The sequence below is a fragment of the Pseudorhodoferax aquiterrae genome, assembly GCF_014652235.1.
Lineage (GTDB): Bacteria > Pseudomonadota > Gammaproteobacteria > Burkholderiales > Burkholderiaceae_C > Pseudorhodoferax > Pseudorhodoferax aquiterrae.
Genome location: NZ_BMYK01000001.1, coordinates 1 through 227,125, shown reverse-complemented (window position 1 = coordinate 227,125; position 227,125 = coordinate 1). Strand labels below are relative to the sequence as shown.

The window sequence follows — 227,125 nt, the reverse complement described above, 5'->3', positions numbered from 1 at the left end:
GCCCGGGAACAGGGGGACGACGGGCTCGGCCTCGAGCAATTTGTCCACCACCTCCAGCGTGTCGACCACGCTCTCCCCCGACAAGGGGCGCGGCGCGGCGCCGGCTGCCAGGCCGACTTCGCTGCCGTCGGCCAGGTACCAGCGCACGCGGCGCACCTCGCCGCGGGCGTCGAGTTCGACGCCCGTCACCACATGGGCCGGGCCCTCAGGCACCCGGGTGTTCATGGCGCGCGCTGTGGCGGCGTTGCACATGCACGGGCCGGCCAGGATGGCCGGGCAGGCGCGTGGGCACGTCGCCCTCGTCCGGCGGTTCCTGCACAGGCGTGCCGGGCTCCGGGTTCACCGGATCTTCGTCGTCGAACGGGCCGACCGGCGGCGGCACGGGCGGCACCGGGTGCGGTGTCGGCACTGAGGCCAGGCGCCGTCGCGACCGGAGCGACGGGGAAAGGGTGTCGAGCATGCGTCTCCCGTTCAAAGGAACCCACATCTTCGGGGCATCCGCAGCGCCGCTGCATCGTCGGAAGGCCCGTGCCGCTGTAGTCGATGACCGACAGCGCGGCCCAAAGAAAATGGGCCGGTCCTCTTGCAAGGACCGGCCCATCCATTTGGTGCGGCTGGCAGGAATCGAACCCACGACCCCTTGGTTCGTAGCCAAGTACTCTATCCAGCTGAGCTACAGCCGCGAAGCCTTAGATCATACACCGAATTTCGGCGACTCTGAAGAAGATTTGAAATCTCAAAAAAGAAAATGGGCCGGTCCCTTGTGAGGACCGACCCATTCGGTTTGGTGCGGCTGGCAGGAATCGAACCCACGACCCCTTGGTTCGTAGCCAAGTACTCTATCCAGCTGAGCTACAGCCGCGAAGCCATAAAGTATAGCGCAGTTTTCAATGCGCGCCTGAAACAACCACAGGAATTTCGGTCGCCGGCGGCGTGTTGCGGCTGCGGCCGCAGCGCACGATGCCGTCGATCATGACCATGCCAACGCCCGGTACGTCGCCCAGTTGCACGCTTTCGAGCAGCGTGCGGCCCGCCGTGTGCTGGGCCCGGTCCATGAACACGAAGTCGGCCGCGCGGCCGACTTCGATGAGGCCGCAGTTGAGCTTGCGGATCTTGGCCGTGTTGCCGGTGGCGAAGCAGAACACCAGCTCGGCCGGAATGTTGGCTAGGCTGGAGAGCATGGCCACCATGCGCAGGATGCCCAGCGGCTGCACACCAGACCCGGCCGGCCCATCGGTGCCCAGGATCACGCGGTGCGGGCACTTGAGCTGCAGCGCCATCTGCGCGGCCGCGATGGCCACCTTTTCGTTGCCGTTGTGCACGATCTCGATCGCGCGGCTGGATTTTTCGCAGAGCTCGCAGACATGGGCCTCCGGCAGCGACGTGTGGCCGCCGTTGATGTGGCCGATCACGTCGGCATCGGCCTCGAGCACCACATCCTTGTCGATCAGGCCGGAGCCCGGGATCGAGGGGCCGCCCGTGTGGATGGTGCTCTGGATGCCGGCCGCGCGCGCCCACTTCACCATGGTCGCAGCCTCGGTGCCGCCCTTGACCGAGCCCAGGCCGATCTCGCCGAGCAGGCCCACGCCAGCGGCGGCCAGCTCCTTGAAGTCGCTCTCGACCATGCCCTTCTCGATCACGGGCGCGCCGGCCAGCACCTTCACGCCGCCGGGGCGGAAGTTGTCGAAGGCGCGCTGCGCCGTGATGGCCAGCGCCTTCAGGCCCACGATGTCCTTGGGCCGGCCCGGCAGGTGCACCTCGCCGGCCGAGATCATGGTGGTCACGCCGCCGTTGAGCGTGGATTCGATCCAGCCGAGCTGGTTCTGGCGCGGCGTCCAGTCGCCGAACACCGGATGCACATGGCTGTCGATGAGGCCGGGCGCCACGCAGGTCTGCTTGGCGTCGATGACGGTGGTGGCGCCATCGACATCGCAATCCTTGAGCTTGCCGACGGCGGTGATCAGACCGTCGTGGACGACGATGGTGTCGGCTTGGAGGATGGGCTGGTCGATGTCGCCCGACAGCATCAGGCCGATGTTGCGGATGACGACTTTGCCCGAGGCGGCGGTGGCGGCGGCTTCTGCCATGTGGGGGGTTCTCCGTGGGGGCTGGGGGATTCGTTGTGCGGCACGGGCTCGCGCATCACGGTGCGCAGCACGGCATCGACGACGAAGGCTTCCCAGCGCGCAGACGCCGCCGGATCGTCGATGCGCTGGCCCAGGAATTCGGACAGCGTGAAGCGGTTGGACTGCGGGAAGTAGCCCAGCGCGGCGATCATCATGTAGACGTCCTGCACCGCGATGTCGTCGCGAAACACGCCCTGCGCGCTGCCTGCGGCGAGCAGCAGCTGCAGCACCGAGATCGCCGGCGAGGAATACTGCTGGGCCGACTGCATCTTGGCGATGTGGCGCCCTTGCAGCAGGTTCTCGTTGTTGAGCAGCGTGACGAACTCGGGATGCTTGCGGTAGTAGCCGCAGACGAAGCGCACCACGGTCTCGAGCGATTCCACGGGCTGGTGCTCGTCCAGCGCCAAGGCCTCCTCGGCCTCGTTCATGCGCCGGTAGATGTCCTCGATGACCGCGATGTACAGACCTTCCTTGCTACCGAAGTAGTAGTAGATCATGCGATCGTAGGACTTGGCCGCCTTGGAGATCTGGCCCACGCGCCCGCCGGCGAAGCCGTGCTTGGCGAAGATGCGCGTGGCCGCGCGCAGCAGATTGGCGCGCGAGGCGATGACCGCCTGTTCCCGCACCCCCGGCTTGCGCTGGCCGTCGGCTGTCTTGGCGGGCCGGGGCATGGGCAGGGTGCCGGTCTTATTGCTCGACGAAGGCGCGCTCGACGACGAAGTCGCCCGGCGTCGTGGTGTTGCCTTCCTTGAAGCCGCGGTGCTCCAGCATGACCTTGAGGTCGCGCAGCATGGCCGGGCTGCCGCACAGCATCACACGGTCTTCGGCGGCATTGATCTGGGGCAGGCCCAGGTCGTTGCACATCTTGCCGTTCTCGATGAGGTCGGTGATGCGGCCCATGTTGCGGTAGGACTCGCGGGTGACCGTCGGGTAGTAGCGCAGCTTGCTGCTGACCAGCTCGCCCAGCACCTCGTGCGCGGGCAGGTGCTCGGTCAGCAGGTCGTGGTAGGCCAGCTCGTCGACCTGGCGCACGCCATGCACCACGATAACCTGCTCGTAGCGGTCATACGTGTCCGGATCGCGCACGATGCTCAGGAACGGTGCGAGGCCGGTGCCGGTGCCGAACAGGTACAGGCGCTTGCCGGGCAGCAGGTAGTCGGTCACCAGCGTGCCGGTGGGCTTCTTGCCCACGATGATGGAGTCGCCGACCTGGATGTGCTGCAGCTTGGAAGTCAGCGGGCCGTCCGGCACCTTGATCGACAGGAACTCGAGGTGGTCTTCGTAGTTGGCGCTGGCGATGCTGTAGGCGCGCAGCAGCGGTTTGCCGTTGTCGCCGCGCAGGCCGATCATCGTGAAGTGCCCGTTCGAGAAGCGCAGCGACGGGTCGCGCGTCGTGGTGAAACTGAACAAGCGGTCTGTCCAGTGGTGGACGGAGAGGACCTTCTCTTCGTTGAATGCGCTCATGACGTTCGGGCGGTTGGATGCAAAGGTGAAACGGCTGATTTTTTCACATGCCGCTGCGGCCACTGGTGTCTCCGGCATGCGAACGGCATGGCTATTGCCTGTCCGAATGCTTGCGGCCCCGTGCAATTGTGTTTAGCATCTGCCGCACTCACGTTAAGTGAATGCTACATGAAACGCCGAGCTGCGACAAGCCGCGGCAGCGGAACCCGGAGCCCCACGATGTTGAACGAGCACACCAAGACCGACGGCCTTCCCGACATGCCGGAGGCCTTGTTGCCCCAGGGCCTGGAGCGCGCCAGGCCGCGCAACGAGCGCATGGCCAGCGACAAGGTCGAGTGCAACGCCTGCCCCGTGCTGTGCCAGATCGGCCGCGGCCGCACCGGCGCCTGCGATCGCTACGCCAACGAGGACGGCGTGCTGGTGCGCGTGGATCCCGTGGTGCTGCTGCAAAGGACGGTGGATGCGGAGCAGCCGCTGGTGCCTTTCACGGCGCGCGACGCCGACGAGGCCGCGCCTCTGGCCCCCGCCCCGCAGGTCTTCGTGACCGGCATCGGCGCCTCCACCACCTACCCCGACTACAAGCCCGCGCCCTTCATCGTCGCGTCCGAGGCCGATGGCGTGGACATGGTCACGGTCGTGACCGAGGGCATCTTCAGCTACTGCAGCCTGAAGCTCAAGATCGACACCGACCGCTGGCTCGGCCCCGAGCAGGCCAACGTGCGCTGCAAGGGCGAGGTGATCGGCCACGTGACGACGGCGGAGTACGGCTCGCAGATGCTGTCGCTGGGCGGCGTGCACCATCTCACGGGCGGCAGCAAGAAGGAAGGCCGCGTGACGCTGGACGCCATGCAGGCCCTGGGCAACAAGAACGCTGTGGAACTGACCATCGACGGCGGCGCCCAGCTCACGGTACAAGCCGGCCAGGCGCCCATCGTCAATGGCGTGCGCGAGCAGCGCATGCGCGTGGGCTGCGGCTCGGCCACGGTGGGCATCTTCGCGCGGCAGTTCTTCGGCATCTGCGACGAGGTCGTCGTCGTGGACGACCACATCACGGGCGTTCTGACCGAGCACCAGGCCGGCCGCTGCCTGGGCATGCGCGCGGCCGGCATCAAGGTGCGGGGCCGCAAGTCCACGCCCGGCCGCTATTTCCAAGTGGCCAACCCGGGCACGGGCTGGGGCGGCACCGACATCGCCGACCCGTTGTCCATCATCGAGGAATGCGAGGCCGGTGTGGCCTGGCCCGGTCTGCGGCTGCTGATGGTCTCCACGACCGGGGAGCACGCGGCCTGGTACGTGCTGGACGCGCAACTGGTGCCGCAGCCCTGCCCCATGCCCGAAGAGGTCGCGCGCGTGGTCGCGCGCATCGGCGAGAACTGCGAGCCCTCGCTGACCACGGTGCTGTTCCTGGGTGGCGCGGGCGGCAGCCTGCGCGCGGGCGTCAGCGAGAACCCGGTGCTGCTCACGCAGGCCATCAAGCAGTCCATCGTGAACGTCACGCTGGGCGGCGCGCCGGGCTACGTCTGGCCCGGCGGCGGCATCACGGTCATGGTCGATGTGATGCGCATGCCCGACAACAGCTTCGGCACCGTGCCCACGCCGGCGATCGTCGCGCCGCTGGAGTTCACGATGCGGCTGTCGGACTACGAACGCCTGGGCGGCCACATGGAGCAGGTGCGCTCGCTGCCCGACACGCTGCAACACGGCGCCTGGCACAACGACGGCGCACCGCGCGCGCGCCGCATGCTGGCGCCTGCGGCCGGCAACGGCTGGCCGATCGGACAAGCACCGCTGCTGGGTTGATCGCCACCATGGGCCCGAACCGCAGCACACTGCCCAGCGGTCGGGCCCATTTCCAGCACGGGCCCATCGACCTCGTGATCGCGGCGGACGGCGACGCCGATGCCGTGCAGGCCGCCCACGACGCGGCCTGGCAGCGCTTCACGACGGTGCTGCCGGAACTCGTGGCCGAGCTGCCGCTGCTGCGCGCACCGGTCGGTGCCGACTGCCCGCTGCATGGCGGCGTTGCGCGCCGCATGTGGCAGGCCTGTGCGCCGTACCGCAGCGGCTTCATCACGCCCATGGCCGCCGTGGCCGGTGCCGTCGCCCAGGACATCCTCGCGCACTACACCGGCGCCGGCATCGCGCGTGCCTGGGTCAACAACGGCGGCGACATCGCCATCCACCTGACCGCGGGCCAGCAGGTGCGCGTGGGCCTGTGGGCCGATCTGGCCCGCTTTCGGCCGGGCCAGAGCAGCAAGCTCCACACCGACGCACAGTTCACGCTCACGGCCGATCTGCCCGTGCGGGGCGTGGCCACCAGCGGCTGGCGCGGCCGCAGTTTCTCGCTGGGCATCGCCGACAGCGTGACCGTGCTGGCGCGCGACGCGGCGGCGGCGGACGCCGCCGCCACCGTGATCGCCAACGCCGTCGACGTGTCCGACGCGCGCATCGCGCGCCTGCCGGCCTGCCAGATCAAAGACGACAGCGACCTCGGTGAGCGCCTCGTCACGGTCGATGTTCCACCCCTGCCGACGCCGCTCGTCGACCAGGCGCTGCAGGCCGGCCTGGCCCGCGCCGAGGCTTTGCGCGCCCAGGGGCTGATCTGGCATGCTGCGCTGGTTTGCCAGGACCGCTGGCGCAGCACCGGCGCCGCCCTCGAACACCAGTTGGTGCAGTAATTGCTTAATGAAAGTACCTAAGCGCAAGCGCCCTCGCCGATCGCACAATGCCCTCCTCTTTGCCACCTGAACCGCCGCCATGCCTGCAGAGATCCGCAAACTGATCGTCCAAGTCGATGAGACCCGCCTCGAAATGGGGCGTGCGGTCACGCCTCCGGTGCGCCGCGCACTGGCCATGGCCGTGATCACCAACCCCTTCGCGGGCCGCTACGAGGACAACCTCGACGCGCTGGTCGCCATCGGCGAGGAACTCGGCGGCCTGCTCGGCGACAAGTGCGTGGCTGCGCTGGGCATCACCCCCGCGCAGGCCGAGGGCTACGGCAAGGCCGCCATCGTCGGCGAGGCCGGGGAGCTGGAGCACGCGGCCGCCATCCTGCACCCCAAGCTCGGCGCGCCGCTGCGCCGGGCCGTCGAAAAGGGCGCGGCCCTGGTGCCCTCGGCCAAGAAGATGGGCGGCATGGGTTGTGCCATCGACGTGCCGCTGGGCCACAAGGACGCCGCCTTCGTGCGCAGCCACTTCGACGCGATTGAGGCGCGCGTGCCCGATGCACCGCGTGCCAACGAGATCGTCGTGGCCGTGTCCGTCACCGCCGGCGGCCGGCCGCTGCCGCGCGTCGGCGGCCTGCAGGCCAGCGAGATCGAAGGCAAGGACGGCCTGCGCTGAGCCGCCGGCCGCCCACCAGCATGTTTCCATCGTTCCCTAGGAGTCTCTCGATGAAATCCCTGCGTCATGTGTTCAGCGCCGCATCGGTCCTCGCGCTCGCCTCGCTCGTCCCGGCCCATGCCCAGGGCGTGATCAAGATCGGCGAGATCAACAGCTACAAGGCCCAGCCCGCCTTCCTGGAGCCCTACAAGAAGGGCATGGACCTGGCCGTCGAGGAGATCAACGCCAAGGGCGGCATCAACGGCAGGAAGATCGAGCTCATCACGCGCGACGACAACGGCAGCCCGGGCGACACCGTGCGCATGGCCGAGGAACTGGTCTCGCGCGAAAAGGTCGATCTGCTCGCCGGCGCCTTCCTGTCCAACACCGGCATGGCGCTGGCCGACTTCGCCAAGCAGAAGAAGTTCTTCTACCTGGCCGGCGAACCGCTGACCGACAAGATGACCTGGCAGGGCGGCAACCAGTACACCTTCCGGCTGCGCCCGGGCACCTACATGCAGGCCGCCATGCTGGTGCCCGAGGCGGCCAAGCTCAAGAAGAAGCGCTGGGCCATCGTCTACCCCAACTACGAGTACGGCCAGTCGGCCACGGCAGCGTTCAAGAACCTGCTCAAGGCCGCGCAGCCGGACGTGGAGTTCGTCGCCGAGCAGGCCACGCCGCTGGGCAAGGTCGATGCCGGCAGCGTGGTGCAGGCACTGGCCGACGCCAAGCCCGATGCCATCTTCAACGTGCTGTTCGGCGCCGACCTGACCAAGTTCGTGCGCGAAGGCAACACGCGTGGCCTGTTCAAGGACCGCACCGTCGTCTCCGTGCTGACCGGCGAGCCCGAATACCTCGATCCGCTCAAGGACGAGGCCCCCGACGGCTGGATCGTGACGGGCTACCCCTGGTACTCGGTCAAGACGGCCGACCACGATGCCTTCCTCAAGGCCTACCAGGCCAAGTTCAAGGACTACCCGCGCCTGGGCTCGGTGGTGGGCTACAGCATGATCCACTCGGCCGCCGCGGGCATCGCCAAGGCCGGCGGCACCGAGGCCGACAAGCTGGTTGCCGCCTTCAAGGGCCTGCAGGTGCCCAGCCCCTTCGGCAAGATCACCTACCGCGCCGAAGACCACCAGTCCACCATGGGCGCCTTCGTCGGCCGGACCAAGAACGACGGCGGCAAGGGCGTGATGGTCGACTACGTCTACCTGGACGGCGCCGACGCACGCTTCCAGCCGCCTGCGGCCGAGATCAAGAAGTCGCGCGCGCAGGACTGACCGCTCCACCCTGAGGCGGGCGCCGGCGAGCCGGCGCCCATGCCCCCGATGCACCCATGCGCCGCCCGGCCGCGGCGGCCTGCAGAGAATTTCCCATGAGCTTCTCGGGACTCATCGTCCAACTCCTCAACGGGCTCGCCGCGGCGTCCTCGTTGTTCCTGGTCGCGGCCGGGCTGTCGCTGATCTTCGGCGTCACGCGCATCGTGAACTTCGCGCACGGCTCGTTCTTCATGGTGGGCGTGTACCTGGCCTACACCCTGGTCGACCGGCTCGGCGGCAGCCTGGGCTTCTGGCCCGCGCTGGTGCTGGCGGCGCTGGCGGTGGGTCTGCTCGGCGCCATCGTCGAGATCGTCCTGCTGCGCCGCATCTACAAGGCGCCCGAGCTGTTCCAGCTGCTCGCCACCTTCGCGCTGGTGCTGGTCATCAAGGATGCCGCGCTGTGGATCTGGGGCCCGGACGAACTGCTCGGCCCGCGCGCGCCCGGCCTGCGCGGCGCCGTCGAGATCCTGGGACGGCAGTTCCCGTCCTACGACCTGTTCCTGATCGCCGTCGGCCCGGTGGTGCTGGGCCTGGTCTGGCTGCTGCTGACGCGCACGCGCTTCGGCACGCTGGTGCGCGCGGCCACGCAGGACCGCGAGATGGTGAGCGCGCTCGGCGTGAACCAGGCCTGGCTGTTCACGGCCGTGTTCGCGCTGGGTGCGCTGCTGGCCGGCCTGGGCGGCGCCCTGCAGCTGCCGCGCGAGCCGGCCACGCTGGAGATGGACCTGCACACCATCGGCGCGGCCTTCGTGGTCGTCGTGGTGGGCGGCATGGGCTCGCTGCCGGGGGCCTACCTGGCCGCCCTGCTGGTGGCCGAGCTCAAGGCCCTGTGCATCTGGCTCGGCGTGGTCGACATCCTGGGCGTGAGCGTGTCCTTCTCCAAGCTCACGCTGATGGTCGATTTCCTGGTCATGGCCGCGGTGCTGGTCTGGCGGCCCTGGGGCCTGCTGGGACGCCCGCAGGCGCCGAGCCGCTACGTGGGCATGGCGGAAGAGCCGTTGCGCCAACCCGGCCGCGCCTACCTCGCCTGTGCGGCGGTGCTGGCGCTGGCCCTGGCGGCCGTGCCGCTGCTGACGGATGCGTCCTCCTACACCACGGTGCTGCTGATCGACCTGCTGATCGCCGCGCTGTTCGCCACCAGCCTGCACTTCATCATGGGGCCGGCGGGCATGCACTCCTTCGGCCACGCGGCCTACTTCGGCCTGGGCGCCTATGCGGCGGCGCTGTTCGTGCGCGCCGGTGGCCTGCCGATGGAGGCGGCGCTGGTGCTGGCGCCGCTCGTGGCGGCGCTGGGCGCCGTGGTCTACGGCTGGTTCGCGGTGCGGCTGTCGGGCGTCTACCTGGCCATGCTCACGCTGGCCTTCGCGCAGATCACCTGGGCCGTCACCTACCAGTGGGACAGCTTCACGGGCGGCAGCAACGGGCTGACGGGCGTGTGGCCCTCGGCCGCATTCGCCGACAAGCGCATGTACTACTGGCTCACGCTGGTGCTCGTGGCCCTGGGCATCTGGTGGCTGCGCCGCGTGCTGTTCTCGCCCTTCGGCTACGCGCTGCGGGCGGGGCGCGACTCGGTGCTGCGCGCCGACGCCATCGGCATCGACGTCAAGCGCATGCAGTGGGCCGCATTCGTCGTGGCCGGCGCCGTGGGCGGCCTGGCGGGTGCGCTGTACGCATTCTCCAAGGGCAGCATCTCGCCCGAGTCGCTCAACGTCACCAAGTCCATCGACGGGCTGGTCATGGTGCTGCTGGGCGGCATCCAGACCCTGGCCGGCCCGGTGGTAGGCGCGGTCAGCTTCACCTGGCTGCACGACACCGTGGCGCGCAACACCGACTACTGGCGCGCCATGCTGGGCGGCATCATCTTGTTGCTGGTGCTGCTGTTCCCGCAGGGCATCGCGGGCTCGCTCAAGCAGCTGTTCGACCGCAGGGCCAAGCCATGAACGCTCCTCTCCTTCAAGTGCAAGGCCTGGGCAAGTCCTTCGGTGGTGTCAAGGCCGTGGACGGCATCGACTTCACGCTGCACACCGGCGAACTGCTCGCGCTGATCGGCCCCAACGGCGCCGGCAAGACCACCACCTTCAACATGGTCAACGGCCAGCTGCGCGCCGACCAGGGCTCGATCCGGCTCGCCGGCCAGGAGCTGGTGGGCATGAAGCCGCGTGCGATCTGGCGCCTGGGCGTGGGCCGCACCTTCCAGATCGCCGAGACCTTCGCCTCGCTGACCGTGGTGGAGAACGTGCAGATGGCCCTGCTCTCGCACGATGGCAAGCTGTTCGCGATGTGGCGCCGCGCGGCCGACCACCGGCGCGCCGACGCGCTCGCGCTGCTGGAGCAGGTCGGCATGCGCGCGCAGGCCGACCGGCCGTGCAGCGAGCTGGCCTACGGCGACGTCAAGCGCGTGGAGCTCGCCATCGCCATGGCCAACGACCCCAAGCTCTTGCTCATGGACGAGCCCACGGCCGGCATGGCGCCCAAGGAGCGCAACGAACTCATGGCCCTGACCAAGCAGCTCGTGGTCGACCGCGGCATGGCCGTGCTGTTCACCGAGCACAGCATGGACGTGGTGTTCGCGTATGCGGACCGCATGATCGTGCTGGCCCGCGGCCGGCTGATCGCCCAGGGCAAGCCGCTGGAGATCCGCGACCATCCCAAGGTGCAGGAGGTCTACTTTGGCAGCGGCAAGACCTTTGAAAAGGAAATGGCCCACGCATGACAGCTCTGCTCGAAACCAAGGCCCTGCGCGCCTGGTACGGTGCCGCCCAGATCCTCTACGACGTGGACCTGTCGGTCCGCCGCGGCGAGGTCGTCGCGCTGATGGGCCGCAACGGCGCGGGCAAGTCCACCACGCTCAAGGCCATCATGGGCATGCTGGCCAAGCGCGCCGGCAGCATCCGCTTCCTGGACCACGACATCTCGCGCACCGAGCCGCACCATGCGTCACGCCTGGGCCTGGGCTTCGTGCCCGAAGACCGGCGCGTGTTCACCGACCTCACGGTGATGGAGAACCTGGAAGTCGGCAGGCAGCCCGCACGCCGCTGGGCGGACGGCACGGACGCGCCGCTGTGGACGCCCGAGAAATTGTTCAAGCTCTTCCCCAACCTGGGCGAGATGCCCAACCGCCCGGGCGGGCGCATGAGCGGCGGCGAGCAGCAGATGCTGACCGTGGCGCGCACGCTGATGGGCAACCCCTACCTGGTGCTGCTGGACGAGCCCTCCGAGGGCGTGGCGCCCGTCATCGTCGAGCAGATGGCCCACATGATCCTGGAGCTCAAGGGCCAGGGCGTGTCCATCCTGCTGTCCGAGCAGAACATGCATTTCGCCGAGCTCGTGAGCGACCGCGCCTACGTGCTCGAGAAGGGGCAGATCCGCTTCGAAGGCAGCATGGCCGAACTGGCCGCCAACGAAGAGGTGCGCCGCGCCTACCTCAGCGTCTGATTTCTTCCACCACCGGGAGCTTTCCATGCAACGCAGAACCGTCCTCCGCTCCGCCGCCGCACTGGGCCTCGTCGCCCTGGCGCCGCCGCTGTTCGCCGCCGCGAAGTTGAAGCCCGGCGCCAACGCCGCGCTGATCGTGGTCGACGTGCAGAACTGCTTCATCGATGGCGGCACGCTGCCCGTCAAGGGCGGGGCCGAGGTCGTGCCCGTCATCAACAAGCTCTCGCTCGCGTTCCAGAACATCGTGGTCACGCAGGACTGGCACACGCAGGGCCATGCCTCGTTCGCCAGTGCGCACGGCGGCAAGAAGCCCTTCGACAGCATCAAGCTCAATTACGGCAACCAGGTGCTGTGGCCCGACCACTGCGTACAGGGCACGGAGGACGCCGCGCTGCACAAGGACCTCCAACTGCCCACCACGCAGCTCATCATCCGCAAGGGCTACAACAAGGGCGTGGACAGCTACTCGGCCTTCCAGGAAGCCGACCGCAAGACCGTGACCGGCCTGGCCGGCTACCTCAAGGCGCGCGGCATCAAGACCGTCTACATCACCGGCTTGGCGACCGACTTCTGCGTGGCCTGGACCGCACTGGACGCGCGCGCCGCGGGCTTCGAGGCCTACGTGGTCGAGGACGCCACGCGCGCCATCGACCTCAACGGCTCGCTGGCCGCGGCCTGGAAGCAGATGGCGGCCAAGGGCGTCAAGCGCATCCAGTCCGGCGACGTGGAAGGCGCGTGACGGCCTACACCCTGCACGTCAACGGCAGCGAACGGCACTTCGACACGCCGCGCGAGACCTCGCTGCTGCACCTGCTGCGCAACGACTGCGGCCTGAACGGTCCCAAGTACGGCTGCGGCCTGGGCCAGTGCGGCAGCTGCACGGTGCTGGTCGATGGCGTGGCTGCGCGCAGCTGCGTGGTGCCTGCGCACGGCGTGGCGGGCCGCCACATCACCACGCTGGAAGGCCTGGGTACGCGCGAGGCGCCGCACCCGGTGCAGCAGGCCTTCATCGATGCGCAGGCCGCGCAGTGCGGCTACTGCCTGAACGGCATGGTCATGGCCACCGTCGCGCTGCTCGCGCGCGTGCCCGCTCCGACGCAGCAGCAGGTGCGCGCCGAGCTCTCGCACAACCTGTGCCGCTGCGGCACGCACCTGGAAGTTCTCGACGCCGTGCAGCGCGCGGCACGGCGCTGCGCGGAGGGCCGCCCTTGATGCGTGCCGACAAGGCGGGCCTGTCGCGTGCGGCCATGCGCGGCGCTGAAGGTGTGCTGCTGGTGCTGCGCGAGGTGCCGGCGCCGCCGCCGCCCGCGCCAGGGCAGCCACCCGCCGTGGCCGGCAATCCGGCCGAGGGCCCGGAGGTGCTGCTGGCTTGCTGGGACGACGGCAGCGCCACGGGCTTCGCGGGCCACGTGGACCTGGGCACCGGCCTGCGCACCGCGCTCACGCAGATCGTGGCCGAGGAGCTGGATCTCGCGCCCGCGCGGGTGACCATGGTCATGGGCAGCACGGCCAGCGTGCCCAACCAGGGCGCCACCATCGCCAGTGCGTCGATCCAGATCCACGCCGGGCCGCTGCGCCTGGCCGCGGCCCAGGCACGGGCCTGGCTGCAGGCCAACGGCGGCGCCGCCACACTCGCGGGCCGGCGTGTGGAGCTGCGGCTCGACACCCAGGCGCCGACCAAGGCCGTGGAGGACTACCGCCTGGTCGGCCAGTCCCTGCCGCGCGTGGACATCCCGGCCAAGGTCCACGGCGAACAGATCTTCGTGCACGACATGCGCGTGCCCGGCATGCTGCATGGCCGCGTGGTGCGCCCGCCCTATGCCGGCCTCGACGCTGGCGACTTCGTCGGCAACACGCTGGAAGGGGTGGACGAAAGCTCCGTCGCCCACATCCCGGGCGTCATCGCGGTCGTGGTGCAGCGCGACTTCGTCGGCGTGGTCGCCGAACGCGAGGAGATGGCCGAGGCCGCCATGGCCGCGCTGCAGGTGCGCTGGAAGCCCTGGCCCGGCATGCCCGGCATCGACCAGACCGAGCAGGCGCTGCGTGCCAACCCCTCCACGCGCCGGCTGCTGCTCGAGCAGGGCCAGGTGGACGCCGCCATCGCGGGCGCTGCCGCCCACATGCCGCGCACCTACGTGTGGCCCTACCAATTGCATGCGTCCATCGGCCCGTCCTGCGCGCTCGCGCACTGGCACGGCGAGGCGGCCGAGACGGTGGCCACGGTCTGGGCCGGGACCCAGAACCCGCATGTGTTGCGCGCCGACCTGGCCCTGCTGACCGGCGTCGCCGATGCCCGCATCGACGTGGTGCGCATGGAGGCGGCCGGCTGCTACGGCCGCAACGGCGCCGACGACGTGGCCGCCGACGCGCTGCTGCTGTCGCGCGCGGTGGGCCGGCCCGTGCGTGTGCAGCTCACGCGCGCGCAGGAGACGGCCTGGGAACCCAAGGGCGCGGCCCAGCTCATGCAGATCGACGGCGGCCTCAATGCCGACGGCACGCCGGCCGCCTACGACTTCCAGACCTCCTACCCGAGCAACGGCGCGCCCACGCTGGCGCTGCTGCTCACGCGCACGGTGGAGCCCGTGGCCAAGGCTTTCGAGATGGGCGACCGCACAGCCGTGCCGCCCTATGCCTACACCCACCTGCGCGTGGCGGCCAACGACATGGCGCCCATGCTGCGGGCCTCCTGGCTGCGCGGCGTGTCGGCCCTGCCCAATTCCTTCGCGCACGAAAGCTACATCGACGAGTTGGCCACGGCCGCTGGCGTCGACCCGGTGGACTACCGGCTGCGCCACCTGCCCGATGCGCGCGCGGCCGAGCTCGTGCGCGCCACGGCCGCCAAGGCCGGCTGGAAGCCGCACACCGCGCCGCAGCAGCAACCGGCCGAAGGCGACATCCTCAAGGGCCAGGGCTTCGCCTACGCGCGCTACATCCACAGCAAGTTCCCGGGCTTCGGGGCCGCCTGGGCGGCCTGGGTGGCCGACGTGGAGGTCAACCGGCGCACGGGCGAGGTGCACGTGAGCCGCGTGGTCGTGGGCCATGACGCGGGCCTCATGGTCAACCCGGCCGGCGTGCAGCACCAGGTGCACGGCAACGTGCTGCAGACCACGAGCCGCGCGCTCAAGGAGCGCGTGGAGGTCGAGCCGGCGACGGGCATCACGCTGAACCGCGAATGGGGCAGCTACCCGCTGCTGTCCTTCCGCGAGGTGCCGGTCGTCGAGGTCATGCTCATGCCGCGGCCCGGCGAGGCACCCCTGGGGGCCGGCGAATCGGCCTCGGTGCCGGGCACGGCGGCCATCGCCAACGCCATCTTCGACGCCACCGGCGTGCGCCTGCGCGCGCCGCCGTTCACGCCCGAGGTGGTGCGCGCGGCGCTGCACCAGGGCCAGTTGCCGCTCCCGCCCGCACCCGCCCCTCAGGCCGAAGCCGCGGTGCCCGCGCCTGCGGGGGGGCTGCCGCCCGACGCCCGCCTGCCGCGCCGCAAGCCCGTATGGGCCGTGGCGCTGGCCCTGGTGGTCGGCGGCATCGCCACCGTGGCCGGGCTGGCCGGCTGGCGCAGCGCCATCGCGCCCGTGGCACGCCCGGCCCTGGACACCTACAGCGCCGCCACCATCGAGCGCGGCCGCCTGCTCGCGGCCGCCGGTGACTGCGTGGTCTGCCACACCGCGCCGGGCGGCCAGCCCAACACGGGCGGCCGCGCCATGGACACGCCCTTCGGCACGGTCTACACCACCAACCTCACGCCCGACCCGACCACCGGCATCGGTGCCTGGTCGCTGGCCGCCTTCCAGCGCGCCATGCGCGAGGGCATCTCGCGCGACGGCCGCCACCTGTATCCGGCCTTTCCGTACACGGCCTTCACGAAGATGACGGACGAGGACCTGACGGCCCTGTACGCCTACCTGATGGCGCAACCGGCCGTGGCGCACCAGCCGCCCGCCACGCAACTGCGCTTCCCGTTCGGGTTGCGCCCGCTGCTGGCCGGCTGGAACGCGCTGAACCTGGACGCCGGCGCCTGGAAGCCCGACCCCGGCCAGACGCCGGAATGGAACCGCGGCGCCTACCTCGTCAACGGCGTGGGCCATTGCGGCGCCTGCCACACGCCGCGCGATGCGCTGGGCGCGGAGCGCGGCGGTGCGGCCTTCCTGTCGGGCGCACTGATCGACGGCTGGGAGGCGCCGGCGCTGACCGCGCTGTCCAAGGCGCCCGTGCCGTGGACGGCCCAGAGCTTCTACGACTACCTGCGCCATGGCCACAGCCGCGAACACGGCGCGGCCACGGGCCCCATGGCGCCCGTGGTGCAGGAACTCGGGGCGCTGCCCGATGCCGACATCCGCGCGATGGCCAGCTACCTGGCCTCGTTCCAGGCAAAGGCCGCTCCGGCGCCTGCCGTGGCCGCACGCACGGACACGCTGCCCGGCCCGGCACAGCGCCTCTTCGAGAACGCCTGCGGCGCCTGCCACCACGATGGCGACGGTCCCCGGCTGCTGGGCCTGAACCTGCCGCTTTCGCTGTCGACCAAGCTGCACAGCGCGCGCCCGGACAATCTGCTGCGCGTGATCCTGGAAGGCGTGCGCGAGACGGCAGGGCCGCAGGTCGGCTTCATGCCGGGATTTGCCGACAACCTGTCGGACGCGCAGATCGCGGCGCTGGCGGGCTACTTGCGGCAGCGGTATGCGCCGGACAAGCCGGCGTGGCAGGACCTGGCGGGACGAGCGGCCGCCCTGCGCGCTGCACGCTGAGCTTCAGCGCAGCGCCAGCACGGCGGGCATCAGGGTTTCGATTTCCGCCAACGGCTTGCGCTCACCGGGCGGCGCCAGTGGCCCCAGCGCGTTGAGTTGCTCGGACGACAACCGGCCGACCAGGCGCCCCAGATCGCCGAACCGCAGACCCTGGCGCACCAGAAAGGCCACGTAGGTGTGGCGCAGGCTCTCGGGCGTCACCGACTGCGGTTGCTCCAGGCCCGCGTCGAAGGCACTGGACGTCACGACGCTGGCGACATCCGCAGCCGCGAGCGCCTGGCCGGAGGCCGACAGCAAGGGCTGCGGCGGCGGCGCGCCGGCGCCCGCACTGGCGACCAGCAGGGTCAGCAGCGGCTCGGACAGCGCCAGCGCACGCGGTGCATCGCCCGGCACCGTCAAACGGCACGCGGCCGCATCCAGGTCGCCGACGCGCAGGGCTGCCGCCTCTTCGGCCGACAGCCCACAGAGCAGGCACACCAGCAAAGGCAGGTGCTCTGGTGCGGTCGCAGCCAGCAACTGCCCGACCTCGTATTGCTCCAGTTCGCGCGGCAAGGCCTGCGCCAGCAGCGGGGTCGCCATTGGCGCAGGTGGCGTTTCCGGTTGGTGCGCTACGGCCGGCATGGCGGGCGCTGCGCCGAGCACGGGACCGGTCGGATGGGGCTGCAGCCAGGGCTGCGGCACGATGACCGTGGACGGCCCCGGCGCCACGGGTTCGGTGCGGTTGAAGAACTCGACGAACCACACGGCCAGGAAGCCCAGCAGCAAGGAAGCTCCCACAGCGATTGCGGCATCGCGCGTGTACAGCGGACGCCAGGCCGTCTCCGGCACCGTGGCAGGCTCGACGACCAGCAGCCGCGGCTTGCGTTCCCGCGCCGTGGCCTCGAGCGCCAGCAAGCGCTGGCGCGCGCCCTGGCGGACCTGCTCCAGGCCCTTGAGGTCGTCCTTCATGGCCTCGAACTCGGCAAAGCGGCGCGTGAAGTTCTGTGCCTTCTGCCGGTCCTCGCCGAACTGCTGCTGCAGGCGCTGCGCCGTGGCCTTGGCACCGGCCAGTTCCTCGCGCGCCTCGGTCAACGCGTTCTGCACGCCCTTGCGCCGCTCGTTGTCCAGTTGCTGTTGCAGGTCGGCAATGCGGTTGCGCGCCGCCCGGGCGGTCGGGTCCATGTCCAGGTACTGCGGCGTGAACTGACGCTCCATCGCCTTGTAGTCCTCGCGCAGCTGGGACAGCCGTGCCTCGATGCTGGCGACGGTGGGGTTCTCCTTGGCCGAAGGCAGGCGCCGGCCCTGTGCCACCGCCTCCTCCAGCGCACGCACCCGGCCTTCGGCCGCGGCGGCGCGCTCGTCGTTCTTGGCCACGGCATCGCCCAGGCCCTTGAGCCGCGCCAGCGTCTGGTTCTCGCTGCGTTCGGCCGACACGATGGCGGAATTGATGCGGAACGTTTCCACCTCGCGCTGGCGCGCCCGCACCCGCTCGTCCATCTCGCGCGCTGTCTCGCGCGCCTGCGCCAGTTGCTGCTGCAGCGCGTTGTCGCCCTGGGCGGCCTGTTCGTCGCGGTAGACCTCCACCAGCGTGTTGACCAGGCGCGCCACGCCCTGGCGGTCCGGCCCGCGCGCCTCGATGCGCACCACGTTCGTGCCGTCCACAGGCCGCAGGCTCAGCATCTCCTGCAGCTGCTGGACGCGCTCGTCCAGTCCCGCACCCTGCAGTGGCCCGCCAGCCAGGCGCTGGGCGACCTTCTCGAGCACCGGCCGGCTGCCCAGGTTCTGCAGCTCCGTCAGGAAATCCTGCGACGCATCGCGCGGTGCCGAAGCCGCGATCGACGCGCCCAGCACCGAGGGGGTCAACTGCACGCGCGCGTTGGCCAGGTACACCGCCGGCCGCAGATAGTTGTACGTGAGGCCGGCGATGGCCGACAGCAGGAACACGCTGAAGAACACCAGCACGCGTCGGCGCATGGCCGCACTGCGGCGCGCAGGCAGCGCATCGATCAAGGGTGTGCCGGCCGCGTAGGCCTGGAAGGCGGGCGCGTGCAGGCGTCGGGCTGTGTCGTCGTCAAGGGGCACGAAATACCTCACGGACAGTGCAAAGCGCACCCGTTGCCGCCACCCGGGGTACGGCGCGGCCTGCGGGCTGGGCCGCCACTATACGTGGGCGCCGGAACCGGGCTCGGCCGGCATCTGCGGCAGGTGCAAGGCGAAGAACAGCAGCAACAGGAACAGGAATGCCACCCGCGGCATGTCCATGACGCTGCTCACCAGGCCCAGCGCGCAGACACCTGACAGCGCCGCCGCCAGATATGGCGCCAGCGGCTGGCCACGCGCCACGCCGAACGACACCCGCCACAGCGCCGCCGCCACGAGGACGGCGAACACCAGCAGGGCGAGCAAGCCGCGTTCGATCAGCCATTCCAGGTACAGGTTGTCGATGTGCCATGGGAGGAAGTAGCTGTCGACCACCGGAAACCACTGCGCCAGCCCCTGCTCGAAGCCGGGGTTGCGCAGCGCGACCGGCCGAGCGCCGGCCGTGAGGGACAGGTTGTCCAGATCCACGGCGCCGCCGGGCCGCGTCACGGCCAGCTCCAGGCTCACGCGGCGCGGCGCCCACGCAGCGCCGGCTGCGAGCGGCGGTCCGGCCAGGTCCATCTCCACATGCTGCCAGGCGCCGCTGGCGCCGCGCAGGGTCAGATGGCGAACCTGGCAATCGCCCTCGTAGAGCAGATGCCGCTCGCAGACCAGGATGCGCAGCCGCGTCGGCTGCGCCATGCGCACGTCCAGCCCCACGCGGTAGCGCGCGCCCGGCAGCAGCGTGACCTGCTGCGTGAGCGCATACCGGCCGGCGAGTTGCGGGCGTGTGGGCGGGCCATACAGGCGCAGGAAATGTCCGCCAGGGCGCGCGGTATCGGCCAGCGCCACGGCGGCGCCCGGGAATTCGCCGGCGCGGTCGATGTCGGCGTAGTGCTCGGGCAGGCGGCCCAGGCCGACGCCAGCGAGCCATGCGGTCGGCGTCTGCAACACCGACACGCCCCGCATCCAGTGCGACAAACGGCTGCCGAAATCCTCCTTGGTATCGCCCAGGCGGTCGAACAGGAAGCTGCTGGCCAGCGCCATCAACAGCACCTGGGTCACCAGCAGCACCCGCAGCACCGCATTGGCGCGCCGGCGCCACGGCGGCCCCGCATCGGCCAGGGCACGGCGCGGCTGCCGGTGCAGCAGCAGTCCCACCACCGCCAGGCCGCCGGCAACCGCGCCGTAGACGCCGCGCGCGAAGGTGGTCAGGCAGACATAGGCCAGCACCAACGCCAGCACCGCGGCGGCGGCCCATGCCAGGGGGCGCCGCGCCGACACCACCGCCCATACCGCGAACGGCACGGCCAGCGCCAGGTAGCCATCGATGGCCGCACCGCCGACGTGCATCTCCCAGAACAGCCCCGCTGTCCGGTAGTCCGAGGCGAAGTTCAGCAGGCCGGGCAGCGCCCCGCGCTCCCACAACACGCCCAGTGCGAACGCGGCCAGGCCGGCCACCAGGCCGCAGGCCAGCCAGCGCTGCGACCACACGGTCGAGCGCTGCAGGGCGTCGCGCAGCAAGGGCACGGCCAGCAGGGCATAGCCCAGCGATTTGCCAACGCGCAGGCTGTTCTCGAACGAGGTGTAGGGGCCGGAGGCATGCGGCGGCAGACGCTGCAGGTCGGTCCAGGCCAGCCACAGCCCGGCCAGCAGCGACAGGCCGAGCGCGAGCCACAAGGCGTCGCGCCACCGCCAACCGGCGTCGTCCAGGCTCGGCGTGCTCCGCATGGCCAGGCGCACGTGGCCGGCGGCGAGCGCCGCCAGGACGAGCAGATCGGTTTCATCCGCAGCGATCCAGCCCGTCCAGGGTGCCAGGCTCAAGCACGGCATGCCCGCCGGCACGACGATCAGCCACAAGCGCGGCCACCGGCTGGCCACGGCCAGCCAGAGCAGGCACAGCGCGGACGCCAGGGCAGGTGCCAGCGGATGCCGGCCAGCCAGCCACAGGGCCAATGCTGCACAGGCCAGGCCCGTCAGGGCGTGGGTCCCGCGCCGGGCCATCGCGCGCAAACCGCCACACCGGCCCAAGGGCGCAGGAGAAATTGCATCGAACTTTGCGGACAAATTGGGGCCGGAACGGAAAGAGAGGTTGCTGCGCCGCAACATTGCCGCATCTGCTCGTTAAGATCGCGACTTTGCCGCCATGGGGGCGGCATTGTCCTCGCCCAATCTCTGCACACCATGAAAATCACCGTCGTTGGAACTGGCTATGTCGGCCTCGTGAGTGGAACCTGCCTGGCCGAAGTCGGCAACGACGTGCTTTGCCTGGACGTGGACCCGGAGAAGATCCGCATCCTGGAAGAAGGTGGCATCCCGATCTACGAGCCAGGCCTGCAGGAGATGGTGCGGCGCAATGTGGCGGCCGGCCGTCTGCACTTCACCACCAGCATCGAGAAGGCAGTGGACCACGGCACCATCCAGTTCATCGCCGTCGGCACGCCGCCGGACGAGGACGGCTCGGCCGACATGAAGTACGTGCTGGCCGCCGCGCGCAACATCGGTCGCCTGATGACGGACTACAAGATCGTCGTCGACAAGAGCACGGTGCCCGTGGGCACGGCCGACCTGGTGCGCGCCACCGTGGCGGAAGAGCTCAAGAAGCGCGGCACCGAAGTGCCTTTCAGCGTGGTGTCCAACCCCGAGTTCCTCAAGGAAGGGGCGGCGGTCGAGGACTTCATGCGCCCGGACCGCATCGTCGTCGGCGCCGAGGACGAGCAGGCCATCCTGCTCATGAAGGCCTTGTACGCCCCGTTCCAGCGCAACCACGAGCGCCTGATCGTCACCGACGTGAAGAGTGCCGAGCTGACCAAGTACGCCGCCAACGCCATGCTGGCCACGCGCATCAGCTTCATGAACGAGCTGGCCAACCTGGCCGAAAAGCTGGGCGCCGACATCGAGATGGTGCGCCAGGGCATCGGCTCGGATCCGCGCATCGGCTACCACTTCCTCTACCCGGGCTGCGGCTACGGCGGCTCCTGTTTCCCCAAGGACGTCAAGGCGCTGATCAAGACCGCTGCGGACAAGGCGAACATCGAGCTCAAGGTGCTGACGGCCGTGGAGGAAGCCAACGACCTGCAGAAGCACGTGCTGACCGGCAAGATCAAGGCCCACTTCGGTGACCTGCGCGGCAAGCACTTCGCGCTATGGGGCCTGGCGTTCAAGCCCAACACCGACGACATGCGCGACGCGCCCAGCCGCACGCTGATCGCCGACCTGCTGGCCGCGGGCGCCTCGGTCACGGCTTACGACCCGGTGGCGATGCACGAGGCCAAGCGCATCTTCGGCGACCAGGACGGCCTGCGCTACGGCGACAGCCCGATGGGCTGCCTGGACGATGCCGACGCGCTCGTCATCGTCACGGAGTGGAAGGAATTCCGCAGCCCGGACTTCGACGGCATCAAGGCCAAGCTCAAGGCCCCCGTGGTGTTCGACGGGCGCAACTTGTACGACCCGAAATTCGTGCGCGCGGCCGGGCTGACCTATCTGCCGATCGGGCGCTGAAAGCACCGCGATCACCAGCAGGCAGTGCCCCGCGTGCTGCCTGATCAGTCATGCTGTTCACCACCGCGACGTTCAGCTTCCTGTACCTGCCGATCGTTCTGATCGGCTTTTTTGCGTTCGGCAGGCGCGCACCCGCGCTCGCGGCCGCATGGCTGTTTGCCGCCTCCGTGTTCTTCTATGGCTACTGGATGCCGGAGTTCACGCTGCTCTTGCTGGGCTCGATCGGTGTCAACTTTTGGATTGGCGAGCGCATTGCGGCCCGTCAGGGCCCTGTGCGCCGCACTTGGCTGGTAACAGGCATCGTTCTGAACCTGGCCACCCTGGCGTACTTCAAGTACGCCAACTTCTTCATCGACAACCTGGAAGCGCTATTGGGGACCAACTTCGGCGTCGGGCGCATCATCCTGCCAATCGGCATCTCGTTCTACACCTTCACCCAGATCGCCTACCTGGTGGATACGTGGCAGGGCAAGGTGCGGGAGGCGCGGCCAGTGCACTACGGGCTCTTCGTCACCTTCTTTCCCCACCTGATCGCGGGCCCGGTGCTGCACCACGCGCAGATGATGCCGCAGTTCGCCAACCGCGCCGTCTACCGCTTCAACGCCGCCCACTGCAGCGCCGGCCTGGCGATCTTCTGCATTGGCCTGTTCAAGAAGGTCGTCCTGGCCGACGGCATCGCCCCCTACGCCGACGCCGTGTTCGTGCCGGTCGATGCGGGCGCGCATCCGGACATGGCCGAAGCCTGGATCGGTGCCCTCGCATACACGTTCCAGTTGTATTTCGACTTCTCGGGCTATTCGGACATGGCCATCGGCCTGTCCTGGATGTTCAACATCCGCCTGCCATTCAACTTCGACTCTCCCTACAAGGCACTGAGCATCAGCGACTTCTGGCGCCGCTGGCACATCTCGCTCTCCACCTTCCTGCGGGACTACCTCTACGTGCCACTGGGCGGCAACCGCAAGGGCCGCATACGACGCTACGTGAACCTGGGCGCAACCATGGTGTTAGGCGGGCTCTGGCATGGGGCTAGCTGGTCATTCGTGTTGTGGGGAGCCATGCATGGTGCTTACCTCATGGTCAACCACGCGTTTCGCGCACTGACGGCGAAGCTCGGCTGGCGCGCCGCGTTGGATGCCAATGTGGTATTCCGGCTGTCGGCCTGGGTGTTCACTTTCGTGTCCGTGGTGGCAGCCTGGGTGCTGTTCCGGGCAGAGACGCTGCAAGGCGCATGGCGCATGCTGCAGTCCATGGCAGGATGGGTTCCGCGAGGCACCGACCACGGCCTGCTGTGGTGGAACGCCGGTCTGCAGCCGTCGGTGGCGATTGGCTGGTGCGCGGTGCTGGGTGCGGTCGCCGTGTTCTCGCGCAACAGCAACACGCTCGGGGAGCGGCTGCTCGCCACCATGCAGGCCCGACCGGCCTGGCGGCCCCCTCTGGCCGGCGCCGCGCTGGCCTGCGCTGTCGCCCTCGTCATCGTGAACACCACGCGCAGCTCGTCCAGCGCGTTCATCTACTTCAACTTCTGATGGGCCGCGCAGCGCTCCTGTTCCTTGGCGGCATCGCCGCCGCCGTCGTCTGCGCGGAAATCGTGCTTCGCGGTTTGCCCGTGTCCACGGCCACGATGACGGGCTACTACCACGATCCCGACATCCTGGCCTATCCGGCGCACCATACGTGGACCATGGCCACGGGCTGGGACCTGCGCAATCCGCACACACTGCGGGCCAACAACTGGGGCTTCGCGGCAGAGCATGAGTTTTCCGTCGATTCGCAGGCCGTTGCACTGATCGGCGACAGTTACGTCGAGGCCTCCATGCTGGCGCCGCGCGATCGACCGGCCGCGCAGCTGGAAGCATTGCTCCAGGGCCGGCGTAAGGTCTACGCCATGGGAACGCCGGGGACCGCGATGCTCGATTACGCACAGCGCATCCGCTTCGCTAGCGAACGCTTCCAGATCCGCGATTTCGTCGTGCTGATGGAGGGAGCGGACGCCCGCCAGGCGCTGTGCGGCAGCGGCAACGTCGTGAGCCGCTGCCTCGACCCGTCGACCCTGGAACCCCGGATCTCCAGGCACCCGCGCGCTTCGGCGTGGACCGACCTGGCCCGGCATTCGGCGCTTGCGCAGTACCTTATGAGTCAGCTGCGGTTCAAGCTTGCCACGGTGACCAAGGCCATGTTCACCCGCAAGCCACCTGAAGAGGCCGGCGCCGGGGCCGGCAAGGTCGCACCGGTCGCGCCCGACCCGGAGCAGCTGGCACGCGCGCAAGCCATGGTCGACGCCGTCGTCCAGCAGTTCTTCGCCACCGTTCCACGCGCGCAGATCCGGCAGCTCGTCTTTCTCGTCGACGGTCGCCGCACCAGCCAGGCTGCCCCCCGGACACTGGCGGAGCTGGAGCGCGCGTACCTGATCCTGCGCTTGCGCGAACAGGGCGTAACCGTGCATGACCTGGAACCAATTTATGCAGCGCACGCGGCTGAGTCGCAGCGTTCGCTCGCGGTCGGCCCATACGACGGCCACCTGAACTCCATTGGATTGCACCTGGCCATGGCAGCGGCTGCGCAGTCTCTGCCGCAGTGATGGCAACCCTGGCGAGCCGTTACGATCCGGTTTCGGGGTGCGAGCCAGCGCCCTGAAACCCTGCGCCACGCACACGTCAAACGAAGATCCGCATGCCGACACTCAAAGCCATTCGCGAGCGCTGCGCCAGAACCTACTACAAAGCGCTCTACATGCAGCAGGCCAAGGCCGTGTTGCGTACGCCTCCAGTGCGGCCCGGCGCCTTGCCGCTGACCACGCTGTCAATGGTGCACACGCGCGATGTGGTCCCGTACCTGGTCGCATTCAAGTCGTTCCACCGTCAGGCCGCCGGGCAGCGGGCCGTCGTGGTTTGTGACCCCAGCATCACGCCCGCCGATCGAGGCACACTGCGTGCGCACATCCCGCACCTGGAGTTGCGCGACGCGGAGGAGTTCACGCATCCGTCCATTCCACGGGGGGGCACCTGGGAACGCCTGTTCGCCATCTCGGAGTACGCGACGCGCGAATTCACCGTCCAGCTCGACGCCGACACGCTGACGACGGGACCACTGCCAGAAGTCTGCGACAGCATCGTTGCCAATCGCCCGTTCGTGATCGGCGAGGTGCTGGCGCAGCGCATCGATCCGCTGGCAGTGTTTGCAGCCACTGCGCGCACCTGGACCAGCGGACATGTACAGGCCCTGGCAGAGGCATCGCTGGACGGGATCGGCCTGCCGCCCGAGACGCTCTATGTCCGAGGCTGCTCTGGTTTCACCGGATTCCGTACGGGTGCGGACATGCGTGGCTGCCTCCTCGATTTTTCGGAAAGAATGCGCCGCAAGCTCGGTGAACGTTGGCGGGACTGGGGAACGGAGCAGGTCACCTCCAACTTCGTGGTCGCCAACCAGGCCGGCGCGCGCGTGCTGCCGTTTCCGAAATACGCTTCGGCCCATCAAACGGATGTCGGTTCGGTGTTCTTTCACTTCATCGGCTCGGTGCGCTTTCGCAATCGCCGTTACGAACGCGAGACCGCAGCGTTCTTGCGTAGTCTGGGTACAGGCTGAAATCAGCAGGGTTGAACCCCCGCACGGTGCTGGACACCAAGCTTCTTGTTCCAGGCCGAAGTGCTCCCCGCGGTCTGCGGGCGCTCCGTCCTTTCTGGGAGATGGCGATGGATCTTTTTGGTTGGGGCTTCGGTCTAGTACTGGGCTTCTCTGCGGTCATCGGCATTGGCGTCTTGCTGGTTGTGGTCGGGTCTCGCCGCACGTCCTCCGTAGCGCCTGCGGACAGGCGGCGCGGTTTGATGCTATGGCTGTTGCTGCCAGCCTGGCTTGGCCGCGCCGTAGCGGCACCCGGTTCACCGAAGGCCGCGACGTCTACCGGAAAGCGTCTGTGCGTCGTGCGGCTACATAACACGCATGCCGAGAGACCACAGGTCGCGCATTTCGTGACGCCCATGTTCGGCCAAGCCTTCAGGCAGGGCGACATGCCCGCTGGCGAGCGCCCGCGGTTCGTGCTGGCCGATGGCACAGACTGCCCGGCAACGCTGTGGGGCATCACGAGTTGGCCCGATGGATCCATGAAGTTCTGCGGCGCCGTCGTCCGGGTTCCGGCTCCCGTTGCTGCCGGCGCCAGCCTCGAGCTAGAGGTGCGGGCTGGCGGCAGCGCCGAACGCCAAGTCGGTAAGCGCACCACCGCCGATCTGGAATCGGCAGAGCTGTCGGTCATGCTCGAAGGGCTTGTCGGCCTGGAAGGCACTTGGACAGCCGCACTGAACGACGGAATCCACAGCCGTGCCGATATCGTCCAGCTGGCTAGCGGACCTGCCGGCACACTCTGGCGCATTGGCTCCGAGTTTCGCAATCGTGCAGGCAAGGCCCATGGGCAGCTGTACTGCTGGCACTATGTCATGGCGCTTACCGGCGCCAATGACGAGTTCGCAGGTTTGCGCTACCTTGCGCGCATTGCGCAGCCCTGGACCGACGTGGAGCAACCCAAGGCAGAACACCGTGAGTTCGCCGCCAGCGTGCGCGCAAGGGCGCAAGTGCTGCGCAAGCTGCAGGGCCATACGACGACCGAGACGCCCGGTGACGCCATCCGTTTGCCGCACTACGCGTCCTTCTTCTCCGCCGGGCACGACGGTCGATGGGATTATGTGCAGGGCATCGGTAAAAGCCCTGCCGACGCCCATGTGCGCGTAACGCTCGATGGCGAAAATTTGCGGCGCAGCGGTCTTGTACCTCCGTTTGATCCTGAGGTCCCCATTAACGACGCAGAACGCATCGACTACCACCCCATGGGAAAGGGAAGCATCACCCGCGCAATGGGCACCACCGGCGAGCGCAGCGACGTCGGACTACTGCCCGAATGGAACGTGCGCCACCTGCTCAAACAGTCCGAAGACCACGAGCGGGTGATGCGCGTGAACGGGCTGTCCGCCGCGGGATTCCGGCTGACTTTTCGCAAGCGCGCGACGCTGCAACCAGTGCCATGCGTTGACATCCGCGCGCAATATCCAGGGCTTGGCAACGCTGAGACCAACTGGCGCGGCTACATCTATATGAGCGGCATGACCAAACCCGCCCCCAACGAATCGCTATGGCGTGAAGACACAGCGCACCGGCCTGGTTGTACCTATTGGCCCTACCTCTTCACCGGAGAGCCACAGTACCTGGATCTGCTAACCGAACATGCCTTCGCGCATGTTCTGGAACTCAACCAGGGCAACGGAACTGTCTGGGGCACCACGTTTCCGCGGCAGCAATTGCTCGAGGGCGCATGGGGCGGAGAGCGCGGTGTCCGCGTCGGCTCGGGAGGAACGCTTTACAAAGGTAGCGGCGTGCTGCTCTACGGCATTGGTGGCCAGCGCATGGCAGCTTGGCGTTCGCGCGACGTTGCGCAAGCCGCGGCGCTAGCGCCGGATGTGGCGCCCGATGGCGCCGCCGTACGTCAGTACCTGAATGACGTGCTCGCTTCCTCATATGCGGCATTCAAAGACTATATGTCAAAGGTCCCGGCGAGTTTTCGTGAGGCGGGCCTGTTCATGCAAGACAAGGGCAACGGCCTACCTTGGCAGATCGCTTACATGTCTTGGTCGGTATGCCACCAGGCCGATATCCTAGGCACCCCTGAAGCGGCCTATGTGCGAGCCCACCTCGGGCGCTTTTGGAACGGCTTCGCCAGACAAGCTGACATGGCCTGCTTAGTAGCCATGGCTTGCAGCTACCGCGACGAGGACGGCAATCTGGTCGACAACATGAATGGGGTGTTGGGCAGCTTGCGCTGCAATCTGAATTTCGATGCTGCATCCTCACGCATCACGATCGCACCGGCCAAGGACAAGACAAATGGCGCCTGGAGCCCCCATCCCGGTGATCGCTTTTCCTTTGCAGGAAAGCCGATGGACCTGCTCAAGAGCTTTGCGGAGATGAAGCCTTATCGCGTGTTCTTCGCGGTAGGGTGCGAAGGTCAGACATTTCAGCTCGCGCTCAAGCCTAATGGCCCCCCGATTCGTTTTCCGGAAAGCGTGGTAATCACGGACTGTTTCGCGCAACTCAAGGACTTTCGGCCTGACCTAGCCTTCAGTCCGCCCAATAGCCCCTCGGGGTACTCCGCCAACATTCGCGGCGCCGTAGCCTACCACCTTGCATGTGGAGACTATGTCAGCGATGCCATGGAGCAACTGGACAGGATCGTCAAGGGCCAGCGCATCAACTTCAAGGACAGGCCAAAGTACCGCACGCTAACCAGCCGCACCTGAAGCGGCGCCCGAACGCTGGCTCACCGAGGCATAGTTCATCTTGGACATCGCCTTAACCGCGGGCAGACGGTCCTGCAAAGCCTTGCGGCGCTGTTGGAGGTCTGGAACTTTGGCGGCGAGCCAGGCAGCCAAAGTATCCGGCTGCTCCAGCACATGTGCCTCCGGGATGAAATCCGGAATTCGCAGATGTTCCGCCAAACCTTCGTACTTGCCAACGTACGCTATGCAGAACGTCGGCACAGCCTGGGACAGAGCCCCGATCGCCAGATGCATGCGGCCAGCGAACACCATGTCGGTCATGCCAGAAATGGACTTCGCAATCGCGGCTGTCTCAGGGGTATCGACCGCGTAAACGCGCTGACGCACCGCGGCGGGCAAGGAGGCGATGACTTCACGCTGCATCAATGCGTCGGAGCTGTTGCTGCGGTTGTCGTGCGAGAGAAACAGGAAGCTCGTGTGTGGATGGAGGCTCAGGAAGCCCTTGACGAAGGCACTCCAGTACTCCTGCACCCCGAGACCGGCCGACTGCTTTTCAGCGTTTAAGCCGCTGACGTTCAGGCATAACACGAGGTCGCCAGCGGCCCGTCGAGCAGCGATCCACTGCGCAGCTTGGCGACTATCGCCCGACGTACGGTCAGGCTGCACCAAGAAGGCTACGTCAGCAACCAGCGTTGCCGTACGCCCCATAAATCGCTCAAAACGGGCATGGCTGATGGGATCACGCACATAGACGGCCACCGACGGAGGCAGCGAAGCAATCATTTGCACTGCTTCGGGATGCGGCTGCTCGCTGATGCTGTGGCCAAGCAGAATCGCAGGCCGGCCCTGTTCGGCAGCAATGCGAAGCATGCCGATCTGGTAGCGTACTGGATGCAAGCCGTAGTAGCCATCGATGATATCGGCGCCTACTGCAAGCACGGCTCCTGCATCCCGTACGGCGGTTACAACGCGCGCGGACTTGGCCTCCACTTCTTCAACACTAAAGCGCAGGCTGGGGAGCATGGGGCCATTAACCGCGAACTCGCCCCAGTTGGGCATCAACACTTGGCGCACATACCGAAGTTCCATGAGTTGCAGGTTGTCCGCAACCGATTGGAGCATGGCTTGGTCGCCCAGGCTGCCTGCCGCAGCGCTCATCACCACGAGCGCATCGTCGCGGCGGGCGGACCCGCCCGACATACCGCGCAGCGCCTGACGCAACTGCGCCTGCACACGACGCCGCAGGCGCCCCACCCGACCTTGCAATGCATTCAAAATATTTCTCCGCTTCCTGCCACAGGCCTTCAAGCTCGACGCGAGAAGCGCGGTGACCTGCTCAATCTCACCAAGCTCTTGTTAAGGCGCGCCAACACACGCACATATACCGTATAGACCCACAGCATCTTCATGTTGCGGGCGACACCGAATACTAGGTGACTGCTCCAGCTCATGAACATCCGGTATCGAAAGATCAGGCGGTAGACTGCGACGACGTGACTTGCTTCGGCCTGCACACGCTTGGTCGGTCGCCATTGCCCCCTCTTGTCCTTCAACCACAGGCGGTAGGCAAGCCCGATACGACGGTGGCGAAAGCTCGCATCCTGCGACTTGACCATATCGTCCACGTTGCTGTCGTCGAGGGAAATGCGGCCCTCGTGCCTCGCTTCGACGAACAACTGCTGCAGTTCAGGGTGACGAACGATCACAAGGCTGGTGCCCGCGCTATCGTTCACGTAAGCCGGCAACCAAGCATCGCCGAAACTCGCATCGGCGGTTTCGCCGACTACATCGTCGCAGTAATCGCAGGCCGAGAGCCGAAAGACGCCCATGCCCCAATCGTAGCCCTCCAGCTGACCCATAGGCATCACCACTTCGGCGCCGCCACCGTGCGGCTGCACAGCAAAACCATAAGAGCTTGCCGGCCGGTCGGCCAGTTTCCTGCGGAAATCAACCGTCTTCCAGTCGTCAGGTTGAGATCCCATCTGCCAGGCCAGGCTTTCAGCGAATCGCCCGCTTTTCATGTGGCCGCAGAACAGACTCACGGCATAGACGATCCGCTCCTTGAGGATGGGGTCGGCGCGCATCAGCCGCCGGACAGCTTTGACGTAACACGGCACGCCGACGAAAACGTAGCGCCCGGGCGTGGCACGCACCTGGGCCATCACCTGCGACATCTCGACCGGGTAATACCTCGTCTTCGCGTTCGCCGTCACCATGTCCGTTGACGTGGATACGGTATAGGCGAAACGCGGCTTGCCGCTCTCAACGATCGGCCGTACATGGATGACGCCGGTCACCATCTTTCGATTCAGCAACTCCGCCAGGAGCCAGCTGGTCAGGCCACCGGAGCTGCCCTCGTTCCGATGACCTCGCTCAATCGCATGGCCCGCATAGAGTCCCTGATACCAACCGAGCCTAGCATCGTGACCGCCACCGAGACTTGAGTACGCCTGCGCGGCGAGCGCGTCCTCATCCGGCCCGTCCAGGAAGGGACACACTTGCTCGGACACAGTGGCCCGCGCCGCAGCGACATGGTCAGGTCGGTACTTCGCGAACCGATCAAATCTCATTGCGACCGGAGCATCGGTCACTGCAGCGCAAGCGCCACAGCCCACGCAGTAGCCACCGTCGACTACATCGGCCAGAGAACCGTCGGTTACACCGCGATTCAACGGAACTGACTTCATTGCAATTCACCCTTTGCCGAAGCGGCGTGCGCACCAGGCTCGGAACGATTCAGGACGCCATCTACATAGGCCCGAAAGTCGCGCACAACGCTGTCGCGGGCGAACCGCTGCTGCACGTAAGTGCGGCCCTCCTGCGACAACCGTCTGCGGCCAACTGAATCCTGCAAGAGTTCAATCAACTTCTGTTCAAAGTCGACCTTGTTCTTCGCCACAGCGGCATGGACGCCATCGCGCAAGCCATGGCGCACGGTGGACACCTCGAATCCAACGAGCGGCGTCCCGTACGCCAAGGCCTCCAAAATCTTGATAGCGGAGCCGACACTGAACTGCATGGGCGCTATCGCCACATCTGCACATCGGTAAAAGGGTTCCACCGATGCCACCTCACCCACGACTACCACGCCATCGCAGCCATCGAAGCCTCTCAGTTCGGGTGAGGGCCCACGGCCGACCACTTTGAGCTCCGCGCGAGGCAGCGCGGTTCGCACTGCTGGCCAAATATCGCGTAGAAACATCAAAATCCCCTGGTTGTTGGGCCAATAGCTCATGCTCGCGACAAACACAACCTGAGGAGCATTGCCTGGCCTGCTGACCAGCGGCGCCGGCTCGGGCATGTCTACGGTGTTAACCAAGCAATAGAGCTTGCCGCTTGGTAAGCGCTGACGGAAGTAGTCGACGTCCAGTGGCGATGCGTAGAGCGCGTACTCCCAGCGGCGGAACAAGGCCTGTTCGTGGAAGCGCAGCTTGAGCACATTGACCCAAGCCGACACGAACTGGAGCGGTTGGCGGGCCAATTGAAAGCGTGCGGCAATCGCACGCATTGCCGGCGCCTCAGCAGCATCCCAGTCAAGCATGCTGACGCCACCTGGTAGTAGCAACTGGCCAAGTGCGGGCGACACGAGGGCTGCCCAGTGCGCCTGCATGGCGAACACTAGGTCAAAACGCTCAGCACGCGCGTTTGCGCGAATTGCGGCAACAAGCTCCGTCGCCTGTTTCCGCGTCGCGGGATTAATTCTGCCGGTGGTCACCCATGCCAAGAAAAGCAGTTTGCGCAGCGCCGACGGCTGTAGCTGACTGGCCCAGACGATCGGTTTGGCCTGCATGACCGCGCCCAACACCGTCACGCTGCAGATCAGCGACCTGAACGGAGTTTCAAGTTCGATCAGCGCTTGTGCGTCCGGGGCGGCATTGCACAACAGAAGATGCACGTCGCCTACGGCCGCCAGGGCTTCAAGTGACGTGCGGATCCGCAACTGCGCCCCGCCTCCAGAGACGGAGGGCAGGTAAGGTGTGATGAATAGGATCCGTGGTCGGGATGCAGAGCGCGTCATGTTCAAGAGAACCTCTTGAGGGGCTTGGAGATCTTCTTCCACGCGGCAGCAGCGTGCTCAAGGATGATTCTTTCGCTGGAATCGGGTCGCCCCGCCAGCACCCAAAATAGATATACCAATCCGCCATACACCAAGATGCTCAACAGGACTTTGACAATAAGGACCAGAACAACGGGACCGTCCAAGTACTTCGCGACAGCTGATACAGCGACGAACATGACAGCGGCCGACACAACAACACGCAGCAGCGCTATCCATACCTCGCGTCCCTGCAACACTTTGAGCCGGATCAAATAAAAGCCGAACGCTGCGGTGCTCACAAAGGTCCACGAGCAGTAGAGCCAGGCGACGCCCATCACGCCCTGCCAAGAAAATGCGGGAATGATCAGCGCCAAAACAGTAACCGCGTATCCCCAGGAAAGAGCGGCGTTGACCCGGACGAAACCCAGCACCACTAGGGTCTGCTGCGCTGTGTAGCGAAACCCAGAGGTCATTGCCGTCAGGCTGAAGATCGCCACGATGGGAGTGGCACCCATCCATTTGTCACCAAACAGCAAACGGACGAACTCGGAAGCCACCAACGCGAAGCCAACAGCCAGTGGCACAGCAATCAGGTTGACCCCAGCTATTGCCTTCTGGATGGCAGCGATCTGCCGATCCTTCTGATTGTTGAGGCTAGCCAGCGTCGGCATGAGCGCACGCCCGATTGGCATCACCAGTTCAGTGCTAGGCAGCGTGGCTACCTCACGCCCCACCGCATAAAGTCCGACCTGCTCCGAGCCGCCGGCCTTTCCGATGTAGGCCCGGTCCAAGTGGTTGACGGCGTACTGCGCCAGGCCATCTAAGAAATACCAGACCGAGAAGCCGGTGAGTTCTCGCCAGTGCTGCAAGGACCAACGCGGGCGTTGCGTCACCAGCCGGTAGCTAAGCAGGCTTCGAGTAACTTCTGCGGAGCAGATGCCCAGCACGAGGCCCCAATAGGTGCGCAGCGCCAAGACGGCACTGACACTCACGACGAAGGAAACCAGCCGAGGTGCGAACGAGAACAGGAAGTCGCGCCGGAAATCAAGTTCCTTGCGAAAGTTGACCACATAAATGTTCTGGAGACCGCCCACCAAGCCTGCAGCTCCTACAGCAAACATGATCGGCATGACTCGGCTATCGTCATAGGCCTTCGCGGCCAACGGCGCTGCAGAGAAGACGATCACGGAAATCAGCAACGTCTGCATCACTTTGATAGACCAAGCCGTGTCGTAATGTCCGGAAGTTGCATCGCGGTTGCGGATCAGTGCCGAGTCCATCCCGAACTCCACCAACACTTGGGAAAATCCCACAACGACCATCGCCATGTTGACCAGACCGTAGTCCGCGGGTGTGAGGATGCGGGCGCAGATGCCTAGGCTGATCAGGCCCAAGAACTTGGCCCCCCAGCGGATAGCAATTGCCCAAACAGATCCCTGGATTAGCGCGCCGGACAGGGAACGACTTCTAGAAGAAGGCATTGATCAGTCGACGGCGTGGGCTGCAACGCCAGCCGCTGGCTTGATCGCCAACAGCAACTTCATGCATGTTGGAAGTGAAGGGCACACGTTGCTCTGCCCGCAAGCATGCAAAACCGGAGACTGGCAACTCATGAGATCGGGGGGGGGGCAAATGGCAGAGCCGCATCATACGCACGCACTATGATCAGTCGACGGCGGAGCTTACGGCCATCACACATTAGGCTAAATCAGCACCTGTGCACAAGCAGGGTGCAGTAGAAAGCGCTCAGGGCTGGCGCTGGCGCCGTAAGCGCCCGACTGGAAGATCACGACCAGTTCGCCAATGAGGGCATCTGCAAGAGGCACTTGCTCCGCCAATTTGTCGAGTGGTGTACACAAAGGCCCAGTTACGGTGGCGAGCCCGCTCGGGGGCGTGGTCATCTGGGAACCCAGTCCTACCGGGTAGTTTCGCCGGACAACCTGGCCAAAGTTTCCGGTCGCCGCAAGATGGTGGTGCAGCCCCCCGTCAGTTACGACGAACCGTTCGCCTCGAGAGATCTTGCTGTCGATCACACGACACACATAGATTCCCGCTTCACCGACCAGAAAGCGCCCTAGCTCGAGTACCAGAGTTGCCGCCGGCACTTCCCGCGCTGCTCGCTCGACAAGCACGGCGAGGTTGTCGCCGATCGGAGCCAGATCCAATCGGCTCTCGCCGGGAAAGTACGGTATGCCGAATCCGCCCCCGAGGTTCACAGATCGGACTGGCGCGGGCGCGTTAGCGGCCAAGCGTACGGCCAACGCATAAGACTGCCGTTGCGCCTCACAGATCGCCTCGGCCCTGAGGTTCTGCGAGCCCGCAAACAGATGGAAGCCCTCGAACTGCAGCCCCGCCGCGGCGATGTGGCGCAGCAGTGCGGGCACGGCCTCGGCGTCGACGCCGAATGGCTTCGGGCCGCCGCCCATCTTCATGCCGGAGCCCTTGAGCTCGAAGTCGGGGTTCACGCGTACAGCGACCCGCGCCGGCAGACCGAGCTCTTGCGAGGCCGCCGCCAGCGGCCTGATCTCGCGCGCCGACTCCAGGTTCACCAGAACGCCGGCCGCAACGGCTTGGCGCAGTTCCGCATCGCGCTTGCCGGGCCCCGCAAAGCTGATTTCCTGGGGATCTGCGCCGCCGTCCAGGGCCACCTGCAGTTCCCCTGCAGAGGCGACGTCGACGCCATCCACAAGGGTCGCCATGAAGCACACCAGCGCCGGCATGGGGTTGGCCTTCATTGCGTAATGCAGCTTCACCGCCGCCGGCAGCGCGGAACGCAACTGTGCAACGCGGTCGCGGAGCAGCCCTCGGTCGTATGCATAGAACGGAGTCTGTCCGACCCTGGCGGCCAGCCGCGTGAGCGACATGCCTCCGACGATGAGTTCGCCGGCGCGTACGGGGAATTGCGACATCGCCACATGCTGGAGCAGTGGCCGCGCAGGTGGGCGGCGTTCAATGGCCATGGGATTGCTCCGTGGAAGCCGCGAGCGCCTTGCGGTCGATCTTGCCGTTGGCATTGCGCGGCAACGGCCCTGTCTTCACATCGACATGCGCGGGCACCATGTAGGCCGGCATGCGTGAGCGACAAATGGTCATCAACCGCTCCACGTCCAGTGCTCCGTCCGGCGCTGGCGTGACGACGACGTGGACGACCTGCCCCAGCGTCGGGTGCGCGACACCCCAAGCAGCGCATTCCCCCACGAGCCCGGTGTCGTAGAGCAATTCCTCCACTTCGGTCGGGCTGATGCGGTAACCCGACGACTTGATCATCTCGTCGCGCCGACCGATGAAGTACAGGAAGCCTTCGCTGTCCATGCGCACGGTGTCGCCGGAGAACACCGCGGTTTCGGGCAGCGGCAAGCCGGCTGCCCTGGCGGGCAGCAGCCGAAAGCGCTCGGCCGTCCGCTCCGGATCGTTCCAGTAGCCCATGCTGACCAGCGCCCCGCGGTGCACGAGTTCACCGGGTTCGTTCGGTGCGCAGGGCGTGCCGTCCTCTCGCAAGACGAGGATTTCCGCATTGGGGATGGCCTTGCCGATCGAATCGGGCCGGCGGTCGACCTCGTGCGGCGGCAAATAGGTCGATCGAAAGGCCTCCGTCAAGCCGTACATCAGAAACGGCCGGGCTTGCGGCACCCGCCTGCGCAACGCGGCGAGGGTTTCGCGTGGCATGTGGCCGCCCGTATTGGCGAAGTAGCGCAGATGCTGCGCGATGGCCGGTGGCCAATCGAGCGTTGCCAGTTGGATGTACAGCGGAGGGACTGCCGTGATGCCGGTCACACGCTCTCGGTCCATGCTGCGAAGCACATCGCGTGGCAACAGGTAATTCAACAGCACCACGCTGGCACCGCTGTGGAAGCCGGTCGTCAACTGGCTGAAGCCGGCATCGAAGGACAGCGGCAGTGCAGCCAGCAAGGTATCGCCGGGATGGTTCTCGAGATAGGAAGAAACGCTTGTCGCCCCAGCCACGAGATTGCGGTGCGACAACACCACGCCCTTGGGCAAACCGGTACTGCCCGACGTGTAGAGAATGGCCGCCATGTCGGTGTCGATCACGCGGTGGGACACGCGCGCCGGGCTCCGCGCCAGGGCATGCCAGCTGTGCAGTGCCAGCCCATCGCGACACACCTCGGGCATGCCGTCTGCCGAGCCCGTCAGCACGATATGCCGCAGGGCTGCGCAGTTGCCCAGCATGGACGCGAGCAAGGCCAGGCGCTGGCGCGACGTCACGAGCACCTTCGCACCGCTGTCGGCCAGAACATGCGCAACCTGCATGGGCTTGAGCACTGGGTTGACCGGCACGAACACCGCACCTGCTGCCGCAGCGCCGAAGCAGGCCACGACGGTTTCGGGAGACTTGTCGAGCCAGACGGCGACGCGGTCGGCGCGGCCGATTTCCAGGCCCAGCAATCCGTCCCGGTGGGCTGTCACGGCTGCCTGCAAGGTCTCGTAGGCAATGGCGCAGCCATCGCTGCGCAGCGCGTCGGCATGGGGCCAGCGTTCGGCGGACTGCGCCAACAGGTCCGGGAGCAGCACGGGGGTGGGCATCGAAAAAGTATCGCATGCCCCCCAACCCTAGAATGGCCCTCCTTCTCTCTCTCCCGTCACGATGTCTGTATTGCCCGACGTACTGCATGTGCTGGACGAAGCCCTGGGCCTCGCAGGTCGCAGCGAGGACTTCGATGCGTCCACCCCCTTGCTTGGTGCTCTGCCTGAACTCGACTCGATGGCAGTCGTGTCGCTGATCGCTGCGTTGGAGCAGCATTTCGGCGTGATGCTGCCCGACGACGAACTTGACGGCAGCGTGTTTGCCACGGTCGGCTCGCTGGCCGCGTTCATCGACGACGTGCTGCAGCGCGACGCATGACGGCGCGCGGTCCTGCGGCCTTCTTTCTGTCGGCTCGCCATGGCCAGCGCTATTGCATCTTTCATGCGGCGCACGGCATGCCGCACGGCCTCGTACTGCATGTGCATGCCTTTGCTGAAGAGCTGAACAAGACACGTCGCATGGCGGCGCTGCAGGCGCGCGGCCTGGCAACTGCCGGGTTCGCGGTATTGCAGATCGACCTGCTTGGCTGTGGTGACAGCGACGGCGACTTCGGCGATGCCCGCTGGGACATCTGGGTCGAGGATTTGCTACAAGCCTGCAGCTGGCTCGTCGACGCCGACCCGCGGCACGCAGCGCTGCCGCTGTGGCTTTGGGGGGTGCGTGCGGGCAGCTTGCTCGCCGCGGATGCCGCCCGTGCCATGGACCGCCCTTGCCACCTGCTGCTGTGGCAGCCGGCTTTTGCCGACGGGGCAGCGCAGTTGCAGCAGTTCCTGCGGCTGCGGCTGGCGGCGGACATGCTGGCGGCACCGGGCGCTGCAGGCCGTGGCAATGGCGCCATGGAAGCTTTGCGACGGCAACTGACGCAGGGCGAGACGCTGCAGATCGCAGGCTATTCCCTCCACCCCACGCTGGCCGCCGGCCTTGAGGCGAGCAAGTTGATCCCGCCCGTCGCCGCCGGTGCCGACCGCCGGCTCGTCTGGCTGGAGACGACGACGGCCGCCGCCTGCGCCCTGAGTCCTCTCTGCACGCGGACGTTGGAACGCTGGAAACAGGCCGGTTGGCAGACGCACGGCGAGGCGGTGCACGGCCCTGCGTTCTGGCAGTCCGCAGAAATGGAAGAAGCACCCTTGTTGTTGAGCGCGACGACCGCGGCATTGTCAGGGGCCTCTACACCATGACACCGGCGGCCCTGTGTCGCGAAGCAGCGCTGTCGTTCGACTGTGCCGGTGAAACCCTGCAGGGCGTGCTCGCCATGCCGACCGATGCGCCCGTTCGGGCCCTGGGCGTGCTCATCGTGGTCGGCGGGCCGCAGGTGCGCATCGGCAGCCATCGGCAATTCGTGGCGCTGGCGCGCTGGCTGGCAATGCACGGCCACGCCACGCTGCGTTTCGACGTCCGTGGCATGGGCGACAGCACGGGGACGCCACGCAGCTTCGACGAGTTGCACGACGATATCGCCGCAGGAATCGATGCCCTGTTGACAACGCCTGGGGTCGAGCGCGTCGCTTTATGGGGTTTGTGCGATGGCGCCTCCGCGTGCCTGCTGTATGTGGATACCGCGCGCGATGCCCGCATCGCGGGCCTGGCTTTGCTCAACCCATGGGTCCGTTCGGAAGAGAGCCTGGCGCACACGCATGTCAAGCATTACTACCGGCAGCGCTTGCTGCAGCGTGCCTTCTGGAACAAGCTGTTGCGCGGAGGTATCGGCCTGCGGGCCATCCAAGACCTTCTGCGCAATCTGAGGCGCCTGCGCCGACAGCCGAGGCAGAAGCAGCGCAGCTTTCAAGAGTGCATGGCCAGCGGATGGCAGAGTTTCGGTGGCGGCCTGCTGGTTCTTCTGAGCGACACCGACTGGACGGCCCGCGAATTCGAAGAGCAGTACCGAAGCGACAAGATGTGGGCCGGCGCGCGCGGGCGGCAAGATGTCGTGTGGCGGCATATCACCGGCGCCGACCACACTTTGTCTGCGGCACCGGCCCGCATGGCAGCCGAGCAAGCGACGCTCGCCTGGCTGCGCGAACTGGGCTGAAGGACCCGCGCTACGGCACTGCCCGCGACCGCAGACGGCGCCATCCCTTCCCACCGAAATGGCGTGCCGCTTCCAGCCAGCCGCGCAGGCGCCTCGGATGGAAGGCAATCAGGCCGATGCGCTCGCGCCGATGGCTCATCCAATCCTTCTTGTAGGCGTCGTCGCCGGTCAAATAGTCCACCTCCCGCACGCGGTCGACTTCCATGACGTGGGCCATCAGCGCGGCCGTCAACACCGATCCAGGCGAGAAGCGCTCGAATCCTTCGACGTAGGCCAACTTGTAAATGTTCGCCTTGCCGGCATGGACCAGCCAGAGCTGGGCGGCGACCGGCTCGCCCTGCACCCGCAACACGCCGAGGCGCAGCCAGCCCTGCGCGGCTGCCAGGCGGATCAGTCCCGGCATGAACGTGGGACACGGCTCGGGGGCTTTCCAGCTGCGCCGGTAAACGCTCTCGAAGGCAGCGATCTCCCCCTCCAGTCCCGGTCCGGCATCGGCCTGAATGCGCACTCCATGGCCCGCCCGCTGCAGTCGCCGACGGCCACGCTCGATGCTGTTGCGCAAGGGGGACGGCCGCTCGCGCAGGTACTCGGCGAAGCTGGCGTGCACCACGGGCAGGTACCAGTTGCCGAAGCAGAAATAGCGATCGACCCGGTAGCCCGCCACGCGCAGCGCCGCCACCATGGACGCCACCCAAGGCGCTTGGGCATCGAGCGGCTGGAGATCAACGACAGCGCCGGAGGAATGACCGTGCAGGGCTTCGGCCAGCAAGGTCCAAGCGACCGACGCTTCGCTCTCGCCCACCGGGCCGAACACGCTGCTGTAGTAGTTGCTCAGCGCACGCACTCGGCCGTCGGCCAAGGACAGCGCCAACGCACACCGGGGCTGCTGCGGGCCGAACACCAGTCCGACCAGCCAACAGCGGGGCGCTGCCTCGAAACCATGCTGCGCCAGATGCCGCAGCCACTCGACGGTCTGGAACACCTCGGCATTCGGCCCCGCCTCCGGCGAGGCCAGCGCGAGGAACGCCTGCATCTGGGAAAAATCGGCCAGAACCTCCAGTCGCGGCCCGCCGGGTCGCGGCACCATCCGTTCCGGTGCGGCGGAGGGCGGCATTAGCCGAACCTGCATCGGCGGCCACGTTCAGGCGGCATCACGGCTCGCCGCAAACGCATCCATCGTTGCAAGAATGCGCCGCCTGGCTTCGTGGTGGGCGTGGTCAGAACTCAGCACGACGGAAGCCCTGTCGCGACAATCCGCCAGACGCTCGAGCAAAGGGCCCATGGCCCGGCTGGCATTGTTGTCCGGCAACGGCGGCGTCCAATTCGACGCGTCCATTCCCATCCGCATGAGCCGTTTCTTCACATTGCTCTTGAAGATTTCCCCCCGACTGCGGAACTGCTCGACATCCCAAACCTCCGGCAATGTCTCCGGCTGGTAATCCAGGGCCAGGGATTCCGCCCAATCCTGCCACTTAAAATCGAGGATGTGGGAGTACGCCTTGACCGGAACCCAAGGCACCCGCAACGCATCGGCAACGATGGCAGCATGCATGGCCTCTGCAATCACAAACTTGCTCCGGCACATCTTGAAAATGGTTTCGTGAATATCATCCGCCGGATCGAGATAAACCAGGCCCAACTTCTTGCATATTCCACGCCAATCGGCGCGCCAAATGCTGTCGTGGTGCGGCATGTAGCAGATCGACGATGCCTGCCGCGGTCGCCGGTCGAGCAAATCGGCGACGAGAATTGCGGGATCTGTGATTGCCTTGTCGAGCGGCAACTGCATTCGGGCTGCGGTTCTCGGGCCGCGCACGAACACAAAATTCCAGTTCTCGCTCACGGGCGCAGCACCATGGTATCCAGCCCCTGAGCCGCAAACCCAGATTCTGCCGTTGCGCGGCGCTCGGTCATTGATCAGCGTTCCAATACCAAGCATGTGGTCCGGCGCCTGATCATCGAACATCCCGGGATACAAGGAATACCAGATCCATGGATTCAGATCGTCGCCAAAATTACCGCGTCCATCCCGGTAGTAAAACAGCTTCAGCAATTATTCCTCGCAAATGGTCAAAAGAAACATCGGCATGCAGCCACGGCTGCGCATGCTATCCTCGCCCCGGGCAAAGGGAAGAAAATGCATTTCGGCGACTTGGCACTCAAGATTCTTGCACAGGAAAAACTGTCGGTCCTGCTGTTTCATGCGGTACCGCGCTCGACCACGGAACTGGTCAATGACCTGACGCTTGCATCGTTCGAACGGGTGATCGACTACGTCGACGAGCACTTCAACGTCGTGCCGCTGGATGAGGCCGCCACGGCCCTGAAGGCGGGGCGACTGCCTCGCAGAGCCGCCTGCATCACGTTCGACGATGGCTATGACAGTTGGTTGAGCGGCGCCGTGCCCCTGCTGCGCCGGCGCAACCTGCACGCCACGTTCTTCATCACGACAGGACAGTTCGACAACGAGCGCATGTGGCATGAGCGCGTGGCGCATGCATTGGCCAACCATCCAGGCCCGGTGCTCGACCTGCCCGGTTTCGGCCTGCCCCAGGTGCCGCTGGGTCAGCTCCAGGAAAGGCGTCGGGCCTTGAGCATGGTGGAGCAGTTGCTCAAGTACCAGCCGTTGAACGTGCGCGACAAACTGCTGGATGCTTTGGAAGCCGCAGCCGGGACGCGGCAGGACCAGCTTTGCCGCATGACCGTGGAGCAGTTGCGCGATCTGCATGCACAGGGCTTCGGCGTGGGGGCCCACACGGTACGCCATCCCATTCTTTCCCTCTGCGAAGACGACGATGCCATGCGCGAAATCGGCGGGGCGCGCGAAGTGCTCGAACACTTGCTGCATGCTCCGGTCAAGGCGTTCGCCTATCCCAACGGCCGTCCCGGCGTGGATTTCCGGGCCGAGCATGTGCGCATGGTTCAGGCAGCCGGTTACACCCACGCGGTCACCACCGAAGGGGGTGCTGCCGACCGGCAGACGTCCGTGTTCGAGATCCCGAGGTTCACTCCCTGGGGCCCGTCGGACGTGCAGATGGGCGTGCAGATGGCGCGCAACCTAATGACCAAGTCACGTCGCGTGATGGTGGCGCCGGGCGCACTGCCGACCCGGAGTGCAACAAAGCCGGGCGGCCGCGATACCCGCCCGCTCGTCGCCTTCGTGGAGAACGGGGCGGGATTCGGCGGCGCCGTGGTGGCTCTGCAGACGCTGCTGAGCAACTCCAGAGCGACGGGATACCGCTACCACGTGGTGACCAACATGCCGGTCGGCGATTTCACCGGAACCGCAGAGCAATCGGTGGTGATCCCGGATCGCGCTGTCGACTACCGTGCCATGGCACGCCGGGTCAGGGCGCGTCTGGGCTCGGGCCTGCTTGCCAAGGGAGTGTTGTTCGCACTGGGGCGGGCCGACGACCTGACCAACCGGCTTCCGTACTTCCTGCGCCTTGTCACGCACCTGCTGAAGGTGCGGCCTGCGATCGTTCACGGCAACAACGATCCCAGCGCCAACCGCGAAGCCATGATGGCGGCCAGGTTGCTTGGCATTCCCTACATCCAGCACGTACGCGGGTCGGTGAGCGACAGCCTGGCGATGCCGATGATGCGCAACGGACCAGCCACCTTCATTCCGGTGTCGCGGTGGCTGACTGGCGAGTTGCTGCGCAGCGGGGTACCGGCTGAACGGATACGGCAAATCTACGACGGGATCGATCTCGAAGTCCTCCCGACGTCGGGAGCAGCGCCCGATCTGCGCTCCGAACTCGGACTTCCCGAGAACACCATCCTTATCGCAATGGTCGGCATGCTGGTGGCGTGGAAGGGGCAGGACCTTTTTCTCAACGCCCTCGCTGCCGTCAAGTCCTCTTCCCAGGCCCCCGTCATCGCACTGGTTGTCGGAGACACGCCGGAGCGTGGCGACGCGAGCTATGCGCGCGGGCTGCATGCGCAAGCACAGGCCTTGGGGCTGCAGGACCGGGTCCGTTTTTTGGGACGCCGCAACGACCTGCAAGCCTTGTTGCCGCAGATCGACATCTGTGTATCGGCGTCGACTTCGCCGGAGCCGCTTGGCCTCGTGATGCTGGAAGCGCTTGCGCACGGCTGCCTGTTCGTTGGACCGGCGTTTGGGGCCGCCTGCGAAGTGACCGAAGACGGGACGACCGGTTTTCTCTTCAAGCCTGGTTCCGCCGCCTCTCTTGCCGCCAAACTGGAACTGGCGATCGAACGGGCAGCTGCACCTGACGCGGCCGCCCAGCAACATGGGCGCGATCTGATTGACCGGCAGTTCTCGGGGGCACGCTGCGCGCGCATCACGTCGTGGGTCCACCAGCATCTGCTCGACGCCCGGTAGACGGTGCGCGCCGTCGTTGCTGCTACGGCGCCTGAAGGCGCTTGTTCGCCTGGGCCGATGCGGACGCCGCGCGCACCTGCGCAGGCAGTTGTCCTGACGCTGGGCGCACTTGCGCGAGCACGTACTGGCGCAGCGCCTCGAGCAGGCAGACGACCACATAGTACGTCTCGAAATAGGCCAGGCTGACACCCGCGCCGCCCACCGTGAACGCAAAGCACGACAAGGCCAAGGTGTCGGACATGTCCCGGGCCCACAACAGGTCACTCCGGAAAGCTGTCATCCGACGGATCTGCAAGGCCGTGACAAAGGCATTGCCCATGATGGCGAGGAACAGCAAGAGCCCTACAAAGCCGTGGTCTCCCAAGACCTCGAAATAGATGCTGTGCGCAGCACGCGCGTGGGTCGACAGATTGGCCGATCCAAGCAGCCCCCCCATCAATCCATCGGATGGCCGCACTGCGAACCAGACATCGCCGGACTGCATCGCGTGGAAGCCCGTTCCGAAGACCGGATTCTGTAGCGCCAGCGCCGTCGCGACGTTCCAGGCCTCCACCCGTCCCATGAATGAAGCGTCCTGGTCTGCGCTGCCGATGGTTTCGATGCGCTCGAACCAGGACGCGGGACTCAGCACGAGCACCAGTGCCACACCCAGCGTCACGAAGAGGGCCGCCATCCCTTTGCGCCGCGAGGTCAGCATCAGCATGAAGGCCAGCATTGCCATGGCGAGAAAGGCTCCACGCGACCTGGAGCCGATGACGGCAAGCACAGTGGCCAGCAGAACACCGAGAAAGCCCAAGCGCACCATCCTGACCTTGGAGTACTGGTACAGGTACAGCAGGATGGGCAAGGCCATCACGAGGGCGACACCGAAATGGTTGTTGTCGCTCATCTTGGTGCCCGGCAAGCCGATGACCTTGTGGCCGCCCGCCGTGACCAGGGTCTTCAGGCCTTCCGCCAAGCCATGGAAGCCCAGCCCCAGTGCGATCGCGATCAGCATCGCGTGCAGGCGCAGGCGCGAGTTCACGAAGAAGAACATCACGAGGCAGTACGTGATGGACTTCAGCAGGTCCGTATAGATCGAAAAATTGTTGCGCGCGCTGGCATCCGCCAGCACCGCGCTGACCGTGACGTGGGCCACGAACAGCAGAATCAGCACGGAGGTCCTGTTGAGTCGGAATGGACTCTTGTCGACGCTCTTGCCCACCACCAGCAAGAGCAGCGTGACGAGCGCAAAGAACAGGTTGTAGCGCAACGACCCCATGAACCCCCACATGTAGTAGGGGACAGCAATGACCGAGGTCCACCCCCAGACCAGGTAGGCCGCGAAGGCATTGGACAACGCGATGGGGACGATGACCATCATCATCCCCAGCATCATGAGGTCACGCATCGTCGGCGCCCTTCCGCGCTCGCAGACCGCGTTGGATATCGTCCGTCTTGGCGTTCAAGTAGGACAGCACCCCCAGATCACGCGCTTGCGCCGGCTTTCGGTCCGCGCGTCGGACGGCCAGGATCAGCAGCACCAGGAAGATGACATCCAGCGTGAACAGCGCGGCTTCCATGCGGGTGCCCCTCTGCCCCTCAGCGCCAGATCCCGCGCGTATCGATCACGATCTTGTCCTTGATCGCTTCCCTGTCGATCGACTTGAATTCCTCGTGGTCGACCAGCAGCAGCAGGATGTCGGCATTCTTCATGACGTGTTTGAGGTCGTGCAGCGGAATGTCGATCTTGTCGGCCGCGACATTGGGATCGCAGGCCAGCACCTGGCCCACGTTCTCGGCGATCAGGTCGCGCACGATGTCCAGCGAGGGCGACTCGCGCAAATCGTCGATGTTGGCCTTGAAGGTCAGGCCCAGGCAGCCGATCACGGGCGACTTGAAGCGCTCGGCCTTGGCCTTGACGCGCTCGATGACCCAGTGTGGCTTGGCGTCGTTGACCTCGCGCGCGGTCTTGATCAAGCGCGACTGCACGGGTGCGCTCGAGACGATGAACCAGGGGTCGACCGCGATGCAGTGGCCGCCCACACCAGGGCCGGGCTGCAGGATGTTCACGCGCGGGTGACGGTTGGCCAGCGCGATGGTTTCCCATACGTTGACGCCCAGGTGGTCGCAGACCAGCGAGAGCTCGTTGGCGAAGGCGATGTTCACGTCGCGGAAGGAGTTCTCCACGAGCTTGGACAGCTCGGCCGTGCGGCTGTCGGTCTCCAGGATGGCGCCGTTGCAGAAGGTCTTGTAGAGCTCCCGCGCCTTGGCCACGGCCGCCTTGCTGGTGCCACCGATGATGCGGTCGTTGTCGACCAGTTCGCGCAGGATGTGGCCGGGCAGCACGCGCTCGGGGCAGTGCGCGGCATGCACCTTGCCCTGCAATTCGGGACGCGCCTCGACGATGGTCTTCTCGATGAACTCGGTCGTTCCCACCGGCGAGGTGGACTCCAAGATCACGAGGTTGCCTTCGCGCAGGAAGGGCGTGATGGCCTTGGTCGCGGCTTCCACATACGACAGGTCCGGCGCCTTGGGATTGCCGTTCTCTTCCTTGAACGGCGTGGGCACGGCGATGATGAAAGTGTCGCCCTCCTCCGGCGTCAGCGAGGCCTTGAGGTTGCCGCTGTTGACGGCCGAGCGCACCAGCACGTCCAGGTCGGGCTCGATGATGTGAATGCGGCCGGAGTTGATGGTGTCCACCGCGGCCTTGTTGACGTCCACCCCCAGCACGCTGTGGCCCTTGGTGGCCAGCATGGAGGCGGTCGGCAGGCCGATGTAGCCCAGGCCCATGACGATGATTTTCTGCAGTACGTGGGCCATCAGCGGCTCTCTTTCCAGGACAGGACAGCTTCAAGGATGCGGCCGACGGCCTGGCCGTCGCCGTAGGGATTGTGGGCCCGCGACATGCGCGCGTAGGCCTCGGCATCGTTCAGCAGGTGCAGGGTTTCGCGCACGATGGCCTCTCGCGCGGTGCCCACCAGTCGCACGGTGCCGGCCTGCACGGCTTCCGGCCGCTCGGTGATGTCGCGCATGACCAGCACCGGCTTGCCCAGCGAAGGCGCTTCCTCCTGCACGCCACCGGAGTCGGTGATGATCAGGTAGGCCCGGTCCATCAGGTGCACGAAGGGCAGGTAGTCGACCGGCTCGATCAGGTGCACGTTGGACAGGCCGCGCGCGGCCAGGATCTCCTGCACCGGCTTGCGCACGTTCGGGTTCATGTGCACCGGGTAGAGGACCTCCACGTCCGGCTGGCCGGCCGCGATGTCGGCCAGCGCATGGCAGATGTTCTCGAAGCCCTCGCCGAAGTTCTCGCGGCGGTGGCCGGTCACGAGGATCAGCCGGCGCGAAGGATCGAGGAAGCTGAAGCGCTCCTGCATCTGCTGTTTGAGGGCCGCGTCGGTGCGCAGCTTGTCCACCACGGTCAGCAACGCGTCGACCACCGTGTTGCCCGTGACGAAGATGCTGGCGGCCTCCACGCCCTCGCGCAGCAGGTTGTCGCGCGACATCGCGGTCGGGGCGAAGTGCAGGTCGGCCACGGCACCCGTCACCTTGCGGTTGATCTCTTCCGGGAAGGGCGCGTACTTGTTGCCCGTGCGCAAGCCCGCTTCCACATGGCCGACCGCAGCGCGCGCGTAGTAGGCCGCCAGGCTGGTGGCCAGCGTGGTGGTGGTGTCGCCGTGCACGAGCACGAGGTCGGGTTTCTCGGCCGCCAGCACGCCCTTGAGGCCCGCCAGGATGTTGCCCGTCACGTCGTACAGGTCCTGGTTGGGCTTCATCACGTTCAGGTCGTGCTGCGGCACGATCTCGAACAGGCGCAGCACCTGATCGAGCATCTCGCGGTGCTGGGCGGTCACGCAGACCACGGTCTGCAGCCGGTCGGCGGCAGCCTGCAAGCCCTTGACCACCGGTGCCATCTTGATGGCCTCGGGGCGGGTTCCGAACACGATCAAGACTTTCACCGACTCCCCTTTCGCGTGAGCCGCTCGAAGGGCTCTTTGTAGTTCGCGACGCTGTTGCGCCAGTTGCGCACCTGTTCGACATGGCGGCGCCCGGCGGCCTTGAACGCGGGCCAGCGCTCGCGCTGTTGCAGCAGGCCCAGCACGGCCCCGGCCAGCGCGTCGGCATCGTCCGCCTTGAACAGCACGCCGGTGCGGTCATGCTCCACCAGCTCCTTGTGGCCGCCAACGTCGGACGCCACGAACAGGCGCCCCTGTGCCATGGCCTCCAAGGGCTTGAGCGGCGTCACGAGTTCGGTCAGGCGCATCGAATGCCGCGGATAGACCAGCACGTCGATCAGGTCGTAGTAGCGGCTCACATCCTTGTGCGGGACCCGGCCCGTGAACAGGATGCGGTCTGCCAGCCCCAGCTGCGCGGCCTGGGCTCGCAGATTATCGTCCTGCGGCCCACCACCCACGAGCAGCATGCGCAGTGCGGGCTCCTTTTCGAGCAGCCGCGGCATGGCAGCGACCAGCAGGTCCAGCCCCTCGTAGGCATAGAACGAACCGATGAAGCCGACCACCGGCGCGCCCGGCACCAGGCCCAGGCGCTGCTGCAACGCTGCGTCCGGCGGGCTGGAGAGCTGGAACGAGTCCACATCCACCGCATTGGGCACGACGCCGACCTTGGCGCTGGGAATGCCGCGCGCCACGATGTCGGCACGCAGACCCTCGCAGATCGTGAAGACATGGTCGGCCTGGCGCACGGCGCGGGTCTCCAGCGCACGCGTGAGCCGGTAGCGCAGGCTGCCCTCGCGCGTGGTGCCGTGGTCGACGGACGCGTCCTCCCAGAAGGCGCGGATCTCGTAGGTGACGGGGATGCCGCGCCGCCGCCCTACCTTGAGCGCGGGCAGCACGTTGAGCACCGGCGAATGGGCGTGGATCAGGTCGGGCTGGACCTCCTGCACCACCTGGTCGATGCGCGTCTCGAGCTGGCGCATCAGCGCCCACTCGCGCGCCACCGGGAAGCGGTCCAGCACCGAGGGCTGCGGCGGCGTACGGAAAAAGGAGAAACCTTCGGACTCCTCCACGGCATGCACGTCGCCCTCCTGCTTGGGCGAGGTCAGGTGGAAGGTTTCCCAGCCCAGCGCGCGCTGCTCGCGCAGCAGCGCTGCGGAGCGGAAGGTGTAGCCGCTGTGCAGCGGCAATGAGTGGTCGAAGATGTGCAGGATGCGCATGGAAAAAACTCAGGCACCGGCGCCCGAGAACAAGGTGTCGTAACGCCGCACCATGGCCTCCAGGCCGTAGCGGGCCTGCGCCTGGTCGCGCGCCGCCTGCCCGTGCCGCTGGGCCAGCACGGCATCGTCGGCGTAGGCGGCCAGCGCCCGGGCCATGGCTGCGTCGTCCTCTGAGGGCACCAGGCTGCCCGTCGCACCGTCGGCCACGACCTCGGGATTGCCACCGACCGCGGTGGCGACGATGGGCAGGCCGCAGGCCATGGCCTCCTGCAGCGTGCATGAGGTGCCTTCGGTCAGCGAGGGCAGCACGAAGCAGTCCAGCATGCGCAGCACCTGCGGCACGTCGCTGCGCGCACCGGCCAGCCAGGCCAGATCGCGCAGGCCGGCCCGGGACAGGATGGCATCGATCTCGGTCGCCAGCGGACCGTCGCCGACGAACACCAGGCGGGCCCGGTCGGCCAGGTCGGGCCGGGCCTGCAACAGTGCCACGAAGGCCCGGGCCAGGGCCGGCTGGTTCTTCACGGTCTGCAGCCGGCCGACGGTGCCGATCAGCCAATGCCGGCCCGGCTCGAAGGGGCAGCCGGCCACCGCGGTCACCGGCGCCGCGGCCGGGGCGAAGCGGTCCGTGTCCACGCCGTTGGCAATCAGCGAACGGCGCCGCGCGGGCACGCCGATGGCGCGCGCCAGGTAATCGTCCAGGTCCTGCGACACGCTGACGTAGTGCGACACGAACGGCCGGTAAGCGCGGCGCAGGCGCCGGTAGCGCACGCTATGCCCGTGCGGGTCGTGGGCGTCCCAGCCGTGTTCGGCATGCACGCGCAGCGGCACGCGGGCCAGCCAGCCCAGCGGCACGATCTCCAGCGCCGCCAGATTGCAGGTGTGCAGCACATGGGGGCGCAGCCGGCGCAGCAGCGCGTGGATGCGCCGGTACAGCGGGATTGCGTGGCCGACCGGTTTGTCCAATGCGATGAAGTCCACGTCCGTCCGCTCCACGCGCTGGCGGAAGTCGTCGATGGTGGTCAGCGACACCACGGTATGGCGGTAGCGCTCAGCGGGCAGGCGGTTGATCAGCTGCACGATCACGTTCTCCAGCCCACCGATGCTGAAGCGGTAGACGAAATGCACGATGTGCAGCGGAGCGCGCTCAGGCGGCATGTGCACCCGCCTTTCGCGCAGTCAGGATCTGGCGGAACAGCTGCAACTGGCCCTGGGTGGTCGCGTCCCAGGAAAAGGTCTCGGCATGGCGGCGTGTGTCGGCGCGGTCGGGCAACTGCGCGAACAACTGGTTCCAGGCCGCCACGAGCCCGGCACCGCTGCGCTCAGGCATCAACACGCCGGCAGCAGGCTGGCTCACAACCTCGGGCGTGCCCCAGATGTCGGTGGCGATCACGGGCGTGCCGCAGGCCATGGCCTCCAACAGCACGTTGGCCCAGCCTTCGCGGCTGGAACACAGGGCCAAGGCGTCCGCGGCGCTGTACCACCACTTGAGTTCGGTTTGCGGCACCACGCCGGCGAAGTGCACACGCTCGCGCACACCCAGCCGCTCCGCCTGCCGCTGCAGGGCGGCACGGTCGGGGCCCTCGCCGGCCAGCACCAGGCGCACATCGGCCGGCAGCGCAGCCAACGCGTCGATCGCGAGGTACTGGCCCTTGCGTTCGATCAGGTGGCCGACGCACAGCAGCATGCGTCCCTCGGCCGGCAGCTGCAGGCGCGCGCGGGCGGCAGCGCGCGGTTCGGGCACGAAACGCTGCAGATCCACGCCGTTGCGCAGGGTGTGCAGCTTGCTTGCGTCCCCACCGAGTTCCTGCAGACGGTCCATCAAGGCCTGGCAGACGCCGATGGAGGCGCTGGCGGCGCGTTCCGTGGCCTGGATCAGGCGGCGCGGCACGGCATAGTCGGGGATCAGGTTCAGGTCGGTGCCGCGTGCCGTGACGACGAAGGGCTTGCCCAGCCAGCGCGCCAGCAGGCTGGCGGCGACGCCATCGGGGTAGTAGTAGTGGGCGTCGATGAGGTCAAAGTCGAAGCCCTCGCGCTGCAGCCGGCGGATGGTCCTCAGCGCCCCGAGCGCCATGGCGAACGGCGCACTGCTCATGCCGACCTTGGGCAGCAGCAGGTAGCGCGGATGGTGCACCTCGATGCCGTTGCGCTCTTCCACGCGGGGCGTCGCTGCGAACTTGGCGTAGTCGCCGAAGCGCTGGCCCTGCGACGGAAACCAGGGAACAGGCGCCACCACACGGGCCTGCACGGCACCGGTCTTGAGCAGTTCGCGCAGTCGCGTCTCGACGAAGATCCCATGGATCGGGCGGGCTGCGCTGGGAAACAGGCTGGAGAACAGCAGGATGCGCAGCGGCGCCTGCCCAGCATCTGCGGACGGCAGAGCGCTCAAGCTGCCACCCCGATCGCAGCGGCCTGTTCGGCCACGGGGCGCCGCTCCTGTTGCCGCAGAAAGGCCTCGAACATCAGCAGCGTCCACAGCGGTGCCGAGAAATCGCGCTGGCCGCTCTGGTGCTGGCGCACCATGTTGCGCAGCTGGTCGGGATCGAAGTAGCCGGCATCGGCCATGCGCTGGCCCAGCAACGCCTCGCGCGTGCGCTCGGCCAGCGGGCCGCGCAGCCAGCTCGCCAGCGGCACCGAAAAGCCCATCTTGGGCCGGTACAGCACGTCGTTCGGCAAGCGCGGCTCGAACGCCTTCTTGAGCAGGTACTTGCCTTCCTGGCCCTGGATTTTGAGCGCACTGGGCAGCGTGGCCAGCCACTCGATCAACTGGTGGTCCATGAGCGGCTCGCGCACCTCCAGCGAATGCGCCATGCCGGCACGGTCGACCTTGGTGTTGATGTCGCCGACCAGCCAGGTCTTGTAGTCCAGGTACTGCACCAGGGCCAGCGGGTCGTCGGTACCGGCACGTTCGGCATGCATGCGGAACATGTCCAGCGCGCTGTAGCCGCCCAGCTGGCGCTTGAAACCGGCCGAGTACAGCCGCTCGCGCTCGTCCGCACGCAGCACCGACACGCTGTGCAGATAGGCCTGGGCCGAGTCGAAGGCCAGGGCCTGGAAGGTGGTCTTGGCGCGGAACACGCGCGGGGCCCAGTCGGCCTTGGGATACAGGGAGCCCAGCGCGCCGAACAGCGGCCGGCGCAGGCCCAGCGGCAAAGCGCGCCGCGCCTTCTCCTCGGCCAGGTGCAGGCGGTAGCGCCGGTATCCGCCGAAGCTCTCGTCACCGCCATCGCCGGACAGCGCCACCGTGACATGCTGGCGCGCCATCTGGCAGACCCGGTAGGTCGGCACGGCGGAACTGTCGGCGAAGGGCTCGTCGTAGAGCCAGGCCAGCGTGTCGATCAGGTCGAAGTCGTCGCTGCCGACGATGTCCAGGCTGTGGTCGGTGCCATAGCGCTCGGCCACCATCTGGGCGAACTGCGACTCGTTGAAGCGCGGATCGTCGAAACCGATGGCGCAGGTCTTGATGCGGCTGCCGTCCACCTGGGCCATGGAGGCCACCACGGCGCTGGAATCCACGCCGCCCGAGAGGAAAGCGCCCAGGGGCACGTCCGCCACCAGGCGCAGCCGCACCGATTCGTCGATGCGCTGCAGCAGCTCGGCCTGGGCCTCCTGCAGGCCGATGGTGTTGTCCAGCGTGAAGCGCACGTCCCAGTAGGGCTGTGGCGCGGGAATGCGCGCCATGCCGCGGCGCAGCAGCAGCTTGTGGCCGGGCGGCAGCTTGAAGGCGCCTTCGTAGATGCAGCGCGGATCGGCCACGTAGCCCAGCGCGAAGTACTCCTCGACGGCCAGCGGGTCGATCTTGCGCACGAACGCGGGATGGGCCGTGATGACCTTGAGCTCGGACCCGAACACGAAGCTGCCGTCCGGCAGCAGCGCGTAGTGCATGGGCTTGACGCCCATGCGGTCGCGTGCGAGGAACAGCACCTGCTGGTTGCGGTCCCACAGGCCGAACGCGAACATGCCGCGCAGCCGGTGCAGGCAGTCCTCGCCCCAGGCCTCCCAGGCGTGCACGATGACCTCCGTGTCGCTGCGCGTCTTGAAGACATGGCCCAGCGCCTTGAGCTCGGTGGTCAGTTCGCGGTAGTTGTAGATCTCGCCGTTGAAGACGATGACGACCGAGCCGTCCTCGTTGAATTGCGGCTGGATGCCGGTCGCCAGGTCGATCACCGACAGCCGGCGGTGGCCCATGGCCAGTCCCGGCTCCAGATGCAGATCGGCCTCGTCCGGACCGCGGTGGGACTGGATGTCGTTGATGGCCGACATGAGCGCGGGCGAGAACCCGCGCGTGCCGCGCAGGTCGAACAGGCCGGAGATTCCGCACATGCTGCTGCTCCTCGCTTCAGCGCTGCCGCGTCTGCTGCAGGCTGGCCTCGATGGCCTGGCCATTGGCCTGGACGAAGGCCGCCAGGGCGTCCTGCGCCCGCGTGCCGGCCTCGCCGATCGGCGTGTACACCACGACCACGGCCGAATCATCGCCGCGCCCGAGCAAACGCGACAGCGCACCCTGGACCTTGGCCATGGCGTCGCCGGCGACCAGGCGGTCGTTGACCCAATAGACCTGCCAGGCCAGCAAGCGCACCGCGCCCGCGCTGCCCACGAGCGAGGAGCGCAACTCAGCCTGCCGCACCGGCACGGCGCCGCCGGGCCAGGGCGCGCTGGCCGTGCCCGCGCCGACTTCCGCCCAGTCTTTGTCGGAGTAGGTGACGAGCTGGTTCGACGAGGACACCAGCTTGCGCTCGGTGTTCTGGCTGCGGTAGTAGCCGATGTACAGGCCGACCGGCTGGCCCTCCTTGATGGCGCCCTGGAACAGCTCGGCCGAAGGATTCTGGAAGGCGGGCTTCCAGTCCGGCGACGGACGCTCCGCGGCCTGCCAGCCGCCTTGCAGCCCGCCCTGCAGCACCAGCTGCGGCGGTGTGTGGTTCTGCGCGTGCTCCAGCGCCCAGACGACACCGTGGGGCGCCAGCACCACCAGCAGCAATGCCAGCAGCACGGCCGGGCGGAACCGGCCGGCCGCGCCGCCGGTGGCGACCAGCGGCTGCTTCATGTCGGGCGAAGGCTCGGCCCAGCGCGCGCCGATCGCGAACATGAGCATGATGACGATGCCGAAGAACAGCCAGCCGTAGATCAGGTGGTCGACACCGGTGGCGATGGTGTTGCCCGAGTAGTGGCCCAGCATCACGATGATGTAGGCGCGCAGCCAGTTCGCCACGATGGGCACCAGGATGGATACCAGGACGAACAGTGCGCGCCGGCGCGCCGAGCGGTAGTTCAGGTAGGCGAACAGCGCGCCGACGGTGACCGAGGCGATCAGGTAGCGGATGCCGCTGCAGGCCTCGACCACCGACCAGTGCCCCGATGGGATCACGAACTGCTGGCCTTCGCGGTACACCGGGATGCCGCTCATGCGCAGGGCCAGCACGGTGAAATCGGCCGTCCACTCCATCAGGCGCGGCATCATGAAGTCGCCGATGGGCACGGCGAAGAACATGAAGCACAGCGGGAACAGCAGGGCCCAGGCCACCTGCCAGCCCAGCACCGCCGGCACGGCCAGCACCAGGAGCATGGTCAGCGCCAGTTGCGTCGCCGCGTTGACCGCCACCAGGTCGCCCAGCAACCACAGCAGTGCCGCGCCCAGCATGAGCACCACGGCCATGGGGCTAGGCTCCGGCACCAGGCCGGCCAGCCGGTGCCGTTGCCGCCACACCAGCCACAGCACGATGGGCAACACGAGAATGCCATGGGCATAGGTGTCCGACCGCAGCCAGATGGCGACCATGGCGCTGGCTGTCTCGCGGTACAGCAGCAACAGGGCCAGCAGCGTCAGGATCAGCAGCGCCAACGGCCGGCGCCAATGCGCGGGCAGGCCCGGTGCAGAAGAAGAAGGAGCCATGCTGGCGCTCATGTCGGTACCAGTCCTGGTGGGGCCGTCGCGGCCGATGCGATGGGTAGGTGCCGGTCGATGCCGGAGAGGTGGGCGTCCCAGCTGAAGCTGGCCAGCACCTTGGCGCGTGCCGCCGCGCCCGCGGCGGCCGCCTGCGGCGCATCGGCGAGCAGCGTCTCGACCTGGGCGACGAAGGCAGAGGCATCGGCGGCCGGGAACATTTCGACGCCAGCGCGCGCACCGATGGCCTGGGCGCACTCGGCGGTCGCCACCACGGCCTTGGCCATGGCCATGGCTTCGAGGATCTTGTTCTGGATGCCGCGCGCCACGCGCAGCGGTGCCACCACCAGCGCGGCGTGCTGCAGGTAGGGGCGCACGTCGTCCACGGTGCCGGTCACGGTCACGGCCTCGGACGCCAACGCGCTCACGGCCGGCGCCGGGTTGCGCCCGACGATGTAGAAGCGCAGGCGCGGCCAGCGCTGGCGCAGTGCCGGCAGCATGTCGGCGCAGAACCAGGTGACGGCATCGATGTTGGGCCAGTAGTCCATGGCGCCGGTGAACACCAGCGGCAGCTCATCGGCCGCATAGGGCGAGCTGCACTGCGGGTCGGGCGAGAAGAACTGTGCGTCCACGCCATTGCACAGCGGCTCGACGTTCGCGCCGCTGCCCTGCGCCTGGCTGCGGAACAGCTCCGTCTCCTGTGGGGTGACGAAGAACGCGCGCCGCGCACGCTGGGCCACGGCACGCTCGAACGCGAGCAGGCGTTCGCCCTCGCGCCGGTACAGCCAGGACATCGGCCAGGGGCGCGCAGCCGCGTACTGGGTCCACTTGGCCGAATCCAGATCGACAAAATCCACCAGCATCGGCAGGCTCTCCGGCGCGTATTGCGCCATGGCCGAGGAGAACACCACGGTCGCGTCCACGGTCTCGGCCGCCAGCGTCTCGCGCACCCAGCGCGCCAGGCCCGCATCGCGGTAGTAGGCCAGCGTCAGCGCCTCGCCACGCAGCAGGCCGGACAGGCTGCGCAGCTTGGCCCGGCGCGGCTGCAGCAGCGCCACATGCAGGTCGGGGCAGATGGCGCGCAACGCGGGCAGGTGGGCTTCGTCCTGCGGATCGTCGATGAAGGTGCCCAGCAGCACGCGGTGCGAGCGCTGCAGGTGCCGCAGCAGATGGTACGAGCGCACCTTGTCGCCCTTGTTGGGCGGGTAAGGCATGCGGTGCACCAGGTACAGCAGCGTGGCCATCGGCATTCAGCCCAGGTTGCGCACGATGTGCGGGCCGACGAAGTTGACCAGCGCGCGCGGCAGGCGGCGCCAGGTGCGGATCACGAACTGGTACTTGGCGTTGGACGGGTTGTTCTGGGGAACCGCGTCACGCTTGTACAGCTGGTACTCGTAGTGCAGCGGCTGCGGCTCGAATCCCCAGTTTTTCTTGAACGCGAAGGAACCCGTGCCCTGCTTGCTGCGGCCGTAGTCGAACACGCGCGCACCGCGCGCCGCGGCATGGCGCATCAGCTCCCAGTACTTGAAGTCGTTGGCGGCCAGATCACGTGCGGCCTCGTCGTCGCCGGCGTAATAGGGCAGCACCTCGTCACGGAAGTAGAAGCTCAGCACACTGCTGAGGGGTCGGCCCTCGGGCGAGGTGACGGTCAGCACCTCGCAGTCCTCGCCAAAGGTGGTCAGCAGCGCCTGGAAGTAGCGCTTGGACATGGCCGGCGTGCCATGGCGGTGCACGTTGTCCGCATAGAGCGCGAAGAAGCGGTCCACGTTGGGATCGATGCTGCTCTGCAGGCCGTTCTTGATGCCCTTGCGCACCATGGCGCGCTGCTTGCGCGGGATGGCCAGCATGTTGGCTTCGTCGTCGGCGCCGATGCTCTTGCGGAACGTGACATAGAGGTCCTGTAGCGGCCAATCGGTGTGCCGACGCTGCACGTTGCGCATTTCCAGGTGGTCGACACCGAGCCTGCGGGCCAGGCTCTGCGCCTCCTGCTCCAGCAGTTCTGCAGCCGCAGCATCGCTGGCCGCCACACCGCCATAGACGCCGAACGGCATGCTGACCAGCGCATTGCCGAACAAGCGGCTCTTGACGTGGCCCAGCGGCAGCACGCCCCGAATGGCGCCGTCGTCTTCGGCGTAGAGGAAATGGCTGTCGTGCCGAAAGATGTCGCGCAGCAGGGTCTGCCAGCCGGCACGGTGGAAGAAGCTGGCTTCGGGGCACTGGTGCACGAAGGCGTCCCAGCGTCGGGATGCCTCGGCATCGCCGGGCTGCAAGCGGTGGATGGTCAGCATGGGAACGTTCAGGCTGGCGTGGCCGCGGGACGCAGGAAGATCTCGTCCATGCGACCCCACTTGAAGTCGCCCATCAGACGGTCCAGCCGCGCTTCCATGCGGTCGATGTTCACGTAATGGCGGAACCGCGCCTTGGCATCGATGCCAGCCACGCGCGGCTGCTCCGGATCGATTTCCCAGGGATGGAAATAGAAGATCGCGGCTTCGCGGTCCTGCGCGTTGACGCGGCGAAGCATCCAGCGCGACAGGCCGTAGGGCAGCAGGCGGAAGTAGCCGCCGCCGCTGGACGGCAGGTTCCGCTCGAGCATGCGCACGGTGGTGACCGGGATCTCGAGCAGGCCCTCGCGCACGGAATGGGCGAAACGCGGCGCATCCGGCATGCCGTAGTGGTCGTGCCGGATCGGGTAGATGCTGGAGCTGTACTGGTAGCCGGCCGCCTGCAGGCAATCGAAGGCCCACAGGTTGCGCGTACCGATCGAAAAGCTCGGAGCGCGGTAGCCTCGCACCGCCACGCCGCCCAGGTCTTCCAGGATCTGCTTGGCGCGCTGGATGTCGGCCAGGAAGTCCTGCTCGCTCTGGTCGCTCGCACGCTCGTGGCCGTAGCCGTGGCTGGCCAGTTCGTGGCCTTCGGCGACGATGCGGCGCACCAGCTGGGGATAGCGTTCCGCAATCCAGCCCAACGTGAAGAAGGTGGCCTTGGCGCCATGCCCGGACAGCATGTCCAGGATGCGGTGCACATTGCGCTCGACGCGGCATTCGCGCGTCTCCCACTCGTCGCGGCGGATGTAGGGGGCGAACGCGGAGACCTGGAAGTAGTCCTCCACGTCGATGGTCAGCGCATTGGTGATCGGTGTTGCGGCGTTCATGGCGTCTTGTCCTCTCCTGCGCGGCGCGCGGCAACGACGAGTTTCTTCAGCATCGCCAGCACTTCCAGGTTGATCCGCTCCAGGCGGAGCAAGCTGCGTTCCAGGCGCTGCAGGCGGTCGCCCTGCTGCTCGCGGTCCAGGCTGGAGATCTGCGTCTCCATGCCGTCCAATGCCTCCGGATCGAACTGCAGGCCACCCAGGACCTCGTCGCCGACCGGTGCGACCGACCAGCTGCGCTCCGCCGGGGCCGCGCCCAACTGGGTCAGCCCGGATTCCTCGCGGATCTCCTTGGCCACCGAGCTCACATCTTCGGCGCTCAGTGTGTCCTTTTCGTTCAGGAAGCCCAGCAGCAGCAGGCGGTCGCAGATCGCATTGATGCGCCGGGGAATGCCGCCGCTGGCGCTGAAGATCTCGACGAAGGCCTCGGGCTCGAAATGCGGCCGCCCGGTGCCGCCCGCGCACTTGAGCCGGTGCTCGATGTAGCCCTGCGTTTCTTCCTGGTCCAGCGGGCCGATGTGGCAGGCTGCGATCACGCGCTGGCGCAGCTGCTGCATCTGCGGATGCTGCAGGATGTCGCGGAACTCCGGCTGGCCGACCAGAAAGCTCTGCAGCAGCGCCTGGTTGCCGAACTGGAAGTTCGACAGCATGCGCAGCTCCTCCACCGCGGACTGCGTGAGGTTCTGCGCCTCGTCCACGATGAGCAGGCAGCGCTTGCCCTGCACGGTCTGGCCGACCAGGAAGGCCTCCAGGGCCATCAGCAGATCGGCCTTGCTCGCGTCCTTGGTGCGCACGCCGAACGCCGCAGCCACCATGCGCAAGGTGTCTTCGGCCTCCAGCTGGGTGCTGACCACGTTGCCGGCGACGACCTTGCTCGGGTCCAGACTGTCCAGCAGTCCGCGCACGATGGTGGTCTTGCCGGCGCCGATCTCGCCGGTGATGACGATGAAGCCCTCGTTGCGCAGCACGCCGTAGTCCAGATAGGCCTTGGCGCGCCGGTGCTGCTTGCTGGCGAAATAGAAACTGGGGTCGGGGTTGAGCTGGAACGGTTTGCCGCTCAAGCCGTAATAGGCTTCATACATCAGTCAGAACTGCAGGCTGATCCCGCCACGCAGCGCGGATTCGGAGTAGGAGGACAGGCTGCCGGTGGAGACCGTCCGGCGCAGGCCCAGCGTCCCTGTCGTGTGCGGCCCGAGCTTGGTCGACAGGCTGATGTTGAGCGACTGCAGGTCGCGCGTCTGCGCACTGCCCTGCTCACCGGCCGCCCGCGACATCGAGCCGATGACGCTCAGCGAGGACTGCGGTGTCAGGCGGCGCGAGTAGACGACGCTCAGGCCGTGTTGGCGCACATAGTTCGAGTTGCCGAGGTCCTCGCCGGTGTCGGCAGTGACCTGCCGCAGGCGGCTGGTCTCGGATTGCGACACCGAAAAACTCAAGGTGTCACGCAGGCCGATCAAGGTAAACGATGCATCCCGGCGCCGCGTCAGCGTCACGGACGAACTCAGGAAGCCGAGATCGATGCTGGTATTGCCATCCAGCCCGTTGGCGAGCAGAAAGGAATTGACCAACTGCGCACGGCGCGCGGGATCGGGCTCGATCGAGGTGAACTGGAAGAAATACAGGTCGTACAGCGTGCCGACACTGAACGAGCCGGCTTGGCTCGGCGTCGAACTCGCATCGCGCGAATCGGAGAAGCGCCAGGCAGAGCGCTGCGTGCGGTGCTCGAAATTGACGTTGTAGGCGCGGCCGAAGAAGCGCTTTTCCACCAAGGCTGACAATCGCGTGCGCTCGGACAATGCCCACTGGACCTGCCCACCGAACGTGGCGTGGCTTTCCTTGTCCTGCGAGGCGTAGTTGTTTGACTCCCAACCCGGGATCACCGACACCGACAGTTGCGGCGTGAACGGATGCGTCAGGAACGCGCGCACCCGGTCGGATTCGTACAAGCGGCCCGAGGAATAGACCTGCTTCTGGTGGTTGGCATCGAGCGACCAGCCGATGACGCGCTGCTGGCTGGTGCTCGCCAGGCGCAGGGACAGATCGTCGAGGTCGTAGTCGGCCGCCACCAGATCCGACTTGGTCCGGGAAGCGGTGCGTCCGTAGCGCAGCTCGTACTGGGACCAGTCGCCGAACCGGCCGCGCACGTAAGGCGACACCCGGTACAGCGCCGCTTCTGTCCGGTTCGAGTTGTCGATGACATTGCTGTCAGAGCGCGTGCCGAAGGCCGAGATCGTCTGCTGCGAGATGTTGCCGGTGAAATCGACGAAGGCGAAGTTGTCCACCACCTCCATGCTGCCCAGCGCCCGCAGCGCATTCTGGTTGCGGTCCAGCGACCGCTCGCGTGCGTGCAGTTGCCGCGTGAGCGAATAGTCGACACTGGCTTTCAGGCGATCGCCCTCGGCCGTGAAACGCAGGCCCGGGCTCACCGAGGTCACGAAGTCCGCGACCTTGTCCACGCCTCCACGCGCGCGCACGTTGTCGGTCCAGGTCCCTTCCACAGAAACGCGGGGGACCAGCGACATCTGCCGGCGGTCGTTCTGCCCATCACCCGCGGCGGCCGGTGTCTGCCGCGCCGACAAAGGCTCCGGTGCCGCCGACGACAGCCCGTTGGAGGCAGCTTGCCCATGTGCGACCGACGCCGCACCGAACAGCCCTGCCATGACCAGGGCCTGCACCAGCCCACTTTCCCGCGTGAAAGGTGGACGACGAAACTGCATCAGGGAAAGGCCTTGCCGCATCAACGACCAGCCTCAGCTGCCATAGCCGTAGCCATAGCCCTGGCCGTAACCGCCGTAGCCATAGCCCTCGCCGGCACCCGCCTTGGCCTGGTTCAACACCATCATCTTCACGGGGCACGATTCGATGGTCGCCAGGGCATGCTGCACGTCGTTGCGCAAGGTCTTCTCCGCATGGACGACCACCACGATCTGGCCCATGTGCGTCGCCAGCACGCGCGACTCCGTCGTCAACAACAGCGGCGGCGAATCGAAGATGACGATGCGGTCCGAGTACCGCCGCGCGATGTCGCCGATCAACGTGTTCATCGCGTCACTGGCCAGCAATTCGGTCGCGCGCGGATGCGGCGTACCACTGGGCAACAAGGTCAGCTTGTCGATGTTGGTCCGCAGCAGCACCTGGGACAGATCGGCCTTGTCATCGACCAGCAGGTCGAGCAGGCCGCGGCTCGCCGGCAAGCCCAGCATGCGCAGGATCGACGGGCGCGCCACGTCGGCGTCCACGAGCATGACGGTGTTGTTCAACTCGGTCGCGATGCTCAACGCGAGGTTCAGGGCGTTGAAGCTCTTGCCCTCTCCGGCCACGGCGCTCGTGACCATGATCAGGTTGCCGTTCGCCACCGGCGTGGAGCCCTTGCCCATGGCGTTGGCGATGAGCGGCCGCTTGATCACCCGGTACTGGTCGGCGATCTGGGAGCGCGGCGCATTGGGGCTCACGAAGCCGGCCGCCGTCAGCGCATCCAGATCCAGTTCCACCTGGCGCGAAACGACGGCAGGGCGGGCCGGGGGTGGAGCCACGGGCTCGGGCACCACCGGCGCGGCAGCAGCAGCCGGCGTGTTGGCAACGATCTCCGGCACCGCCACGCCTGCCTGACGCAACTGCTCCAGGCGCCGCGACGCTTGTTCGATCAGACTACTCATGCCATCCTCACGCGGCCCTGCTGGCCATGAAGGCCATCAGGCCGATGCCCAGCGCGAAACACACAACCAAGCTGCCCGAAGCCGCCGCAAACTTCAGAAGATTCCTGCGCTCCTTGCGTCTGGCTTCGTCGCTGACGACCAGCGTGACTACGCCCAGAAGCGGCAAGGCGATAGCATTGCGCAATGCATGCGCGTTGTGGAACACGGGACGCAGCTGGCTCAGGCCCAGCGCGGCCGCCACACCGACGACCAAAGAGGCGACCAAGACCCCGACCAGCAGCAAGGACCGGTTGGGCGCCACGGGGCGCTGCGAGACGCGCGGCGGATCGATCAGGCGGAAATCCGCCACCCCGGCGACGGAATCCAGGTTGCCCGTCATGGAGGCGGATTCGCGCCGCGCCACCAGGTCCTCGTAATTCTTCTTGTTGACCGCGTAGTCGCGGTTCAGCTGGGCGTACTCGGCCTCGATCTGCGGCGCAGTCTTGGCCTGCTCCTGCGCCCGTGCGTAGCGCGCACCGAACTCCGCCACGCGTGCACTCAACGATGCCACCCGCACCTCGGCCTGGGCCAGCAGACGTCCCAATTCCTGGACCGCCAAGCTGCTGTTGTTGCCCGTGATCGGGTCGGACACGGCCGCCTTGCGCAACGCCTCGACTTCCTTGCTCTTCTGCTCTTCGAGCTCCTTGATCGAGCGGCGCGTGGCCACGACGTCGGGGTGCTGTTCCGTATAGCGCTGCAGCAGGTTGTCGAGGTTGCGCTTCTGTTCGGTCAGCCGGCCATCGATCTCCGGCGTCGGGAACAGGCGCTCGGCATCCCCGCTCTTGGCGGCCTTGGCCACCTGCGCGCGCTCTGCGTCGAGCTGGCGCTTGGCGGAATCGCGGGCGCGCTCGGCTTCCACCAGTTCGAGCTTGGCGCTGTTGTACTGGGCGCCCAACTCGCCGATGCGGGAGGCGACGTCCGGCCCCGCTGCGGATTGCAATTCGATGTTGCGCAGGCGGAATTCTTTCAAACGCGTCTCTGCTTCTTCCAGACGCGTCTCATACATGCGGATCTGTTCGGAAATGAACTTCTGCGCAGCCGCAGTGTCCTTGCGCGAATCACCGAGACTGGATTCCACGAAGATCGACACCAGCGATTGCACAACTTTCTGCGCACGGGGCGGCACCGGGTCGCGGTAGGTGATGGTGTACAGGTTGTCGCGTCCCGCGCCCCTGATTTCCAGCGTTCCCATCAAGGTATCGATGAGCCGCTCACGGGCGGCCGGCGAATCGATGTTGAGATCCAGATCGGCCATGCGGACCAGCTTCTCGACGTTGGGCCGGTTGATCAGCGTGCGGCTCAGCATGACGACCTGCTGGTTCACATTGGGCTGCACCGCCAGCCCCGACATGAGCGGCTTCAGAATCGATTGGGTATCGACGAATATCCGGGCAGACGCTTCGTATTTATCCGGAATCCGCAGCACCACGGCCGAGCCGACGATGGCAACGATCCATGCCGCCAGCAATCCCCACCACCGGTGTTTCCACGCGCCCTTGGCGAACGTGGAAATCTGGTTGACTAATTCATCCATCGATCAGAACCAGCTTTGCGGAATCACCAGAATATCGCCGGGCTTCATCTCGACGTTGTTCGAAATCTCGCCACGCTTGACCAGATCACGCAGACGCACGGAATACTGCTTTCCACCCTCGGACGTGCGCAGGATCGTCGCCGCATTGCCGTCGGCAAAATCCGTCAGGCCGCCGACGGCAATCATGACATCCAACAGCGTCATCTTCTGCTTGTAAGGCAGGAACTGCGGCTTGGCCGCCTCGCCGACCACGCGAATCTGCTCGCTGTAGGGACCGACGAACGCGGTGACAATCACGGTCACTACCGGATCGCGCACAAACTTGCCAAGCAGCTGCTCAATTTCGCGCGCAATTTCGGTGGAATTCTTGCCTTGGGCCACCAATTCATCGACCAGAGGCGTGGAAATCTTGCCATCGGGCCGCACCGGCACATTCATCGACAATTCAGGATTGCGCCAGACGATGATATTGAGCGAATCACCCGGCCCAATAATGTAGTTATAGTCGCCCGATGCTGCCATCGTTGGCGCCGCAGGATATTTATTGGAAGCACATCCCACGAGAATGATCGCCGCGAGGAAAAGTCCAAGCTTGCTGACCAAGCCTCGAATTGCAGTGTGATGAATTTTCAAGGCAAATCCCCTACAGTATTCGGCAACAGTTCTTCGAGCGGGGCACTATAGCGCACTTCCCCCTGCACGATTGCGACGTTCCGGCCAGCGGGCCAAGGGCCATGACCAGCGGCGAAGCCTGCGATTCTCTACGCGCCGCGCGCCCGATTGGCGCGACAAATGCACATAAGTGCCAGGAAATGTGGTGCCGGTCGGTGGGTGCACCGCCCGAACGGCTCAAACGCGGTAGTAGCTGCGGTACCAGGCCACGAAGCTGGCGATGCCCTGCTCCAGCGGCGTTGCCGGCACCGCCCCCACCCAGTCGCCCAGGGCCTGCACGTCGGCGTAGGTCGCGAGCACATCGCCATCCTGCAGCGGCAGCAGGCGCTTCTCCGCCGTCTTGCCCAGCGCCTGCTCGATGCAGCCGATGAAATCCAGCAAGGGCACGGGATTGCGGTTGCCGATATTGAAGACCCGGTAGGGCGCATGGCTGGTAGCCGGATTCGGCCGCGCGGCATTGAACGTGGCATCCGGGCTGGCTGGCCGGTCGAGTACCCGCACCACGCCATCGGCCACATCGTCGACATAGGTGAAGTCGCGTTGCATCTGCCCGAAGTTGTAGACCTCGATGGGCCGCTGTTCGAGGATGGCCTTGGTGAACAGGAACAGCGCCATGTCGGGCCGCCCCCAGGGCCCGTACACGGTGAAGAAGCGCAAGCCCGTCGTGGGCAAGCCATAGAGATGGCTGTAGGTATGGGCCATCAATTCGTTGGCCTTCTTGGTGGCGGCGTACAGGCTGACGGGATGGTCCACCGCATCGCCCTCGGCGAACGGCATCTTCGTGTTGCCGCCATACACGCTGGAACTTGAGGCATAGACCAGATGGCGCACCTGGTGGTGGCGGCAGCCCTCCAGCATGTTGACGAAGCCGACCAGGTTGCTGTCCACGTACGCGTGCGGGTTGCGCAGCGAGTAGCGCACGCCGGCCTGCGCGGCCAGATGGACGACCATGTCGAAACCGTGTTGCGCGAAGAGGGATGCGATGCCCTCGCGGTCGGCCACGTCCAGGCGTACGAAGCGGAAACCGGGCTGGTGCTGCAACAGTTCGAGGCGGCTCTCCTTGAGCGACACGTCGTAGTAGTCGTTCAGGTTGTCCAGACCCACGACCTCGTCGCCCCGCGCCAGCAGGCGCTGCGTCACGTGCATGCCGATGAAGCCCGCCGCCCCCGTCACCAGAACCTTCACGCCTGACCTCCTTGCGCATAGGCGCTGTCCAGTTGTGCCTCGATGGCTTTCCACAGAGGGCGGATCATCAGGCGCAGCCCGGCCTCCACGGTGGCGGCATGGATCAAGGACGGCACGCGCGTTCCCCGGTGCTCCACCGGCGCCCCGATCGGCACGATCTGCACGCCCAGCTTGGCGAAGTGCTCGGCCAGCCGCGGCTCCGTCAAGGTGAAGAGGTATTCGATGTTGTGGCGTTGGGCGATCAGCACGGACGCCATGTACAGGCCGACCGGGATGTACGGGAAGCGAGGCTGCTGCGCATCGCCGAAGTCGCTCACGTCCAGCGCCACCTCCTTGTGGTCCTCGCCACGACGGCGCCGGAAGTCCGACAGCACGGCCAGCCGCGAGACCTCGGCAATCCGGTCGCGCGGCAGGCGCGACGGATCGATCTTGTCGCGGAACAGGGAATCGCGACAGGATTTCTCGAACGGCAACAGGGAGTCCGGCGCGGCCGGATCGGTCAGGATCACGCGCGCGCAGCCCACCAGGCGCGGGGAGTTTTCGGCCGTGCGCATCAGGCAGTGCATGGACCGTACGTCGTAGGCATCGGTCTCGCGCTGGTCCGGCCGAACCGGTTCGAAACCCAGCTCGCGCGCATAGACGTCGTGGCGGATGAAAAAGACGTCGTTCTTATCCTTCTCCGCCAGCGCCGGTGCGACGGTGAAGAAGCGGTTGAAGTTCTCGGCGAGGTTGAGTCTGGACATCGAAGTCTCCGGGTGCGGGCGGCGGCAGACGCCGAGCATAGCGACCACCTCACCCCCTGGGACCGCGACGACCGCCAAAAACCATTGACTCGTTCACAAAATGGTGAGGTTAGCCGGCAACAGTGCTCGCCTACAGCACAAATCCTCACGACGAAGATGCATCTGAACGGTTGGGCTTTTGCTACATTTTGAGGATATGGCTGCAGTCGACTCGGCAAAAAACCCTTCCGCTGTGGCCCTGCCTGGACTAGGCAGGGCGCTGATCGCCGCGGGGAAGCTGGGGCAGAAGGCTGCCGAGGAGATCTACCGCAAGGCGCAAACCGGGCGCACCAGCTTCATCGCCGAGCTGACTGGCTCCGGCGCGGTGTCGCCTTTCGACCTGGCCCACACCATGTCGTCGGCCTTCGGCGCACCGGTGCTCGACCTGGATGCGCTGGACGTGCAGCGCCTGCCCAAGGATTTGCTGGACGCGAAGATCTGCCACGCCTACCGGGTCGTGCCCCTGTCCAGGCGCGGCAACCGCCTGGCCGTGGCCACCGCCGACCCGTCGGACCAGGAAGCCGCCGAGAAGATCAAGTTCGCCACCCAGCTGGTGGTCGACTGGGTCATCGCCGAGTACGACAAGATCTCGCGCATGCTGGAGTCCGGCGTCGGCCGTGTCGACACGTCGATGCAGAGCCTGGTCGGCGGCGACTTCGAGTTCGACGAGGCCAGCGTGGCCGCCGCGACCGAAACCGCCGACACGGCAGCGCAGTCCGAGGTCGAGGACGCCCCGGTCGTCAAGTTCCTGCACAAGATGCTGCTCGATGCCTTCGGCATGCGCGCGTCCGACCTGCATTTCGAGCCCTACGAGCACAACTACCGCGTGCGCTTTCGCATCGACGGCGAGTTGCGCGAGATCGCCTCTCCGCCGGTGGCCATCAAGGACAAGCTCGCCTCGCGCATCAAGGTGATCTCGCGGCTGGACATCTCCGAGAAGCGCGTGCCGCAGGACGGCCGCATGAAGCTCAAGATCGGCCCGGACCGCGTGATCGACTTCCGCGTCAGCACGCTGCCCACGCTGTTCGGCGAGAAGATCGTGATCCGGATCCTGGACCCGAGCAGCGCCAAGCTGGGCATCGACGCGCTGGGCTACGACGCCGAGGAGAAGGCGCGACTCATGCACGCCATCGGCCGCCCCTACGGCATGATCCTGGTCACCGGCCCGACCGGCTCGGGCAAGACGGTGTCGCTGTACACCTGTCTGAATTTGCTGAACAAGCCCGGCGTCAACATCGCCACGGCCGAAGACCCCTCGGAAATCAACTTGCCGGGCGTCAACCAGGTCAACGTCAACGAGAAAGCGGGCCTGACCTTCGCCGCTGCACTGAAATCCTTCCTGCGGCAGGACCCGGACATCATCATGGTCGGCGAAATCCGCGACCTGGAAACCGCCGACATCGCGATCAAGGCCGCGCAGACCGGTCACCTCGTGCTGTCCACGCTGCACACCAACGACGCGCCGACCACGCTCACGCGCATGCGCAACATGGGCATCGCGCCGTTCAACATCGCCTCCAGCGTGATCCTGATCACCGCGCAGCGGCTGGCGCGCCGGCTGTGCAACAACTGCAAGCAGCCGGTGGAGATCCCGCGCGAGACCTTGCTGCAGTCAGGCTACGAGGAAAGCGACCTGGACGGCAGCTGGAAGCCCTACCATCCGGTGGGCTGCAACCAGTGCAACAACGGCTACAAGGGCCGCGTCGGCATCTACCAGGTCATGCCCATCAGCGAGGCGATCCAGCAGATCATCCTGGCCGACGGCAGCGCGCTGGACATCGACCGGCAAGCCAAGCGCGAGGGCGTGCGCTCGCTGCGGCAATCGGGACTGCAGAAGGTCCGGCAAGGCATCACCTCGCTCGAGGAAGTGCTGGCCGTCAGCAACGAATAGCACGGCCGACGCCGAGAGGATCTATGGCCACCGCAGTCTCCAGGGGCGTCAAGGAATTCGTCTTCGAATGGGAAGGCAAGGACCGCAATGGCAAGCAGGTGCGCGGCGAGACCCGCGCGGCCGGCGAGAACCAGGTCCAGGCCTCGCTGCGCCGCCAGGGTGTGTTCCCCACGAAGATCAAAAAGCGCCGCATGCGCGGCGGCAAGTCCATCAAGCCCAAGGACATCGCGATCTTCACGCGCCAACTGGCCACCATGATGAAGGCCGGCGTGCCCTTGCTGCAGGCCTTCGACATCGTGGGCCGCGGCAATGCCAACGCCAGCGTGACCAAGCTGCTCAACGACGTGCGCATGGACGTGGAGACCGGCAGCTCGCTGAGCGCAGCCTTCCGCAAGTTCCCGCTGCACTTCGACAGCCTGTACTGCAACCTCGTCGAAGCGGGCGAGGCCGCCGGCATCCTGGAGGCGCTGCTGGACCGGCTGGCCACCTACATGGAGAAGACCGAGGCGATCAAGTCCAAGATCAAATCGGCGCTGATGTACCCGATCTCGGTCATCGTCGTGGCCTTCATCGTGGTCTCGGTCATCATGATCTTCGTGATCCCGGCCTTCAAGGAGGTGTTCTCCTCCTTCGGCGCCGATCTGCCTGCTCCCACGCTGCTGGTGATCGCCATCAGCGAGTTCTTCGTCTCGTACTGGTGGCTGATCTTCGGCGGCATCGGCGGGGGCCTGTACTTCTTCATGCAGGCCTGGAAGCGCAACGAGCGCGTGCAGCAGGTCATGGACCGCCTGCTGCTCAAGGCCCCCGTCTTCGGCGTGCTGATCGAAAAGTCCTGCATCGCACGCTGGACGCGCACGCTGGCCACCATGTTCGCGGCCGGCGTGCCGCTGGTCGAGGCGCTGGATTCCGTCGGCGGCGCCTCCGGCAATTCGGTCTACGCGGATGCCACCGAGAGGATTCAGCAGGAGGTCTCGGTCGGCACCAGCCTCACGGCCGCCATGACCAACGCCAAGGTCTTCCCCAGCATGGTGCTGCAGATGTGCGCCATCGGCGAGGAGTCGGGCTCCATCGACCACATGCTGGGCAAGGCCGCCGACTTCTACGAGGAGGAGGTGGACGACATGGTGGCCGGCTTGTCCAGCCTCATGGAGCCCATCATCATCGTGTTCCTGGGCGGGCTGATCGGCGGCATCGTGATCGCGATGTACCTGCCGATCTTCAAGCTCGGCCAGGTCGTCTGATGCCCGCCATCGCCTGGCTGGATGCCGCGCTCGGCGGCGTCCTGGGACTGCTCATCGGCAGCTTCCTGAACGTGGTGGTGTACCGCGTGCCCGCCATGATGTACCGCGGCTGGCTGCGCGAGTCGGCCGACAACCTCATGGCCGCCGACCCGCAGATGGGCGTGCCCACCTCGCTGTGGGACCTCGTGTTCGGTGGCAAGACCGCCCCGCCTGCCCATCTGTACGCCAGCGCCGAGGCTGCCGGCAAGGCACTCGACACGCTGACGCCGCTGGACCTCGTGCGGCCGCGCTCGCGTTGCCGCGCCTGTGGTCACCAGATCCGCTGGTACGAGAACCTGCCCGTGCTGAGCTGGCTCGCACAGCGTGGCGCCTGCTCGGCCTGCGGCACGCGCATCGGCTGGCGCTATCCGCTCGTCGAACTGGCGACCGGCGCGCTGTTTGGGCTGTGCGCCTGGCGCTGGGGCCTGGGCCCGGTGGCGGCGGCCTGGGCGCTGTTCGCCGCCCTGCTGCTGTGCCAGTTCCTGATCGACCTGGACACGCAACTGCTGCCCGACCAGATGAACTTCCTGCTGCTGTGGGCCGGTCTGCTGGCCAGCGCGCTGGGCTGGACCGTGCCGCTGTCGGCCGCGGTCTGGGGCGCTGCGGCCGGCTACCTCGTGCTGTGGGGCTTCTTCCATGCCTACCGCCTGCTCACGGGCAGGGAAGGCATGGGTTACGGTGACTTCAAGCTGCTCGCGGCGCTGGGCGCCTGGCTGGGCGCAGACCACCTGCTGGCCATCCTGCTGCTGTCGTCCATCGTCGGCGCGCTGTTGGGCGGCGCCCTGCTGTTGCGCGGCCGGCTCGCCCACAAGGACGTGCCCATCGCGTTCGGGCCCTTTCTGGCCGGCGCCGGTCTGCTGTGCCTGGTGCTGGGGCCCGACCAGGTCCGGCACATCGCACCGTTCGCCTTCCCATTCGGCTGAGCGATGAAGACTCTCGGATTGACCGGCGGCATCGGCAGCGGCAAGAGCACGGTCTCGGCCATGCTGGTCGAACGGGGTGCCGCGCTGATCGATGCCGACGCCAACGCCCGCAGCGTCACCGCGCCGGGCGGCGCGGCCATCGCACCCCTCCGCGCGCAGTTCGGCGATGCATTGATCACGGCCGACGGTGCGCTCGACCGCGCCCGCATGCGCGAACTGGCGTTCCGCGATCCGGCCGCCAAGCGCCAGCTCGAAGCCATCGTGCACCCGCTCGTGGGCGAGCTGGGCCGCCAGCAGCTGGAGGCGGCGCGCGAGGCCGGCCACGGCTGCGTGGTCTACGACATTCCGCTGCTGGTCGAGTCGGGCCGCTGGCGTGCCCTGCTCGACGCCGTGCTCGTGGTCGACTGCCGGCCCGAGACGCAGGTCGTGCGCGTGATGGCCCGCAGCGGGCTGACCGAAGAGGCCGTGCGCGCCATCATGGCCGCCCAGGCGCCACGCGCGCAACGGCTGGCCGCGGCCGACGCAATCATTTACAACGACGGCATTTCCTTGGACGCGTTGCGGGATGCCGTCCATCGGTTCGCTGAGGCCTTCGGGCTATGATCGGCCGCGAACGGAAGTCCAGAGCGTGATCCTTTACGAGTACCCTTTCAACGAACGCGTCCGCACGTACCTGCGCCTGGAGCACCTGTTTCGCCGGCTGGTCGAGCTGATGCCGCGCGAGCATCCTGTGGACCACCACTTCGCGCTCGTCACGCTGTTCGAGATCATGGACGTGGCGGCCCGCGCCGACCTCAAGTCCGACGTGCTCAAGGACCTGGAGCGTCACAAGAGCCAGCTCGCGGCCTACCGCGAGAACCCCGCCATCGACCAGCGTGTGCTCGAAGACGTGATCGGGCAGCTGGAGCAATGCTTCACGGCCCTGCACGAGCAGCCCGGCAAGGCCGGCCAACCGCTGACCGAGAACGACTGGCTCATGAGCCTGCGCAGCCGCGTGAGCATCCCGGGCGGCACCTGTGGCTTCGACCTGCCCGCCTACTACGCCTGGCAGCACGAGCCCGCCGAGGTGCGCCGCCAGGCCATCGCCGGGTGGAGCACCACGCTGGCGCCGCTGGCCGAATCCATCCAGCACCTGCTCAAGATGCTGCGCGACTCGGGCGCGCCGCAGAAGGTCATGGCCCTGGCCGGGCAGTTCCAGCAGAACCTGCCACAGGGCCGCACCTACAACCTGATGCGCCTGCGCATCGATCCGTCGCTCGGCCTGGTGCCCGAGATCAGCGGCAACCGGCTCATGGTGTCGGTGCGCCTGATGCGCCAGGGCGAAGACGCCAAGTTGCACCAGGCCAACGACGATGCGGCCTTCGAAGTCGCGCTCTGCGCCTGAAACCATGGCAGCAGATCCATCGGCTCGCTGGGTGACCTGCCCGACCTGCAAGGGCAAGAGCCTGTACGGGCCCACCAACGCGTTCCGGCCGTTCTGCAGCGAGCGCTGCAAGAACCTGGACTTCGGCGCCTGGGCCAGCGAAAGCTTCGCCGTGCCCGACCCGACGCCGCCCGACGACCAGCCCTTCGGCGATCCCCGGCTTCAATAACCGCTCAGGCGCAGGTCGCGCCCGAGAAGCCGCGCTCTGCGGCCAGCCAATCGAGCACCGGCAACGCGCCTGGCAGCACCGGCGACTGCGCCACCGGCAGGCCGGCCCAGGCGAAGCGCTGGCCTTCACGCATCTCCAGCGGGCCCGTCCATGCACGCACCTTGCAGAAGTTGAGCCGCACCAGCGCGTGCGGATAGTCCACGAGTTCCACGCGCCAGGGCTCGGCCGCGCCGATCACGATGCCGATCTCTTCCTGCAGCTCGCGGCGCAGCGCCTGCTCCACGGTCTCGCCGGCTTCGAGCTTGCCACCCGGAAACTCCCAGTAGCCCGCGTAGACCTTGCCCTCGGGCCGCGAGGTCAGCAGGAACCGGCCTTCGGCATCGAGCAGCACGCCCACGGCCACGTCGACGGCCTTGCGGTCCGGCCCGCCCTCGCGCGGCCGGTCGCCATCGGCAACCAAGGCTACGCTCATGCCGCTGCGTGCCGGCCCGCGTAATCCCGGGCGAACTGGTAGGCCACGCGCCCGCTGCGCGAAGCACGCTCGAGCGCCCAGACCAGGGCTTCGGGCCGCGCTGCCTCGACGACCGCATCCGAGAGGCCGAAGGAGCGCAGCCACTGGGCCACGATGGTCAGGTACTCGTCCTGGCTGAACGGGTAGAAGCTGACCCACAAGCCGAAGCGCTCGGACAAGGAGATCTTTTCCTCGACCACCTCGCCCGGGTGCAGCTCGCCGTCCTCGGTGTGCTTGTACGTGAGGTTTTCCTTCATGTACTCGGGCAGCAGGTGGCGGCGGTTGCTGGTCGCGTAGATCAGCACATTGGGTGTGGACGCGGCGACCGAGCCGTCCAGGATGGACTTGAGGGCCTTGTAGCCGGGCTCGCCGTCCTCGAAGCTCAAGTCGTCGGCGAAGATGATGAACCTCTCGGGCCGCTGGGCCACGACCTCGACGATGTCGGGCAGGTCCACGAGGTCGGCCTTGTCGACCTCGATCAGGCGCAGGCCGCGCGGCGCGTATTCGTTCAGGCAGCCGCGGATCAGCGAAGACTTGCCCGTGCCGCGCGCGCCCGTCAGCAGCACGTTGTTGGCCGGTTTGCCTTCGACGAACTGCAGCGTGTTGCGCTGGATCTTCTCTTTCTGGCCGTCGATCTCCTGCAAGTCCGCCAGGCGCATCACGCCCACGTGGCGCACCGGCTCGAGCAGCGCATGGCCGGAACTGCGCTTGCGGTAGCGGAAGGCGATGGACGCCTGCCAGTCGGGTTCGGCCAGCGGCGCCGGCAGCACGCGCTCGATGCGCGCCATGAGCTGCTCGGCCCGCGCGAGCATGCGTTCGAACGCTTCGTTCATGACCTGTAGTCGGCGTTGATACTCACGTAGTCGTGCGAAAGATCGCAGGTCCAGACCGTGTCGACGGCCTCGCCGCGGCCCAGGCCGACGCGGATCGTGATCTCGCTCTGCTTCATGACGCGCTGGCCGTCTTCCTCGCGGTACTCGGGCCGGCGGCCACCGCGCGTGACCACGTGCACGTCGTCCAGGTGCAGTTCGATCCTGGTCTGGTCCAGGTCCGCGATGCCGGCGTAGCCGACGGCCGCCAGGATGCGGCCCAGGTTCGGGTCGCTCGCGAAGAAGGCCGTCTTGACCAGCGGCGAGTGCGCGATGGCGTAGGCCGCCAGCCGGCATTCCTCGGCCGTCTTGCCGCCTTCGACGCGGATGGTGATGAACTTGGTCGCGCCCTCGCCGTCGCGCACGATGGCCTGGGCCAGCTTCTGCGCCACTTCGAGCAGACCGGCCCGCAGTGCGCGGCCGTCCGGCGTGTCCCAGGATGCGACGACCGGGTGCGCCGCCTTCTGCGTCGCGATCACGACGAAGGAGTCGTTGGTCGAGGTATCGCCATCGATGGTCACGCGGTTGAAGGACGCGTCGGCCAGGTCCTTGGCCAACTGCTGCATCAGCGCCGGCGCGATCTTGGCGTCCGTCGCGAGGTAGCCCAGCATGGTCGCCATGTTGGGCCGGATCATGCCCGCGCCCTTGCTGATGCCGGTGATGGCCACGGGCACGCCCGACAGGCTCACCTGCGTGCTGAAGGCCTTGGGCACGGTGTCCGTGGTCATGATGCCTTCGGCAGCGCGCGCCCAGTGGTCGGGCTTCGCATCGGCCAGCGCCGCCGGCAGGCCCGCGATGATGCGCTCGCTGGGCAGCGGCTCCATGATCACGCCGGTGGAGAACGGCAGGATCTGCTCGGGCGCCACGTCCAGCTGCTGGGCCAACGCCACGCAGGTGGCCTGCGCGCGCGCCAGGCCGTCGTCGCCCGTGCCCGCGTTGGCATTGCCCGTGTTCACGAGGATCGCGCGGATGCCGTGGCCGGCTTCCAGGTGCTTGCGGCAGATCTGCACCGGCGCGGCGCAGAAGCGGTTCTGCGTGAACACGCCGGCCACGGCCGCGCCTTCGTCCAGCAGCACGACCGTGAGGTCCTTGCGGTTGGCCTTGCGCACGCCGGCTTCGGCGACACCGATGCGCACGCCGGCGACGGCGTGCAGGTCGGCGGGGTTCGGGGGGGAGAGATGGACGGGCATGGGGATTCCTCGGTTCGACGTCTTATGCCAGCTTCCCGTGACACTGCTTGAACTTCTTGCCGCTGCCGCAGGGGCAGGGGTCGTTGCGGCCCACGCGCTGGCCGTCGAAGGCCAGCGGGTTGGCCCCAGCGCCCTGGCCTTCGGTGCGCGTCTCGACCTCGCCGGTCTCGGTGGGCGCGCTGTAGGTCACGTTGGCCACCTGCTCGCCGCGCTGTTCCAGGTCCTGCGCGGCCTGGCCGGCCTCCTCGCTGGACTGGATGCGCACCGTCATGAGCAGCTTGGTGACGTTGTTCTTGACCGCGTCCAGCATCTGGCCGAACAGCTCGAAGGCCTCGCGCTTGTACTCCTGCTTGGGCTGCTTCTGCGCATAGCCGCGCAGGTGGATGCCCTGGCGCAGGTAGTCCAGCGCCGACAGGTGCTCGCGCCAGTGCTGGTCCATGCTTTGCAGCAGCACCATGCGCTCGAACTGGGTGAACTGCTCGCCGCCGACCAGGGCCACCTTGGCGGCGAAGGCTTCGTCCGCGGCCGCGATGACCTTCTCGACGATGTCTTCGTCGGTGATGTCGCTGGCGGCCTCGACGGCGGCCTGCAGCGGCACCTGCAGTTGCCAGTCCTCGGCCAGCGTCTTCTCCAGGCCGGGCAGGTCCCATTGCTCCTCGACCGATTCCGCGGGCACGAACTGGCGCACGAGGTCGGTGAAGCAGCCGTGGCGCAGGCCCTTGATCTGCTCGCTCAGGTCGGCCGCGTCGAGGATCTCGTTGCGCTGGGTGTAGATCACCTTGCGCTGGTCGTTGGCGACGTCGTCGTATTCCAGCAGCTGCTTGCGCATGTCGAAGTTGCGCGCCTCGACCTTGCGCTGCGCGCTCTCGATGCTGCGCGTGACGATGCCGGCCTCGATGGCCTCGCCCTCCGGCATCTTGAGCCGGTCCATGATGGCCTTGACGCGGTCGCCCGCGAAGATGCGCATGAGCGGATCGTCCAGGCTCAGGTAGAAGCGTGAGGAGCCCGGGTCGCCCTGGCGGCCCGAGCGGCCGCGCAGCTGGTTGTCGATGCGGCGCGACTCGTGGCGCTCGGTGGCGATGATGCGCAGCCCGCCCAGGGCCTGCACCTGCTCGTGGTCCTTCTCCCACTGGGCGCGCACCTTGGCCTCTTCCGCCTGCAGCGTGGCCTCGTCCTTGCCGGCGTTGGCGGCGCGCATGGCTTCGATGGCTTTTTCGAGGTTGCCACCCAGCACGATGTCGGTACCGCGGCCGGCCATGTTGGTCGCGATCGTGATCATCTTGGGCCGGCCGGCCTGGGCCACGATGTCGGCCTCGCGCGCATGCTGCTTGGCATTGAGCACCTGGTGCGGCAGCTTGGCCTGGATCAGCAGCCGGTCGATGATCTCGGAGTTCTCGATCGAGGTCGTGCCCACCAGCACGGGCTGGCCGCGCTCGTAGCACTCGCGGATGTCGGCGATCGCCGCGTCGTACTTTTCCTTGGTGGTCTTGTAGACTCGGTCGAGTTGGTCCTCGCGCCGGTTCGGACGGTTCGGCGGGATCAGCACGGTCTCCAGGCCGTAGATCGACTGGAACTCGAAGGCTTCCGTGTCGGCCGTTCCGGTCATGCCCGCCAGCTTGGCGTACAGCCGGAAGTAGTTCTGGAAGGTGATCGAGGCCATGGTCTGGTTCTCGGGCTGGATCGCCACGCCTTCCTTGGCCTCCACGGCCTGGTGCAGGCCGTCGCTCCAGCGCCGCCCGCTCATCAGGCGACCGGTGAACTCGTCCACGATCACGACCTCGCCGTCCTGCACCACGTAGTGCTGGTCGCGGTGGTAGATGTGCTGGGCCCTGAGCGCCGCATTCAGGTGGTGCATCAGCGTGATGTTGGCCGGGTCGTACAGCGAGGCGCCCTCGGGGATCAGGCCCAGGCTGGACAGGATGCGCTCGGCGTTCTCGTGGCCCTGTTCGGTCAGAAACACCTGGTGCGTCTTCTCGTCCACCGTGAAGTCGCCGGGCTTGGTCACGCCCTCGCCCGTGCGCGGGTCGGCCTCGCCCTCCTGGCGCGTCAGCGCCGGCACGGCCTTGTGGATGGCCAGGTACAGCTGCGTGTGGTCCTCGGCCTGGCCGCTGATGATGAGCGGCGTGCGCGCCTCGTCGATCAGGATGGAGTCCACCTCGTCGACGATGGCGTAGTTCAGGCCACGCTGCACGCGGTCGCGCACCTCGTAGACCATGTTGTCGCGCAGGTAGTCGAAGCCGTACTCGTTGTTGGTGCCGTAGGTGATGTCGGCAGCGTAGGCGGCCTGCTTCTCCTCGCGCGGCATCTGCGGCAGGTTGATGCCGACCGTCAGGCCCAGGAAGTTGTACAGGCGGCCCATCCACTGGGCGTCACGGTTGGCCAGATAGTCGTTGACCGTGACCACATGCACGCCCTTGCCCGACAGCGCATTGAGGTAGACCGGCAGCGTGGCCGTCAGCGTCTTGCCCTCGCCCGTGCGCATCTCGGCGATCTTGCCGTAGTGCAGGGCCATGCCGCCCAGCAGCTGCACGTCGAAGTGGCGCATCTTCATGACGCGCTTGGAGCCCTCGCGCACGACGGCGAAGGCTTCCACCAGCAACGAGTCCAGCGTGGCGCCGCCGGCCACGCGGTCCTTGAACTCCTGGGTCTTGGCGCGCAAGGCGTCGTCGGAGAGCTTCTCCAACTGGGATTCCAGCGCATTGATCGCCTGCACCGACTTGCGGTATTGCTTCAGCAGCCGTTCGTTGCGGCTGCCGAAAATCTTGGTCAGGAAATTGATGTTCATGAATACGAGATCGCCCGCTTCCGCCCGGCATGGCGCGGTGGCATGGCGACCGAAATCCCTTGGTGTCGGTGGAATCCGGAAATGCGGCAGGTGCGCGCGTGGCCGGAGCCCGGCGCGTGCCAAACCGGCGATTTTATGCCGGCCGCCCTGTGGCGCTGGCGCCCCCGATAATCCCCCGGCCATGCCTGCCCCGCGCCGCTCGTTCACCCTCCAACAGGCCGTTGCCGATTCCCAGCCGCTGGCCCGGCTGTCGGCCCTGGTGCGCGAGTCGGCCGAGCGCCTGGCCGCGGTGCAGCAGCTGATCCCGCCCGCCATGCGCACCGCCATCCGGCCCGGGCCGATCGACGAGAACGGCTGGTGCCTGCTGGTGGACAACAGCGCCGCAGCCGCCAAGCTGCGCCACCTGGCGCCGCTGCTGCAGCAGGCGCTGCGCAACCGCGGCTGGGAGGTGACGGCCATCCGCGTGAAGATCCAGAAGCGGCTGTAGCGGCTTGCCGCGGGGCCGCGTTTTGCCCCCGTTCGCGACGTTGCCATCGGACCGCGGAGTAGGATCGCCCCCTTTTTTCCCGTCCCAGCCGCACGGCGCAACTGCACCCATGACGCTTCCGACGACCTCCCTGGACAAGGCCAAGATCAAGTTCCTGTTGCTCGAGGGCATCCACCCCTCTGCCGTGGAGGTGCTGCGCGCTGCCGGCTACAGCCAGATCGAGTCCCTGCCCTCGGCACTGCCCGACGAGGAACTCAAGCGCAAGATCGCCGACGTGCACTTCATCGGCATCCGCTCGCGCACCCAGCTCACTGCCGAGGTGTTCGCCCATGCGCACAAGCTGGTGGCCGCGGGCTGCTTTTGCATCGGCACCAACCAGGTCGACCTGGCGGCTGCGCGCGAGCGCGGCATCGCGGTGTTCAACGCGCCCTACTCCAACACGCGTTCGGTGGCCGAGCTCGTGATCGCCGAGGCCATCTTGCTGCTGCGCGGCGTGCCGGCCAAGAACGCGGCTGCGCACCGCGGCGGCTGGCTCAAGACGGCCGAGAACGCCTACGAGATCCGGGGCAAGACGCTGGGCGTGGTGGGCTACGGCGCCATCGGCACGCAGCTGTCGGTGCTCGCCGAGGCGCTGGGCATGCATGTGCAGTTCCACGACATCGTGTCCAAGCTGCCGCTGGGCAACGCCCGCCAGGTCGGCCTGGTCGAGCTGCTGGCCAGCAGCGACATCGTGACGCTGCACGTGCCCGAGACGCCGTCCACGCAGTGGATGATCGGCGCGGCGCAGATCGCCGCCATGAAACCGGGGGCCATCCTGATCAATGCCTCGCGCGGCACCGTTGTGGAGATCGAGCCACTGGCCGAGGCGCTCAAGGCCGGCAAGCTCCTGGGCGCGGCGATCGACGTGTTCCCGGTGGAGCCGCGCAGCAACAAGGACGAGTTCCAGTCGCCGCTGCGCGGCCTGGACAACGTGATCCTCACGCCGCACATCGGCGGCTCGACCATGGAAGCCCAGGCCAACATCGGCCTGGAGGTGGCCGAAAAACTGGTGCGCTACAGCGACACGGGCGCCACCACCTCGTCGGTGAACTTCCCCGAGGTCTCGCTGCCTTCGCACCCGGGCAAGCACCGGCTGCTGCACGTGCACCACAACGTGCCTGGCGTGCTGTCGGAGATCAACCGCATCTTCTCGGACAACCAGATCAACATCTCGGCCCAGTACCTGCAGACCAACGAGAAGATCGGTTACGTGGTGATCGACCTGGATGCCGGCTCCTCCGAGCGCGCCCAGGAAAAGCTGGCCCAGGTGCCGGGCACCATCCGCACGCGCGTGCTGTTCTGATCAGCGCGGCCGCGCCCGCAGCGGCCGCAGCTTGTGCAGGTCGCGCCACAGCGGCGGCAGCGAGACCGCCAACAGCAGCGCGGCCAGCGGCACCACGCAGACGAAGCCCAGGTGCGTGAAGCCCAGCGCGCCTGCCATGCCGCCGAACAGAAAGCTGGCCAGCAGACCGCCGGTCAGCCGCAGCTTGGCGCGGTCATGCCGCACGTGGCGCGGCGCCGCTGCGTGGTTGAAGTACAGCACCTTGCCCAGTTCCATGCCCAGGTCGGTAATGTTGCCCGTCATGTGCGTGGTGCGCACGCGGCCGCCAGAGGTCTTGGAGCCCACCGCGTTCTGCAGGCCCATGATGAAGGACAGCAGCAGCACGGTGAGCGGCACCGTGAACGGCGTCTGCCAGCCCAGCGTGATCGCCCCCATGAGGCCGAACGGGAACATCAGCAGTGCCTCGCACAACAGCGGCAGTGCGTAGATGCTGTCGAGCCGGCGCTGGCGCCCCCAATTGACCAGCATGGCCGTGGCCGCCGCACCCGCGACGAAGGCCAGCAGCGCGCCCAGCGCCGTGAGCACCAGCCGGCCCTGGCCCAGCGCCAGCCCGTCGGCCAGCTGCGAGGTGAAGCCCGTCATGTGCGAGGTGTACTGGTGCAGCACGAGGAAACCGCCGGCATTGATGGCGCCGGCATTGAAGGCCAGCAACAGGCCCAGCGCCAGGTTGGTCGAAGGGGCGCGATGGCGGCTGGTCAGGACGAAGAAGCGGCGCATGGCGGACGACGAAGCAAGCGCGATGCCGGACCGGTTTCAGTCCCAGAACGACAGCAAGGCTGGCAGGGCGGCCATGTCCTCGAACACATGGGCCGCTCCGGCGCCGCGCAAGGCGTCGGCCGGGCTGTGGCCCGGCCCTCCCGGGCTGTAGCCGAAGACCGTGGCGCCCGCCGCGGCGCCCGCCATCACGCCGGTGACCGTGTCCTCGACCACGGCGCAGCGGCGCGGATCCACGCCCAGCGCCTCGGCCGCGGCGAGGTACACATCGGGGAAGGGCTTGGAGCGCGGCATCTCGTGGCCGCTGAAGATGCGCCCTTCGAACAGCGGGTACAGGCCGACCTTGCGCAGCTGCATCTCGACCTTGCCGCGGTCCGCGCCCGAGGCGCAGGCGATGCGCCCGCCGGTGGCTTCGTGCAGCGCGGGCACCGCCTCCAAGGCGCCGGCAATGGGCAGCAGCTCGCGTTCCAGCGCCGCGTTGCGCCGGGCCCAGAAGGCCTGCAGCCACTCGGCCGTGACCGGCTGGCCGGTGCGCTGCTCGATCAGCGCAGCCTCGTCCTTGACGGCCTTGCCGATGAAGATGCGCATGCATTCTTCCTGGGTGATCTGCCAGCCGCGCTCGCCCAGGACCTGGACCAGCACGCGGTGGGTGATGGGTTCCGAATCGACGAGCACGCCGTCGCAGTCGAACAAGATGGCTTCGAATCGCATGCCGCGATTGGAGCACGTCAGCGCTGCGTGCCGTCCAGGTAGTACCAGCGCCCGCCCTCGCGCACAAAGCGGCTGCGCTCGTGCAGCCGGTGGGCGCGGCCGCTGGCGTCGCGCTGGCGGGCGACGAATTCGACCTCCGCATGCTCGGTGTCGACCTGCCGGCGGTCCTTCACTTGCAGGCCCAACCAGCGTGTGCCGGCGTCGAAGTCCAGCTGCGCGGGCCGGTGGGCGGCATGCCAGGTGGCCAGCAGGTAGTCCGCGCGCTCGCGCACGAAGGCCGTATAGCGCGAGCGCATGAGCGACTCGGCATCGGGCGCAGGCGTGGCATCGAAAGCGTCGAGGTAGCGGCCGCAGCAAGCGGCGTAGTCCAGCACGCGCTGGCGCGCGTCCAGGCGGCCGCAGGGGCAGGCCGTCACGCCAGCGCGCGCGTGATGAGGATCTTCTGCACGTCGCTCGTGCCTTCGTAGATCTGGCACACGCGCACGTCGCGGTAGATGCGCTCCACCGGAAAGTCGCCCACCACGCCGTAGCCGCCCAGCGTCTGGATCGCCGCGCTGCAGACGCGCTCGGCCATCTCACTGGCGAACAGCTTGGCCATGGCCGCTTCCTTGAGGCAGGGCCGGCCCGCGTCGCGCAGGCTGGCGGCATGCCAGATCAGCTGGCGCGCGGCCTCGATCTGCGTCGCGCAATCGGCCAGCCTGAAGCCCACGGCCTGGTGCTGGAAGATGGGCACGCCAAAGCTCTCGCGCTCCTTGGCATAGACCAGCGCGGCCTCGAAGGCGCTGCGCGCCATGCCCACGCTCTGCGCGGCGATGCCGATGCGCCCGCCTTCGAGCGCGCCCAGCGCGATCTTGTAGCCCTCGCCCTCGGCGCCGATCAGGTGGTCGGCCGGAATGCGGCAGCCCTCGAAGTTGATCTGCGCCGTGTCGCTGCTGTGCTGGCCCAGCTTGTCCTCCAGCCGCGCGACTTGGTAACCCGGCGTGTCGGTGGGCACGAGGAAGGCGCTCATGCCCTTCTTGCCCGCGCCCTTGTCGGTCACGGCGATGACGATGGCCACCTGGCCGTTCTTGCCGCTCGTGATGAACTGCTTGACGCCGTCGATCACGTAGCTGTCTCCGTCCTTGCGCGCCGTCGTGCGCAACGCGGAGGCGTCGCTGCCCACGTGCGGCTCGGTCAGGCAGAAGGCCCCCAGCATGCGGCCCTGGGCCAGCGGTTCGAGCCAGCGCTTCTTCTGCGCGGCATTGCCGTAGCGCATGAGGATGGCGTTGACGGGGCAGTTGGTCACGCTGATGGCGGTGCTGGTGCCGCCGTCGCCGGCGGCGATCTCTTCGAGCACCAGTGCCAGCGTGAGGTAGTCCAGGCCGGCACCGCCATGGTCCTCGGGCACGCAGATGCCGTAGGCGCCGAGCGCGGCCAGGCCCTGGTGGGCCTCTTTGGGGAAGTGGTGTTCGCGGTCCCAGCGGGCGGCGTGGGGCCAGAGTTCGGCCTGGGCGAAATCGCGCACGGCGTCGCGGATGGCTTCCTGGTCGGGGGTCAGCAGCATGGTCGTTTCCGTTGTCTCAGGCGGAAGGAGTCGTTTCCTGGGCGAGCTGATCGCGGTAGCGCGCCAGCATCTGCTCCTGCGTCTCGGTCGGTGCGCCGGCGCCGATCTGGTCGTGGATCATCTGGTTCATGGTGGGCAGCGCGGAGCGCTCGGGCCAGGTATCCGGCTGCCAGAGTTGCGAGCGCATGAAGGCCTTGGCGCAGTGCAGGTAGACCTCCTCGACCTGCACCTCGATCACGAGCTTGGGGCGCTGGCGCTCCTCGGCGAAGCGGTCGGTGAATTCGGTCTCGTCGCGCAGCCGCGCGCGGCCGTTCACGCGCAGCGTCTCCTGCACGTTGGGGATCAGGAAGATCAGGGCCAGGCGCGGGTCGGCGAGCAGGTTCTCCAGCGTGTCGAGCCGGTTGTTGCCGCCCGAATCGGGCAGCAGCAGCGTGCGCGCGCCGGCCGGCTTGACGAAGCCGGGCGCGCCGCCGCGCGGCGAGGCGTCCAGCAGCGCGCCGTGCACGCCGCCCGTGGCGACCACGCAGAACGGCGACAGCGCGATGAAACGCGCCGCGTGCGCATCGATGTGGTCCAGCTGCTTGCGCAGCGCGCGCTCGCCGGGGGCGGCGTACAGGCCGCGCAGTTGTTCCAGGTTCTGAATCATCACCAGCCTTCGAAAGGTGTGCCGTCGTGATCGAGGAACGCGCCCTTGTGCTGCGGACCGAGCCCGTCGAGCGCGGCGCGCATGCCGGCCACGCTCTGGTCCACGGTCAACGGCGCGGCCGCGCCGCCCATGTTGGTCTGCACCCAGCCGGGCGACAGCGCGACCAGGATGGCCCGCGGATAGTCGTGCTGGGCGGCGGCCACCGCCATGTTCAAGGCCGCCTTGCTCGCGCGGTAGACCCAGGCCATGCTGTCGTCCACGCCCCGGATGCGGCCCATTTCGCTCGTGATGAAGGCGAAACGCCCATGCGGCGCGGCCTCGACCAGCGGCGCCACCTGCGGGATCGCCTGCATGGCACCCAGCACATTGGTGTGCATGAGCCGGTCGAAGTCCTCGCGCGTGGGCGGCGTGCGCGCATCGGCCGTGACCCAGGCGCCGGCCACGTAGAGCGCGATGTCGATCTTCTCGCCATCCAACTGCCAGGCCAGCCCGCTCACGCTGGCCGGCTGGGCCACGTCCACGCGCAGCGCCGTGGCGCCCAGATCTCTGAGGCGAGCCAGGCCCGCGTCGTCGCGCGCCGTGGCGATCACGCGCTCGCCGGCGGCGCGGTACTGGCGCACGAACTCCAGGCCGATGCCGCGCGAGGCGCCGACGACGAGGACCGTGGCCATCAGAGCAGTTCGAGCGCCAGCGCGGTCGCCTCGCCGCCGCCGATGCACAGCGTGGCCACGCCGCGCTTCTTGCCGCGCGCCTGCAGCGCATGGATCAGCGTGACCATGATGCGCGCGCCGCTGGCGCCGATCGGGTGGCCCAGCGCGCAGGCGCCACCGTTGACGTTGACGATGTCGTGCGACAGGCCGAGCTCGGTCATCAGCGCCATGGGCACGACGGCGAAGGCCTCGTTGATCTCCCAGAGGTCCACATCGGCCACGCTCCAGCCGGTCTTGGCCAGCAGCTTCTGCGTGGCGCCGACTGGCGCGGTGGCGAACCAGTTCGGCTCCTGCGCGTGCGTGGTGTGGGCCACGATGCGCGCGATCGGCTTGGCGCCCAGGCGCTGCGCCGTGGAGGCACGCGCCAGCACGAGGGCGGCGGCGCCGTCGTTGATCGAGGAGCTGGAGGCGGCCGTGATCGTGCCGTCCTTCTTGAACGCGGGCTTGAGCGTGGGGATCTTGTCGAGCTTGATCTTGCCCGGGCCTTCGTCCACGGAGATCAGCTGCTCGCCGGCGCGGGTCTTGACCATCACGGGGGCGATCTCGGCCTGAAAGGCGCCGGACTGCGTGGCGGCCTGGGCGCGCGAGACGCTGGCCACGGCGAACTTGTCCTGCTCCTCGCGCGTGAAGCCGTACTTGGCGGCGCAGTCCTCGCCGAAGGTGCCCATGGAGCGACCAGGCTCGTAGGCGTCTTCCAGGCCGTCCAGCATCATGTGGTCCATCACGCGGTCGTGGCCGATGCGGATGCCGCTGCGGCCCTTGGGCAGCAGGTGCGGCGCGTTGGTCATGCTCTCCATGCCGCCGGCCACCATGACCTCGTGCGTGCCGGCCAGCAGCATGTCGTGCGCCAGCATGGCCGCCTTCATGCCCGAGCCGCACATCTTGGACAGCGTGACCGCGCCCGCGCTCTTGGGCAGGCCGCCCTTGAAGGCGGCCTGGCGCGCGGGCGCCTGGCCCTGACCGGCCATCAGGCAGTTGCCGAACAGGACCTCGCCGACCAGTTCAGGGCTGATGCCGGCGCGTTCGACGGCGGCCTTGATCGCAACGCCGCCCAGGTCGTGCGCGGCCAGGCCGGCGAAGTCGCCCTGGAAGCCGCCCATGGGCGTGCGCGCGGCGCCGAGGATGACGATGGGATCTTGTTGTGCATCAGGCATGGCGGTCTCCTTCAAAGGTGGGTGGGGGTTGAGAAAACGGAGCGGCTTATTCGTCGTCTTCCTCGGGCTGCAGCGGCTGGCCGCTGTCGTGGCGCGGGTAGCGCTTGATCGCCGTGCGGAAGGTGTCGAGCACCTTGTCGGGATGGTCGATGCTGACCTTGAGGTCGTTGACCAGGCCGTCCTTGAGACCGTAGCACCAGCCATGGATGGTCAGCTGCTGGCCGCGCGCCCAGGCGTCCTGCACGACGGTGGACAGGGCCACGTTGCCGACCTGCTCGATCACGTTGATCTCGCACAGCCGATCGTGCCGTTCCTGCTCGGTCGGCAGGTAGTCGATGCGCTTGCGGTGGCGCAGCCGCAGGTCGGCGATGTGGGCCAGCCAGTTGTCCGCCAGGCCCACGCGCTGGCCCAGCAGCGCGGCACGCACGCCGGCGCAGCCGTAGTGGCCGGTGACCATGATGTGCTCCACGCGCAGATGCTCGACGGCGAACTGGATGGTCGACAGCGCGTTGAGGTCGGAGTGCACCACCACGTTGGCCACGTTGCGGTGCACGAACACCTCGCCCGGGTCCAGGCCCGTGATCTCGTTGGCCGGCACGCGGCTGTCGGCACAGCCGATCCACATGTAGCGCGGCTTTTGCTGCGCCATGAGGCCGGTGAAGAAGCCTGGACGCTCCCGCTCGACGCGGGCGGCCCATTCGCGGTTGTTGGCGAGGAGGTGCTCGAGAGAGTTGCTCATCTGGTCGTTCCCTTTGCAAAGCTGTGGAATCTGGAATGGATCTGCTGCGCCGCAGCAAACCCCTCATTTTCAGCCCTCCGCGGCTGCACGCTCCGATTCAATGCACGATGCCCTCACGGCCAACCACGGCCATGAGAGTGCAGTTCATCGTGGCGACCAGCTTTTCACGCCCGCCGTCGAAGGCCAGCGCCCGGCCTTCGACGACGCTGATGGTCCGCCCGGGCTTGAGCACCTGGCCCACCATGCGAAAGCGCTGGCCCCTGGCCGGCGCCAGCAGGTTGACTTTGAACTCCACGGTCAGCACGGCCGCATCGGCTGGCATCAGCGTGAAGCCGGCGTAGCCGCAGGCCGAATCCAGCGCCGTGGCCACCATGCCGGCGTGCAGGAAGCCATGCTGCTGCGTGAGCCCCGGGGCCCAGTCCAGTTCGATCGCCACCAGGCCCGGATCGACCTGCGCCAAGCGCGCGCCCAGGGTCTGCATCGCGCCCTGGCGGGCGAAACTGTCGTGCACGCGCGCCGACCAGTCGGCCACCTGGGGTTCGAAGACGGGGGTGCTCATCGGCGCGCTCCAGACAGGATTTCGATTGACGTTTACGTAAACGTCAATCATAGCCAGCTCAGCTGGAACGTGCCAGCAGGGCTCTTGCCTCGCGCTCGTGCGCCTTGACCTCCTCGAGGTTGGCGTGCAGCTCGGTCAGCTGCGCCTCCAGCGCCCGGCGGTGCGCGGCCAACACGTCGAGGAACTTGCGCAGTTGCGGGCCGGTGTCGCGCGGGCTGTCGTACATGTCCAGGATCTCGCGCGCCTCGTTCAGCGACAGGCCCAGGCGCTTGGCGCGCAGCGTGAGCTTGAGCCGCGTGCGGTCGCGGGCGCCATAGACGCGCACGCGGCCACCCGGGCCGCTGCGCTGGGGCTGGAGCAAGCCCATGTCCTCGTAGAAACGGATGGCGCGCGTCGTCAGGTCGAACTCGCGGGCCAGGTCGCCGATGCTGTAGGTGCCGGCGTCGGTCGCATCGGACGGCGGAGAGCTGGGGGCGGCGTCGGTCATCGGCGGGCAATACGGAGGTGACAGGCGAAATGGCGGGTGCATTCCTAGAATGCCGCCGATTACAGATGACGTTTACGTCAACGTCAACCCAACCGGCAGACATCCCATGAACGCACTCGAAAGCCAGCTGCACTACCCTTTTGGCGACCGGATGCCGGAGCCGGGCAAGACCCTGGAGGTGGCGAGCGGCATCCGCTGGATCCGCATGGCGCTGCCGTTCGCACTGGACCACATCAACCTCTGGCTGCTGCGCGACGAGATCGACGGGCGGGCCGGCTGGACCGTGGTGGACTGCTGCATCGCGCGCGACGAGGCCAAGGCGCAATGGGAGGAGGTGTTCGCCACGCAGTTGCAGGGCCTGCCCATCCTGCGTGTGATCGTCACGCACATGCACCCGGACCACATCGGCCTGGCGCACTGGCTCTGCACGCGCTGGAACGCGCCGCTGTGGATCAGCGCCACGGACTACCACGTGGCCCGGCTGAACACCCAGGGCACCAGCGGCAATGGCGGCGAAGCGGCCGCTGACTTCTTCCGCAGCCATGGCCTGACCGACGCCGAGGCGCTGCAACAAGTGCGCGGCCGCACGAACTATTACGCCAACATGGTGCCGGATCTGCCGCGCCAGTACATCCGTCTGATGGACGGCATGCAGTTGTCGATCGGCGGGCGCGAATGGCGCTGCATCAGCGGCTACGGCCATGCGCCGGAGCACATCGCGCTGTACTGCGACGAAGCCCAGGTGCTGGTCGGCGGCGACATGATGCTGCCGCGCATCTCGACCAACGTCAGCGTCTACGACAACGAGCCCGAGGCCAACGCCTTGCAGCTGCTCCTGGACTCCATCGACAAGTTCCGCGCCTTGCCGCAAGACACCTTGACGCTGCCGGCCCATGGCAAGCCGTTCCAGGGCCTGCACACCCGCATCGAGCAGTTGCACGACCATCACCGCCAGCACCTGGAGCGCGTGCTGGAGGCCTGCCGTACACACGGACCACGCACCGGCGCAGACCTGTTGCCCGTGCTGTTCACGCGCAAGCTGGACCTGCACCAGACCACCTTCGCCATGGGCGAGGCCGTGGCCCACCTGCACAAGCTCTGGTTCGATGGCCTGCTGCTGCGCCGCCAGGGCGCGGACGGGATCTACCGGTTCGCGCTGGCTTAGGCCGGGCTTAAGCGCGGAACCCGGACGCTCGCACCGGACTCCAACCGCCATCGGGAAGGGGGTTGTCCACACCCCCACCAAGGGCGCAACCGGCGCCTTTAGCACTCCTCCCCGGAGAGTGCTAGTATTTCCCCTGAAGGAAAGGAATCTGGTATGAATATTCAAACTGGAACCACGTCCGTTGCGCTTGCCTCGGCGAACCCCTGGTCGCTGGTCCCGCCGCTGGGCAATCTGGACGCGTACATCTCCGCGGTCAACCGCATGCCCATGCTCAGCGCCGAGCAGGAGCAGGAGTACGCGCGCAAGCTCAAGAACGAGAACGATCTGGAAGCCGCCGGAAAGCTGGTGCTGTCGCACCTGCGCCTGGTGGTGTCCGTGGCCCGCCAATACCTGGGCTACGGCCTGCCGCACGGCGACCTGATCCAGGAAGGCAATGTGGGCCTCATGAAGGCCGTCAAGCGCTTCGATCCGGACCAGGGCGTGCGCCTGGTCAGCTACGCGCTGCACTGGATCAAGGCCGAGATGCACGAGTACATCCTGAAGAACTGGCGCATGGTCAAGGTGGCGACCACCAAGGCCCAGCGCAAGCTGTTCTTCAACCTGCGCTCGATGAAGCAGGGCTTCAAGGCGGACGCGGCCGAGGGTGAGACCCACCGCGACACGCTCAGCGAAGGCCAGATCGAGGCCATGGCCGAGCAGCTCAACGTGAAGCGCGAGGACGTGATCGAGATGGAAGCGCGGCTCTCGGGCGGCGATGTGGTGCTCGATCCGAGCCCGTCCGACGACGGCGAGGACAGCTATGGCCCCATCGCCTACCTGGCCGATGCCAAGCAGGAGCCGACCGCGCTGATCGAATCACGCCAGCGTGACCGGATGGCCAGCGACGGCATCAGCACGGCCCTGGCCGAGCTCGACCCGCGCAGCCGGCGCATCGTCGAGGAGCGCTGGCTCAAGGTCAACGACGACGGCTCGGGCGGCATGACGCTGCACGAACTGGCGGCCGACTACGGCGTGAGCGCCGAGCGCATCCGCCAGATCGAATCGGCGGCCATGAAGAAGATGAAGAAGGCACTGGCGTACTACGCCTGATCCTGCCGCCTTCTCGCGAAACGCCAGCGCCTGCGCTGGCGTTTTGCTTTCTGGCCGCCAAGACCGGATGCAGGGATTCAAGGCCGGGCCAGCAACGTGTCCGGCTGGAGCGCGCCCACGACCGCAGGCGGGCCGTTCAGGCGGCGGACCTGCAAGGGATGGACATACTGGGCGGACGGGACGGCCGCCTCGGCCGGTCCGCTTTGGTAGGCCAAGGCCATGCCACGGTCGCTGAGCCGGTAGTCGTAGCGCGCAGGCTGGACGAAGGCGCTCCAGTCGGCCGTGCGGCTGTTGAAATCGGTGTGCTCCATCGGGATCTGCAGGCCGCCGCGCCCTGCCAGCAGGTTGTTGGCCAGCAGCACCCGTTCGGTGCCGGGCGGCGCGCGCACGAAGGTGCCACCATGCGGGTGGTCGTTGACCAGGGTGTTGCTGGCAAGCTCCAGCGTGTTGCGCGGGTGGACCAGGCCCTCGGCGCCGAAGCTCACCATGACGGAGTTTTCCGTCCTGCGCCCCTGCTGCACCAGGTTGCCCACCAGGCGGACCACCCCGCCGTTGGGAAAGTCCATTTCGTAGCTGGCCCGGCCACCTTCCTCGTCGGTCAGCCGGTTGTAGAGCACCTCGTTCACCGCAGCGCGGCTCTTGAGCAGGTGCCCGGTGTCGGCGTGGTGCAGGTAGCTGCCCGTGATGCTGAAGCGGCCGATGCGGCCCACGTAGATGTTGTGGCTCTGGCCGTCGCCGTCGCCGTTGTAGCCGAACTCGCTGGACACGACTTCCAGCTGGCTGTCGGGCTGGCTGCCGATGGTCAGGATGCCGTTCTGGTTGCCCCAGAACAGGCAGTGCGCCACCCGCAGGCGCCCGCCTTCGAAACGGATGCCGGCGCCGTTCTTGTCCGCGACCTTGGCGCCGACGAAGTCGAAGCCCGAAATGTCGAAATCACCGTTGCGGATGACCCAGATGGCCTTGCCCTGCGCGCTGCGGCCGTCGGCGACCAACCGAACGCGGCCGCCGACGGCGCGAATCGTCAGTTGCTTCTGTGACCAGACCGCCACGTCGCCGCGGTACGTGCCCGCCTGCACTTCCACGGTGTCCCCGCTGCGCGCGAGCTTGGCCGCCGCGGCGATCGACAGCAGCGCCTCCTGCGGCCCGACGCGCCAGACCTTGCCCGCTGTCGGCTGTTCCGTCACAGCGGGAGCGGTCCCTTCCGGGACCGGCGGAATCACGAACGGCGTGCGCCTCCGTTCGGCGATCGAAGGCGCATCCAGCCAGTCGCGCACCAACCCCAGCGCCGGCAGCGCCACGGTTTCCAGCTTGGTGTGGCCCTGCAGGCGGCGCTCCGCATAGTCCATCAGCTCGCCCGGCGTGCGGCCGATGCGCTGGTACGCCCACCAGCCTAGCGCCGCCAGGGCCAGACCGGCACACAGGGCCAGCACCGCGCACAGGCGCAGCCAGCGCCCTGTCGTCTTGTTCTTGGTTGCCGCTGGTGCACGCACGCTGGACCTCAGCCGGCCTGCTTGAGCAGTTGCCGCACGTCGGCCAGCAACGCATCGGCACCCGAGCCGTAGCGCACGTACAGCCGCAGCCGCCCCTGGGGGTCGTACACGTAGCTGCCGGCGGAATGGTCCATGGTGTAGCTGGTCGGCGTCTTGCCCTCGACCTTTTTGTAGTAGACCTTGAAGTCCTTGGCCAGCGCGGCCAGGCCTTCGGGCGAGGTGCGCAGGGCCAGGAAGCTCGGATCGAAGTTCGCCATGTAGGCCTTGAGCACCTCGGGCGTGTCGCGCTCAGGGTCCACCGTCACGAACAGTGCCTGCAGCTTGTCGCCGTCCGCGCCCAGCGACTGCTTGACCTGGGCCAGCTCGGCCATGGAGGTCGGGCAGACGTCCGGGCATTGCGCAAAGCCGAAGAACACCACGACCACCTTGCCGCGGAAGTCCTGCAGGCTGCGCTCCTTGCCATTGTGGTCGGTCAGGTGGAAGTCCTTGGCGTAGTCCGCGCCGGTGATGTCCACGGCCGTGAAGCTGGGCTTGGTGTCGGTGCAGGCGGCCAGGCAGCCGGCGGCGGCCAGCGCGATCAGGGAACGTCGGTGGAGCATGTTCACAGCAGGTAGTGGTCCAGCAGCAGCGCTGCGAACAGGGCGGCCAGGTGAACCAGCGAGAAGCGGAAGGTCTTGCGCGCCAGCGCGTCGGAGTAGTTGCGCCACAGTCGGAAGCCGTAGGCGCAAAAGCCGATGCTGAGCACCACCGCCACGGCCAGGTAGAGCCAGGAACTCATGCCGTAGACGAAGGGCAGCAGGCAGGCCGCGAACAGGATCAGCGTGTAGAGCCAGACCTGCAGGCGCGTGAACTCGTTGCCGTGGGTCACAGGCAGCATGGGCAGGCCGGACTTGCGGTAGTCCTCCACGCGGTACAGCGCCAGCGCCCAGAAGTGCGGCGGCGTCCACAGGAAGATGATCAGGAACAGGATCATGGCCTCCGGCCCCACGTCGCCCGTCATCGCAGACCAGCCCAGCACCGGCGGCATGGCACCCGAGGCCCCGCCGATCACGATGTTCTGCGGCGTCAGCGGCTTGAGGATCACGGTGTAGACGACGGCGTAGCCGACGAAGGTCGCCAACGTCAGCCACATGGTCAGTGCGTTGACGCTGAAGTACAGCAGCACCGAGCCAGCCAGGCACAGCAGCGTCGAGAACAGCAGCGTCTGGCCGTCGCCGAGTTCGTTCTTGGCGGTCGGCCGCCAGGCCGTGCGCTTCATGCGCGCATCGATGCCCTTCTCGACCAGGCAGTTGAAGGCCGCGGCCGCGCCGGCCACGAGCCAGATGCCCAAGCAAGCCAGGGCCATCTGGCGCAGCTCCATCCAGGACGGCAAGCCGGGCACGGCCAGCACCATGCCGATCAGCGCGCAGAACACGATCAGCTGCACCACGCGCGGCTTGGTCAGGACGTAGAACTGCTGGAAGCGCGACATGCTGGGGCGTGCGACGGCGGTGGTGTGCGGGTCGATGGCGCTCATCGAGCCGCCTCCAAGTTGTGCTGCAGGGGAACCGGTGCGGCCGTCCGCACGGACGCGGTGGCGCACAGCAGCCAGGTCAGCACCACGACGAGGCCGGCGGCCCCGCCCGTGTGCGACACGGCGGCCACCAGCGGCCAGTCCAGCACCACGTTCGACAGGCCGGTCCCGAACTGCCAGGCAGCCAGTGCCGCGAGCCAGCGCACAGGCCGCTGCAGTCCGGGCACATGCCACAGTCGCCAGGCCAGGACGGCCAAGGCCGCTAGCACGGCATAGGCCGCGAGGCGGTGCACGTAGTGGATGGCTGTCAGCGCCGGGAAGGCGATGTGGCTGCCGTCGGCCAAGCGGCCCAGGGGTCGCCAGACCTCGAAGGCCTGCGCGAAGTCCATCACTGGCCACCAGCTGCCCTGGCAGGTCGGGAAATCGCTGCAGGCCAGCACCGCATAGTTGGTGCTGACCCAGCCGCCCAGCGCGGTCTGCAGCAGCACCAGTGCGGCCGTGGCCCACAGCAGGCCGCGCTGGCCCGGCGAGAGCCGCACGGCCTGCAGCGCGCCGGTGCGACGCGCATCGCGCACGACCTGCGCGCACAGCAGTGCCAGCAGTGCGAGACCGCCCAGCAGGTGCAGCACGACGATGGCCGGGAACAGCTTGAACGTGACGGTCCAGGCACCGAAGGCGCCCTGCAGGCAGACCCAGACCAGGGTCAGTGTCGGCCAGCCCGGGTGGATGGCGTGCGGGTCGCGCGGGCGCTGGCGCCAGGCTGCCCAACTGACGGCGGCCAGCGTCAGGATCAGCACGCCGACCGCGGTCGCGAGATAGCGGTGCACCATCTCGATCCAGGCCTTGGTGTGGGTGACCGGGCCGGTCGGCATGGCGGCCTGCGCCGCGGAAATCTCCGCATGTGCGCCGACCGGGCTGGCCTTGCCGTAGCAGCCAGGCCAGTCCGGGCAGCCCAGGCCGGAATCGGTCAGCCGCGTGAAGGCGCCGAACAGCACCAGGTCGAAGGTCAGGAACAGCGTCAGCAGGGTCAGCGCGCGCCGCCGTTTGGCCGGCGAGGCACCCCGGTTGCGCAGGGCCACCCAGGCCAGCGGACCGAGCGCGAGCACGACGCCCATCAGCATCATGCGGGCGATCGGGCTCCAGTCGTAAGACGCCACGTCCATCGTCATCGGCCCGCGTTGTCCCAGGAGCTTGAGGCGCGCAGCAGGCGCTCGATGTCGCGCTTGGCCTTGGCGGCACCCGCCGCGTCCAGCGCCGGCGGCAGCCGCATCATCCAGTGACCCATGGGATCGACGATGTACAGATGGTCCGACAGCGCCTGGCCCGGTGCCGGCGCCAACCATTGCGCCAAGCCCGCCGGATCGACCCGCAGCACCGTCGCACTCTGCAGCGCCGGCCGCAGCGCCTCGCGCACGGGCGCGCCGTCGTTGACGAGCCAGACCCAGTCCACGCGCTCCTTCTCCTTGCCCAGGCTCTCGCGCAGCTGGCGCTGGAGGTACAGGTGGCGTTCGCAAGTGGCATCGCAGTCGCCGCCCGCCACGCTCACCAGCAGCCATTGGCCCTTGAGGTTGGGCAGCCGCAGCGTCCGGCCATCCGGACCCACGGCCGCCAGGTCGGGCAGGGGCCGCTGCGGGTCGATCAGTTCACCGAAGACGCTGCGCCCCTCCGGCCGGATCACGTAGTAGGTGAAATACGAGGCGATCACGGGCGCGGCGCAGATCAGCACCACCAGCAGCATCTTCAGGCGCCCGCTGCGCGTGCGTTGCGCCGCCACGCCCGCGGCCTCGGCCGGCGACGGCAGCGAATGGACCGTCAGGCCCAGCGGCTGGTCAACCTCAGCCATGGCGCGCGAAGCGCCGAACGGCGGGACGTCGGACAAATTGGAACCAGACATAAAGACCCGTCAGCAAGGCGCAGAGCCCGAACCACTGGAAGGCATAACCGTAGTGCTTCTCGACGCCGGTCTTGGGCACCGGCCATTCACGCAACAGCCCTGCCCCGTCCTCGCCCATCTGCTGCACCGACTGCTGCCACAGGGGCAGGCCGGTCTCCTGGGCGAAGGCGCCGAGGTCCAGATTCTGCCGGATCGTGCCCTTGTCCTCGCCCGAGAACTCGTAAAGCCTGGACGGCGCGGGGACGACCAGGCCCTGGACGTCCACCAGGCCGGCCGGCGTGGGGATCTTGGGCAGCGCCGTGCGGTCGACGAAATTGCGCTGCACCCAGCCGCGCTGCACCATGACCACGGTGGCACTGTTCTCCAGCGCGAGCGGCGTCAGCACGTAGAAGCCCGGCTGGCCGCGCATCTGCCGGTTGTCCAGGAACACGGTGCGCTCGGCCAGCCACAGCCCACGCAGGCGCACGGGCCGGTGCAGCAAGGCCTGCGGATCGGGCGCGCCCAACATGGCCGGCGCGTCGAGCGCGGGCAGCCGGCCCTGGGAGTCGATGGCGGCCTGCAAGGCCTCCTTTTCGGCCGCGCGCGACAGCTGCCAGCGCCCGAGCGAGGCCGTGACAGCAATGCCCACCAGCGCCGCCAGCGTGACCAGCCAGAAGCGCAGGCCGAAGCGCCGCGCCGGATAATCCAGGGATGAGCTACTTCGCACTGGTTGCCTTCATCGCCATCATCGGCAGCCTGGGTGCCGCCCTGTACTTCATGTTGCGCGGCGGCCAGGATGCCGACGGCAAGACCCGCCCCAACCACATGGCCCGTGCGCTCGCAGTGCGCGTGGGACTGTCCATCCTGCTGTTCCTGTGCATCCTCATCGGCTGGAAGCTGGGCTATCTGCATCCGACCGGCATTCCTGCCGGCAAATAACGGGAAGAAGAAAAAGGAAAAGGGCCGCTGAGCGGCCCTTGGTGTGCGAGGCGATCCCGCCTCAAAGCCAATACACCAGCACGTACAGGCCGAGCCAGACCACGTCCACGAAGTGCCAGTACCAGGCCGCGCCTTCGAAACCGAAATGGCGCTCCTTGGTGAAGTGGCCCTTCATGAGGCGCAGCGTGATGAACAGCAGCATCAGCATGCCCACCAGCACGTGGAAGCCGTGGAAGCCCGTCAGCATGAAGAAGGTGGAGCCGTAGGGGCCGGAGTTCAGCTTGAGGTTCAGGTCGCGGTAGGCGTGCACGTACTCGTAACCCTGCACGCACAGGAACACGATCCCCAGGATGACGGTCGCCCACATCCAGGTGATGGTCTTGGCACGCTCGCCGTGCTGCAACGCATGGTGGGCGATGGTCAGCGTCACGCCCGAGCTCAGCAGCAACGCGGTGTTGATGGTGGGCAGCCAGAACGGCGTCATGGCCTGGAAGGGCTCGACGATGTTGGCCGGCGACGCTGTCACGCCAGCGGCCATGCTGGGCCACACGGCCTTGAAGTCGGGCCACAGCAGCGCGTTGTCCAGGCTGCCCAGCACCGGCACGGAGTGCACGCGCATCCACCACAGGGCCGTGAAGAAGGCGCCGAAGAACATCACCTCCGAGAAGATGAACCAGCTCATGCTCCAGCGGTAGGACAGGTCGATCTTGCGGCCGTACAGGCCGCCCTCGCTCTCGGTCACCGCATCGCGGAACCACTGGAACAGCACCACCCACCAGAACAAGAGGCCGAAGGCCAGCGACCACTTGCCCCAGTCATGCCCGTTGATCCACTGGCCCGCCCCGAGGATCACGAAGAACAGGCCGATGGCGGCCATGATCGGATGCCGCGAAGGCCCTGGGACGAAGTAGTACGGCGTGGATCCGTGGGTCGTGGCACTCATCTCAGCTCCTGGTTTCTTTATTGGTTTGTGCGGCCGCGTCGGCACTGGCGGGTGCCGGCGGCGTCTTGCCGCCCACCTCGAAGAAGGTGTACGACAGCGTGATCGTGGTCACGTCCTTGGACAGCTTGGGGTCGATGATGAAGGCCACCGGCCATTCCTTCTTCTCCCCCGCGTCCAGCGTGTACTGCGTGAAGCAGAAGCACTCCAGTTTGTTGAAGTGCGCTGCGGCCTGGCGCGGCGCATAGCTCGGGATCGCCTGGGCCGCCATGCGCCGGTTCTGCACGTTCTGGAACTCGTACATCACGGTGGCGAGCTCGCCCGGATGCACCTGCATCGAGCGCATCGCCGGCTTGAACTCCCACGGGCCGCGCGAGTTCGCGTCGAACTCCACCGTGATCGTGCGGCTGCGGTCGACCTGCGTGTTCTCGGGCGTGAGCTTGGACACCACGCCGGGCACCTGCCGCTCGGACAGCGACAGGATGTTGATGCCCGTCATCTCGCAGATCGCGTTGTACAGCGGCACCAGCGCATAACCGAACGCGAACATGCCGGCCGTCACCACGGCCAGCTTGCCCACCATGCGGACGTTGGCGCGCCGGATGCTCATGAACGGCCCAGGAAGACCATCTTGACCATGAAGCCGATGAAGAAGGCCAGCGCCACGGACAGCAGGATCAGTCCGGTCCGCAGGTTCTGCTTCTTCTTGTCAGGCGTCATCGGTCGTCGCCTCAACCGACCACGCGGGTCGCGGTGGCATCCAGCTTGGGCGGGTTCTCGAAGGTGTGGAACGGCGCCGGCGAGGGCACTTCCCACTCCAGGCCCTCGGCCGCTTCCCAGGGCTTTTGCGGCGCCTTCTGGCCCTTGCCCATCATGCAGGGCAGCACGATGAACAGGAAGAAGTAGACCTGGGCGATGCCGAAGAAGAACGCGCCCACCGTGGCGATCGCGTTGAAATCGGCGAACTGCATGGGGTAATCCGCATAGCGGCGCGGCATGCCGGCCAGACCCAGGAAGTGCATCGGGAAGAAGGTCACGTTGAAGGCGATCAGCGACCACCAGAAGTGCACCTTGCCGCGCGTCTCGTTGTACATGACACCGGTCCACTTGGGCAGCCAGTAGTAGACGCCGGCGAACATGGCGTACAGAGAGCCGGCCACCAGCACGTAGTGGAAGTGGGCCACCACGTAGTAGGTGTCCTGCAGCTGGATGTCGATCGGCGCCATGGCCAGGATCAGGCCCGTGAAGCCGCCCATCGTGAACACGAAGATGAAGCCGACGGCGAACAGCATGGGCGTCTCGAAGGTCATCGAGCCTTGCCACATCGTCGCGATCCAGTTGAAGATCTTCACGGCCGTGGGCACCGCGATGAGCATGGTCGCGTACATGAAGAACAGCTGGCCCGTGACCGGCATGCCGGTCGTGAACATGTGGTGCGCCCAGACGATGAACGACAGGATCGCGATCGACGAGGTGGCATACACCATGGAGGCATAGCCGAACAGCTTCTTGCGCGCGAAGGCCGGCACGATCTGGCTCACGATGCCGAAGGCCGGCAAGATCATGATGTAGACCTCGGGGTGGCCGAAGAACCAGAAGATGTGCTGGTACATCACCGGGTCGCCGCCGCCGGCGGGGTTGAAGAAGCTGGTCCCGAAGTGCCGGTCGGTCAGCGTCATCGTGATGGCACCGGCCAGCACGGGCATCACGGCGATCAGCAGGTAGGCCGTGATGAGCCAGGTCCAGCAGAACATCGGCATCTTCATGAGCGTCATGCCGGGGGCACGCATGTTCAGGATGGTCACGATGATGTTGATCGAGCCCATGATGGACGAGGCACCCAGGATGTGCATCGCGAAGATGCCGGCGTCCATGGACGGGCCCATCTGCAGCGTGAGCGGCGCGTACAGCGTCCAGCCCGCGGCCGGTGCGCCGCCGGGCATGAAGAACGAGCCGACCAGCATGATGGCCGCCGGGACCATCAGCCAGAAGCTGAAGTTGTTCATGCGCGCGAACGCCATGTCGGACGCGCCGATCTGCAGCGGGATCATCCAGTTCGCGAAGCCCACGAAGCCCGGCATGATGGCGCCGAACACCATGATCAGCCCGTGCATGGTGGTCAGCGAGTTGAAGAGCTCGGGGTTCACCAGCTGCAGGCCGGGCTGGAACAGCTCGGCGCGGATCAACAGGGCCAGCACGCCGCCCACCATCAGCATGGTGAAGCTGAACAGCAGGTACAGCGTGCCGATGTCCTTGTGGTTGGTGGCGAACAGCCAGCGGCGCCAGCCGGTCGGCGCGTGGTGGTGTTCGTCGTGGGCGTGGTCGTGGTCGCCGTGGGGATGGAGGACTGCGCTCATCTCTGTTTCCTTCTGTGCGGGAATGCGCGGTGGTTCGGTTTACTTCGCGCGCAGCGCGACGACTTCGGAGGGCTGGACGAGTTGCCCGGTCTTGTTCGACCAGTTGTTCTTGGTGTAGCTGGCCACCGCGGCGAGGTCGGTGTCGCTGAGCTGCTTCCACGAGGGCATGGCACCGTTGCCTGCGCCGTTGAGCAGGATGTTCAGCTGCTTGGTGTGGTCGGTGTCGAGCACGATAGCCGAGCCGTCCAGCGGCTTGATCGGGCCGGCGCCCTTGCCGTTGGCCTGGTGGCAGGCGGCGCAGTTGGCGGCATAGACGCGCTCGCCGCGCTTGACGATGTCTTCCAGCGTCCAGACCTTGGTCGGGTCGTCGAGCTTGGCGGCGGCCTTCTTGCGCTCGCCATCGACCCAGGCGGCGTACTGCTCGGCCGTCACCACCTTCACGTGGATGGGCATGTAGGCGTGCTCCTTGCCGCACAGTTCGGCGCACTGGCCGTAGAAGTCGCCGGTCTTCTCGGCGCGGAACCAGGTGTCGCGCACGAAGCCCGGGATCGCGTCCTGCTTGATGCCGAAGGCCGGCACCATGAAGGCGTGGATCACGTCGTTGGCCGTGGTGATGATGCGGACCTTCTTGTTGACGGGCACCACCAGCGCGTTGTCGACCTTGAGCAGGTAGTCGTCCACGGCCTGGCCCTTGGGCGGGCCGCCGGCGTTGGACATGGCGCGGTGCGAACTGTCCAGCGTGGAAACGAAGGAGATGCCCTCGCCCTCGCCCTTGATGTAGTCGTAGCCCCACTTCCATTGCATGCCGGTGGCCTTGATGGTCAGGTCGGCGTTGCTGGTGTCCTTGAGAGCCACCACCACCTTGGTGGCCGGCAGCGCCATCAGGATCACGATCACGAAGGGCACGATGGTCCAGATGACCTCGACCACGACCGATTCATGGAAGTTGGCGGCCTTGTGGCCGACCGACTTGCGGTGCTTCCAGATGGAATAGAACATCACCGCGAACACGGCGATGAAGATCACCGTGCACAGGATCAGCATGAACCAGTGCAGCCACTGCTGCTCTTCGGCGATCTTGGTGACGGGGGGAGCGAGGTTGAGCTGGCGAACGGCCGGGCCGCCTGGAAGGTCATTGACCGCGTGGGCCGCCGTCGCGAGCCAGGCCCCCGAAACGAGCACGGTGCGTGATAGCAGGGAAGTCAGCTTGTTCCAGATCATTTTCATCGTCGTCTCTACTTCTTGAACCTTTTATGAACCACCCTGCTCAGGCCCCGCGCAACGCCATCCGGATCTCGCGCGCCAGCACCGGCCGCAGATCCGGGCGCACGTAACGCCCCACCTCGACGCACCGTCCCTGCCCGGACACCTCGATCAGCGAATGGTCGCTGGTCTTGGGCTCGACACGGACCCACTCCCTGCGGAACTCGGCCCGCTCCAGGCGGCCCGCGTTCTCCAGTTCGACGACCAGGCGGCCGTCCTGCAGCGAGATGCGCTCGCCATCGGTCGCGTGCCGGGAGTACGCCAGAAAGGCCACGCCCACCAGCACCACTTCCAGCCATGCGAACGGCAGGACCAGCTTGGCGCCTTGCAACCAGAAGAACGTCCCGATCCCGAGCGACACCACGCAGATCGACGCATACAGGCCGCCCAACTGGGCCGGCGTGATGGAACAGTTGCGCTTCAGCAGCCAGTGGATGCCTTGGCCCGAGACGGTGGCGAAGCGATAGACCAGTTTCGACACAGACAACGTTCAAACATCAATGCGGCGCGCGCCGCGGGTGGTCACACCCGCCAGAACAACGCCTGGTTCACTCGTGGAAAAGCCCGAAATCCGTTTAAAAACCCTTCATTGTAGCCCGTGAATATTGCACGAATGTCTTGCGCCGGACAGGCAAAACCCGCTCACGGCGGGCCGCCTTTGCCATGGCGCAACAGCCCGCGCATGTCGTCCAGCGAAACCGCGCTCTGCGCCGCCACCGGCACCCGCGCCGCGGGCCGGAATGCGTGGCCGTAGACGATCTCGAAGGTCAGTGCCAGGCGACCGTCCTCGACCGGGTCGGCCAGCTGGCGCGCGAGTTCGGCGCGCAGCTGCGCATGCCATCGCCGGCCGCGCAGCGCGCCGAAGCGCCCGGGGTGCAGGTTGCGGCCCAGGCCGCGCAGATCTTCCAGCAGCTTGTCGGGCGTGGCATAGGTCAGGCGGATGCGCTCCATGTCCATGATCGGCTCGGCGAAGCCGGCCTGCACGAGCATGTCGCCCCAGTCGTGCATGTCGGTGAAGGCATGGCCGGGCGGCGGCCAGCCCAGCGCGGCATAGACGCGGCGCAGCTCCAGCAGCGAATCGGGGCCCAGGCAGGAGAACATCAGGAAGCCATCGACGGCCAGCGCGCGGTGCCAGTCGGCGATCAGCGCCTGCGGATCGGCCACCTGGTGCAAGAGCATGTTGGACCAGACCATCTGCACGCCGCCGGACGCCGGCATGCCGGCATGCTGGGCCGCGGCGCTCCAGCGGCCAGGCTTCCACCAGGCCTCGGTGCTCGCGTCGAGCACCTGCCGGGCCAGGGCCGGCGAAGCCTCCACCACCCAGGTCTCGGCACCGGGATAGCGCTTGCGCAGTTCGGCATGGGCCTGCATGCCGCCGCGCAGCGCCTGCCAGTTGGCCCAGGACGCGGGGCTGCGCTTGATCCACTGCAGGCGCTCGGCCATGCGGCGCGCCACCTCGTCGTGCAGCCAGGGCGCGATCTGGACCGGCTGCTGCGCCCAACGCGCGGCAGCCACGGGGGCGATGGTGGGAGGACGGTGCTGGCTCATGGGGTGCGCGACGAGTATATTGAGCCGCACCATGCTGCGCCGTGGGCTCGCCTCCCTGCTGTCGCGCCTGCCGAGCCAGTGCGCGGTCTGCCGCAGCTGGCAGGACCAGCCGCTGTGCGAGGCCTGCATCCAGCGCTTCGCCCAGCCGCAACCGCGCTGCCGGACCTGCGCCCTGCCCCTGACCGGGAGCGCTCTGCAATGCGGCGCCTGCCTGGGCCAGCCGCCGCCGCTGGACGCCTGCCTCTGCGCGGTGGACTACGCCTACCCCTGGGTCGATTGCATCGCCCGCTTCAAGTTCCGCGCGCAGCCGGCCTGGGCGGGTGCCTTCGCCGAGCTGCTGCGGCACACGCCCTGGGTGGAGCCGGCACTGGAACGCTGCACGCTCGTGCTGCCCATGCCGCTTTCGGCCGCGCGCCTGCGCCAGCGCGGCTTCAACCAGGCGCTGGAACTGGCCCGCCGCCTCGCGCCCGACAAGACCGCCGCCCGCCTGTTGCTGCGCATCCGCGACACGGCACCGCAGCTGGACCTGGGCGCGGCAGCGCGCCGGCGCAACGTGCGTGGCGCCTTCGCGCTGGAGCCGCTGCACGCCGGCCGCGTGCGCGGCGCCGACGCCGTGCTCGTGGACGACGTGATGACCAGCGGGGCCTCGCTGTTCACGGCCGCCGCAGTGCTGCGCGAGGCCGGCGCCGCGCGCATCACGGCGCTGGTGCTTGCGCGCACGCCCGCGCCGCTGGAGCACTGACAATCCGCGCCATGTTCCACATCGTCCTGGTCGCCCCCGAAATCCCGCCCAACACGGGCAACGTCATCCGACTTGCGGCCAACACCGGCTGCACGCTGCACCTGGTGGAGCCGCTGGGCTTCTCGATGGACGACAAGCACATGCGCCGCGCGGGCCTGGACTACCACGAGTACGCCGAACTGCGCGTGCACAAGGACTGGGCCTGCCTGCTCGCGCGCGAGCAGCCGCCCGCCGAGCGCATGTTCGCGATGACCACGCGCGGCTCGCGCAGCGCGCATGGCCTGGCGTTCCAGGCCGGCGACTGGTTCGTGTTCGGCTCGGAGACCAGCGGCCTGCCGCCCGCCTTGCGCGACAGCTTTCCGCTGACCCAGCGCCTGCGCCTGCCGATGCGGGCCGGCCAGCGCAGCCTGAACCTGTCGAACGCCGTCGCGGTGACGGTGTTCGAGGCCTGGCGCCAGTGCGACTTCGCGGGCGCCGCCGATCAGGCGTAGCGCCGCACGATGGACTCGGCCACGCAGGCCGGCTTGGCCGCGCCTTCGAGTTCCACCGTCACCTCCCAGACCTGCTGCACGCCACCGCCCGCCACGGGCTCGCTGCTCAGCAGCTTCAGGTGCCCGCGCACGCGGCTGCCGGCCGGCACCGGCGTGATGAAGCGCACCTTGTTGAGCCCGTAGTTCACCCCCATGCGCGTGCCCTCGACCTTCACGGCACTCGCGAACAGCAAGGGCAGCAGCGACAGCGTCAGGTAGCCATGCGCGATCGGGGCGCCGAACGGGCCGGCCTTGGCGCGCTCCGGATCGACGTGGATCCACTGGTGGTCGCCCGTGGCTTCGGCGAACAGGTCGATCTGCTTTTGCGTGACCGTGGTCCATTCGCTGGTGGCGATGTCCTGCCCGACCAGGGCCGTCAGTTCGTCCAGGGTGCTGAAGGTCTTCATGCTCTGTTGTCTTCCTCTGTGGTTGAAATTCAGGGGGTGTCCAGCCAGCGGCACAGTTCCTGCCACTGCTCCAGGTCCTTCTCCACACGCTGCGGTGCCACGTCGAACAACGTGAGCCCGCGCGCTGCCAGGTGCACGTAGTTCTGCGTGTTGCGCAACTCGCCCAGCACCGGCAGGTTCAGGCTGGCGATGTAGGCGCGCAATTTGTCGGCCGCCAGCGTGCGCGCGTCCACGCGCATGCCGACCAGGCCCACCGCCAGCTTGCCGGCATGGCGGTGCTCGGCCACCTTGTCCAGGAAATCGCGCGTGGCGAAGATGTCGAACACGCTGGGCTGCAAGGGCACGACCAGCTTGTCGGCCATCTTCATGACGTCGTTGAAGCGCCAGCCATGCAGGCCGCCCGGTGTGTCCAGCACCACATGCGTCGTGCCCTTGGGCGGCCGCACGATCATGTCGGAGGTCATCTCCCAGGTGCTGATCGGCCGCGCCGCCTCGGGCCGCAGCCCCAGCCACAGGCGCGAGGACTGCTGGCGGTCGGCATCGCCCAGCATCACGGCATGCCCCTGGGACGCGAAATAGCCAGCGATGTTGGTGGCCAGCGTCGACTTCCCGACACCGCCCTTGGGGTTGGCAACGACCACGACCGGCATGCGCTCTCCTCGTTGTGTCCGCGGACCTGGCTCCGCTCGGGTATGTTAGCGGCCCGACTTGCGCACTCCTTCCACAACATGCAAGGCATCTACCTCATCGCCGCCCATCCGGCCTGGCGCGAATCGCGCGTGAACCGCCGCCTGCTCGACACCGCACAGGCGCTGGCCGGCGAGCTGCCGCTGGACATCCAGGACCTGTACGGCAGCTACCCCGACTACCACATCGATGTCGCGGCCGAGCAGGCGCGCGTCGACCGCGCCCGGCTGCTCGTGCTGCTGCACCCGGTCCAGTGGTACAGCATGCCGGCGCTGCAGAAGCTCTGGTTCGACGAGGTGCTGACCTACGGCTGGGCCTTCGGCCCGGCCACGTCGGAGGTCGGCTCGCACGAGCAGGCGCCCGCAGGCACGCCCGGCACCGCGCTGCGCGGCAAGGACTGCTGGCTCGTCACCACCACAGGCGGCCCGGCCGAGTCGTACAGCGCCGAGAGCTACAACGGCCATCCCTTCGAGGCCTACCTGCCGCCCTACCGCCAGACCGCCGCGCTGTGCGGCATGCGCTTCCTGCCGCCGCTGGTGCTGCACGGCGCCCACGGCGCGAGCCGGCAGGACATCGACGCGCACGCCGAGGCTTTCGCAGAACGCCTGCGCAGCTACCCGCGGTGGGCCGAGACCGGCCACTGACACCACCATGGAACACGCACCCGCCTGGCTGTCCAACAGCTTCATCTACCTGGCCGCGGCCGTGCTGGCCGTGCCGATCTCGCGCGCGCTGGGCCTGGGCGCCATCCTCGGCTACCTGGCCGCCGGCATGGCCATCGGCCCCTGGGGCCTGGCCCTCGTGCCCAACGTGCAGGACGTGCTGCACTTCGCCGAGTTCGGCGTGGTGCTCATGCTGTTCCTGGTCGGCCTGGAGCTGGAGCCGCGCCGGCTCTGGAGCCTGCGCCGGCCCATCTTCGGCGGCGGCACGGCCCAGGTCGCGGTCTGCGCGCTGGCCATCTACGCCGTGGCGCTGGCCTGCGGCATCGCCTGGAAGACCGCGCTGGTCGCCGCCCTGGGCCTGGCGCTGTCGTCCACGGCGATCGCGCTGCAGGTACTGGGCGAACGCAACCTGCTCGGTACGCGCAGCGGCCAGGCGGGCTTCTCGATCCTGCTGTTCCAGGACGTGGCGGCCATCCCCATCCTCGCGCTGCTGCCGCTGCTGGGCGTGGCCACGGCCGACGCCGACAACGGCCACCCGGCCCTGGAGGCCGCCAAGACGGTCGCCGTGATCGCCGGCATCGTGCTGGGCGGCCGGCTGCTGCTGCGCCCCGTGCTGCGCTGGATCGCGCGCAGCCGCACGGCCGAGATCTTCACGGCCGCCGCGCTGCTGCTGGTCGTGGGCATCGCCTACCTCATGCACAGCGTGGGCCTGTCGATGGCCCTGGGCGCCTTCCTGGCCGGCGTGCTGCTGGCCGAGAGCGAGTACCGGCGCGAGCTGGAGGCCGACATCGAGCCCTTCAAGGGCCTGCTGCTGGGCCTGTTCTTCATCGCCGTGGGCATGAGCATCGACTTCGGCGTGCTCTGGCGCGCGCCGGGCACCATGGCGTTGATCGTGCTGGGCTTCCTGTCCATCAAGCTGGCCGTGATCTACGGCCTGTCGACCGCCATGGGCCTGCCCGCGCCCGAGCGTCCGGTGTTCACGCTGCTGCTGGCCCAGGGCGGCGAGTTCGCCTTCGTGGTGTTCCAGGCCGCCGTCGGGGCACGCGTGCTGGCGCCCGACACGGCCTCGCTGCTGACCGGCGCCGTGGCCCTGTCCATGCTGCTGAGCCCGCTGCTGCTGGTGCTGGCCGACCGCTGGTGGCTGCCGCGCTTCAACCGTGGCAGCACGGCCAGCGTCGAAACCATCGCCGAGCCGCAGCAGGCGCCCGTCATCATCGCCGGCTTCGGCCGCTACGGGCAGATCGTTGGCCGTGCGCTGTTCGCGCAGGGCCTGCATTGCACGGTGCTGGAGCACGACGCCGACATGATCGAAGCGATCCGCCCGTTCGGCTTCCGCGTGTTCTATGGCGACGCCACGCGGCTCGATGTGCTGCGCGTGGCCGGCGCCGAACAAGCCCGCGTGCTGGTGCTGGCCGTGGACGACGTGGCGCAGAGCCTGCGCGTTGCAGCCCTCGTGCGCGAACATTTTCCGCAGCTGGAGATCGTCGCGCGGGCGCGCGACGTGCCCCACTGGAACGCCCTGCGCGACCTGGGCGTGCAGCGCGTGGAGCGCGAGCTGTTCGAGTCCAGCCTGCGCAGTGCGCGCAACGTGCTGGAGGTGCTGGGCGCGCCGCCGCACGAAGCGCGCCACGGCGTGATGCGGTTTCGCGACCACAACCTGGCGCTGTTCGAGCGCATGCACCCGCACCACCAGGACCGCGCGCGCACGATTGCCGTGGCACGCGAGGGCCGGCGCGAGCTCGAGGACCAGCTGGCGCGCGAACGCGAGGAGCGCGCGCAGCGCCGTCCTCCCGGTTGGCGCGATTGAGCTACAGGACCAGGCAGGCCTGCTCGAACGACAGCCGCGCGTTGCGCGCGAACAGCTTGCTGTTGTCGCCGTAGCCCAGGTTGATCAGGAAGTTGGCCTGCCAGCGCCCGTCCGGGAAGAACTCGGCGTTGACCTTGGCGATGTCGAAGCCGCTCATGGGCCCGCAATCGAGCCCCAGCGCGCGCGCCGCCACCATGAAGTAGGCGCCGCCCAGCGTGCCGTTGCGCGTGGCCGTGCCCTGCGCCAGCGCCGCATTGCCCGCGAACATCTCGCGCGCGCCCTCTCGGTGCCAGACCTCGGGCATGAACTCGTAGAAGCGCGTGTCGGTGGCCACGATCACGGTGACCGGCGCCGACATCGTCTTGCCGAGGTTGCCCTCCGACAGCGCGGGCCGCAGCCGCTCGCGCGCCGCCGGTGTGGTCAGGAACACATAGCGCGTGGGCTGCGTGTTCATCGAGGTCGGGCCCATGCGGGCCAGCGCATAGACCTGCTGCAGCAGTGGCAGCGGCACGGGCTGGTCGGTGAAGCCGTTGGCGGTGCGGGCGTCCAGGAAGATCTGTTCGAGCGAAGTCGGTGTGTGCGTCATGGTGTTGAGCAGGCTTCAGGCGCGCAGTACGGACTGGGCCGCGGCGTTGCGCGCTGCAAAGCGGCGGCTCCACTCGGCAACCGGCATGAAGCTCGGGTCGCTGCGCACGATGCGCTCGGTCTCCAACCAGATGGCCGCGTCGTCCAGGTCGATGTCCAGCGGATCGCCATGCGGCTGGCTCACGTACCACGGCGTGTCGAGGTAGACCTCCACCGTGTTCTCTTCCGGGTCCAAGCAGTAGATCGACAGCGCGTTGCCATGGTTGAGGCCGCGCATCTTCGTCGCGCCCAGTGCCAATGCGCGCTTGCGTGCCTCGCGCAAGTGGTCGATGGTCTGCACCTTGAACGACAGCTGCATCACGGTGCTGGGGCTGTCCGGCCCGCGGCTGGAGGCCAGTGCCAGCTGGTGGTGCTGGTCGTTGCGCCCGCTCAGGAACACGATGGTGAAGGGAAAGGTGAAGCCCACGCCGCGGTCGGTCTCCTGCATGTCGAAGACCTCGCAGTAAAAGCGCTTCATGGCCTCGACGTCGCGGCAGAAAATGCCGCAGTGCGACAGGTTGGGCTGGTAGCTGGGGTCCATGGTGTCTCCGACGTGATTCAAGGATGCAGCACGATCTTGCCGAGCGTGCTCCCCTGGTCCAGCAGCTCGTGCACGTGGCGCGCTTGCGCCAATGGGAAGCGGCTGGCCTGCGGCGCACGCACGCGGCCCGCGGCCATCAGCGCGATGGCCTGTTCCATGAGGCCGCGGCGCAGCGCGCGGTCGGCGTCCACCGCATGGATCGAGAAGGTGCGCACCGCCAGGCTGCGGCCCAGCAGCTGGCGCAGCGTCTCGAACACGTCGGCGCTGGGCGGGCCCTGCACGATGTTGTAGGACACCAGCATGCCCGAGGGCGCCAGCGCATGCAGGCAGGCCGTGAACAGCGCACCGCCCAGGTGGTCGAAGGCCAGGTCCACGCCGCGGCCACCGGTCTGCGCCATCACCTGCTCGGCGATGCGCGCGGGGTTGCCATCGACCAGCACGTCCACGCCATTGGCCAGCGCGAAGGCCTGCTTCTCGGGCGTCGATGCCGTGCCGATCACGCGCAGGCCGCGCTCGCGCGCCACCTGGGCCAGGGCCGTGGCCACGCCGCCGGCGGCACCCGGGACCAGGATGGCCTGCGCCGGGGCGTTGCCGTTGCTGGCCAGCAGCGCGATGGCCAGTTGGAAATTGCCCAGGCTCACCGCATCGTCGAAGGCGATGCTGTCTGGCAGTGCGAACGGCGCCTCGGCCGGCACGCAGATCGCCTCGGCGTAGCAGCCCCCACGCTGCGGCAGCTCGCGCGCGCTGACCAGCACGCGCTGGCCGATGCGCGCAGCGTCCACGCCGGGGCCCACGGCATCCACCGTGCCGGCCATCTCGTTGCCCGGGATGGCCGGCATGGGTGGCATCCACTTGTAGCTGCCGTTGCGGATCAGCACGTCGGGCCCACCCGCGCCGATGGCCGCGGCGCGCACGCGCACCTGGCCGGGGCCGGGCTCCGGCATCGCCAGCGTGACCAGCTCCAGCACGTCTGGCCCACCCGGGGCCTGCAGTTGGACGGCGCGCATCAGCGTTGCCCGTCGTGCACGGCGATCTTGTCCTGCGACAAGCCACCCAACCGCGCATGCACGCGCCCGCCCGTGCCCATCACCAGCGCGAACAGGATTTCGTCGGGCCGCGGCGCGTCCTGGATGCCGATCTCCATGCTGTTGTAGTGGCTGCGCACGTACGACGCGTGGATGTGGTGCAGCGGCACCATGAGCCGGTAGCCCGTGGCCGCCACGGCCTTGGCCGCCGGCACCATGGCCTTGGGCTCGCCCAGCACCGCGCGCATGGCCCAGCCGCCCGCCTCGTGCCAGACGGCGCCGTGCTCCATCTCGCCGTGCACGCCCACGATGGCAGCCTTGCTGTAGACCTCGACCCGGTCGCGGCCCAGCGTGTCCACGAGCGCCTGCGCAAGCAAAGTGCCCAGGCTGCGCAGCTCGGCCATGAAGGGCAGCAGGTCGGGTTCGTACCGGCCGGCGTAGGGATTGCGGATGACGGCGCAAGCCGCCGCCAGCTTCAAGGGCACGGCCGGCGGCGGGCCGCCCTCGTGGAAGACCGTCTCGACGGTCAGGCTGCGTTTGCGGATGGCGATCAGGGACATGAAAGAGCTTTCGTCGGCGTCATTGCTGGGGAATCTGGGTCATTGACGTGGAATCTGCGATTCGGCCACCACCATGGTCCATTTTTCGAGCTCGCGGGTGACCATGGTCTTCATCTCGTCGGGCGTGCTGCCGCGTGCCTCGCCGCCCATGTCTTCCAGCCGCTGGCGCACCGCTGGCGCCAGCAGGGCCTTCTGCGTGTCGGCGTTCAGCCGGTCGACGATGGGGCGCGGCGTGCCGGCGGGCGCCAGCAGGCCGGCCCAGGAGCGCACGTCGTAGCCCGGCACGCCCTGCTCGGCCACCGTCGGCACGCCCGGCAGCCCGGGCCAGCGCTGCGGGCCGGTGGTGGCCAGTGCGCGCAGCTTGCCGGCCTGGATGTTGGACATGACGGCCGTGGGCGGCGCGATGATGAAGGGCACGTCGCCCGACAGCAGCGCGGTCACGGCCGCCGCATCGCCACGGTAGGGCACGTGCAGCAGGGGCACCTTGGCCATCTTGGCCAGCAGCTCGCCGGCCAGGTGGTGGGTGGAGCCGATGCCGGCCGAGCCGTACGACACTGCATCCGGCTTGGCGCGCGCCGCCTCCAGCACATCGCCGAAGCTGCGCAAGCGGGCGTCGGCCCGCACCACCACCAGGAACGGGAAGAAGGTGACGGTGGAGATGGCCTCGAAGTCGGCCACCGTCTTGTAGGGCAGGTGCTGGTACAGCGCGCCGGCCACCGCATGGCCTCCCGTGGCCAGCAGCAGCGTGTAGCCGTCGGGCTTGGCGCGGGCCACGCTGCCGGCCGCGATGGTGCCGCCAGCACCGGTTTGCGACTCCACCACGACGGGTTGGCCCAGCGTCTTGCCGAGCTCCACGCCGACCGCGCGGGCGATGGCATCGGCGTTGCCGCCCGGGGCGAAACCCTGGTAGATCTTGATGGGCCGCTCGGGCCAGGCCTGGGCCCGTGCCGGCAGGGCTGCGCTGGCGCCCAAGGCGGCGCCCAGGGTGAGAAGGTCGCGTCGGTGCATGCTTGTCTCCGCGGCGGCCCGTCCTGCGGGCCGTCCTGTGGTCGATGGTGGGTTCAGTCCTGGGCGACCACGGGGTTGCGCAGCGTGCCGATGGCTTCGATCTCCACCTCCACGACGTCGCCGGGCTTCATGAACTGGGGCGGCTTCTTGCTCCAGCCCACGCCGGCCGGCGTGCCGGTGGCGATCACATCGCCCGGCACCAGCGTGAAGATGGTGGACGCATAGGCGATCAGCCGGGGGATGCTGAAGATCATGTGGCCGGTGTGGCTGGACTGCACGGTCTCGCCGTTCAGGCGCGTGACGAGCTTCAACTCGCGGCCCGGTTCGATCTCGTCGGCCGTGACCATCCAAGGACCGAAGCCACCGGTGGACTCGAAGTTCTTGCCCGAGGCGATCTGCTTGGCATGGAACTGCCACTCGCGCACGCTGGCGTCGTTGTAGCAGCTGTAGCCCGCCACATGCTGGAAGGCGTCGGCCTCGGCAATGTCGCGGCCGCCCTCACCGATGATGACTGCCAGCTCGCCCTCCCAGTCCAGCGATTCGGACACGCGTGGACGCACGATGGGGCCGTTGTGCGGCGTCTGCGAGCGCCACACGCGCAGGAAGATGGGCGGCTGCTCCGACAGCTCGCGCTGCATGCCGGCGGCCAGCACCTCCTGGTGGTGGTCCATGTAGTTGCGCACGGCGCAGACGATCTTCTCGGGCCTGGGAATCACGGGCAGGAAGCGGATGTCGCCCAGCTGCACCTCGGCCTTGAGGCCCGCGACCAAGGCGTCGCGGCGCGCGAAATCGGGGCTCGCGATGAAATCGGCCAGGGTGGCGTGGCCGGTGCGCTGCGCCAGTTCGGCAACGCCGTCGCCGAGCACGACGCCCCAGGTGTCGCGGCCGGCGAGGTGGTAGGACAGGAGTTTCATGGGAAGGAACCTTGAGGTGGATGGAGGGGATGCCCTGCGGCTCGCCGGGCCCCGGGCATGCGGCAATTTTATGCATAAAACTATTTTTAAGCATAGTATTTGTTTTGTGCTCGTTTACCCTGAGCGTGCGCGAACTGGTCTCTGCGCACGGAAATCCGGCTGCGTGCATAGAATCCCCGGCGTGAACACCGCCGCCCCCACGACCGAAGCTGGCGCCCCCTTGACCGAACAGGCCTTCCGCAGCCTGCGCCACGACGTGCTGGCCGGCACCTTCGCGCCGGGCGGCAAGCTCAAGCTGGACGAACTCCAACGCCACTACGGCTACTCCAGCAGCCCGCTGCGCGAGGCGCTGAGCCGGCTCGCGCAGGAGGGGCTGGTGCGGGCCGACGAGCGCCGCGGCTTCCGCGTGGCGGCGCTGTCCGAAGAAGACCTGGACGACATCACGCACATGCGGCTGATGCTGGACGTCCAGGCGCTGCGCGGCGCCATCGCCGCCGGCGACGACGCCTGGGAGGCGGCCATCGTCTCGGCCTTCCACCGGCTGGACAAGGTGGAGTCGCGGCTGCCCGACGGGCCCCAGGTGCTCGACGACGAATGGAGCGAGGTGCACCGCGCCTTCCACCTGGCGCTGCTGGCGGCCTGCCCGTCCGAGCGCCAGCTGCGCTTCAGTGCCAGCCTGTTCGACCAGGCCGAACGCTACCGCCGCTTCTCGGCGCGCCACCGCCAGGTGGCCAAGCGCAAGTCGACCGAGCACCGGCGCCTCATGGAGGCCACGCTCAAGCGCGATGCCGACACGGCCTGCGCGCTGCTGGCCGAGCACATCCGCAGCACCCAGCGCAATGCCGAAAGCGCCTTGCGGCGCGGCGCCGGCGGCTGATCAGCGCAGCCCGTCCCAGAGCAGCTTGATCCCGGTCAGCAGCATGCCGATGTCGATGAGCCGGTAGAACAGCCCGGGCGAGACGCGCCGCGCGAAGCGCACCCCCACCCACACCCCGACCGGCGCGAACGGCAGCAGCACCAGCGAGGTGGCGATGTTGCGCGCGTCGAACAGACCGAGCCAGGTGTACGGAATCCACTTGGACAGGTTGATGCAGAAGAAGAACACGGCCATCGTGGCCGCGAACTGCACGGGCGCCAGCCGCAGCGGGATCACGTAGGCGTTGATGGGCGGACCGCCCGTGTGCGAGACGAAGCTCGTGAAGCCCGAGACCGTGGCCAGCAGCCGGCCGGCCCAACGCGGCGGCGGCGGGCTGTCGGCGCGCGGCGGAAACAGCCAGCGCTGCGCCAGGAACGCCAGCGTGAACACCCCCACCAGCGTGGAGACGGTGTGCCCGTCGAGCACACGGAACAGTGCCGTGCCGACCAGCGTGCCAAGCAGGCCGAACGGGATCAGCAGCCACAGCAGGGCCTTGTCCAGGTCGCGCCGGAACGCAGCCACGCTCAGCACGTCGCACAGCAGCAGCACGGGCATCAGCAAGGCCGCGGCTTGCGGCACCGGGATGGCCAGCGCCATCAATGGCACGGCCAGCGAGCCCAGCCCGGCGCCGAAGCCGCTCTTGGACAGGCCCAGCAGCAGCACGGCCGGAATGGCCGTGGCGTAGAACGCCCAGCCGGTGATCAAAGGCCAGTCCATGTCGGGTTCGGTGTTCCAGCAGCAGAAGGCGGCGCAGTGTAGGCCGGCCGGGGGGCAGCGTCGTCGCCCGGGCGGTACGCCGGCAGCATCAGGGTTCCTCCCTGCCGCCGGCACCCGCTGTCCCGGCAAACTGTACCTACATCGATGGATACAGTTCCCCTACAGTGCAGCCGCACCGGGCCAGCAGAAGCCCCGGGCCTTTGATCCACCAGTTCATTCGCAAGGAGACAACCCATGCCAGTGGTGCACCGTTTCGCCAAGCTCGCCGTCGCCGGCGCCATTGCCGGGTCCCTGTGGGCCGGCGCCACCGCTTACGCCCAGGACATCAAGATCGGCTACACGGCCGACCAGTCCGCCAGCGGCGTGGCCGAACTGGGCATCGCGGGCCGCTGGGGCTTCGAGGCCGCCATCGAGGACATCAACAAAGCCGGCGGCATCATGGGCCGCAAGGTCGTCGGCGTCATCCGCGACGACCAGGGCACGCCACCCAAGGCCATCCAGAACATGACCGAGCTGATCGACGCCGAAAAGGTGCACGCCGTCGTCGGCCCGGCCAACTCGGGCAACGCGCTGGCCTGGCTGCACCTGCCACAGCAGAAGAAGATTCCGGTCGTCGTGCCCATCGGCACGGCCACCGAGATCACCACGCGCTACGCCAAGGAACCGCAGAACTATCTGTTCCGCGTGTCCATGGTCGACCGCGAGCAGGTGGCGCTGCTCGGGGCCTATGCCGTCAAGGCGTCCAAGGACAGGAAGATCGCCATCCTGGCCGACTCCACGGGCTACGGCCAGGGCGGCATCAAGGACGCCACCGACATCCTGGCGCTGCACGGCGTGACGCCCGTGGCGACCGAGAAGTACGGCCCCAAGGACACCGACATCACCTCGCAGCTGTCCAAGATCAAGGCCGCCGGCGCCGACACCGTGATCATCTACGGCATCGCCGACGGCACGGCCCAGGTGCTGCGCAGCATGGAGAAGATCAACTACATGCCGCTGACGCTGGGCACCTGGGGCAATCTGTCCTCGCTCCTGCCCAAGATGGCCGGCGGCAAGCTGGCCGAGCACCTGATCCTGGCCGCCTCCACCACCGAGGACACCAATGCCAAGACCAAGGCCCTGGGCGAGCGCGTGCGCAAGAACTTCCCCACGCTGACGACCTTCCCGTGCTCGGCCCAGGCCTACGACTCGGTGATGCTGCTGGCCGCCGCGATGAAGCTGGCGGGCAGCACCGATGGTGAGAAGGTCGCCGCCGCGCTGGAGAACGTGACGGGCGTCGAAGGCGTGATCAAGACCTACAACAAGCCCTTCAGCAAGACCGCGCACGAAGGCCTGTCGGTGTCGGACTTCTACCTGGCACGCTGGAAGGGCGACTCCCCGGTGCGCTACGAGGACCAGTTCACCAAGGCCCTGACCCCTGCCGACCTGAAGAAGTAGGACATCCCCGCACGGTCCACGCCCGGCGCGCTGCCGGCCGTGGACCGTGCCGCTTTCGAGGACGGACATGAGCGCTTCATTCCTGCAGGCAGTCTTCAGCGGCCTGGCACTGGGCAGCATCTACGCGCTGGTCGCGCTGGGGTTCAACATCACCCACAACACGACCAGGACCTTTAACTTCGGCCAGGGCGAGTTCCTGGTGGCCGGCGCCTACGTGGCCGTCTCGGCCGTGCTGCTGCTGGCCGGCAAGCCGATCACGGGCGCACTGGCCGAGATCGACGTCACGCCGGGCCGCTACCTGGCCGCGCTGGCGATCTCCATCCTGGTGCTGGGCGCCCTGGGCGTGCTGCTCTACCACGCGGCCGTCAAGCCCTTCGTGGGCCAGGGCGGGCTGGCCTGGGTCATGAGCACCATCGGCTTCGGCATCATCATCCAGAACACGGCGCTCGCCATCTGGGGCCCGGCCCCGCTGGTCATGCCCTCGCCGCTGGGCAACCAGGTGATCCGCATCGGCGGCGCCGGCGTGCTGCCGCAGGAGATCATGGTGCTGGTGGCCAGCATCGCGGTCATGGCCTGCCTGGACTTCGTGATGCGCAAGACCAGGATCGGCAAGGCCGTGCGCGCGGTCGCGCACAGCGGGCCGGCCGCCACGCTGATGGGCATCAACGTCTCGGCCATCGTGGTGCTGGCCTTCGTGGTCAGTTCGGCGCTGGCCGGCCTGGCGGGTCTGTTGATCGCGCCCATCACCACGGCCTCGGTGTTCATGGGCCTCACGCTCGCGCTCAAGGCCTTCTCGGCCGCCATCGTGGGCGGGCTCAACAACGCGCGCGGCTGCATGCTGGGCGGCTTCCTGCTCGGCTTGATCGAGGCCATGGTCGGGCTCTGGCAGGCCGAGCTGCGCGAGATCAGCGTCTTCCTGCTCATCATCCTGGTGCTGGTCTTGAAACCCGAAGGCCTGCTGGGCCGCCGCCTGGTGGAGAAGGTCTGATGGCGATCGGCAAAGGACATGCGGCCGGCGTGGCGCTCGCCATCGCCGCCATCGCGCTGGCGCCGGTGCTGGTCACCAACGGCTTTCACCTCAAGGTGCTGTTCCTGATCGGCGTGAACTACCTGGCCGCCGCGGGGCTCAACGTGCTGGTCGGCCACACGGGCCAGAAGTCGCTGGGCCATGCCGGTCTCTTCGCGGTAGGCGCCTACACCGCCGCGCTGCTGACGGCGCGGCTGGGCTGGAACCCCTGGCTGGCCTTCGTGGCCGCGGGCGCCATGGCCGGGCTGTTCGGCGTGCTGATCGCGCTGCCCGCACTGCGCGTGCGCGGCCCGGCGCTGGCCATGGTCACGATCGGCTTCGGCATCGTGGTCGAAAAGGTGGTTTCGGAGTGGCAGGACCTGTTCGGCGGCCAGGCCGGCATCTACGGCGTGGTGCCGCCCTCCATCGCCGGCAGCGCGCTCAACGACGGCCAGTGGGTCTGGTTCGTCGGTGCGCTGGGCATCGTGGCGCACTTGACGATCCGCGCGCTGCTCCACGGCAAGTACGGCCGGGCCTTCATGGCCGTCAACACGGCCGAGGTGGCGGCCGAGAGCGTGGGTGTGTCGGTCTACAAGTTCAAGGTGCTAGCCTTCGTCATCAGCGCCGTGACCTGCGGCCTGGCCGGCGCACTGATCGCGCAGCAGAACCAGTACATCAACTCGGACTTCATCACCTTCAACCTGTCGATCTTCTTCCTGTTGATCGTGCTGTTCGGCGGCAGCTCGGTCTACGGGCCGCTGGTGGGCGCGGTGGTGCTCACGCTGCTGGACGCCTTCCTCGCGCGCTGGCCCACGGCCCAGCACTTCACCTACGGTGCGCTGCTGCTGTTCGCGCTGTACGCCATGCCCGACGGCCTGTCCGGCGCGCTGGGCCGGCTCGGGAAGAAGCTGGTGCCCGCGCTCGCGCGCCGGCCCGTGCGGCCGGTGCCTGGCCAGCCATGGAAGCTCCGGGCCGGCGAGCGGCTGCCGGCCGAGCAGGCGCTGCTGCTCGCCCAGGGCGTGCACAAGGCCTATGGCGGCGTGGTGCCGACCAACAACGTGGACCTGCGGCTCACGACAGGCCACATCCATTCGCTGATCGGTCCCAACGGCGCGGGCAAGACCACGTTGCTCAACATCCTGTCGGGTGTCAATCCGCCCGACCGTGGCCGCATCGATTTCGCCGGCCGGAGCATCGTGCAGATGGCGCCCTGGCGCATCTGCGCGCTGGGCCTGGGCCGCACCTTCCAGAACCTCAAGCTGTTCAACGACATGTCGGTGCTGGACAACGTGAAGGTGGGCCTGCACCGGCACCTGCCGGCCGGCTTCTGGGCCTGCCTGCTGGGCCTGCCGAGCGCCCAGCGTGCCGAGCGCGCGGCGCGCGACGAGGCGCTGCAGATCCTCGCGCTGCTGGGCCTTTCGGACAAGGCCGACGAGGTGGCCGGCAGCCTGCCCTACGGCCTGCAGCGCCGGCTGGAACTGGCCCGCGCGCTGGCCACGCACCCGCGCCTGCTGCTGCTCGACGAGCCGGCCGCGGGCCTGAACCCGCAGGAGACGCAGGATCTGGTCGGCGTGATCGCGAAGATCCGCGACCTGGGCGTCACCGTGCTGCTGATCGAACACCACATGGACCTCGTCATGGCGATCTCCGACCACGTGATCGTGCTGGACTACGGCGAGAAGATCGCCGAAGGCCAACCCGCCGCCGTGCAGAACGACCCGCGCGTGATCGCGGCCTACCTGGGCACGGACGAGCCCGACGAGGACGACGAGGAACTGGAGGCCGCCCATGGCTGAGCCGCTGCTCCACATCGATGCGCTGCAAGTGCGCTACGGCGCGATCGAGGCGCTCAAGGGCATCTCGCTGCAGGTGCAGGCCGGCGAGGTCGTGACCATCATCGGCGGCAACGGCGCGGGCAAGAGCACGCTCATGAAGGCCATCTCAGGGCTGGAGCCGGCCTGCGCGGGCAGCATCCGCTTCGCAGGCCAGGACATCACGCGCGTGCCGGGCCACCAGCGCGTGGCCCTGGGCATCGCCCAGTCGCCCGAGGGCCGCCAGGTGTTCGCGGACCAGAGCGTGCGCGACAACCTGGTGCTGGGCGCCTACCACCGCAAGGCCACGGCGGCCGAGATCGAGGCCGACATCCAAGCGCAATTCACGGCCTTCCCGCGGCTGCGCGAACGCCAAGACCAGCTGGCCGGCACCATGTCGGGCGGCGAACAGCAGATGCTGGCCATCGCGCGTGCGCTGATGGCCAAACCCAAGCTGCTGCTGCTCGACGAGCCCTCGCTGGGCCTGGCGCCGCTGATCGTCAAGGAGATCTTCGGCATCGTCCGCGGGCTCAAGACGCAGGGCGTGACCATCCTGCTCGTCGAGCAGATGGCCAACCAGGCGCTGGCCGTGGCCGGGCGCGGCTACGTGCTGGAGACCGGGCGCATCACGCTGCAAGGGCTGGGACGCGCGCTGCGGCGCGATCCGCAGGTGCGGGCGGCCTACCTGGGCAAACATTGATGGACACCTTCGACTACGTGATCGTCGGCAGCGGCGCTGCCGGCGCGATCCTCGCCGCCCGCCTGGGCGAAGACCCCACGCTCTCGATCTGCGTGCTCGAAGCCGGCCCGCGCGACTGGCATCCCTGGCTGCATGTGCCGGCCGGTTTCATCAAGGTGCTGTTCAACCCCGACTTCACCTGGCAGTTCAGCTCCGAGCCCACAGACTGGACGGGCGGACGCCGCGTGCCGTTGCCCCAGGGCCGCACGGCGGGCGGCTCCACCGCCATCAACGGCCTGGTCTACAACCGCGGCCAGGCGGAGGACTACGACGGCTGGGCCGCCCAGGGCAACCCGGGCTGGAGCTTTGCGGATGTGCTGCCCTACTTCCAGCGCACGGAGCGCCGCATCGGCCCCGGCGACGACGCGCTGCGCGGACGCCGCGGCCCGGTGGCCGTGACCGACATCGACTGGAAGCACCCGGTCTGCGAGGCCTTCCTCGCAGGCGCGGAAGAACTCGGCCTGCCGCGCAACTCCGACTACAACGGCGCCACGCAAGCCGGCGTGGGCTACTTCCAGCGCACCATCCACCACGGCCTGCGCCAGGGCACGGCCCCGACCTTCCTGACGCCGGCCCTGCGGCGCGGCAACGTCACGCTGCGCAGCAACGCCCAGGCCACCGGCATCGTGTTCGACGGCCTGCGCGCCACGGGCGTGCGCGTGCGGCGCGGCGGTGCCCACGGCCGCACCGAGCTCGTGCGCGCACGGCGCGAGGTCATCGTCTGCGCGGGCGCCGTCAACACGCCCAAGCTGCTCCAGCTCTCGGGCATCGGACCGGCCGAGTGGCTGCAGCGTGCGGGCATCCCGGTGCGCCATGCGCTGCCCGGCGTGGGCCAGCACCTCAAGGACCATTTCTCGGTGCGCCTGGTGGCACGCGCGAAGAACGCCGTGACCATCAACGAACTCGCGCGCGCCCCGCGGCTGTGGCACCAGGTCGCGCGCTGGCTCGCGGGCCGGCCCAGCATCCTCGCGCTGAGCCCCTCGCTCGCGCACTTCTTCTGGCAGTCGCGGCCCGGCCTGGCGCGGCCCGACCTGCAAGGCGTGTTCGCGCCGGCCAGCTACCGCGCGGGCTACGTGGGCATGCTGGACGACTACCCTGGCATGACCTGCGGCGTCTGGCAGCACCGGCCGCACAGCAGCGGCTGGGTGCGCCTGGCCTCGAACGACCCGTTCGCCGACCCCGTGCTGCAGCCCAACTACCTGGCCCACGCGGAGGACCGCCGCGTGCTGCTGGACGGCGTGCGGCTGGCGCGCAGGCTGCTGCAGACGCGCGCGCTCGCGCCCTACGTCGCAGCGGAAACCATGCCCGGCCCGGACGTGCAGGCCGAGGACGAACTGCTGGACTACGTGCGGCGCTACGGTGTCTCGTCCTACCACCTCAACGGCACGGCGCGCATGGGCCCGGCCAGCGATGCCATGGCCGTGGTCGACGCCCAGCTGCGCGTGCACGGCCTGCAGGGCCTGCGCGTGGCCGATGCCTCCGCCATGCCCGAGATCCCCTCGGCCAACACCTGCGCCGCTGCGATGATGATCGGCGAGAAGGCGGCCGATCTTGTGCGCGCCCATCCCCTGCAACCATGATCGACATCGTCCAGCATCCGACCCTGCACCAGGCCCTGGCGGCCGCCGCCCAGGCCTACGGCGCCAACAGCCTGCTCGCCATCCCCGCGAACCCCCAGCGCAGCTACCTGCAAGACGGGCTGGAGCTGAGCTTCGCGCAGATGCACGCCGAGGTGATGGCACTGGCCGCGCGCTACGCTGCGGCCGGTTACGGGCATGGCCACCGCGTCGCGCTCTTGCTCGAGAACCGGCCCGAGCACCTGTTGCACAAGCTCGCGCTGAACAGCCTCGGCGCCTGCTGCGTGCCCGTGAACCCCGACTACCGCCCGCGCGAGCTGGCTTACCTCATCGACCACGCGCGGGTGGACCTCGTGGTGCTGCTGGACAGCCGCCTGGACGCGCTGCGCGCTGCGCTGGCCGAATCCAGCCACCAGCCGCCGTTCGCCACCCCCGATGCCACGCTGCCGCCAGCCGCGCGCGACCCGCTGCCCGGCAGCGTGCACGGCGACACGCCGGCCAGCATCCTCTACACCTCGGGCACGACGGGCCGGCCCAAGGGCTGCATCCTGTCGCACCGTTACGAGCTCGCGTCCGGCCACGCCTACGCGACGCGCGGCGGGCTCGCGAGCTTCGGCGAAGGCACGGAGCGCATCTACAACCCGCTGCCGCTGTTCCATGTCAACGCCTCGGTGGTCTCGTTCCCGGGCGCGCTGCTCACAGGCAACTGCCAGGTGCAGGCCGACCGTTTCCAGCCCGCGCGCTGGTGGACCGAGGTGCGCGAAAGCCGCGCCACCGTGGTGCACTACCTGGGCGTGATCGCGCAGATGCTGTGGGCCCAGCCGCCCGGGCCGCAGGACCGCGACCACGCCGTGCGCTTCGGCTACGGCGCTGGCGTGGAGCCGCAACTGCACGCGGCCTTCGAGGCGCGCTTCGGCTTTCCGCTGATCGAGCTCTGGGGCATGACCGAGATGGTGCGCATCCTGAGCGACAACCACGCGCCGCGCCAGGTCGGCACGCGGGCCTTCGGCCGCGCACTGCCCGGCATCGAGGTGCGCGTGGTCGACGACGCCGACCGCGACGTGGCGGGCGAGGCGCCCGGCGAGATGGTGATCCGCCACAGCGCCGCCACGCCGCGGCAGGACTTCTTCTCGGGCTACCTCGACGACCCCGCCGCCACCGAAGCCGCCTGGCGCGGCGGCTGGTTCCACACCGGCGACATCGTGTGGCGCGACGCCACGGGCATGCTGCACTTCGTGGACCGGCGCAAGAACATCGTGCGCCGCTCGGGCGAGAACATCGCCGCGGCCGAGGTGGAGGCCATGCTGCTCACGCACCCTGCGGTGGAACAGGTGGCCGTGATGGCGCTGCCCGACGAGGTGCGCGAGGAAGAGGTGCTGGCCTGTGTGGTGCTCCGACCCGGCCTGGAGCGCAGCGAAGCCACGGCACGCGCGCTGTTCGACCACTGCAGCGCCCAGCTGGCCTACTACAAGGCGCCCGGCTGGGTCTGGTTCACCGACGCGATCCCGACCACGGCTACGCAGAAGATCCAGAAGCACAGCCTGTTCCCGGCCGGCACTGACCCGCGCCAGCTGCCGGGCATGCTGGACCTGCGCGCGCTCAAGAAGCGGCGCTGAGCTGGGGCAGCACCGCCCGCAGCGCGGGCGCGAAGCGCGGGTCCAGCACCGTTCCCACGTTGAAGCGCGACCAGGGCGACTCCGCTTCGGGATCGACGCTGAAGATGCGGCCCGGCGCCATCATGACCTGGCGTTCCAGCAGGGCCTCGGCCAGTGCCAGCGCATCCGGCACGCCGGGCAGCCGCGCCCAGAGGAACAGCGAGGCCGGCGTCTGTGCGAACAGCTCGGCACCCAGGCCCTGGAGCAGCGCCTGCGCGCGCGCCGTGGCCTCGGCCACGCGCCGGCGCAGATGGGCCAGATGGGCCAGGTACTGGCGCTCGCCCAGCAGCATCTCCACCGTGCGCTCGCAGTACTCCGAGCTGCTCACATGCACCAGGGCCTTGAGGTCTGCCAGGTCGCTGGCCAGATCGGCGCTGCAGGCGATGAAACCCACGCGCAGCGCGGCCGACAGCGACTTGGAGAAGCTGCCCACGTAGAGCGTGCGCTCCAGTCCGTCCAGCGCCGCGAGCCGCGTGGATTGCGGCGGCTTGAAGTCGGCCAGCGGATCGTTCTCGACGATGAAGAGGTTGTGCTGGCGCGCCAGCGCGAGCACGCGCTGCGCCACCGCGGGCGCCAGGTCCGAGCCCGTCGGGTTGTGCGCCAGCGACTGCGTGAAGAACACGCGCGGGCGGTGCCGCAGCAGCAATTGCTCCAGCGCCTGCGGGTCGGGGCCATCGGGCGTGCGCGGCACGCCCACCGTGCGCGCGCCGGCCAGGTGCAGCTTGCCGAACAGCGGGTAGTAGCCCGGGTCGTCCGCCAGCACCACGGCGCCGGGCGGCACGAAGTAGCGCACGATGATGTCCATGGCCTCGTTGGCGCCGTGCGTGAGCACGGTCTGCCGCGTGCCGGCCGCGATGCCGAAATCCGCCAGCCGGCGCACCAGGCGCTGGCGCAGCGGCTCGTAGCCGAAGCGGTTGCCGTAGCGGAACAAGGTGCCCAGGCCGCCGCGCGCGACCTTGTGGTGGTGCCGGTCGAGCCGGGCGCCGGCCAGCCATTCGACCGGCGGGAAACCGTCGCCCACGTTGAGTTGGCCCGGCTCCTCGCGCAGCTGGTTGCGCATGAGCCAGACGATGCCCATGGCCCGGCCCAGCGAGCCGGCTTCGTCCTCGGTCGGCACCGCAGCCCGTGCGGGCGCCTTGACGAAGAAGCCGGCGCCGCGGCGCGGCTCGACCAGGCCGCGCGCGACCAGCAACTCGAAGGCCGCCACCACGGTGTTCTTGCCCAGCCCGCGCTGGCCTGCCAGCGCGCGCAGCGAGGGCAGCTTGTCGCCGGCGCGGAAGGCGCCTTCGAGGATCTGGCGCTCCAGCGTGTCGGCCAGTTGGACGAAGATGGATTCGGTGGGCGGCATGGGCGCAGCTGTTCCGGCGAACTGTACCTGTGCGCGCGGGTACAGCCACCCCAGAATGCCGCGGCATCGACACACCACCGGAGACACCCATGGGCAGCGACTCGCGCCTTCCGAACTTCCGCGCGCTGAGCCCGGCGCAGCGGCTGGACCACATCGCCCAGGCCACCGGGCTCAGCGCCGAGGAGCGTGCGCTGCTCGAGCAGCCCGGCGCGCTGCGCCTGGACCTGGCCGACGGCATGATCGAGAACGTGATCGGCCGCTTCGAGCTGCCGCTGGCCGTGGCCGGCAACTTCCAGATCAACGGCCGCGACGTGCTCGTGCCCATGGCCGTGGAGGAGCCCTCCGTCGTGGCCGCGGCCTCGTTCATGGCCAAGCTGGCCCGCGAGGGCGGTGGCTTCGAGACCTCCAGCAGCCTGCCGCTCATGCGCGCGCAGGTGCAGGTGCTGGGCCTCAGCGACCCGCAGGGCGCGCGCCAGGCCCTGCTGCGCCGCCGCACGGAGATCCTGGCCACGGCCAACGCGCGCGACAAGGTGCTGACCGGCCTGGGCGGAGGCTGCCGCGACATCGAGGTCCAGGTCTTCCCCGACACGCCGCGCGGCCCCATGCTCGTGCTGCACCTGATCGTGGACGTGCGCGACGCCATGGGCGCCAACACCGTCAACACCATGGCCGAGGCCGTGGCGCCCCAGGTCGAGCAGATCACGGGCGGGCGGGTGCGGCTGCGCATCCTGTCCAACCTGGCCGACCTGCGGCTCGCGCGCGCGCGCGTGGTGCTGTCGCCTGAAACGCTGGCCACGCCCGAGCGCCGCGGCGAGGACATCGTCGAGGGCATCCTCGATGCCTACGCGTTCGCCGCCGTCGACCCCTACCGCGCGGCCACGCACAACAAGGGCATCATGAACGGCATCGACCCCGTGGTCGTGGCCACCGGCAACGACTGGCGCGCCGTGGAAGCCGGTGCCCATGCCTATGCCGCCCGCAACGGCCGCTACACCTCGCTGACCTGCTGGGAGAAGGACCGGGCCGGCCGCCTGGTGGGCAGCATCGAGATGCCCATGCCGCTGGGCCTGGTGGGCGGGGCGACCAAGACGCATCCGCTGGCGCGGCTGGCGCTGAAGATCATGGGCGTGCAGTCGGCCCAGGAACTGGCCGAAACCACCGTGGCCGTTGGGCTCGCGCAGAACCTGGGCGCCCTGCGCGCGTTGGCCACGGAAGGGATCCAGCGCGGCCACATGGCGCTGCACGCGCGCAACATCGCGCTTGTCGCCGGCGCCTCGCGCGCGCAGGTGGACGCGATCGCCGCACGCATGGTGGCCGAGGGGGACGTGCGCGTGGACCGCGCCGCGGCGCTGCTCCAGGAGCTGGGCGGCGGCACCTGACTCAAGACTGCGCCGCGCGCGCCGATAAGCCCGGTGACCATGCGCTTTCTGCCGATTCCCCTGTTGCTTGCCTGTGCCTGCGCCACCGCGGCCGAATGGACCGAGCTGCCGCTGCCCGCGAGCAGCGGCATGACCGTCTACCAGGAGCCCGGCACCGAGCGCTCACGCCACAACCCGTTCGTCGGGACCTTCCTGCCCAACCCGCGCCAGTCGTGGTTCCTGGTGGACTATGCGGTGCCACACCGCTGGGGGCTGTACGAGGTGCGCTCGTTCAAGCAGCGGCTGGAGTTCGACTGCAAGGACTTCAGCATGCGCTTGCTTGCGCGGCTCTACTACGAAGGCCCGATGGGCCAGGGCCGCGTGCTCGTCAGCGAGCGCGAATCGCGCCATTTCACGGCCATCGTGCCCGGCGAGCCGGAAGAGGCCATGCACCGCGCGGCCTGCGCCTACCTCCGCAGGGATGAACAGCTGGCCGCGGCGCCCGTCGCGGCACCGCCGGCCGAGCCGGTGGCCCCGCCGCCCGCACCGGCAGCGCAACCCCTGCCCGTCCACACCCCGCTGGAGCCTGAAGCCCCCAAGCGCTGAGGCCTACGGCGCGCCCAGGGCCGTCAGCACGGCCACGCTCATGGCCTGCACGCTGGTCTTGATGGACGGCTCCGGCACGGGCGCGAAAAAGGGCGAGTGGTTGAACGGCAGCGGCTTGCCGCCCGGCTTCATCGCGGCCGCCACGTCCTCGGGCTTTGATACGCCGACGAAGAACATCATGCCGGGCACGCCCGCGTTGAGGAACTCCGAGAAGTCCTCGCTGGCCGTGATGGGCGGCACCTGCGCGACCTGCACGCCGGGCAGCGCGGCCTTGAGCGCGGCCGTGGTGCGCTCGACCACGGCAGCGTCGTTGACGATGGCCGCGCCGCCGGGCACGAGCTCCACCTGCGGCTCGGGCGCGCCGCCCATGGCCGCGGCCGCCAGCGCCGTGCGGCGGATGCCGGCCAGCAGCTTCTCGCGCACCTGCGGCTGGTAGGAACGGATGGTGCCGCGCAGCACCACGGTGTCCGGGATGATGTTGCCCACCGTGCCGCCCTGCACCGCGCCGATGGTCACCACGCCGAACTCGGCCGGGTCCTTCTCGCGGCTGACCACGGTCTGCACGTCGGTGATGAAGCGCGCCGCGATGGTGATCGGGTCGATGGTCTTGTCGGGCGCCGAGCCATGGCCGCCGCGGCCCTTGAAGATGATCTCCAGCGCGTCGGAGTTCGAGCTGGTCGGACCGGACCGGTAGCCGACGAAGCCGTAGGGCGAGGGCGAGCTGTGCAGCGCGAACGCGAAATCGGGTTTGGGAAAGCGCGTGAACAGGCCGTCGGCCAGCATGGCCTTGGCGCCCGAGACGGTCTCCTCTGCAGGTTGGGCGACGAACATCAGCGTGCCCTTCCACTGGCTTTTGAGCGCGACCAGCGTGCGCGCCGCGCCGACCCAGCTGGCCATGTGCAGGTCGTGCGCGCAGCTGTGCGCGACGAAGGTCTCGCGGCCCGCGTACTGGGCCTTCACCTGGCTTGCGTAGGGCAGGCCGGTCTTCTCCTCCATCGGCAGCGCGTCCAGTTCGGTACGCACCAGCACCGTGGGGCCGGCGCCGTTGCGCAGCAGCGCCACCACGCCCGTGCCGCCCACCTTCTCGGTCACCTCGAAGCCCAGCTTGCGCATCTCCTCGGCCATCTTCGCGGCCGTGCGCACCTCCTGGAAGGCGAGCTCGGGATGGGCGTGCAGATCCTTGTAGAGCGCTTCTAACGCGCCGTACATGCCGTTGACGAGCGGCGCGACCTGCTGCTGCGTCTGCGCCGTGGCGCAGCCCGCGGCCAGGCCCAACAGGCCGGCCAGCACGCTCAGGCGGAGGGAGGGTTTGGACATCTTGTTGTTCCTTCTTCGGTTGTCAAACACGTTCGAGCACGACGGCGATGCCCTGGCCCACGCCGATGCACATGGTGCACAGCGCGTAGCGGCCGCCGCTCCTGTGCAGCTGGTTCACGGCCGTGGTGGCCAGGCGCGCGCCGCTGGCGCCCAGCGGGTGGCCCAGCGCGATGGCGCCGCCGTTGGGGTTCACGCGCGGGTCGTCGTCGGCGATGCCCAGCGCGCGCAGCACCGCCAGGCCCTGGGCCGCGAAGGCCTCGTTGAGTTCGATCACGTCCAGCTGCGCGAGCGCGATGCCGGTCTGCGCCAGCACCTTCTGCGTTGCCGGCGCCGGGCCGATGCCCATCACGCGCGGCGCCACGCCGGCCGTGGCCATGCCGACCACGCGGGCCCTGGGCGTGAGGCCGTGAAAAGCCGCGCTCTTTTCGTCGGCCAGCAGCAGCGCGCAGGCACCGTCGTTGACGCCGCTGGCGTTGCCGGCCGTCACGCTGCCGTCGGGCCGCACCACGCCCTTGAGCATGGCCAGCGCCTCCAGGCTGGTTTCGCGCGGGTGCTCGTCCTTCGTCACGGCGAGGGCGTCGCCCTTCTTCTGCGGCACCAGCACGGGCGTGATCTCGGCATCGAAGAAGCCGGATTGCTGCGCCGCCACGGCCTTCTGCTGGCTGGCCAGCGCCATGCGGTCCTGCACCTCGCGGCCGATCTTGTGCTCCATGGCCACGTTCTCGGCCGTCTCGGGCATGGAGTCCACGCCGTAGAGATCCTTCATGCGCTTGTTGACGAAGCGCCAGCCGATGGTGGTGTCGTAGACCGCGTTGGCGCGGCTGAAGGCGGTGTCGGCCTTTGGCATCACGAAGGGCGCGCGGCTCATGCTTTCCACGCCGCCGGCGAGCATCAGGCCGGCCTCGCCGGCGCGGATCGCGCGCGCCGCGCTGCCCACCGCGTCCAGGCCCGAACCGCAGAGCCGGTTGATGGTCGCGCCGGGCACCTCGATGGGCAGGCCGGCCAGCAGCGCCGACATGCGCGCCACGTTGCGGTTGTCCTCGCCGGCCTGGTTGGCGCAGCCATACAGCACGTCCGTCAGGGCCTGCCAGTCGACCTTGGGGTTGCGCGCCATGAGCGCCTTGATCGGCACGGCGCCGAGGTCGTCGGCGCGCACGCCGGACAGCGCACCGCCGTAGCGGCCGAAGGGGGTGCGGATGGCATCGCAGATGAAGGCCTGGCTGCTCACGGTGGTCTCCTCGGCAAAGGGGGTTCGCAGGTCATTCTAGGCAGGCCCTCGCCCCGGGAAGACCCGCATGCTAGGCTCGGCCGCATGTTCAATCCCTCGCAAGCGGACGTGCGCCGCTTCTTCTGCGGCGCGCACGCCAAGGCCGTCGCCGGCCAGCCCATGGAGGCCATCGAGACCCTGGCCAGCCAGTGGATCGCCGAGCATCCCGAATACCACGCCGACCTGCTGGATGCGGACGCGGCCGTGGCCCGCGTCTACGACGGCCAGGACGGGCAGCAGAACCCGTTCCTGCACCTGTCCATGCACCTGTCGATCAGCGAGCAGTGCTCGATCGACCAGCCGCGCGGCATCCGCCAGGCCGTCGAACTGCTGGAGCGGCGGCGCCGCTCGCTGCACGACGCCCACCACGAGGTCATGGAATGCCTGGGCCGCATGATGTGGGAGAGCCAGCGCGCCGGCCGGCCGCCCGATGGCCAGGCCTACATCGACTGCGTGCAGCGCCGCGCCACGCAGGATTGACATGAAAAAGCCCGCACGTGGCGGGCTGTGTCCGGCAGGCCTTGGCCTTACTTCTGCGAAGTGCGAAAGCGCGACTCGGGCACGACCTGCAGGCCGCCTTCCAGGCTGGCCAGGTAGTTCGCGATGGACTTGAGTTCGGCGTTGGAGAACTGCTTGGCCAGCGGCGCCATCACGCCGTTGGAGCGGCCGACGAGGCCCGTGCTGGCACCGGTCTTGTAGGCCTTCAGCGCGACGAACAGGTAGTCGGCATGCTGGCCCGCGATCTTGGGGTAGCTGCCGTCGATGGGCTTGGCGAAGTTGGCGCCATGGCAGGACACGCAGGCGCCCTTTTGCAGCAGCGCGGCGACCTGGGCACTGGGCTCCTTGGCCTGCTCGGGCGGCGTGGGCGCGTCTTCCACGTGGGTGCTGTAGAAGGCCGCGAGGTCGGCGATGTCCTGGTCGGTCAGGGACTCGGCGATGCCGCGCATGGACGGATGGCGCCGGTCGCCGGTCTTGTAGGCGTTGAGCGCCGCCGCGATGTAGGGAGCGCCCTGGCCCGAGATCTTGGGCACCTTGTAGACCTCGGGAAAGGCCGTCTGGTAGCCGACGATGCCGTGGCAACCGATGCACATGTCGGCTTTGCCCAAGCCGGCTTTGGGGTCTCCTTTGATTTGCTGGGCCATCGCGGGAAGGCCCAAAGCCGTCACCGATGCGACAGCCATTGCAAACACCGTGGTCTTCAATTTATTCATTTTGCGCGCACAATCTCAAGTGAAATCAGGCCGGATGCAGCAATCGAGTATAGCCGGCACGTCTCCCAATCCCCCCCTCCAGACTCCATGAAATTCCAAGGCTCGAACAACTACGTTGCCACGCAAGATCTGATGCTGGCAGTGAATGCGGCCGCCACGCTCAAGCGTCCGCTGCTGGTCAAGGGCGAGCCCGGCACGGGCAAGACCATGCTGGCCGAGGAAGTGGCCAGCGCGCTGAACCTGCCGCTGCTGCAATGGCACATCAAGTCGACCACCAAGGCCCAGCAAGGCCTGTACGAGTACGACGCGGTGAGCCGCCTGCGCGATTCGCAGTTGGCGGACGTGGACGGCGGGGAGCGTGTGAAGGACATCCACAACTACATCGTCAAGGGTGTGCTGTGGCAGGCCTTCACGGCCGAGCAGCCGGTGGCGCTGCTGATCGATGAGATCGACAAGGCCGACATCGAGTTTCCGAACGACCTGCTGCGCGAACTCGACCGCATGGAGTTCTATTGCTATGAAACCCGCGAACTGATCCGCGCCAAACACCGGCCGCTGGTTTTCATCACCTCGAACAACGAAAAGGAATTGCCCGACGCATTTCTGCGCCGCTGCTTTTTCCACTACATCAAGTTCCCCGATGCGGCGACCATGCAGCAGATCGTGGACGTGCACTTCCCGGGCCTCAAGAAGGAGCTGCTCACGGCAGCGATGAAGACCTTCTACGACGTGCGCAACCTGCCCGGCCTCAAGAAGAAGCCCTCGACCTCCGAACTGCTGGACTGGCTCAAGCTGCTGGTGGCCGAGGACATCCCGGCCGAGGCGCTGCAGAGCAAGGACGACAAGGTGGCCGTGCCGCCGCTGGTGGGGGCGCTGCTCAAGAACGAACAGGACGTGACGCTGTTCGAGAAGCTGGTGTTCATGCAGCGGAACAACCGCTGAGCGCCCGCGACACCGTGCGAGGAGCCCAGGCATGCTGATCGACTTCTTCTACACCCTGCGCTCGGCCAAGCTGCCGGTCTCGGTCAAGGAATACCTGATGCTGCTCGACGCGGTCAAGCAGGGCGTGGTCGGGCCGGCCAGCCCCGACGGCGCCTACGCGATCGACGACTTCTACTACCTGTCGCGCACCGCCCTGGTGAAGGACGAGAAGCACTACGACAAATTCGACCGCGCCTTCGCCGCCTACTTCAAGGGCGTGGAGATGCTGGCAGACTTCACCAAGGACATCCCGCTCGAGTGGCTACGCAAGAACCTCGAGCTCGAGCTCTCGCCCGAAGAGAAGGCCAAGATCGAGAAGATGGGCTGGGACGAGCTCATGGAGACGCTCAAGAAGCGCTTCGAGGAGCAGAAGGAGCGGCACGAAGGCGGCAGCAAGTGGATCGGCACGGGCGGCACCTCGCCCTTCGGCGCCAACGGCTTCAACCCGCAGGGCATCCGCATCGGCCAGGAGAAGGGCCGCAACAAGAGCGCCGTGAAGGTCTGGGACCAGCGCGCCTACAAGGACTACGACGACAGCCAGGAACTGGGCACGCGCAACATCAAGGTGGCGCTGCGCCGGCTGCGCAAATTCGCGCGCGAAGGGCTGGCCGAAGAGCTGGACCTGGACGACACCATCCGCTCCACGGCTGCCAACGCCGGCTACCTGGACATCAAGATGGTGCCCGAGCGCCACAACAACGTGAAGGTGCTGCTGCTCATGGACGTGGGCGGCACCATGGACGAGCACATCGCGCGCGTGGAGGAATTGTTCTCGGCCACCAAGACCGAGTTCAAGCACCTGGAGTTCTACTACTTCCACAACTGCGTCTACGACTTCATGTGGAAAAACAACCGCCGGCGCTTCTCCGAGAAGTTCCCGACCTGGGACATCATCCGCAAGTACAACAAGGACTACAAGCTCATCTTCGTGGGCGACGCGACCATGAGTCCTTACGAAATCTTGCAACCTGGCGGCAGCGTGGAATACAACAACGAAGAGCCCGGCGCCGAGTGGTTGCAGCGCCTCACGCACGCGTTTCCCAAGTTCGCGTGGATCAATCCCGAGCCCCAGGGGGTATGGCAATACCGCCAGAGCATCAGCGTGATCCAGCAGCTCATGGGCAACAGGATGTATCCCCTGACGCTCAAAGGGCTCGAGGAAGCCATGCGCCTGCTGTCAAAATGATTTGATGTTCTTGGCGGTGGCGAAGCGTGCGCCGGCCTCGTGGCCGGCGTTTTTGTTGGTGGCGGTTCTGGTGCTTCCGGGATGCGGCCTGCTCCGCCCCGCCCCCGAACCGACACCGGCCAACGCCAGTGGAGCCGACGGCACCCAGGTCATGCCCAGCGAGGCCGCCGCCAAGGATGCGGACAAGTCCGAGCGCGATGGCCGTCGCGACAACTTCACGGTCGAGGTGCGCGGCCCCGACCCCGCACGCGAGCTGCTCGAGACCCACCTGGATCTGCAGCGCTACCGCCGGCTCGACGACCTGTCCCTGGCCGAGATCTCGCGCCTGATGGCCGCGGCCGAGCCCAACGCGCGCCAGTTGCTGGGCACGCTGGGCTACTTCACGCCGACGCTGACGCTGGAGCTGCAGGACACCCCCGGCGGCGAGCGCGCCGACCATGCCATCCTCATCACGGTGGAGCCCGGCCCCATCACGCGCGTGGGCGAGGTCAAGCTGGACTTCAGCGGCGCCATCGCCGCCGAGAACTCGCAGGCCGAACGCCGGCGCCAGGCCATCGAACGCAACTGGTCGCTGCGCAGCGGCGCCGAATTCACCCAGTCCGGCTGGGACGGGGCCAAGAGCGCGGCCCAGCGCCAGCTCACGGCGCGGCGCTACCCGCTGGGCCGCATCGCCGACAGCCGTGCCCAGGTCGATGCCGACCGGCAGCTGGCCGACCTCGGCGTGCAGTTCGATTCGGGCCCGGCCTACCGCTTCGGCGATCTGCAGATCCGCGGCAGCGAACGCTACAGCCCGCTCAACGCGGTGCGCATCGCGCAGCTGCCCACGGGCCAGGAGTACGACCAGCAAAAGCTCCTGGACACGCAGGCGCGACTGGCCTCCAGCGGCTTTTACGAATCGGTGTTCCTGACGCTGGACACGGACGGCACCGATCCCCAGAACGTGCCCGTGATCGCCCAGGTGCGCGAAGCGCCCCTGCAAAAGCTCGTGTTCGGCGTGGGCTACACCACCGACACCGGCCCCCGGCTGTCGGTGGACCACATCCACAACAAGATCCCGCTGCTGGACTGGCGTGCCGTGTCGCGCCTGTCGCTGGACAACAAGAACCAGTCGCTGGGCACCTCGCTGTTCGGCCTGCTGGACGCGCGGCTGTGGCGCTGGTTCGGCAGCGGGCTGGTGCAGCGCGAGCGCTCGGGCAGCTTCGACGTGCTCTCGGGCAGCCTGCGCTACGGTCGCAGCAAGTCCACCGACCACATCGACCGCAGCTACTTCGCGCAGTACGACTACGCGCGCAGTTCCGGCGCCAACGCGCCGCCGCCGGCCTCCACCGTGAGCCTGAACTGGGGCTGGACCGGCCGCTACTTCGACAACAACAGCCGGCCGCGGCGCGGCCAGGGCCTGCAGATCGAGGCCGGCGTGGGCACCACGCTGCTGGGCGGCCAGTACCCCTACACGCGCACGGTGGCGCGCTGGCTGGGCTACGTGCCGCTGTACCAGGTGCGCGCGGGCGGTGCCACGGAGGCCGAGTCGCGCGCGCGCCGCGCCCGATTGCAGCTGCGTGCCGAAGCGGGTGCGGTGGTCGCGGCCGACGCGGCGCAGATCCCGTCCACCCAGTTGTTCCTGACCGGCGGCGACACCACGGTGCGCGGCTTCGGCTACCGCCAGATCGGTGCGAGCTATGTCAACGACACCACGGTGGCCGGCCGCTACATGGCGGTCGGCAGCGTGGAGCTGCAGCACCCCATCGTCTGGAACGGCGCGCTGACCGACTTCGAGGCCGTGGCCTTCGTCGACACCGGTTCGGTGGCCGACCGCGCGGCCGACTTCCAGTACAAGGTCGGCGCCGGCGGCGGCATGCGCTGGTACAGCCCGGTCGGGCTGGTGCAGGCCGACATCGCCCACGGCTTCGGCGAGGGCGGCATCAGCATCCATCTGCGGCTGGGGTTCACGTTCTGATGGCGTCGTCCACGCCCCCGGCCTCCCCCACGCCGCCGCGGCCGCGCCGGCGCCTGCTGCGCGCCCTCGGCTGGACGGCGGCCGGCCTGGGCACGGCGCTCGTCGGGCTGGGCGCCTACGGCTGGTGGTGGAGCGGCCAGCCGCAGTCGCTGCCTACCGTGCTCGCGTTCGCCAGCCGCCACCTGCCGGCCGGCCAGACGCTGCAGACCCGCGACGCCGAGGGCGCGCTGCGCCAGGGCGGTCGCATCGCCTGGCTGCGCTGGCAGGGCCCGGCCATGGCCGTCGAAGTGACCAACCTGCAGCTGCGCTGGCAGCTGCGGCCGCTGCTGTCGCGCCGTGTGCAGGTCGACCAGTTGCAGATCGGCAAGCTGCAGCTCGTGCCCGGCGCGCCGCAGCCCGAGCAGCCGCCGGCCGAGCCGCTGCAGCAGCTGGTGCTGCCGGTGGACATCGAACTGCCATTCGACGTGCGCGAGATCGTCTACGGCGCCGACCCGACCGCCCCCACGCTGACGGTGAAGGCGCTGGCCGGCCGCTACCGCTACGCGGGCGGCAGCCACCAGCTCCAGCTCGACGGCGTGGAAGTGGCCGACGGCCGCTACCAGGGCCAGGTCACGCTGCAGGGCGCCGCGCCCATGGCCCTCGATGCGCAGCTGCGCGGCGCGATCCGCGCGCCCATGGTCGAGGGCAGCGCGCCGCTGACGGTGCAGGCCGAGGCCACGGTGCGCGGGCAGCTCGCGCAGCCGGACGGGCAACTCAAGATCACGGGCCAGGTGGCCCCGGCCGGCGGCGACGAAGGCATGCGCGCCACGCTGGACGCCGACATCGCGCCCTGGCAACACCAACCCGTGCTGCGCGCACTGGCCGATTTCCAGCGCATCGATGCCGCGCGCTTCGTGCCCGGCGCGCCACGCACCGACCTGTCGGGCACGCTGCGCGCCGGCCCCGTGGCGCCCGCGACGCCTGGCGCCCCCACGGCCTGGCAGGCCGAGCTGCAGGCGCGCAATGCCTTGCCCGGCCCTTGGGACAAGCAAGGCCTGCCACTGGCCGGCGTGCAGGCCACGGCCCGGCTGGACGGCCAGGACTGGACCGTGCCGCAGGCCGAACTCGAACTCGGCAAGGGCCGCGTCGCGCTGCAGGCCCGCTACAGCCCGCAGCCCCTGCGCTGGCAGGCCGAGGCGCGCATCGAAGGCATCCAGCCTGCGCTGCTCTACTCCACGCTGGACGCCTCGCCCGTCTCGGGCACGGCCAAGGCCGACCAGCAGGACGCCGTGGTCCGCTTCGATGCCGGCCTGCAGGCCGCCGCCGCACGTGCCGGTGTACCGGCCGCGCCGCGGCTGGACCTGCTGCAGGCGCGCGGCCTGTACCGCACCGCCACGCAACAGCTGGAGCTCGACGCGCTGCGCGTCGATGCCGGCCCAGCGCGTGTCGCGGGCCAGCTGCGTGCGCAACTGGACACGCGGGCCGGCGCCGGCAAGCTCGAGCTGCAGGCCCCCGGCCTGCAGGCCCGCCTCGAAGGCGACGTCGCCGCCACGCGCGGCCAGGCCCAGGCCCGCGTGGACCTGCGCGACGCTGCGGCCCTGCAGCGCTGGCTGTCCAGCCTGCCCGGGCTGGAGCAGGCCTTCGCAGGCGCGTCGGTGGCCGGCAACGCGCAGCTAGACCTGCGCTGGCAAGGCGGCTGGGCCCAGCTGCAGCAGCAGCTGGCGCAGCCCTCCACCGTGCAGCGCGGCCTGGCCATCGAACTGGCGCTGGCCGCGCCGCGGCTGGACCTGCAACTGCCCGGCGCCGACCCCGCCACGCCCCAGTCCATCGCGCTGCGCGACATCGCGGCGCGGCTGTCCGGCAACCCCGCCGATGCCCAGCTGGCCGTGGACGGGCGCGCCGCCATGGGTCCGCAGCAGATCCGGCTGCGCACGCGCGCCAGCGGTGGCATCGCGGGCCGCGAGCAGTGGCGCCTGGCCGTCAGCGAGCTGCAGGCCTCGGCCAGCGGTGTGGCCGGCGGCACCGACCAGCAGCCCTGGCAGCTGTCGCTGCAGCAGCCGTTGTCGGCCATGCTGCGCCGCGGTGCATCCCCGCTCTGGCAGCTCGATGCATCGGCCAGCAGTGCCACGCTGCGAGGCCCCGGTCCGGACGCGCTGCAGTTGCAATGGCAGCCGCTGCTGCTGGCGCAGACGGCGGCCACGCCCACGCCGGCCTGGCAAGTGCGCGGCAGCGGCCGCGTGCTGGGCCTGTCCATGGCCTGGGCCGAGGCGCTGGCACCCCAGATGGCGCAAAGCGGCATCGGCGGCGACCTGGTGTTCGACGGCGACTGGGCCATCGACACCACCGGCCCCTTGCGCGCCAGCGCCAGGCTGGTCCGGCGCAGCGGCGACCTGCTCGTGCGCGCCGGCGAGGGCGCGCTGGTCCGGCGCATCCACACCGAGGGCACGGGCACGCCGCGCGAAACCACCATCGACAACGGCCGCCCGGCCGATGCGCCGGCCACGCCGGCCGGCATCCAGCGCGCCGAGCTCACGGTCGACGCCCAGGGCGAGGACGTGCGCGCCCAGCTGTTCTGGAACAGCACGCGCGCCGGTGAGGCGCAGGCCGACGTGCGCACGCGCATCGCCGCGGCCGGCGGCGGCTTCGCCTGGCCCGCGGACGCCCCGTTGTCCGGGCGGCTCACGGCGCGCGTGCCCAACGTGGGCGTGTGGTCCATGTTCGCGCCGCCGGCCTGGCGCATCGACGGCACGCTGGCGGCCGATGCGTCATTGGCCGGCACGCGCAGCGCGCCGCAATGGAACGGCACGCTGTCGGCCGACGGCCTGGCCGTGCGCGCGGCAGTGGAAGGCGTGGAACTCAAGGACGGCCGGCTCCGCGCGCGGCTGCAGGGCAACCGCCTGACGCTGGACGAGCTGACGCTCAAGGGTGGCGCCGCCAGCCGCGTGCGCATCGCCGGTCCGGCCGGCAACCTCAGCACGGTCAGCAGCGAGGCAGCGCGCGACGGCGGCGAGCTGCGCCTGTCGGGCAACGTGCAGTGGGATCCCGCGGCCGCCGACCGGTCCGGCATCGCAATGGACCTGAACGCCCAGCTGCGCAGCCTGCGCGTGCTGGTGCGCAGCGACCGCCAGGTCACGGTTTCGGGCCAGTTGCAGGCCGGCATGGACCAGGGCCAGATCCGTGTGCGCGGCGCGCTGACGACCGACCGCGGCGTGGTCATCCTGCCCGACGAGACCGCGCCCACGCTGGGCAGCGACGTCAGCGTCCGTTCGGCCGCGATCGACGCGGAGGCCCGCGCGCGCCAGGCGCGCGAGAAGGCCAGCGCCGATGCCGCGGCCGCCAAGCAGGCCAAGGCCCAGCCGGCCAAGCCCCCGGACATCGCCGTGAGCCTGGACATGGGCCGCGACTTCGCGGTCCAGGGCCACGGCCTGACCACGCGCCTGGGCGGCAGGATCGACATCGTGGCCAACGCCAACAGCGGTGGCCAGCCCCGTGTGACGGGCCAGATCCAGACCGTGAACGGGCGCTACCGCGCCTACGGCCAGCAGTTGGACGTGGAATCGGGCGTGGCCAACTTCAACGGCCCCTACGACAACCCCTCGCTCAACATCCTCGCGATCCGGCCCAACCTGGAGCAGAAGGCCGGCGTGCAGATCACGGGCACGGCCCAGTCGCCGCGCGTGGCGCTGTACTCCTCGCCGCAGCTGACCGACGCCGAGACGCTGTCCTGGATGCTGCTGGGCCGCTCCACGGCCGGCGGCGGCGCCGAGGCCGCCGTCATGCAGCAGGCCGCACTGGCGCTGTTGGGAGGCTTCGGCCCCAAGGGCGGCGGTGGCAACTTCGCCAGCCGCTTCGGCCTGGACGAGATCGGCTTCAAAGGGGCGACCACGGGCGAGGACGCCAGCGGCTCGGCGCTCACGCTGGGCAAGCGCCTGACCGACCAGATCTACGTGACCTACGAGGCCAGCCTGGCCGGCAGCCTGGGAACCCTCTACATCTTCTACGACCTCACGCGCAACCTCGCGCTGCGCGGCCAGGCCGGTCTCAAGAGCGGCGTGGACCTGATCTACACGCTGAGCTACGACTGAGGGGTGCCCGGTGCGGGGCCCCTACAATGCGCGCCCGCGCCTCCTCGTAGTTCAATGGATAGAACGAGTGCCTCCTAAGCGCTAGATACAGGTTCGATTCCTGTCGAGGGGACCAGGCGACCCCTGGCCGCCGGGCGCCTCACCGCAGGCGCGCCGCAGCGCCACAAGCCTGCACAGGCCGCGATCACTTCACTCCCACCATGGCTGCGCGTCAAACCGCAGTCGAAGAGCCGGACCAAGGCGCCGTGTCAGCGGATGTAGGAGATTTCCGATGACGGCCACTCTTACAGGAATCCGGCCCGGATCCGTCCTTGCCGACGGTCCTTTTCTGACCATCAACATCTCGAACTGCGGTCTCGTCTCCCCAGCGGATGGCACGGCGCGCCGTCCAGATGGTCTCGCAAAGGCAAAAAAGGGCGCGAAATGCAGCACCTCGTTTCCAACCGTAAGCGTTCTCCTACGCTGATTTTCGTTTTGATACAAGAGGGCAAATCGCCAGAGCGTCGATTTTTTTGACGCCATCCGCGTGGCTCTGCGCCGTTTGGTAGCGCCAAGTACGCGTGATTAGACGCAAAAACAGAACAGGCACAGCTTTTGCGCATATGTGCGCTCGCCGGGTCCCAGACCTGTTCATCCCCCAACGCAAAGGAAATGCAATGCGTTCTTTGAAACCGAGCCGCGTCGCCCTGGCCGCCGCGCTCGTCCTGGCAGCATCGGCAGCGAGTGCCGCCCCCGTCGCCAACTGGACCTACCAGGTGACGAGCGCATTCGACACGGACCCCAGTGTCACGACCTTCGTGAATTCGGGCACGAACCCAGGGCCGGTGAACCCCTCCACTGGCTACTGGACCAGTTCGAATCTGCTGCAGTGGGGCCAGAACGGCGGCAGCATCGCCGCCGGCACCCGCAGTGGCCTGGAGATCACCAACTCGCCCTCCGACGGCATGGTCGCCACCAATGGCGGATTCGTCCCGGCCAACAGCTACACCCACTACAACAACTCCGCGCTGGGTGCCAACAGCTGGACGCTGAGCACGACCAAGATCGACTCGACGCTGAGCCTGTCCGCCAACGGCGTGGACAAGCTGTTCGAGACCTCCTACAGCGTGTTCTTCACGGAAACGCCCAACACCAACAACACCTGCCCGTCTGCACCGGAGGCCACGCCCTGCAGCGACATCTTCGTGCTGGTGGGCGGCTTCGGCGAGTCGTTCACCTACAACGGCTACGAGTACAGCTTCGAGTTCATCTCCGACCCGGCCTTCACCGAGCTGAGCGATGCACAGTGCGTCGCCGCCGGCTACCAGGCGGGCTGCTTCGGCTTCGCGACGCCCGAAGGCCAGGACTACACCGTGGACTTCGCGTTCCGCTTGGTCGCGACGGAAGTTCCCGAGCCGGCGACCCTCGCCCTGATCGGTGCGGGCCTGCTGGGCATGGCTGGTCTGCGCCGCCGCCAGCAGCACAAGCGCTGAGCGCCCGGTGTTCTGAGCCAACCCCGCTTCGGCGGGGTTTTTTGCATCTGCGCGGCCCGACCGTGCCGCGGCCCGGAGCCGCGCGCTTGGGCCGCCCGGTCATCTTCACGGCCTAGAATTTGGCGCTGTTCCTCACCCGCCTCGACCAGGACGCCACCATGCCCGTACCTCGCACCTGCGCCATTGCGCTCGCCTTGCTCACCGCCCTGTCGGCGCACGCGGCCAGCCCGCTCGACAAGCTCCGGAGCGCCGCCGGCGAACAGCTGGGCGCCGGCAGCAGTGGCGGCGCAGCCGGCATGCTGGGCGGCCTGGGCCTGCCCAGCATCGGCAGCGGCACGGCCAGCAACGCGGCCGGCGTGCTGCAGTACTGCATCGAGCGCAAGTACCTGGCCGGCGGCGCGGCCGGCATCAAGGACAAGCTGCTCGGCAAGATCGGCCTGGGCGGCGGCAAGGAGACGCAGGACAAGGGCTACCAGAGCGGCCTGTCCGGCATGCTGAGCGGCAGCGACGGCAAGTCCTTCGACATGGGCAAGCTGCAGGACCAGCTCAAGGACAAGGCCTGCGAGTACGTGCTCGACAACGCCAAGTCGCTGATCTGAGTCAGTGCCAGACGCCGGGGAAGGCCCAGACCAGCGACCCCGTCATGACCAGATAGCGCAGGAACTTGCCGATGGCCATGTAGAACAGGCAGGGCCAGAACGGCAGCCGCAGCCAGCCCGCCACCGCACAGAGCGGATCGCCCACCGCGGGCAGCCAGGCCAGCAGGCAGGCCTTGGGCCCCAGCCGCTGCAGCCAGCCCAGCACCCGCACATGGTGCGAGGAATGGCTGTACCGATCGGCTACCTTGTGCGCGCCATAGCCCAGCCACCAGTCCACCGCACCGCCCAGCGTGTTGCCCACGGTGGCCACCGCGATGGCCGGCCAGAACATCTCCGGGTTGAGCTTGACCAGGCCGAACACCACGGGTTCGGAACCCAGCGGCAGCAGCGTCGCCGAGATGAAGGACACGACGAACACCGTGCTCAGGCCGAACTCGGGCAGCGCCAGCGCGCTCAGCAGTTGGTTCAGCCAGGCTTCCATGAGCGGGGCAGTATAGGGCCCGCCCAGCGCCCGCCTTGTAGGCAGGCAACCGTTTCAATTGCTGAAATTTGAGGCAGCTAGAATCTCTCCCCCGCCTCCGCCCCCTCCCCTTCACCCTGCATGCAGATCGGCCAGTTCACTTTGGCGAACAACGTGTTTGCCGCCCCCATGGCCGGGGTGACGGACCGCCCGTTCCGCCGGCTGTGCAAGCAGCTCGGGGCCGGCTACGCGGTCAGCGAGATGGTGACCTCGCGGCGCGACCTGTGGACGTCTTTGAAGACGTCGCGCCGCGCCGACCACACCGGCGAGGTGGCACCCATCGCCGTGCAGATCGCCGGCACCGATCCGGAGATGATGGCCGAGGCCGCCGCCTACAACCTGGAGCGCGGCGCCCAGATCATCGACATCAACATGGGCTGCCCGGCCAAGAAGGTCTGCAACAAGTGGGCCGGCTCGGCCCTGATGCAGAACGAGGCGCTGGCCGTGGCCATCGCCGAGGCCGTGGTGGCCGTCTGCGCACCGCAGAACGTGCCGGTCACGCTCAAGATGCGCACCGGCTGGTGCGCCGAGCAGCGCAATGCCGTGGTGCTGGCGCGCGCCTTCGAGAGCGTGGGCGTGCAGATGCTGACCGTGCACGGCCGCACGCGCGAGCAGGGCTACAGCGGCCAGGCCGAGTACGAGACCATCGCCGCCGTGAAGGCCGCGGTGCGCGTGCCGGTCGTGGCCAACGGCGACATCACCACGCCGCAACGTGCGCGCGAAGTACTGGACGCCACGGGCGCGGACGCCGTCATGATCGGCCGTGCGGCCCAGGGCCAGCCCTGGATCTTCCGCGAGGTCGTGCACTTCCTGGCGACCGGTGAACACCTGGCGCCGCCACTCGTGGCCGAGGTCCGCCGCCTGCTGCTGGAGCACCTGGCCGAGCACTACGCGCTGTACGGCGAGTACACGGGCGTGCGCTCGGCGCGCAAGCACATTGGCTGGTACGTGCGCCAGCTGCCGGGCGGCGAGGCGTTCCGCCAGCGCATGAACCGGCTCGAGCAGCCGACCGAACAACTGGCCGCTGTGGCCGAATTCATGGACGAGATGGGCAGCCTTCAGGAGCGCATGCCCGTCACCGTCCCCAGCGACGAACTTCTGGAGGAGAGCGCAGCGTGAGCAAGAAGAGTATCGAAGAGTGCGTGCGCAGCAGCCTGGAAACCTACCTGAAGGACCTGCATGGCATCGAACCGAACGGCGTCTACGACATGATGATCCGCGCCGTCGAGCGCCCCATGCTCGAGGTCGTCATGCAGCATGCCGAGCACAACCAGTCGCGTGCGGCCGAATGGCTGGGCCTGAACCGCAACACCCTGCGCAAGAAGCTCGTCGACCACAAGCTCATCAAGTGAGCTTTCTCCCTTTTCCCCGCTTTTTCCCCTCCATCCGATGAATGCACTGATCTCCGTTTCCGACAAGACCGGCGTGCTGGCGCTGGCCCAGGGCCTGCATGCGCTGGGCGTCAAGCTGCTGTCCACCGGCGGCACCGCCAAGCTGCTGGCCGATGCCGGCCTGCCGGTGACCGAGGTCGCCGACCACACCGGCTTCCCCGAGATGCTGGACGGCCGCGTCAAGACGCTGCATCCCAAGATCCACGGCGGCCTGCTGGCGCGCCGCGGGCTGCCGGCCCACATGGCCGCGCTGGCCGAGCACGGCATCGAAACCATCGACCTGCTGGTCGTGAACCTGTACCCGTTCGAGGCCACCGTGGCCAAGCCGGGCTGCACGCTGGAAGACGCGATCGAGAACATCGACATCGGTGGACCCGCCATGGTGCGCAGCGCCGCCAAGAACTGGCAGGACGTGGCCGTGCTGACCGACGCCTCGCAGTACGAGGCCGTGCTGGCCGAGTTGCAGGCCGGCAAGGGCAAGCTCTCGGACAAGACGCGTTTCGCGCTGTCGGTGGCCGCGTTCAACCGCATCGCCGACTACGACGGCGCCATCAGCGACTTCCTGTCGGCCGTGGACTTCGAGGCCAGTGCCGGCCAGCCCTCGCCCGTGCGCGCGCTGTTCCCGGCCCAGAGCAATGGCCGCTTCGTCAAGCTGCAGGATCTGCGTTACGGCGAGAACCCGCACCAGCAGGCCGCCTTCTACCGCGACCTGTACCCCGCGCCCGGCTCGCTGGTCTCTGCCCGCCAGCTGCAGGGCAAGGAACTCTCGTACAACAACATCGCCGATGCCGACGCCGCCTGGGAGTGCGTCAAGAGCTTCGACGTGCCGGCCTGCGTGATCGTCAAGCACGCCAACCCCTGCGGCGTCGCCGTCGGCAAGGACGCGCTGGAGGCCTACAGCAAGGCCTTCCAGACCGACCCGACCTCGGCCTTCGGCGGCATCATCGCCTTCAACCGCCCGGTCGACCTGGCCGCGGCCGAGGCCGTGCACAAGCAGTTCGTCGAAGTGCTGATGGCCCCCGGCTACAGCGATGAAGCGCTGGCGCTGTTCCAGTCCACCAAGGCCAAGCAGAACGTGCGCGTGCTGCAGATCGCCCTGCCCGCGGGCGGCGCGACCGACTGGGACAACGGCCGCAACGCCATGGACGTCAAGCGCATCGGCTCGGGCCTGTTGATCCAGACCGCCGACAACCACGAGTTGCAGCTGGCCGACCTCAAGGTCGTCACGAAGAAACAGCCCACGCCGGAAGAATTGCAGGATCTGCTGTTCGCCTGGAAGGTCGCCAAGTACGTCAAGAGCAACGCCATCGTGTTCTGCAAGAACGGCATGACCATGGGCGTGGGCGCAGGCCAGATGAGCCGCCTGGACTCGGCCCGCATCGCCAGCATCAAGGCCGAGCATGCCAAGCTCTCGCTGGCCGGCACGGTGGTGGCGAGCGACGCCTTCTTCCCGTTCCGCGACGGACTGGACGTGGTGGTGGACGCGGGTGCGACCTGCGTGATCCAGCCCGGCGGCTCCATGCGCGACCAGGAGGTCATCGATGCCGCCGACGAGCGCGGCGTGGCCATGGTGTTCTCGGGCGTGCGGCACTTCCGCCACTGAGCCACGGGAGCGGCCCAACAAAAAGCCCGCTCTGCAGCGGGCTTTTTTCATGCCAGGGGCTTCAGCGCCAATGCGGGCGCCCGTAGTAGTAGCGCGGCGGCGGGCCGTGATGCCGGTGCGACAGGTTGGCGCCGATCACGCCCAGGCCGATGCCGATGGCCAGCGGCGCCACATAGGAGGGCGGGCTGTAGTAGGTCGGGGCCGATTCGTAGACCGTGGTCACCGGCTCGGTCTGGTAGACCGTGGCCGGTTGCACATAGGTCGTGCTGGAGATGATGCGGGCCGGCGCGCGCACCGGCGCCTGCTGCACCGGCGGCACGCTGCCGATGGGCGTGACCTGCAGCGGCACGGTCGGGCCCGGGTCGTTGGCCATCTGCACCTGGTAGCGCCGGCCGGCGTACTCGTAGACCACGTCGTAGTACGAGGTCTGGTTCTGGTAGAAGGTCTGCGTGCTGCAGTTCTGCACGGTGCGGACCTGGTCGGGCTGCTGCCCTTCGACCTGGTTGCCGACCACGGCGCCGCCCAGCGCGCCGATCGCGGTCGCCGCCGCGTGGCCGCTGCCGCCGCCGAAGGCGCTGCCGATCACCCCGCCCGCGATGGCACCGATCACGGCACCCGCGCCGGAAGGCCGTGACGCCGTGACGACCTGCTGGTTGTTGCAGACCAGGCGCGGCACGGCCACCTGCTGCATGACCGGCGTGGCCGAGATCACCGTGCCGTATTCCTGGGCCAGCACCGAGGCGCTCAGCAGGCTGGCGCCGGCAAGAAGCGAAAGCTTTTTCATGGTGATCCTTCATCAGCCCCTAGGGCCAAGCTACGCCTGGCCCGTCCCCCGAGGGGAGCAAGAAAACTTGGGGCGGCCCGGCGTTTTCTTGAGACCTGTGGGCCTGCCAAAAGTTTAGGCCTTTACACAGGCTTTTCAACGCCCGTCGACCGCGCGGGGTTGACGGCGGGCGATCATCCCCGGCCCAACAAGCGGAACACGGCGCGGGCCGCGTCCACGGTCTGCGCGATGTCCTCGTCGCTGTGCGCCGCGCTGACGAACCCGGCTTCATACAGTGCGGGCGCGATGTACACACCGCGTTCGAGCAGGCCGTGGAACAGGGTGTTGAAGCGCGCGCCATCGGTGGTCATGACGGTGTGGTAGTTCTGCGGCAGCGCGTCCAGCAGGAAGAAGCCGAACATGCCGCCTTCGCTGTCGCCGCTGAAGGGCACACCCTCCTCGGCCGCAACCTGCCGCAACCCGGCCACCAGGGCCTGGGTGCGCCGGGCCAGTGCTTCGTAGAAGCCGGGCTTGCCGATTTCCTTCAACGTGGCCAGACCGCAGGCCGTGGCCACGGGGTTGCCCGACAGCGTGCCGGCCTGGTAGACCGGGCCCAGCGGCGCCAGCTGTTCCATCACCGCGCGGCGCCCGCCGAAGGCGGCCAGCGGCATGCCGCCGCCGATGACCTTGCCCAGCACCGTGATGTCGGGCACGAAGCCCGGGATCTCGCGCGCGTAGACGCTCTGGGCGCCGCCCAATGCCACGCGGAAGCCCGTCATGACCTCGTCGAACACGAACAGCGCGCCATGCTGCGTGCACAGCTCGCGGCAGCGCCGGACGAAGGGCACGCTCGCGCGCACGAAGTTCATGTTGCCTGCGATCGGCTCGATCATGAGGCAGGCCAGCGCCGCGCCATGCTCGGCGAAGGCCTGCTCCAGGCCGGCGAGGTCGTTGTACGCGAGCACCAGCGTGTCCTGCACCACCTCGGGCGGCACGCCGGCGCTGGTCGGGTTGCCGAAGGTCGCCAGGCCCGAGCCGGCCTTGACCAGCAACGCGTCGGCGTGGCCGTGGTAGCAGCCCTCGAACTTGATGATCTTCTTGCGGCCGGTGGCGCCGCGCGCCAGCCGGATCGCGCTCATCGCGGCCTCGGTGCCCGAGCTGACCAGGCGCACCATGTCCATGGACGGCAGGTGCGCGAGGATGGCCTCGGCCAGCTCGATCTCGCGCTCGGTCGGCGCGCCGAACGAGAAGCCCTGCACGGCCGCTTCCTGCACGGCCGCCAGCACGGCCGGGTGGCCGTGGCCCAGGATCATCGGGCCCCAGGAGCCGATGTAGTCGATGTAGCGCCGGCCCTCTGCGTCCCAGAAGTAAGGGCCCTGGGCGCGCTGCACGAAGCGCGGCACGCCGCCGACGGCGCGGAAGGCGCGCACGGGGGAGTTCACGCCGCCGGGAATCACGCGCTGCGCGCGTGCGAACAGTTCTTCGTTGGTGCTCATGGTGGTCAGTGGCGCACGGCGCCTGCGTCGTTGTCGGCCTCGGGCGCGTCGTCGTCATCGCCCGCTTCGGCGTCCTCGCCCTCTTCACCCTCTTCGGGCTGGGCCCAGAACATGCGATCGGGCAGCACATGGCCCATGCCGGGGCGGAAACCGCCGTCCAGGCTTTGGTCCAGGTAGGTCAGCGCCTCGCCCACGGCCTCGTTGAGTTCGGCGCCGCTGGCCAGCAAGGCGGCGAGGGCCGCCGACAGCGTGTCGCCGGCGCCCGTGAACTGCGCCTCGAACAACTCGAAGCGGGCATTGGCGAGCACCGTCTGCGGCGTAGCCAGCACGTTGTCCACGTGCTGGTCCGGCAGCAGCACGCCGGTCACCAGCGTGTAGGGCGCGCCCTTGTCGGCAGCGGCCTTGGCGATGTCGCGCGGCGAAGGGCTGCGCTGGCTGCTCCAGTCCGGCAGCAGCCAGCGCCACAGCGTGCTGTGGTTGCCCACCAGCACCGTGGTCTGCGGCAGCATCAGTTCCTGGAAGGCGTCCAGGTAGGCGTCGATCTGGTCCTCTTCCCACCACGACAGGTTGGGCATGTAGGCCACCACGGGCAGGTCGGCGTAGTCGGCGGTCAGCTCCGCGATGGCCGAGAGGTTCTCGGGGCTGCCGACGAAGCCGACCTTGATGACCTGCACCGCCATGTCCTCGAGCACGGCGCGGGCCTGCTCGGTGACGGCTTCCTCGTCGAAATCGAAATGGTCGAAGATCTCGGCGCTGTCGCGCGCGTAGCTGCCCGTGACCACCGGCAGCGCGTGCGCGCCCACCGAGGCGATGGCCACGGCATCGGCCGACAGGCCGCCCGCGCCGCTCGGGTCGTTGGCGTTGAAGACCAGCACGCAGGCCGGGCCGGCGTCCTCGTCCGTGGCAGGCGCGTCGGGCTCGGAACCAGGGGATGCGGCAGAGTCGTTCATGCGGATGGCGGCGGGCTTGCGACCGTGGGAATGAGGGGTGGAGCAGCGTGCGCTGGCGCCTTTGCCACCGGGCGTTGCGCCCAGGACGCCTCTATACAATCGCCGGCATTCTATTGGAACGCCCCCGAACACTGTGACCGACCCTAAAACCTGGATGTGCCTGATCTGCGGCTGGATTTACGACGAAGCGGCAGGCGCGCCGGACGATGGCATCGCGCCAGGCACCCTGTGGGCCGATGTCCCGATGAACTGGACCTGCCCCGAGTGCGGCGCGCGCAAGGAAGACTTCGAGATGGTCCAGATCTGACCATCGGCACAGGAGCAGCAGCATGACGGTCACCACCCCCCGCCTGCGCGTGATGGTGGTCGACGACAGCGCCACCATCCGCCGCAGCGCCGAGATCTTCCTGCAGCAGGGCGGCCACGAGGTGCTGCTGGCCGAGGACGGCTTCGATGCGCTGGCCAAGGTCAACGACCATGCGCCGCAGCTGATCTTCTGCGACATCCTGATGCCCAAGCTCGATGGCTACCAGACCTGCGCCATCATCAAGCGCAACGCGCGCTTTGCCGGCATCCCGGTGGTCATGCTGTCGTCCAAGGACAGCGTGTTCGACAAGGCGCGCGGTCGCATGGTCGGCTCGCTCGACCACCTGACCAAGCCCTTCACCAAGGACCAGTTGCTGCAGGCCGTGCAGCAGTACGGGCGCGCCGACGCGTGACCCCGCCCGCCACCGGCAGCGCCATGGCTGCGCACGACGACTCCACCCCACTGCCGCCCCCGCATTGGCTGGCCGTGCAGGCCGGCGGCCTGCGCTGCCTGGTGCCGCTGGCCCAGGCCGGCGAGATCTTTCCATGGACAACCGTGCAGCCCGTGCCCTACACGCGCAGCTGGTTCCTGGGCGTGGCCAACCTGCGCGGCACGCTCTGCGGTGTGGTCGACCTGGGGCGCTTCCTGCAGCGCGATGCACCCCAGGGCGAAGACACCGCAACGGCCGACCCCAAGCTGCTGGGCTTGCACCCCGCCATCGGCCTGAACTGCGCGCTGCGCATCGACCGTCTGCTGGGCCTGCGCGCGGCCGAGGCTTTCGTGCCCGCGGCGGCCGAGACCGCGCATGCACAGGCCTGGCGCGGCCCCGTGCACACCGATGCCCAGGGCCTGTCCTGGCATGCGCTGGACCTGCAGGCGCTCGCACAGGCGCCCGCCTTCCTGGCCATCGATGCCTGAGCGCGCTGCCGCCGGCCTGCCTGGCGCCATCGGCGCCATGGACAGCGTGCGCGTGCAGATCCAGGACGCGGCCAAACGCATCAAGCGCCTGGGCGAGTCGTCGCAGCAGATGGGCGAGATCGCGGCCCTGGCCGCCGATCTGGCCGAGCAAGCCCAGGTGCTCGCGCTGAACGCGGCCATCCAGGCCGCACCGGCCAACGCGTCCGGCCCCGGCCGGGCGACCGTGGCCTGCGAGGCGCAGCGTCTGGCGGCACGCTCGGCCGAGGCCGCCCGGCTGGTCGCCGACCTCGTGCAGGCCCTGCAGTCCGACGCGCACGATGCCGCGGCCGCCATGGAACGCGCCACGCAGGGCCTGCTGGCCGGTGCATGGGCACTCGACCGCGTGGCCACGCCCTCCCCTGTGCCCAGTCCGACCGAACCCACGTGACCGAGACCACCGCCCCGCCGCTTCCGCCCCACGACCTCGGCCCGGTGGCCTGGGTGCTGGATGAACTCCGCCGCACGCTGGAGGCCGCCGCCAAGTGCCTGCAACGCTACCGGCGCGAGGCCGATGCCGCGGCCGCCGACTTCCATGTGCCCGGCCTGCAGCACCTGCTCCAGGCCGGGCAACTGCTGCACCAGTGCGCGGGCGCGCTGCACCTGATCGAACAGCCGGCCTGTGCGGCGCTGGCCGATGCCATGGAGACGGCCGTGCAGCGCTTCGCCGAGCAGCGCACGCCTTGCAGCGACGACGCCGTCGCGCAGCTCGAGCAGGCCGGCCTGGCCGTTACCGAATACCTGCAGGCCCTGCTGTCGGGCAAGCCCGTCGTGCCGGTGGAACTGTTCCCGCAGTACCGCGAGGTGCAGGCGCTGGCCGGCGCCGAGCGCAGCCGCCCGGTCGAACTCTGGACGGCGCCGCCCCTGGCGCAGGCCATGGCGCTGCCGGCAGGTACCGAGGCCCTGGAGCCCGGCCCTGCCCTGCGCAGCCGCTTCGACCAGGCCGTGCTCAAGGTCGTGAAGACAGCCGACCCGGCCGCCGCGCAAACGCTGCACGACCTGGCCCTGGGCCTGGCCGCCGGCAGCCAGGCACCGGCACAGCGCAGCTTCTGGCAGCTGGCGGCCGCCTACTTCCAGGCCCTGGCGCTGGGCCGGGTGCCGGCCGACCTGTACACCAAGCGCATCGCCTCGGGCGTGCTGGCGCAGTATGCGGCACTGGCGCGCGGCGAGGGCGAGCCTTCCGCCGCGCTGGTGCAGGAGCTGCTGTTCTACTGCGCCGGCGCCGTGCCGCCCGCAGAGGGCACCCAGGCCGGCACGCTGGCGGCCGTGCGCGCCGCCCACGCGCTGGACGCCAGCGGCACGGCCGACTATGCGCAGCGCCGCTTCGGCCGCTTCCCTCCGGCCCTGCTCGCGCAGGCACGCAAGCGCATCGCCACCGCCAGCGAGACCTGGGCCGCCGTGGCCGGCGGCGACGCCCACCAGCTCAGAGCCGCGCACGAGCAGCTGGTGCCGCTGGCCGACGCCCTGGCCCGGCTGCACGACGACAGCGCCCCGCTCGCACAGGCCCTGCTGCAGGCGGTCGAGGCCGCCTGGCGCGTGGGCGGCACGCCGCCCGTGCCGCCCACGCCCGCACTCGCACTCGAGGTGGCCACGGCCCTCTTGTACCTGGACACCGCCTACGCCGACCTGGACCGCAGCGGCGCCGACCTGCGCGCACGCACAGCGCAGCTGGCCGAGCGGCTGACCCTGGTGCAGCAAGGCCAGGCGCCCGCGCCCATGGAAGACTGGATGGAGGCGCTCTACCACGGCGTCAGCGAACGCCAGACCATGGGCAGCGTGGTGGCGGAACTGGGCCGCACGCTGGCCGAGATCGAGCAGGCGCTGGACCAGTTCTTCCGCGCGCCGCGCGAGAAGGGCGTGCTCGGCAAGGTCGTCGCCCAGCTCACGCAGATGCGCGGCGTGCTCTCCGTGCTGGATCTGGAACAGGCCGCCCATGCCGTGCTGCGCATGCGCGAGACCGTGGACGGCTACATGGCCGACCAGGTGGACGACGCCGCCGCGCGCAACACCAGCTTCCAGCGGCTGGGCAGCAGCCTGGGTGCGCTGGGCTTCCTGGTCGGCATGCTGGGCTACCAGCGCCACCTGGCACAGCAGCTGTTCTTCTACGACGAGGCGCAGGGCCTGTTCCGTTTGCGCGGGGGACCGGCCGTGGACGCTGCCGAGCCGCTGCAGGAGCCCGCGTCCGACGCGGACGCCCAGGCCGACCTGCTGCAGATCTTCACCGAGGAGGCGCAGGCCGTCGTACGCAACGGCCAGGCCGCCGCACTGGCACTGCAGGCCGCGCCCGGCGAACGCGCGCCGCTGGAGCAGCTGCGCCGCGCCTTCCACACGCTCAAGGGCAGCGCCCGCATGGTGCAGCAGGACGGCTTCGGTGCCGCCGCCTGGTCCTTCGAGCACGCGCTGAACGCCCGGCTCGACGCGCCGGGCCCGGCCGATGCCGCGCTGCTGCAGTCCACACAGCAGGCCTTGCAGGCGCTGGACGGCTGGATCGCCGACATCGCGGCCGGGCGCGACGGTGGGCACCGGCTCGCTGCCCTGCAGGAGGCCGCCACCGCCCTGCGCCAGCCAGCGACCGCCGAGGCGCCGCCCGCCCTCTCGGAACCCGCCGCAGCGCCTGCCACCGACCCCGCGGACGGCAGCGACGAGGACCACTTCCGCCAGATCGGCCCGCTGCGCATCGCGCTGCCGCTCTACAACGCCTTTCTCAACGACGCCGACGAGTGGTCGCGCCAGCTGCAGACCGAACTCGGGGAGTGGGCGCTGCAGCAGCCGCTGGCGCCCGCGGCCAGCAGCGCCGCGCTGGCCCGCGCGCTGGCCGACAGCGCGGCCGGCGTGGGCTTCGAGGCGCTGGCCCGGTTGGCCGATCTGCTGGCCCAGGTGCTGGCGGGCGATCCGCCCGGCACCACCGCGCCCGTGCTGGACGCGGCCGAGGAGATCCGCCGTCTGCTGCACCAGTTCGCGGCCGGCTTCCTCAAGCCCGCGCGCGACGGGGTGCTGCTCGCGCTCCAAGCCTTGCTGCAGCCCGCGCCGGACGCCACCGCGTTCGACGAAGAAATCGACAGCCAGGACGCCATCGACGCCGAGCTGTTCCCGGTGTTCGAGGACGAGGCCGCCGAGCTGTTGCCGCAGCTGTCGGCAGCGCTGCGCCATTGGCAGGGCGCGCCCGGCGACGCGCCCGCGCGCCAGGCCGCGCTGCGCGCGCTGCACACGCTCAAGGGCAGCGCACGGCTGGCCGGCGCGCTGCAGCTGGGCGCGCTCGCGCACCGGCTCGAAAGCGCGGCCGAGCGACTGCCCGATGCTGCCCTGCCGGCGCAGATCGAACCGCTGCTGGCCCATGCCGACCGGCTGCAGCAGGCTTTCGACCAGCTGCGCGCGCAGGCCCGGGGCCTGGCCGCGTCGCCCGCGGGCGCAGTCGTGGCGCCCACGCCGGGCCCCGCGGCCGGCCAGTCGGTGCGCGTGCGCGCGCAGCTGCTGGACCAGCTCGTCAGCGGCGCCGGCGAGGTGCTGGTCACGCGCGCCCGCATGGAGGCGCGGCTCGGCGCGCTCGATGCCGCACTCGCGGCGCAGGGCAGCCGGCTCGACCTGCTGCGCCAGCAGTTGCGCGAACTGCAGGCGCAGACCGAATCGCAGATCCAGGCCAGGCTGGCGCAGGCCGGCGACGGTGCCGAAGCCTTCGACCCGCTGGAGTTCGACCGCTTCACGCGCACGCAGGAGCTGGCGCGCGGCATGGCCGAATCGGTGGCCGAGCTCAGCGCCGCGCAGCGCCAGCTGCAGCGCGGCCTGCAGGGCACGCAGGACGATCTCGCGGCCCAGGGCCGGCAGGCCCGCGCGCTGCAGCGCGAACTGCTGCGCACGCGCATGCTGCCGTTCGAGGCCATTGCCGAACGGCTGTACGGCACGGTGCGCCAGAGCGCCAAGGAAGCCGGCCGCCAGGTGCGGCTGGATCTGGCCGGCGGCAGCGTCGAACTCGACCGCGGCGTGCTCGACCGCCTGGCGCCGGTGTTCGAGCACCTGCTGCGCAACGCCGTCACGCACGGCATCGAGGACGCCGAGCAACGCAGCGCCGCCGGCAAGCCGGCCGCCGGCACCATCGCGGTCAGCGTGGCGCACACCGCCAACGACATCGCCTTCACGATCGCCGACGACGGCCGCGGCCTGGACCTGGCCCGCATCCAGGCCAAGGCGGCCGCGCTGGGCCTGCTCACGGCCGATGCGCCGCTCACGTCCGACGAGGCCGCCGCGCTGGTGTTCCTGCCCGGCTTCACCACGGCCGCCGCCGTCACGCCCATGGCCGGCCGCGGCATCGGCATGGACGTGGTCCGCACCGAGGTGCACGCACTGGGCGGCCGCATCGAGACGTCCAGCACGCCCGGCCAGGGCACGCAGTTCAGGCTCGTGCTGCCGCTGACCACGGCCGCCACCCAGGTGGTGCTGGTGCGCGTGGGCCAGCAGACCTTCGGCATTCCGACGCACCTGGTCGAGGCGGTGCGCCGGCTCGCGCCGGCCGAACTCGCCCAGTGCTATGCCCGCGAGCAACTCGTCGACGACGACGGCGAGCCGCTGGCCTTCTACTGGGCCGGCGCGCTGCTGCAATGCGCGATCGCCCAACCGCCTGCGCGCGAGCGCCATGCCAGCGTGCTGCTCCTGCACAGCGCCCAGCAGCGGCTGGCCCTGCATGTGGACGAGGTGCTGGGCCACCAGGAGGTGGTGGTCAAGAACCTCGGGCCGCAGCTCGCGCGCCTGCCCGGTCTGGCCGGCATGTCGGTGCTGGCCTCGGGCGCCGTGCTGCTGCTCTACAACCCGGTGGCGCTGGCCGCGGTCTACGGCGCGATGGCGCGCCAGGCCCAACAGGAGCAGGCACTGCGCAACGGCGACGGCAGCCCGGCACCAGACACGACGGTCGCGCCGGCCCCGCTGGTGCTGGTGGTGGACGATTCCGTGACCGTGCGCCATGTGACGCAGCGCCTGCTGCAGCGCGACGGCTGGCGCGTGGCGCTGGCCGCCGACGGGTTGCAGGCACTCGCGCAACTGCAGGCCGAACGGCCGGTCCTGCTGGTGACCGACATCGAGATGCCGCGGATGGACGGCTATGCGCTGGTCCAGTCCATCCGCGCCGACGAGCGGCTGGCCGGCCTGCCCATCGCGGTGATCAGCTCGCGCACGGCCGACAAGCACCGCGACCACGCGCGCGCGCTCGGCGTGGACCACTACCTGGGCAAGCCCTATGCCGAAGAGGAACTGCTGAACCTGGTGCGGCGCTACGCCGCAACAACCCAGGGCTGACGAGTTCGCCGTCACGCCGTGGCGGCAGGGCTTGCCGTCTCCCGGCGCGGGTCCAAGCACGCGCCCACACCTACGAAGGGCGTGCGCCCGCACCGACACGCACAGCAGCTCGCGCATGGGAAAAACCAGGGCATGGGGCCACCGGTCCCGGCAACCCAGAAGGAGAAACCATGTCCAGTCCCACCATCACCTCCGACAAGGTCGAGGGCACGACCGTCTACGACGCCAAGGGCGGCAAGCTCGGCAGCATCGACAACCTCGTCATCGACAAGCGCTCGGGCCTGGTGCGCTATGCCGCGCTGGAATTCGGCGGCTTCCTCGGCATCGGCACCGACCGCTACCCGATTCCCTGGCCCATGCTGAAGTACGACACGGCGCTGGACGGCTATGTCGTGCCGCTGGACGCCAACACGCTGGACAACGCGCCGCGCTATGCGCGCGAGGAGCGGCCCGACTACACCGACGACTACGGCCGCCGCGTGTACGAGCACTACGGCGTCACCTGGTGATCTTCAGCGCCGCCGCTTGGCCGCCGGCTTCCTGCCGGCCAGCGGCTTCTTGACCACGGCATAGCGCGCCAGCGTGCGTTCGCGCGCCTCGGCGTGGTCGACCACGGGGCGCGGGTAGTCGCGCCCCAGTTCCACGCCGGCCGCGGCCAGCTCGATCGCGCTGGCCTTCCAGGGCGCGTGCAACAGCGGTGTCGGCAGGTCGGCCAACTGCGGCAGGTAGCGCCGGATGAACTTGCCTTCGGCATCGAAACGCTCGCTCTGCGCGACCGGGTTGAAGATGCGGAAGTAGGGCTGCGCGTCGCAGCCCGTGGACGCCGCCCACTGCCAGCCGCCGTTGTTGGCCGACTGGTCGAAGTCGTTGAGCTTCTCGGCGAAATAGGCCTCGCCCCAGCGCCAGTCCAGGCCGAGGTGCTTGGTCAGGAAGCTGGCCGTCACCATGCGCAGCCGGTTGTGCATGTAGCCGGTCTGGTTGATCTGGGCCATGGCCGCATCGACCAGTGGGTAGCCCGTGCGGCCCTCGCACCAGGCCGAAAACAGCGCCTCGGCATGCTTGCCGCGCTCCCATTTGATCGCGTCGTACTCGGGTTTGAAGGCCGATTCCGCCGCGTGCGGGAAGTGCGCCAGGATCTGCATGTAGAAGTCGCGCCAGATCAGCTCGGACAGCCACACGGCCGGCCCCTGCATGCCCTGCGCCGCGAGCTGCTGGGCGCTCGACGCCAGCTGGCGGATCGACACCGTGCCGAAGCGCAGGTGCACGCCCAGGTAGCTCGGCCCCTTGACGGCCGGGTAATCGCGCGCGAGGTGGTACTGGTCCATGCGGTCGAAGAACTCCTCGAACAGCTGCTGGCCGCCGCTGGCGCCCAGCGGGATCTTGAGCTCCGCGAGGTTGCTGGGTGCGAAGCCGATCTGCGCCAGGCCGGGGACGGGCCGGCGCTCGCCTTCGGGTCGCGGCGCCAGCGCCTCGGCATGGCGCGCCACGGGGTAGGACGACAGATAGAACGCATCCACCTTCTTGAGCCAGGCCGTCTTGTAGGGCGTGAACACCGTGTAGGGCGTGCCGGCCTGGGTCAGCACCTCGCCGCGCTCGAAGATCACCTGGTCCTTGCTGGTCAAGAGCGCCGCGCCCATGCCGGCCAGCGTGCCGCGCACCTGGGCGTCACGCGCCATGGCGGCGGGCTCGTCGTCGTGGTTGGCGAAGACGGCCTGGGCATGCAGCGCATGGACGAGTTCCGGAATCTGCTCGCGTGCCGAGCCCAGGCGCCAGATCAGCCCGGCATCCGGCGCCAGCCGGCGCAGCGCGGCGTCGAGTTCGTCCAGTGCCGCCAGGATGAACTCCACGCGACGGTCGGCCCGCGGCAGCGCGTCCAGGATGTCGGTGTCCAGGATGAACACGCAGTGCAGCTGGCGGCAGGCGCGCAGCGCGTGGTAGAGCGCCGCGTTGTCAAAAGCGCGCAAGTCGCGCCGAAACCACATCAATCCAGTGGCGTACTTCTTGTCCATGCAACAAATCCGGAGCGGGGGCCTCGCTAAAATCGCGGCTTATGAGTTCAGATTCTGCGCCGATGAACCTCACGCATCATTTCCTGATCGCGATGCCGGGTTTGGAAGACGAAAACTTCGCGCGCAGTGTCGTTTACCTGTGCGAGCACAGCGCCCGCGGCGCGCTGGGCCTGGTGATCAACAAACCCAGCGACATCAACCTCAAGAAGCTGTTCGACAAGGTCGACCTGCCGCTGCGGCGCGACGACCTGTCCGACAGCCCGGTGTTCCAGGGCGGCCCGGTGCAGACCGAACGCGGCTTCGTGCTGCACGAACCCGTCATGGCGGCCCCGCCGCACGACAGCGAAAGCATCTACGCCTCGACCATGACCATCCCGGGCGGCCTGGAGATGACCACCTCCAAGGATGTGCTGGAAGCCCTGTCTACCGGCGCCGGCCCCAAGAAGGTGCTGGTCTCGCTGGGCTACTCCGCCTGGGGCGAGGGCCAGCTCGAATCCGAACTGGCCGAGAACAGCTGGCTCACGGTGGAAGCCGACGCCAGCGTGATCTTCGACACGCCGATCGAGCAGCGCTACGACCGCGCCCTGCAGTTGCTGGGGCTGCAGGCCTGGATGCTGTCGCCGGATGCGGGGCACGCGTGAGCGCAGCCCCCGCCGCGCCCGACGCCGTCCCGGCCCACTTCCAATCCTTTCTGGCTTTCGACTACGGCGCCAAGCGCACCGGCGTCGCCGTGGGCAACCGTTTCACGCGCACGGCCACGCCGCAGGGCACGATCCGCGCCGAGGGCGATGCGCGCTTCGCCCAGATCGAGGCGCGCGTGCGCGAATGGCGGCCCGACGCGCTGGTCGTCGGCGTGCCCTTCCACCCGGACGGCGCGGCCCACGAGAACACCGCGCGCGCCCAGCGCTTCGCGCGCCAGCTGCGCGGGCGCTGCAAGCTGCCCGTCTACGAGGTGGACGAGCGCTACACCACCACCGAAGCCCTGAGCCTGGGCGCGCGCGACGCCGATGCGGCCGCGGCCTGCATCATCCTCGAGCAATTTCTGAGAAACCTGCCATGAGTACCCTGACCCTCGACGCCGAGGCCTTGTACGCCGAGCTGCTGCGCGGCGTGCGGCCGCTGTGCACGCAAGACACCCAACTGGTGGGCATCGCCTCCGGCGGCGCCTGGCTGGCCGAGCGCCTGCAGGCCGACCTGCAGCGCGCCGGCAAGCCCGGCGTGATCTCCTCGGCCATGCACCGCGACGACTATGGCCAGCGCGGCATGGTGGCCGGCGCCAGCGCCACGGCCCTGGCCTTCGACGTGAAGGGCGCCCACATCGTGCTGCTGGACGACGTGCTCTACACGGGCCGCACCATCCGCGCCGCCCTCAACGAGCTGTTCGACTACGGCCGCCCGGCCAGCGTGCGGCTGGCCGTGCTGGTGGACCGCGGCGCGCGCGAACTGCCGATCCAGGCCGACTTCGCCGCCGCGCGCGTGGCGCTGCCGGCCGGCCAGTCGCTGGCGCTCGCGCGCGCCGCAGACGGCCGTTTCAGCTTCGAGATCAAAGGCTGACCATGCTCGCCCGACGCAATCCGCAACTCAACAAGAACGGCGAGCTGATCCACCTGCTCTCCATCGAAGGCCTGCCCCGGGACATCCTCACGCAGATCCTGGACACCGCCGCCAACTTCGTCAGCGTGGGCGACCGCGAGGTCAAGAAGGTGCCGCTGTTGCGCGGCAAGAGCGTGTTCAACCTGTTCTTCGAGAACAGCACGCGCACGCGCACCACCTTCGAGATCGCGGCGACGCGGCTGTCGGCCGACGTGATCAACCTGGACATCGCGCGCTCCTCGGCCGCCAAGGGCGAATCGCTGCTGGACACCATCGCCAACCTGTCGGCCATGGCGGCCGACCTGTTCGTGGTGCGGCACAGCGAATCGGGCGCACCGTACCTGATCGCCCAGCATGTGGCGCCGCACGTGCATGTCATCAACGCCGGCGACGGCCGGCACGCGCACCCCACGCAGGGGCTGCTCGACATGTACACCATCCGCCACTACAAGAAGGACTTCAGCAACCTCACGGTGGCCATCGTCGGCGACGTGCTGCACTCGCGCGTGGCGCGCTCGGACATCCACGGCCTGACCACGCTAGGCTGCGCCGAGGTGCGCGTGGTCGGCCCCAAGACCCTGGTGCCCGGCGACATGGCGCAGATGGGCGTGCGCGTGTGCCACACGCTCGAAGAGGGCATCAAGGACTGCGACGTGGTGATCATGCTGCGGCTGCAGAACGAGCGCATGAGTGGCGCACTGCTGCCTTCCAGCCAGGAGTACTTCAAGAGCTTCGGCCTCACGCCCGAGAAGCTCGCGCTGGCCAAGCCCGATGCCATCGTCATGCACCCGGGGCCGATCAACCGCGGCGTGGAGATCGATTCGGCCGTGGTCGACGGCAAGCAGGCCGTGATCCTGCCCCAGGTCACCTTCGGCATCGCCGTGCGCATGGCGGTGATGGGCATCGTTGCGGGAAATGAAGCATGAAGACGCTGATCCAGAACGGCCGCGTGATCGACCCGGCCTCGGGCCGTGACGCCACGGCCGACATCGCCATCGCCTCGGGCCGCATCGTGTCCATCGGCAGCGTGTCGCCCGAATTCAAACCCGACCGCACGCTGGATGCCAGCGGCCTGGTGGTCATGCCCGGCCTGGTGGACCTGTCCATGCGCCTGCGCGAGCCCGGCCACGAGCACGAGGGCATGCTGGAGAGCGAGATGGCCGCGGCCGTGGCCGGCGGCGTGACCAGCCTGGTCTGCCCGCCGGACACCGACCCTGTGCTCGACGAGCCCGGCCTCGTGGAGATGCTCAAGTTCCGCGCCGAGAAGCTGCACCAGGCGCGCGTGTTCCCGCAGGGCGCGCTCACGCGCGGCCTGGCCGGCGAGGTGCTGACCGAGATGGTCGAGCTGACCGAGGCCGGCTGCATCGGCTTCGGCCAGGCCGAGGTGCCGCTGGCCAACACCCAGGTGCTGCAGCGCGCGCTGCAGTACGCGGCGACCTTCGGCTTCACCGTGTTCCTGCGGCCGCAGGACCGCGACCTGGGCAAGGGCGTGGCCGCCAGCGGCCCGCTGGCCACGCGCATGGGCCTGGCGGGCGTTCCCGTGATCGCCGAGACCATCGCGCTGCACACCATCTTCGAGCTCATGAAGGTCACGGGCGCGCGCGTGCACCTGTCGCGCCTGTCCAGCGCCGCCGGCGTCGAGCTGGTGCGCCAGGCGCGGGCCGCGGGTCTGCCCGTCAGCTGCGACGTGAGCATCAACTCGCTGCACCTGACCGACCAGGACATCGGCTACTTCGACAGCCGCGCGCGCGTGAACCCGCCGTTGCGCCAGCAGCGCGACCGCGACGCGCTGCGCGCCGCACTGGCCGATGGCACGGTGCAGGCCCTGGTTTCCGACCACACGCCGGTGGACGCCGACGCCAAGACCCTGCCCTTCGCCGAGGCCGAACCCGGCGCCACGGGCGTGGAGCTGCTGCTGAGCCTGGCCCTGAAGTGGGCCGAGGACGAGGGCGTGCCGCTGCCGCAGGCGCTGGCCACCGTTACGAGCCAGCCGGCCGCGCTGCTGGGCAGCGCGCTCGGCACGCTGCAGGCCAGCCTGGGCCAGCTGGTCGAAGGCGGTGTGGCGGATGTCTGCGTGTTCGACCCGGCCGCGCGCTGGGTGGTGACCGACGAGGCGCTGCAGAGCCAGGGCAAGCACACGGCCTTTACGGGCTACGAGCTGCCGGGCCGCGTGCGCTTCACGCTGGTCGGCGGCCACCTGGCCCACGACGCGGCCTGAGCCCATGCGCCACGCGCGCGCGCTGTGGCGTCTGCTGCGCCTGGTCGGCCATGGAGCGGCCGGCCTGTGGACCATCCGCACGCGCTTTCCGGGCTGGACCCCGCAGCAGCGCGCGCAGGCCGTGCAGGCCTGGGCCGCGCGCGTGCTGGCGCTGTCAGGCATCCGGCTGCAAGTGGACGGCGGGATGGCCGCCGGGCCCGTGCTGCTGGTGGCCAACCACATCTCCTGGCTGGACATCGTGGTCATGCACGCCGCCGGCTACTGCCGCTTCGTCTCCAAGGCCGACGTGGCGCACTGGCCGCTGATCGGCAGCCTGGCGACGGGCGCGGGCACGCTCTACATCGAACGCGCCTCGCGCCGTGACGCCATGCGCGTGGTGCACCACATGCGCGACCGCCTGCTGGCCGGCGATGTGGTGGCGATCTTCCCCGAGGGCACGACCGGCGATGGGCGCGCGCTGCTGCCCTTCCACGCCAACCTGGTGCAGGCCGCGATCAGCGCCGACGCGCCCGTGCAGCCGCTGGCGCTGCGCTTCGCGGAACGCACGGGGGCGACCAGCTTCGCGCCGAGCTTCGTCGGCGACGAGACGCTGGTCGGCTCGGTCTGGCGCACGCTGGCGGCCGAGGGCCTCGTGGCCCACGTGCGCTACGGCGCACCGCAGCAGCACGCGGGCCGCGACCGGCGCGCCTGGGCCCAGGCGCTGCAGGACGAGGTCGAGCGGCTGCACGGCCAGACCTTCTGAACCGGGCTCAACCGCCGCGCGGCGACGGCAGGTAGGCGCCCGAGTCGAACAGCTGGCGCTCGGCCTCGTCGATGCGCCGCACCACGGCCTTGCCCGCGCGGCTGGCCAGCAGCTCCACCAGCGCCTCGGCCAGCGCCAGACCCGCCGCCACGGAGGGGAAGAACGAGGGGCTCGCGATCGTGAACAGCAGCGTCTCATGCGCCAGCAGCGCCAATGGGGAGGCTGCGCTGTCGGTCAAGGCGAGGATCTGGCAACCGGCCGCCCGGCCGGCCTGCGCCACCTGCAGCGCCTCGCGCGAGTAGGGCGCGAAGCTGGCCACCAGCAGCGCATCGCCGCGGGCCATGGCGCGCTGCTGCATCTCCAGCGTGCCGCCCTGGCCATCGACCAGGTGCACGGCGGCGCGGAACAGCCGGTACTGGTAGACGAAGGCGAAGGCGATCGGGAAGCAGGCGCGAAAGCCCGCCGCATGCACCGCGCCGGCCTTCTCCAGCAACGCGCAGGCCTGCTCCAGCCGCGCGGCGCTTTGGTCCTGCGTGGCCTGCAGGTTGCGGCGCTGCACCGCGAACATCTCGCCGGCCAGATCACGCTGGCCCGCGCGGCCGACCAGCCGCTGCGCCCGCGCGCCGTAGGCCTCGCCGCCCAGGCCCATGTCGGCCACGAAGGCGGCCTTGAGCTGCGGCCAGCCCGCGAAACCCAGATGCTGCGCAAAGCGCACCAGCGTGGCCGGCGTGCTGCCCGACTGCAGGCCGATGTGGCGCATCGAGGTCGTGACGACCTCGGCCGGGTGGTCGAGCAGATAGCGGGCCACCTGCTGCAGGGCCGGGCTCAGTTCGGCGAAGCGCTGGCGTAGCTGTTCCTGGATGGTCATGGCTGTTCCGTGGTGATGGAACAAATGTACCGGGCCCCACGCGCCGACCTACACAGGTCGGGTTGACGGAACATTTGTTCCATTCAATAATTACTTCGAAACATTAGTTCCATTCCCTTCGACCACCGCCATGACGCACGTCCTCCACCGCCATCTCCGCCACACCCCGCCCGTCGCCATCTCGGCCCAGGGCATGTGGGTGCACGACGCCCAGGGCCGGGCCTACCTGGACGCCTGCGGCGGCGCCGCCGTGTCCGCGCTGGGCCATGGCCACCCCGATGTGCTGGCCGCCATGCATGCGCAGATCGACCGCCTGGCCTATGCGCACACCAGCTTCTTCACGAGCGAGGCGGCCGAGGCGCTGGCCGACGAACTGGTGCGCGGCGCGCCCGCGGGCCTGGAACAGGTCTACCTCGTGAGCGGCGGCTCCGAAGCCGTGGAGGCCGCGCTGAAGATGGCGCGCCAGTACTTCGTGGAGGTCGGCCAGCCGCAGCGCACGCACTTCATCGCGCGGCGCCAGAGCTACCACGGCAACACGCTGGGGGCGCTGGCCGTGGGCGGCAACGCCTGGCGCCGCGAGCCCTTCGCGCCGCTGCTGGCACCGGCCACGCACGTGGCGCCCTGCTACCCCTACCGCGAACAGCGGGCCGACGAGACACCGGTGCAGTATGGCCAGCGCCTGGCGCGCGAACTCGAAGAGGCCATCCTCGCGCAGGGCCCCGAGCGCGTGATCGCCTTCGTGGCCGAGACCGTGGGCGGCGCCACGGCCGGCGTGCTGACGCCCGTGCCGGGCTACTTCCAGGCCGTGCGCGAGGTCTGCGACCGCCATGGCGTGCTGCTGATCCTGGACGAGGTCATGTGCGGCATGGGCCGCACGGGCACCTTGTACGCGTGCGAGCAGGAAGGTGTCGTGCCCGATCTGCTCACCATCGCCAAGGGCCTGGGCGGCGGCTACCAGCCGGTGGGCGCGGTGCTGGCCCAGCGGCGCATCGTCGAAGCCATGTCGCGCGGCAGCGGTTTCTTCCAGCATGGCCACACCTACCTGGGCCACCCCGTGGCCTGCGCCGCGGCGCTGGCCGTGCAACAGGTGATCCGGCGCGACGGCCTGCTCGCCAAGGTGCGCGACGACGGTGCGCATTTCGGCCGGCTGCTGGAGCAGGCGCTGGGCGCGCATCCGCACGTGGGCGACATCCGCGGCCGCGGCTTCTTCTGGGGCGTGGAGCTGGTGGCCGAGCGCGCCGGCAAGACGCCGTTCGACCCGGCACGCCAGCTGCACGCCCAGGTCAAGAAGGTCGCCATGGCGCGCGGTCTGATGGTCTACCCCATGGGCGGCACCGTGGACGGCCGCCAGGGCGACCACGTGCTGCTGGCGCCGCCCTTCATCGCCACGCGTGCCGACCTGGAACGCATCGCCGGCCTGCTGGCCGAGGCCATTGCTGCGGCCACCCAGGCCGCCGGCTGAACGCCACGCCCCCTCCCCCCACCCACCTGGAGCCCCCCCATGTCCACCACCCGCATCGCCGCCGCCGCCCTGGCGTTCCTGGCCCTGGCCGCGCAGGCCCAGGAGGCCACGCTCAAGAAGATCAAGGAGAGCGCCAGCATCACGCTGGGCCACCGCGAATCCTCGTTCGGCTTCTCCTACAACGATGGCAGCGGCAAGCCCGTGGGCTACAGCATCGACATCTGTCTGCGCATCGTCGATGCCATCCAGGCCGAACTGGGCCTGCCCAAGGTCGAGGTCAAGTACCAGATGGTCACCTCGCAAAACCGCATTCCGCTGGTGGTCAACGGCACCGTGGACATCGAGTGCGGCTCCACCACCAACCTGGTCGAGCGGCAAAAGCAGGTGGCGTTCTCGCCGGACATCTTCCGCTACAACGTGCGCATGCTGGTCAAGGCCGATTCGGGCCTGCGCAGCATCGCCGACCTGCAGGGCAAGAGCGTGGTGACGACCACGGGCACCACCTCGTTCCGCCTGCTGCGCGAGGCCGACAAGGGTCGCAACCTGGAGATCACGCCCATGGCCGGCAAGGACCATGCGGACTCCTTCCTGCTCGTGGAAAGCGGCCGTGCGCATGCCTTCGTGCTCGACGACATCCTGCTGGCCGGCCTGGTCGCCACGGCCAAGAACCCCAAGGACTTCCTCATCACGGGCGAGTCGCTGCGCACCGAGAACCAGGCTCTGATGTACCGCCGGGACGAGCCCGCGCTCAAGGCCATCGTCGACCGCGTGGTGGGCGGCATGATGCAATCGGGCGAAATGGACAAGCTCTACCAACGCTGGTTCATGTCCCCGATCCCGCCCAAGGGCGTGAACATCAACTACCCGCTGAACGCCGAGACGCGCGAAGCCTTCGCCAACCCCTCCTCCAAAGGCATCTGAGCCCATGCCCCGCATCGCCCTCATCCACGCCCTGGCCCATTCGGTCGCGCCCGTCAACGCGGCGTTCGAACGCGATTGGCGCGAGGCGCACCGCATGAACCTGCTGGACGACAGCCTGTCGGCCGACCTGGCCGCCAGCGGCCGCGGCCTGGACGCGGCCATGCATGCGCGCTTCGAGCGCCTGGCCGATTACGCGGTCGACTGCGGCGCCGAGGGCATCCTGTTCACCTGCTCGGCCTTCGGCCCCTGCATCGAAGCCGTCGCCAGGCGCCATGCCGGCATCCCCGTGCTCAAGCCCAACGAGGCCATGGTCGAAGAGGCCGCGGCCGGCAGCGGGCCGCTGGGCCTGGTGGCGAGCTTCGCGGCGACGCTGCGCTCCATGCCGGAGGAGTTCCCGGCCAACGTGCCGCTGGAATTGGCGCTGGCCGAGGGCGCATTGGAGGCGCTCAACGCGGGCGACGGCGCCCGGCACGACGCGCTGGTCGCCGAGCAGGCCAGAGCGCTGGCCGCGCGCGGCTGCACGCGCATCGCGCTGGCGCAGTTCAGCATGGCGCGGGCGCAGGGGGTGGTCGCCGCCGCTACAGGCTTGCCGGTGCTGACGACGGTGGACAGCGCCGTGCGGGCGCTGCGCGCGCAGCTGCGCCGGCACAACGGTGCACAAACATAATTTCACGTTTCTCGTATGCAATCGAAGGCTGCATTTTTCAGGGAGAAATTCGTCACGCGCTGAATACAAAAGTAACAAGACGATACGAGGGCACGGCACCCCCGCCGTTCAGGAGCGCCTTCCATGTCGTCACCAGCATCTGCACCGCGCCGTCGCGGCCGCCGCACCACCCTCGTCTGCTGGCTGCTCACTGCAGGCAGCGTCGGGATGGCCCAGGTCCTACCGCCGACCGACGCCGCCGTGGAGGAACTGCGCAGGCAGGAACGCCAGCGCCTGCTGCGCGAGCAGTTCGAACGCGGCGCCGACGTGCGGATGCCGCAGCCAGAGCTCCCGGTCGCCGGCCGCCTGCCAAGTGACGAGCAACCGTGCTTTCGCATCGATGCTTTGGTGCTGCAGGGCGCAGAGCCCTTTGCCTGGCTCTCCGCGGCCGCGGCCGGTCCCGACGCCGATGACAGCCCAATCGGACGCTGCCTGGGCACCCAGGGCATCAACACAGTGCTGGCACGCTTGCAGCAGGCCCTGGTGGCGCACGGCTGGATCACCTCGCGCGTTCTGGCCGCACCACAGGACTTGTCCACGGGCCAGCTGCAGCTGACCGTCGTTCCGGGCCGCATTGCCGCCATCCGCGGCGTCACTGGCGCCACCGCGGCCGGCCTGCGCAGCGCCGTGCCGGCCGCCCCCGGCGACCTGCTGAACCTGCGCGACATCGAGCAGGGGCTGGAGAACCTCAAGCGCCTTCCGACGGTGGAGGCCGATATCCGCATCGAGCCGGCCCAGGGCGAGGGCGCCGGGCCCGGCGACAGCGACCTGGTCATCGACGTCCGCCGCGTCCCGCGCGCGCTGGGTCCGCTGCGCGTGGCGCTGGGCCTGGACGACAGCGGCACACGCGCCACCGGCCGGTTACAGGCCAACGCCACGCTGGCCTGGGACGGCCCGCTCGGTCTCAACGATCTGGCCTACCTGAACCTGCAGCGCGGCATGTTCAATCCGCAGGGCCGCGGCACCGGCGGCGCCACGCTGCACTACTCCATCCCATACGGCGACTGGCAGTTCGGCACCACGGCCAGCCGCAACCGCTACCACCAGCGCGTGGCCGGATTGCAGCAGGACTACGTCTACGCGGGCACGACACGCAACATCCAGGCGCAGCTCACCCGGCTGCTGCACCGCGACCAGCGCCACAAGACCAGCCTGACGCTGGGCGCGTTTCGCCGCAGCAACAGCAGCTTCATCGACGACACGGAAATCGAGGTGCAGCGTCGTGTGGTGGGCGGCTGGTCGCTCGAGCTGGCGCACCGCACCTTCATTGGGCTCGCGGATGGCAACACGGCGACGCTGGATGCCAGCGTGGGCTGGCGCCGCGGCACCGGGGCCTTCGGCGCACAGCCGGCGCCGGAGCAAGCGTTCGGCGAGGGCACGGCCCGCTTTGCGCTCGCCACGGCAGAGGCCTCCCTGCAACTGCCGCTGCAAGGGGGCACGCAACGCCTGGCCTACACCGGCCAGTTCCGCGCACAGTGGAACCGCACGCCTTTGGCACCGCCCGAGCGCTTCGGCATCGGCGGTCGCTACACCGTGCGTGGTTTCGACGGCGAGAGCAGCCTGCTGGCCGACCGCGGCTGGCTGCTGCGCAACGAACTGGCCTGGTCGCTCGGCGCCAGCGGTGCTGCGCTGTACGCCGGCCTGGACTTCGGCCGCGTCGGTGGCTCCTCCGCGCGCCATCTGCCCGGCCGCAGCCTGGCGGGTGCGGTGCTGGGACTGCGTGGCCAGCACGGTGCCTTGGGCTGGGATCTGTTCGCCGGCACCCCGCTGCGCAAGCCGCAGGCCATGCACAGCCATTCCCCAAGCCTCGGCTTCAGCCTGCAGCTGAGCCACTGACATTCCATACGGCCAGAGAAGGAAGGTTCACCATGAACAAGCATTTGCACCGCATCGTCTTCAACGCCGCACGCGGCGTGCGCATGGCTGTCCAGGAAACGGCGCGCAGCGCCGGCAAGGCGGCAAGCGGCACGACCACGCTCGCGGCCACCGTGCTGGCCACGTTGGCAACAGGGCCAGCCATGGGCCAGATCGCCGCCGATCCCAATGCGCCCGGCTCCCTGCGCCCCACCGTGCTGGCCGCCCCAAGCGGCGCGGCACTGGTCAACATCCAGACGCCGAGCGCAGCCGGCGTCTCGCGCAACCTGTACCGGCAATTCGACGTCGGCCCGCAGGGGGCGGTGCTCAACAACAGCCGCACGGCCGCGCAAACACAGCTGGCCGGGCAGGTGGCGGGCAATCCTTGGTTGGCGCGGGGTCCGGCTCGCGTCATCCTGAACGAGGTCAACAGCGCCGACCCCAGCCGCCTGCGCGGCTACGTGGAGGTGGCCGGCCAACGCGCCGAGGTCGTGATCGCCAACCCGTCCGGCATCCAGGTCGACGGCGCCGGCTTCATCAACACCAGCCGCGCCACGCTCACCACCGGCACGCCCCAGTTCGGTGCTGGCGGCACGCTCGATGGTTTCCTGGTGCGGGGCGGCACCATCGTCATCGAAGGTGCCGGACTGGATGCGGCCAGCACCGATTACGTGGCCATCCTCTCGCGCGCCTTGCGCGTCAACGCCGGCATCTGGGCCAGCGAGCTGAAGGCGGTTGCGGGCGCGGACGGCGTCTCCAGCGCAAGCGGTTCCACACCGGCGTTCGCGCTGGACGTGTCAGCGCTCGGCGGCATGTACGCCGGCAAGATCACACTGGTCGGCACCGGCGCTGGCGTCGGCGTGCGCAATGCCGGGCACATCGGCGCCGGCGCCGGCGCCGGCGGGTTGGTCGTCACCGCCGCGGGCCGGCTGGAGAACACCGGCACGCTGGAGGGTGGCCGCGTCGAGCTCGCCAGCGGCGAGGACGTCCACAACCGCGGTGGCCGCATCCACCAGGCCGGCAACATGGCCTTGCAGCTCGCGGGCACCATGGTGCGCAACAGCGACGGCGGACAGATCGGGACTCCGCCGCCCGCAGCGCCCAGCGCAAGCAACGCGAGCGCAGTCCCGGCGGCAAGCGCGCCCGCCGCGGCACCCGATGCCGCAGCCGTTGTCGATCCAGCGCAGCAGGCGATCCCTCCCGCCAGTGCACCTGGCAGCGTCACCGCCCAGGGCATGCTGCACAACGAAGGTGGGCGCATCGACGCAGCCGGCACCATCGCGCTGCAGGCGCACGACATCGACAACGCGGGCGGCGCTCTGCACATCGACCGTCTGTCCTTCGACGGACGCCACTTCGGCAATGCCGGTGGCCAGCTCAGTGTGCGGGGCGACTTCAGCGTCAATGCCGAGCGCTTCGACAACGCTGGCGGCCAACTGCAAGCCGGCCGCGTCGCCATCGCGAGCCGCAGCACGCTGGACAACCGCGGCGGCGAGATCGCCACCACGGGCGCCGATCTGGCCTTGCGAGCCGGCACGCTGGCCAATGCCGGTGGTCGCATCGAGGTGGCTGGCAATGGCCGCCTGTCGGTCGATGCCGATCAGTTCGACGGTGGCAACGGAACGCTGCAGACCGGTGGCACATTGGCGTTGCGGGCACGCGAAGCGACGCACGGCGGCCAACTGCAGGCCGGGCAGGTGACGGTCGAGGCCACGCGCTTGCGCAACAGCGGCCAGATCATTCAAACCAGCACAGAGCCGATGCGCCTGGCAGCCAGCGAGGCGCTCGACAACCGTGGCGGCAACATCACGGGCCATGGCGTCGACATGGCCGTGCAGACGGCCCATCTGTCCAACCACGGCGGTCAGATCGCGCATGTAGGAGCCGGGCAGCTGAGCATCCAGGCCGAGCGGCTGGACGGTGGCGATGGCATCATCGCCAGCGATGCCTACCTCTCCGTGCAGGCTGGCCAGCTGCAGCAGGGTGGACGCATGCAGGCGGCTCGGATCGAGGTGGCAGCCACACGCCTGGACAACCGCGGCGGCGACATCGTGCAGACCGGTGAAGCCGCCATGCGCATCACTGCCAAGGCACTGGACAACAGCGGCGGGCGCATCGCCACGAACGCCGCCGACCTGCGCATCGAGACCGCGACGCTGGACAACCGTGCCGGCAGCATCACGCACGCCGGCCTCGGTCAACTGGACCTGCGCGCCGACCGCCTCGACGGCGATGGCGGACACATCGCCAGCAACGGCGCCCTGCACCTGCAGGCCACCGAGGTCGTCCATGGCGCCGGCGCCACGATGTCGGCAGAACAGATCACGCTGGAAGCAGGGCGCCTGGCCAATGCCGCCGGCGAGATCGTGCAGCGTGGCAGCCAGGCCATGCGCATCGCGGTGCGCGAGGACCTGGACAACCGCGGTGGCCGAATCGTGGGCCATGCCAACGACATGGAACTCCGGGCCGGCCAGCTCGCCAACGCCGGCGGCAGCATCGCCCATGCCGGCAGCGGCGTGCTCGGCATCACGACCGGCCAGCTCGACGGCGGCGACGGTCGCATCCTCGGTGATGGCAGCCTGCAGCTGCAAGGCACGCAACTGACGCTGGCCGGCAGCGTGCAAGCCCGGCAGATCACCATCGCGACCGCCACGCTGGACAACCGCGGTGAGATCGTGCAGACCGGAGAAGCCAGCATGCGGCTGTCCGCCAGTGGCAGGCTTGCCAACCAGGGCGGCCGCATCGCGGCCAATGCACGCGATCTCCAGATCAGCGCCGGCGCCTTGGACAACACCGGCGGCACCATCGAACACGCCGGCACGGGTGGGTTGCAGATCCAGGCCGATCGCCTGGATGGCAACGGCGGCCGCATCGTCGGCAATGGTCTGCTGCAGATCGAGGCGAAGCAGATCGCCCACGGTCAGGGCGCCAGCATGGCTGCAGAGCACATCGCCGTGGTCGCCACCCGCCTGGACAATCAGGCCGGCGAGATCGTGCAGCGCGGCGCACAGGCCATGTCCATCACCGCCAGCGAAACGCTGGACAACCGCGGTGGCCGTATTGCCGGCAATGCGCGCGACATGGCGCTGCAGTCCGCACACATCGCCAACGATGGCGGCCACGTGGTCCATACGGGCAGCGGCCGACTGGCCATCGACGCCGCCCATCTGGAGGGCGGCAGCGGCCACATCGCCAGCAACGGCGTGCTGGCACTGCAGGCCGATACCGTCGCCAACCAGGGAAGCATGCAGGCGGCGCAGATCGGCATGGCTTCCCGGATCCTCGACAACCGCGGCGGGCAGATCACGCAAACCGGCAACCAGGCCATGCGGCTGCACGCCACGCAAGCGCTGGACAACACGGGCGGCAGCATCGCCGGCAATGCCCGGGACATGGAACTGCGGTCTGCGTCGATCACAAACGGTGCAGGCCACATCGAACATGCCGGCAGCGGTCAGCTGGCGATCCACGCCGAGACATTGCACGGCGGCGACGGCAGCATCGTCGGCAACGCTGCACTTGCGCTGCGGGCCGGGCAGATCACGCATGGTGGCCACATGCAGGCGGACCGCATCGACATCCAGGCGGCCACGCTGGACAACCGCGGCGGCCAGATCGTGCAGACCGGGATGGCGGACATGCAAGTCGCCGTCGCGGCACAGCTCGACAACCGCGGCGGCCGCATTGCCGGCAACGCGCGCGGCATGGACATCACGGCGGCGGCCCTGGCCAACGCCGGCGGCGAGATCGCGCATGCCGGCACCGGTCGTCTCGCCATCGCCGCGGAACAGCTCGACGCCAACGATGGCCGCATTTTGGGCAACGGCGAATTGCACGTGCAGACACGCAGCCTGTCCCACAGCGGCACCATGCAGGCCGACCGCGTCGTGATCGAGGCCGGCACACTGGCCAACACGGGCCTGATCGCCCAGACCGGCGAAGCCACCATGCAAGTCCGCGCCACCGGCATGCTGGACAACCGCGGCGGGCGCATCGCCGGCAACGGCCACGAGATGGCGCTGCAGGCCGAGCAGTTGAACAATGCAGGCGGCCACATCGCGCATGCCGGCAGCGGCCAGCTAGCCATCACGGCCGCACAGTTCGACAACGGCAACGGCGAAGTCATCGGCAACGGCACGCTGGCGCTGCAGGCCTTCGACGTGCACAACGCGGGTCGCATGCACGCGACGCGCATCGCCATCGACGCCGGCAACCTCGCCAACAGCGGCGAGATCCTTCACACCGGGGCCGGCCAGGCGCGCGTCGCGGTCAGCGCGACGCTGGACAACCGAGCCGGGCTGATCGGCACCGCGGCAGGCGCCGGTGCCGACCTGACCCTGTCGGCCGCGCAGGTGCAGAACCAGGGCGGGCGGCTGCAGGCGGATGGCACGCTGGCCCTGCGCGCGGCGGCCGACCTGCACAACACCGGGGGCCTGCTGCGCGGCGGCAAGGCGCTGGACGTTGCGCTGGGTGGGCAACTGCGCAATGCCGGCGGCGCGCTGGAAGCCACCGGTGCTGGCGCATCCCTGGCGTTGCAGGCCGCAGCCATCGACAACCAGGATGGACGCATCGTCAACACCGGCAATGGCACCAGCCGCATCGTGGCCACCACGATCGTCAATGCCGGCGCCGCCGGCCTGATCGGCAGCAACGGTGCGTTGCAGCTGACGGCCGCCACACTGGACAACCTGGCCGGCGCGCAACTCTCGGCCGGCCAGGCGCTGGATCTGTCCGTCACGGAACTGGTGCGCAACCGCGGCAGCCTGGCCAGCGACGGCGGTCTCACCATGGAACAGGCGAATGCCCGGCTGGACAACGCCGGTGGCAGCATCGTCGCGGCGGGCCCTGTTCGCATCGCTGTCGCACAAGTGCAGAACGACGGCGGCCGCATTGCCACGGCGACAGGTTCACAGGCCGACCTGGCGATTGCGACGGGCAGCCTGTCGAACCTGGAAGGCACCCTGTCCAGCGACCGCGACCTGATCCTGCAGATCGACGGCGACCACGCACATACCGGGCTGGCTTATGCAGCGCGCGACCTCTCTCTGACAGTCGGTGGCGCGCTGCGCAACGGCGGCCTCCTGCGCGCTGGCGGCACCCTCGCCGCCCAGGCTCGGAGCATGGACAACATGGCAGGCGCGGCCATCGAGGCCGGGCAGGTGGCCCTGCACGCCGCCGGCGCTTTGCACAACGGCGGCGAGATCGGTGCAGGCAGTGCCGCACTGCACGCCGACGCGCTGAACAACCAGGGCGCGATCACGGCGGTTGCGCTGTCCATCACGGCACGCACGTTGGACAACGTTGGACCGCAGGCGCTGCTCGGCGCCACCGACGATCTGGCGCTGCAGGCCGCCCAGGCCCTGTCGAACACCGATGGCGCCAACATCTATGCCGGCCGCGACATCGGCATCGCCACGGGCGCGCTGCTGAACCGCAGCGCCACCATCGAGGCCGGTCGTCACATCGACATCGACGCGGCCACGGTGTTGAACGAACGGCCTGGCGTGGCCGTGCAGCGCATCGTCACGCTGGAAGAGAACCATACGATGCGCATGCCGTCGTGGTGGCAGAACCGCGACAGGAATGGCAGGGGCTACACACCGGAAGGCACCAACTACTCCGCCTACCAGGTGTCCTACGTCAACCCTGCAGACATCCTGGAGCAAAGCACCGTCTACACCCCCGACGGCTACGCGATCGGCCGCGTGGTGGTGCGCACCCACGCCAATGACACGGTGTTCTTCAGCGGACGCGCCGGCCTCGCATCGGCCGACGGCAAGCACTGGGGCCAGGCCGAACGCATGAGCGGCTCTGACGGAACACGCGTGCTGTACTACACGGCGCGCCAGGATGGCATGCCCAACCCGGACCAGGTTCCCGGCGTCACCAGCGGCGTCTGGGAAGACGCGCAAGTGCACACGATGGACACCTCGCGCGTCACGTTCAACCCCGCCTACGGCAGCTGCTCCACCAACTGCGTGCGCTTCGTCGCGCCGCTGGACTACGTGGATCCGAACACGACCATCATCCGCGACACACAGAGCGTGCTGGGGCCCAACACCGCGCTGTACGAATTGCAACGCGACGCCCATGTCACGGCCACCGAAGACCGCCTCGCGCCCGGAGCCGGCAGCGCCGGCCGCATCGCCGCCGGCGGCGACATCCGCGTCAACTTCTCCGGCTGGATGCGCAACGACCACAGCGACATCGTGGCAGGCGGCGCACTCGCCCTGCACGGCACCGACGGCGCCGCCTTCGAGAACCGTGCCACGACGCTGCTGCGCACCTGGCGCTTCGACGGCACGCACCACTATGCCAACGGCACGTCGGCCGCCTACCGTCAGCCGGACAAGACCGAGGTCATTGGCAGCATCGGTGCGGTGGTGTCGGGCCAGCAGGTCGACATCCAGGCTGGCAGCATCCGCAACGTCGACACCTCTGCCGGCAACCATGCCAATCTCACGACGGATCTGCGCCTAAGCTCCGGGACCACGCCGCAGGCCGGCACGACGCGACGCATCCAGAACGGCATGCTGGCCGCACAGTCCGGCAGCGGCGTCAGCGTCCACGCGCAGGCGGTAAACCAGCTCGCGGCCAGCGCCACCGTAGGCCGCTCGGAAGGCGCGGTGCATGGCGGGACGGCACAGGGCGCCGGCGTCACCCTGGCGGGCGGCACCGACATCGCCACGCGTGCGCAGGCCAGCGCGGGCGGCAGCGGTCTGTTCCAACTGCAGCCCGCGGCAGCGGGCGCGACGCTCTACACCACGCACCCCCGCTTTGCCAATGCCAAGCCCTGGGTTTCCAGCGACAGCATGCTGCAGACCCTCGGACTGGACCCGGCGCTGGTGCTCAAGCGCCTGGGCGATGGGTTCATGGAGCAGCAGCGCATCCGCGAGCAGGTCACCGCGCAGACCGGCCGGCGCCATCTGGCGGGCTACAGCGACGACGACGCCCAGTACGCCGCCCTGCTGAACGCCGGCGCATCGTTCGCCCAGGCCCTGGACCTGCGTGTGGGCGTGGCGCTGACCGCCGCGCAGATGGCCCAGCTCACCAGTGACATCGTGTGGCTCGAGCGCCAAAGCGTCACCCTGCCGGACGGCAGCACGCGGGACGTGCTGGCCCCGCGCCTGTACCTGGCCCATCTGGGAGAAGGTACGGTCCGACCGCATGGCGCGCTGGTGACCGGCGACGACGTGCGCCTGCAAGGCCAGGACATCCTGAACCGCGGCGGCGTGATCGGCCAGGCGTCCACGGGTCGCACCGTGCTCGTAGCCGGTCGCGACATCGTCAACCAGGGCGGCACCGTGCAAGGGCAGGACGTGGCTCTGGTGGCCGCGCGGGATGTGCGCAACGAGAGTCTGGCGATCACCCAGGACTGGAGCGCGTCGAATGCGCGGGCCAGCGTCGTCGGCAGCCACACAAGCTTGTCGAACACTGCGCGCATCGAGGCCGGCCGGACCCTGCAGATCCAGGCTGGACAGGACGTGCAGGACACCGCCGGGCACATCGCCGCCGGCGGCACGGCCCGCGTCCAGGCCGGCCGCGACATCGTCTTCGGCACGCTGGACAGCGGGCACGACAGCCGCATGCAGATGGGGCGCGCCAGTGTCACCAGCAGCAGCCGCCAGGCCCATGCGGGACAGATCGGCGCGCGCGATGACCTGGTGCTGTCGGCCGGGCGCGACCTGCACTTGAACGGGACTCAGGCACGTGCCGGTGGCGATGCGCTGCTGGCCGCCGGTCGGGAGCTGGACCTGCAGGCCGTGGCCAGCACCTCCAGCAGCGATCTGCGCAACGACCCTGCCGGCTCGCGCTACCGCCAGACCCACAACCAGACCACGGTGCAGGGTGCCAGCGTGCAGGCCGGCAATGGTTTGTCCATGCGCGCGGGCGCCCTGGAGTCGGGTGACCTCAAGGTCACTGGCAGCACGCTGAGTGCGAAGGACGACGTGCAACTGAGCGCCAGCCGCGACGTGGTGTTGGCCTCCGCACAGACCAGCAGCCTCATCGACCACTACACACACAGCAAGCGCAGTGGCCTGTTCTCCAAGAGCGCCACCACGGAGCGCGACGTCGTCAGCGTCTCGGGCGTGGCGGGCAGCAGCGTCAGTGGCAACACCGTGGCCATCGGCGCAGGCCGCGACATCGTGGCACAGGCAGCCCTTCTGCAGTCCGAAGGCGCCATGCAGCTGGCCGCCACGCGCGACATTGCCCTGACGACGGCGGACCAGACGGTCACCGAAACCCACTTCAAGGACGTGCGCAAGAGCGCAACCGGGCTGGGCAAGATCACCGGCCTGGCCTTGGGAGGCGGTTCGTTGGGACAGACAGCCATCGTTGGCGGCAAATTCATCAGCAGCAACGCGGCCATGAACGACGCCACCCAGACGCGCACGGATGCCATCGGCACCACGGTCTCGGCCGGCAGCCTGCAGATGGCGAGCGGCCGTGACATCACCGTGCAAGGCGCCACCCTGGTGGCGGACCACGACATCACCGCAATGGCAGGGCGCGATCTCACCATCGAAAGCGCGCAGAACAGCTACAGCACCGGCAACCGCGTCGCGACCAGCCGCAGCGGCTCCGTCGGCACGTTCACCAACCCTGCGCTGGGAAACATCAAGCAAAGCCAAAGCAGCCAGGGCAGCGGCGTCACCCAGTCCGCCAGCCGGGTCGCCAGCCTGCAGGGCGATGTGACCTTGATGGCGGGCGGCACCTATGCGCAGACCGCGAGCAGCGTGTTGGCCGCCGGCCAAGGTGGCACTCTTCTGGGTGGCGACGTGCACATCCAGGCCCGTAACGTCGTGATCGGCGAAGCCTTCAACACCAGCGCTTCCAGCAGCCACAGCCGATCGAGCAGTACGGTGCTGGGCGGCAGTGCCAGCGTGGCCGGCATCAGCACCGACACGCTGCGAAGCGCCGGCAGCACATTGCAGGCGATGAGCAGCACCAGCGATGGCCGCATGCAGGCCTTGGGCGCAGTGAACCTGGCTCTGCAAGGGAAGCAGGCCTACGACGCGGCCGCCTCCATTGCCAAGGGCGCGGTGGGCTACAAGGTCAGCGCCAGCATCAGCCACAGCAAGAGCGAAAGCCAAAGCACGGCGAGCAGCCGCGAAGCGGTCGGCTCCAGCATCGTCGGGGCGGACCAAGTCCACATCCTGGCCACCGGTGGCGCTGCCGACTCCAACATCCAGGTGGTCGGCTCCACCATCGGCGCGGGCAGCACGGCCCATCTGCAGGCCGACAACGCCGTCAGCCTGCAAGCCAGCCAGAGCACCTGGGAGCAGCAAAGCAGCAACCGCAGCAGCGGCGCGAGCGTGGGTGTGGGCTTTGGCGTCGGCGCGCAGACCGGCTTCACCATCGAGTTGGGCGTCAGCAAGGGCAAGGGGACCCAGAACGGCAGCGAAGTGCTGCACACCAACACGCACGTCACGGGAGGCCAATCGGTGCACATCGTCAGCGGTGGTGACACGACGCTCAAGGGCGCAGTGGTCGATGCGCCTCAGATCAGCGCCAATGTAGGAGGCGACCTGCGCATCGAGAGCCTGCAGGACACGAGCGAGCAGATCGCGCGGCAGAGCAGCTCGGGCCTGAACCTGAGCCTGTGCATCCCGCCGATTTGCTATGGCACGTCAACCGCGAGCGGCAGCGCCGCGGCGGCCAGGGCCAATGGCAGCTACGCCAGTGTGGTGGAGCAAAGCGGTATCAAGGCCGGCGATGGAGGCTTCCAGGTGCAGGTGCACGGCACTACCGATCTGAAGGGCGGTGTGATCAGCAGCACGCAGGCGGCGATCGATGCGAAGTTGAACGAGTTCAACACAGCGAGCCTGACCAGCAGCGACATTCAGAACCACAACGTCCACAAGGCCAGCAGCTATGCGGTAAGCGGCAGCTTCTCAACGGGGCTGGGTAACCAGGAGTCAGCGAAAACTGAGGACGAAAAAAAGGCCGCCAATCAAGCCACCAAGACGACACCAGGCGGCGGTGCCGGAGCCGGGCTTGTGAGCGTCAGCGAGAGCAGCACGACGTCTTCAGGCATCAGTGGCATTGCAGGCGACACCGGAGCGAGAACGGGAGACGCCAGCAGCACCGGGGCGCTGGTCAAGGACTGGAATGCACAGGCGCTCCTTAAGGACGTGCAGGCTCAGGCCCAAATTACGCTGACGTTCAATCAGCTCGCCCCCAGTGCGGCGGCTACCTATGCAAGCAATCAAGTCGAGAAGCTCAATAAACAAGCATCAGAAGAACAAGACCTTGCAAAAAAGGAGGAACTGCTCAGTGAGGCAAAGAAGTGGGAAGAAAATGGAAAATACAACATTGCCATGAACATCATTATCGGCGCAGCCGGCGAAGGCATGACAGGCGCAATGACCAGCGCAACAAAAGAAGCCCTATCATGGGCAGCAGACCAGATGCGGCAGGCGATGATCGAGGATTCAAAGAAATTTCCAGGAATTTGCGATTCAAATAACTTCTGTCTAGACAATAAATCCGGAAAAAGTGCAGGTGTTAACGGTGACAAGTTTAAGCTGGCAGGCGGCCGATTGGACATTGAGGAAATATGCAAAGACAACAGGTGTGCCAAAGGATCCTCCCCGGGAACCTGGAAGACAGACGAGAATGGAAAGATAATAATGAATCCTTATGACAAGGATAACAACAAAGTTGACTTAGCTGCCTTGCTTGAAGCCAACCCCCAGTGGCGCAGCCCCCTAGGCGGCTTGCAAGGCGGCCCCGGGAAATTCATGCTCTTGGGAAACTACGCACCCGATAGTGTTCGGGACAAGATTTCTGAGGCTTATGCCGGTGCCCACGACATGCTTAATAGCGGAACTTGGTATGGTCTGGATGGAAACATCAAACCGGGCATGACCGAATCCGAAAAGATCATCGGCGAAGCAAAAAATCAGCTTAATGTTCTGCTTGCAACACCATTTGCGCTTAGCGTCCTACTGCCGACAGAGGTCTGGACCGCTATAGGAACTGCATTGAAGAAATAATGATTAATTCACACCAAAAATTGGTCTCTGCCAGCCTCTTCGCGCTATTTCTGACAGGGTGCTCGATCAGTCCCAAACAAGACCCTTCTCTTATTGAATGGAACCCCGTCAACTTATCAATCACAGGCTGCCCAGATATCTCCGGAAGCTACCAAAATAATAGAAACATACTAATCCCCCAATTCACCGTTGAAGGCTTTCCAGCCAGAGAACGAAGATATGGACTCACGCAACACAAGCCTATACCCTCCAAAAAAGTTGAAGCGGTAAAAAAAGCTATGCCCGGACAGAAATTTTCCGATGGCGACAAAACCTACACCTATTCAGATTACTCGGACTTCTACAAGACCTCTTACGTCGTCATTCGACAGACAAAGAACGCGTTGATTCTCTATTTAAAGGGCGACGACACGCACATATACGAGGAATACGAAGTTCCCCTGGCCCTCCCACAAATTGGGTGCGTGGAAGGCAAGATCGTCATTCGGGAAATTAGCGCCAGTTATGGGGGCGAGGGCATACTGGGCTCAGCTTATGCTACTGAGGCGCGAGTCAGAAAACTTTCGAACGGCAGCCTAGAAGTCGAAAGACAGACGCGAAAGTGGTACTACAGTACTCGGGGGCTAATTGGAATTGGCGCTGATGGATATGCTTTTGGAAGCGAACCAAAAAGATCAGAGGCACTCTTGATATTTCCTATGATCGAAGGCACCGTTCCGTCCAACCGGCCCTGAAGCAAGGCGCGCAGGCTGCATGGGTTCGACACCAGCCAGCAGGCGCGCGATAGATGCAACTTGAATCAGTTGGCGCGCGAGACCAACATGAATGTGTGCTTCTGCGACCCGCACAGCCCATGGCAGCGCGGCGGCTGCGGGAACACCAACGCGTCCCGACAGCGGCCTCCGGAAGCGTGGACGCGCCCGCATGCGTTATGGGGCCCGCGCGAGCAGGCCATGTCTGATGAAATCGGCTACGCGCGCGCGGCCAAACGGCTGAACTACGCGCCGCCCCCGACGATCACCCGCAGCCCCGCAAGCCGCGAAAAATCGCGGTCGTGCGTGACGAGGGCGGCAGCGCCGACCTCCAGCGCGGTGGCCGCCTGCAAGGCGTCGGGCAGACGCAGCCCCGTGCCGGCACGCAGGCGTGCGGCCGTCACGGCGATGTCCTGCGACACCGGCACCAGTTCGAAGTCAGCCAACACCTTCTCGTAGCGTTTGGCCAGCGCTTCCTGGCCGTGCTTGAACGGCCCGGCCAGCACCTCGGCCACGGCGATGGTCGACAGCGCAATCCGCACGACGCCGCGCTCGTAGGCCTCGAACAAGCCTTCGAAGAGGGGTGCAAACGCCGGGTGACCGTCCAGCAGGTAGATCAGCGGCGCCGAATCCACCACGACGAGGTCATCCTGCTGCAGGCCACCCCAGAGGACGGCCACCGCCGCACGGGCGGACTTCTTGCGAGCCGACGCGCGCGCAGCCGCCATCAGACCCACTCGTCGCGCAGTTTCGCCACAGCCTCCGCCGGCGACGCACCCCACAAACCCCGGCCCGTGCCGCGCAGCGCGAGGAAGCGCGCACGCGGTCGCGCCTGCGCCAGCATCCCGGGCGGCACGATGGCAGCGTAAGGTTTGCCATGGCGCGTCAACAGACTGGGCTCGCCGGCATGCGCGCGCGAGGCCAAGTCAGGCAAGGTGCTGCGCCCTTGTTCGAGTCCAACGGTGTGCAAGGTCATGTCGGCAATTCCGTACAGTCTGTACATTCTAGGCGCGCACGTCACCTGCCGCCTGGCCCTACCCGCCCCGCGGGAACATCACCACATGGTCCAGATCCGCCCGCACCCCGATCCACTCGCCGATGCGGTGGTCGTGGTGGCTGGGCACATGCGCCAGCACCGTCTCGCCCGATGCCAGCCTGAGCGTGTAGAGGAACTCCGAGCCGCGGAAGGCCTTGCGGATCACCTCGGCCTTGACCGGCGCCTCGTCGTCGTGCACCACGTCGTCGGCGCGCAGCAGCAGATCCTGGGGACCGCCTTGCGCGAGGCTGGCGGCGGCCTGCGCCGCGGCCGCGCCGTTGACCGGGCCCAATGGCGTTTCCAGCACCACACGTCCATCCAGGGTCGAGACCGTGGCGGGCGCGAACACACCGTGGCCGATGAAGTCGGCGACGAAGCGCGTGGCCGGCCGGTGGTACAGCGTGTAGGCATCGGCCCACTGGTGCAGCCGACCTTCATGCATGACGCCGATCGCGTCGCCGATGGCGAAGGCTTCCAGCTGGTCGTGCGTGACGAACAGCGCCGTGGTCTTGGCGGCCTTGAGGATGGCGCGCACCTCGTGCGCGAGCCGCTCGCGCAGCTCCACGTCGAGGTTGGAGAAGGGTTCGTCCAGCAGCATGAGCTGCGGCCGCGGCGCAAGGGCACGCGCAAGCGCCACGCGCTGCTGCTGGCCGCCCGAGAGCTCGTGCGGCGCGCGCCGCTCGGCACCGGCCAGGCCGACCAGCTCCAGCACCTCGGCCACGCGCGCGGCGCGCTCGGCCTTGGGCATGGCCGTCAGGCCGAAGCCCACGTTGCGGCCCACGTCCAGGTGCGGGAACAGCGCATAGTCCTGGAACACCATGCCGATGCGGCGCTGCTCGGCCGGCAGTTGCAGGCCGGGCGCACTGACCGGTGTGCCCGACAGCCGGATCTCGCCGCCCTGCGCCGGCTCCAGCCCGGCCACGGTGCGCAGCAAGGTGGTCTTGCCGCAGCCCGAAGGGCCGATCAGCACGCCGATCTCGCCAGCCGCCAGGCCGAAGCTGACATCGGCCACGGCCGGCCGGGGGCGGCCGGCGTACCGCACGACCAGGTGGGAGACATCCAGGAACATGGTCGGCGATTGTAGGCAGCGTGATGCGTACAATTCTCATCCCCGGCGCGCCAGCCGCCGCACGCTTGCCCCCTCCCCTGACTTTCACGATGCCCCGTCGCTGGCTCTCCCTGCCTTGCATGTTGCTGGTCGCGACGGTGCTCACGCTGCCCGTGCTCGCGGTGCTGGCGTCCTGGGCGCAGTGGGATGCGCAGACCGCGCAGATCCTGCGCGAGCTGCGCCAGACCGTCCTGCCCGGCTACATCGCCACCACCCTGGGCCTGTCGGCCATGGTCGGCGTGGGCGTGGTGCTGGTGGGCACGGGTGCAGCGGCCTGCGTCACCCTCTTCGACTTCCGCGGCCGGCGCACGCTGGAATGGGCGCTGCTGCTGCCGCTGTCCATGCCGGCCTACGTGGTGGCTTATGCCTACACCGACTTCCTGCAGTTCGGCGGCCCGGCCCAGACCTGGCTGCGCGAAAGCTTCGGCCTGCGCGGCCGCGTGCTGCCCGAGGTGCGCAGCCTGGGCGGCGCGGCCATCGTGTTCACCTTCGCGCTGTACCCCTATGTCTACCTGCTGGCCCGCACCGCGCTGGCCGAGCGCGCCGCGCATTTGATGGAAGCCGCGCGCCTGCTCGGCGCACCGCTGGCCCGACGCATCCGCCAGGTCGCGCTGCCCATGGCGCGGCCGGCGATCGCGGCGGGCACGGCGCTGGCGCTCATGGAGACGCTGGCCGACTTCGGCGTCTCCAGCTACTTCGGCATCCAGACTTTCACGGCCGGCATCTACAAGGCCTGGCTGGCGATGGACAACCGCATCGCCGCGGCCCAGCTGGCGACCATGCTGCTGGTGTTCGTCGTGGTGCTGCTTGCACTGGAGCAGCGCGCCCAGGCGCGCATGCGCTTTGCCAGCACGCGCGGGCGCGCCGGCAGCCACGACGGGCGTCCGCTGGTGCTGACCGGCGCACGCCAGCTGCTGGCCCAGGCGCTGTGCGTGTTCCCGGTGCTGATGGGCTTCGTGCTGCCGGTGGCCTTCATGCTGCGGCCGCTGGCGGCCGACTGGTCGGTGCTGCCCTGGGACCGCTTCGTGCAATGGGCCAGCAACAGCATCTGGCTCGGTGCCCTGACTTCCGCCGTCGCCGTGGCGCTGGCGCTGTTCCTGGCCTTCTGCGTGCGCCGCACGCCGCGCAAGCTGCAGCGCGCCGCCGTGCAGCTCGTGGGCCTGGGCTATGCCGTGCCGGGCGCGGTGATCGTGGTCGGGCTGCTGCTGCCGGTGGGATGGCTGCAGCAGACCATGCCCCAGTTGGGCGCGGCCTACTGGGTCACGGCCACGGCCCTGGGCATCGTCTGGGCCTACCTGGTGCGCTTTTGCGCCGTGGCGCTGCAGTCCATGCAGAGCGGCTATGCGCGCATCCCGCAGAGCTTCGACGATTCGGCACGCACGCTGGGCACGGGCGGCTTCGGGCTGATGGCGCGCGTGCACTGGCCGCTGCTGCACCGTTCCGCGGCCGCGGCCGCGCTGCTGGTGTTCGTGGACGTGATGAAGGAATTGCCCGCCACCATGGTGCTGCGGCCGTTCAACACCGACACGCTGGCCGTGGTGGCCTACCAGTTGGCCCGCGACGAGCGCCTGGGCGAAGCCGCCTTGCCCTCGCTGGCGCTGGTGCTGGTGGGCCTGCTGCCGGTGGTGCTGCTGAGCCGCACGCTGCGCAGCAAGCCGACCTGACGCTCAGCGCGGCCCGCGCGTCTCGAGGTGGCGGAACTTGATGCGGCCCTTGCTGAGGTCGTAGGGCGAGAGCTCCAGCGTCACGCGGTCGCCCGCCAGGATGCGGATGTGGTGTTTGCGCATCTTGCCGGCGCTGTAGGCCACCAGGCTGTGGCCGTTCTCCAATACGACGCGGTAGCGCGAGTCGGGCAGCACTTCCTCGACCACGCCGTTCATCTCGATCAGGTCTTCCTTGGCCATCGTCAGCTTTCGGTCTGTTTTTGCCTTTCGGCCCACCGTGCCAAGCCCGGAAGGCCAACCCCGTCCATCGGAAAGTCTCGTGCAACCCAAACCGCTCGCGCGGCAAGGCGCCCGTGTACACACGGGCCTGCAAATGCGGGCGAAAGTCTAACGGATCGGGACCTGGCGGGCATGCTCCGGAACGCAGGCAGCACTCGGCCGTGGCGCTGCGGCCTCAGCCGTCCTGCAGCGCCGCGCGCAGCCGGGCGGCGTACGCCTGCAGCACGGCCGGCCCCGGCTCCTTGCGCGGCCAGGCCAGCGCCATGCCATCGTCTTCGTGGCGCGGCAGCACGTGCAGGTGGAAATGGAACACCGTCTGCCCGCCGACCGGGCCGTTGGCCTGGAACAGCGTCATGCCGGGCGGATCGAACGCGGCCTGCACCGCACGCGCCACGCGCTGCGCCGTCTGCAGCACGGCGGCCGCCTCTTCGGGCGTGATGTCCAGCAGCGTGACCGCATGGCGCTTGGTCGCCACCAGCACGTGGCCGGGGTTGACCTGGCCGATGTCCATGAAGGCGACGGTCAGTTCGTCCTCGCAGACCTTGGCGGACGGGATCTCGCCGGCCACGAGGCGGCAGAAGATGCACTGGCCGGGCGGCGAGTGGTCGACGAACATGGGCATGCGCGGGTCTCCTTGTGCGGCCCATGGTAGCGGCGCCCGCCCGCCACCCTCGGTTTGCTAACATTCAAATGAGAATTCTTTTCATTTGAAAGCACCTGCCGAAGGGCCCTGACCGATGCATGCACGCCGCCTCCTCCGACCTACTCCGATCGCCCTCGCCCTGCTCGCCTTCAGCGCCTGCGCCACCGCCCAGACCGCCGGCACGCTGGACCAGGTCAACGTGCGCAGCAAGTACGAGCGCGAAGACCTGCCCACCCGCGCCGCGGGCAACAAGGCCGCCTCGGGCGCGCGCCTGGGCATCCTGGGCGCCACGGCCATCATGGAGGCGCCCGTGCACGTCAACGCCTACACGCGCGAGCTGGCCGAGGACTGGTCGGCGCTGACGCTGCAGGACGTGCTGGAGAACGACCCGGCCGTGGTCTTCACGACCAACAAGAACCACCTGCTGCAGAACTTCAACCTGCGTGGCCTGGACATGGGCGCCATGGACATCGCCACCAACGGCCTGTACGGCATCGCACCGGCCAACGCCGTGCCGATCGAGATGTTCGAGCGCATCGAGGTGCTGCGCGGCCCCAACGTGCTGCTCTCGGGCATGCCGCCGGGCTCCAGCGTGGCCGGCACCGTGAACATGGTCACCAAGCGCGCACTCGCCCAGCCCATCGCCGACCTCACGCTGACCTACGGCACCCACTCCTACTTCCAGGCCCATGCCGACGTGGGCAAGCGCTTCGGCGAAGACAAACGCCTGGGCCTGCGCTTCAACGGCGTCTATGGCGATGGCGAGATGGGTGCCAAAGACGAAAGCCAGACCCGCCGCGTCGGCGCGCTGGCGCTGGACTACCAGGGCGACCGCGCGCGCTTCTCCCTGGACCTGTACGACAGCCAGAACAAGATCGAGAACGGCAGCCCGGGAATGTTCAACTTCCTGGGCACCTCGGCCATCCCCGGCGTGGGCTATCTGCTGCCTGCGCCCGATGGCGACACCAACATGTTCCGCGGCACGCATGGCCGCTACGACAACAGCGGCGTCCTGGCCCGCGCCGAGGTCGACTTCAATGCCGACTGGCAGGGCTATCTCGCGCTGGGCGGCTCCGAGGCCAAGGGCACGGGCCTGCTGTTCGGCACGCGCGCCTACGTGACGGGCGCGGACGGCAGCACGCGCGGCGCCATCTACAACGTGCACACCGAGTCCGAGCGCCGCACGGCCGAGACCGGCGTGATCGGCAAGTTCGCCACGGGCGGCGTGCAGCACCGGCTGCAGCTGTCGGCCAACGTGCTCAAGCACAAGGAGGGCTCGGTCAACACGGCCTGCAACTACTGCTACACGACCAACCTGTACGACCCGGTGACACCGGTCTTCCCGGCTGTGCCGACCTGGCGCGGCTACACGGTCGAGAACGACTTCCGCTCGCTCGCCATCGCCGACACCATGGGCTTTGTCGGCGAGAAGGTCCTGCTGACCGTGGGCGGGCGCCACCAGACCGTGAAGATGCCGCTTTCCGGCTACGACGAGAGCCGTTTCTCGCCCATGGTCGCGGCCGTGCTGCGGCCCTGGGGTGAGGCCGTCTCGCTGTTCGGCAACTACACCGAAGGCCTGGAGCCGGGCCAGATCGTGGGCGTGGGCTACGCCAACGCGGGCGAGGCCCTGCCGCCCAAGCAGACCAAACAAATGGAACTGGGCGCCAAGCTGCAAGCCGGCGCGATGACCCACACCGTCAGCGCCTTCCAGATCAAGCGCCCGTCCTTCACCGGCACCGCCCCCGCCGCCCTGGTGGAAGGCGGCGAACAGCGCCTGCGCGGCCTGGAATGGAGCATGTACGGCCAGGTGCTGCAGACCGTCTCGCTGCTGGGCGGCATCACCTACATCAAATCCGAGCAGCGCCACACCGGCCTGGACACCTACGGCGTACCCGAATGGCGCGCCCGCATCGGCGCGGACTGGCAGACGCCGCTGCCCGGCCTCAAGGTCGGCGGCCGCTTCATCTACACCGGCGCGCAATGGGCCGATTCGGGCAACCGTCTCAAAGTGCCTTCGTGGAACCGGCTGGACCTCAACGCCAGCTACGCCACGAAGTTCGGCAACACCCCCGTGCGCTTCAACGCCAGCGTGGAGAACGTGACCGACAAGAACTACTGGATCGGCCTGTTCGGCGACGGCTTCGTGATGGCGGGCGCACCGCGCACGGCAAAGCTGTCGGCCACCGTGTCGTTCTGATGCCGAGGAACACCCCCCGCCCGTGTGCCGGCCTGTCGAACGGGCGGCCTACTCCGACCAAGTCTCGGTCGCCAGTGGGTGCGCGTTCAGTTCCTTTCGCGATTCTTGCCACTACGGCCAGTGCCGGTTCAGGAGCGCAACAAAGCGCTCTTTGTGGGGCGGCTCCAGCAGGTGCAGGGCGTGCACCACCACGTGCTCGACAAGTTCTTTCGGCTTCTTCCATGGAGGTTCGATAATCACTCCCTTCTCAGACCGCGAGACCACCACATGCTCAAGACCGCAGAACCGCAACGCAAGAAGCCCAGCCGCAAAGCGGTGCTGCGTTCCGTGGCCAGCTCCACCGCAGTGGAAACGCGCACCAGCGTGGCCCAGCTGGAACAGCAGCTCAAGCACCCCCCTGCGCGGTTCGCCCACATCAAGCTGGCCCGCTGAGGTCGGCATCGCCGGCAGCCATGGCTTCTGCCACGAATTGCGCCATCGGCCCGTAGTCGCCTGCAAGCCCGGCGTGGATCGCACCGATGTACGCCGGCTTGTTCTGCTCCCATGTGCTGTAGTCCAAGGGCTCATGGCCGGCCTGCACGGCCATCACGTCTGCCAGCAGGCGTGACAAGCGCCCATTCCCCTCGCGGAAAGGGTGGATCAGGATCAGCTCCACGTGGGTGACGGCGATGGCATTGACCACCTCGTCGGGGGCGATGGCGCCGCAGGGTGTCCATTTCACCAGGCACGTCCGCTCGAAGTCACGGAGCAACCCTGGCAGGAGTCCGGCCGTGGCGAACTGGAAGCCCCCTTTGCCCAGGTTCACGGAACGCTCCTGACCGGCCCAGGCGTACACATTGCCCAGCCACAGGCGGTGCCAATGCTGGAGATCCGCCACGCACAGCGTTCGGTCCGGGAAGTCCTGGAACAGCACCTCGTCGTACAGATCCCCCAGGAGCCGCAGCTCCAATGCATCCATGTCGTCGGGCGACGTGATGCCCACGAGGTTGCGCAGCACCTGCTCGTTGGAGCCCGGTTCGAACTCTCCCTCTGCTCCGGAGACTTGGTAGCGCTCGGTCATGGCTGAACCGCCCCCTTGTCGCGCAGCAAATCGCTCCACGCGGCGTACAGCGTCGCGACGATCTCGCACCGCTCGGAGTCCAGCGCGCGAAAGGTTTCGGTGATGCCCTTCAGCGCCACCATGTGCTTGAAGCTGGCACCCGAGGGGATGACCACCGGCGGCGAGAAGTCGTCGCTGCCGGCGTACTTGTCGCTGATGTACTTGATGAACAGCATGAACAGGACGCAGCCCTTGTACTGGCTGGCATCCATGCCGCCGCGCAGTTGGTCGCCGCCGGCCCAGAGGGAAGCGTAGAGGTCGGACTTCTTGATGGCCATGCAGCGGTGCTGTGCTTTGCTGTGCGTTCTGGTGCTGTCGGACCGAGCGGCTTCAGGGCGGCTCGGTCGTTCCGGCGCCGAAGTATCGGCGCATTCGGCGGGGTTGGGCCCTCGGGTCTGCGCCGCCGCAAACTGGGTCCGCACCACTCCATTCATCCCCCCTCCCGCGCGCGCTGCAGCACGTACTCGATGAACGTCGCCATCGCCCGCGTGTGGTGGCGGTTCGGCATGTACAAGAGGTGCATGCGCGTGCCGAAGATCGACAGCCGCCAGGCATCCAGCGCCGTCACCACGCGCCCATCCTCCAGCAGGTCGCGCACCGTGTAGTCGGGCACCAGGCCAACGCCCAGGCCGGCCAGCACGGCGTCGCGCAGGAACATGAAGTTCTCCGAGATCAGCGTGGGCTCGATCAGCACCTCGTGCCGCTCCTCGTTCTGGTAGGCGGCCAGGCGCAGCTGCTTGCCGATCACGGCGGCGGTCAGCAGCGGCGTGTGCTGCAGGTCCTCCAGCCGCTGCGGCAGGCCGGCCCGCTCGGCGTAGTCGCGTGAGGCGCAGGCCACGAAGCGCACCGGCCCCAGGTCGCGCGCCACGAGGTTCTGCGGCGGCTCGGACAGCACGCGCACGGCCACGTCCACCTCGTCGCGCATGAGGTCTTCCACGCGGTTCTCGAACAGCACGTCCAGCACGATGGCGGGGTGCAGGCGCTTGAACTCCAGCAGCCAGGGCGACATGGCCAGCTGGCCGTAGCCGCTGGGCACCGACAGGCGCACGCGGCCGCTCAACTCTTGCCCCAGCGTGGCCACGGCCTCGCGCGCGGCCAGCAGCTCGTTCTGGATCACGCGGCCGTGTTCGTAGAGCTTCAGGCCGATCTCGGTCGCCTCCAGCCGGCGCGTGGTGCGGCGGATCAGCTGCTGGCCGATGGCGCGCTCGACCTGGTTCAGGTGGTAGCTCACGTTGGCCCGGCTCATCTTCATGCGGCGCGCGGCCTCGGCCAGGTTGCCGGCGTCCAGGATCTGGACCAGCAGGGTCAGGGACTGGACATCCAGGCTCATTGTCTCAATTGGCTTGACGGTGTGTTTGAAGTCTATGCCATTGTCAAACCGGTACTGCAAACCAACAATGCCCGCTCCCCAACCCGAAGAGACAACGCCATGGCAAACACGCCGGACGAACAAGTGGTGCGCACCCAATTGCACGGCAAGGTGCTGCTGGTCACCGTGGACAACCCGCCCGTGAACGCGCTGGGCGCCGCCGTGCGGCGCGGCCTGCAGGACGCCATGGAGCGTGCCGAGACCGACGCCGCCGTGGCCGCCGTGCTCATCGTCGGCGCCGGCAAGAGCTTCATCGCCGGGGCCGACATCCGCGAGTTCGGCCTGCCGCCGCAGCCGCCGCTGCTGACGGACGTCTGCAAGCGCATCGAGGCCAGCAGGAAACCCGTGGTCGCCGCCATCCACGGCGCCGCGCTGGGCGGCGGGCTGGAAGTGGCCATCGCCGCGCACTACCGCATCGCGGTGGCCAATGCCAAGCTGGGCTTGCCCGAGGTGCTGCTGGGCCTCTTGCCCGGTGCCGGCGGCACGCAGCGCGCGCCGCGTCTGGTGGGCGCTGCCGCGGCGCTCGACATCATGCTGACGGGCCGCCACGTGGGCGCGGCCGATGCCTTGAAGCTGGGCCTGATCGACCGTCTGGCACGCAGCGACGACACGTTGGCCGAGGGCCTGGCCTACGCCCAGGAACTGCTGGCCGCGCACGCCGGCCCGCGCCGCTCGCGCGATGCCGCGGGCCTCGCCGACGTGGAGGCCAGCCGCGCCGCCATCGCCGCCGCGCGCGCCGAGCAGGGCAAGAAGGCGAAGAACCTGTTCTCACCGCACCGCATCGTCGACGCCGTCGAAGCGGCACTCGACAAGCCCTTCGACGAAGCGCTCAAGTACGAGCGCGAGCTGTTCATGCAATGCTTGGCCAGTCCGCAGCGCGCCGGCCTGATCCACGCCTTCTTCGCCGAGCGCGACGTGGTCAAGGTTCCCGAGGCCGCGGCCGCCGAGCCGCGCGCTCTCGCCCGCATCGGTGTGGTGGGCGGCGGCACCATGGGTGCCGGCATCGCCGTCTCCGCGCTGGATGCCGGCCTGCCCGTCGTGATGGTGGAGCGCGACGCAGCCTCCATCGCGCGCGGCCAGGCCAACGTGGAGAAGGTCTACGACGGCCTCGTCGCCAAGGGCCGCATGACGCCAGAGGCCAAGGCCAAGGTGATGGCCCGTTTCAGCGGTTCCACCGACTACGCCGCCTTCGCCGAGGTCGACATGGTCATCGAGGCCGTGTTCGAGGACATCGAGGTCAAGAAGGCTGTGTTCCAGGAACTCGACCGCGTCTGCAAACCCGGCGCCGTGCTGGCCACCAACACCTCCTACCTGGACATCGACGCCATCGCGGCCAGCATCTCCCGGCCGCAGGACGTGATCGGCCTGCACTTCTTCTCGCCGGCCAACATCATGAAGCTGCTCGAGATCGTGGTGCCCGCCAAGGTCAGCGCCGACGTGGTGGCCACGGCCTTCGCGCTGGCCAAGAAGCTCAGGAAGGTGCCCGTGCGCGCGGGCGTCTGCGACGGCTTCATCGGCAACCGCATCCTCGCCGTGTACCGCCAGGCCGCCGACCACCTCATGGAAGACGGCGCCTCGCCCTACGCCATCGACGCGGCCGTGCGCAACTTCGGCTACCCCATGGGCCCGTTCCAGGTGTCGGACCTGGCCGGCGGCGACATCGGCTGGGCCACGCGCAAGCGCAAGGCGGCCACGCGCGACCCCAAGGCCCGCTACGTGCAGGTGGCCGACCGCATCTGCGAACGCGGCTGGTTCGGCCAGAAGACCGGCCGCGGCTGGTACCAGTACCCGCAGGGCGCGCGCACGGGCGTGGAAGACCCCGAGGTGCTGGCCATCGTCGATGCCGAACGCCAGCGCGCCGGCATCACGCCGCGCCAGTTCACCGAAGAGGAAATCATGCGCCGCTACATGGCGGCCATGGTCAACGAGGGCGCCAAGGTCGTGGCCGAGGGCATCGCCCTGCGTCCGCTCGACGTCGACGTGACCTTCCTGTACGGCTACGGCTTCCCGCGTTTCCGCGGCGGCCCCATGGCCTACGCCGACCAGGTCGGCCTGCCGAAGATCCTGGACGACATCCAGACCTTCGCCAAGGAAGACCCGCTGTTCTGGCAGCCGGCACCGCTGCTGGTGCAGCTGGTCGCCGAAGGCCGCAATTTCGCGAGCCTCAACAAGTCCTGATTTCCACACCACCACCGGAGACATCCCCCATGCGCGAAGCCGTCATCGTTTCTACCGCCCGCACCCCGCTGACCAAGTCGCACCGCGGCGAATTCAACATCACGCCCGGCCCCACGCTGGCCGCCTTCGCCGTCAAGGCCGCGGTCGAGCGCTCGGGCCTGGACCCGGCCCTGATCGAGGACGTGATCATGGGCACGGGCTACCCCGAGGGCACGACGGGCCGCAACATCGGCCGCCAGGTCGCACTGCGCGCCGGCCTGCCGCTCGAAGTCGCGGGCCAGACCGTGAGCCGCTTCTGCGCCTCGGGCCTGCAGGCGATCGCCAGCGCGGCCGGCGCCATCGTCGCCGGCGCCCCGGCCATCGTGGCAGGCGGCGTGGAAAGCATCTCGCAGATCCGCACGCGCAGCGCCACCGACAGCGGCGATTCGGGCATGGACCCCTGGCTCGTGGAGCACAAGCCGGCCCTGTACATGGCCATGATCGAGACGGCCGACATCGTGGCCGCGCGCTACAAGATCAGCCGCGAAGCGCAGGACCGCTTTTCGGCCGAGAGCCAGCGCCGCACCGAGGTGGCACAGAAGGCCGGCATCTACAACGACGAGATCGTGCCATGCACGACCACCATGGCCGTCACCGACAAGGAGACCAAGGCCGTCACGCACCGCGAGGTGACGGCCACCATGGACAACTGCAACCGCCCCGGCACCACCTACGAAGCCCTGGCCAAGCTGCAGCCCGTGCGCGCGCCCGACCAGTTCATCACGGCCGGCAATGCCTCGCAGCTTTCCGACGGCGCATCGGCCTGCGTGGTGGTCGAGGCCAGGGAAGCCGAGCGCCTGGGTCTGAAGCCCCTGGGCGCCTTCCGCGGCTTCGCGGTGGCCGGCTGCGAGCCCGATGAAATGGGCATCGGCCCGGTCTACGCCATCCCCAAGCTCTTGAAGCGTCACGGCCTCACGGTGGACGACATCGACCTGTGGGAACTCAACGAGGCCTTCGCCTCGCAGGCCCTGTACTGCCAGCAGCAGCTGGGCATCGACCACGCGAAGCTCAACGTGAACGGCGGCGCGATCTCCATCGGCCACCCCTTCGGCATGACGGGCGCGCGCCTGGCCGGCCACATCCTGCTGGAAGGCCGCCGCCGCAAGGCCAAGTACGCCGTTGTGTCGATGTGCATCGCCGGCGGCATGGGCGCCGCCGGTTTGTTTGAAATCTACTGAGCCACACCATGGACCTGAACTTCACGCCCGAGGAACGCGCGTTCCGCGACGAGGTGCGCAGCTTTCTGAAAGACAAGCTGCCCCAGCGCATTGCCGACAAGGTCAAGGCCGGCCAGCGCCTGACCAAGCAGGATCAGGAGGAGTGGCACGCCATCCTGCAATCGCGCGGCTGGCTGGCCTACCACTGGCCCAAGCAGTACGGCGGCCCGGGCTTCACCGCGGTCGAGAAGTTCATCTTCGACACCGAGTGCTGCCTGGCCGGCGGCCCGCGCATCGTGCCCTTCGGCGTGAGCATGCTGGGCCCGGTGCTGATCAAGTACGGCAGCCAGGCGCACAAGGACTACTACCTGCCGCGCATCCTGTCCGGCGAGGACTGGTGGTGCCAGGGCTATTCCGAACCCGGCGCGGGCTCGGACCTGGCTTCGCTCAAGACCACGGCCGTGCGCCAGGGCGACCACTACATCGTCAACGGCCAGAAGACCTGGACCACCCAGGGCCAGCACGCCGACAAGATCTTCAGCCTGGTGCGCACCGACCGCGACGCCAAGGCCCAGTCGGGCATCAGCTTCCTGCTCATGGACATGAAGGCGCCCGGCGTGGAGCTGCGCCCGATCCGCACGCTGGACGGCGACCGCGAGGTCAACGAGGTGTTCTTCACCGACGTGAAGGTGCCCGTGGAGAACCTGGTCGGCGAGGAGAACAAGGGCTGGACCTATGCCAAGTACCTGCTGACCTACGAGCGCACCGGCATCGCCGGCGTTGGCTTTTGCATCGCGGGCATGGAAAAGCTCAAGGTCATCGCCGCCAAGGTGCTCAAGAACGGCAAGCCGCTGGACCAGGACCCGCTGTTCGCCGCGCGCATGGCCAAGATCGAGATCGATCTGGAGAACATGAAGACCACCAACCTGCGCGTGCTGGCGGCCGTCGCCGGTGGCGGCGTGCCGGGCGCGGAAAGCTCCATGCTCAAGATCCGCGGCACCGAACTGCGCCAGGAGATGCTCTCGCTGATCCGCCGCGCCATGGGCCCCTACGCCACGCCCTACATCGAGGCCGCGCAGTTCGAGGGCTACAGCGAGGCGCCGCTGGGCCCCGAGGCAGCCGCCACGGCCGCCGTGGCCTATTTCAACTACCGCAAGCTGTCGATCTTCGGCGGCTCCAACGAGATCCAGAAGAACATCATCTCCAAGATGATTCTTGGGCTCTGAGCAGGGGAGCGACACCATGAACTTCACACACACCGAAGACCGCCGCATGCTGGCGGACTCGCTGGACCGCTACCTGGCCGAGCAGTACGGCTTTGTCGAGCGCGACCACATTGCCTGGAGCGAGGCAGGTTGCAGTGACAAGCACTGGAACCAGCTGGCCGAGATCGGCGCGCTGGGGGCGCTGTTCCCCGAATCCGTGGGCGGCTTCGGCGGCGGCGGCTTCGACGTGGCCGTGGTCTTCGAGAGCCTGGGCAAGGGCCTCGTGGTCGAGCCCTTCCTGGGTGCGCTCGTGGTCGGCCGCGCCATCGCGCAGGCCGGCAACGCCGCGCAGCAGGCGCTTATCGCCGGCCTCGTGGACGGCAGCACCGTGGCCGCGCTGGCGCACGAGGAACCCAGCAGCCACTACGAACCCACGCTGGTCGCCACGCGTGCCGAGAAGAATGCCAACGGCTGGATGCTGATTGGCGCCAAGGCCGTGGTGCAGCAAGGCCAGCGTGCCGGGCTGCTGCTGGTCTCGGCGCGCACAGCGGGCGCCGTGGGCGATGCCCAAGGCATCTCGCTGTTCCTGGTGCCCGGCGACGCCGAGGGCATCGCCCGCCGCGACTATCCCAAGTTCGACGGTGGCCGCGCGGCCGAGCTCACGCTGCAGAACGTGCAGGTCGGCCCCGACGCGCTGCTGGGCGCCGAGGGCGCAGGCGCGGATGTGCTGGAGCACGCCACGGGCTGGGGCCTGCTGGCGCTGGCGGCCGAGTCGCTGGGCGCGATGGAAGTGGCCAAGCGCGACACGCTGGAGTACCTGCGCACGCGCAAGCAGTTCGGCGTGCCCATCGGCAGCTTCCAGGCCCTGCAGCACCGCATGGCCGACCTGCTGATCGAGGTCGAACAGGCGCGCTCGGCCGTCATCAACGCGGCCGCCGCCATCGACGGCGACGACCGCATCGCGCGCGAGCGGGCGCTGTCGGCCGCCAAGTTCAGCGTGGGCAAGATCGGCACGCGCGTGGCCGAGGAAGCCATCCAGCTGCACGGCGGCATCGGCATGACCTGGGAGCTGCCGCTGGCCCACTACGCCAAGCGCCTCGTGATGATCGACCACCAGCTCGGCGACGAAGACTTCCACCTGCAGCGCTACATCGATCTGGGACGGGAGGCCGCATGACGACGGACGCCCTGCTCACGCGCCGCGAAGGCGCCGTGCTGGTTCTCGTCAACAACAACCCGGCCGCGCGCAATGCGCTCTCGGCCGAGTTCTACACGGCGGCGACGCAAGCGCTGGCCGATGCCGAGGCCGACCCCACCATCGGCGCCGTGGTGCTGACCGGCGCGGGCAAGTTCTTCTGCGCGGGCGGCAACCTGAACCAGCTCATCACGCGCCGCGACATGGCGCCGGCCGAGCGCCGCGCGCGGCTGGAGCTGCTGCACGGCTTCGTGCGCCGCTTGCGCGACAGTTCCAAGCCCGTGATCGCGGCCGTCGAAGGCGGCGCGGCGGGCGCCGGCCTGTCGGTGGCGCTGGCCTGCGACATGCTGGTGTCCGCGCGTGATGCCTTCTTCAGCGCCACCTACATCAAGGTCGGCCTCACGCCCGATGGCGGCCTGACGGCGTTCCTCGCGGAGTTCGTCTCGCGCCAGCTGCTGACCGAGCTGTGCTTGACTGGCGAGCGCGTCACGGCCGAACGCCTGCATGCGCTGGGCGCCGTCAACCGCCTGGTCGACGCAGGCCAGGCCGAAGCCGCGGCCATCGCGCTCGGCGCGCAGCTGGCCGAAGGCCCGGCCCGCGCCAGCGCGCGCATCAAGGCGCTGTGCCGCGGCGCCCACGCGCGCACGCTGGACGAGCAGCTGGAACTGGAAGCCGCGTCCATGGTCGAGAGCCAGGGCGACGACGAGGCGCAGGAGGGCATCGGCGCCTTCCTGGGCAAGCGCCAAGCGGACTTCACCGCGCTGCGCCGGCGTTGACGGGCCGGCACCGACAATCGCGCATCCACAACGAACGGAGACTGATTCCATGACCGCAACTTCCCCTGGACTGCCGCTGGCCGGCGTGCGCGTGCTCGATTTCTCGCGCGTGCTGGCCGGGCCGCTGTGCGCCCAGGTGCTCGGCGATTTCGGCGCCGACGTCGTCAAGATCGAGCATCCCCAGCGCGGCGACGACACGCGCGACTGGGGCATCCGCGTCGGCAAGACCGAGACCACCTACTTCAACAGCATGAACCGCAACAAGCGGTCCATCGCGCTGGACCTGGCCACGCCCGAGGGCCAGGACATGGCGCGCCAGCTGGTGGCCAAGGCCGACGTGCTGGTGCAGAACTTCAAGACCGGCGGCATGGAGAAGATGGGCCTGGGCTACGAGCAGCTGCGCGCCATCAACCCGCGCCTGGTCTATGTCTCGGTGACGGGCTACAACCGCGGCGGCCCCGAGGCCAAGCGCCCGGGCTACGACCTCGTGATCCAGGGCCAGGCCGGCATCATGGCCATGAACGGCGAGGAGGGCCAGGGCCCGCTCAAGTTCGGCATCGCCGCGGTCGACCTCATGACCGGCATGGCCAGCGCCCAGGCCGTGCTGGCCGCGCTCTACCAGCGCGAGAAGACCGGCACCGGCCGCCATGTGGAGATGGCGCTGTACGACTGCGGCCTCATGATCACGGCCTACAGCGGCCTGGAGGCCCTGCACCTGGGCGAAGACCCGCCCAAGTACGGCAACGCCCATCCGTCCATCGTGCCCTACGGCGTGTTCGACGCGGCCGATGGCCCGGTCATCATCAGCGTGGGCAACAACGCCCAGTTCGAGCGCCTGTGCGTCGACGCGCTGCAGCGCCCCGACCTCGCGGCCGACGAGCGCTTCAAGACCAACCTGGGCCGCGGCCAGAACCGCGCCGCACTGCTGCCCGAGCTCTACAAGGAGATCGGCAGCCGCCCGCGCGACCAGCTGATCGCCGCCATGAGCAAGGCCGGCATTCCGTGCGGCGAGGTGCTGGGCCTGCACGAGGCGCTGACCTCGCAGCGCACCCGGGAAGGCGGCCTGGTGACGGAGCAGCCGCACCCCGTGGCCGGCACCACCCAGGTGCTGGCCCCGCCCTACCGCATCGACGGCGAGCGCCTGCCCGTGCGCCGCCCGCCGCCGCAGCTCGGCGCCGACCGCGACAGCGTGCTGCGCGACTGGCTCGGCTGAGCCAGCTTCCCTCTTCGACCCGTTTTTCCCCGCATGACCGATCTGCACCGCACCCCCCTCACCCGCCGCAGCCTCACGGCCCTGGCCCTGGGCGCCGCCCTGGCGCCGCTGGCCGGCCACGCCCAGGGCTTTCCGAGCAAGCTCATCACGCTCTACGTGCCCTTCCCGCCCGGCGGGCCGACCGACACGGCCTCGCGCATCGTGGGCCAGAAGATGGGCGAGATCCTCCAGCAGACCGTCATCGTGGAGAACCGGCCCGGTGCCTCGGGCTCCATCGCCGCCGCCGCCGTGGCGCGCATGCCGGCCGACGGCCACAGCCTCATGATGCTGGCCACGCCCACGCTGCTGGCACCGCACCTGTACCCGTCCGTCAAGTTCGACATCCACAAGGACTTCACGGCCGTGGGCACGACCTACGACCTGCCCATCGTGGTCGTTGTGAATCCCGGCAAGCTGCCGGACGTGCACACGCTGCCCGACCTCATCGCCAAGGCCAAGGCCAGCAAGCCGCCGCTCAACTACACGAGCTCGGGCCAGGGCAGCTTCGGCCACCTGACCATGGAGCTGCTCAAGATCCAGGGCGGCTTCGACATGACGCACGTGCCCTACAAGGGCGGCGTGCCGGCCATCACCGACCTGCTGGGCGGCCAGGTGCCCGTGATGTACGCCGACATGGTCGCGGCGCTGCCGCACATCCAGGCCGGCAAGCTGCGCGCCATCGCGGTCGGCTCGCCGCAGCGCGTGCCCTTCCTGCCCGACGTGAAGACGGTGGCCGAGCAGGGCTTCCCGGGCTTCTCGGCCGTCTCCTGGGGCGGCCTGCTGGCGCCGGCCGGCACGCCCGCGGCCGTGGTCAAGACGCTCAACGACGCGCTCAGGCACGCCCTGGCCGATCCCACGGTGCAGGACAAGCTCAAGAACGCCGGCACCTTCGCCGCCTGGCAGTCGCCGGCCGACACGGCCGCGCGCATCCGCAGCGACGACCAGCAATGGGGCAAGCTGATCAAGGACAAGGGCATCGCGGGCAGCTGAGCCCGCGGCACGCGGTCACCGCATGCGGCGCAGCCGCTCGATCTCGGCCCGGCCGAGCGAGGTGATGTCGACGACGATGGCGCGGTCGCCTTCGCCGCGGCCGTCGTCATAGGTCACGGCCGCCTCCACCATGCCCTGCTTGCGCAGCACGTCGACGAGACGCACCGCGCTGCCGGACACCGGCAGCGGAAACAGCGCCTGGGCCAGGCCCACGAGGTAGTCGCTGTCGGAAGGCTCGCGCGCGCCGGCGGGCCTGCCGTCGGCTTCCGCCAGCCGGGCGCACACCCAGGCACTGCCGCCCAATGCGCGCAGCTGCTCGGCCTCGGCCTGCGAGAGTTCCAACTGCACGGCCACCATCTTCTCCGGCTGCGGCGGCGCAGCGACCGGCGTGGCCACGCGGGCATCGACATTCGGCTCCATGGGCTTCTCCGTGGTGTGCGTGGCCGGCCCGGCGGGCCATCTGCGCACCAGTCCATTCGACACACAGGCCGGCGCGGCGGCTGCGGGGCGTCACCGCCGCAGGCCGTCAGCCGCCACGCCGTCCGTGGTGGGCAGACCCAGGCGGATGGGGCCGCCGGGCGCCGTCGCGTCCACGGGCACACCGCCGCGCGTCACGCGCAGCCGACCCGCCTGCGCCAGCTGCTGCGCCACTCCACGCACCTGCGGCATCAGGCCGCGCCAGCGCGCCCCCTCGGGCGCCAGCGTGCGGGCCACCTCGGAAGGGCAGACCGTGGCACCGGGCCTGCGGGCGGCCAGCAGGCCCAGGATGCAGCGCTCGACCGCGGCGTCCGTCATGCTCCGCCCGCCAAGGCCTGCAGGCGCAGCGCATCGGACGCCGCCGCGCCCGATGCCGTGTTGTCGAAGATGCACCAGCGCTGGGCGCCCGCAGGCCAGTGCGCCAGTTCGGCCGCCCGGGCCTGCAGCCAGTCCTCGCCATAGGCCGACCAGTACATGCGCGGCGATCCGTGCCAGCGGTGGTACAGCACGGCGCCCGCGCCGTCACCCGCCGGCCCCAGCCAGCCGCCGGGCACGGCGGCCGCCGGCCAGCGCGCCGGATCGGCCGCAACCCGGCCGACGCGCCAGCGCACCAGCGCGCGGTCGGCCGTGGCCTCGAACCAGCTCGCGTGGCGCGGCTCGCAGACGACCGGGCCGTCGAACAGGCGTGCCAGGAGCCGGAAGAACGTGCCCACGGGCCGGGCCTCGAACGCCAGCGAGGGCGGCAGCTGCACCAGCAGCACGCCCAGGCGGTCGCCCAGGCCCGCCACCTCGGCGAGAAAGCGTTCCAGCGGCGCCCGCGCAGCGCGCAGCCGCCCTTCGTGCGTGATGGCGCGCGGCAATTTCACGGCGAAACGAAAGCCCGGCGGCGTCTGCGCGGCCCAGCGCGCATAGACCTCGGGCCGGTGGCTGCGGTAGAAGGAGGTGTTGATCTCTGCACTGCCGAACACCCGGGCGTAGCGGGCCAGGTGGCTGCCCTCGCCGGCGAAGCGCTCGGCCACTGCGCGCGGAATGCTCCAGCCCGCCGTACCGATGCGCAGCGTCTGCGGTTTCATGGGAAGCGCCGGCTCACGAAGCGCGAACCCTTCAGCCCGAAGCGCCAGGGCATCTCCTGCGCCTTGGAGATGCCGATGCGCGGGCCGGCCACCACCTCCACCGGCCGCGGTGCGGGCTGCAGTGCGAAGGGCGGGCGGTCCAGCGGCAGACCGTCGTGCGCGCGCGTGATGCCCAGCGCCTGCCCCACACGGCCGGGGCCGGCGCACAGCAGCAGGTCGGCCACCGGCCCGCGGCGCGCGCGCATGCGCTCCAGGCCCTGAGTGGGCTCGATCGCGCGGACCAGCACGCCGGCACCGTGGCCGGCCTCGCGGCAGACCAGGTTCAGGCACCAGTGGATGCCGTAGGAGCGGTACACGTAGGCATGGCCGGGCGGGCCGAACATGCTGGCGTTGCGCGGATCGGGCCCGCGGTGGCTGTGCGAGGCCGGGTCTTCCGCGTCGTAGGCCTCGGTCTCCACGATGCGGCCACCCACGCCGTCGACGAGCAGCACCGCTCCGATCAGGGCGCGGGCGAGGTCGACGGAAGAGCCCTGGAAATCGAGCGCGGCAGCCGCTGGCATGGCCGCATGCTAAGCAGGGCCCACCGGTGCGCGCGTCAGCGGCCGCCGTGCACGCGCGTCGCCGGGCGGCTGCGCCCTACTCGGCCTTGATGTTGTTGTCCTTGACCACCTTGGCCCAGCGCACGGTTTCCGCCTGCATCCACTCGGCCATCTTCTGGCGGCTCATGTCCGAGGGCTCCGAGCCCAGCTCGGCCAGGCGCTTGGCCACGTCGGGCCGCGCCACGATCTGCTGGACCGTGGCCTGCAGCTTGTCGAGCACGGCCGGCGGCGTGCCGGCGGGCGCCAGCAGGCCCTGCCAGGAACCGGTCACGAAGTCCGGGATCTGCGAGGCCACCGTGGGCACGCCCGGCGTGGCCGCGAAGGGCTTGGCGCTGGTGACCGCGATGGCCTTGATCTTGCCGCCCTGCACCAGCGGGTTGGTGGCCAGCACGCTGGCCATGGCGCTGTCGATCTGCCCGCCGGCCAGGTCCGCGAGCGCCTGGGCGCCGCCCTTGTAGCCGATCACGTTGAACTCGAAGCCCTTGTTCTGCGCCAGCAGAATGCCGGCCAGCTGGCTGATGGACGCCAGCGGCGTGCCGAAGCTGACGGGCTTGCCCGACTTCCTCGCGTACGCGGCCAGTTCGTCGATGTTCCTGACCGGCAGGTCCTGGCGCACCACCAGCAGGTGCGGCGAGTAGGCCGGCATGGTGACGGGCGTCAGCTCCTTGAGCGGGTTGTAGTTGAGCTGGGCGACGCTGGGGCCGATGGTGGCGTTGCTCATGTCCATCAGCAGCAGCGTGTAGCCGTCGGGCGCGGACTTGGCCACGAAGGACGCGCCGATGTGGCCGTTGCCGCCCGCCTTGTTCTCCACGATCACGGGCTGCTTGAGCGTCTCGCCGAGCTCCTTGCCGATCAGGCGCGCCAGCACGTCGGAGGTGCCGCCGGGCGGGTTGGGCACGATGATGCGGATGGCCTTGTTCGGGTAGGCGTCCTGCGCCTGGACCGGCAGCGCGGCGCCGGCCAGCAGCGCCGTGGCGGCGATGCCGAGCGCGCGGCGGGAAAGGTGAACGTTCTTCGATGCCATGCTGTCTCCGGTGGTGGGTGTGGTCTGTCAGGGGGCGGGGTGGATCACGTTGCGCAGCGGCTGCGCTTGCGCCAGCCGCGCGATGTTGTCGGCCATGAAGCCGTAGCGCCGCGCCAGCAGCGCTGGCGTGATGGCCGAGATGTGCGGCGTGGCGCGCACGTTGGGCAGCGCGTGGAGGGGGAGGCGCGAGGGCGCGACGGGCGGCTGGCCCTTCCTGGGGTACTGGTACCAGACGTCGAGCGCGGCGCGGCCCAGGCGCTGCGATTGCAGTGCTTCGTACAGGGCCTGCTCGTCCACGACCTCGGCGCGCGCCACGTTGACGAGCAGCGCACCGGCCGGCAGCAGCGCCAGCTGGGGCGCGCCGACCAGGCCGCGCGTGCCCTCGTCCAGCGGGCAAGCCAGCACCAGCACGTCGGCGCGCGGCAGCACGCGGTCGAGTGCGGCGACGGCCACGCTTTCGTCCGCCAGGTCGTGCGGTCTGCCGTTGCGCGTGACGGCGAGCACCTGCATGCCGAAGGCGCGCGCGCGCCGCGCGATCTCCTGGCCGATGTGGCCGAAGCCGACGATGGCCAGGCTGCGCCCCGCCGCCTCGCCGTGCTGCGGCCGTGCGGCATAGGTCTGGGCGAAGGCCTCGGCATCCAGGCGCGCCGGGTACTGCCACAGCTGCAGGCAATGCTCGAGGATGGCGTGCAGCGTGAATTCGGCGATCGGCACCTCGTGGCCGTGCACGTTGCACACCGTGGTGCCGGCCGGCAGCGCGGCCAGCGCGATCTGCTCGGCACCGGCGCCGGGCACGTGCACGAGGCGGCAGCGCAGGCGCGCGGCCACATCGGCATCGATGGCGTTGGCAATGACCACGTCGGCGTGGATCTCGCCCTGGGCGGGGAAGGCATCGAGCGCCTGCACCACGTGGTCAGCGCCGAGCAGCGCGCGCAGGCGCGGCGCGTTGGGGGCGTGGAGTCCGACGATCTTGATCAGCATGGGGTGTCTCGTGTGAAGGGTCAGCGGCTCTCGCGCACGATGAGGCCGTCCTGTTGCTTGAAGGCATCTTGCAGCCGCGTGCCCAGGCCGGCAGCCACGGGCGGCTGGGCCATGCCGTCCTCGATCACGGGCAGGCCCGTCACGATGTCTCGGTACCAGGTCGCCAGCGTGGCGCGCACCACCTCCTGGTAGATCGCGGTGGGCGCGTGCAGCGCCATGTGCAGCCCGGCCATGAGCGTCACGGGGCCGGTGCAGTCGTGCGGCGCCAGCGGCCGGTTCCAGGCCTGGGCCAGCGCCGCGATCTTGCGGCCTTCGGTGATGCCGCCGCACCACGAGAGGTCCAGCATCACCACGTCGAGCGCATCGCCGGCCAGCAGGTCGCGGAAGGGCCGCAGGCCGCCCAGTGTCTCGCTGCCGCAGATCGGCACGCGCGTGCGCCGGCGCAGGTCCGCCAGGCCTACCACGTCGTCCATCTTGTTGAGCGGGTCCTCGACCCAGAACACACCGTACTCCTCCAGCGCCTGGCAGATGCGCAGCGCCGCGTGGCCACCGAACAGGCTGTGCAGCTCGCACATCACCTCGATCCGGTTGCCCACGGCTTCGCGGATCTGGCGGAAGGGCTGCAGGCCCTTCTCCAGGTCGGCCAGCGTGATCAGGTGGCCGCCGCTGGCCGGCACGTAGATGTCGAAGGGCCAGATCTTCATGGCCTTGTAGCCCTCGGCGAGCAGGCTCTTGGCCAGCGCACCGGCGTCGCGCATGAACGCCACCTGGTCGTCGTAGGGCCCCATGGACTCGTCGTCCGCGCCGATGTCGCGGCGCTGGCCCGTGGTGTTGTAGGCGTAGCCCGCACAGGTGTTGTAGACCGGCACGCTGGCGCGGGCACCACCGCCCAGCGCCTGGTACACGGGCACGCCCTGGCGCTGGCCGGCCAGGTCCCACAGCGCGATGTCGACGGCGCTGGCCGCGCGCACCTCGGTGCCCGAGCTGTTGTAGCCCACGTAGGGGGTGAGCAGTTGGCGCGAGATGCCCTCGATCTGGCGCGCGTCGCGGCCCAGCAGGACGGGTGCGAGCTCGGCATGCAGGCAGGTCTCGACGGCGGCCGCGCCGCGAAAGGTCTCGCCCAGTCCGACGAGGCCGTCGCCGGTTTCCAGTTCCAGCCAGATCAGGCTGGGGCGTTCGGGCAGGCGGTAGGTGCGCAGGGCGCGGATGGTGGTCATGTCTTTTCGGCGGTGGTCTTGCAAAGGGGCGACGGGCATCCGCCGGGCGCGTGGTTCCGCGGGTGCGCATGGTCGGGCCGCGCGTCAGGAGATGTCAATTTGCGCCGTTACTTGTCAGACAAGTCGCTATAGTGCGCTGACAACTCCTGCGAGAACCCTGCCGTGGCCGCCATCCTGCTGACCGACACCGTCTACGACCACGTGCTGGCGCTGATCCGCGAGGAAGAACTGTCTGCCGGCGATCGCCTGCCCGGCGAGCACGCGCTGGCCGAGCGCTTCGGCGTGTCGCGGCCGGTGGTGCGCCAGGCGCTGGCGCGGCTGCGGGCGGAGGGCCGCGTGACGGCAGCGCACGGCGCCGGCCATTTCGTCGGCGACGAACCCGCGCTCCGGGGCATCGACTACGGGCCGATCCAGGGCATTCCCGACGTGCGCAGCTTTCTGGAGTTCCGCTGCATCCTCGAGGGCGAGAGCGCGGCGCTCGCGGCGCAATGCCGCGACGCGAGGCTGCGCGCGGCCGTCACGGCGCGGCGCAAGGCCATGGAGGCGGCCACGCAGCGCGGCGAACCCGGCATCGAGGAGGACATCGCCTTCCATGCCGCGATCGCCAGGGCCAGCGAGAACCGCTACCTCGTCATGACCATCGCCGCGCTCATGGCGCACACGCGCGTGGCGATCCGGCTCGTGCGCGAGCTGTCGCCGCAACCCATGATCCACCGCTGGCGCGACGTGCGCGCCGAGCACCTGCGCATCGACGAAGCCATCGCAGCGCGCGATGCAGCGGCCGCGCGCGAGGCCATGGCGCAGCACCTGCGCAGCGGCATCGCGCGGCTGTTTCCGCGCAAGGGCTGAATCCGCGCGCGGGCGTCAGCCAGCGCAGCGGCATGCGATCACGGCGCCCCGGTGCCTGGCGCAGTGGGGCCGGACGCCAGGGGTCCGGAGCTGCGCCAGTCCTGCGCCTGTGCCGCCGTGGCCGGCCGGGCCGGGGCGGCGCCGGCCCAGCGGCGCAGGCCATCGCGGCCCGAAGCGGCGCGGAACAACAGGGCCCCGGCCAGCATGGCGTGCAGCACGGCACCCAGCCGGCTCTGCGCACGCAGCGCGCACAGCGCGAACGCACCGGCGCCGAGCAGCGTGGCCGCATGCTCCTGCGGTGCGCTGTCGCGCGCGTCGTCGTAATCGATGAGCTCGCGCACCTGCTGCTTCAAGCCCGGTGCCTGGCCGGCGCTGCGGTCAAAACTGTCCTGCATGGCTGATCTCCAAGGTCAGCCGCCACTGTGACCGGGACGAGGGCCCCTGGTGCGCCGCGATCTGGCCGTTGCCATGTCGGAGAAGACGCCGCGCGGCCGGTGTGCGCGGCTGGCAGGCGACCACATGCAGGCCTTGCGCGTCGGACGGCAGGCCGGGCCGCGCCCGGTGCCGTCCCACGTGCACATGTGGCAACGCCTGCGGTCGCCGCCCTGCGCAGGTCGGCAGTCTTGCGGCCATGCACTCCACCAACACATCCACCCTGGCCGAACCCGCCCTCACCGCGATGCCTACGGGCCTGCAGCGCCAGGCCTATCCCTGTTCCGACGACCGATACCCGGCCAGCATCGGCCACGCGCTGGCGCCGGTACATGCGAGCTCCTACCGCGCCGTGTACGAGGAACTCGTGAACCCGGCCACCGAACGTCTGGCGGCGCAGCGGCGCTCGCTCGCGCTGCTGCGCGATGCGCTCGGCGCCGTGGCGAGCCAGGCGGACGACCTGCCGGACTCGCCCGAGGGGCTGTTCGACTGGATGACGGCCTCGGCGAAGAAGGCCACCGATGCCTACCAGGAGTACCTCGCGCAACGCCGCGCCGGTGCGCCGCGCCGCTTCTTCGCCAGCCGCACGCACGCGCTGTATTTCCTGCAGGCCGTGGCGCCGACCAAGCTCGTCGACGGCTCCTGGCTGTTCGGCTGCATGCGCCATGCGCGCGACCCGCGCATGGCCGGCCTGGCGCAAACCTACCTCGAAGAACTCGGCAGCGGCGACGCCAGCAAGAACCACGTGCTGCTGTACCGCGAGCTGCTGCGTGCCCATGGCCTGAACGAAGGCACGCACCTCAGTGACGAGCACTTCGAGCAGGGCGCCATCCAGCTGGCGCTCGGACACACGACCGAGCAGATGCTGCCCGAGGTGATCGGGTTCAACCTGGGCTACGAGCAGCTGCCGCTGCACCTCTTGATCACCGCCTACGAGCTCAACGAACTGGGGCTGGACCCGTACTACTTCACGCTGCACGTGACCGTGGACAACGCCGACAGCGGGCATGCGCGCAAGGCCATCGATGCCGTGGCGCTGAACGCCGCACGCTTCGCAGACCCCGGCCGCTACTGGGAGCGCGTGCGCCGCGGCTACCGGCTCAACGACCTGGGCCTGGGCACCAACAGCGTGATCGCCGGTTTCGACCTCGACGCCGAGGTGCTGCGCATCCTCATCGCCAAGAGCGCGGCCGGCGCTGGCGCGCATTCCGACTACTGCCGCATCGAAGGCCGCACCGTGAACGGCTGGCTCAGCGAGCCCGCACGCGTGGGCGAATTCCTGCAGGCCCTGGTGCGCAAGGGCTGGATCGTGCCGGGCGCTGAGCCCGCGCAGAGCCGCTTCTGGCAGCTGCTGGTGGGCGAGCGCGCCGAAATGTTCGGCGTGTTCAGCGACTACGAGCTGCAGGCGCTGTTCGACTGGATCCGCGGACCGGCCGCAGTGGACGGCCGCCGCTACGACGCGCCCGCCCAGGGCGCGGCGCGCACGCCGAGCTTCCGGGCCGCGCAGCGCCTGCGCGCCAGCGTCGGCACCGAGGGGCCACCCGCCGAGGATGTTGAGCAGCACCTGCTCGCACCCGGCGCGCACTGGACGCCGCAGGGCCTGGACGCCACGCGCGCGCTGGTGGCCAGCCTGCGCGGCTGAGGTCCGTCCACGGCGCGGGGGAGGCGGCCGCTCTACCATCGCGCCATGAGCACCTTGCACGACGACTCCAACCACCTGCGCCGCGCCTTCGTGGCCGCACGCACCGCCCGCGCCGCCGGCGACATGCCCTTCGGCGCGGTGCTGGTCCGTGACGGCCAGGCCGTCTGGACGGCGCGCAACCGCCAGCACACGGCCGGCGATCCCAGCGCCCACGCCGAACTCGTGCTGCTGCGCGAGGCCTGTGCGGCCCTGGGCCCGGACGCGCTGCGCGGCGCCACGGTCTACGCCAGCGGCGAGCCCTGCGCCATGTGCGCGGGCGCCATGTTCTGGGCCGGCGTGGCCCGCATCGTGTTCGGCGCGCCGCTGGCCGAGATGGAGGCGCGCCTGGGCGGGCCGCTGCTGGGCCTGGGCTGCGCGCAAACGCTGGCCGCCGCGCAGCCGGCCGTGACGGTCCAGGGGCCGCTGTTGCTGGACGAAGCGCTCGCCGCCCTGGCTTAGCCGCCCTGCACCACCGCGTCGCGGAAGTCGGCGCAGACCGGAGACAGGTAGCCCGCCGCCCGCCAGAACACGCCCAGTTCGCGCCGCCACAGCAGCGCATCGCCGGGCAGCGCCACCAGCCCGTGCCCTTCGCCCTGCTGCAGCAGCTGCGCGGGCAGGATGCCCAGCAGGTCGGACTGGCGCAGCAGCTCGGCAAAGGCCGAGGGCGAGGCCGTGCTCTCCACGGCCACGCGCGGCGGCGGCAGGCCAGCTTCGGTGAAGCGCTCGTCCAGCCAGTGGCGCAGGTACAGCGAGCTGGCCGGAAGCGCCCAGCGCTCGGCCGTCAGGTCGGCCAATGCGCGCAGCTGCGCGCGGCGCGGGTGGCCGCTGCGCAAGGCCACGCGCAGGTCCAGCGGGCCGAGCGGGCGCCAGTCCAGGTCGCGCGGCACGCGGTCGGGTCGCGCGGCCAACACGAGGTCGACCTCGGCGCGCTGCAGCAGCTCCAGCAGCCGCGCGCTGAGTTGCGTCTCGATGCTGAACTGCGCGAGCGGCCGCTGCGCGACGAAGCGCGCCAGCAGCGGCGAGAGCAGCGTGGACATCAGGTGCGGCAGCACGCCCACGCGCACGGCGCCGGCGCGGGCCTGGCGCTGCTCGGCCAGGTCGCCGCGCAGGTCGCCCATGGCCAGCAGCACGCGCTGCGCATGGGCCTTGAGCGACAGGCCCGCGGGCGTCAATGCCACGCCGTGGCCGCTGCGCTCGACCAGGCGCAGCCCGGAGCCGGCCTCCAGCCGCGCCAGCGTCTTGGACAGCGCCGACTGCGTGACGCCCAGGGCGTCCGCCGCACGGTGCAGGTTGCCGTGCTCGGCCAGTTGCAGGAACGCCTGCAGGTCTTCCAGCCGCATGTTGCCTCCGCGCGGGGGTGCTGCCGGTGATTCCCCATGATTCCCGGCAGGCATCGGATTCGGCCCGGCAGGAATTGAGCGGGACCGGGCGGCGATCCTAAACTGCCCCGCAAGCAGGCGGCCCGGGCAACGGCCGCCGCACAGACACCAAGGAGACAACCCATGCCCATCGCCCACCGGCGCCGCCTTGGCGCTGCCTTGCTGGCCCTGCCTTTGCTGGCCGCGCTGCCCGTCCACGCATCCGACAACGCGCCCTACCCCAGCAAGCCGCTGACCATCGTCGTGCCCTCGGTGGCCGGCAATGTCAACGACGCCGTGGCCCGGCTGCTGGGCCAGGAGCTCACCAAGGTCTGGGGCCAGCCCGTCATCGTCGACAACAAGCCCGGCGCCGGCACCACCACGGGCACCAAGTTCGTGGCCCAGGCACCCAAGGACGGCTACACGGTGCTGCTGACCTTCACGGCCCATGTGCAGAACCCGCCGCTGTTCCCCAACATCGGCTACGACCCGGTGAAGGACTTCACGGCCGTGAGCGAGGTGGCGGCCTCCTCGACCATCCTGGCGGTGTCGCCGGACTTCCCGGCGCGCACGCTGCCCGAGCTCGTCAAGCTCGTCAAGGCCAACCCGGGCAAGTACCCGTACGGCTCCTATGGCATGGGCACCACCGGCCACATCCTGGGCGAGTTGTTCAAGCGCGAAGCGGGGCTTCAAATGGAGCACGTGCCCTACAAGGGTGGTGCGCCGCTGGCCACCGACCTCGCGGCCGGCCACGTCAAGATCGGTTTGATCGCGGTGGGCACGGCCAAGCCGCTGCTGCAAAGCGGCAAGCTGGTCCCGGTGGCCATGGCCGGCGCGCAGCGCTCGGCCCTGCTGCCCGAGGTACCGACTTTTCTCGAGAACGGCTACAAGGGCTTCGAGCCCGACGCCTGGATGGGCCTCTTGATGCCGGCCGGCGTGCCGGCGGAGCGCGCAGCGGCGCTGTCGAAGGAGGTCGCGCGCATCGTGCGGCTGCCCGAGATCGACAAGCGCATGCGCGAACTGAACCTCGTGCCCATCGGCAACACACCGCAGGAGTTCGACGCCGTGCTGCGCGGCGACCTGGACAAATGGGCGCGCTTCGTGCGCGAGCTCAACATCAAGATCGAATGACCCCACCGACCCCCTACACCGGACTGCTCTGCACCCGCTTCGGCCACTGGAGCGAACTCGCACTCACGCAACTGCCGCGCCAGCCGCTGGCCCCGGGCCAGGTGCGGCTGAGCGTGCGCCATGCCGGCGTGGGCTTCGCCGTGAGCCTGTTCGTGGCCGGAAAGTACCAGCGCAGGCCTCCACTGCCCTTCACACCCGGCACCGAGGCCGCGGGCGAGGTGCTGGAGGTGGCACCGGACGTGACGCAGCTGCGGCCCGGCCAGCGCGTGATGGCGGCATTGGACTGGGGCGCGTTCGCCGAGGAGGTGGTGATCGCCGCCGACACGGTCTACCCGCTGCCCGACGCCGTGCCGCTGGCCAAGGCCGCGGCGCTGCCTATCACCTACGGCACGACCTGGTCGGCGCTGCAATGGCGCGCTGCCCTGCAGCCGGGCGAGACGCTGCTCGTGCACGGCGCGGCCGGCGCGCTGGGCATGGCGGCCGTGCAACTCGGCCGCCTGATGGGCGCGCAGGTCATCGCCACGGCCAGCACGCCCGAGAAACGCGCCGCCGCGCTGGCCCTGGGCGCGCACCACGCGCTGGCCGGCGATGCCGAGACGCTGGCGGCCGCCGTCAAGGCGGTCTGCCCGCGCGGCGCCGACGTGGTGTTCGACCCTGTGGGCGGCGCGCTGTTCGACGCCTCGCTGCGCTGCACCGCGCCCGAGGCGCGCATCCTGAGCATCGGCTACGCGAGCGGCACCATCCCGAGCGCGCCGGCCAACCTGCTGCTGGTCAAGAACCTCAGCGTGATCGGCTTCAACTACGGTTACTACATCGGCTGGGGCCTGACCGACGAGCGCCGCCGCTACGCGCCCCGGGTGCAGGCGCTGATCGCCGAGCTGCTGGCCAACGTCGCCGAAGGGCGGATGGCCTTGCCGCAGACCCAGCATTTCCCGCTGGCCGACTGGCATGCGGCGCTGGACACCACGCTGTCGCGCCGCGCCATCGGCAAAGTCATCATCGACATGCCATGAACGCAGAAGACCTCCCGCTGCACGGCCTGACCGTGCTCGATCTGTCCCAGGGCATCGCCGGCCCGCACTGCGGCCTGCTGCTGCGCCAGCAGGGCGCGCGCGTGGTCAAGGTCGAGCCGCCGCAGGGCGACTGGAGCCGCCAGATGGGGCGCGCGCGCGCCGGCCATACCGCCATCTCGATCGCCTACAACCTGGGCAAGGAAAGCGTGGTGCTGGACACGCGCAACGAAACCGGCCGCGCCGCACTGCGCGCGCTTGCAGCGCAGGCCGATGTGGTGGTGCAGAACTACCGGCCCGGCGTGGTCGAGCGCATGGGCGTGGGCTACGCCGAACTCGTGGCGCAACGGCCGGGCCTGGTCTACGTCTCGATCTCGGGCCACGGCGCGACCGGCCCCGATGCGCAGCTGCCCGCCCTGGACACCACCATGCAGGCGGCCACCGGCCTCATGCATCTGAACCGCGACGCCCAGGGCACGCCGCGCCGCATCGGCTTGTTCCTCGTGGACATCGCCACCGGCCTGCAGGCCGCGCAGAACGCCATGGCCGCGCTGGTGCGCGCCGCACGCACGGGCAAAGGTCGCCATGTGCAGGTCTCGATGCTGGAGACGGCCGCCGCGCTGCAGAGCTATGTGGTGCTGGACGCCGCGATGTTTCCGCAGGCCGAGGCCGCGGCCTTCAACGTGCCGACCGGCCTGTTCCGCGCCAGCGACGGCCACCTGTACGTGAGCATGCTGGACGACGCCATGTTCCGCCGCCTCGCCGAGGCGCTGGACCGGCACGACTGGCTGGCGGATCCGGGCCTGGCCACGAGCGCGGGCCGCATCCCGCGCGCGGCCGAGCTCAACGGCGCGCTGGCCGCCCAGATCGCCACCCAGACCGTGGCCGATTGGGAGGCCCTGCTGCGCCGCCACGACGTGCTGCACGCGCGCGCCGCGCCGCCCCAGGACCTGCCGCAGAGCGCGCAGGCACGGCATGCGGGCGTGTTCGCGCCGCTGGAGGTTCCGGGGCTCGGCCGGCTGGACTGGCCGAACATGCCGGGCCAGGCCGGGCGTGCACCGCAGGGCGAGGCGCCGCTGCTGGGTCAGCACACGCAGGCGGTGCTGGCGGAGTTCGGCATCGCGGTGGTTCCCCCAGGCTAGCGCGGCACCCCTGTCACGGTGGACGGCATCGGCGCGCGCACGGCGCGCCGAAAGATCGACGGCGACACGCCGGTGTGCTCCTTGAAGAAGCGCGAGAAGTTGCCGGGCGCCGAGAACCCGAGATCCAGCGCGACGTCGGTGAGCGGCGCGCCCTCGCCGACCCGCCGCATCGCCTCCTCCACGCGGACCGCGCTCCAGAACACCTGGGGCGTCGTGTTCAACTGGTCGCGGAACAGGGCGAACAAGTGACCGCGCGACAGCCCGACGCGGCCCGCGACCTCGTCGATGGTGGCCTTGTCGGAGACATGCGCACGCATGTGCGCGATGACCGCGCGCAGGCGGTGGTCCAGCGACGCACCCAGCGCGATGTGCGGCCGTGGCCCCACCTCGTTGGCCGCATCGGTGGCCGCCTCCAGCAAGCGCTCCACCTGGTCGTCCACCGCGGCGCGCGGGGACTGTGCCGACAGGATCAGGTCCAGCACCTGCCAGCAGGCACGGCGCAGGCCGGCGTCGATGTGCACCCGCGGGGTCGCGAAGCGCAGGCCGCGGCCCGCGGCGTCGGCCCGCTCCTTGAGCCAGGCGTGGCGCACCATGAAGACGAGGAACACCGCGACGCCGCCCTCCTCGCGCATCGTGAAGTCGTGCGACTCGAAGGCGTTCACACCCAGGGCCAGGTCTTCGCCATACTCGACGCGCTCGTCACCGACGCGGGCCGTGCCGCGGGCCCCGCCCAGCCAGAACGCGATCTGCGCTTCGGAATGCGCGTGCGGCACCAGGTTGCCCCGCAGCTCCAGCACGATGGCCGTGCCGAAGGCTCCTTCGTGAAGTGCATACGCCTCTGCCATGCCCAAGCTCCCACAACGTGGCGCGGATTCTGGTGCGCGTTCCGCCGTCCACGGCGGCCTCCTCGGGTAAGCCCTGAGAAACCCACCTGACTCTGCGATACGCCGGCAGACGTTGCGATAAGCGCGCGGGAGGACCGGCGCCTACAGTTTTGCCAACGTCCTGCACCGCCCGGCACACCGGACAGGCAGGCCGCCCCGCAACTTTCTGGAGCACCCCATGCGACTTGCCGCATTCCTCGCCGATGGCCACGCCCATGTGGGCTTGGTCGACCCCGACGGACACACCATCACCGCGCTCGACATGCCACGCGCCGAGGCCGCCTACGGCGTCCTTCCCCTCATCGCAGCACTGGCCGAAGGCAGGCCGCTACCGGCGACAACGGAGCGCCGCTTCAAGGTCAAGGAGGTGCAGCTGGACGCACCGCTGCCCAGGCCGCGCCGCAACCTCTGGTGCGTGGGCCGCAACTACCACGCGCATGCCAAGGAGCTGTCGGCCTCGGTGTTCAAGGACAACGACGCCAACCCCGCATCCTGGCCCATCGTCTTCACCAAGGTGCCCGAGTGCGTCGTGGGTCCGCACGACGCGGTGCACGTTCCGAGCGAGGTGTCCGAGCAGATCGACTACGAGGCCGAGCTGGCGGTCGTCATCGGCAAGGGCGGCAAGAACATTCCCAGAGCCGCCGCGCTGGCGCATGTGTTCGGCTACACCATCGTCAACGACGTGACCGCGCGCGACGTGCAGATGCGCCACCAGCAGTGGGACATGGGCAAGTCGTTCGACACCTTCTGCCCCATGGGCCCTTGGATCGTCACGGCCGACGAACTGGACGGCACGAAGACGCGCGTGCGCTGCTGGGTCAACGGCGAGCTGCGCCAGGACGGCCCGACCGAGAACATGATCTTCGACATCCCGACGCTGATCGAGACCGTCTCGCGCGGCATCACGCTGTACCCGGGCGACGTCATCGCCACCGGCACCCCCGCCGGCGTGGGCATGGGCCTGCAACCGCCGCGCTACCTGCGCGCCGGCGACGTCGTGCGCATCGAGGTGGATGGCCTGGGCGCCATCGAGAACCGGTTCGTCTGAGCATGGCCACGCAGCTCATCAACGGCCTGGCCGTCGAGATCACCGGCGAAGGCGACGCGGTTCTGTGCATCCACGGCCTGGGCGGCTCGTCCAATGTGTGGACGCCCATCGCGGGCGCGCTGCAGGCGTTCCAGCGCATCGCACCCGATCTGCCCGGCAGCGCACGCTCCGCGCTGGCGGCCGCTCCGCTGTCCATCGAGAGCCTGGTGGAGACCATGGCCGCACTGCTGCAGCGGTTGGAACTGCCGTCGGTGCATGTGGTCGCGCACTCGTTGGGCACCATCGTGGCCCAGCACCTGGCCGTGGCGTATCCGCAGCTGGTGCGCTCGCTCGCGCTGTTCGGTCCCCTGGTGGCGCCGCCTGAGGCGGGCCGTCCGGGCATCCGGGCACGTGCCGCGCTCGCCCGCCAGGGCGCGGTCGCCATGCAGGAGATCGCCGATGCCATCGTGCGGGGCGCCACGAGCCAGGAGACCCAGGCCGAGCGGCCGGCGGTGCTGGCCGCTGTGCGCGAGCTCATCATGCGCCAGAGCGGCGAGGGCTACGCCCAAAGCTGCGAGGCGCTGGCCGCTGCGCAGTCCGCGGCGCTGGAGGCCATCGCCGTGCCCGTGCTGCTGGTGACCGGCGACCAGGACGGTGTGGCCCCTGCGGCCAACGTCGAAGCCATGGCCAGGCGCATCGGTGACGCCGCCGTGGTGGTGCTGCCCGGCTGCGGCCACTGGACCACCCTGGAGCAGCCGCAACGCTGCGCCCAGGAACTCGCAAGGTTTTACGCGCGGCTGCGCTGAACACGCTCCCGGCCCGGCCGGGAACCTCACGTGACCACAGGTCAAGGAGACAGAGATGACACGGTATGCATTCACGAACGTTCGCATCTTCGACGGCACCGGCGAGGACCCGTATCTGGGCGAGGTGCTGGTCGAGGACAAGAAGATCCTCCAGGTGGTGCGCGCGCCTGGGAAAGTCCAGACCGAAGGCGCCCGCGTGTTCGAAGGCCGCGGCCGCTTCCTGATGCCCGGCATGACCGAGGCCCACACGCACTTCTCCTGGAACGACCAGCCTTCGCTGGCCGCCATCCAGTTCATGCCGCCGGAGGAGCACATGCTCTGGTGCGTGCGCGTGGCCAGGCGCTACCTGGACATGGGCTGGACCTCGGCCATCGGCGCGGCCGCTGCCAAGCCACGGCTGGACGTGGTGCTGCGCAACGCCATCGACGCGGGCGAGTTCCCGGGGCCGCGCTACCTGGCCGGCTCGCAGGAGATCACGACCATCGGCGCTTTGGGCGACAACACGCTGCCGCACATGCCTTTCGAGGAGCTGAGCTTCGGCAGCGTCTGCAGCGGCCCGGAGGAGATCCGCCGCTCGGCGCGCACCTTCATCAAATACGGCGTCGACCACCTGAAGATCAACCTGTCCGGCGAATACATCGCCGGCCTGCCGGCCGAGATGTCGCCGTTCTCCGAGGAAGAGGTGGCGATGCTGTCGCGCGAGGCCAAGCGCTACGGCAAGCGCGTCGCAGCGCACGCCCGCTCCAGCGAATCGGTCAAGCTGTGCGTGCGCCACGGCATCGAGATGGTCTACCACGCCAGCTTCGCCGACGAGGAGGCGCTGGACATGCTGGAGGCCCACAAGGACAAGCATTTCGTGGCCCCCGGCATCGGCTGGCTGGTGCGCACCACCTACCACGCGGCCGACTACGGCATCACCGAGGCCGTCGCCAGGCAGATGGGCTACCAGCGCGAGCTGGAGGTGGCGGCCGAGAGCCTGCGCAAGATGCGCCGGCGCGGCATCCGCATCCTGCCCGGCGGCGACTACGGCTTCGCGTGGATGCCGCATGGCACCAATGCCAACGACCTGCAGTACTTCGTCGACTACATCGGCATGACGCCCAAGGAGGCGCTGCTGTCGGCCACCGCGCTGGGCGGCCAGATCATGATGCAGCCCGACACGCTGGGCCAGCTCCGGGCCGGCTACACCGCCGACCTGCTGCTGGTCGACGGCGACCCGCTGCAGGACCTGTCCATCCTGACCGACCCTGCCCGGATCCAGCTGGTCATGAAGGACGGGGTGATCCACAAGGAATGCTCTACGCCGACGCCCAGGGACGCGGCGCTGCACCTGGAGGGCGCCGACTTCCCGCTGCGCGAGGAAGGCGTCAAGGAGGCCCTGGCGGAGATCGGCTGACGCGCTGCGCCGGGCGGCGAGCGAGAATCCGGCGCGCGCGCCACGGCGCCGCATGCCGCCCCAGCCGCCAGATGCCACCCCTTCGCCACCCTGTTGCGCTTCTCCTTGCAGCCGCCGCGCTCGGGCTGGTCGGCTGCGGCAACGAGGCCGGCGGCACGGCGCAGCTGGGCCAGGACCGCGGCTGCATGCGCTGCCACGGCATGGTGACGAAGTTCGTCGGCCCCGGCTTCCTGCAGATCGCCGACCGCTACCGTGGCGACCCCGGCGCCGCAGCCCGGCTCAGCGCGAAGATCGTGCAGGGCAGCGTGGGCACCTGGGGCAATGTCATCATGCCGCGCCAGCCGCAGGTCAGCGCGGCCGAGGCCAGTGCCCTGGCCGAATGGGTGCTGGCCCAGCAGCCCGCGCCCTGAGCGCTACAGGCCGCCTACAGCGCCCCGAGTTCCTCGCGCACCAGCCGCACGATCAGGCGGTCCAGCGTGTCCACCGAATAGTTGCGCACATCGTGCACGGTCTCGCGGCCCGGGCCGCTGGCCGGCCGCTGCGCGTCGGCGTAGGTCAGGAACACGAAGCGGCCGCCGGTGTACTGGGCGATCTGGCGCTGGATGTACTCGCCCTGCGGGTTGAGCCCGCTGGCGCCGACGCTGAAGACCTTGATGCCCTTGCCCAGCGCGGCCTGCATGTCCTGGTCGTACTGGGGGCCGCCGTCGTCCAGGTGCGGCGGTGCGTCGGCCAGCAGCAGCACCATGCGCGTGGCACCGTCGCCGCGCCAGGCCAGGCGGTGCACGGTCGCGTGCAAGGCCTCGTTCATGGCTTCGGGCTCGTCGCCCCCACCGTCGGCCTGCAAGCGGTCCAGCACGCGCTGGAAGGCGCCCAGGTCGTTCGTGAAGTCGTGGCTGCGCAGCACGAAGGCGTCGCCCTGGTCGCGGTAGGCCACCAGCGCAAAGCACAGGTCGGGCTGGCTGGGCAGGCCCGCCACCTCGTCGGCGATGCTGCGCAGGCTGGCCTTGAGCTTGCCGATCTCGTCGCCCATGGAGCCCGTGGCATCGACCAGGAAGACCAGGTCCAGCCGCGCGCGGTCTGGCGCCACGGCGCCGTCCAGCCGCAGTTCCAGCGCGCTCTTCTGTCCGCGCTGCAGGTAGCCGCGGCTTTCCAGGCCGCCGCGCCGGGCCGTCACCTCGTAGACGCGCGCCCCCTGGGCGTCGAAGGCGTCCGGGTGCAGCCAGACCTTGCCGGCGCGGTCGGTGCGCGCCCACGCCGCCTGGCCCTGCGGCGAGCGCACCAGCACCTCGGCATCGGCCACCGCGCGGCCTCGCCCGTCGCGCACCTGCAGCAGGTAGCGCTCGCGGATGTCCAGGGCGCGGTGCGCCACCTGGGTGCGCGCGCGGAAGGCCAGGTACTCGGCGAAGTCGGCGTTGTCGTCGACCACGCCGGCCGTCACTGGGCCCGGCGGGCGCTGGCGCTGCGGCGCCTCCTTCTCCGCGCCGCTGGAGGCCCGCGCTCCGGCCGGTGCGGCATCCGCACGTTCGACCAGGGCGGCTTCAGCGGCCGGCGCTGGGGCCGCCGCCAGGCGGGGCCGCGACAGGGCCTTGGACGATGCCAACTCCTGTCCACCGCCCTGGCCCGGCACCTCGTGCATCTGCGGCGGCCGGGCGCAATGGGCCGCGCTCGGCGCGCGGAAGTTCGGGCGCACCTGCAAGGGCGCGAAGGCGGGCAGCTGGGCCGGCCCCGTGCCGCCCGCCACCGGCAACTCTGCCGGTTGCGGCCAGAGCGCGGCGCCCGGCGCCTGGGCCGCGCAGGCCGAGAGCATGAGCTGTGCGCTCAGCAGCGCCGCCACGGGGCGACGAAGGTGCTGCAGGCGGGGAACGAAGGGCCTCGGGGGCATCGGTGGCTCCGGTGGTTGCGATGCCCTGTGTACGGCCCGCCAGCCACCGTGGGGTTGCGGCGCAGACCCCGCGCTAACCCCATGCGCGCGGTTGCGCCGTAGAAGGTGGTGTGAGAATCCAACGATGCTTCAGCGCAGCCACCACGACATGCCCGACGAGGTGCTGATGCAGGCCTATGCGCAGGGCGACAGCGCTGCCTTCGACCAGCTCTATGCGCGGCACGAGGCCGCCTTGCTGCGCTTCGTGCGCCGCCTGCTCGGCACGCGGCTCGCGGCGCAGGCGGACGAGGTGTTCCAGGACACCTGGATGCGCATCGTCGCGGCGCGTGCGAGCTTCGACGCCGACCGCGCCGGCTGGCGCACCTGGGCCTTCACGATCGCCCACAACCTGGCCATGGACCGGCTGCGCACGAGTGGCCGCGAGCAGAGCCTGGAGGAAGCCTCCACCGAGGGCGAGGACCCCATGGAATGGCTGCAGGAGGCGCTGGACCTGGCCCACCCGCCGGCCGACGACCTGGCCCACTGGCGCGCCGCCGGGCGCCAGCTGCTGCATTGCCTGGACGCGCTGCCCGACGCCCAGCGCGCCGCCTTCCTGCTGCACCACGAGGACGGCGCCAGCGTGGAAGACCTGGCGGACCGCCTGGGCCTGGGCTTCGAGACCGCCAAGAGCCGGCTGCGCTACGCGCTCGCCAAGCTGCGGGGCTGCATGCAGCACTACCTCACGCCCAGCGGAGCCGCCCGGTGAGCGCACCCCGCCCCACCCATCTGCGCGATGCGCGCCTGCGCCATGCGCTGGCGCATGCGCCCGATGCGCAGGCCGCGCCGGCAGAGGCGACGCGCGCGGCCATCCTGCGCCATGCCCATGCGGCCGTGGCGACGCCGGCGGCTGTCGCCCCCCTGCCCTGGTGGACACGGCTCGCGCAGGCGCTGGACGGCCCACGCCGCCCCTGGAACGCGGGCTTTGCCACGGTGCTGCTGGCCTGCGTGGCGGCAGGCCTGTGGTGGGAGCGCGATGTGCCTGGCCCGACGCCCGATGCGCAGCGCCCGTTGCCCGCACCCGTCACGCAGCAAGCGCCCGCGCAACAGGAAACCACAGCGCCAACGGACAAGCCGGGCGCCGACGCAGCGCCGCAGGCACACGAGAAGAAGGTGCCGTCGCCCCCGCGGCCGCAGCCGGCGCCTGCCACGCCACGGCCGGAGCCCGCCGTGCCACCGGCTCCGGCCGCGGCGAAGCCTTCGGCCGAAGTCCAGCTGCGCGCGCGGGCGCCGTCGGCCGCGCCAGCGGCGCAAGACACCGAGGACATGACCGCCTCCAGGGCCAGCCGTGCGTCGGCTGGCAGCCCGTCGCGCCCCAGCGCCACGCCAGAGCTGGCCGAGCCTGCGCCCGCAGCAGCCCCGGATGCCTTCGCCTGGACCGCGCTGCAACGGCAGCCCGCAGCCGCCCGTGCGCGCGCCAGCCTGCCTGCGGACCTTGCGCAGGCCGTCGACGGCCTGCTGCGCACGGGGGCCACGGCCGTGCCGGCCGACGACCCCGTGCTGGCGCGCATCGCGCTGCTGCACGAGGGCGGTGCCGTGCTGGGCGTGCTCGAACTGGGCGCCTACAGCCTGCGCTGGACGCCGGCCGGCGACCGGCTCCCGCGCGCCTTTGCCGCGCGCGTCGAACCGGCCACGTCGCAGCGGATCCGGGAAGCGCTGGCGCCGTGACAGACGGCGCTGCGCGGCGGCCTGCTCAGGGGTGCAGGATGGTGCGGCCGCGGATGCGGCCGGCGCGCAGGTCGTCGAGCGCCTGCGAGGCCTGGGCCAGCGGCTGGCCTGTCAGCGGCATGGCCGGCAAGCGACCGGCCCGCGCGATGGCCAGCAGCTCCTGCATCTCGGCCAGGCTGCCCACGTAGGAGCCGACCACGCTGACGGCCTTCATCGTGACCATCGCCGGCACGATGGTCGTGGCCCCGCCGAACAGGCCCACGCAGACCAGCGTGCCGCCCTTGCGCAGCGCGCCCAGCCCGAAGTCGAACGAGGACGGTGCGCCGACGAAGTCCACCGCGGCCGCGACGCCGCCGCCCGTGGCCTTGAGCAGCGCCTTGAGCGCGCCGTCGGCGCTCGGGTCGATCAGCTCGCCCGCGCCCGCCTCGCGCGCGACGTCCCACTTGCTGCGGTCGAGCTCGACCACGATGGGCGGGCGCTGGAACATCTCCCGCGCAAGCCGGATGCCCGACAGGCCCACGCCACCGGCGCCGATGAGCATGACCGCATCGTCGGCGCCGGGCGCGTCGATCTTCTTCAGCGCGCCGTAGGCCGTGAGGCCCGAGCAGGCCAGCGTGGCGGCCTGGTCCTCGGGCAGCGGGTCGTAGTCGAGCAGCACGCGGGGGTGCGGCACCATCACATGGTCGGCGAAGCCGCCGTCGCGGTGCACGCCCAAGGCCTGCGGCGAATTGCACAGCTGCTCGTCGCCCGCCAGGCACAGCGTGCAGCGGCCGCAGCCGATCCAGGGGTAGACCACGCGCCGGTCGCCCACGGCCACGCCGCGCGCCTCGGGGCCCACGGCCACCACGGTGCCGGCGATCTCGTGGCCCAGCGTGCGCGGCGGCTGCATGGCGCGTGCCATGTCCAGCCGGTTGCCACCGCCCAGGTCGAAGTAGCCGTCCTGCAGGTGCACGTCGCTGTGGCACACGCCGCAGCTGCCGACCTTGAGCAGCACCTCGCTGCCCTGGGGTTGCGGCGTCTCGCGGATGGCCTGGGCCAGCGGTTTGCCGAAGGTCTCGATCTGGTAGCTCAGCATGGCGTACTCCTGCGTTCAGCCCGACAGCGTACAACGAGCGCCCGGACGCGGGCCCACGCGCAGTCGCCGCGGCGACTGCGCCGGCACGCCGCCAATCAGCTGCTGAACAGGAAGTTCATCACGTCGCCATCCTTGACGACGTAGTCCTTGCCTTCCGCGCGCATCTTGCCCGCGTCCTTGGCGCCCTGCTCGCCCTTGTAGGCGATGTAGTCGTCGAAGGCGATGGTCTGGGCGCGGATGTAGCCCTTCTCGAAATCGGTGTGGATGGCACCGGCCGCCTGCGGGCCCGTGTCGCCGATGCGGATGGTCCAGGCGCGCACTTCCTTCACGCCGGCCGTGAAATAGGTCTGCAGGCCCAGCAGCTTGTAGGCGGCGCGGATCAGGCGGTTCAGGCCCGGCTCGTCCTGGCCCAGTTCCTTGAGGAACTCGAGCCGGTCGGCATCGTCCATCTCGGACAGCTCGGCCTCGATCTTGGCGCAGATGGCGACCACGGGCGCACCTTGCTTGTTCGCGTACTCGGTCAGGCGGTCCAGGAAGGGGTTGTTCTCGAAGCCGTCCTCGGCCACGTTGGCCACGAACATGGCCGGCTTGGCGGTGATGAGGCTGAAGCTCTTGACCAGCGGGCGCTCCTCCTTGGTGAAGTCCAGCGTGCGCACGGGGATGTTCTCGTTCAGCGCGGCCTGGCAGCGTTCCAAGAGGCCGACCAGCTTCTGGGCGTCCTTGTCGCCCGAGCGCGCCACCTTCACGTGGCGCTGCAGGGCCTTTTCCACCGTGGCCAGGTCGGCCAGGCACAACTCGGTCTGGATCACTTCGATGTCGGAAATCGGATCGACCTTGCCGGCCACGTGGATCACGTTGGGGTCTTCGAAGCAGCGCACCACGTTGACGGTGGCGTCGGTCTCGCGGATGTGGGCCAGGAACTTGTTGCCCAGGCCTTCGCCCGTGCTGGCACCGGCCACCAGGCCCGCGATGTCCACGAACTCGACGATGGCCGGCACGATGCGCTCGGGCTGCACGATCTCGGCCAGCTGCGCCAGGCGCGGATCAGGCACCTCGACCACGCCGGTGTTGGGCTCGATCGTGCAGAACGGATAGTTCTCCGCCGCGATGCCGGCCTTGGTCAGCGCGTTGAAGAGGGTGGACTTGCCGACGTTGGGCAGGCCCACGATGCCGCATTGGAGGCTCATGGCAGGCTTTCAGGGGAGATTCGGGAAAGCCCGCGATTTTAGGCCGTCAGCAGCAGCGGCCCTTGCCCGCGCCGTAGCGGGCCTGCAGGCGCTCCCGGAAGAACGCCTCATAGGTCATCGGCGCGCGGTCCGGGTGCGTGGCCGCCATGTGCGACAGGTAGGTGTCGTAGTCCGGCATGCCCACCATGAGCCGCAGCGACTGCCCGACCGCGCGCGCCGAGCGCGCGAGGTAGCGACCTGTGTCCTGCAAGTTCATCGCGCCGCCAGCGCCTCGTACGGCGTCTCGTGCGCCGTGGGACGGTTGCTCGCACGCGCCGCCAGGCAGGCCTTGATGCTGTAGACCAGCACGCTCAGCACCACAAAGATGAACAGCGCACACAGCGCCGCGTCCAGCCGGTCGTTGAAAACGATGCGCGCCATGGCCTCGGGCGTCTTGGCCGGCGCCACCAGCACGCCGTTCGCCAGGCCCTCGGAGTACCTGGCGGCGTGCGCCAGGAAGCCGATCTTGGGGTCGGCCGAGAAGATCTTCTGCCAGCCGGCCGTCAGCGTGCAGGCCAGCAGCCAGGCGGCCGGGGCGATGGCGACCCAGGCGTAGCGCTCGCGCTTCATGCGGAACAGCACGACCACGCCCAGCATCAGCGCCACGGCGGCCAGCATCTGGTTGGAGATGCCGAACAGCGGCCACAGCGTGTTGATGCCGCCCAGCGGATCGACCACGCCCTGGTACAGGAAGTAGCCCCAGGCCGCCACGCACAGTGCCGTGGCCAGGAGGTTGGCCGGCAGCGAATCGGTGCGCTTGAGCGCGGGCACGAAGCTGCCCAGCAAATCCTGCAGCATGAAGCGGCCGGCGCGCGTGCCGGCGTCCACGGCCGTCAGGATGAACAGCGCCTCGAACAGGATCGCGAAGTGGTACCAGAAGGCCATCATGGCCTGGCCGCCGATGACCTGGTGCAGGATGTGCGCCATGCCCACGGCCAGCGTGGGCGCGCCGCCGGCGCGGCCCAGGATGGTGCTCTCGCCCACGTCCCGGGCGGTCTGCACCAGCATCTCGGGCGTGACGGCGAAGCCCCAGCCGGAGATGGCCTGGGCCACGGCCTCGGGCGTGCTGCCGACCAGCGCGGCCGGGCTGTTCATCGCGAAGTAGATGCCGGGCTCGATGCAGGCCGCGGCCACCAGCGCCATGATGGCGACGAAGGATTCGGCCAGCATGCCGCCGTAGCCGATGAAGCGCGCGTGGCGCTCGTTGTCCAGCATCTTGGGCGTGGTGCCCGAGGAGATCAGCGCGTGGAAGCCCGACACCGCGCCGCAGGCGATGGTGATGAACAGGAACGGGAACAGGTTGCCCGACCAGACCGGGCCGTTGCCCTGCGCAAACTGCGTGATGGCCGGCATCTGCAGCTGCGGGCTGACCCAGACGATGCCGATGGCCAGCGCGACAATGGTGCCGATCTTGAGGAACGTGGACAGGTAGTCGCGCGGCGCCAGCAGCAGCCACACGGGCAGGCTCGCGGCGATGAAGCCGTAGCCGATCAGCATCCAGGTGAGCGCCTTGCCGTCGAAGGTGAACATCGGCCCCCAGACCGGATCGGCGCTGACGGCCTGGCCGCCGAAGATGGCGGCCATCAGCAGCACGAAGCCGATGACCGAGACCTCGCCGATGCGGCCGGGGCGGATGGTGCGCAGGTACACGCCCATGAACAGCGCCACCGGAATCGTGGCCGCCACCGTGAAGGTGCCCCAGGGCGATTCGGCCAGGGCCTTGACCACGATCAGCGCCAGCACCGCGAGGATGATGACCATGATCATGAAGGTGCCGAACAACGCGATCATGCCGGGCACCGCGCCCATCTCCTGCTTGACCAGGTCGCCCAGCGAGCGGCCGTCGCGGCGCGTAGAGATGAAGAGCACGATGAAGTCCTGCACGGCGCCGGCGAACACCACGCCGGCCAGGATCCAGAGCATGCCGGGCAGGTAGCCCATCTGCGCGGCCAGCACGGGACCGACCAGCGGACCGGCGCCGGCAATCGCCGCGAAGTGGTGGCCGAACAGCACGTTCTTGTCGGTCGGCACGTAGTCCAGGCCGTCGTTGTGGCGGTGCGCGGGGGTCTTGCGTTTCGCGTCCAGGCCCAGCACCTTGTCGGCGATGAACAGGCTGTAGTAGCGGTAGGCGATCAGGTAGGTGCAGATCGCCGCGGTGACGATCCACAGCGCATTGATGCTCTCGCCGCGCGAGAGGGCCACGGTGCCGAGCGCGAATGCGCCGACCACGGCCACGGTCAGCCACACCAGGTGGCGACGGATGGTGTCCATGCGGATGTCTCCTCGAGATTGAAGGCCCGCAGTGTTCCGCAGCGGCCCGCATGCCGCATCCGTCGCAGCGCGTGGGTGGCCTACGCGCGGCCACCTAAGCACAAACCCTTACTTCGGACCGGTGTGCTCGACGGCGTAACGGATCAGCTCGGGCAGCGTTTCGATGCCCAGGCGCCGCTTGATGCTCTGGCGGTGCGCCTCGACCGTGCGCACGCTGAGGCCCAGGTCGCGCGCAATCTGTTTGCTCGATGCACCGCGGCCGAGCGCAGCCAGGATCTCCGATTCCCGCGGCGTGAGCAGCGGGCGCGGCTCGGCCTTGCGGAACAGCCGGCGCGAGACGGCCGGGCTCAGGAAGGTGCCGCCGGCGGCCGCGGCTTCGATGGCGGCGACGATCTCGGCGGCCGGCGCATCCTTGAGCACGTAGCCGCGCGCGCCCAGCTGCAGCGCCTGCTGCACGTACTCGGGGTTGTCGTACATGCTCAGCATGACCACATGGGGCGGCTGCGCGCGCTGCAGGACGCGGGCCGCCAGTTCCAGGCCGTTCATGTCCTTCATGCCCACGTCCATGAGCAGGAGGTCGGGCGCGGCGGCGTCCAACAGCGCCAGCGCCTCGGCCGCGCTGCCGGCCTCGCCCACCACCGTGATCCAGGGCACGGAGCCGAGCCGCGCGCGCAGGCCGTCGCGCACGAGCGGGTGGTCGTCGACAAGGAAGAGGCGGACGGGCTGGGTCATGCCGTGCCGGGCAGTTCGGCTTCGATGGTGGTCGCGCCGGGTTCGGACGACAGGTGCAGCTGCCCGCCCACGGCGGCCATGCGCTCGCGCATGTTGCGCAGGCCGATGCCGCGGCGCGCGTCGCCCTGCACGGCCAGCACGTCGAAGCCCTGGCCGTCGTCGTGCACGGCCAGGCGCACACCGGTGGTGTCGAAGCGCAGCGCCAGCGTCACGCGGTGCGCGCCGGCCGCGTGCTTGTGCACATTGGTCAGCGCCTCCTGCGCGACGCGGAACAGCGCAGTCTTGGCCTCGGGCGGCAGCTCGCGCGGCGTGCCTTCGACCAGCGCTTCGGCATGGATGCCGCCCTGGTCGTCGAACTCCTGGGCCAGCCGTTCCAGCGCGGCCGGCAGGCCCAGCTGGTCCAGCAACGCGGGCCGCAGCTGGTGCGACAGGCCGCGCACCTCGGCCAGCGCGGCGTTCAGGCGCTCCAAGGCCTTGGCCAGGGCGGGCGGGGGCACGGGCGGGGCCAGCTGGTCGATGTAGGACTCGATCTGCAGCTTGACGCCGACCAGCGCCTGGCTGGTGCCGTCGTGCAGCTCGCGCGCCAGGTGGCCGCGCTCGTCCTCCTGGGACTGCACCACGCGGCGCGCGAGCAGGCGCAGCTTGGCCTCGGCCGTGCGGTGCTCGCTGAGGTTGAGCAGCAGGCCGGCCGCGCTGACCGCCGCCAGGCACAGCGCGGCGATGCCGGCGATCCACAGCAGCGTGGCAGCCACGTTGGCGTTCATCTGACGGTCCATGGCCGACAGGGTGGCCTGGATGTCGTCCAGGTACAGGCCCGTGCCCACCATCCAGCCCCAGCGCGGCAGCAGCGTCACGTAGCCGAGCTTGGGCGCGCGCTCTCCGCTGGAGGGCTTGCGCCATTCGTACTCGACCAGGCCGCCGCCCGGTTGCTGGGCGCCGCGCAGCAGGTCCTGGATGGTGTAGCGGCCCATGGAGTCGCGCAGCTCCCAGAGCGAGCGGCCGACCAGCTCGGGCTGGCGCGAGTGCATGAGCGAGCGGCCCTGCAGATCGTAGACGAAGAAGTAGCCATCGCTGCCGTAGTCCAGCGCGGCGAGACGGCGCAGCGCCTCGGCGCGCGTGGCCTCGTCCTCGCGGCCGCTGTCGTAGAGCGGCTGGACGGTGCTGAGGGCCAGCGCCACGTAGCTGCGCAGCTCGCTGCGGCGCTGCGCCATGTGGCTCTGCTCGATCAGCGTGCGTTCGCGCAGCGCGAGGTCGCGCTCCTGGTGGCGCACGGCGAGCGTGACCAGCACCAGGGCCAGCAGCAGCGGCAGCGCGGCCAGCGTGACGATCTTGGTGCGCAGCTGCATGGCGTGCCGCGCCCCTGGCTCAGTCGAAGCGGTAGTCGGCCGCGGCGGATTGGCCCGGGCGCAGCGCGAAGTCGATGCCTTCCAGCACGATGGCATTCATGCCGAAGGCAATGGCGCCGTCCACGGCCGGGTGGGCGCGGTAGGCCTGCAGGGTGTCGCCAACCTCGGGGCTGGACAGGGCCGTGGCCGGGTCGATGTTGGGGATGGGGCAGCGCGGGCAGGGCTTGACCAGGCGCAGCCGGGCCGGGCCTTCGTTGGTGGCGATCAGCAGCTCACCGAAGTTGTCTTCGTCGTGCGCGTCCACGCCGTCCAGCACGATGTTGGGACGGAAGCGCTCGATGCCCACGGCCGCGTGGCCGGCCGCAGCCAGGCGTGCGTTGAGGCCGTCGAGTGCGGACTGGCTCAGCACCAGCACGGCGAAGCCGTCGGAGAACTGGGTTTGCGCATCGACCTCGCCGGTCCAGCGCTTGTTGGACAGGCGCTGGAACTCGGGGTCGAAGCGCACCAGCCGCAGCTTCTGCGCCGGCACACCGGCCGGGCGCTCGCTGTTGAGGAAATCGCTGAACCACTGGGCCGCCACGTCGCCCATGTCGTAGGCCTTCACGCGGTCCTTCCAGACCGTGACCTCGCAGGGCTCTTCCACGGCATCGAGCGCGATGTGCAGGGCCAACATGCCGGGCGCGCGCAGCACCATCTCCGAATGCTTGAGTTTGGGCTGGATCAGGGCCATGCGCGGCAGCTCGCGCTGGGTGACGAAGCGTCCCTCGTCGTCCACCACCATCCAGGCGCGGTCGAACTCCAGGCCGGTCTCGGTCAGCAGCACCTCGTCCACCTCGACGCCGGCGCAGGATTTGACCGGGTAGACGAACAGCCGCGCGATGCGGGCCGCAACGTCGCGGGCAGACAGGTCGGCAACGGAATCGGAAGACATGGCAGGCAAAGGGCTGTGCAGTGAAGGGCGCATTGTGCCCAAGACCCCACTCCTACAATCCCGCGATGCCTTCCCTTCAAGCTTTCGACATCTGCGTGCGCGGCGGCGGCATCGTCGGCCGCACGCTGGCCCTGCTGCTGGCCCGCGAGCGGCTGCACGTGGCGCTGGTGCAGCCGGCCACGCCGCGCCAGGGCGAGTCGTCCGACGTACGCGCCTATGCGCTGAACGCCGCCTCGCGCCAGTTGCTCGAAGGCCTGCGCTGCTGGCCCGACCCCGCCGAGGCCACGGCCGTGCAAGCCATGCAGGTGTTCGGCGACGATGGCGGCGAGGTGAACTTCGACGCCGCGCGCCAGGGCCGCGGCATGCCGCTGGCCTGGATCGTCGACGTCGCAGCGCTGGAGAAGCGGCTGGCCGAGGCCGTGCGCTACCAGCCGCAGATCGAGGTGCTGGAACACCCCCCCGCCACCGCGGGACTGACCGTGGTCTGCGAAGGCCGGGCCAGCAGCACGCGCACCGAACTGGGCGTGGCCTACGACACCCACGCCTACGGCCAGACCGCCATCGCCACGCGGCTGCAGTGCGAGCGCCCGCACGGCCAGGTGGCACGGCAGTGGCTGCTGCAGGGCGAGGTGATGGCCCTCCTGCCCATGGCCGGCGCCGAGGGCCGGCAGGTGGCTGTGGTCTGGTCGGTGCCGCAGGAGCGCGCCACCGCCACGCTGGCACTGGACGACGCGGCCTTCACGCAGGCGCTGGAGCGGATCAGCCAGGGTGCGCTGGGCGCGCTGCAGGTGGCCGGCGAACGCGCAGCCTGGCCGCTGCAGCTGGCGCAGGCCCGGCATTTCGTCGGCGCGACGGGTGCGGCCGACGGCCTGGCCGGCGCCTGGGCGCTGGCCGGCGACGCCGCGCACACCGTGCACCCGCTGGCCGGCCAGGGGCTCAACCTGGGGCTGGGCGATGCGGCCGAGCTCGTGGCCCAGCTGCGCGCGCGGGACGGCTGGCGCAGCGTGGGCGACCTGCGCGTGCTGCGCCGCTACGAGCGCGCGCGCAAGACCGCGCTGGCCGGCATGCGCCTGGCCACCGACGGCCTGCAGCAGCTGTTCGCGCACAATGCACCGGCCTGGCAGGGCCTGCGCAACTGGGGCATGAACGGCTTCGAACACAGCGGCCCGCTCAAGCGCTGGGTCGCGCGCCAGGCCATGGGTGTGAACGGCTGAACAGGCCGGCATTGCTGAAGGATTCCACGTGACGATTCGATTCCCCCGGCCCCAGGCCGCCCTTGCCGCACTGGCCATGGCCGTGCTGCTTCCTGCCTGCGGCAAGAGCGAGGCGCCGGTAGCGGCGGCGCCCACGGCTGCAGCGCCTGCGGCGGCCCCCGCCGCGGCCGGCACGCCTGCCAACGCCGAAGCCACCATCCGCCAGGTGCTGACCCAGCGCCTGCCGCAGTTGCCGGCCATCGAGGAAGTCACGGCCAGCCCGCTGCCGGGGCTGTACGAGGTGCGGCTGGCCGGCGCCGAGATCGTCTATGCCGATGCGCAGGGCAACTTCCTGCTGCAGGGCCAGATCTTCGACACCCAGCAGCGCCGCAACCTGACTGAAGACCGCATCAACAAGCTCACGGCGCTGGACTTCAAGGACCTGCCGCTCAAGGACGCGTTCAAGCTCGTGCGCGGCGACGGCAAGCGCAAGATGGCGGTGTTCGTGGACCCGAACTGCGGCTACTGCAAGCGCTTCGAGCGCGACATGGAAAAGATCGACAACGTGACGATCTACCTGTACCTCTATCCCATTCTGGGCGCGGACTCGGTGCAGAAGGCCCAGCACATCTGGTGCGCCAAGGACCAGGCCAAGACCTGGTCGGACTGGATGGTGCGCAACCAGGCGATCCCGTCGGCCGAGTGCGATGCGGCGCCCGTGGCGCGCAATGTGGCCCTGGGCCGCAAGCACAAGATCACGGGCACGCCCACGCTGCTGTTCACGGACGGCACGCGCGTGCCGGGCGCGATGCCGCTGGACGAGGTCGAGAAACTGCTGGCCGCTGCAGCTTCGCGCAAGTCCTGAAGCCGCGGGACGCCTTGGCGCGTCCTGTATTCTCGGCGCATGCCGACGACTTCTCCCTCTCCTGCGCCGGCGCGCCAAGGCGCCTCAGCAGACCACCACCACGACACGCCGGCCATCGCCTACCGGGTCGAACTGGCCGACCTGCACGCCCACCTGTACCGCGTCACGCTGACGGTGCAGGCGCCCCAGGCGCAGCAGCGCGTCTCGCTGCCGGTCTGGATTCCGGGCAGCTACATGGTGCGCGAGTTCTCCAAGCATCTGCAGCAGCTCGAAGCCCACCAGGGCCGCAAGGCGGTGGAGTGCCGGCAGCGCGACAAGAACAGCTGGGACCTCACGGCCGAGCCGGGCAAGCCGCTGGTGCTGCGCTATCTCGTGCATGCGCACGACAGCTCCGTGCGCACGGCCTTCCTGGACGCCGCGCGCGGCTTCTTCAACGCCACCAGCCTGTGCCTGCGCGTGCATGGCCAGGAAGCCCAGCCGCACAGCCTGGAACTGGTGGCCTCCCGCCAGACCACGGGCTGGTCCGTGGCCACGGGCCTGGCGCCGCGGCAGGTGGATCCAGCAGGCTTCGGCCACTACCTCGCAGCGGACTACGACGAGCTGGCCGACTGCCCGTTCGAGCTCGGCGCGTTCTGGCATGGCGACTTCAAGGCCGCAGGCATCCCGCACCGTTTCGTCGTGGCCGGCGCCCCGCCCTCCTTCGACGGCAACCGTCTGCTGCAGGACACGCAGAAGATCTGCGAGGAGCAGATCCGCTTCTGGCATGCGCAGGGCGGCGGCAAGCCCCCGCACAAACGTTACGTGTTCCTGCTCAACGCCATGGACGACAGCTATGGCGGCTTGGAGCACCGCAACTCCACCGCCCTGGTCTGCAGCCGGCGCGACCTGCCGCGCCGGGACGAAGCGGGTGGGGAATCCGCGCGCCAGGGCGAGGGCTACACCACGCTGCTGGGGCTGGTCAGCCACGAATACTTCCACACCTGGAACGTCAAGCGGCTGCGCCCGGCGGAGTTCGCCCAGTACCACTACGACGCCGAGCAATACACGCAGCTGCTGTGGTTCTTCGAAGGCTTCACGAGCTACTACGACGACCTGCTGCTGCGCCGCTGCGGCCTGCTGGACAACGCCGGCTACCTCAAATTGCTCAACAAGACCATCAACCAGGTGCTGCAGACGCCGGGCCGGCTGGTGCAGTCGGTGGCCGAGGCCAGCATGGACGCGTGGGTCAAGTACTACCGCACGGACGCCAACACGCCCAACGCGACCGTGAGCTACTACGCCAAGGGCGCGCTGGTGGCGCTGTGCTTCGACCTCACCTTGCGCGCCGAGGGCCGCGGCACGCTGGACGCCGTGATGCAGCGTCTGTGGACGCAGTGCGCGGCCGGCCCCATGTCCGAGGCCGACTTCGCCGCGGCGCTGGCCGCGGTCGGCGGGCGTTCCTTCGACGCCGAGATCGCGGCCTGGGTCCATGGCCGGGACGAGCTGCCGCTGCGCGAACTGCTCGAGCGCCACGGCGTGGCCGTGCACGACGACCCCGCGCAACTGGCCCAGCGCTTGGGCCTGCGCGTGGGCGAGCAGAACGGCGTGCAGATCAAGGTCGTGCTGCGCGGTGGTGCGGCCGAACAGGCCGGTCTGGCCGCCGACGACGAATGGCTGGGTGTGGAGACCGAGAACGAAGGCTGGCGCCTGAGCCGCCTGGACGACCTGGCGCTCTACACCGGGCGCACGCGCACCGTCACCGCGCTGGTGGCACGCGACAAGCGCCTGCTGCGCCTGCGCCTGGAGTTGCCTGCGCCGCAGGACGGCAAGACCTGGCGCCTGGCGATCCAGAACGCCCAACCCGTCGACGCCTGGCTCGCGCCGGCCTGAGCGGCATGGACCGGGGCAGGCTTGTCCCGTCCGTCTGTGGACATCTCTGGGGACAGGCGCTGGACCGGTCGGCCATCGCGAGCATCCATGCGGGCCTGCGTTGCGTTGCCTGTTCTTTGGGCAGGCTCAGTCGATCCTGGCGCCTGAGGCGCGCACCGCAGTGCCCCACTTCTCGATGTCCGCCGCGAGGATGGCCTTGAACTCGGCCGGTGAGGTCGCATAGGGCTCGGCGCCCTGGGCCGCGAAGCGCTCGGCCATCTCGGGCTGGTGCAGCAGCGCGTTGACGTCGGCGTTGATGCGCTCCACCAGCTCGCGCGGCATGTTCCTGTGGGCCATGAGGCCGAACCAGGGGTTCACGTCGAAACCTGGCAGGCCGCTTTCGGCCACCGTGGGAATGTTGGCGAAGGCCGGCGCGCGCTTGGCGCTCGTGACGGCGATGGGCTGCAAGGCCGCGGTCTTGATCTGGCCGGCCACCGAGGGCAGGCTCGTGAACACCACGTCGATCTGACCGCCCAACAGATCCTGCAGCGCCGGCGCGGCGCCACGGTAGGGAACGTGCACGAGCTCGACCTTGGCGGCCCGCGCGAACATCTCGCCTAGCAGGTGGTTGACCGAGCCGTTGCCGGCCGAGCCATAGGTCACGCGCCCGCTGCGTGCAGCATCCGCCAACGCGCCGGCCGTCTTGAACGGCGTGCCCGCCTTGGCCACCACCACGAAGGGCACGGTGGCCAGCGTGGCCACGGGCACGAAGTCGCGGCCCGGGTCGAACGGCAGGTTCTTGTACAGCGCGCCGTTGATCGCCTGGGTGCCCACATAGGTCATCAGCAGCGTGTAGCCGTCGGCGGGCGCGGCCAACACCGCTTCCATCCCCACGTTGCCGCCGGCGCCGGCCCGGTTCTCGATCACCACGGGCTGGCCCCACTTCTCCGAGAGCTTCTGGCCCACGATGCGGGCCAGCGCATCCGAGGCACCGCCCGGCGTCTGCGGCACGACGATCTTCACGGGGCGCGTGGGGTAGCTCTGTGCCAACGTGGTCGCCGGCTGAGCAGCCAGGGCCAGCAGCGCGGCAGCAGCCAGCGATTTCAGGAACATCTTCTTGTGCATGCGCAGCACTCCGCCATCGACAAGCGCCGCAGTACACCAGCGGGGCGGCCCGCCTTCAAGCGGGAAATCCTGGCCCGGCTTGTTCAGCCGGCCGAACAATCGGCAGATATCGCGCGCGGCGCGCGGCCATGCACGCGCCCGCGTTCCGCATGTCGAACGTTCGGGCCACCGTCGCCGCTAGAGTGCCGACACACACCAATCCGCGCGAGACCACCATGCAGATCAAGAGGACGGCAGGCGCCCTGGGCGCAGAACTCCAAGGCTTGAACCTGGCCACCGGGCTCACGCCCGCCGTGGCGGCCGAGATCCGCCAGGCGCTGCTGGCGCACCAGGTCATCTTCATCAAGAACCAGGCGCTCACACCGGCCCAGTTCCTGCAGTTCGCGCAGGCCATGGGCGAGCCCGTGGAGTACCCGTTCGTCAAAGGGCTGCAGGGCTTCCCGACCATCATCGAGGTCAAGAAGCTCGAGCACGAGAAGCACAATTTCGGCGGCGTCTGGCATTCGGACACCACTTACCTCGCCGAACCCCCCATGGGTTCCATGCTGCTGTCGCGCGAAGTGCCGCCCTATGGTGGCGACACCTTGTTCGCCAGCCAGTACGCGGCCTATGAGGCGCTGTCGCCGACCATGCAGCGGCTGCTGGAGCCGCTGATGGGCGTCAGCAGTTCGGCCAAAGCCGACGTGAGCAAGACGCGCGAGGACCGCATCAAGAGCGACGGCAAGCAGGAAGCGCCCAAGGACTACCGGGCGGAGCATCCGGTCGTGCGCACGCATCCCGAAACCGGCCGCAAGGCCTTGTTCGTCAACGTGGCGCACACGTCAGGCATCGTGGGGATGACGGAAGAGGAAAGCGCGCCGCTGCTGCGCTTCCTGTTCGAGCACCAGATCCGACCCGAATTCACCTGCCGCTTCCAGTGGGAACCGCACGCCATCGCGTTCTGGGACAACCGCTGCGTACAGCACAACCCGGTCAACGACTACCACGGCCACCGCCGTGTAATGCACCGCATCACGCTGCGGGGCGACAAGCCCGTCTGAGACCGCCCGGCACGGAAGATCGTGCGATGATTTTTCGGTCTTCAGGGAGCGTGCATGGCAGAGGGCAGAGGCGCGGTCGACCGCGTGATCGACATCTTCGAAGTCTTTCGGCAAGCCCAGCGGCCACTGTCCCTGACCGAGCTGGCGACTGCGGCACGCATGCCCAAAAGCAGTTGCCACGCCATCGTCGGCGCACTGATCGCGCGCGGCTACCTCTACTCGCTCGAGCGTCCACGCGCGCTGTACCCGACCCAGCGCCTGCTGGACGTAGCGCACGACATCGTCGCCGGTGATCCCTTCCTCGAACACGTCGTACCCCGGCTGGAGGAACTGCGGGACGCCTCGACCGAAACCGTGATCCTCGGCAAACGCCAAGGCGAGCGTGTGGTCTACCTGCAGGTGCTGGAGGGGCTGCACCCCATCCGCTACTCGGCCAGCCCGGGGGATCTCAAACCGCTGCACTCCAGCGCGATCGGCAAGGCCCTGCTGGGTGCGCAAAAGGAAGCAGCGCTGCGCAGTTGGGCGGCAGAGCAAAACCTGGCGCGCGTGACGACCGCGACGATCTGCGATCCGGACCGCCTTGTCGCCGACGTGTTGCAAAGCCGGCAAGCCGGCTTTTTCCAGACACGCGGGGAAAACGTCGATGACGTCTGGGCCATCGCAGCGTTCTTCCAGGCTGGCCGCGAAACCCTGGCCATTGGCCTCGCCGGCCCCAAACACCGGATGCAGGACAGCGTGCTGCCCTGTGCCCAGCAGCTCGTCACGACCTGCAGCCTGGTGGCGCGCCAATTCAAGAATCTCTGATGGGGGCGTGAATCCAAGCCGCAAATAAAAACGCCCCGACCTCGTTGGAGGCTGGGGCGTTTAGGCTGTAAGAGCCTGACGATGACCTACTTTCACACGG

205 protein-coding genes and 3 tRNA genes (1 of these 208 cut by a window edge) are annotated in these 227,125 nt (G+C 68.9%); 99 read left to right on the top strand and 109 right to left on the bottom strand.

All coding sequences use genetic code 11. The features are described from left to right. The 7 genes from IE209_RS01030 to IE209_RS01000 all read right to left on the bottom strand — a co-directional run. Window positions 1-213: the 5' portion of a hypothetical protein gene (locus IE209_RS01030; RefSeq protein WP_189685170.1), read on the bottom strand. It extends 120 nt beyond the left edge of the window; 213 of the gene's 333 nt are visible here — the first part of the coding sequence; it begins with the start codon at window positions 211-213; its stop codon lies off the left edge, out of view. Further along, a complete protein-coding gene (locus IE209_RS01025; RefSeq protein WP_114466572.1) occupies window positions 206-409 on the bottom strand; it encodes a hypothetical protein in 204 nt (67 codons plus the stop codon). Before IE209_RS01025 ends, IE209_RS01030 begins: the two co-directional genes overlap by 8 nt. Before the next feature lie 197 nt (window positions 410-606). Next, a tRNA-Arg gene (locus IE209_RS01020) sits at window positions 607-683 on the bottom strand. Between the two features lie 102 nt (window positions 684-785). Further along, window positions 786-862: transfer RNA gene (locus IE209_RS01015), tRNA-Arg, on the bottom strand. Window positions 863-887: 25 nt separating this feature from the next. Continuing rightward, on the bottom strand, window positions 888-2,087 hold the full coding sequence (locus IE209_RS01010) for an amidohydrolase family protein (RefSeq protein ID WP_189685169.1): 1,200 nt from the start codon (window positions 2,085-2,087) through the stop codon (window positions 888-890). Beyond that, window positions 2,027-2,797: a TetR/AcrR family transcriptional regulator gene (locus IE209_RS01005; protein ID WP_189685168.1), complete on the bottom strand. Its 771-nt coding sequence runs from the start codon at window positions 2,795-2,797 to the stop codon at window positions 2,027-2,029. Before IE209_RS01005 ends, IE209_RS01010 begins: the two co-directional genes overlap by 61 nt. A 16-nt stretch (window positions 2,798-2,813) precedes the next feature. Next, the gene (locus IE209_RS01000) at window positions 2,814-3,590 is read right to left on the bottom strand and encodes a ferredoxin--NADP reductase (protein ID WP_145544903.1); all 777 of its coding nucleotides are present in this window, start codon (window positions 3,588-3,590) and stop codon (window positions 2,814-2,816) included. A 222-nt stretch (window positions 3,591-3,812) separates the two neighbouring features. Here IE209_RS01000 and IE209_RS00995 point away from each other — a divergent pair, with 222 nt between their 5' ends. The 10 genes from IE209_RS00995 to IE209_RS00950 all read left to right on the top strand — a co-directional run bounded on the left by IE209_RS00995 (window position 3,813) and on the right by IE209_RS00950 (window position 16,407). Continuing rightward, window positions 3,813-5,390: a 6-hydroxynicotinate reductase gene (locus IE209_RS00995; RefSeq protein ID WP_189685479.1), complete on the top strand. Its 1,578-nt coding sequence runs from the start codon at window positions 3,813-3,815 to the stop codon at window positions 5,388-5,390. Between the two features lie 8 nt (window positions 5,391-5,398). Continuing rightward, entirely contained in the window at window positions 5,399-6,268 is an 870-nt protein-coding gene (locus IE209_RS00990; protein ID WP_189685167.1) for a UPF0280 family protein, read from the top strand. A gap of 79 nt (window positions 6,269-6,347) precedes the next feature. Then, entirely contained in the window at window positions 6,348-6,932 is a 585-nt protein-coding gene (locus IE209_RS00985) for an amino acid synthesis family protein (RefSeq protein ID WP_189685166.1), read from the top strand. 50 nt (window positions 6,933-6,982) lie between these two features. Further along, window positions 6,983-8,191: an ABC transporter substrate-binding protein gene (locus IE209_RS00980; RefSeq protein WP_189685165.1), complete on the top strand. Its 1,209-nt coding sequence runs from the start codon at window positions 6,983-6,985 to the stop codon at window positions 8,189-8,191. Between the two features lie 95 nt (window positions 8,192-8,286). Next, entirely contained in the window at window positions 8,287-10,170 is a 1,884-nt protein-coding gene (locus tag IE209_RS00975) for an ABC transporter permease (RefSeq protein ID WP_189685164.1), read from the top strand. Next, window positions 10,167-10,943, top strand: a complete 777-nt coding sequence (locus IE209_RS00970) for an ABC transporter ATP-binding protein (RefSeq protein ID WP_145544898.1) — start codon at window positions 10,167-10,169, stop codon at window positions 10,941-10,943. Before IE209_RS00975 ends, IE209_RS00970 begins: the two co-directional genes overlap by 4 nt. Beyond that, window positions 10,940-11,665: an ABC transporter ATP-binding protein gene (locus IE209_RS00965; protein ID WP_189685163.1), complete on the top strand. Its 726-nt coding sequence runs from the start codon at window positions 10,940-10,942 to the stop codon at window positions 11,663-11,665. Before IE209_RS00970 ends, IE209_RS00965 begins: the two co-directional genes overlap by 4 nt. Before the next feature lie 25 nt (window positions 11,666-11,690). Continuing rightward, complete coding sequence (gene pncA, locus IE209_RS00960; protein ID WP_189685162.1) at window positions 11,691-12,404, top strand: bifunctional nicotinamidase/pyrazinamidase; 714 nt, start codon at window positions 11,691-11,693, stop codon at window positions 12,402-12,404. Then, window positions 12,401-12,877 carry a (2Fe-2S)-binding protein gene (locus IE209_RS00955; protein ID WP_189685161.1) on the top strand — a complete coding sequence of 159 codons (477 nt, stop codon included), beginning with the start codon at window positions 12,401-12,403 and terminating at the stop codon, window positions 12,875-12,877. Before pncA ends, IE209_RS00955 begins: the two co-directional genes overlap by 4 nt. Beyond that, window positions 12,874-16,407 (top strand): molybdopterin cofactor-binding domain-containing protein, encoded by a 3,534-nt coding sequence (locus IE209_RS00950; protein ID WP_373305247.1) that lies wholly within the window; start codon window positions 12,874-12,876, stop codon window positions 16,405-16,407. Before IE209_RS00955 ends, IE209_RS00950 begins: the two co-directional genes overlap by 4 nt. 3 nt (window positions 16,408-16,410) lie before the next feature. Here the strand turns inward: IE209_RS00950 and IE209_RS00945 are convergent, their stop codons facing one another. Beyond that, window positions 16,411-18,468, bottom strand: a complete 2,058-nt coding sequence (locus IE209_RS00945) for a GumC family protein (RefSeq protein ID WP_189685159.1) — start codon at window positions 18,466-18,468, stop codon at window positions 16,411-16,413. Between the two features lie 78 nt (window positions 18,469-18,546). Then, the gene (locus IE209_RS00940) at window positions 18,547-20,469 is read right to left on the bottom strand and encodes a hypothetical protein (protein WP_189685158.1); all 1,923 of its coding nucleotides are present in this window, start codon (window positions 20,467-20,469) and stop codon (window positions 18,547-18,549) included. A gap of 180 nt (window positions 20,470-20,649) precedes the next feature. Between IE209_RS00940 and IE209_RS00935 the strand changes: the two genes are divergently transcribed. The 5 genes from IE209_RS00935 (at window position 20,650) to IE209_RS00915 (ending at window position 28,250) form a co-directional block, all read left to right on the top strand. Continuing rightward, window positions 20,650-21,969 carry a UDP-glucose dehydrogenase family protein gene (locus tag IE209_RS00935; RefSeq protein ID WP_189685157.1) on the top strand — a complete coding sequence of 440 codons (1,320 nt, stop codon included), beginning with the start codon at window positions 20,650-20,652 and terminating at the stop codon, window positions 21,967-21,969. Between the two features lie 50 nt (window positions 21,970-22,019). Beyond that, window positions 22,020-23,498, top strand: coding sequence for an MBOAT family O-acyltransferase (locus IE209_RS00930; RefSeq protein WP_189685156.1), 1,479 nt, complete (start codon window positions 22,020-22,022; stop codon window positions 23,496-23,498). Further along, window positions 23,498-24,550, top strand: coding sequence for a hypothetical protein (locus tag IE209_RS00925; RefSeq protein ID WP_189685155.1), 1,053 nt, complete (start codon window positions 23,498-23,500; stop codon window positions 24,548-24,550). Before IE209_RS00930 ends, IE209_RS00925 begins: the two co-directional genes overlap by 1 nt. A gap of 92 nt (window positions 24,551-24,642) precedes the next feature. Beyond that, complete coding sequence (locus tag IE209_RS00920; protein WP_189685154.1) at window positions 24,643-25,554, top strand: hypothetical protein; 912 nt, start codon at window positions 24,643-24,645, stop codon at window positions 25,552-25,554. Between the two features lie 107 nt (window positions 25,555-25,661). Continuing rightward, complete coding sequence (locus tag IE209_RS00915; protein WP_189685153.1) at window positions 25,662-28,250, top strand: RIFT barrel domain-containing protein; 2,589 nt, start codon at window positions 25,662-25,664, stop codon at window positions 28,248-28,250. Here IE209_RS00915 and IE209_RS00910 read toward each other — a convergent pair. The 6 genes from IE209_RS00910 to IE209_RS00885 all read right to left on the bottom strand — a co-directional run bounded on the left by IE209_RS00910 (window position 28,233) and on the right by IE209_RS00885 (window position 36,810). Then, complete coding sequence (locus IE209_RS00910) at window positions 28,233-29,504, bottom strand: polysaccharide pyruvyl transferase family protein (RefSeq protein WP_189685152.1); 1,272 nt, start codon at window positions 29,502-29,504, stop codon at window positions 28,233-28,235. The genes IE209_RS00915 and IE209_RS00910 overlap by 18 nt on opposite strands. A 29-nt stretch (window positions 29,505-29,533) precedes the next feature. Then, complete coding sequence (locus IE209_RS00905; RefSeq protein WP_189685151.1) at window positions 29,534-30,820, bottom strand: Coenzyme F420 hydrogenase/dehydrogenase, beta subunit C-terminal domain; 1,287 nt, start codon at window positions 30,818-30,820, stop codon at window positions 29,534-29,536. A 92-nt stretch (window positions 30,821-30,912) separates the two neighbouring features. Beyond that, on the bottom strand, window positions 30,913-32,247 hold the full coding sequence (locus IE209_RS00900; protein WP_189685150.1) for a glycosyltransferase family 4 protein: 1,335 nt from the start codon (window positions 32,245-32,247) through the stop codon (window positions 30,913-30,915). Between the two features lie 2 nt (window positions 32,248-32,249). After that, window positions 32,250-33,749, bottom strand: coding sequence for an oligosaccharide flippase family protein (locus IE209_RS00895; RefSeq protein WP_268245943.1), 1,500 nt, complete (start codon window positions 33,747-33,749; stop codon window positions 32,250-32,252). A 222-nt stretch (window positions 33,750-33,971) separates the two neighbouring features. After that, on the bottom strand, window positions 33,972-35,228 hold the full coding sequence (locus IE209_RS00890) for a pyridoxal-dependent decarboxylase, exosortase A system-associated (protein ID WP_373305246.1): 1,257 nt from the start codon (window positions 35,226-35,228) through the stop codon (window positions 33,972-33,974). After that, entirely contained in the window at window positions 35,218-36,810 is a 1,593-nt protein-coding gene (locus IE209_RS00885; RefSeq protein ID WP_189685148.1) for an acyl-CoA ligase (AMP-forming), exosortase A system-associated, read from the bottom strand. Before IE209_RS00885 ends, IE209_RS00890 begins: the two co-directional genes overlap by 11 nt. A 61-nt stretch (window positions 36,811-36,871) precedes the next feature. Here IE209_RS00885 and IE209_RS00880 point away from each other — a divergent pair, with 61 nt between their 5' ends. The 3 genes from IE209_RS00880 to IE209_RS00870 are packed head-to-tail and all read left to right on the top strand — an operon-like array spanning window position 36,872 to window position 38,840. Next, window positions 36,872-37,129: an acyl carrier protein gene (locus IE209_RS00880; protein WP_189685147.1), complete on the top strand. Its 258-nt coding sequence runs from the start codon at window positions 36,872-36,874 to the stop codon at window positions 37,127-37,129. Next, a complete protein-coding gene (locus IE209_RS00875; protein WP_189685146.1) occupies window positions 37,126-37,989 on the top strand; it encodes a hydrolase 2, exosortase A system-associated in 864 nt (287 codons plus the stop codon). The genes IE209_RS00880 and IE209_RS00875 overlap by 4 nt, the downstream gene beginning before the upstream one ends. Further along, on the top strand, window positions 37,986-38,840 hold the full coding sequence (locus IE209_RS00870; protein WP_189685145.1) for a hydrolase 1, exosortase A system-associated: 855 nt from the start codon (window positions 37,986-37,988) through the stop codon (window positions 38,838-38,840). Before IE209_RS00875 ends, IE209_RS00870 begins: the two co-directional genes overlap by 4 nt. Window positions 38,841-38,850: 10 nt before the next feature. On the opposite strand, the gene IE209_RS00865 is transcribed toward IE209_RS00870, so the two are convergent. Beyond that, window positions 38,851-39,954, bottom strand: coding sequence for a GNAT family N-acetyltransferase (locus IE209_RS00865; RefSeq protein WP_229882632.1), 1,104 nt, complete (start codon window positions 39,952-39,954; stop codon window positions 38,851-38,853). A 27-nt stretch (window positions 39,955-39,981) separates the two neighbouring features. Next, window positions 39,982-40,893: a polysaccharide pyruvyl transferase family protein gene (locus tag IE209_RS00860; RefSeq protein WP_189685144.1), complete on the bottom strand. Its 912-nt coding sequence runs from the start codon at window positions 40,891-40,893 to the stop codon at window positions 39,982-39,984. 84 nt (window positions 40,894-40,977) lie between these two features. Between IE209_RS00860 and IE209_RS00855 the strand changes: the two genes are divergently transcribed. Next, on the top strand, window positions 40,978-43,188 hold the full coding sequence (locus tag IE209_RS00855) for a glycosyltransferase (RefSeq protein ID WP_189685143.1): 2,211 nt from the start codon (window positions 40,978-40,980) through the stop codon (window positions 43,186-43,188). A gap of 22 nt (window positions 43,189-43,210) precedes the next feature. Here IE209_RS00855 and IE209_RS00850 read toward each other — a convergent pair whose 3' ends face one another. The 19 genes from IE209_RS00850 to IE209_RS00760 all read right to left on the bottom strand — a co-directional run bounded on the left by IE209_RS00850 (window position 43,211) and on the right by IE209_RS00760 (window position 65,240). Continuing rightward, the gene (locus tag IE209_RS00850) at window positions 43,211-44,578 is read right to left on the bottom strand and encodes a putative O-glycosylation ligase, exosortase A system-associated (RefSeq protein ID WP_189685142.1); all 1,368 of its coding nucleotides are present in this window, start codon (window positions 44,576-44,578) and stop codon (window positions 43,211-43,213) included. Beyond that, window positions 44,571-44,750: a hypothetical protein gene (locus IE209_RS00845; protein WP_189685141.1), complete on the bottom strand. Its 180-nt coding sequence runs from the start codon at window positions 44,748-44,750 to the stop codon at window positions 44,571-44,573. Before IE209_RS00845 ends, IE209_RS00850 begins: the two co-directional genes overlap by 8 nt. A 19-nt stretch (window positions 44,751-44,769) precedes the next feature. Beyond that, a complete protein-coding gene (gene wecC, locus IE209_RS00840; protein ID WP_189685140.1) occupies window positions 44,770-45,990 on the bottom strand; it encodes a UDP-N-acetyl-D-mannosamine dehydrogenase in 1,221 nt (406 codons plus the stop codon). Further along, window positions 45,990-47,084 carry a non-hydrolyzing UDP-N-acetylglucosamine 2-epimerase gene (gene wecB / locus IE209_RS00835; protein ID WP_373305261.1) on the bottom strand — a complete coding sequence of 365 codons (1,095 nt, stop codon included), beginning with the start codon at window positions 47,082-47,084 and terminating at the stop codon, window positions 45,990-45,992. The genes wecC and wecB overlap by 1 nt, the downstream gene beginning before the upstream one ends. Before the next feature lie 41 nt (window positions 47,085-47,125). After that, a complete protein-coding gene (locus tag IE209_RS00830; RefSeq protein ID WP_189685139.1) occupies window positions 47,126-48,343 on the bottom strand; it encodes a TIGR04063 family PEP-CTERM/XrtA system glycosyltransferase in 1,218 nt (405 codons plus the stop codon). A 9-nt stretch (window positions 48,344-48,352) separates the two neighbouring features. Further along, a complete protein-coding gene (locus IE209_RS00825) occupies window positions 48,353-49,498 on the bottom strand; it encodes a TIGR03088 family PEP-CTERM/XrtA system glycosyltransferase (RefSeq protein WP_189685138.1) in 1,146 nt (381 codons plus the stop codon). Further along, window positions 49,488-50,690 carry a glycosyltransferase family 4 protein gene (locus IE209_RS00820; RefSeq protein ID WP_189685475.1) on the bottom strand — a complete coding sequence of 401 codons (1,203 nt, stop codon included), beginning with the start codon at window positions 50,688-50,690 and terminating at the stop codon, window positions 49,488-49,490. The genes IE209_RS00825 and IE209_RS00820 overlap by 11 nt, the downstream gene beginning before the upstream one ends. 35 nt (window positions 50,691-50,725) lie before the next feature. Beyond that, window positions 50,726-52,663 (bottom strand): XrtA/PEP-CTERM system amidotransferase, encoded by a 1,938-nt coding sequence (locus IE209_RS00815; RefSeq protein WP_189685137.1) that lies wholly within the window; start codon window positions 52,661-52,663, stop codon window positions 50,726-50,728. A 16-nt stretch (window positions 52,664-52,679) separates the two neighbouring features. After that, a complete protein-coding gene (gene xrtA / locus IE209_RS00810; RefSeq protein WP_189685136.1) occupies window positions 52,680-54,242 on the bottom strand; it encodes an exosortase A in 1,563 nt (520 codons plus the stop codon). Continuing rightward, window positions 54,239-55,465, bottom strand: coding sequence for a TIGR03087 family PEP-CTERM/XrtA system glycosyltransferase (locus tag IE209_RS00805; RefSeq protein ID WP_189685135.1), 1,227 nt, complete (start codon window positions 55,463-55,465; stop codon window positions 54,239-54,241). The genes xrtA and IE209_RS00805 overlap by 4 nt, the downstream gene beginning before the upstream one ends. A gap of 6 nt (window positions 55,466-55,471) precedes the next feature. Beyond that, the gene (locus tag IE209_RS00800; protein WP_189685134.1) at window positions 55,472-56,509 is read right to left on the bottom strand and encodes a FemAB family XrtA/PEP-CTERM system-associated protein; all 1,038 of its coding nucleotides are present in this window, start codon (window positions 56,507-56,509) and stop codon (window positions 55,472-55,474) included. A gap of 8 nt (window positions 56,510-56,517) precedes the next feature. Then, window positions 56,518-57,375, bottom strand: coding sequence for an XrtA system polysaccharide deacetylase (locus tag IE209_RS00795; RefSeq protein ID WP_189685133.1), 858 nt, complete (start codon window positions 57,373-57,375; stop codon window positions 56,518-56,520). Continuing rightward, window positions 57,372-58,454: an XrtA/PEP-CTERM system-associated ATPase gene (locus IE209_RS00790; RefSeq protein WP_189685132.1), complete on the bottom strand. Its 1,083-nt coding sequence runs from the start codon at window positions 58,452-58,454 to the stop codon at window positions 57,372-57,374. The genes IE209_RS00795 and IE209_RS00790 overlap by 4 nt, the downstream gene beginning before the upstream one ends. Before the next feature lie 3 nt (window positions 58,455-58,457). Beyond that, window positions 58,458-60,047, bottom strand: coding sequence for a TIGR03016 family PEP-CTERM system-associated outer membrane protein (locus tag IE209_RS00785; protein ID WP_189685131.1), 1,590 nt, complete (start codon window positions 60,045-60,047; stop codon window positions 58,458-58,460). 75 nt (window positions 60,048-60,122) lie between these two features. Then, on the bottom strand, window positions 60,123-61,028 hold the full coding sequence (locus tag IE209_RS00780; RefSeq protein WP_189685130.1) for an XrtA-associated tyrosine autokinase: 906 nt from the start codon (window positions 61,026-61,028) through the stop codon (window positions 60,123-60,125). A gap of 7 nt (window positions 61,029-61,035) precedes the next feature. Next, complete coding sequence (locus tag IE209_RS00775) at window positions 61,036-62,601, bottom strand: XrtA system polysaccharide chain length determinant (RefSeq protein ID WP_189685129.1); 1,566 nt, start codon at window positions 62,599-62,601, stop codon at window positions 61,036-61,038. Window positions 62,602-62,604: 3 nt separating this feature from the next. Continuing rightward, the gene (locus IE209_RS00770) at window positions 62,605-63,123 is read right to left on the bottom strand and encodes an XrtA/PEP-CTERM system exopolysaccharide export protein (RefSeq protein WP_189685474.1); all 519 of its coding nucleotides are present in this window, start codon (window positions 63,121-63,123) and stop codon (window positions 62,605-62,607) included. Window positions 63,124-63,450: 327 nt separating this feature from the next. Continuing rightward, window positions 63,451-64,458 carry an NAD-dependent epimerase gene (locus IE209_RS00765; protein WP_189685128.1) on the bottom strand — a complete coding sequence of 336 codons (1,008 nt, stop codon included), beginning with the start codon at window positions 64,456-64,458 and terminating at the stop codon, window positions 63,451-63,453. Then, window positions 64,455-65,240, bottom strand: a complete 786-nt coding sequence (locus IE209_RS00760) for a PEP-CTERM/exosortase system-associated acyltransferase (RefSeq protein WP_229882630.1) — start codon at window positions 65,238-65,240, stop codon at window positions 64,455-64,457. Before IE209_RS00760 ends, IE209_RS00765 begins: the two co-directional genes overlap by 4 nt. A 157-nt stretch (window positions 65,241-65,397) precedes the next feature. On the opposite strand from IE209_RS00760, the gene pilB reads away from it, so the two are divergent. The 6 genes from pilB to IE209_RS00730 are packed head-to-tail and all read left to right on the top strand — an operon-like array spanning window position 65,398 to window position 70,926. Then, the gene (gene pilB, locus IE209_RS00755) at window positions 65,398-67,131 is read left to right on the top strand and encodes a type IV-A pilus assembly ATPase PilB (RefSeq protein ID WP_189685127.1); all 1,734 of its coding nucleotides are present in this window, start codon (window positions 65,398-65,400) and stop codon (window positions 67,129-67,131) included. Between the two features lie 23 nt (window positions 67,132-67,154). Then, window positions 67,155-68,372, top strand: a complete 1,218-nt coding sequence (locus IE209_RS00750) for a type II secretion system F family protein (protein WP_189685126.1) — start codon at window positions 67,155-67,157, stop codon at window positions 68,370-68,372. Then, complete coding sequence (locus IE209_RS00745) at window positions 68,372-69,334, top strand: prepilin peptidase (protein WP_189685125.1); 963 nt, start codon at window positions 68,372-68,374, stop codon at window positions 69,332-69,334. The genes IE209_RS00750 and IE209_RS00745 overlap by 1 nt, the downstream gene beginning before the upstream one ends. Before the next feature lie 3 nt (window positions 69,335-69,337). Beyond that, window positions 69,338-69,937 carry a dephospho-CoA kinase gene (coaE, locus tag IE209_RS00740; RefSeq protein WP_189685124.1) on the top strand — a complete coding sequence of 200 codons (600 nt, stop codon included), beginning with the start codon at window positions 69,338-69,340 and terminating at the stop codon, window positions 69,935-69,937. Between the two features lie 25 nt (window positions 69,938-69,962). After that, window positions 69,963-70,718, top strand: a complete 756-nt coding sequence (gene zapD / locus IE209_RS00735; RefSeq protein ID WP_189685123.1) for a cell division protein ZapD — start codon at window positions 69,963-69,965, stop codon at window positions 70,716-70,718. A 4-nt stretch (window positions 70,719-70,722) separates the two neighbouring features. Continuing rightward, complete coding sequence (locus IE209_RS00730; protein ID WP_145544854.1) at window positions 70,723-70,926, top strand: DNA gyrase inhibitor YacG; 204 nt, start codon at window positions 70,723-70,725, stop codon at window positions 70,924-70,926. A 4-nt stretch (window positions 70,927-70,930) separates the two neighbouring features. Here the strand turns inward: IE209_RS00730 and IE209_RS00725 are convergent, their stop codons facing one another. The 4 genes from IE209_RS00725 to secA are packed head-to-tail and all read right to left on the bottom strand — an operon-like array spanning window position 70,931 to window position 76,281. After that, window positions 70,931-71,398: an NUDIX domain-containing protein gene (locus IE209_RS00725; RefSeq protein WP_189685122.1), complete on the bottom strand. Its 468-nt coding sequence runs from the start codon at window positions 71,396-71,398 to the stop codon at window positions 70,931-70,933. Next, window positions 71,395-72,270, bottom strand: coding sequence for an ATP-binding protein (locus IE209_RS00720; RefSeq protein WP_189685121.1), 876 nt, complete (start codon window positions 72,268-72,270; stop codon window positions 71,395-71,397). The genes IE209_RS00725 and IE209_RS00720 overlap by 4 nt, the downstream gene beginning before the upstream one ends. Continuing rightward, window positions 72,267-73,496 carry a bifunctional glutamate N-acetyltransferase/amino-acid acetyltransferase ArgJ gene (argJ, locus tag IE209_RS00715; RefSeq protein WP_189685120.1) on the bottom strand — a complete coding sequence of 410 codons (1,230 nt, stop codon included), beginning with the start codon at window positions 73,494-73,496 and terminating at the stop codon, window positions 72,267-72,269. Before argJ ends, IE209_RS00720 begins: the two co-directional genes overlap by 4 nt. 22 nt (window positions 73,497-73,518) lie before the next feature. Beyond that, complete coding sequence (secA, locus tag IE209_RS00710) at window positions 73,519-76,281, bottom strand: preprotein translocase subunit SecA (protein ID WP_189685119.1); 2,763 nt, start codon at window positions 76,279-76,281, stop codon at window positions 73,519-73,521. A gap of 181 nt (window positions 76,282-76,462) precedes the next feature. Here secA and IE209_RS00705 point away from each other — a divergent pair, with 181 nt between their 5' ends. Both IE209_RS00705 and serA read left to right on the top strand, forming a co-directional pair. Continuing rightward, complete coding sequence (locus tag IE209_RS00705) at window positions 76,463-76,768, top strand: DciA family protein (RefSeq protein WP_189685118.1); 306 nt, start codon at window positions 76,463-76,465, stop codon at window positions 76,766-76,768. A gap of 109 nt (window positions 76,769-76,877) precedes the next feature. Further along, complete coding sequence (gene serA, locus IE209_RS00700; RefSeq protein WP_189685117.1) at window positions 76,878-78,110, top strand: phosphoglycerate dehydrogenase; 1,233 nt, start codon at window positions 76,878-76,880, stop codon at window positions 78,108-78,110. Here serA and IE209_RS00695 read toward each other — a convergent pair whose 3' ends face one another. The 10 genes from IE209_RS00695 to IE209_RS00650 all read right to left on the bottom strand — a co-directional run bounded on the left by IE209_RS00695 (window position 78,111) and on the right by IE209_RS00650 (window position 85,412). Beyond that, complete coding sequence (locus IE209_RS00695; RefSeq protein ID WP_189685116.1) at window positions 78,111-78,866, bottom strand: YoaK family protein; 756 nt, start codon at window positions 78,864-78,866, stop codon at window positions 78,111-78,113. A gap of 36 nt (window positions 78,867-78,902) precedes the next feature. Further along, window positions 78,903-79,574 carry an HAD family hydrolase gene (locus IE209_RS00690; protein ID WP_189685115.1) on the bottom strand — a complete coding sequence of 224 codons (672 nt, stop codon included), beginning with the start codon at window positions 79,572-79,574 and terminating at the stop codon, window positions 78,903-78,905. Window positions 79,575-79,591: 17 nt separating this feature from the next. Then, window positions 79,592-79,990, bottom strand: a complete 399-nt coding sequence (locus tag IE209_RS00685; protein ID WP_189685114.1) for a YchJ family protein — start codon at window positions 79,988-79,990, stop codon at window positions 79,592-79,594. After that, the gene (locus tag IE209_RS00680; RefSeq protein ID WP_189685113.1) at window positions 79,987-81,117 is read right to left on the bottom strand and encodes an acyl-CoA dehydrogenase family protein; all 1,131 of its coding nucleotides are present in this window, start codon (window positions 81,115-81,117) and stop codon (window positions 79,987-79,989) included. The genes IE209_RS00685 and IE209_RS00680 overlap by 4 nt, the downstream gene beginning before the upstream one ends. Window positions 81,118-81,133: 16 nt before the next feature. Next, a complete protein-coding gene (locus IE209_RS00675) occupies window positions 81,134-81,763 on the bottom strand; it encodes a pyridoxamine 5'-phosphate oxidase family protein (protein ID WP_189685112.1) in 630 nt (209 codons plus the stop codon). Further along, window positions 81,763-82,434: an SDR family oxidoreductase gene (locus IE209_RS00670; protein WP_189685111.1), complete on the bottom strand. Its 672-nt coding sequence runs from the start codon at window positions 82,432-82,434 to the stop codon at window positions 81,763-81,765. Before IE209_RS00670 ends, IE209_RS00675 begins: the two co-directional genes overlap by 1 nt. After that, window positions 82,434-83,627 carry an acetyl-CoA C-acyltransferase gene (locus IE209_RS00665; RefSeq protein WP_189685110.1) on the bottom strand — a complete coding sequence of 398 codons (1,194 nt, stop codon included), beginning with the start codon at window positions 83,625-83,627 and terminating at the stop codon, window positions 82,434-82,436. Before IE209_RS00665 ends, IE209_RS00670 begins: the two co-directional genes overlap by 1 nt. Window positions 83,628-83,673: 46 nt before the next feature. Beyond that, window positions 83,674-84,366: a carbonate dehydratase gene (gene can, locus IE209_RS00660; protein ID WP_189685109.1), complete on the bottom strand. Its 693-nt coding sequence runs from the start codon at window positions 84,364-84,366 to the stop codon at window positions 83,674-83,676. A 97-nt stretch (window positions 84,367-84,463) separates the two neighbouring features. After that, window positions 84,464-84,925 carry a PaaI family thioesterase gene (locus tag IE209_RS00655; RefSeq protein WP_189685108.1) on the bottom strand — a complete coding sequence of 154 codons (462 nt, stop codon included), beginning with the start codon at window positions 84,923-84,925 and terminating at the stop codon, window positions 84,464-84,466. 58 nt (window positions 84,926-84,983) lie between these two features. Next, window positions 84,984-85,412 carry a MerR family transcriptional regulator gene (locus IE209_RS00650; RefSeq protein ID WP_189685107.1) on the bottom strand — a complete coding sequence of 143 codons (429 nt, stop codon included), beginning with the start codon at window positions 85,410-85,412 and terminating at the stop codon, window positions 84,984-84,986. Between the two features lie 106 nt (window positions 85,413-85,518). On the opposite strand from IE209_RS00650, the gene IE209_RS00645 reads away from it, so the two are divergent. Beyond that, on the top strand, window positions 85,519-86,577 hold the full coding sequence (locus tag IE209_RS00645; protein WP_189685106.1) for an MBL fold metallo-hydrolase: 1,059 nt from the start codon (window positions 85,519-85,521) through the stop codon (window positions 86,575-86,577). A 153-nt stretch (window positions 86,578-86,730) separates the two neighbouring features. Next, a complete protein-coding gene (gene rpoH, locus IE209_RS00640; RefSeq protein WP_189685105.1) occupies window positions 86,731-87,666 on the top strand; it encodes an RNA polymerase sigma factor RpoH in 936 nt (311 codons plus the stop codon). Window positions 87,667-87,743: 77 nt separating this feature from the next. Here rpoH and IE209_RS00635 read toward each other — a convergent pair whose 3' ends face one another. From IE209_RS00635 to IE209_RS00610, 6 genes are read right to left on the bottom strand one after another with little or no spacing between them, the layout of a single operon-like run. Further along, window positions 87,744-89,156 carry a right-handed parallel beta-helix repeat-containing protein gene (locus IE209_RS00635; RefSeq protein ID WP_189685104.1) on the bottom strand — a complete coding sequence of 471 codons (1,413 nt, stop codon included), beginning with the start codon at window positions 89,154-89,156 and terminating at the stop codon, window positions 87,744-87,746. 8 nt (window positions 89,157-89,164) lie between these two features. Next, complete coding sequence (locus tag IE209_RS00630; RefSeq protein WP_189685103.1) at window positions 89,165-89,755, bottom strand: SCO family protein; 591 nt, start codon at window positions 89,753-89,755, stop codon at window positions 89,165-89,167. Between the two features lie 2 nt (window positions 89,756-89,757). Next, on the bottom strand, window positions 89,758-90,672 hold the full coding sequence (gene cyoE, locus IE209_RS00625) for a heme o synthase (protein WP_189685102.1): 915 nt from the start codon (window positions 90,670-90,672) through the stop codon (window positions 89,758-89,760). Beyond that, the gene (locus tag IE209_RS00620) at window positions 90,669-91,838 is read right to left on the bottom strand and encodes a COX15/CtaA family protein (protein WP_189685101.1); all 1,170 of its coding nucleotides are present in this window, start codon (window positions 91,836-91,838) and stop codon (window positions 90,669-90,671) included. The genes cyoE and IE209_RS00620 overlap by 4 nt, the downstream gene beginning before the upstream one ends. Beyond that, window positions 91,835-92,563, bottom strand: coding sequence for a redox-active disulfide-containing membrane protein (locus IE209_RS00615; protein ID WP_189685100.1), 729 nt, complete (start codon window positions 92,561-92,563; stop codon window positions 91,835-91,837). The genes IE209_RS00620 and IE209_RS00615 overlap by 4 nt, the downstream gene beginning before the upstream one ends. Then, window positions 92,505-93,269, bottom strand: coding sequence for an SURF1 family protein (locus tag IE209_RS00610; RefSeq protein WP_229882627.1), 765 nt, complete (start codon window positions 93,267-93,269; stop codon window positions 92,505-92,507). The genes IE209_RS00615 and IE209_RS00610 overlap by 59 nt, the downstream gene beginning before the upstream one ends. Between IE209_RS00610 and IE209_RS00605 the strand changes: the two genes are divergently transcribed. Continuing rightward, window positions 93,254-93,481, top strand: a complete 228-nt coding sequence (locus IE209_RS00605) for a twin transmembrane helix small protein (RefSeq protein ID WP_189685099.1) — start codon at window positions 93,254-93,256, stop codon at window positions 93,479-93,481. The two genes, IE209_RS00610 and IE209_RS00605, sit on opposite strands and share 16 nt — an antisense overlap. A 61-nt stretch (window positions 93,482-93,542) precedes the next feature. On the opposite strand, the gene IE209_RS00600 is transcribed toward IE209_RS00605, so the two are convergent. The 7 genes from IE209_RS00600 to IE209_RS00575 form a co-directional block, all read right to left on the bottom strand. Next, a complete protein-coding gene (locus IE209_RS00600; RefSeq protein WP_189685098.1) occupies window positions 93,543-94,424 on the bottom strand; it encodes a cytochrome c oxidase subunit 3 in 882 nt (293 codons plus the stop codon). Between the two features lies 1 nt (window position 94,425). Then, entirely contained in the window at window positions 94,426-95,031 is a 606-nt protein-coding gene (locus IE209_RS00595; protein ID WP_189685097.1) for a cytochrome c oxidase assembly protein, read from the bottom strand. Then, window positions 95,028-95,141: a cytochrome oxidase small assembly protein gene (locus tag IE209_RS33700; protein ID WP_229882626.1), complete on the bottom strand. Its 114-nt coding sequence runs from the start codon at window positions 95,139-95,141 to the stop codon at window positions 95,028-95,030. Before IE209_RS33700 ends, IE209_RS00595 begins: the two co-directional genes overlap by 4 nt. 11 nt (window positions 95,142-95,152) lie before the next feature. Then, window positions 95,153-96,778, bottom strand: coding sequence for a cytochrome c oxidase subunit I (gene ctaD, locus IE209_RS00590; protein WP_189685096.1), 1,626 nt, complete (start codon window positions 96,776-96,778; stop codon window positions 95,153-95,155). Between the two features lie 39 nt (window positions 96,779-96,817). Continuing rightward, complete coding sequence (gene coxB / locus IE209_RS00585; RefSeq protein WP_189685095.1) at window positions 96,818-98,005, bottom strand: cytochrome c oxidase subunit II; 1,188 nt, start codon at window positions 98,003-98,005, stop codon at window positions 96,818-96,820. Window positions 98,006-98,045: 40 nt separating this feature from the next. Next, window positions 98,046-98,522: a DUF2244 domain-containing protein gene (locus tag IE209_RS00580; protein WP_189685094.1), complete on the bottom strand. Its 477-nt coding sequence runs from the start codon at window positions 98,520-98,522 to the stop codon at window positions 98,046-98,048. 161 nt (window positions 98,523-98,683) lie between these two features. Beyond that, on the bottom strand, window positions 98,684-99,589 hold the full coding sequence (locus tag IE209_RS00575; RefSeq protein ID WP_189685093.1) for a malonyl-ACP O-methyltransferase BioC: 906 nt from the start codon (window positions 99,587-99,589) through the stop codon (window positions 98,684-98,686). 31 nt (window positions 99,590-99,620) lie between these two features. Here IE209_RS00575 and IE209_RS00570 point away from each other — a divergent pair, with 31 nt between their 5' ends. Continuing rightward, on the top strand, window positions 99,621-100,331 hold the full coding sequence (locus IE209_RS00570; protein ID WP_189685092.1) for a ComF family protein: 711 nt from the start codon (window positions 99,621-99,623) through the stop codon (window positions 100,329-100,331). 11 nt (window positions 100,332-100,342) lie between these two features. Further along, entirely contained in the window at window positions 100,343-100,822 is a 480-nt protein-coding gene (locus tag IE209_RS00565; protein ID WP_189685091.1) for a tRNA (cytidine(34)-2'-O)-methyltransferase, read from the top strand. On the opposite strand, the gene IE209_RS00560 is transcribed toward IE209_RS00565, so the two are convergent. Then, window positions 100,813-101,268: a MaoC family dehydratase gene (locus IE209_RS00560; protein ID WP_189685090.1), complete on the bottom strand. Its 456-nt coding sequence runs from the start codon at window positions 101,266-101,268 to the stop codon at window positions 100,813-100,815. The genes IE209_RS00565 and IE209_RS00560 overlap by 10 nt on opposite strands. A 29-nt stretch (window positions 101,269-101,297) precedes the next feature. Further along, on the bottom strand, window positions 101,298-101,918 hold the full coding sequence (locus IE209_RS00555; protein ID WP_189685089.1) for a nucleotide-binding protein: 621 nt from the start codon (window positions 101,916-101,918) through the stop codon (window positions 101,298-101,300). Window positions 101,919-101,996: 78 nt separating this feature from the next. On the opposite strand from IE209_RS00555, the gene kefF reads away from it, so the two are divergent. Next, window positions 101,997-102,599, top strand: a complete 603-nt coding sequence (kefF, locus tag IE209_RS00550; protein ID WP_189685088.1) for a glutathione-regulated potassium-efflux system oxidoreductase KefF — start codon at window positions 101,997-101,999, stop codon at window positions 102,597-102,599. 7 nt (window positions 102,600-102,606) lie between these two features. Continuing rightward, window positions 102,607-104,424, top strand: coding sequence for a glutathione-regulated potassium-efflux system protein KefC (gene kefC, locus IE209_RS00545; protein WP_189685087.1), 1,818 nt, complete (start codon window positions 102,607-102,609; stop codon window positions 104,422-104,424). Window position 104,425: 1 nt separating this feature from the next. Here the strand turns inward: kefC and IE209_RS00540 are convergent, their stop codons facing one another. Genes IE209_RS00540 through IE209_RS00515 form a run of 6 tightly spaced genes read right to left on the bottom strand, consistent with a single transcriptional unit; the run spans window position 104,426 to window position 109,096 of the window. Then, the gene (locus IE209_RS00540; protein WP_189685086.1) at window positions 104,426-105,010 is read right to left on the bottom strand and encodes a malonic semialdehyde reductase; all 585 of its coding nucleotides are present in this window, start codon (window positions 105,008-105,010) and stop codon (window positions 104,426-104,428) included. A gap of 15 nt (window positions 105,011-105,025) precedes the next feature. After that, complete coding sequence (locus IE209_RS00535) at window positions 105,026-105,589, bottom strand: VOC family protein (RefSeq protein WP_189685085.1); 564 nt, start codon at window positions 105,587-105,589, stop codon at window positions 105,026-105,028. Window positions 105,590-105,606: 17 nt separating this feature from the next. After that, a complete protein-coding gene (locus IE209_RS00530; protein ID WP_189685084.1) occupies window positions 105,607-106,596 on the bottom strand; it encodes a zinc-dependent alcohol dehydrogenase family protein in 990 nt (329 codons plus the stop codon). Beyond that, on the bottom strand, window positions 106,596-107,174 hold the full coding sequence (locus tag IE209_RS00525; RefSeq protein ID WP_189685083.1) for an amino acid synthesis family protein: 579 nt from the start codon (window positions 107,172-107,174) through the stop codon (window positions 106,596-106,598). Before IE209_RS00525 ends, IE209_RS00530 begins: the two co-directional genes overlap by 1 nt. A gap of 39 nt (window positions 107,175-107,213) precedes the next feature. Beyond that, entirely contained in the window at window positions 107,214-108,182 is a 969-nt protein-coding gene (locus IE209_RS00520; protein ID WP_189685082.1) for a tripartite tricarboxylate transporter substrate binding protein, read from the bottom strand. A 53-nt stretch (window positions 108,183-108,235) separates the two neighbouring features. Further along, a complete protein-coding gene (locus IE209_RS00515) occupies window positions 108,236-109,096 on the bottom strand; it encodes a fumarylacetoacetate hydrolase family protein (protein ID WP_189685081.1) in 861 nt (286 codons plus the stop codon). Between the two features lie 181 nt (window positions 109,097-109,277). Between IE209_RS00515 and IE209_RS00510 the strand changes: the two genes are divergently transcribed. Further along, window positions 109,278-109,973, top strand: coding sequence for an FCD domain-containing protein (locus IE209_RS00510; protein WP_229882625.1), 696 nt, complete (start codon window positions 109,278-109,280; stop codon window positions 109,971-109,973). Here IE209_RS00510 and IE209_RS00505 read toward each other — a convergent pair whose 3' ends face one another. Continuing rightward, window positions 109,974-110,729 (bottom strand): sulfite exporter TauE/SafE family protein, encoded by a 756-nt coding sequence (locus IE209_RS00505; RefSeq protein WP_189685080.1) that lies wholly within the window; start codon window positions 110,727-110,729, stop codon window positions 109,974-109,976. Between the two features lie 234 nt (window positions 110,730-110,963). Here IE209_RS00505 and IE209_RS00500 point away from each other — a divergent pair, with 234 nt between their 5' ends. The 6 genes from IE209_RS00500 (at window position 110,964) to IE209_RS00475 (ending at window position 118,915) form a co-directional block, all read left to right on the top strand. Then, the gene (locus IE209_RS00500; RefSeq protein WP_189685079.1) at window positions 110,964-112,166 is read left to right on the top strand and encodes an ABC transporter substrate-binding protein; all 1,203 of its coding nucleotides are present in this window, start codon (window positions 110,964-110,966) and stop codon (window positions 112,164-112,166) included. Between the two features lie 67 nt (window positions 112,167-112,233). Continuing rightward, window positions 112,234-113,154, top strand: coding sequence for a branched-chain amino acid ABC transporter permease (locus IE209_RS00495; protein WP_189685078.1), 921 nt, complete (start codon window positions 112,234-112,236; stop codon window positions 113,152-113,154). Continuing rightward, window positions 113,154-114,968: a branched-chain amino acid ABC transporter ATP-binding protein/permease gene (locus tag IE209_RS00490; RefSeq protein WP_189685077.1), complete on the top strand. Its 1,815-nt coding sequence runs from the start codon at window positions 113,154-113,156 to the stop codon at window positions 114,966-114,968. The genes IE209_RS00495 and IE209_RS00490 overlap by 1 nt, the downstream gene beginning before the upstream one ends. Continuing rightward, window positions 114,961-115,683, top strand: coding sequence for an ABC transporter ATP-binding protein (locus IE209_RS00485; RefSeq protein WP_189685076.1), 723 nt, complete (start codon window positions 114,961-114,963; stop codon window positions 115,681-115,683). The genes IE209_RS00490 and IE209_RS00485 overlap by 8 nt, the downstream gene beginning before the upstream one ends. Beyond that, window positions 115,683-117,302 (top strand): GMC family oxidoreductase, encoded by a 1,620-nt coding sequence (locus IE209_RS00480; protein WP_189685075.1) that lies wholly within the window; start codon window positions 115,683-115,685, stop codon window positions 117,300-117,302. The genes IE209_RS00485 and IE209_RS00480 overlap by 1 nt, the downstream gene beginning before the upstream one ends. Beyond that, the gene (locus IE209_RS00475) at window positions 117,299-118,915 is read left to right on the top strand and encodes an AMP-binding protein (protein ID WP_189685074.1); all 1,617 of its coding nucleotides are present in this window, start codon (window positions 117,299-117,301) and stop codon (window positions 118,913-118,915) included. Before IE209_RS00480 ends, IE209_RS00475 begins: the two co-directional genes overlap by 4 nt. Here IE209_RS00475 and IE209_RS00470 read toward each other — a convergent pair. After that, window positions 118,899-120,302, bottom strand: coding sequence for an aminotransferase-like domain-containing protein (locus IE209_RS00470; RefSeq protein WP_189685073.1), 1,404 nt, complete (start codon window positions 120,300-120,302; stop codon window positions 118,899-118,901). The genes IE209_RS00475 and IE209_RS00470 overlap by 17 nt on opposite strands. 89 nt (window positions 120,303-120,391) lie before the next feature. On the opposite strand from IE209_RS00470, the gene IE209_RS00465 reads away from it, so the two are divergent. Together IE209_RS00465 and IE209_RS00460 are read left to right on the top strand one after the other, a co-directional pair. After that, a complete protein-coding gene (locus tag IE209_RS00465; protein ID WP_189685072.1) occupies window positions 120,392-121,681 on the top strand; it encodes a hydroxymethylglutaryl-CoA reductase, degradative in 1,290 nt (429 codons plus the stop codon). A gap of 39 nt (window positions 121,682-121,720) precedes the next feature. Continuing rightward, window positions 121,721-122,266, top strand: a complete 546-nt coding sequence (locus IE209_RS00460) for a surface-adhesin E family protein (protein WP_189685071.1) — start codon at window positions 121,721-121,723, stop codon at window positions 122,264-122,266. A gap of 3 nt (window positions 122,267-122,269) precedes the next feature. On the opposite strand, the gene IE209_RS00455 is transcribed toward IE209_RS00460, so the two are convergent. Further along, window positions 122,270-123,583, bottom strand: a complete 1,314-nt coding sequence (locus tag IE209_RS00455) for an amidohydrolase (protein WP_189685070.1) — start codon at window positions 123,581-123,583, stop codon at window positions 122,270-122,272. A gap of 22 nt (window positions 123,584-123,605) precedes the next feature. Beyond that, window positions 123,606-124,811, bottom strand: a complete 1,206-nt coding sequence (gene pcaF, locus IE209_RS00450) for a 3-oxoadipyl-CoA thiolase (RefSeq protein ID WP_189685069.1) — start codon at window positions 124,809-124,811, stop codon at window positions 123,606-123,608. An 84-nt stretch (window positions 124,812-124,895) separates the two neighbouring features. On the opposite strand from pcaF, the gene IE209_RS00445 reads away from it, so the two are divergent. Then, window positions 124,896-125,330, top strand: coding sequence for a DUF1841 family protein (locus tag IE209_RS00445; RefSeq protein ID WP_189685068.1), 435 nt, complete (start codon window positions 124,896-124,898; stop codon window positions 125,328-125,330). A gap of 47 nt (window positions 125,331-125,377) precedes the next feature. On the opposite strand, the gene IE209_RS00440 is transcribed toward IE209_RS00445, so the two are convergent. Then, window positions 125,378-126,061: a c-type cytochrome gene (locus tag IE209_RS00440; protein WP_189685067.1), complete on the bottom strand. Its 684-nt coding sequence runs from the start codon at window positions 126,059-126,061 to the stop codon at window positions 125,378-125,380. 87 nt (window positions 126,062-126,148) lie between these two features. Here IE209_RS00440 and IE209_RS00435 point away from each other — a divergent pair, with 87 nt between their 5' ends. From IE209_RS00435 to IE209_RS00405, 7 genes are all read left to right on the top strand, one after another. Continuing rightward, window positions 126,149-127,003: an AAA family ATPase gene (locus tag IE209_RS00435; protein ID WP_145544800.1), complete on the top strand. Its 855-nt coding sequence runs from the start codon at window positions 126,149-126,151 to the stop codon at window positions 127,001-127,003. Between the two features lie 31 nt (window positions 127,004-127,034). Continuing rightward, window positions 127,035-128,228 (top strand): vWA domain-containing protein, encoded by a 1,194-nt coding sequence (locus IE209_RS00430; RefSeq protein WP_145544799.1) that lies wholly within the window; start codon window positions 127,035-127,037, stop codon window positions 128,226-128,228. 4 nt (window positions 128,229-128,232) lie between these two features. Then, window positions 128,233-130,182 (top strand): autotransporter assembly complex protein TamA, encoded by a 1,950-nt coding sequence (locus tag IE209_RS00425; RefSeq protein ID WP_189685066.1) that lies wholly within the window; start codon window positions 128,233-128,235, stop codon window positions 130,180-130,182. After that, a complete protein-coding gene (locus IE209_RS00420; protein WP_189685065.1) occupies window positions 130,182-134,246 on the top strand; it encodes a translocation/assembly module TamB domain-containing protein in 4,065 nt (1,354 codons plus the stop codon). Before IE209_RS00425 ends, IE209_RS00420 begins: the two co-directional genes overlap by 1 nt. A 40-nt stretch (window positions 134,247-134,286) precedes the next feature. Continuing rightward, window positions 134,287-134,361 (top strand) — tRNA-Arg (locus tag IE209_RS00415). A 541-nt stretch (window positions 134,362-134,902) separates the two neighbouring features. Further along, the gene (locus tag IE209_RS00410) at window positions 134,903-135,718 is read left to right on the top strand and encodes a THxN family PEP-CTERM protein (protein ID WP_189685064.1); all 816 of its coding nucleotides are present in this window, start codon (window positions 134,903-134,905) and stop codon (window positions 135,716-135,718) included. A gap of 158 nt (window positions 135,719-135,876) precedes the next feature. Next, window positions 135,877-136,317 carry a DUF2501 domain-containing protein gene (locus IE209_RS00405; RefSeq protein ID WP_189685063.1) on the top strand — a complete coding sequence of 147 codons (441 nt, stop codon included), beginning with the start codon at window positions 135,877-135,879 and terminating at the stop codon, window positions 136,315-136,317. A 1-nt stretch (window position 136,318) separates the two neighbouring features. Here the strand turns inward: IE209_RS00405 and IE209_RS00400 are convergent, their stop codons facing one another. Then, window positions 136,319-136,798 (bottom strand): YqaA family protein, encoded by a 480-nt coding sequence (locus tag IE209_RS00400; RefSeq protein WP_189685062.1) that lies wholly within the window; start codon window positions 136,796-136,798, stop codon window positions 136,319-136,321. A 120-nt stretch (window positions 136,799-136,918) separates the two neighbouring features. Here IE209_RS00400 and dusB point away from each other — a divergent pair, with 120 nt between their 5' ends. The 3 genes from dusB to purH are packed head-to-tail and all read left to right on the top strand — an operon-like array spanning window position 136,919 to window position 139,831. Further along, on the top strand, window positions 136,919-137,956 hold the full coding sequence (gene dusB / locus IE209_RS00395) for a tRNA dihydrouridine synthase DusB (protein ID WP_189685061.1): 1,038 nt from the start codon (window positions 136,919-136,921) through the stop codon (window positions 137,954-137,956). Then, entirely contained in the window at window positions 137,953-138,189 is a 237-nt protein-coding gene (locus tag IE209_RS00390; RefSeq protein ID WP_145544740.1) for a Fis family transcriptional regulator, read from the top strand. The genes dusB and IE209_RS00390 overlap by 4 nt, the downstream gene beginning before the upstream one ends. Window positions 138,190-138,226: 37 nt before the next feature. Further along, entirely contained in the window at window positions 138,227-139,831 is a 1,605-nt protein-coding gene (gene purH / locus IE209_RS00385) for a bifunctional phosphoribosylaminoimidazolecarboxamide formyltransferase/IMP cyclohydrolase (protein ID WP_189685060.1), read from the top strand. A gap of 61 nt (window positions 139,832-139,892) precedes the next feature. On the opposite strand, the gene IE209_RS00380 is transcribed toward purH, so the two are convergent. The 3 genes from IE209_RS00380 to thiD form a co-directional block, all read right to left on the bottom strand. Beyond that, a complete protein-coding gene (locus IE209_RS00380; RefSeq protein ID WP_189685059.1) occupies window positions 139,893-140,615 on the bottom strand; it encodes a glycine zipper 2TM domain-containing protein in 723 nt (240 codons plus the stop codon). A 173-nt stretch (window positions 140,616-140,788) separates the two neighbouring features. Further along, window positions 140,789-142,090: a glutamate-1-semialdehyde 2,1-aminomutase gene (gene hemL / locus IE209_RS00375; protein WP_189685058.1), complete on the bottom strand. Its 1,302-nt coding sequence runs from the start codon at window positions 142,088-142,090 to the stop codon at window positions 140,789-140,791. Window positions 142,091-142,095: 5 nt separating this feature from the next. Continuing rightward, window positions 142,096-143,040, bottom strand: a complete 945-nt coding sequence (gene thiD / locus IE209_RS00370; protein WP_189685057.1) for a bifunctional hydroxymethylpyrimidine kinase/phosphomethylpyrimidine kinase — start codon at window positions 143,038-143,040, stop codon at window positions 142,096-142,098. A 154-nt stretch (window positions 143,041-143,194) separates the two neighbouring features. Here thiD and IE209_RS00365 point away from each other — a divergent pair, with 154 nt between their 5' ends. From IE209_RS00365 to IE209_RS00340, 6 genes are all read left to right on the top strand, one after another. Beyond that, complete coding sequence (locus tag IE209_RS00365) at window positions 143,195-143,347, top strand: rubredoxin (RefSeq protein WP_056664812.1); 153 nt, start codon at window positions 143,195-143,197, stop codon at window positions 143,345-143,347. A gap of 22 nt (window positions 143,348-143,369) precedes the next feature. Continuing rightward, complete coding sequence (locus IE209_RS00360) at window positions 143,370-143,759, top strand: response regulator (protein ID WP_189685056.1); 390 nt, start codon at window positions 143,370-143,372, stop codon at window positions 143,757-143,759. Next, a complete protein-coding gene (locus tag IE209_RS00355) occupies window positions 143,756-144,265 on the top strand; it encodes a chemotaxis protein CheW (protein WP_189685055.1) in 510 nt (169 codons plus the stop codon). The genes IE209_RS00360 and IE209_RS00355 overlap by 4 nt, the downstream gene beginning before the upstream one ends. Continuing rightward, on the top strand, window positions 144,258-144,692 hold the full coding sequence (locus IE209_RS33695; protein WP_373305244.1) for a methyl-accepting chemotaxis protein: 435 nt from the start codon (window positions 144,258-144,260) through the stop codon (window positions 144,690-144,692). The genes IE209_RS00355 and IE209_RS33695 overlap by 8 nt, the downstream gene beginning before the upstream one ends. Further along, window positions 144,689-149,584, top strand: a complete 4,896-nt coding sequence (locus IE209_RS00345) for a hybrid sensor histidine kinase/response regulator (protein WP_229882624.1) — start codon at window positions 144,689-144,691, stop codon at window positions 149,582-149,584. Before IE209_RS33695 ends, IE209_RS00345 begins: the two co-directional genes overlap by 4 nt. A gap of 170 nt (window positions 149,585-149,754) precedes the next feature. Continuing rightward, window positions 149,755-150,093, top strand: coding sequence for a PRC-barrel domain-containing protein (locus IE209_RS00340; RefSeq protein ID WP_189685052.1), 339 nt, complete (start codon window positions 149,755-149,757; stop codon window positions 150,091-150,093). A 3-nt stretch (window positions 150,094-150,096) separates the two neighbouring features. On the opposite strand, the gene IE209_RS00335 is transcribed toward IE209_RS00340, so the two are convergent. Continuing rightward, window positions 150,097-151,593, bottom strand: a complete 1,497-nt coding sequence (locus IE209_RS00335) for a cryptochrome/photolyase family protein (RefSeq protein WP_189685051.1) — start codon at window positions 151,591-151,593, stop codon at window positions 150,097-150,099. Window positions 151,594-151,634: 41 nt separating this feature from the next. Here IE209_RS00335 and IE209_RS00330 point away from each other — a divergent pair, with 41 nt between their 5' ends. From IE209_RS00330 to IE209_RS00305, 6 genes are read left to right on the top strand one after another with little or no spacing between them, the layout of a single operon-like run. Continuing rightward, the gene (locus IE209_RS00330) at window positions 151,635-152,234 is read left to right on the top strand and encodes a YqgE/AlgH family protein (protein WP_189685050.1); all 600 of its coding nucleotides are present in this window, start codon (window positions 151,635-151,637) and stop codon (window positions 152,232-152,234) included. Continuing rightward, window positions 152,231-152,653: a Holliday junction resolvase RuvX gene (gene ruvX, locus IE209_RS00325; RefSeq protein WP_189685049.1), complete on the top strand. Its 423-nt coding sequence runs from the start codon at window positions 152,231-152,233 to the stop codon at window positions 152,651-152,653. Before IE209_RS00330 ends, ruvX begins: the two co-directional genes overlap by 4 nt. After that, window positions 152,650-153,147 carry a bifunctional pyr operon transcriptional regulator/uracil phosphoribosyltransferase PyrR gene (gene pyrR, locus IE209_RS00320; protein ID WP_189685048.1) on the top strand — a complete coding sequence of 166 codons (498 nt, stop codon included), beginning with the start codon at window positions 152,650-152,652 and terminating at the stop codon, window positions 153,145-153,147. Before ruvX ends, pyrR begins: the two co-directional genes overlap by 4 nt. A gap of 2 nt (window positions 153,148-153,149) precedes the next feature. Next, window positions 153,150-154,112 (top strand): aspartate carbamoyltransferase catalytic subunit, encoded by a 963-nt coding sequence (locus IE209_RS00315; RefSeq protein ID WP_189685047.1) that lies wholly within the window; start codon window positions 153,150-153,152, stop codon window positions 154,110-154,112. Further along, window positions 154,109-155,404, top strand: coding sequence for a dihydroorotase (locus IE209_RS00310; RefSeq protein WP_189685046.1), 1,296 nt, complete (start codon window positions 154,109-154,111; stop codon window positions 155,402-155,404). The genes IE209_RS00315 and IE209_RS00310 overlap by 4 nt, the downstream gene beginning before the upstream one ends. A 4-nt stretch (window positions 155,405-155,408) precedes the next feature. Then, complete coding sequence (locus IE209_RS00305; RefSeq protein ID WP_189685045.1) at window positions 155,409-156,146, top strand: lysophospholipid acyltransferase family protein; 738 nt, start codon at window positions 155,409-155,411, stop codon at window positions 156,144-156,146. Between the two features lie 7 nt (window positions 156,147-156,153). Here the strand turns inward: IE209_RS00305 and IE209_RS00300 are convergent, their stop codons facing one another. After that, window positions 156,154-157,014: a MurR/RpiR family transcriptional regulator gene (locus tag IE209_RS00300; RefSeq protein WP_189685044.1), complete on the bottom strand. Its 861-nt coding sequence runs from the start codon at window positions 157,012-157,014 to the stop codon at window positions 156,154-156,156. A 130-nt stretch (window positions 157,015-157,144) separates the two neighbouring features. On the opposite strand from IE209_RS00300, the gene IE209_RS00295 reads away from it, so the two are divergent. From IE209_RS00295 to IE209_RS00275, 6 genes are all read left to right on the top strand, one after another. Beyond that, entirely contained in the window at window positions 157,145-158,476 is a 1,332-nt protein-coding gene (locus IE209_RS00295; protein ID WP_189685043.1) for an aspartate aminotransferase family protein, read from the top strand. A 39-nt stretch (window positions 158,477-158,515) separates the two neighbouring features. Further along, window positions 158,516-159,397 carry an amino acid ABC transporter substrate-binding protein gene (locus IE209_RS00290; protein ID WP_189685042.1) on the top strand — a complete coding sequence of 294 codons (882 nt, stop codon included), beginning with the start codon at window positions 158,516-158,518 and terminating at the stop codon, window positions 159,395-159,397. A gap of 4 nt (window positions 159,398-159,401) precedes the next feature. Then, window positions 159,402-160,064 (top strand): aspartate/glutamate racemase family protein, encoded by a 663-nt coding sequence (locus IE209_RS00285; RefSeq protein WP_189685041.1) that lies wholly within the window; start codon window positions 159,402-159,404, stop codon window positions 160,062-160,064. Between the two features lie 207 nt (window positions 160,065-160,271). Continuing rightward, window positions 160,272-161,939 carry a ShlB/FhaC/HecB family hemolysin secretion/activation protein gene (locus IE209_RS33690; RefSeq protein WP_229882623.1) on the top strand — a complete coding sequence of 556 codons (1,668 nt, stop codon included), beginning with the start codon at window positions 160,272-160,274 and terminating at the stop codon, window positions 161,937-161,939. A 32-nt stretch (window positions 161,940-161,971) separates the two neighbouring features. Next, the gene (locus IE209_RS00280; protein ID WP_268245945.1) at window positions 161,972-172,957 is read left to right on the top strand and encodes a hemagglutinin repeat-containing protein; all 10,986 of its coding nucleotides are present in this window, start codon (window positions 161,972-161,974) and stop codon (window positions 172,955-172,957) included. Next, window positions 172,957-173,691 (top strand): hypothetical protein, encoded by a 735-nt coding sequence (locus tag IE209_RS00275; protein WP_189685039.1) that lies wholly within the window; start codon window positions 172,957-172,959, stop codon window positions 173,689-173,691. The genes IE209_RS00280 and IE209_RS00275 overlap by 1 nt, the downstream gene beginning before the upstream one ends. A 263-nt stretch (window positions 173,692-173,954) precedes the next feature. On the opposite strand, the gene IE209_RS00270 is transcribed toward IE209_RS00275, so the two are convergent. From IE209_RS00270 to IE209_RS00260, 3 genes are read right to left on the bottom strand one after another with little or no spacing between them, the layout of a single operon-like run. Next, window positions 173,955-174,437 carry a type II toxin-antitoxin system VapC family toxin gene (locus IE209_RS00270; RefSeq protein ID WP_189685038.1) on the bottom strand — a complete coding sequence of 161 codons (483 nt, stop codon included), beginning with the start codon at window positions 174,435-174,437 and terminating at the stop codon, window positions 173,955-173,957. Beyond that, window positions 174,437-174,685 carry a type II toxin-antitoxin system Phd/YefM family antitoxin gene (locus IE209_RS00265; protein WP_189685037.1) on the bottom strand — a complete coding sequence of 83 codons (249 nt, stop codon included), beginning with the start codon at window positions 174,683-174,685 and terminating at the stop codon, window positions 174,437-174,439. The genes IE209_RS00270 and IE209_RS00265 overlap by 1 nt, the downstream gene beginning before the upstream one ends. 58 nt (window positions 174,686-174,743) lie before the next feature. Further along, window positions 174,744-175,814, bottom strand: a complete 1,071-nt coding sequence (locus IE209_RS00260) for an ABC transporter ATP-binding protein (RefSeq protein WP_189685036.1) — start codon at window positions 175,812-175,814, stop codon at window positions 174,744-174,746. 89 nt (window positions 175,815-175,903) lie between these two features. Here IE209_RS00260 and IE209_RS00255 point away from each other — a divergent pair, with 89 nt between their 5' ends. After that, window positions 175,904-177,517, top strand: coding sequence for an ABC transporter permease (locus IE209_RS00255; protein WP_189685035.1), 1,614 nt, complete (start codon window positions 175,904-175,906; stop codon window positions 177,515-177,517). Between the two features lie 3 nt (window positions 177,518-177,520). Here IE209_RS00255 and infA read toward each other — a convergent pair whose 3' ends face one another. Together infA and IE209_RS00245 are read right to left on the bottom strand one after the other, a co-directional pair. Then, complete coding sequence (gene infA, locus IE209_RS00250; RefSeq protein ID WP_056664868.1) at window positions 177,521-177,757, bottom strand: translation initiation factor IF-1; 237 nt, start codon at window positions 177,755-177,757, stop codon at window positions 177,521-177,523. A gap of 214 nt (window positions 177,758-177,971) precedes the next feature. Beyond that, a complete protein-coding gene (locus tag IE209_RS00245; RefSeq protein ID WP_189685034.1) occupies window positions 177,972-178,418 on the bottom strand; it encodes an HIT family protein in 447 nt (148 codons plus the stop codon). 115 nt (window positions 178,419-178,533) lie between these two features. Between IE209_RS00245 and IE209_RS00240 the strand changes: the two genes are divergently transcribed. Both IE209_RS00240 and IE209_RS00235 read left to right on the top strand, forming a co-directional pair. Then, a complete protein-coding gene (locus IE209_RS00240) occupies window positions 178,534-180,636 on the top strand; it encodes a TonB-dependent receptor (RefSeq protein ID WP_189685033.1) in 2,103 nt (700 codons plus the stop codon). Window positions 180,637-180,903: 267 nt separating this feature from the next. After that, the gene (locus tag IE209_RS00235) at window positions 180,904-181,068 is read left to right on the top strand and encodes a hypothetical protein (protein WP_189685032.1); all 165 of its coding nucleotides are present in this window, start codon (window positions 180,904-180,906) and stop codon (window positions 181,066-181,068) included. Here the strand turns inward: IE209_RS00235 and IE209_RS00230 are convergent. The 3 genes from IE209_RS00230 to IE209_RS00220 all read right to left on the bottom strand — a co-directional run bounded on the left by IE209_RS00230 (window position 181,052) and on the right by IE209_RS00220 (window position 183,059). Beyond that, window positions 181,052-181,696 carry a Fic/DOC family protein gene (locus tag IE209_RS00230; protein ID WP_189685031.1) on the bottom strand — a complete coding sequence of 215 codons (645 nt, stop codon included), beginning with the start codon at window positions 181,694-181,696 and terminating at the stop codon, window positions 181,052-181,054. The two genes, IE209_RS00235 and IE209_RS00230, sit on opposite strands and share 17 nt — an antisense overlap. After that, complete coding sequence (locus IE209_RS00225; protein ID WP_229882622.1) at window positions 181,693-182,013, bottom strand: type I restriction-modification system subunit M N-terminal domain-containing protein; 321 nt, start codon at window positions 182,011-182,013, stop codon at window positions 181,693-181,695. Before IE209_RS00225 ends, IE209_RS00230 begins: the two co-directional genes overlap by 4 nt. 152 nt (window positions 182,014-182,165) lie before the next feature. Continuing rightward, window positions 182,166-183,059 (bottom strand): LysR family transcriptional regulator, encoded by an 894-nt coding sequence (locus IE209_RS00220; RefSeq protein ID WP_189685470.1) that lies wholly within the window; start codon window positions 183,057-183,059, stop codon window positions 182,166-182,168. Window positions 183,060-183,164: 105 nt separating this feature from the next. Between IE209_RS00220 and IE209_RS00215 the strand changes: the two genes are divergently transcribed. Genes IE209_RS00215 through IE209_RS00185 form a run of 7 tightly spaced genes read left to right on the top strand, consistent with a single transcriptional unit; the run spans window position 183,165 to window position 191,896 of the window. Further along, on the top strand, window positions 183,165-185,282 hold the full coding sequence (locus tag IE209_RS00215) for a 3-hydroxyacyl-CoA dehydrogenase NAD-binding domain-containing protein (protein ID WP_189685030.1): 2,118 nt from the start codon (window positions 183,165-183,167) through the stop codon (window positions 185,280-185,282). Between the two features lie 29 nt (window positions 185,283-185,311). Continuing rightward, complete coding sequence (locus tag IE209_RS00210) at window positions 185,312-186,499, top strand: acetyl-CoA C-acyltransferase (RefSeq protein ID WP_189685029.1); 1,188 nt, start codon at window positions 185,312-185,314, stop codon at window positions 186,497-186,499. 8 nt (window positions 186,500-186,507) lie between these two features. Next, window positions 186,508-187,704 (top strand): acyl-CoA dehydrogenase family protein, encoded by a 1,197-nt coding sequence (locus tag IE209_RS00205; protein ID WP_189685028.1) that lies wholly within the window; start codon window positions 186,508-186,510, stop codon window positions 187,702-187,704. 16 nt (window positions 187,705-187,720) lie between these two features. After that, a complete protein-coding gene (locus IE209_RS00200; protein WP_189685027.1) occupies window positions 187,721-188,860 on the top strand; it encodes an acyl-CoA dehydrogenase family protein in 1,140 nt (379 codons plus the stop codon). Further along, window positions 188,857-189,654, top strand: a complete 798-nt coding sequence (locus IE209_RS00195; RefSeq protein WP_189685026.1) for an oxepin-CoA hydrolase, alternative type — start codon at window positions 188,857-188,859, stop codon at window positions 189,652-189,654. The genes IE209_RS00200 and IE209_RS00195 overlap by 4 nt, the downstream gene beginning before the upstream one ends. 49 nt (window positions 189,655-189,703) lie before the next feature. Continuing rightward, window positions 189,704-190,867 carry a CaiB/BaiF CoA transferase family protein gene (locus IE209_RS00190; RefSeq protein ID WP_189685025.1) on the top strand — a complete coding sequence of 388 codons (1,164 nt, stop codon included), beginning with the start codon at window positions 189,704-189,706 and terminating at the stop codon, window positions 190,865-190,867. A gap of 33 nt (window positions 190,868-190,900) precedes the next feature. Continuing rightward, window positions 190,901-191,896 (top strand): Bug family tripartite tricarboxylate transporter substrate binding protein, encoded by a 996-nt coding sequence (locus IE209_RS00185; protein WP_189685024.1) that lies wholly within the window; start codon window positions 190,901-190,903, stop codon window positions 191,894-191,896. 15 nt (window positions 191,897-191,911) lie between these two features. Here IE209_RS00185 and IE209_RS00180 read toward each other — a convergent pair whose 3' ends face one another. The 7 genes from IE209_RS00180 to IE209_RS00150 form a co-directional block, all read right to left on the bottom strand. Further along, entirely contained in the window at window positions 191,912-192,316 is a 405-nt protein-coding gene (locus IE209_RS00180; protein WP_189685023.1) for a hypothetical protein, read from the bottom strand. 90 nt (window positions 192,317-192,406) lie between these two features. After that, the gene (locus IE209_RS00175) at window positions 192,407-192,691 is read right to left on the bottom strand and encodes a DUF3253 domain-containing protein (protein ID WP_189685022.1); all 285 of its coding nucleotides are present in this window, start codon (window positions 192,689-192,691) and stop codon (window positions 192,407-192,409) included. Continuing rightward, complete coding sequence (locus IE209_RS00170; RefSeq protein ID WP_189685021.1) at window positions 192,688-193,446, bottom strand: DUF72 domain-containing protein; 759 nt, start codon at window positions 193,444-193,446, stop codon at window positions 192,688-192,690. The genes IE209_RS00175 and IE209_RS00170 overlap by 4 nt, the downstream gene beginning before the upstream one ends. Beyond that, window positions 193,443-194,006, bottom strand: coding sequence for a DNA-3-methyladenine glycosylase (locus tag IE209_RS00165; RefSeq protein WP_189685020.1), 564 nt, complete (start codon window positions 194,004-194,006; stop codon window positions 193,443-193,445). The genes IE209_RS00170 and IE209_RS00165 overlap by 4 nt, the downstream gene beginning before the upstream one ends. A 76-nt stretch (window positions 194,007-194,082) precedes the next feature. Next, on the bottom strand, window positions 194,083-195,069 hold the full coding sequence (locus IE209_RS00160; RefSeq protein WP_189685019.1) for a Bug family tripartite tricarboxylate transporter substrate binding protein: 987 nt from the start codon (window positions 195,067-195,069) through the stop codon (window positions 194,083-194,085). A 27-nt stretch (window positions 195,070-195,096) separates the two neighbouring features. Next, complete coding sequence (locus tag IE209_RS00155) at window positions 195,097-196,050, bottom strand: 2-hydroxyacid dehydrogenase (protein ID WP_189685018.1); 954 nt, start codon at window positions 196,048-196,050, stop codon at window positions 195,097-195,099. A 20-nt stretch (window positions 196,051-196,070) separates the two neighbouring features. Further along, window positions 196,071-197,267, bottom strand: coding sequence for a mandelate racemase/muconate lactonizing enzyme family protein (locus tag IE209_RS00150; protein WP_189685017.1), 1,197 nt, complete (start codon window positions 197,265-197,267; stop codon window positions 196,071-196,073). A 162-nt stretch (window positions 197,268-197,429) separates the two neighbouring features. Here IE209_RS00150 and IE209_RS00145 point away from each other — a divergent pair, with 162 nt between their 5' ends. Beyond that, a complete protein-coding gene (locus IE209_RS00145) occupies window positions 197,430-198,116 on the top strand; it encodes a FadR/GntR family transcriptional regulator (RefSeq protein WP_189685016.1) in 687 nt (228 codons plus the stop codon). Between the two features lie 38 nt (window positions 198,117-198,154). On the opposite strand, the gene IE209_RS00140 is transcribed toward IE209_RS00145, so the two are convergent. After that, the gene (locus tag IE209_RS00140) at window positions 198,155-198,511 is read right to left on the bottom strand and encodes a hypothetical protein (protein ID WP_189685015.1); all 357 of its coding nucleotides are present in this window, start codon (window positions 198,509-198,511) and stop codon (window positions 198,155-198,157) included. Window positions 198,512-198,795: 284 nt separating this feature from the next. Between IE209_RS00140 and IE209_RS00135 the strand changes: the two genes are divergently transcribed. Together IE209_RS00135 and IE209_RS00130 are read left to right on the top strand one after the other, a co-directional pair. Next, window positions 198,796-200,190, top strand: a complete 1,395-nt coding sequence (locus IE209_RS00135) for an iron-containing redox enzyme family protein (protein ID WP_189685014.1) — start codon at window positions 198,796-198,798, stop codon at window positions 200,188-200,190. Between the two features lie 45 nt (window positions 200,191-200,235). Further along, entirely contained in the window at window positions 200,236-200,688 is a 453-nt protein-coding gene (locus IE209_RS00130) for a nucleoside deaminase (RefSeq protein WP_189685013.1), read from the top strand. Here the strand turns inward: IE209_RS00130 and IE209_RS00125 are convergent. Next, a complete protein-coding gene (locus IE209_RS00125) occupies window positions 200,685-201,569 on the bottom strand; it encodes a LysR family transcriptional regulator (protein WP_189685012.1) in 885 nt (294 codons plus the stop codon). The two genes, IE209_RS00130 and IE209_RS00125, sit on opposite strands and share 4 nt — an antisense overlap. A gap of 162 nt (window positions 201,570-201,731) precedes the next feature. Between IE209_RS00125 and IE209_RS00120 the strand changes: the two genes are divergently transcribed. Genes IE209_RS00120 through IE209_RS00110 form a run of 3 tightly spaced genes read left to right on the top strand, consistent with a single transcriptional unit; the run spans window position 201,732 to window position 204,870 of the window. Continuing rightward, window positions 201,732-202,718 carry a tripartite tricarboxylate transporter substrate binding protein gene (locus IE209_RS00120; RefSeq protein WP_189685011.1) on the top strand — a complete coding sequence of 329 codons (987 nt, stop codon included), beginning with the start codon at window positions 201,732-201,734 and terminating at the stop codon, window positions 202,716-202,718. After that, entirely contained in the window at window positions 202,715-203,731 is a 1,017-nt protein-coding gene (locus IE209_RS00115; protein WP_189685010.1) for an NADPH:quinone oxidoreductase family protein, read from the top strand. The genes IE209_RS00120 and IE209_RS00115 overlap by 4 nt, the downstream gene beginning before the upstream one ends. After that, the gene (locus IE209_RS00110; protein ID WP_189685009.1) at window positions 203,728-204,870 is read left to right on the top strand and encodes a CaiB/BaiF CoA transferase family protein; all 1,143 of its coding nucleotides are present in this window, start codon (window positions 203,728-203,730) and stop codon (window positions 204,868-204,870) included. The genes IE209_RS00115 and IE209_RS00110 overlap by 4 nt, the downstream gene beginning before the upstream one ends. Here IE209_RS00110 and IE209_RS00105 read toward each other — a convergent pair. Further along, window positions 204,867-205,715, bottom strand: coding sequence for a helix-turn-helix domain-containing protein (locus tag IE209_RS00105; RefSeq protein WP_189685008.1), 849 nt, complete (start codon window positions 205,713-205,715; stop codon window positions 204,867-204,869). The genes IE209_RS00110 and IE209_RS00105 overlap by 4 nt on opposite strands. 217 nt (window positions 205,716-205,932) lie before the next feature. Here IE209_RS00105 and IE209_RS00100 point away from each other — a divergent pair, with 217 nt between their 5' ends. From IE209_RS00100 to IE209_RS00085, 4 genes are all read left to right on the top strand, one after another. Beyond that, a complete protein-coding gene (locus IE209_RS00100) occupies window positions 205,933-206,802 on the top strand; it encodes a fumarylacetoacetate hydrolase family protein (RefSeq protein ID WP_189685007.1) in 870 nt (289 codons plus the stop codon). Between the two features lie 2 nt (window positions 206,803-206,804). Beyond that, window positions 206,805-207,587, top strand: coding sequence for an alpha/beta fold hydrolase (locus tag IE209_RS00095; RefSeq protein ID WP_189685006.1), 783 nt, complete (start codon window positions 206,805-206,807; stop codon window positions 207,585-207,587). A 55-nt stretch (window positions 207,588-207,642) separates the two neighbouring features. Further along, entirely contained in the window at window positions 207,643-208,983 is a 1,341-nt protein-coding gene (locus IE209_RS00090) for a metal-dependent hydrolase family protein (protein ID WP_189685005.1), read from the top strand. A 71-nt stretch (window positions 208,984-209,054) separates the two neighbouring features. Continuing rightward, entirely contained in the window at window positions 209,055-209,393 is a 339-nt protein-coding gene (locus IE209_RS00085) for a c-type cytochrome (RefSeq protein ID WP_229882621.1), read from the top strand. A 14-nt stretch (window positions 209,394-209,407) separates the two neighbouring features. On the opposite strand, the gene IE209_RS00080 is transcribed toward IE209_RS00085, so the two are convergent. Next, window positions 209,408-210,865: a vWA domain-containing protein gene (locus IE209_RS00080; protein ID WP_189685004.1), complete on the bottom strand. Its 1,458-nt coding sequence runs from the start codon at window positions 210,863-210,865 to the stop codon at window positions 209,408-209,410. A 124-nt stretch (window positions 210,866-210,989) separates the two neighbouring features. Between IE209_RS00080 and IE209_RS00075 the strand changes: the two genes are divergently transcribed. Together IE209_RS00075 and IE209_RS00070 are read left to right on the top strand one after the other, a co-directional pair. Next, window positions 210,990-211,610 carry a sigma-70 family RNA polymerase sigma factor gene (locus tag IE209_RS00075; RefSeq protein WP_229882620.1) on the top strand — a complete coding sequence of 207 codons (621 nt, stop codon included), beginning with the start codon at window positions 210,990-210,992 and terminating at the stop codon, window positions 211,608-211,610. After that, window positions 211,607-212,569, top strand: a complete 963-nt coding sequence (locus tag IE209_RS00070) for a hypothetical protein (protein WP_189685003.1) — start codon at window positions 211,607-211,609, stop codon at window positions 212,567-212,569. Before IE209_RS00075 ends, IE209_RS00070 begins: the two co-directional genes overlap by 4 nt. A 25-nt stretch (window positions 212,570-212,594) precedes the next feature. Here IE209_RS00070 and IE209_RS00065 read toward each other — a convergent pair whose 3' ends face one another. The 7 genes from IE209_RS00065 to IE209_RS00035 all read right to left on the bottom strand — a co-directional run bounded on the left by IE209_RS00065 (window position 212,595) and on the right by IE209_RS00035 (window position 220,150). Beyond that, a complete protein-coding gene (locus IE209_RS00065; protein ID WP_189685002.1) occupies window positions 212,595-213,644 on the bottom strand; it encodes an alcohol dehydrogenase in 1,050 nt (349 codons plus the stop codon). Window positions 213,645-213,739: 95 nt separating this feature from the next. After that, window positions 213,740-214,831: a redox-regulated ATPase YchF gene (gene ychF, locus IE209_RS00060; protein ID WP_189685001.1), complete on the bottom strand. Its 1,092-nt coding sequence runs from the start codon at window positions 214,829-214,831 to the stop codon at window positions 213,740-213,742. Window positions 214,832-214,877: 46 nt separating this feature from the next. Further along, entirely contained in the window at window positions 214,878-215,087 is a 210-nt protein-coding gene (locus tag IE209_RS00055; RefSeq protein WP_189685000.1) for a YbdD/YjiX family protein, read from the bottom strand. Next, on the bottom strand, window positions 215,084-217,141 hold the full coding sequence (locus IE209_RS00050) for a carbon starvation CstA family protein (RefSeq protein WP_189684999.1): 2,058 nt from the start codon (window positions 217,139-217,141) through the stop codon (window positions 215,084-215,086). Before IE209_RS00050 ends, IE209_RS00055 begins: the two co-directional genes overlap by 4 nt. A 108-nt stretch (window positions 217,142-217,249) precedes the next feature. Further along, on the bottom strand, window positions 217,250-217,873 hold the full coding sequence (locus tag IE209_RS00045; RefSeq protein ID WP_189684998.1) for a response regulator transcription factor: 624 nt from the start codon (window positions 217,871-217,873) through the stop codon (window positions 217,250-217,252). Beyond that, window positions 217,870-219,219, bottom strand: a complete 1,350-nt coding sequence (locus IE209_RS00040; protein WP_189684997.1) for a cache domain-containing protein — start codon at window positions 219,217-219,219, stop codon at window positions 217,870-217,872. The genes IE209_RS00045 and IE209_RS00040 overlap by 4 nt, the downstream gene beginning before the upstream one ends. Window positions 219,220-219,238: 19 nt before the next feature. Then, window positions 219,239-220,150, bottom strand: coding sequence for an MOSC domain-containing protein (locus IE209_RS00035; RefSeq protein ID WP_189684996.1), 912 nt, complete (start codon window positions 220,148-220,150; stop codon window positions 219,239-219,241). Window positions 220,151-220,215: 65 nt separating this feature from the next. Here IE209_RS00035 and IE209_RS00030 point away from each other — a divergent pair, with 65 nt between their 5' ends. The 3 genes from IE209_RS00030 (at window position 220,216) to IE209_RS00020 (ending at window position 224,077) form a co-directional block, all read left to right on the top strand. After that, the gene (locus tag IE209_RS00030) at window positions 220,216-221,364 is read left to right on the top strand and encodes an FAD-dependent monooxygenase (RefSeq protein WP_189684995.1); all 1,149 of its coding nucleotides are present in this window, start codon (window positions 220,216-220,218) and stop codon (window positions 221,362-221,364) included. Window positions 221,365-221,440: 76 nt separating this feature from the next. Next, window positions 221,441-222,208, top strand: coding sequence for a DsbC family protein (locus IE209_RS00025; RefSeq protein WP_189685467.1), 768 nt, complete (start codon window positions 221,441-221,443; stop codon window positions 222,206-222,208). A 39-nt stretch (window positions 222,209-222,247) separates the two neighbouring features. Beyond that, complete coding sequence (locus IE209_RS00020; RefSeq protein WP_189684994.1) at window positions 222,248-224,077, top strand: M61 family metallopeptidase; 1,830 nt, start codon at window positions 222,248-222,250, stop codon at window positions 224,075-224,077. A 126-nt stretch (window positions 224,078-224,203) separates the two neighbouring features. Here IE209_RS00020 and IE209_RS00015 read toward each other — a convergent pair whose 3' ends face one another. Then, window positions 224,204-225,181: a Bug family tripartite tricarboxylate transporter substrate binding protein gene (locus IE209_RS00015; RefSeq protein ID WP_229882618.1), complete on the bottom strand. Its 978-nt coding sequence runs from the start codon at window positions 225,179-225,181 to the stop codon at window positions 224,204-224,206. Between the two features lie 215 nt (window positions 225,182-225,396). Between IE209_RS00015 and IE209_RS00010 the strand changes: the two genes are divergently transcribed. Together IE209_RS00010 and IE209_RS00005 are read left to right on the top strand one after the other, a co-directional pair. Further along, window positions 225,397-226,221: a TauD/TfdA dioxygenase family protein gene (locus tag IE209_RS00010; protein WP_189684993.1), complete on the top strand. Its 825-nt coding sequence runs from the start codon at window positions 225,397-225,399 to the stop codon at window positions 226,219-226,221. A gap of 84 nt (window positions 226,222-226,305) precedes the next feature. Next, the gene (locus tag IE209_RS00005; protein ID WP_229882617.1) at window positions 226,306-227,025 is read left to right on the top strand and encodes an IclR family transcriptional regulator; all 720 of its coding nucleotides are present in this window, start codon (window positions 226,306-226,308) and stop codon (window positions 227,023-227,025) included. The last annotated feature ends 100 nt before the right edge of the window (window positions 227,026-227,125 follow it).

Bases quoted from the DNA above. Each gene is read 5' to 3' on its own strand.
- IE209_RS00480 (WP_189685075.1), top strand. From the start codon at position 115,683: ATGGACACCTTCGACTACGTGATCGTCGGCAGCGGCGCTGCCGGCGCG.
- wecC (WP_189685140.1), bottom strand. From the start codon at position 45,990: ATGGCCCACGTACTGCAGAAAATCATCGTCATGGGCCTGGGCTACATC.
- pyrR (WP_189685048.1), top strand. From the start codon at position 152,650: ATGAGTACCCTGACCCTCGACGCCGAGGCCTTGTACGCCGAGCTGCTG.
- IE209_RS00850 (WP_189685142.1), bottom strand. From the start codon at position 44,578: ATGCGTGACCTCATGATGCTGGGGATGATGATGGTCATCGTCCCCATC.
- IE209_RS00210 (WP_189685029.1), top strand. From the start codon at position 185,312: ATGCGCGAAGCCGTCATCGTTTCTACCGCCCGCACCCCGCTGACCAAG.
- IE209_RS00790 (WP_189685132.1), bottom strand. From the start codon at position 58,454: ATGTATGAAGCCTATTACGGCTTGAGCGGCAAACCGTTCCAGCTCAAC.
- IE209_RS00200 (WP_189685027.1), top strand. From the start codon at position 187,721: ATGAACTTCACACACACCGAAGACCGCCGCATGCTGGCGGACTCGCTG.
- coaE (WP_189685124.1), top strand. From the start codon at position 69,338: ATGAAGACTCTCGGATTGACCGGCGGCATCGGCAGCGGCAAGAGCACG.
- IE209_RS00175 (WP_189685022.1), bottom strand. From the start codon at position 192,691: ATGACGGACGCCGCGGTCGAGCGCTGCATCCTGGGCCTGCTGGCCGCC.
- IE209_RS00235 (WP_189685032.1), top strand. From the start codon at position 180,904: ATGCTCAAGACCGCAGAACCGCAACGCAAGAAGCCCAGCCGCAAAGCG.
- IE209_RS00055 (WP_189685000.1), bottom strand. From the start codon at position 215,087: ATGAACTTGCAGGACACAGGTCGCTACCTCGCGCGCTCGGCGCGCGCG.
- IE209_RS00815 (WP_189685137.1), bottom strand. From the start codon at position 52,663: ATGTGCGGAATCTCCGGCCTGTTCGACCTGCGCGGCACGCGCGGGTTC.
- IE209_RS00885 (WP_189685148.1), bottom strand. From the start codon at position 36,810: ATGCCCACCCCCGTGCTGCTCCCGGACCTGTTGGCGCAGTCCGCCGAA.
- IE209_RS00425 (WP_189685066.1), top strand. From the start codon at position 128,233: ATGTTCTTGGCGGTGGCGAAGCGTGCGCCGGCCTCGTGGCCGGCGTTT.
- kefF (WP_189685088.1), top strand. From the start codon at position 101,997: ATGCAAGGCATCTACCTCATCGCCGCCCATCCGGCCTGGCGCGAATCG.
- wecB (WP_373305261.1), bottom strand. From the start codon at position 47,084: ATGGCACCGGTGGTCAAGGGCTTGCAGGCTGCCGCCGACCGGCTGCAG.
- IE209_RS00875 (WP_189685146.1), top strand. From the start codon at position 37,126: ATGACGGCGCGCGGTCCTGCGGCCTTCTTTCTGTCGGCTCGCCATGGC.
- IE209_RS00775 (WP_189685129.1), bottom strand. From the start codon at position 62,601: ATGGATGAATTAGTCAACCAGATTTCCACGTTCGCCAAGGGCGCGTGG.
- IE209_RS00845 (WP_189685141.1), bottom strand. From the start codon at position 44,750: ATGGAAGCCGCGCTGTTCACGCTGGATGTCATCTTCCTGGTGCTGCTG.
- IE209_RS00965 (WP_189685163.1), top strand. From the start codon at position 10,940: ATGACAGCTCTGCTCGAAACCAAGGCCCTGCGCGCCTGGTACGGTGCC.
- IE209_RS00890 (WP_373305246.1), bottom strand. From the start codon at position 35,228: ATGGCCATTGAACGCCGCCCACCTGCGCGGCCACTGCTCCAGCATGTG.
- IE209_RS00075 (WP_229882620.1), top strand. From the start codon at position 210,990: ATGCTTCAGCGCAGCCACCACGACATGCCCGACGAGGTGCTGATGCAG.
- IE209_RS00470 (WP_189685073.1), bottom strand. From the start codon at position 120,302: ATGCCGCCCACCGAATCCATCTTCGTCCAACTGGCCGACACGCTGGAG.
- pncA (WP_189685162.1), top strand. From the start codon at position 11,691: ATGCAACGCAGAACCGTCCTCCGCTCCGCCGCCGCACTGGGCCTCGTC.
- IE209_RS00795 (WP_189685133.1), bottom strand. From the start codon at position 57,375: ATGAACGCCGCAACACCGATCACCAATGCGCTGACCATCGACGTGGAG.
- IE209_RS00100 (WP_189685007.1), top strand. From the start codon at position 205,933: ATGCGACTTGCCGCATTCCTCGCCGATGGCCACGCCCATGTGGGCTTG.
- IE209_RS00410 (WP_189685064.1), top strand. From the start codon at position 134,903: ATGCGTTCTTTGAAACCGAGCCGCGTCGCCCTGGCCGCCGCGCTCGTC.
- IE209_RS00025 (WP_189685467.1), top strand. From the start codon at position 221,441: ATGGCCGTGCTGCTTCCTGCCTGCGGCAAGAGCGAGGCGCCGGTAGCG.
- IE209_RS00430 (WP_145544799.1), top strand. From the start codon at position 127,035: ATGCTGATCGACTTCTTCTACACCCTGCGCTCGGCCAAGCTGCCGGTC.
- IE209_RS00560 (WP_189685090.1), bottom strand. From the start codon at position 101,268: ATGAAGACCTTCAGCACCCTGGACGAACTGACGGCCCTGGTCGGGCAG.
- IE209_RS00940 (WP_189685158.1), bottom strand. From the start codon at position 20,469: ATGGCCCGGCGCGGGACCCACGCCCTGACGGGCCTGGCCTGTGCAGCA.
- dusB (WP_189685061.1), top strand. From the start codon at position 136,919: ATGCAGATCGGCCAGTTCACTTTGGCGAACAACGTGTTTGCCGCCCCC.
- IE209_RS00040 (WP_189684997.1), bottom strand. From the start codon at position 219,219: ATGCAGCTGCGCACCAAGATCGTCACGCTGGCCGCGCTGCCGCTGCTG.
- IE209_RS00085 (WP_229882621.1), top strand. From the start codon at position 209,055: ATGCCACCCCTTCGCCACCCTGTTGCGCTTCTCCTTGCAGCCGCCGCG.
- IE209_RS00915 (WP_189685153.1), top strand. From the start codon at position 25,662: ATGGATCTTTTTGGTTGGGGCTTCGGTCTAGTACTGGGCTTCTCTGCG.
- IE209_RS00805 (WP_189685135.1), bottom strand. From the start codon at position 55,465: ATGGCCACGCTGCTGTACCTGGTGCACCGCATGCCTTACCCGCCCAAC.
- IE209_RS00205 (WP_189685028.1), top strand. From the start codon at position 186,508: ATGGACCTGAACTTCACGCCCGAGGAACGCGCGTTCCGCGACGAGGTG.
- IE209_RS00455 (WP_189685070.1), bottom strand. From the start codon at position 123,583: ATGTCCAAACCCTCCCTCCGCCTGAGCGTGCTGGCCGGCCTGTTGGGC.
- IE209_RS00110 (WP_189685009.1), top strand. From the start codon at position 203,728: ATGAACGCAGAAGACCTCCCGCTGCACGGCCTGACCGTGCTCGATCTG.
- IE209_RS00245 (WP_189685034.1), bottom strand. From the start codon at position 178,418: ATGCCCATGTTCGTCGACCACTCGCCGCCCGGCCAGTGCATCTTCTGC.
- IE209_RS00730 (WP_145544854.1), top strand. From the start codon at position 70,723: ATGGCAGCAGATCCATCGGCTCGCTGGGTGACCTGCCCGACCTGCAAG.
- IE209_RS00240 (WP_189685033.1), top strand. From the start codon at position 178,534: ATGCATGCACGCCGCCTCCTCCGACCTACTCCGATCGCCCTCGCCCTG.
- IE209_RS33700 (WP_229882626.1), bottom strand. From the start codon at position 95,141: ATGACGCCTGACAAGAAGAAGCAGAACCTGCGGACCGGACTGATCCTG.
- IE209_RS00540 (WP_189685086.1), bottom strand. From the start codon at position 105,010: ATGACGCACACACCGACTTCGCTCGAACAGATCTTCCTGGACGCCCGC.
- ctaD (WP_189685096.1), bottom strand. From the start codon at position 96,778: ATGAGCGCAGTCCTCCATCCCCACGGCGACCACGACCACGCCCACGAC.
- IE209_RS00260 (WP_189685036.1), bottom strand. From the start codon at position 175,814: ATGTTCCTGGATGTCTCCCACCTGGTCGTGCGGTACGCCGGCCGCCCC.
- IE209_RS00650 (WP_189685107.1), bottom strand. From the start codon at position 85,412: ATGACCGACGCCGCCCCCAGCTCTCCGCCGTCCGATGCGACCGACGCC.
- IE209_RS00495 (WP_189685078.1), top strand. From the start codon at position 112,234: ATGAGCGCTTCATTCCTGCAGGCAGTCTTCAGCGGCCTGGCACTGGGC.
- serA (WP_189685117.1), top strand. From the start codon at position 76,878: ATGACGCTTCCGACGACCTCCCTGGACAAGGCCAAGATCAAGTTCCTG.
- IE209_RS00065 (WP_189685002.1), bottom strand. From the start codon at position 213,644: ATGCTGAGCTACCAGATCGAGACCTTCGGCAAACCGCTGGCCCAGGCC.
- IE209_RS00045 (WP_189684998.1), bottom strand. From the start codon at position 217,873: ATGACCCAGCCCGTCCGCCTCTTCCTTGTCGACGACCACCCGCTCGTG.
- IE209_RS00400 (WP_189685062.1), bottom strand. From the start codon at position 136,798: ATGGAAGCCTGGCTGAACCAACTGCTGAGCGCGCTGGCGCTGCCCGAG.
- IE209_RS00305 (WP_189685045.1), top strand. From the start codon at position 155,409: ATGCGCCACGCGCGCGCGCTGTGGCGTCTGCTGCGCCTGGTCGGCCAT.
- IE209_RS00830 (WP_189685139.1), bottom strand. From the start codon at position 48,343: ATGCGCATCCTGCACATCTTCGACCACTCATTGCCGCTGCACAGCGGC.
- IE209_RS00630 (WP_189685103.1), bottom strand. From the start codon at position 89,755: ATGCTCCACCGACGTTCCCTGATCGCGCTGGCCGCCGCCGGCTGCCTG.
- IE209_RS00895 (WP_268245943.1), bottom strand. From the start codon at position 33,749: ATGCCTTCTTCTAGAAGTCGTTCCCTGTCCGGCGCGCTAATCCAGGGA.
- IE209_RS01010 (WP_189685169.1), bottom strand. From the start codon at position 2,087: ATGGCAGAAGCCGCCGCCACCGCCGCCTCGGGCAAAGTCGTCATCCGC.
- IE209_RS00750 (WP_189685126.1), top strand. From the start codon at position 67,155: ATGGCCACCGCAGTCTCCAGGGGCGTCAAGGAATTCGTCTTCGAATGG.
- IE209_RS00090 (WP_189685005.1), top strand. From the start codon at position 207,643: ATGACACGGTATGCATTCACGAACGTTCGCATCTTCGACGGCACCGGC.
- IE209_RS00565 (WP_189685091.1), top strand. From the start codon at position 100,343: ATGTTCCACATCGTCCTGGTCGCCCCCGAAATCCCGCCCAACACGGGC.
- IE209_RS00170 (WP_189685021.1), bottom strand. From the start codon at position 193,446: ATGAAACCGCAGACGCTGCGCATCGGTACGGCGGGCTGGAGCATTCCG.
- IE209_RS00265 (WP_189685037.1), bottom strand. From the start codon at position 174,685: ATGACCTTGCACACCGTTGGACTCGAACAAGGGCGCAGCACCTTGCCT.
- xrtA (WP_189685136.1), bottom strand. From the start codon at position 54,242: ATGAGCGCCAGCATGGCTCCTTCTTCTTCTGCACCGGGCCTGCCCGCG.
- IE209_RS00980 (WP_189685165.1), top strand. From the start codon at position 6,983: ATGAAATCCCTGCGTCATGTGTTCAGCGCCGCATCGGTCCTCGCGCTC.
- IE209_RS00680 (WP_189685113.1), bottom strand. From the start codon at position 81,117: ATGCTGCTGACCCCCGACCAGGAAGCCATCCGCGACGCCGTGCGCGAT.
- IE209_RS00930 (WP_189685156.1), top strand. From the start codon at position 22,020: ATGCTGTTCACCACCGCGACGTTCAGCTTCCTGTACCTGCCGATCGTT.
- IE209_RS00690 (WP_189685115.1), bottom strand. From the start codon at position 79,574: ATGCGATTCGAAGCCATCTTGTTCGACTGCGACGGCGTGCTCGTCGAT.
- IE209_RS00515 (WP_189685081.1), bottom strand. From the start codon at position 109,096: ATGAAACTCCTGTCCTACCACCTCGCCGGCCGCGACACCTGGGGCGTC.
- ychF (WP_189685001.1), bottom strand. From the start codon at position 214,831: ATGAGCCTCCAATGCGGCATCGTGGGCCTGCCCAACGTCGGCAAGTCC.
- purH (WP_189685060.1), top strand. From the start codon at position 138,227: ATGAATGCACTGATCTCCGTTTCCGACAAGACCGGCGTGCTGGCGCTG.
- IE209_RS00970 (WP_145544898.1), top strand. From the start codon at position 10,167: ATGAACGCTCCTCTCCTTCAAGTGCAAGGCCTGGGCAAGTCCTTCGGT.
- IE209_RS00165 (WP_189685020.1), bottom strand. From the start codon at position 194,006: ATGCCAGCGGCTGCCGCGCTCGATTTCCAGGGCTCTTCCGTCGACCTC.
- IE209_RS00080 (WP_189685004.1), bottom strand. From the start codon at position 210,865: ATGCCCCCGAGGCCCTTCGTTCCCCGCCTGCAGCACCTTCGTCGCCCC.
- IE209_RS00520 (WP_189685082.1), bottom strand. From the start codon at position 108,182: ATGCACCGACGCGACCTTCTCACCCTGGGCGCCGCCTTGGGCGCCAGC.
- IE209_RS00985 (WP_189685166.1), top strand. From the start codon at position 6,348: ATGCCTGCAGAGATCCGCAAACTGATCGTCCAAGTCGATGAGACCCGC.
- IE209_RS00975 (WP_189685164.1), top strand. From the start codon at position 8,287: ATGAGCTTCTCGGGACTCATCGTCCAACTCCTCAACGGGCTCGCCGCG.
- cyoE (WP_189685102.1), bottom strand. From the start codon at position 90,672: ATGAGCGCCATCGACCCGCACACCACCGCCGTCGCACGCCCCAGCATG.
- IE209_RS00365 (WP_056664812.1), top strand. From the start codon at position 143,195: ATGTGCCTGATCTGCGGCTGGATTTACGACGAAGCGGCAGGCGCGCCG.
- IE209_RS00530 (WP_189685084.1), bottom strand. From the start codon at position 106,596: ATGCGCGCCGTCCAACTGCAGGCCCCGGGTGGGCCAGACGTGCTGGAG.
- IE209_RS00270 (WP_189685038.1), bottom strand. From the start codon at position 174,437: ATGGCGGCTGCGCGCGCGTCGGCTCGCAAGAAGTCCGCCCGTGCGGCG.
- IE209_RS00120 (WP_189685011.1), top strand. From the start codon at position 201,732: ATGCCCATCGCCCACCGGCGCCGCCTTGGCGCTGCCTTGCTGGCCCTG.
- IE209_RS00035 (WP_189684996.1), bottom strand. From the start codon at position 220,150: ATGTCTTCCGATTCCGTTGCCGACCTGTCTGCCCGCGACGTTGCGGCC.
- IE209_RS00460 (WP_189685071.1), top strand. From the start codon at position 121,721: ATGCGCTTTCTGCCGATTCCCCTGTTGCTTGCCTGTGCCTGCGCCACC.
- IE209_RS00990 (WP_189685167.1), top strand. From the start codon at position 5,399: ATGGGCCCGAACCGCAGCACACTGCCCAGCGGTCGGGCCCATTTCCAG.
- IE209_RS00900 (WP_189685150.1), bottom strand. From the start codon at position 32,247: ATGACGCGCTCTGCATCCCGACCACGGATCCTATTCATCACACCTTAC.
- IE209_RS00745 (WP_189685125.1), top strand. From the start codon at position 68,372: ATGCCCGCCATCGCCTGGCTGGATGCCGCGCTCGGCGGCGTCCTGGGA.
- IE209_RS00285 (WP_189685041.1), top strand. From the start codon at position 159,402: ATGCCCCGCATCGCCCTCATCCACGCCCTGGCCCATTCGGTCGCGCCC.
- IE209_RS00620 (WP_189685101.1), bottom strand. From the start codon at position 91,838: ATGACGATGGACGTGGCGTCTTACGACTGGAGCCCGATCGCCCGCATG.
- IE209_RS00420 (WP_189685065.1), top strand. From the start codon at position 130,182: ATGGCGTCGTCCACGCCCCCGGCCTCCCCCACGCCGCCGCGGCCGCGC.
- thiD (WP_189685057.1), bottom strand. From the start codon at position 143,040: ATGAACGACTCTGCCGCATCCCCTGGTTCCGAGCCCGACGCGCCTGCC.
- IE209_RS00030 (WP_189684995.1), top strand. From the start codon at position 220,216: ATGCCTTCCCTTCAAGCTTTCGACATCTGCGTGCGCGGCGGCGGCATC.
- IE209_RS00615 (WP_189685100.1), bottom strand. From the start codon at position 92,563: ATGTCTGGTTCCAATTTGTCCGACGTCCCGCCGTTCGGCGCTTCGCGC.
- IE209_RS00555 (WP_189685089.1), bottom strand. From the start codon at position 101,918: ATGCCGGTCGTGGTCGTTGCCAACCCCAAGGGCGGTGTCGGGAAGTCG.
- IE209_RS00655 (WP_189685108.1), bottom strand. From the start codon at position 84,925: ATGAGCACCCCCGTCTTCGAACCCCAGGTGGCCGACTGGTCGGCGCGC.
- IE209_RS00800 (WP_189685134.1), bottom strand. From the start codon at position 56,509: ATGCTGACCATCCACCGCTTGCAGCCCGGCGATGCCGAGGCATCCCGA.
- IE209_RS00865 (WP_229882632.1), bottom strand. From the start codon at position 39,954: ATGCCGCCCTCCGCCGCACCGGAACGGATGGTGCCGCGACCCGGCGGG.
- IE209_RS00670 (WP_189685111.1), bottom strand. From the start codon at position 82,434: ATGGCCACGGTCCTCGTCGTCGGCGCCTCGCGCGGCATCGGCCTGGAG.
- IE209_RS00935 (WP_189685157.1), top strand. From the start codon at position 20,650: ATGAAAATCACCGTCGTTGGAACTGGCTATGTCGGCCTCGTGAGTGGA.
- IE209_RS00280 (WP_268245945.1), top strand. From the start codon at position 161,972: ATGAACAAGCATTTGCACCGCATCGTCTTCAACGCCGCACGCGGCGTG.
- IE209_RS00695 (WP_189685116.1), bottom strand. From the start codon at position 78,866: ATGCGCCGCTTCTTCGTCCTGACCAGCCGCCATCGCGCCCCTTCGACC.
- rpoH (WP_189685105.1), top strand. From the start codon at position 86,731: ATGAATATTCAAACTGGAACCACGTCCGTTGCGCTTGCCTCGGCGAAC.
- IE209_RS00605 (WP_189685099.1), top strand. From the start codon at position 93,254: ATGAGCTACTTCGCACTGGTTGCCTTCATCGCCATCATCGGCAGCCTG.
- IE209_RS00720 (WP_189685121.1), bottom strand. From the start codon at position 72,270: ATGAACGAAGCGTTCGAACGCATGCTCGCGCGGGCCGAGCAGCTCATG.
- IE209_RS00535 (WP_189685085.1), bottom strand. From the start codon at position 105,589: ATGGACCCCAGCTACCAGCCCAACCTGTCGCACTGCGGCATTTTCTGC.
- IE209_RS00360 (WP_189685056.1), top strand. From the start codon at position 143,370: ATGACGGTCACCACCCCCCGCCTGCGCGTGATGGTGGTCGACGACAGC.
- IE209_RS00475 (WP_189685074.1), top strand. From the start codon at position 117,299: ATGATCGACATCGTCCAGCATCCGACCCTGCACCAGGCCCTGGCGGCC.
- IE209_RS00115 (WP_189685010.1), top strand. From the start codon at position 202,715: ATGACCCCACCGACCCCCTACACCGGACTGCTCTGCACCCGCTTCGGC.
- IE209_RS00050 (WP_189684999.1), bottom strand. From the start codon at position 217,141: ATGGACACCATCCGTCGCCACCTGGTGTGGCTGACCGTGGCCGTGGTC.
- IE209_RS00880 (WP_189685147.1), top strand. From the start codon at position 36,872: ATGTCTGTATTGCCCGACGTACTGCATGTGCTGGACGAAGCCCTGGGC.
- can (WP_189685109.1), bottom strand. From the start codon at position 84,366: ATGAGCAACTCTCTCGAGCACCTCCTCGCCAACAACCGCGAATGGGCC.
- IE209_RS00180 (WP_189685023.1), bottom strand. From the start codon at position 192,316: ATGGAGCCGAATGTCGATGCCCGCGTGGCCACGCCGGTCGCTGCGCCG.
- IE209_RS00925 (WP_189685155.1), top strand. From the start codon at position 23,498: ATGGGCCGCGCAGCGCTCCTGTTCCTTGGCGGCATCGCCGCCGCCGTC.
- kefC (WP_189685087.1), top strand. From the start codon at position 102,607: ATGGAACACGCACCCGCCTGGCTGTCCAACAGCTTCATCTACCTGGCC.
- IE209_RS33690 (WP_229882623.1), top strand. From the start codon at position 160,272: ATGGCCCAGGTCCTACCGCCGACCGACGCCGCCGTGGAGGAACTGCGC.
- infA (WP_056664868.1), bottom strand. From the start codon at position 177,757: ATGGCCAAGGAAGACCTGATCGAGATGAACGGCGTGGTCGAGGAAGTG.
- IE209_RS00725 (WP_189685122.1), bottom strand. From the start codon at position 71,398: ATGAGCGTAGCCTTGGTTGCCGATGGCGACCGGCCGCGCGAGGGCGGG.
- IE209_RS00445 (WP_189685068.1), top strand. From the start codon at position 124,896: ATGTTCAATCCCTCGCAAGCGGACGTGCGCCGCTTCTTCTGCGGCGCG.
- IE209_RS00760 (WP_229882630.1), bottom strand. From the start codon at position 65,240: ATGCTCGGCGTCTGCCGCCGCCCGCACCCGGAGACTTCGATGTCCAGA.
- IE209_RS00675 (WP_189685112.1), bottom strand. From the start codon at position 81,763: ATGATTCAGAACCTGGAACAACTGCGCGGCCTGTACGCCGCCCCCGGC.
- IE209_RS00525 (WP_189685083.1), bottom strand. From the start codon at position 107,174: ATGTCCCTGATCGCCATCCGCAAACGCAGCCTGACCGTCGAGACGGTC.
- IE209_RS00340 (WP_189685052.1), top strand. From the start codon at position 149,755: ATGTCCAGTCCCACCATCACCTCCGACAAGGTCGAGGGCACGACCGTC.
- coxB (WP_189685095.1), bottom strand. From the start codon at position 98,005: ATGAAAATGATCTGGAACAAGCTGACTTCCCTGCTATCACGCACCGTG.
- IE209_RS00010 (WP_189684993.1), top strand. From the start codon at position 225,397: ATGCAGATCAAGAGGACGGCAGGCGCCCTGGGCGCAGAACTCCAAGGC.
- IE209_RS00130 (WP_189685013.1), top strand. From the start codon at position 200,236: ATGAGCACCTTGCACGACGACTCCAACCACCTGCGCCGCGCCTTCGTG.
- IE209_RS00095 (WP_189685006.1), top strand. From the start codon at position 206,805: ATGGCCACGCAGCTCATCAACGGCCTGGCCGTCGAGATCACCGGCGAA.
- IE209_RS00855 (WP_189685143.1), top strand. From the start codon at position 40,978: ATGCATTTCGGCGACTTGGCACTCAAGATTCTTGCACAGGAAAAACTG.
- IE209_RS00225 (WP_229882622.1), bottom strand. From the start codon at position 182,013: ATGGCCATCAAGAAGTCCGACCTCTACGCTTCCCTCTGGGCCGGCGGC.
- argJ (WP_189685120.1), bottom strand. From the start codon at position 73,496: ATGCCCGTCCATCTCTCCCCCCCGAACCCCGCCGACCTGCACGCCGTC.
- IE209_RS00705 (WP_189685118.1), top strand. From the start codon at position 76,463: ATGCCTGCCCCGCGCCGCTCGTTCACCCTCCAACAGGCCGTTGCCGAT.
- IE209_RS00290 (WP_189685042.1), top strand. From the start codon at position 158,516: ATGTCCACCACCCGCATCGCCGCCGCCGCCCTGGCGTTCCTGGCCCTG.
- IE209_RS00215 (WP_189685030.1), top strand. From the start codon at position 183,165: ATGGCAAACACGCCGGACGAACAAGTGGTGCGCACCCAATTGCACGGC.
- IE209_RS00505 (WP_189685080.1), bottom strand. From the start codon at position 110,729: ATGGACTGGCCTTTGATCACCGGCTGGGCGTTCTACGCCACGGCCATT.
- IE209_RS00160 (WP_189685019.1), bottom strand. From the start codon at position 195,069: ATGGCATCGAAGAACGTTCACCTTTCCCGCCGCGCGCTCGGCATCGCC.
- IE209_RS00230 (WP_189685031.1), bottom strand. From the start codon at position 181,696: ATGACCGAGCGCTACCAAGTCTCCGGAGCAGAGGGAGAGTTCGAACCG.
- IE209_RS00275 (WP_189685039.1), top strand. From the start codon at position 172,957: ATGATTAATTCACACCAAAAATTGGTCTCTGCCAGCCTCTTCGCGCTA.
- IE209_RS00125 (WP_189685012.1), bottom strand. From the start codon at position 201,569: ATGCGGCTGGAAGACCTGCAGGCGTTCCTGCAACTGGCCGAGCACGGC.
- hemL (WP_189685058.1), bottom strand. From the start codon at position 142,090: ATGAGCACCAACGAAGAACTGTTCGCACGCGCGCAGCGCGTGATTCCC.
- IE209_RS00015 (WP_229882618.1), bottom strand. From the start codon at position 225,181: ATGCACAAGAAGATGTTCCTGAAATCGCTGGCTGCTGCCGCGCTGCTG.
- IE209_RS00255 (WP_189685035.1), top strand. From the start codon at position 175,904: ATGCCCCGTCGCTGGCTCTCCCTGCCTTGCATGTTGCTGGTCGCGACG.
- pilB (WP_189685127.1), top strand. From the start codon at position 65,398: ATGGCTGCAGTCGACTCGGCAAAAAACCCTTCCGCTGTGGCCCTGCCT.
- IE209_RS00190 (WP_189685025.1), top strand. From the start codon at position 189,704: ATGACCGCAACTTCCCCTGGACTGCCGCTGGCCGGCGTGCGCGTGCTC.
- IE209_RS00440 (WP_189685067.1), bottom strand. From the start codon at position 126,061: ATGAATAAATTGAAGACCACGGTGTTTGCAATGGCTGTCGCATCGGTG.
- IE209_RS00500 (WP_189685079.1), top strand. From the start codon at position 110,964: ATGCCAGTGGTGCACCGTTTCGCCAAGCTCGCCGTCGCCGGCGCCATT.
- IE209_RS00770 (WP_189685474.1), bottom strand. From the start codon at position 63,123: ATGGCAGCATCGGGCGACTATAACTACATTATTGGGCCGGGTGATTCG.
- IE209_RS00780 (WP_189685130.1), bottom strand. From the start codon at position 61,028: ATGAGTAGTCTGATCGAACAAGCGTCGCGGCGCCTGGAGCAGTTGCGT.
- IE209_RS00155 (WP_189685018.1), bottom strand. From the start codon at position 196,050: ATGCTGATCAAGATCGTCGGACTCCACGCCCCCAACGCGCCGCGCCTG.
- IE209_RS01005 (WP_189685168.1), bottom strand. From the start codon at position 2,797: ATGCCCCGGCCCGCCAAGACAGCCGACGGCCAGCGCAAGCCGGGGGTG.
- IE209_RS00150 (WP_189685017.1), bottom strand. From the start codon at position 197,267: ATGACCACCATCCGCGCCCTGCGCACCTACCGCCTGCCCGAACGCCCC.
- IE209_RS00140 (WP_189685015.1), bottom strand. From the start codon at position 198,511: ATGCAGGACAGTTTTGACCGCAGCGCCGGCCAGGCACCGGGCTTGAAG.
- IE209_RS00405 (WP_189685063.1), top strand. From the start codon at position 135,877: ATGCCCGTACCTCGCACCTGCGCCATTGCGCTCGCCTTGCTCACCGCC.
- IE209_RS00570 (WP_189685092.1), top strand. From the start codon at position 99,621: ATGCTGCGCCGTGGGCTCGCCTCCCTGCTGTCGCGCCTGCCGAGCCAG.
- IE209_RS00485 (WP_189685076.1), top strand. From the start codon at position 114,961: ATGGCTGAGCCGCTGCTCCACATCGATGCGCTGCAAGTGCGCTACGGC.
- IE209_RS01000 (WP_145544903.1), bottom strand. From the start codon at position 3,590: ATGAGCGCATTCAACGAAGAGAAGGTCCTCTCCGTCCACCACTGGACA.
- IE209_RS00185 (WP_189685024.1), top strand. From the start codon at position 190,901: ATGACCGATCTGCACCGCACCCCCCTCACCCGCCGCAGCCTCACGGCC.
- IE209_RS00575 (WP_189685093.1), bottom strand. From the start codon at position 99,589: ATGAGCCAGCACCGTCCTCCCACCATCGCCCCCGTGGCTGCCGCGCGT.
- secA (WP_189685119.1), bottom strand. From the start codon at position 76,281: ATGAACATCAATTTCCTGACCAAGATTTTCGGCAGCCGCAACGAACGG.
- IE209_RS00825 (WP_189685138.1), bottom strand. From the start codon at position 49,498: ATGCCGCCTGAGCGCGCTCCGCTGCACATCGTGCATTTCGTCTACCGC.
- IE209_RS00020 (WP_189684994.1), top strand. From the start codon at position 222,248: ATGCCGACGACTTCTCCCTCTCCTGCGCCGGCGCGCCAAGGCGCCTCA.
- IE209_RS00315 (WP_189685047.1), top strand. From the start codon at position 153,150: ATGCTCGCCCGACGCAATCCGCAACTCAACAAGAACGGCGAGCTGATC.
- IE209_RS00380 (WP_189685059.1), bottom strand. From the start codon at position 140,615: ATGAAAAAGCTTTCGCTTCTTGCCGGCGCCAGCCTGCTGAGCGCCTCG.
- IE209_RS00435 (WP_145544800.1), top strand. From the start codon at position 126,149: ATGAAATTCCAAGGCTCGAACAACTACGTTGCCACGCAAGATCTGATG.
- IE209_RS00195 (WP_189685026.1), top strand. From the start codon at position 188,857: ATGACGACGGACGCCCTGCTCACGCGCCGCGAAGGCGCCGTGCTGGTT.
- IE209_RS00105 (WP_189685008.1), bottom strand. From the start codon at position 205,715: ATGGCAGAGGCGTATGCACTTCACGAAGGAGCCTTCGGCACGGCCATC.
- IE209_RS00295 (WP_189685043.1), top strand. From the start codon at position 157,145: ATGACGCACGTCCTCCACCGCCATCTCCGCCACACCCCGCCCGTCGCC.
- IE209_RS00300 (WP_189685044.1), bottom strand. From the start codon at position 157,014: ATGACCATCCAGGAACAGCTACGCCAGCGCTTCGCCGAACTGAGCCCG.
- IE209_RS33695 (WP_373305244.1), top strand. From the start codon at position 144,258: ATGCCTGAGCGCGCTGCCGCCGGCCTGCCTGGCGCCATCGGCGCCATG.
- IE209_RS00870 (WP_189685145.1), top strand. From the start codon at position 37,986: ATGACACCGGCGGCCCTGTGTCGCGAAGCAGCGCTGTCGTTCGACTGT.
- IE209_RS00920 (WP_189685154.1), top strand. From the start codon at position 24,643: ATGCCGACACTCAAAGCCATTCGCGAGCGCTGCGCCAGAACCTACTAC.
- IE209_RS00645 (WP_189685106.1), top strand. From the start codon at position 85,519: ATGAACGCACTCGAAAGCCAGCTGCACTACCCTTTTGGCGACCGGATG.
- IE209_RS00665 (WP_189685110.1), bottom strand. From the start codon at position 83,627: ATGCCTGATGCACAACAAGATCCCATCGTCATCCTCGGCGCCGCGCGC.
- IE209_RS00335 (WP_189685051.1), bottom strand. From the start codon at position 151,593: ATGGACAAGAAGTACGCCACTGGATTGATGTGGTTTCGGCGCGACTTG.
- IE209_RS00465 (WP_189685072.1), top strand. From the start codon at position 120,392: ATGGGCAGCGACTCGCGCCTTCCGAACTTCCGCGCGCTGAGCCCGGCG.
- IE209_RS00595 (WP_189685097.1), bottom strand. From the start codon at position 95,031: ATGAGCATCCGGCGCGCCAACGTCCGCATGGTGGGCAAGCTGGCCGTG.
- IE209_RS00310 (WP_189685046.1), top strand. From the start codon at position 154,109: ATGAAGACGCTGATCCAGAACGGCCGCGTGATCGACCCGGCCTCGGGC.
- IE209_RS00490 (WP_189685077.1), top strand. From the start codon at position 113,154: ATGGCGATCGGCAAAGGACATGCGGCCGGCGTGGCGCTCGCCATCGCC.
- IE209_RS00330 (WP_189685050.1), top strand. From the start codon at position 151,635: ATGAGTTCAGATTCTGCGCCGATGAACCTCACGCATCATTTCCTGATC.
- IE209_RS00135 (WP_189685014.1), top strand. From the start codon at position 198,796: ATGCCTACGGGCCTGCAGCGCCAGGCCTATCCCTGTTCCGACGACCGA.
- IE209_RS00600 (WP_189685098.1), bottom strand. From the start codon at position 94,424: ATGAGTGCCACGACCCACGGATCCACGCCGTACTACTTCGTCCCAGGG.